This is a genomic window from Paragemmobacter amnigenus (assembly GCF_009908265.2).
GTDB classification, from domain to species: Bacteria; Pseudomonadota; Alphaproteobacteria; order Rhodobacterales; family Rhodobacteraceae; genus Paragemmobacter; species Paragemmobacter amnigenus.
The window spans coordinates 1-226910 of record NZ_JAAATX020000005.1; the positions used below are offsets into that span (position 1 = coordinate 1).

At 64.4% G+C, this 226910-nt stretch carries 216 protein-coding genes, 2 tRNA genes and 2 pseudogenes (1 of these 220 running past the window's edge); 103 read left to right on the forward strand and 117 right to left on the reverse strand.

The window, feature by feature from the left end; all coding sequences use genetic code 11:
• Positions 1–128: 128 nt before the first annotated feature.
• From GU927_RS07715 to GU927_RS07785, 15 genes are all read right to left on the reverse strand, one after another.
• The gene (locus GU927_RS07715; protein ID WP_161761784.1) at positions 129–662 is read right to left on the reverse strand and encodes a HutD/Ves family protein; all 534 of its coding nucleotides are present in this window, start codon (positions 660–662) and stop codon (positions 129–131) included.
• Positions 659–1813, reverse strand: coding sequence for a DNA recombination protein RmuC (locus tag GU927_RS07720; protein ID WP_161761785.1), 1155 nt, complete (start codon positions 1811–1813; stop codon positions 659–661). Before GU927_RS07720 ends, GU927_RS07715 begins: the two co-directional genes overlap by 4 nt.
• Positions 1810–3654, reverse strand: a complete 1845-nt coding sequence (mutL, locus tag GU927_RS07725) for a DNA mismatch repair endonuclease MutL (RefSeq protein WP_161761786.1) — start codon at positions 3652–3654, stop codon at positions 1810–1812. Before mutL ends, GU927_RS07720 begins: the two co-directional genes overlap by 4 nt.
• A gap of 49 nt (positions 3655–3703) precedes the next feature.
• Positions 3704–5026 carry a M16 family metallopeptidase gene (locus GU927_RS07730; RefSeq protein WP_161761787.1) on the reverse strand — a complete coding sequence of 441 codons (1323 nt, stop codon included), beginning with the start codon at positions 5024–5026 and terminating at the stop codon, positions 3704–3706.
• Complete coding sequence (locus GU927_RS07735; RefSeq protein ID WP_161761788.1) at positions 5023–6381, reverse strand: M16 family metallopeptidase; 1359 nt, start codon at positions 6379–6381, stop codon at positions 5023–5025. Before GU927_RS07735 ends, GU927_RS07730 begins: the two co-directional genes overlap by 4 nt.
• Positions 6382–6469: 88 nt before the next feature.
• On the reverse strand, positions 6470–7009 hold the full coding sequence (locus GU927_RS07740) for a DUF3035 domain-containing protein (protein ID WP_161761789.1): 540 nt from the start codon (positions 7007–7009) through the stop codon (positions 6470–6472).
• Between the two features lie 53 nt (positions 7010–7062).
• Positions 7063–7569, reverse strand: coding sequence for a signal peptidase II (gene lspA / locus GU927_RS07745; protein WP_161761790.1), 507 nt, complete (start codon positions 7567–7569; stop codon positions 7063–7065).
• Positions 7570–7583: 14 nt separating this feature from the next.
• On the reverse strand, positions 7584–9170 hold the full coding sequence (purH, locus tag GU927_RS07750) for a bifunctional phosphoribosylaminoimidazolecarboxamide formyltransferase/IMP cyclohydrolase (protein WP_161761791.1): 1587 nt from the start codon (positions 9168–9170) through the stop codon (positions 7584–7586).
• Between the two features lie 24 nt (positions 9171–9194).
• Positions 9195–10916 carry a heparinase II/III family protein gene (locus tag GU927_RS07755; protein WP_161761792.1) on the reverse strand — a complete coding sequence of 574 codons (1722 nt, stop codon included), beginning with the start codon at positions 10914–10916 and terminating at the stop codon, positions 9195–9197.
• Between the two features lie 101 nt (positions 10917–11017).
• Positions 11018–12163, reverse strand: coding sequence for a saccharopine dehydrogenase C-terminal domain-containing protein (locus tag GU927_RS07760; RefSeq protein WP_161761793.1), 1146 nt, complete (start codon positions 12161–12163; stop codon positions 11018–11020).
• An 87-nt stretch (positions 12164–12250) separates the two neighbouring features.
• Positions 12251–13300 (reverse strand): saccharopine dehydrogenase, encoded by a 1050-nt coding sequence (locus tag GU927_RS07765; RefSeq protein ID WP_161761794.1) that lies wholly within the window; start codon positions 13298–13300, stop codon positions 12251–12253.
• Positions 13301–13303: 3 nt separating this feature from the next.
• Entirely contained in the window at positions 13304–13534 is a 231-nt protein-coding gene (locus GU927_RS07770; protein WP_394357665.1) for a WGR domain-containing protein, read from the reverse strand.
• A gap of 65 nt (positions 13535–13599) precedes the next feature.
• Complete coding sequence (locus GU927_RS07775) at positions 13600–14388, reverse strand: exodeoxyribonuclease III (RefSeq protein WP_161761795.1); 789 nt, start codon at positions 14386–14388, stop codon at positions 13600–13602.
• 65 nt (positions 14389–14453) lie between these two features.
• On the reverse strand, positions 14454–14768 hold the full coding sequence (locus GU927_RS07780; protein ID WP_161761796.1) for a hypothetical protein: 315 nt from the start codon (positions 14766–14768) through the stop codon (positions 14454–14456).
• A gap of 381 nt (positions 14769–15149) precedes the next feature.
• Entirely contained in the window at positions 15150–15836 is a 687-nt protein-coding gene (locus GU927_RS07785; protein WP_161761797.1) for a response regulator transcription factor, read from the reverse strand.
• 150 nt (positions 15837–15986) lie between these two features.
• On the opposite strand from GU927_RS07785, the gene ribA reads away from it, so the two are divergent.
• The 3 genes from ribA (at position 15987) to GU927_RS07800 (ending at position 19538) form a co-directional block, all read left to right on the forward strand.
• Positions 15987–17087 (forward strand): GTP cyclohydrolase II, encoded by a 1101-nt coding sequence (ribA, locus tag GU927_RS07790; protein WP_161761798.1) that lies wholly within the window; start codon positions 15987–15989, stop codon positions 17085–17087.
• The gene (locus GU927_RS07795) at positions 17084–17593 is read left to right on the forward strand and encodes a L,D-transpeptidase family protein (RefSeq protein WP_232489158.1); all 510 of its coding nucleotides are present in this window, start codon (positions 17084–17086) and stop codon (positions 17591–17593) included. Before ribA ends, GU927_RS07795 begins: the two co-directional genes overlap by 4 nt.
• Before the next feature lie 136 nt (positions 17594–17729).
• Complete coding sequence (locus GU927_RS07800) at positions 17730–19538, forward strand: amylosucrase (RefSeq protein WP_232489159.1); 1809 nt, start codon at positions 17730–17732, stop codon at positions 19536–19538.
• 24 nt (positions 19539–19562) lie between these two features.
• Here GU927_RS07800 and GU927_RS07805 read toward each other — a convergent pair whose 3' ends face one another.
• The 4 genes from GU927_RS07805 to GU927_RS07820 form a co-directional block, all read right to left on the reverse strand.
• Complete coding sequence (locus tag GU927_RS07805) at positions 19563–20216, reverse strand: YggS family pyridoxal phosphate-dependent enzyme (RefSeq protein WP_161761800.1); 654 nt, start codon at positions 20214–20216, stop codon at positions 19563–19565.
• Between the two features lie 114 nt (positions 20217–20330).
• Positions 20331–21446, reverse strand: coding sequence for a porin (locus tag GU927_RS07810; protein ID WP_161761801.1), 1116 nt, complete (start codon positions 21444–21446; stop codon positions 20331–20333).
• Between the two features lie 208 nt (positions 21447–21654).
• Positions 21655–23823, reverse strand: a complete 2169-nt coding sequence (locus GU927_RS07815; protein WP_161761802.1) for a tetratricopeptide repeat-containing sulfotransferase family protein — start codon at positions 23821–23823, stop codon at positions 21655–21657.
• A gap of 131 nt (positions 23824–23954) precedes the next feature.
• A complete protein-coding gene (locus GU927_RS07820; RefSeq protein WP_161761803.1) occupies positions 23955–24947 on the reverse strand; it encodes a porin in 993 nt (330 codons plus the stop codon).
• 144 nt (positions 24948–25091) lie between these two features.
• Between GU927_RS07820 and GU927_RS07825 the strand changes: the two genes are divergently transcribed.
• A complete protein-coding gene (locus tag GU927_RS07825; protein ID WP_161761804.1) occupies positions 25092–26045 on the forward strand; it encodes a tyrosine-type recombinase/integrase in 954 nt (317 codons plus the stop codon).
• 160 nt (positions 26046–26205) lie between these two features.
• Here the strand turns inward: GU927_RS07825 and GU927_RS07830 are convergent, their stop codons facing one another.
• The 3 genes from GU927_RS07830 to GU927_RS07840 form a co-directional block, all read right to left on the reverse strand.
• On the reverse strand, positions 26206–26559 hold the full coding sequence (locus tag GU927_RS07830; RefSeq protein ID WP_161761805.1) for a hypothetical protein: 354 nt from the start codon (positions 26557–26559) through the stop codon (positions 26206–26208).
• A gap of 89 nt (positions 26560–26648) precedes the next feature.
• The gene (locus tag GU927_RS07835) at positions 26649–27008 is read right to left on the reverse strand and encodes a hypothetical protein (RefSeq protein ID WP_161761806.1); all 360 of its coding nucleotides are present in this window, start codon (positions 27006–27008) and stop codon (positions 26649–26651) included.
• 306 nt (positions 27009–27314) lie between these two features.
• On the reverse strand, positions 27315–27635 hold the full coding sequence (locus GU927_RS07840; protein ID WP_161761807.1) for a DUF6626 family protein: 321 nt from the start codon (positions 27633–27635) through the stop codon (positions 27315–27317).
• 748 nt (positions 27636–28383) lie between these two features.
• Here GU927_RS07840 and GU927_RS07845 point away from each other — a divergent pair.
• Entirely contained in the window at positions 28384–28950 is a 567-nt protein-coding gene (locus tag GU927_RS07845) for a tyrosine-type recombinase/integrase (RefSeq protein ID WP_161761808.1), read from the forward strand.
• 274 nt (positions 28951–29224) lie between these two features.
• Here GU927_RS07845 and GU927_RS07850 read toward each other — a convergent pair whose 3' ends face one another.
• Complete coding sequence (locus tag GU927_RS07850; protein ID WP_161761809.1) at positions 29225–30088, reverse strand: porin; 864 nt, start codon at positions 30086–30088, stop codon at positions 29225–29227.
• A 353-nt stretch (positions 30089–30441) separates the two neighbouring features.
• Between GU927_RS07850 and GU927_RS07855 the strand changes: the two genes are divergently transcribed.
• The 17 genes from GU927_RS07855 to GU927_RS07935 all read left to right on the forward strand — a co-directional run bounded on the left by GU927_RS07855 (position 30442) and on the right by GU927_RS07935 (position 47084).
• Positions 30442–31002 carry a DUF3576 domain-containing protein gene (locus GU927_RS07855; RefSeq protein WP_161761810.1) on the forward strand — a complete coding sequence of 187 codons (561 nt, stop codon included), beginning with the start codon at positions 30442–30444 and terminating at the stop codon, positions 31000–31002.
• 58 nt (positions 31003–31060) lie between these two features.
• A complete protein-coding gene (locus GU927_RS07860; protein WP_161761811.1) occupies positions 31061–31294 on the forward strand; it encodes a DUF378 domain-containing protein in 234 nt (77 codons plus the stop codon).
• A gap of 76 nt (positions 31295–31370) precedes the next feature.
• Positions 31371–33926, forward strand: a complete 2556-nt coding sequence (gene leuS / locus GU927_RS07865) for a leucine--tRNA ligase (RefSeq protein WP_161761812.1) — start codon at positions 31371–31373, stop codon at positions 33924–33926.
• Complete coding sequence (gene lptE / locus GU927_RS07870; RefSeq protein WP_161761813.1) at positions 33913–34404, forward strand: LPS assembly lipoprotein LptE; 492 nt, start codon at positions 33913–33915, stop codon at positions 34402–34404. The genes leuS and lptE overlap by 14 nt, the downstream gene beginning before the upstream one ends.
• Positions 34401–35429, forward strand: coding sequence for a DNA polymerase III subunit delta (gene holA / locus GU927_RS07875; RefSeq protein WP_161761814.1), 1029 nt, complete (start codon positions 34401–34403; stop codon positions 35427–35429). The genes lptE and holA overlap by 4 nt, the downstream gene beginning before the upstream one ends.
• A 647-nt stretch (positions 35430–36076) precedes the next feature.
• Positions 36077–37144 (forward strand): HPP family protein, encoded by a 1068-nt coding sequence (locus GU927_RS07880; RefSeq protein WP_161761815.1) that lies wholly within the window; start codon positions 36077–36079, stop codon positions 37142–37144.
• A 32-nt stretch (positions 37145–37176) separates the two neighbouring features.
• Positions 37177–37635 (forward strand): GAF domain-containing protein, encoded by a 459-nt coding sequence (locus tag GU927_RS07885; protein ID WP_161761816.1) that lies wholly within the window; start codon positions 37177–37179, stop codon positions 37633–37635.
• Positions 37636–37669: 34 nt separating this feature from the next.
• On the forward strand, positions 37670–38572 hold the full coding sequence (locus GU927_RS07890) for a LysR family transcriptional regulator (RefSeq protein ID WP_161761817.1): 903 nt from the start codon (positions 37670–37672) through the stop codon (positions 38570–38572).
• Between the two features lie 140 nt (positions 38573–38712).
• The gene (locus GU927_RS07895; protein ID WP_161761818.1) at positions 38713–38970 is read left to right on the forward strand and encodes a hypothetical protein; all 258 of its coding nucleotides are present in this window, start codon (positions 38713–38715) and stop codon (positions 38968–38970) included.
• Positions 38913–39968 (forward strand): glycosyltransferase family 2 protein, encoded by a 1056-nt coding sequence (locus tag GU927_RS07900; RefSeq protein WP_232489171.1) that lies wholly within the window; start codon positions 38913–38915, stop codon positions 39966–39968. Before GU927_RS07895 ends, GU927_RS07900 begins: the two co-directional genes overlap by 58 nt.
• Positions 39965–41014 (forward strand): HlyD family efflux transporter periplasmic adaptor subunit, encoded by a 1050-nt coding sequence (locus tag GU927_RS07905; protein ID WP_161761820.1) that lies wholly within the window; start codon positions 39965–39967, stop codon positions 41012–41014. The genes GU927_RS07900 and GU927_RS07905 overlap by 4 nt, the downstream gene beginning before the upstream one ends.
• Positions 41011–41211 (forward strand): hypothetical protein, encoded by a 201-nt coding sequence (locus GU927_RS07910; protein ID WP_161761821.1) that lies wholly within the window; start codon positions 41011–41013, stop codon positions 41209–41211. Before GU927_RS07905 ends, GU927_RS07910 begins: the two co-directional genes overlap by 4 nt.
• 146 nt (positions 41212–41357) lie before the next feature.
• Positions 41358–42521, forward strand: coding sequence for an ABC transporter substrate-binding protein (locus tag GU927_RS07915; RefSeq protein ID WP_161761822.1), 1164 nt, complete (start codon positions 41358–41360; stop codon positions 42519–42521).
• Between the two features lie 78 nt (positions 42522–42599).
• Entirely contained in the window at positions 42600–43607 is a 1008-nt protein-coding gene (locus GU927_RS07920) for an ABC transporter ATP-binding protein (protein ID WP_161761823.1), read from the forward strand.
• A gap of 283 nt (positions 43608–43890) precedes the next feature.
• A complete protein-coding gene (locus GU927_RS07925) occupies positions 43891–44829 on the forward strand; it encodes an ABC transporter permease (RefSeq protein ID WP_161761824.1) in 939 nt (312 codons plus the stop codon).
• Positions 44819–45625: an ABC transporter permease gene (locus GU927_RS07930; RefSeq protein WP_161761825.1), complete on the forward strand. Its 807-nt coding sequence runs from the start codon at positions 44819–44821 to the stop codon at positions 45623–45625. The genes GU927_RS07925 and GU927_RS07930 overlap by 11 nt, the downstream gene beginning before the upstream one ends.
• Before the next feature lie 34 nt (positions 45626–45659).
• Positions 45660–47084 carry a gamma-aminobutyraldehyde dehydrogenase gene (locus tag GU927_RS07935; RefSeq protein ID WP_161762151.1) on the forward strand — a complete coding sequence of 475 codons (1425 nt, stop codon included), beginning with the start codon at positions 45660–45662 and terminating at the stop codon, positions 47082–47084.
• Positions 47085–47258: 174 nt separating this feature from the next.
• On the opposite strand, the gene GU927_RS07940 is transcribed toward GU927_RS07935, so the two are convergent.
• A complete protein-coding gene (locus GU927_RS07940) occupies positions 47259–48404 on the reverse strand; it encodes a TIGR03862 family flavoprotein (protein WP_161762152.1) in 1146 nt (381 codons plus the stop codon).
• A gap of 35 nt (positions 48405–48439) precedes the next feature.
• Between GU927_RS07940 and GU927_RS07945 the strand changes: the two genes are divergently transcribed.
• Positions 48440–48724, forward strand: coding sequence for an HNH endonuclease (locus GU927_RS07945; protein WP_161761826.1), 285 nt, complete (start codon positions 48440–48442; stop codon positions 48722–48724).
• A gap of 147 nt (positions 48725–48871) precedes the next feature.
• Here GU927_RS07945 and GU927_RS07950 read toward each other — a convergent pair whose 3' ends face one another.
• Both GU927_RS07950 and GU927_RS07955 read right to left on the reverse strand, forming a co-directional pair.
• On the reverse strand, positions 48872–49477 hold the full coding sequence (locus tag GU927_RS07950) for an enoyl-CoA hydratase/isomerase family protein (RefSeq protein ID WP_161761827.1): 606 nt from the start codon (positions 49475–49477) through the stop codon (positions 48872–48874).
• Positions 49474–50220 (reverse strand): SDR family oxidoreductase, encoded by a 747-nt coding sequence (locus tag GU927_RS07955; RefSeq protein WP_161761828.1) that lies wholly within the window; start codon positions 50218–50220, stop codon positions 49474–49476. Before GU927_RS07955 ends, GU927_RS07950 begins: the two co-directional genes overlap by 4 nt.
• Before the next feature lie 130 nt (positions 50221–50350).
• On the opposite strand from GU927_RS07955, the gene GU927_RS07960 reads away from it, so the two are divergent.
• From GU927_RS07960 to GU927_RS07970, 3 genes are all read left to right on the forward strand, one after another.
• On the forward strand, positions 50351–51898 hold the full coding sequence (locus tag GU927_RS07960) for a DUF2125 domain-containing protein (protein WP_161761829.1): 1548 nt from the start codon (positions 50351–50353) through the stop codon (positions 51896–51898).
• A 115-nt stretch (positions 51899–52013) separates the two neighbouring features.
• Positions 52014–53357 (forward strand): TldD/PmbA family protein, encoded by a 1344-nt coding sequence (locus GU927_RS07965; RefSeq protein ID WP_161761830.1) that lies wholly within the window; start codon positions 52014–52016, stop codon positions 53355–53357.
• A complete protein-coding gene (locus GU927_RS07970) occupies positions 53344–54123 on the forward strand; it encodes a 3'(2'),5'-bisphosphate nucleotidase CysQ (RefSeq protein ID WP_161761831.1) in 780 nt (259 codons plus the stop codon). The genes GU927_RS07965 and GU927_RS07970 overlap by 14 nt, the downstream gene beginning before the upstream one ends.
• A gap of 101 nt (positions 54124–54224) precedes the next feature.
• On the opposite strand, the gene GU927_RS07975 is transcribed toward GU927_RS07970, so the two are convergent.
• Together GU927_RS07975 and GU927_RS07980 are read right to left on the reverse strand one after the other, a co-directional pair.
• Positions 54225–56726: a DEAD/DEAH box helicase gene (locus GU927_RS07975; protein ID WP_161761832.1), complete on the reverse strand. Its 2502-nt coding sequence runs from the start codon at positions 56724–56726 to the stop codon at positions 54225–54227.
• Between the two features lie 157 nt (positions 56727–56883).
• Positions 56884–57129, reverse strand: a complete 246-nt coding sequence (locus tag GU927_RS07980) for a hypothetical protein (protein WP_161761833.1) — start codon at positions 57127–57129, stop codon at positions 56884–56886.
• A gap of 191 nt (positions 57130–57320) precedes the next feature.
• Here GU927_RS07980 and GU927_RS07985 point away from each other — a divergent pair, with 191 nt between their 5' ends.
• From GU927_RS07985 to lpxK, 3 genes are read left to right on the forward strand one after another with little or no spacing between them, the layout of a single operon-like run.
• Positions 57321–57566, forward strand: a complete 246-nt coding sequence (locus GU927_RS07985) for a DUF4170 domain-containing protein (protein WP_161761834.1) — start codon at positions 57321–57323, stop codon at positions 57564–57566.
• A 13-nt stretch (positions 57567–57579) separates the two neighbouring features.
• Entirely contained in the window at positions 57580–58776 is a 1197-nt protein-coding gene (locus GU927_RS07990) for a 3-deoxy-D-manno-octulosonic acid transferase (RefSeq protein WP_161761835.1), read from the forward strand.
• The gene (gene lpxK, locus GU927_RS07995; protein ID WP_161761836.1) at positions 58776–59765 is read left to right on the forward strand and encodes a tetraacyldisaccharide 4'-kinase; all 990 of its coding nucleotides are present in this window, start codon (positions 58776–58778) and stop codon (positions 59763–59765) included. The genes GU927_RS07990 and lpxK overlap by 1 nt, the downstream gene beginning before the upstream one ends.
• 17 nt (positions 59766–59782) lie before the next feature.
• On the opposite strand, the gene GU927_RS08000 is transcribed toward lpxK, so the two are convergent.
• The 3 genes from GU927_RS08000 to GU927_RS08010 are packed head-to-tail and all read right to left on the reverse strand — an operon-like array spanning position 59783 to position 62077.
• Positions 59783–60916 (reverse strand): CaiB/BaiF CoA transferase family protein, encoded by a 1134-nt coding sequence (locus tag GU927_RS08000; protein WP_161761837.1) that lies wholly within the window; start codon positions 60914–60916, stop codon positions 59783–59785.
• 1 nt (position 60917) lies between these two features.
• A complete protein-coding gene (locus GU927_RS08005) occupies positions 60918–61544 on the reverse strand; it encodes a DsbA family protein (RefSeq protein ID WP_161761838.1) in 627 nt (208 codons plus the stop codon).
• The gene (locus GU927_RS08010) at positions 61544–62077 is read right to left on the reverse strand and encodes a DUF721 domain-containing protein (protein WP_161761839.1); all 534 of its coding nucleotides are present in this window, start codon (positions 62075–62077) and stop codon (positions 61544–61546) included. Before GU927_RS08010 ends, GU927_RS08005 begins: the two co-directional genes overlap by 1 nt.
• Positions 62078–62156: 79 nt before the next feature.
• Between GU927_RS08010 and GU927_RS08015 the strand changes: the two genes are divergently transcribed.
• A complete protein-coding gene (locus GU927_RS08015) occupies positions 62157–63218 on the forward strand; it encodes an A/G-specific adenine glycosylase (RefSeq protein ID WP_161761840.1) in 1062 nt (353 codons plus the stop codon).
• A 71-nt stretch (positions 63219–63289) separates the two neighbouring features.
• Positions 63290–64441, forward strand: a complete 1152-nt coding sequence (locus tag GU927_RS08020) for an alkane 1-monooxygenase (RefSeq protein WP_161761841.1) — start codon at positions 63290–63292, stop codon at positions 64439–64441.
• Here the strand turns inward: GU927_RS08020 and GU927_RS08025 are convergent.
• Entirely contained in the window at positions 64426–65049 is a 624-nt protein-coding gene (locus tag GU927_RS08025) for a TetR/AcrR family transcriptional regulator (RefSeq protein ID WP_161761842.1), read from the reverse strand. The two genes, GU927_RS08020 and GU927_RS08025, sit on opposite strands and share 16 nt — an antisense overlap.
• Before the next feature lie 147 nt (positions 65050–65196).
• Positions 65197–65706 carry a hypothetical protein gene (locus GU927_RS08030; RefSeq protein ID WP_161761843.1) on the reverse strand — a complete coding sequence of 170 codons (510 nt, stop codon included), beginning with the start codon at positions 65704–65706 and terminating at the stop codon, positions 65197–65199.
• 357 nt (positions 65707–66063) lie between these two features.
• Between GU927_RS08030 and GU927_RS08035 the strand changes: the two genes are divergently transcribed.
• Both GU927_RS08035 and GU927_RS08040 read left to right on the forward strand, forming a co-directional pair.
• Positions 66064–66576: a hypothetical protein gene (locus tag GU927_RS08035; protein WP_161761844.1), complete on the forward strand. Its 513-nt coding sequence runs from the start codon at positions 66064–66066 to the stop codon at positions 66574–66576.
• A 9-nt stretch (positions 66577–66585) separates the two neighbouring features.
• Positions 66586–67035, forward strand: coding sequence for a DUF421 domain-containing protein (locus GU927_RS08040; RefSeq protein ID WP_161761845.1), 450 nt, complete (start codon positions 66586–66588; stop codon positions 67033–67035).
• Positions 67036–67123: 88 nt separating this feature from the next.
• Here the strand turns inward: GU927_RS08040 and GU927_RS08045 are convergent, their stop codons facing one another.
• The 3 genes from GU927_RS08045 to GU927_RS08055 form a co-directional block, all read right to left on the reverse strand.
• Positions 67124–68248: a site-specific DNA-methyltransferase gene (locus GU927_RS08045; RefSeq protein WP_161761846.1), complete on the reverse strand. Its 1125-nt coding sequence runs from the start codon at positions 68246–68248 to the stop codon at positions 67124–67126.
• Between the two features lie 88 nt (positions 68249–68336).
• Positions 68337–68978: a ribonuclease HII gene (locus tag GU927_RS08050; RefSeq protein WP_161761847.1), complete on the reverse strand. Its 642-nt coding sequence runs from the start codon at positions 68976–68978 to the stop codon at positions 68337–68339.
• Positions 68979–69112: 134 nt separating this feature from the next.
• On the reverse strand, positions 69113–69619 hold the full coding sequence (locus tag GU927_RS08055; RefSeq protein WP_161761848.1) for a hypothetical protein: 507 nt from the start codon (positions 69617–69619) through the stop codon (positions 69113–69115).
• Between the two features lie 212 nt (positions 69620–69831).
• Here GU927_RS08055 and GU927_RS08060 point away from each other — a divergent pair, with 212 nt between their 5' ends.
• The 4 genes from GU927_RS08060 (at position 69832) to GU927_RS08075 (ending at position 73527) form a co-directional block, all read left to right on the forward strand.
• On the forward strand, positions 69832–70122 hold the full coding sequence (locus tag GU927_RS08060) for a hypothetical protein (protein WP_161761849.1): 291 nt from the start codon (positions 69832–69834) through the stop codon (positions 70120–70122).
• Complete coding sequence (locus tag GU927_RS08065) at positions 70094–70798, forward strand: winged helix-turn-helix domain-containing protein (protein ID WP_161761850.1); 705 nt, start codon at positions 70094–70096, stop codon at positions 70796–70798. Before GU927_RS08060 ends, GU927_RS08065 begins: the two co-directional genes overlap by 29 nt.
• Before the next feature lie 353 nt (positions 70799–71151).
• Positions 71152–72246, forward strand: a complete 1095-nt coding sequence (locus tag GU927_RS08070; protein ID WP_161761851.1) for a carboxynorspermidine decarboxylase — start codon at positions 71152–71154, stop codon at positions 72244–72246.
• Between the two features lie 42 nt (positions 72247–72288).
• Positions 72289–73527 carry a saccharopine dehydrogenase family protein gene (locus GU927_RS08075; protein WP_161761852.1) on the forward strand — a complete coding sequence of 413 codons (1239 nt, stop codon included), beginning with the start codon at positions 72289–72291 and terminating at the stop codon, positions 73525–73527.
• Between the two features lie 130 nt (positions 73528–73657).
• Here the strand turns inward: GU927_RS08075 and GU927_RS08080 are convergent, their stop codons facing one another.
• The 6 genes from GU927_RS08080 to GU927_RS08105 all read right to left on the reverse strand — a co-directional run bounded on the left by GU927_RS08080 (position 73658) and on the right by GU927_RS08105 (position 80123).
• Positions 73658–74509 carry an endonuclease/exonuclease/phosphatase family protein gene (locus GU927_RS08080; protein WP_161761853.1) on the reverse strand — a complete coding sequence of 284 codons (852 nt, stop codon included), beginning with the start codon at positions 74507–74509 and terminating at the stop codon, positions 73658–73660.
• A gap of 9 nt (positions 74510–74518) precedes the next feature.
• Positions 74519–75979 (reverse strand): xylulokinase, encoded by a 1461-nt coding sequence (gene xylB, locus GU927_RS08085; protein WP_161761854.1) that lies wholly within the window; start codon positions 75977–75979, stop codon positions 74519–74521.
• Positions 75976–76941, reverse strand: coding sequence for a sugar-binding transcriptional regulator (locus GU927_RS08090; RefSeq protein ID WP_161761861.1), 966 nt, complete (start codon positions 76939–76941; stop codon positions 75976–75978). The genes xylB (GU927_RS08085) and GU927_RS08090 overlap by 4 nt, the downstream gene beginning before the upstream one ends.
• 10 nt (positions 76942–76951) lie before the next feature.
• Positions 76952–77779: a carbohydrate ABC transporter permease gene (locus GU927_RS08095; protein ID WP_161761863.1), complete on the reverse strand. Its 828-nt coding sequence runs from the start codon at positions 77777–77779 to the stop codon at positions 76952–76954.
• A gap of 1 nt (position 77780) precedes the next feature.
• Positions 77781–78659 (reverse strand): carbohydrate ABC transporter permease, encoded by an 879-nt coding sequence (locus GU927_RS08100; RefSeq protein ID WP_161761865.1) that lies wholly within the window; start codon positions 78657–78659, stop codon positions 77781–77783.
• Positions 78660–78785: 126 nt separating this feature from the next.
• On the reverse strand, positions 78786–80123 hold the full coding sequence (locus tag GU927_RS08105) for an ABC transporter substrate-binding protein (RefSeq protein ID WP_161761866.1): 1338 nt from the start codon (positions 80121–80123) through the stop codon (positions 78786–78788).
• A gap of 128 nt (positions 80124–80251) precedes the next feature.
• On the opposite strand from GU927_RS08105, the gene GU927_RS08110 reads away from it, so the two are divergent.
• From GU927_RS08110 to GU927_RS08140, 7 genes are all read left to right on the forward strand, one after another.
• Entirely contained in the window at positions 80252–81316 is a 1065-nt protein-coding gene (locus GU927_RS08110; RefSeq protein ID WP_161761867.1) for an ABC transporter ATP-binding protein, read from the forward strand.
• On the forward strand, positions 81313–82659 hold the full coding sequence (locus GU927_RS08115; protein WP_161761868.1) for a sn-glycerol-1-phosphate dehydrogenase: 1347 nt from the start codon (positions 81313–81315) through the stop codon (positions 82657–82659). The genes GU927_RS08110 and GU927_RS08115 overlap by 4 nt, the downstream gene beginning before the upstream one ends.
• Positions 82656–83216, forward strand: coding sequence for an SIS domain-containing protein (locus GU927_RS08120; RefSeq protein ID WP_161761869.1), 561 nt, complete (start codon positions 82656–82658; stop codon positions 83214–83216). The genes GU927_RS08115 and GU927_RS08120 overlap by 4 nt, the downstream gene beginning before the upstream one ends.
• A gap of 5 nt (positions 83217–83221) precedes the next feature.
• Entirely contained in the window at positions 83222–83992 is a 771-nt protein-coding gene (locus tag GU927_RS08125) for an SDR family NAD(P)-dependent oxidoreductase (RefSeq protein WP_161761870.1), read from the forward strand.
• Positions 83985–84890 (forward strand): HAD-IIA family hydrolase, encoded by a 906-nt coding sequence (locus tag GU927_RS08130; RefSeq protein WP_232489162.1) that lies wholly within the window; start codon positions 83985–83987, stop codon positions 84888–84890. Before GU927_RS08125 ends, GU927_RS08130 begins: the two co-directional genes overlap by 8 nt.
• Positions 84891–84962: 72 nt before the next feature.
• Entirely contained in the window at positions 84963–85973 is a 1011-nt protein-coding gene (locus GU927_RS08135) for a porin (RefSeq protein ID WP_161761871.1), read from the forward strand.
• Between the two features lie 504 nt (positions 85974–86477).
• Positions 86478–87266, forward strand: a complete 789-nt coding sequence (locus GU927_RS08140; protein WP_217765562.1) for a tyrosine-type recombinase/integrase — start codon at positions 86478–86480, stop codon at positions 87264–87266.
• 12 nt (positions 87267–87278) lie between these two features.
• Here the strand turns inward: GU927_RS08140 and GU927_RS08145 are convergent.
• Positions 87279–87354, reverse strand: a tRNA-Lys gene (locus GU927_RS08145).
• 94 nt (positions 87355–87448) lie between these two features.
• On the opposite strand from GU927_RS08145, the gene dapF reads away from it, so the two are divergent.
• Together dapF and mtaB are read left to right on the forward strand one after the other, a co-directional pair.
• On the forward strand, positions 87449–88300 hold the full coding sequence (gene dapF, locus GU927_RS08150; RefSeq protein WP_161762154.1) for a diaminopimelate epimerase: 852 nt from the start codon (positions 87449–87451) through the stop codon (positions 88298–88300).
• Positions 88297–89550, forward strand: a complete 1254-nt coding sequence (mtaB, locus tag GU927_RS08155) for a tRNA (N(6)-L-threonylcarbamoyladenosine(37)-C(2))-methylthiotransferase MtaB (RefSeq protein ID WP_161761873.1) — start codon at positions 88297–88299, stop codon at positions 89548–89550. Before dapF ends, mtaB begins: the two co-directional genes overlap by 4 nt.
• Here the strand turns inward: mtaB and GU927_RS08160 are convergent.
• The gene (locus GU927_RS08160; RefSeq protein WP_161761874.1) at positions 89547–90575 is read right to left on the reverse strand and encodes a LacI family DNA-binding transcriptional regulator; all 1029 of its coding nucleotides are present in this window, start codon (positions 90573–90575) and stop codon (positions 89547–89549) included. The two genes, mtaB and GU927_RS08160, sit on opposite strands and share 4 nt — an antisense overlap.
• Positions 90576–90927: 352 nt before the next feature.
• Here GU927_RS08160 and GU927_RS08165 point away from each other — a divergent pair, with 352 nt between their 5' ends.
• From GU927_RS08165 to GU927_RS08175, 3 genes are all read left to right on the forward strand, one after another.
• Positions 90928–91323, forward strand: a complete 396-nt coding sequence (locus GU927_RS08165) for a hypothetical protein (RefSeq protein WP_217765563.1) — start codon at positions 90928–90930, stop codon at positions 91321–91323.
• A gap of 58 nt (positions 91324–91381) precedes the next feature.
• Positions 91382–91457 (forward strand) — tRNA-Arg (locus GU927_RS08170).
• Positions 91458–91553: 96 nt separating this feature from the next.
• Positions 91554–91934, forward strand: coding sequence for a group II truncated hemoglobin (locus GU927_RS08175; RefSeq protein WP_161761876.1), 381 nt, complete (start codon positions 91554–91556; stop codon positions 91932–91934).
• Between the two features lie 33 nt (positions 91935–91967).
• Here GU927_RS08175 and GU927_RS08180 read toward each other — a convergent pair whose 3' ends face one another.
• The 8 genes from GU927_RS08180 to dnaA form a co-directional block, all read right to left on the reverse strand.
• Complete coding sequence (locus GU927_RS08180; RefSeq protein ID WP_161761877.1) at positions 91968–92165, reverse strand: hypothetical protein; 198 nt, start codon at positions 92163–92165, stop codon at positions 91968–91970.
• 247 nt (positions 92166–92412) lie between these two features.
• Positions 92413–94863, reverse strand: a complete 2451-nt coding sequence (gene gyrB, locus GU927_RS08185; protein WP_161761878.1) for a DNA topoisomerase (ATP-hydrolyzing) subunit B — start codon at positions 94861–94863, stop codon at positions 92413–92415.
• 81 nt (positions 94864–94944) lie between these two features.
• Positions 94945–95565, reverse strand: a complete 621-nt coding sequence (locus GU927_RS08190) for a LysE family translocator (protein WP_161761879.1) — start codon at positions 95563–95565, stop codon at positions 94945–94947.
• Positions 95562–95993: a VOC family protein gene (locus tag GU927_RS08195; protein ID WP_161761880.1), complete on the reverse strand. Its 432-nt coding sequence runs from the start codon at positions 95991–95993 to the stop codon at positions 95562–95564. The genes GU927_RS08190 and GU927_RS08195 overlap by 4 nt, the downstream gene beginning before the upstream one ends.
• A complete protein-coding gene (gene recF / locus GU927_RS08200; RefSeq protein ID WP_161761881.1) occupies positions 95990–97081 on the reverse strand; it encodes a DNA replication/repair protein RecF in 1092 nt (363 codons plus the stop codon). The genes GU927_RS08195 and recF overlap by 4 nt, the downstream gene beginning before the upstream one ends.
• A 70-nt stretch (positions 97082–97151) precedes the next feature.
• Positions 97152–98270, reverse strand: coding sequence for a DNA polymerase III subunit beta (gene dnaN, locus GU927_RS08205; protein ID WP_161761882.1), 1119 nt, complete (start codon positions 98268–98270; stop codon positions 97152–97154).
• Positions 98271–98560: 290 nt separating this feature from the next.
• On the reverse strand, positions 98561–98881 hold the full coding sequence (locus tag GU927_RS08210; protein ID WP_161761884.1) for a hypothetical protein: 321 nt from the start codon (positions 98879–98881) through the stop codon (positions 98561–98563).
• 137 nt (positions 98882–99018) lie between these two features.
• Positions 99019–100383, reverse strand: coding sequence for a chromosomal replication initiator protein DnaA (gene dnaA, locus GU927_RS08215; RefSeq protein ID WP_161761885.1), 1365 nt, complete (start codon positions 100381–100383; stop codon positions 99019–99021).
• Positions 100384–100462: 79 nt separating this feature from the next.
• Between dnaA and GU927_RS08220 the strand changes: the two genes are divergently transcribed.
• Complete coding sequence (locus GU927_RS08220; RefSeq protein ID WP_161761886.1) at positions 100463–100708, forward strand: hypothetical protein; 246 nt, start codon at positions 100463–100465, stop codon at positions 100706–100708.
• A gap of 293 nt (positions 100709–101001) precedes the next feature.
• Here GU927_RS08220 and rpsT read toward each other — a convergent pair whose 3' ends face one another.
• From rpsT to mutM, 3 genes are all read right to left on the reverse strand, one after another.
• Positions 101002–101277, reverse strand: coding sequence for a 30S ribosomal protein S20 (gene rpsT, locus GU927_RS08225; protein ID WP_161761888.1), 276 nt, complete (start codon positions 101275–101277; stop codon positions 101002–101004).
• Positions 101278–101437: 160 nt separating this feature from the next.
• Positions 101438–102214, reverse strand: coding sequence for an enoyl-CoA hydratase (locus tag GU927_RS08230; RefSeq protein ID WP_161761889.1), 777 nt, complete (start codon positions 102212–102214; stop codon positions 101438–101440).
• Between the two features lie 72 nt (positions 102215–102286).
• Complete coding sequence (gene mutM, locus GU927_RS08235) at positions 102287–103150, reverse strand: bifunctional DNA-formamidopyrimidine glycosylase/DNA-(apurinic or apyrimidinic site) lyase (RefSeq protein ID WP_161761891.1); 864 nt, start codon at positions 103148–103150, stop codon at positions 102287–102289.
• A gap of 94 nt (positions 103151–103244) precedes the next feature.
• Here mutM and ubiE point away from each other — a divergent pair, with 94 nt between their 5' ends.
• A complete protein-coding gene (gene ubiE / locus GU927_RS08240; protein ID WP_161761893.1) occupies positions 103245–103997 on the forward strand; it encodes a bifunctional demethylmenaquinone methyltransferase/2-methoxy-6-polyprenyl-1,4-benzoquinol methylase UbiE in 753 nt (250 codons plus the stop codon).
• A gap of 1 nt (position 103998) precedes the next feature.
• Positions 103999–105528: a 2-polyprenylphenol 6-hydroxylase gene (ubiB, locus tag GU927_RS08245; RefSeq protein ID WP_161761895.1), complete on the forward strand. Its 1530-nt coding sequence runs from the start codon at positions 103999–104001 to the stop codon at positions 105526–105528.
• Here ubiB and GU927_RS08250 read toward each other — a convergent pair.
• The 3 genes from GU927_RS08250 to GU927_RS20615 are packed head-to-tail and all read right to left on the reverse strand — an operon-like array spanning position 105525 to position 107806.
• Positions 105525–106352: a phosphotransferase gene (locus tag GU927_RS08250; RefSeq protein WP_161761897.1), complete on the reverse strand. Its 828-nt coding sequence runs from the start codon at positions 106350–106352 to the stop codon at positions 105525–105527. The two genes, ubiB and GU927_RS08250, sit on opposite strands and share 4 nt — an antisense overlap.
• A gap of 44 nt (positions 106353–106396) precedes the next feature.
• On the reverse strand, positions 106397–107044 hold the full coding sequence (locus GU927_RS08255) for a flagellar hook capping FlgD N-terminal domain-containing protein (RefSeq protein ID WP_161761899.1): 648 nt from the start codon (positions 107042–107044) through the stop codon (positions 106397–106399).
• A 12-nt stretch (positions 107045–107056) separates the two neighbouring features.
• The gene (locus GU927_RS20615) at positions 107057–107806 is read right to left on the reverse strand and encodes a flagellar hook-length control protein FliK (RefSeq protein WP_217765564.1); all 750 of its coding nucleotides are present in this window, start codon (positions 107804–107806) and stop codon (positions 107057–107059) included.
• Positions 107807–108393: 587 nt separating this feature from the next.
• Here GU927_RS20615 and GU927_RS08265 point away from each other — a divergent pair.
• The 3 genes and pseudogenes from GU927_RS08265 to GU927_RS08275 all read left to right on the forward strand — a co-directional run.
• A complete protein-coding gene (locus GU927_RS08265) occupies positions 108394–108648 on the forward strand; it encodes a rod-binding protein (protein ID WP_161761902.1) in 255 nt (84 codons plus the stop codon).
• Positions 108645–108968: a hypothetical protein gene (locus tag GU927_RS08270; RefSeq protein WP_161761903.1), complete on the forward strand. Its 324-nt coding sequence runs from the start codon at positions 108645–108647 to the stop codon at positions 108966–108968. Before GU927_RS08265 ends, GU927_RS08270 begins: the two co-directional genes overlap by 4 nt.
• A 172-nt stretch (positions 108969–109140) precedes the next feature.
• Positions 109141–109281: pseudogene (locus tag GU927_RS08275) on the forward strand (flagellin N-terminal helical domain-containing protein); the annotation flags it as partial.
• Positions 109282–109304: 23 nt separating this feature from the next.
• Here GU927_RS08275 and GU927_RS08280 read toward each other — a convergent pair.
• The 10 genes and pseudogenes from GU927_RS08280 to GU927_RS08325 form a co-directional block, all read right to left on the reverse strand.
• A pseudogene (locus tag GU927_RS08280) lies at positions 109305–110531 on the reverse strand (flagellar hook protein FlgE); the annotation flags it as partial.
• Positions 110532–110616: 85 nt separating this feature from the next.
• Positions 110617–111462: a flagellar motor protein MotB gene (locus GU927_RS08285; protein WP_161761905.1), complete on the reverse strand. Its 846-nt coding sequence runs from the start codon at positions 111460–111462 to the stop codon at positions 110617–110619.
• 76 nt (positions 111463–111538) lie between these two features.
• On the reverse strand, positions 111539–112438 hold the full coding sequence (locus GU927_RS08290; RefSeq protein WP_161761906.1) for a hypothetical protein: 900 nt from the start codon (positions 112436–112438) through the stop codon (positions 111539–111541).
• A gap of 109 nt (positions 112439–112547) precedes the next feature.
• Entirely contained in the window at positions 112548–113576 is a 1029-nt protein-coding gene (gene mgrA, locus GU927_RS08295; RefSeq protein ID WP_161761907.1) for an L-glyceraldehyde 3-phosphate reductase, read from the reverse strand.
• A gap of 69 nt (positions 113577–113645) precedes the next feature.
• Complete coding sequence (gene xylA / locus GU927_RS08300; RefSeq protein WP_161761908.1) at positions 113646–114947, reverse strand: xylose isomerase; 1302 nt, start codon at positions 114945–114947, stop codon at positions 113646–113648.
• Complete coding sequence (xylB, locus tag GU927_RS08305; protein ID WP_161761910.1) at positions 114944–116380, reverse strand: xylulokinase; 1437 nt, start codon at positions 116378–116380, stop codon at positions 114944–114946. Before xylB (GU927_RS08305) ends, xylA begins: the two co-directional genes overlap by 4 nt.
• A complete protein-coding gene (locus GU927_RS08310) occupies positions 116380–117141 on the reverse strand; it encodes an ATP-binding cassette domain-containing protein (RefSeq protein ID WP_161761912.1) in 762 nt (253 codons plus the stop codon). The genes xylB (GU927_RS08305) and GU927_RS08310 overlap by 1 nt, the downstream gene beginning before the upstream one ends.
• 14 nt (positions 117142–117155) lie before the next feature.
• Positions 117156–118544 carry a sugar ABC transporter permease gene (locus tag GU927_RS08315; protein ID WP_161761914.1) on the reverse strand — a complete coding sequence of 463 codons (1389 nt, stop codon included), beginning with the start codon at positions 118542–118544 and terminating at the stop codon, positions 117156–117158.
• Positions 118545–118691: 147 nt separating this feature from the next.
• Positions 118692–119717, reverse strand: a complete 1026-nt coding sequence (locus GU927_RS08320) for a substrate-binding domain-containing protein (RefSeq protein WP_161761915.1) — start codon at positions 119715–119717, stop codon at positions 118692–118694.
• A complete protein-coding gene (locus GU927_RS08325) occupies positions 119710–119862 on the reverse strand; it encodes a hypothetical protein (RefSeq protein ID WP_217765565.1) in 153 nt (50 codons plus the stop codon). Before GU927_RS08325 ends, GU927_RS08320 begins: the two co-directional genes overlap by 8 nt.
• Before the next feature lie 79 nt (positions 119863–119941).
• Here GU927_RS08325 and GU927_RS08330 point away from each other — a divergent pair, with 79 nt between their 5' ends.
• Positions 119942–121219 carry an ROK family transcriptional regulator gene (locus GU927_RS08330; protein ID WP_161761916.1) on the forward strand — a complete coding sequence of 426 codons (1278 nt, stop codon included), beginning with the start codon at positions 119942–119944 and terminating at the stop codon, positions 121217–121219.
• Positions 121220–121229: 10 nt separating this feature from the next.
• Here GU927_RS08330 and uvrC read toward each other — a convergent pair whose 3' ends face one another.
• The 5 genes from uvrC to GU927_RS08355 all read right to left on the reverse strand — a co-directional run bounded on the left by uvrC (position 121230) and on the right by GU927_RS08355 (position 125196).
• The gene (gene uvrC, locus GU927_RS08335) at positions 121230–123116 is read right to left on the reverse strand and encodes an excinuclease ABC subunit UvrC (protein ID WP_394357666.1); all 1887 of its coding nucleotides are present in this window, start codon (positions 123114–123116) and stop codon (positions 121230–121232) included.
• A gap of 5 nt (positions 123117–123121) precedes the next feature.
• The gene (locus GU927_RS08340; RefSeq protein ID WP_161761917.1) at positions 123122–123337 is read right to left on the reverse strand and encodes a hypothetical protein; all 216 of its coding nucleotides are present in this window, start codon (positions 123335–123337) and stop codon (positions 123122–123124) included.
• 92 nt (positions 123338–123429) lie between these two features.
• Positions 123430–124206 carry an SDR family oxidoreductase gene (locus GU927_RS08345; protein ID WP_161761918.1) on the reverse strand — a complete coding sequence of 259 codons (777 nt, stop codon included), beginning with the start codon at positions 124204–124206 and terminating at the stop codon, positions 123430–123432.
• A 2-nt stretch (positions 124207–124208) separates the two neighbouring features.
• Positions 124209–124397 (reverse strand): hypothetical protein, encoded by a 189-nt coding sequence (locus tag GU927_RS08350; protein ID WP_161761920.1) that lies wholly within the window; start codon positions 124395–124397, stop codon positions 124209–124211.
• 4 nt (positions 124398–124401) lie between these two features.
• Positions 124402–125196, reverse strand: coding sequence for a S49 family peptidase (locus GU927_RS08355; RefSeq protein WP_161761922.1), 795 nt, complete (start codon positions 125194–125196; stop codon positions 124402–124404).
• Positions 125197–125275: 79 nt separating this feature from the next.
• On the opposite strand from GU927_RS08355, the gene GU927_RS08360 reads away from it, so the two are divergent.
• Positions 125276–126169 (forward strand): LysR family transcriptional regulator, encoded by an 894-nt coding sequence (locus tag GU927_RS08360; protein ID WP_161761924.1) that lies wholly within the window; start codon positions 125276–125278, stop codon positions 126167–126169.
• Positions 126170–126229: 60 nt separating this feature from the next.
• A complete protein-coding gene (mutS, locus tag GU927_RS08365) occupies positions 126230–128875 on the forward strand; it encodes a DNA mismatch repair protein MutS (RefSeq protein WP_161761926.1) in 2646 nt (881 codons plus the stop codon).
• Between the two features lie 68 nt (positions 128876–128943).
• On the opposite strand, the gene GU927_RS08370 is transcribed toward mutS, so the two are convergent.
• Both GU927_RS08370 and hrcA read right to left on the reverse strand, forming a co-directional pair.
• A complete protein-coding gene (locus GU927_RS08370; RefSeq protein ID WP_161761928.1) occupies positions 128944–129480 on the reverse strand; it encodes a nucleotide exchange factor GrpE in 537 nt (178 codons plus the stop codon).
• A gap of 14 nt (positions 129481–129494) precedes the next feature.
• Entirely contained in the window at positions 129495–130556 is a 1062-nt protein-coding gene (gene hrcA, locus GU927_RS08375; RefSeq protein ID WP_161761930.1) for a heat-inducible transcriptional repressor HrcA, read from the reverse strand.
• 115 nt (positions 130557–130671) lie between these two features.
• Here hrcA and rph point away from each other — a divergent pair, with 115 nt between their 5' ends.
• Genes rph through GU927_RS08400 form a run of 5 tightly spaced genes read left to right on the forward strand, consistent with a single transcriptional unit; the run spans position 130672 to position 133884 of the window.
• Positions 130672–131388 (forward strand): ribonuclease PH, encoded by a 717-nt coding sequence (gene rph / locus GU927_RS08380; protein WP_161761931.1) that lies wholly within the window; start codon positions 130672–130674, stop codon positions 131386–131388.
• Positions 131388–131999, forward strand: coding sequence for an RdgB/HAM1 family non-canonical purine NTP pyrophosphatase (gene rdgB / locus GU927_RS08385; protein ID WP_161761933.1), 612 nt, complete (start codon positions 131388–131390; stop codon positions 131997–131999). Before rph ends, rdgB begins: the two co-directional genes overlap by 1 nt.
• Entirely contained in the window at positions 131996–132370 is a 375-nt protein-coding gene (locus tag GU927_RS08390; RefSeq protein WP_161761935.1) for a RidA family protein, read from the forward strand. Before rdgB ends, GU927_RS08390 begins: the two co-directional genes overlap by 4 nt.
• A 6-nt stretch (positions 132371–132376) precedes the next feature.
• Positions 132377–133531, forward strand: coding sequence for a radical SAM family heme chaperone HemW (gene hemW / locus GU927_RS08395; protein ID WP_161761937.1), 1155 nt, complete (start codon positions 132377–132379; stop codon positions 133529–133531).
• Positions 133528–133884, forward strand: coding sequence for a YbaN family protein (locus GU927_RS08400; RefSeq protein WP_161761939.1), 357 nt, complete (start codon positions 133528–133530; stop codon positions 133882–133884). The genes hemW and GU927_RS08400 overlap by 4 nt, the downstream gene beginning before the upstream one ends.
• Here the strand turns inward: GU927_RS08400 and GU927_RS08405 are convergent.
• The 7 genes from GU927_RS08405 to GU927_RS08435 form a co-directional block, all read right to left on the reverse strand.
• Complete coding sequence (locus tag GU927_RS08405) at positions 133859–134770, reverse strand: ParB/RepB/Spo0J family partition protein (protein WP_161761941.1); 912 nt, start codon at positions 134768–134770, stop codon at positions 133859–133861. The two genes, GU927_RS08400 and GU927_RS08405, sit on opposite strands and share 26 nt — an antisense overlap.
• Positions 134767–135588, reverse strand: a complete 822-nt coding sequence (locus tag GU927_RS08410; RefSeq protein ID WP_161761943.1) for a ParA family protein — start codon at positions 135586–135588, stop codon at positions 134767–134769. Before GU927_RS08410 ends, GU927_RS08405 begins: the two co-directional genes overlap by 4 nt.
• Entirely contained in the window at positions 135581–136189 is a 609-nt protein-coding gene (gene rsmG / locus GU927_RS08415) for a 16S rRNA (guanine(527)-N(7))-methyltransferase RsmG (protein ID WP_161761945.1), read from the reverse strand. Before rsmG ends, GU927_RS08410 begins: the two co-directional genes overlap by 8 nt.
• Positions 136186–138045 (reverse strand): tRNA uridine-5-carboxymethylaminomethyl(34) synthesis enzyme MnmG, encoded by a 1860-nt coding sequence (gene mnmG, locus GU927_RS08420; protein ID WP_217765566.1) that lies wholly within the window; start codon positions 138043–138045, stop codon positions 136186–136188. Before mnmG ends, rsmG begins: the two co-directional genes overlap by 4 nt.
• 11 nt (positions 138046–138056) lie before the next feature.
• The gene (gene mnmE, locus GU927_RS08425) at positions 138057–139331 is read right to left on the reverse strand and encodes a tRNA uridine-5-carboxymethylaminomethyl(34) synthesis GTPase MnmE (protein ID WP_161761948.1); all 1275 of its coding nucleotides are present in this window, start codon (positions 139329–139331) and stop codon (positions 138057–138059) included.
• 18 nt (positions 139332–139349) lie between these two features.
• Entirely contained in the window at positions 139350–140621 is a 1272-nt protein-coding gene (gene rho / locus GU927_RS08430) for a transcription termination factor Rho (protein WP_161761949.1), read from the reverse strand.
• A gap of 129 nt (positions 140622–140750) precedes the next feature.
• Positions 140751–141203, reverse strand: coding sequence for a CopD family protein (locus GU927_RS08435; protein ID WP_217765567.1), 453 nt, complete (start codon positions 141201–141203; stop codon positions 140751–140753).
• 421 nt (positions 141204–141624) lie between these two features.
• Here GU927_RS08435 and GU927_RS08440 point away from each other — a divergent pair, with 421 nt between their 5' ends.
• The 4 genes from GU927_RS08440 to dnaQ are packed head-to-tail and all read left to right on the forward strand — an operon-like array spanning position 141625 to position 144351.
• Positions 141625–142221: a Maf family protein gene (locus tag GU927_RS08440; RefSeq protein ID WP_161761952.1), complete on the forward strand. Its 597-nt coding sequence runs from the start codon at positions 141625–141627 to the stop codon at positions 142219–142221.
• On the forward strand, positions 142218–143057 hold the full coding sequence (locus GU927_RS08445) for a shikimate dehydrogenase (protein ID WP_161761954.1): 840 nt from the start codon (positions 142218–142220) through the stop codon (positions 143055–143057). Before GU927_RS08440 ends, GU927_RS08445 begins: the two co-directional genes overlap by 4 nt.
• Positions 143054–143641, forward strand: a complete 588-nt coding sequence (gene coaE, locus GU927_RS08450) for a dephospho-CoA kinase (protein ID WP_161761956.1) — start codon at positions 143054–143056, stop codon at positions 143639–143641. The genes GU927_RS08445 and coaE overlap by 4 nt, the downstream gene beginning before the upstream one ends.
• Positions 143641–144351 carry a DNA polymerase III subunit epsilon gene (gene dnaQ, locus GU927_RS08455; protein WP_161761957.1) on the forward strand — a complete coding sequence of 237 codons (711 nt, stop codon included), beginning with the start codon at positions 143641–143643 and terminating at the stop codon, positions 144349–144351. The genes coaE and dnaQ overlap by 1 nt, the downstream gene beginning before the upstream one ends.
• Positions 144352–144382: 31 nt before the next feature.
• Here the strand turns inward: dnaQ and secB are convergent, their stop codons facing one another.
• A complete protein-coding gene (gene secB / locus GU927_RS08460; protein ID WP_161761958.1) occupies positions 144383–144883 on the reverse strand; it encodes a protein-export chaperone SecB in 501 nt (166 codons plus the stop codon).
• Between the two features lie 52 nt (positions 144884–144935).
• A complete protein-coding gene (locus GU927_RS08465) occupies positions 144936–145409 on the reverse strand; it encodes an FxsA family protein (RefSeq protein ID WP_161761959.1) in 474 nt (157 codons plus the stop codon).
• 136 nt (positions 145410–145545) lie between these two features.
• Here GU927_RS08465 and GU927_RS08470 point away from each other — a divergent pair, with 136 nt between their 5' ends.
• From GU927_RS08470 to GU927_RS08480, 3 genes are read left to right on the forward strand one after another with little or no spacing between them, the layout of a single operon-like run.
• Entirely contained in the window at positions 145546–146211 is a 666-nt protein-coding gene (locus GU927_RS08470) for a Tim44/TimA family putative adaptor protein (protein WP_161761961.1), read from the forward strand.
• On the forward strand, positions 146211–147230 hold the full coding sequence (gene mltA, locus GU927_RS08475; RefSeq protein ID WP_161761962.1) for a murein transglycosylase A: 1020 nt from the start codon (positions 146211–146213) through the stop codon (positions 147228–147230). The genes GU927_RS08470 and mltA overlap by 1 nt, the downstream gene beginning before the upstream one ends.
• Positions 147230–147844: a Smr/MutS family protein gene (locus GU927_RS08480; protein WP_161761964.1), complete on the forward strand. Its 615-nt coding sequence runs from the start codon at positions 147230–147232 to the stop codon at positions 147842–147844. Before mltA ends, GU927_RS08480 begins: the two co-directional genes overlap by 1 nt.
• Here GU927_RS08480 and GU927_RS08485 read toward each other — a convergent pair.
• The 12 genes from GU927_RS08485 to regB form a co-directional block, all read right to left on the reverse strand.
• The gene (locus tag GU927_RS08485; protein ID WP_161762156.1) at positions 147841–149064 is read right to left on the reverse strand and encodes an MFS transporter; all 1224 of its coding nucleotides are present in this window, start codon (positions 149062–149064) and stop codon (positions 147841–147843) included. The genes GU927_RS08480 and GU927_RS08485 overlap by 4 nt on opposite strands.
• 5 nt (positions 149065–149069) lie before the next feature.
• Complete coding sequence (locus GU927_RS08490) at positions 149070–150167, reverse strand: alpha/beta hydrolase (protein ID WP_232489163.1); 1098 nt, start codon at positions 150165–150167, stop codon at positions 149070–149072.
• A 71-nt stretch (positions 150168–150238) separates the two neighbouring features.
• Positions 150239–151537: an ATP-dependent protease ATPase subunit HslU gene (hslU, locus tag GU927_RS08495; RefSeq protein WP_161761966.1), complete on the reverse strand. Its 1299-nt coding sequence runs from the start codon at positions 151535–151537 to the stop codon at positions 150239–150241.
• A gap of 3 nt (positions 151538–151540) precedes the next feature.
• On the reverse strand, positions 151541–152098 hold the full coding sequence (gene hslV, locus GU927_RS08500; RefSeq protein WP_161761967.1) for an ATP-dependent protease subunit HslV: 558 nt from the start codon (positions 152096–152098) through the stop codon (positions 151541–151543).
• Positions 152099–152194: 96 nt separating this feature from the next.
• Positions 152195–152521 (reverse strand): thioredoxin, encoded by a 327-nt coding sequence (gene trxA, locus GU927_RS08505; RefSeq protein ID WP_161761969.1) that lies wholly within the window; start codon positions 152519–152521, stop codon positions 152195–152197.
• Between the two features lie 59 nt (positions 152522–152580).
• Positions 152581–155892: a double-strand break repair helicase AddA gene (gene addA, locus GU927_RS08510; protein WP_161761971.1), complete on the reverse strand. Its 3312-nt coding sequence runs from the start codon at positions 155890–155892 to the stop codon at positions 152581–152583.
• On the reverse strand, positions 155889–158858 hold the full coding sequence (gene addB, locus GU927_RS08515) for a double-strand break repair protein AddB (protein ID WP_161762158.1): 2970 nt from the start codon (positions 158856–158858) through the stop codon (positions 155889–155891). Before addB ends, addA begins: the two co-directional genes overlap by 4 nt.
• Entirely contained in the window at positions 158858–159556 is a 699-nt protein-coding gene (locus tag GU927_RS08520) for a nucleotidyltransferase family protein (RefSeq protein WP_161761973.1), read from the reverse strand. The genes addB and GU927_RS08520 overlap by 1 nt, the downstream gene beginning before the upstream one ends.
• Positions 159532–160548: an aminoglycoside phosphotransferase family protein gene (locus GU927_RS08525; protein WP_161761975.1), complete on the reverse strand. Its 1017-nt coding sequence runs from the start codon at positions 160546–160548 to the stop codon at positions 159532–159534. The genes GU927_RS08520 and GU927_RS08525 overlap by 25 nt, the downstream gene beginning before the upstream one ends.
• Positions 160545–161018: a tRNA (adenosine(37)-N6)-threonylcarbamoyltransferase complex ATPase subunit type 1 TsaE gene (tsaE, locus tag GU927_RS08530; protein ID WP_161761976.1), complete on the reverse strand. Its 474-nt coding sequence runs from the start codon at positions 161016–161018 to the stop codon at positions 160545–160547. Before tsaE ends, GU927_RS08525 begins: the two co-directional genes overlap by 4 nt.
• A 39-nt stretch (positions 161019–161057) precedes the next feature.
• Positions 161058–162164, reverse strand: a complete 1107-nt coding sequence (locus tag GU927_RS08535) for a PAS-domain containing protein (RefSeq protein WP_217765569.1) — start codon at positions 162162–162164, stop codon at positions 161058–161060.
• Between the two features lie 92 nt (positions 162165–162256).
• Positions 162257–163645 carry a sensor histidine kinase RegB gene (gene regB / locus GU927_RS08540; protein ID WP_161761978.1) on the reverse strand — a complete coding sequence of 463 codons (1389 nt, stop codon included), beginning with the start codon at positions 163643–163645 and terminating at the stop codon, positions 162257–162259.
• Positions 163646–163734: 89 nt separating this feature from the next.
• Here regB and GU927_RS08545 point away from each other — a divergent pair, with 89 nt between their 5' ends.
• The 3 genes from GU927_RS08545 to GU927_RS08555 all read left to right on the forward strand — a co-directional run bounded on the left by GU927_RS08545 (position 163735) and on the right by GU927_RS08555 (position 165358).
• Positions 163735–164346 carry an SCO family protein gene (locus GU927_RS08545; protein WP_161762159.1) on the forward strand — a complete coding sequence of 204 codons (612 nt, stop codon included), beginning with the start codon at positions 163735–163737 and terminating at the stop codon, positions 164344–164346.
• 72 nt (positions 164347–164418) lie between these two features.
• On the forward strand, positions 164419–164973 hold the full coding sequence (locus GU927_RS08550; protein WP_101919692.1) for an ActR/PrrA/RegA family redox response regulator transcription factor: 555 nt from the start codon (positions 164419–164421) through the stop codon (positions 164971–164973).
• Positions 164974–165043: 70 nt separating this feature from the next.
• Positions 165044–165358 carry an H-NS histone family protein gene (locus GU927_RS08555; protein ID WP_161761979.1) on the forward strand — a complete coding sequence of 105 codons (315 nt, stop codon included), beginning with the start codon at positions 165044–165046 and terminating at the stop codon, positions 165356–165358.
• Here GU927_RS08555 and GU927_RS08560 read toward each other — a convergent pair whose 3' ends face one another.
• Entirely contained in the window at positions 165359–166234 is an 876-nt protein-coding gene (locus tag GU927_RS08560; RefSeq protein WP_161761980.1) for a LysR family transcriptional regulator, read from the reverse strand.
• Between the two features lie 175 nt (positions 166235–166409).
• Positions 166410–167006 carry an HD family hydrolase gene (locus tag GU927_RS08565; protein ID WP_161761982.1) on the reverse strand — a complete coding sequence of 199 codons (597 nt, stop codon included), beginning with the start codon at positions 167004–167006 and terminating at the stop codon, positions 166410–166412.
• A 110-nt stretch (positions 167007–167116) separates the two neighbouring features.
• Between GU927_RS08565 and ahcY the strand changes: the two genes are divergently transcribed.
• Positions 167117–168517 carry an adenosylhomocysteinase gene (gene ahcY / locus GU927_RS08570; protein WP_161761983.1) on the forward strand — a complete coding sequence of 467 codons (1401 nt, stop codon included), beginning with the start codon at positions 167117–167119 and terminating at the stop codon, positions 168515–168517.
• 175 nt (positions 168518–168692) lie between these two features.
• Positions 168693–169034, forward strand: coding sequence for a DUF2853 family protein (locus tag GU927_RS08575; protein WP_161761984.1), 342 nt, complete (start codon positions 168693–168695; stop codon positions 169032–169034).
• 206 nt (positions 169035–169240) lie between these two features.
• Here GU927_RS08575 and GU927_RS08580 read toward each other — a convergent pair whose 3' ends face one another.
• Genes GU927_RS08580 through tsaD form a run of 4 tightly spaced genes read right to left on the reverse strand, consistent with a single transcriptional unit; the run spans position 169241 to position 171989 of the window.
• A complete protein-coding gene (locus GU927_RS08580; RefSeq protein WP_161762160.1) occupies positions 169241–169663 on the reverse strand; it encodes an EVE domain-containing protein in 423 nt (140 codons plus the stop codon).
• Positions 169663–169935, reverse strand: a complete 273-nt coding sequence (locus GU927_RS08585; RefSeq protein ID WP_161761986.1) for a YciI family protein — start codon at positions 169933–169935, stop codon at positions 169663–169665. The genes GU927_RS08580 and GU927_RS08585 overlap by 1 nt, the downstream gene beginning before the upstream one ends.
• Before the next feature lie 3 nt (positions 169936–169938).
• A complete protein-coding gene (locus GU927_RS08590) occupies positions 169939–170898 on the reverse strand; it encodes an NAD(P)H-dependent glycerol-3-phosphate dehydrogenase (RefSeq protein ID WP_161761988.1) in 960 nt (319 codons plus the stop codon).
• Positions 170895–171989, reverse strand: coding sequence for a tRNA (adenosine(37)-N6)-threonylcarbamoyltransferase complex transferase subunit TsaD (gene tsaD / locus GU927_RS08595; protein WP_161761990.1), 1095 nt, complete (start codon positions 171987–171989; stop codon positions 170895–170897). The genes GU927_RS08590 and tsaD overlap by 4 nt, the downstream gene beginning before the upstream one ends.
• 42 nt (positions 171990–172031) lie before the next feature.
• Between tsaD and GU927_RS08600 the strand changes: the two genes are divergently transcribed.
• The 3 genes from GU927_RS08600 to GU927_RS08610 all read left to right on the forward strand — a co-directional run bounded on the left by GU927_RS08600 (position 172032) and on the right by GU927_RS08610 (position 175458).
• On the forward strand, positions 172032–172763 hold the full coding sequence (locus GU927_RS08600; RefSeq protein WP_161761992.1) for a uroporphyrinogen-III synthase: 732 nt from the start codon (positions 172032–172034) through the stop codon (positions 172761–172763).
• A 68-nt stretch (positions 172764–172831) separates the two neighbouring features.
• Complete coding sequence (locus tag GU927_RS08605) at positions 172832–173977, forward strand: COG4223 family protein (RefSeq protein ID WP_161761994.1); 1146 nt, start codon at positions 172832–172834, stop codon at positions 173975–173977.
• A gap of 11 nt (positions 173978–173988) precedes the next feature.
• Positions 173989–175458: a heme biosynthesis protein HemY gene (locus tag GU927_RS08610; RefSeq protein WP_161761996.1), complete on the forward strand. Its 1470-nt coding sequence runs from the start codon at positions 173989–173991 to the stop codon at positions 175456–175458.
• On the opposite strand, the gene GU927_RS08615 is transcribed toward GU927_RS08610, so the two are convergent.
• Positions 175455–176246: a DUF4198 domain-containing protein gene (locus GU927_RS08615; protein ID WP_217765570.1), complete on the reverse strand. Its 792-nt coding sequence runs from the start codon at positions 176244–176246 to the stop codon at positions 175455–175457. The two genes, GU927_RS08610 and GU927_RS08615, sit on opposite strands and share 4 nt — an antisense overlap.
• A 16-nt stretch (positions 176247–176262) precedes the next feature.
• On the opposite strand from GU927_RS08615, the gene GU927_RS08620 reads away from it, so the two are divergent.
• From GU927_RS08620 to GU927_RS08630, 3 genes are all read left to right on the forward strand, one after another.
• On the forward strand, positions 176263–177486 hold the full coding sequence (locus GU927_RS08620; protein WP_332838495.1) for a HupE/UreJ family protein: 1224 nt from the start codon (positions 176263–176265) through the stop codon (positions 177484–177486).
• A gap of 208 nt (positions 177487–177694) precedes the next feature.
• On the forward strand, positions 177695–178648 hold the full coding sequence (locus GU927_RS08625) for a response regulator (protein WP_161762000.1): 954 nt from the start codon (positions 177695–177697) through the stop codon (positions 178646–178648).
• The gene (locus GU927_RS08630; RefSeq protein ID WP_161762001.1) at positions 178645–178977 is read left to right on the forward strand and encodes an Hpt domain-containing protein; all 333 of its coding nucleotides are present in this window, start codon (positions 178645–178647) and stop codon (positions 178975–178977) included. Before GU927_RS08625 ends, GU927_RS08630 begins: the two co-directional genes overlap by 4 nt.
• 8 nt (positions 178978–178985) lie before the next feature.
• Here the strand turns inward: GU927_RS08630 and GU927_RS08635 are convergent, their stop codons facing one another.
• The 3 genes from GU927_RS08635 to GU927_RS08645 all read right to left on the reverse strand — a co-directional run bounded on the left by GU927_RS08635 (position 178986) and on the right by GU927_RS08645 (position 185168).
• On the reverse strand, positions 178986–181025 hold the full coding sequence (locus GU927_RS08635; protein ID WP_161762003.1) for a PAS domain-containing hybrid sensor histidine kinase/response regulator: 2040 nt from the start codon (positions 181023–181025) through the stop codon (positions 178986–178988).
• 37 nt (positions 181026–181062) lie between these two features.
• The gene (locus GU927_RS08640; RefSeq protein WP_161762004.1) at positions 181063–181458 is read right to left on the reverse strand and encodes a response regulator; all 396 of its coding nucleotides are present in this window, start codon (positions 181456–181458) and stop codon (positions 181063–181065) included.
• A 146-nt stretch (positions 181459–181604) separates the two neighbouring features.
• Positions 181605–185168: a PAS domain S-box protein gene (locus tag GU927_RS08645; RefSeq protein ID WP_161762005.1), complete on the reverse strand. Its 3564-nt coding sequence runs from the start codon at positions 185166–185168 to the stop codon at positions 181605–181607.
• Between the two features lie 212 nt (positions 185169–185380).
• Here GU927_RS08645 and GU927_RS08650 point away from each other — a divergent pair, with 212 nt between their 5' ends.
• The 8 genes from GU927_RS08650 (at position 185381) to GU927_RS08685 (ending at position 198013) form a co-directional block, all read left to right on the forward strand.
• Positions 185381–187276 (forward strand): heavy metal translocating P-type ATPase, encoded by a 1896-nt coding sequence (locus GU927_RS08650; protein WP_161762006.1) that lies wholly within the window; start codon positions 185381–185383, stop codon positions 187274–187276.
• 62 nt (positions 187277–187338) lie between these two features.
• The gene (locus GU927_RS08655) at positions 187339–188277 is read left to right on the forward strand and encodes a transglutaminase-like cysteine peptidase (protein ID WP_161762007.1); all 939 of its coding nucleotides are present in this window, start codon (positions 187339–187341) and stop codon (positions 188275–188277) included.
• 90 nt (positions 188278–188367) lie between these two features.
• Positions 188368–189753, forward strand: coding sequence for a tetratricopeptide repeat-containing sulfotransferase family protein (locus GU927_RS08660; RefSeq protein ID WP_161762008.1), 1386 nt, complete (start codon positions 188368–188370; stop codon positions 189751–189753).
• A gap of 63 nt (positions 189754–189816) precedes the next feature.
• Positions 189817–190854 carry a hypothetical protein gene (locus GU927_RS08665; protein WP_217765571.1) on the forward strand — a complete coding sequence of 346 codons (1038 nt, stop codon included), beginning with the start codon at positions 189817–189819 and terminating at the stop codon, positions 190852–190854.
• A gap of 668 nt (positions 190855–191522) precedes the next feature.
• Positions 191523–192143 (forward strand): TetR/AcrR family transcriptional regulator, encoded by a 621-nt coding sequence (locus tag GU927_RS08670; RefSeq protein WP_232489164.1) that lies wholly within the window; start codon positions 191523–191525, stop codon positions 192141–192143.
• Positions 192144–192145: 2 nt separating this feature from the next.
• Positions 192146–193321, forward strand: a complete 1176-nt coding sequence (locus GU927_RS08675) for an efflux RND transporter periplasmic adaptor subunit (RefSeq protein ID WP_161762014.1) — start codon at positions 192146–192148, stop codon at positions 193319–193321.
• 11 nt (positions 193322–193332) lie between these two features.
• Positions 193333–196605 (forward strand): efflux RND transporter permease subunit, encoded by a 3273-nt coding sequence (locus tag GU927_RS08680; protein ID WP_161762016.1) that lies wholly within the window; start codon positions 193333–193335, stop codon positions 196603–196605.
• Between the two features lie 109 nt (positions 196606–196714).
• Complete coding sequence (locus GU927_RS08685; protein WP_161762017.1) at positions 196715–198013, forward strand: tetratricopeptide repeat protein; 1299 nt, start codon at positions 196715–196717, stop codon at positions 198011–198013.
• Between the two features lie 3 nt (positions 198014–198016).
• Here the strand turns inward: GU927_RS08685 and speB are convergent, their stop codons facing one another.
• Genes speB through GU927_RS08720 form a run of 6 tightly spaced genes read right to left on the reverse strand, consistent with a single transcriptional unit; the run spans position 198017 to position 203387 of the window.
• Entirely contained in the window at positions 198017–198991 is a 975-nt protein-coding gene (gene speB, locus GU927_RS08690) for an agmatinase (protein ID WP_161762018.1), read from the reverse strand.
• Positions 198988–199722 (reverse strand): MBL fold metallo-hydrolase, encoded by a 735-nt coding sequence (locus tag GU927_RS08695; RefSeq protein WP_232489165.1) that lies wholly within the window; start codon positions 199720–199722, stop codon positions 198988–198990. Before GU927_RS08695 ends, speB begins: the two co-directional genes overlap by 4 nt.
• Positions 199719–200717, reverse strand: coding sequence for an ABC transporter ATP-binding protein (locus GU927_RS20675; RefSeq protein WP_161762019.1), 999 nt, complete (start codon positions 200715–200717; stop codon positions 199719–199721). Before GU927_RS20675 ends, GU927_RS08695 begins: the two co-directional genes overlap by 4 nt.
• Positions 200714–201481 (reverse strand): ABC transporter permease, encoded by a 768-nt coding sequence (locus GU927_RS08710; RefSeq protein ID WP_161762020.1) that lies wholly within the window; start codon positions 201479–201481, stop codon positions 200714–200716. Before GU927_RS08710 ends, GU927_RS20675 begins: the two co-directional genes overlap by 4 nt.
• Before the next feature lie 2 nt (positions 201482–201483).
• Positions 201484–202338 carry an ABC transporter permease gene (locus GU927_RS08715; RefSeq protein WP_232489166.1) on the reverse strand — a complete coding sequence of 285 codons (855 nt, stop codon included), beginning with the start codon at positions 202336–202338 and terminating at the stop codon, positions 201484–201486.
• Positions 202335–203387, reverse strand: a complete 1053-nt coding sequence (locus GU927_RS08720; protein ID WP_161762022.1) for a polyamine ABC transporter substrate-binding protein — start codon at positions 203385–203387, stop codon at positions 202335–202337. Before GU927_RS08720 ends, GU927_RS08715 begins: the two co-directional genes overlap by 4 nt.
• 115 nt (positions 203388–203502) lie before the next feature.
• Here GU927_RS08720 and GU927_RS08725 point away from each other — a divergent pair, with 115 nt between their 5' ends.
• From GU927_RS08725 to GU927_RS08740, 4 genes are all read left to right on the forward strand, one after another.
• A complete protein-coding gene (locus GU927_RS08725; protein ID WP_161762023.1) occupies positions 203503–204120 on the forward strand; it encodes a TetR/AcrR family transcriptional regulator in 618 nt (205 codons plus the stop codon).
• A 64-nt stretch (positions 204121–204184) separates the two neighbouring features.
• The gene (locus GU927_RS08730) at positions 204185–205147 is read left to right on the forward strand and encodes a magnesium transporter CorA family protein (protein ID WP_161762025.1); all 963 of its coding nucleotides are present in this window, start codon (positions 204185–204187) and stop codon (positions 205145–205147) included.
• A gap of 41 nt (positions 205148–205188) precedes the next feature.
• Positions 205189–206217 carry an agmatine deiminase family protein gene (locus GU927_RS08735; protein WP_161762027.1) on the forward strand — a complete coding sequence of 343 codons (1029 nt, stop codon included), beginning with the start codon at positions 205189–205191 and terminating at the stop codon, positions 206215–206217.
• Positions 206214–208178: an amidase gene (locus GU927_RS08740; protein WP_161762029.1), complete on the forward strand. Its 1965-nt coding sequence runs from the start codon at positions 206214–206216 to the stop codon at positions 208176–208178. Before GU927_RS08735 ends, GU927_RS08740 begins: the two co-directional genes overlap by 4 nt.
• On the opposite strand, the gene nagA is transcribed toward GU927_RS08740, so the two are convergent.
• The 4 genes from nagA to GU927_RS08760 are packed head-to-tail and all read right to left on the reverse strand — an operon-like array spanning position 208175 to position 211909.
• Positions 208175–209293: an N-acetylglucosamine-6-phosphate deacetylase gene (nagA, locus tag GU927_RS08745; protein ID WP_161762030.1), complete on the reverse strand. Its 1119-nt coding sequence runs from the start codon at positions 209291–209293 to the stop codon at positions 208175–208177. The genes GU927_RS08740 and nagA overlap by 4 nt on opposite strands.
• Complete coding sequence (locus GU927_RS08750; protein WP_161762031.1) at positions 209293–210315, reverse strand: SIS domain-containing protein; 1023 nt, start codon at positions 210313–210315, stop codon at positions 209293–209295. Before GU927_RS08750 ends, nagA begins: the two co-directional genes overlap by 1 nt.
• Complete coding sequence (locus GU927_RS08755; RefSeq protein ID WP_161762032.1) at positions 210312–211082, reverse strand: GntR family transcriptional regulator; 771 nt, start codon at positions 211080–211082, stop codon at positions 210312–210314. The genes GU927_RS08750 and GU927_RS08755 overlap by 4 nt, the downstream gene beginning before the upstream one ends.
• The gene (locus tag GU927_RS08760) at positions 211082–211909 is read right to left on the reverse strand and encodes a BadF/BadG/BcrA/BcrD ATPase family protein (RefSeq protein ID WP_161762033.1); all 828 of its coding nucleotides are present in this window, start codon (positions 211907–211909) and stop codon (positions 211082–211084) included. Before GU927_RS08760 ends, GU927_RS08755 begins: the two co-directional genes overlap by 1 nt.
• Before the next feature lie 155 nt (positions 211910–212064).
• Between GU927_RS08760 and GU927_RS08765 the strand changes: the two genes are divergently transcribed.
• The 10 genes from GU927_RS08765 to GU927_RS08810 all read left to right on the forward strand — a co-directional run bounded on the left by GU927_RS08765 (position 212065) and on the right by GU927_RS08810 (position 226291).
• Positions 212065–212958 carry an N-acetylmuramic acid 6-phosphate etherase gene (locus GU927_RS08765; protein ID WP_161762034.1) on the forward strand — a complete coding sequence of 298 codons (894 nt, stop codon included), beginning with the start codon at positions 212065–212067 and terminating at the stop codon, positions 212956–212958.
• Between the two features lie 23 nt (positions 212959–212981).
• Positions 212982–214232 carry an ABC transporter substrate-binding protein gene (locus tag GU927_RS08770; RefSeq protein ID WP_161762035.1) on the forward strand — a complete coding sequence of 417 codons (1251 nt, stop codon included), beginning with the start codon at positions 212982–212984 and terminating at the stop codon, positions 214230–214232.
• A 91-nt stretch (positions 214233–214323) separates the two neighbouring features.
• The gene (locus GU927_RS08775; RefSeq protein ID WP_161762036.1) at positions 214324–215241 is read left to right on the forward strand and encodes a carbohydrate ABC transporter permease; all 918 of its coding nucleotides are present in this window, start codon (positions 214324–214326) and stop codon (positions 215239–215241) included.
• A gap of 10 nt (positions 215242–215251) precedes the next feature.
• Positions 215252–216091, forward strand: coding sequence for a carbohydrate ABC transporter permease (locus GU927_RS08780; protein ID WP_161762037.1), 840 nt, complete (start codon positions 215252–215254; stop codon positions 216089–216091).
• Positions 216088–217125, forward strand: a complete 1038-nt coding sequence (locus GU927_RS08785; protein ID WP_161762038.1) for a Gfo/Idh/MocA family protein — start codon at positions 216088–216090, stop codon at positions 217123–217125. Before GU927_RS08780 ends, GU927_RS08785 begins: the two co-directional genes overlap by 4 nt.
• A gap of 9 nt (positions 217126–217134) precedes the next feature.
• Positions 217135–218133, forward strand: a complete 999-nt coding sequence (locus GU927_RS08790; protein ID WP_161762040.1) for an ABC transporter ATP-binding protein — start codon at positions 217135–217137, stop codon at positions 218131–218133.
• A 193-nt stretch (positions 218134–218326) separates the two neighbouring features.
• The gene (locus GU927_RS08795; RefSeq protein ID WP_161762042.1) at positions 218327–221569 is read left to right on the forward strand and encodes an Ig-like domain-containing protein; all 3243 of its coding nucleotides are present in this window, start codon (positions 218327–218329) and stop codon (positions 221567–221569) included.
• A gap of 14 nt (positions 221570–221583) precedes the next feature.
• Positions 221584–222930 carry a TolC family protein gene (locus GU927_RS08800; RefSeq protein WP_161762043.1) on the forward strand — a complete coding sequence of 449 codons (1347 nt, stop codon included), beginning with the start codon at positions 221584–221586 and terminating at the stop codon, positions 222928–222930.
• Positions 222931–222965: 35 nt separating this feature from the next.
• On the forward strand, positions 222966–225122 hold the full coding sequence (locus tag GU927_RS08805) for an ATP-binding cassette domain-containing protein (RefSeq protein ID WP_161762163.1): 2157 nt from the start codon (positions 222966–222968) through the stop codon (positions 225120–225122).
• Positions 225119–226291, forward strand: coding sequence for an HlyD family efflux transporter periplasmic adaptor subunit (locus GU927_RS08810; protein WP_161762044.1), 1173 nt, complete (start codon positions 225119–225121; stop codon positions 226289–226291). The genes GU927_RS08805 and GU927_RS08810 overlap by 4 nt, the downstream gene beginning before the upstream one ends.
• Here the strand turns inward: GU927_RS08810 and GU927_RS08815 are convergent.
• Positions 226288–226910, reverse strand: the 3' portion of a protein-coding gene (locus GU927_RS08815; RefSeq protein WP_161762046.1) for a thiamine ABC transporter ATP-binding protein. 70 nt of this gene lie beyond the right edge of the window; the window shows 623 of its 693 coding nt (coding positions 71–693); its start codon lies off the right edge, out of view — the gene reads right to left on this strand; its stop codon occupies positions 226288–226290. The two genes, GU927_RS08810 and GU927_RS08815, sit on opposite strands and share 4 nt — an antisense overlap.

A 226910-nucleotide genomic window follows, 5' to 3' on the forward strand; every position in this document is an offset into this window, starting at 1 on the left:
TGCTCTCGACTGTAGACGGTAAGGCGGGCACCTTGGTGCGGGTTGTTCATCCTGCGGAATCCTCGGCTGGAGTTTGGCGATTGCAGCCTAACCCCGCTTCGGGTGAACAACCTCCCGAGAATTCACATCTAGATCGCCCCCGACGGCAGCCCGAACACCCGCACGGCAAGGAAAAGCCCGTCCACCCGCGACGGGCTTTCGCTTAGGCACAGATCATGCAGGCCGACTGCCTGCCCGTCGACCACCCCCGCCTGCAAGGCAAACAGCGCAAGCAGCCCCCCCGCCGCCAGATCGGCCCGCCGTTCCACCGTCACCACGGGGCGCGGCAGCCCACGCGCCGTCATCACGTTGAAATCCCGCGACGGGATGCCCCCGGTCCCCACCGCCGCCACCGGCACATCCCCGGCAAAGGCCACCGGCACCAGCGGCGCGCAATCCAGCGCGATGCCCGCCCCCTCCAGCCAGAAGCCCGGCCCGTCGATCACGGTCAGGTTCCGCTCGATCCCGTCGAATATGGAAAACGGCCCATCCTCGGCCACCGTCGCCATGGACAGGCGCAGCAGCATCTGCCCCGCCACCTCGACCCGCAGCATCTCGACCGTCACGCCCTTGCCGTTCTTCCACGGCTGGCGCGTGTAATCCGCCACCGTCCGGCGGATCATTCCGCGACCCGCGGCGCAATCAGGGGCGCGGCAGGACCCCCGATCTCCTCGAAGTCGAAATTGTCCAGACGGCGGGCGCGTTTCGTGGCCTTTTCGGTGGAAATCTTGATCTCTTCCACATCCTTCACCGCCTGCCCGAAATGGCGGTCCAGGTTCTCCACCCGCGCGCCCAGCCGTTCCACATCGGCATAAAGCAGCGCCAGTTCCTTGCGGATCGCCCCCGCCTGTTCGCGCATCCGCGCATCCTTCAGCACCGCGCGCATCGTGTTCAGTGTGGCCATGCAGGTGGTAGGCGACACGATCCAGACCTTGGCCGCGAACCCCTCGCGCACCACATCGGGGAAATTGGCGTGAAGCTCGGCATAAACCGCCTCGGACGGCAGGAACATCAGCGCGCCATCCGCCGTCTCGCCCTCGAGGATATACTTCTCGGAAATCGCCTTGATATGCGCCCGCACCGCCGCGCGCAGCAGGCGCTGCGCCTCTTGCGCCTGCGCGGGGGTCTCGGCGCGGCGCAGCGCCTCGTATGCCTCCAGCGGGAACTTGGCGTCGATCACGATGGGGCCGGGGGGTTTGGGCAGATGCACCAGACAATCCGCCCGCCGCCCGTTCGACAGCGTGGCCTGCATCGTGAAACTGTCCGACGGCAGCGCCTTCTGCACGATGTCGTTCAACTGGATCTCGCCAAAGGCACCGCGCGTCTGCTTGTTCGACAGGATGTCCTGCAAGGACAGCACATTGCCCGACAGCTTTTCGATATTGGCCTGCGCGCGGTCGATGGTTTCCAGCCGCTGCTGCAATTCGCCAAGGCTGCGCGCGGTGCGGGTGGATGTGCCGTGCAGCGCCTCGGTCATCTGGCGCTGCACATCGGCCAGCCGCTGTTCCATCAGCTTCAGCATGGAGGACTGCCCCACCGCCGCCGCCTCGGACACGTGATGCAGGCCACCGGCCAGCCGTTCCTGCCCTTCAGACAGGGATTGAACGCGGTTGCCCATCCATTCCATCTGCCGCAGCAACGGTTCCGCCATCCGCGCCGACCGCGCCGCCGCCCGCAGCGTCAGAAGCAGCACCACCGCCACGACCAAAGCCCCCGCCGCAATCAGGACAAGGGGGTCGTTCCACGCATATTGCACGCCGCCAAGGGTAATCATCGCCGTCCGAACAGCCGCTCGATATCGGCCAGCTTGAGTTCAACATAGGTCGGCCGCCCGTGGTTGCACTGGCCGGAATGGGGCGTCGCCTCCATCTCGCGCAGCAGGGCGTTCATCTCCTCGGGTCGCATCTGGCGGCCGGACCGCACCGATCCGTGACAGGCCATGCGCGACAGCACCGCCTCGATCCGGGCCTGCACCAGTTGGCTGTCGCCCACATCGGCCAGTTCGTCCAGCACATCGCGCACCAGGGCCGCCGCATTGACGGCGCCAAGGATCGCGGGCGTCTCGCGCACTGCCACCGCCGACCCGCCAAACGCCTCCACCCCCAGCCCCAGCCGCGCCAGCGCGGGCGCATGCTCCAGCAGCCGCGCGGCGTCACCGGGCGACAGGTCCACGATCTCGGGGATCAGCAGCGCCTGCGCGGTGATGCCGTGGTCGGCCATCTGCCGTTTCAGCCGTTCATAGACCAGCCGCTCATGCGCGGCGTGCTGGTCGACGATGACGATGCCCGTCTGGGTCTGGGCGATGATGTAATTTTCATGCACCTGCGCCCGCGCGGCCCCCAGCGGGCGGGATAGCGCCTCGGGTTCCACCGGCATTTCGGCCCGCGCGGCGGGGGCTTCGGCAAAGCCGCTGTCGGGCAAGGGCGCCTGAAAGGCAAAGCTGCGCGCCAGCGTCGCCTGACCCGCGCGGTCCATCTGGTAGACGCGCGGGGGCATCGCCGCCACCGGTTCGGGCCGGAACGCCGCCAGCGTCGCATCCGCCACGGTGGAGCTTGCCCGATGCCCCGCCCCCGTCAGCGCCGCGCGAAGGCCGGTGATGACCAGCGACCGCACCGCCTCGGGCTCCCTGAACCGGACCTCGGCCTTGGCGGGGTGGACGTTCACATCCACCCGTTCCGGATCGCAGATCACGTTCAGCACCGCCGCCGGATGCCGGTCGCGCGACAGGAAATCGAAATAGGCCACCCGCAGCGCGCCGAACAGCATCCGGTCCAGAACGGGGCGACCGTTGACGAAGACGAACTGCTGCACCGACGACCCGCGCGAATAGGTGGGCAGCGCGGCATAGCCCGTCAGCCGCAGTCCGTCGCGGTCCACATCCACCCGCACGGAATTCTGCGTGAACTCGGCCCCCAGAACCTGCGCCAGCCTTGCATGCAGCGCGTCGAAGAAATCGCCCCCCGTCGGATCGGCGCGGAACATCACCCGCCCCTCGCCCCCGCCCGTCAGATCGCGCAGGGTGAAGCCCACCGTGGGTTCAGCCATGGCCAGCCGCCGCACCACATCGGCGATCGCCTGCGCCTCGGCCCTGTCCGACCGCAGGAACTTCAACCGCGCGGGCGTGGCGAAGAACAGGTCGCGCAATTCCACCACCGTGCCACGGGTCAGGGCGGCAGGCTTCACCGCGCCCATCCGCCCGCCCGCCACGGCAATCTGCGCCGCCTCCTCCCCCGCCGCGCGCGAGGTGATGGTCAGCCGCCCGACCGACCCCAGCGACGGCAGCGCCTCGCCGCGAAAGCCGAAGCTGTGGATGTCCAGCAGGTCCGACCCGTCGATCTTGGACGTCGCATGACGACACAGCGCCAGCGGCAGATCCTCCGCCGTCATCCCGCAGCCGTCATCCGTCACGCGGATCAGCGTCTTGCCCCCGTCCGCATAATCGACCGAAATCCGGCTTGCCCCCGCGTCCAGCGCGTTTTCCACCAGCTCCTTCACGGCAGAGGCGGGACGTTCCACCACCTCGCCCGCCGCGATGCGATTGACCGCCGCCTCGTCCAACTGGCGTATCACCGGACGGCCGGACGGGCCGGATATCTTGGGGCTGGGTGCGTTCATGCACCCATATGTAGCAGGCCCAGCCACGCAGTTCTACAGATTCGGCCCGTCAGTCGGTGGCAGTCACGCCCTCGGGCTGGCCCACCACGACAAAGCGCAGGTCGGCAGGGCGGAACAGACTTGCCGCCACCCGCTTCACATCCGCAGCCGTGACCGCATTGACCTTGTCGTTGCGCGTCTTGGGGTAATCGGGCGGCAGGTCGATCAGCTGCATGTTCACCATGATCGTCGCCAACTGCCCGTTCCCGTCAAAGCGCAGCGGATAGGCCCCGGTCAGATAGGTCTTGGTCTTTTCCAGCTCCTCCGCCGTGATCCCCTCGGTCGCGATCCGGGCCCATTCCGCGCGGATCACCTCCATCGCCTCGGCCACGCGGGCATTGGCGACGGCGGCCTGTCCCATCACCATCTCGGCATTGTCATACCCCACCAGCGACGTGCCGATCCCATAGGTCAGACCGCGCTTCTCGCGCACCTCGGTCATCAAACGGGCGGAAAAGCGGCCACCGCCCAGAACCTCGTTCAGGATGGTCGCGGCGAAGAAGTCGGGATCGTCGCGCCGGATGCCCGAATGGCCGAACAGCACCACCGATTGCGGACCGGGAAAGTCGCTGACCGTCACCCCGCCCGTGGCATGGAACTCCGCCCGCCCCGCCTGCGGCGCGCCCGTTTCGGGCAGCGCGCCCAGAAGCTCGTCCAGCAGCGCGCCCAGCTCCTCGGGCGTGATATCCCCCGCCGCCGCCACATAGATGCGGTCCCGCGCCAGCGCCGCCCGATGCGCGGCCACCAGATCGTCCCGCGTCAGGGCGGTCACGCTGTCGAGGGTGCCGTCGCTGTCCCGCTCGTAGGGATGCCCTTCAAAGGCCATGTCGCGGAACAGGTCGCTGGCAATCGTCTCGGGGTCCTTGGCATCGGACCGCAACCCCGCCAGAACCTGACCCCGCACCCGCTCCACCGCATCGGCGTCGAAGCGCGGCGCGGTGATCGCCTGCCGCAGCAGATCGACCGCCTGATCGCGGTTCTCGGTCAGGAACCGCGCCGACACCGCCACCGTGTCGATATCCGACGCAAAGGTGAAGGACGCCGCCAGCCCGTCGCGCGCGGCGGCAAAGGCCTGCGCGTCCATCTCGCCCGCCCCTTCCTCGATCAGCGCGGTCATCAGGTTGACCGCCCCCTCCTTGCCCGCAGGATCAAGGCTCGACCCGCCGCGGAACCGGATTTCCAGCGCGGTAAAGGGGATGCCATCCTCCTCCACCAGCCATGCGGTGATCCCGCCGGGCGAGGTGACGGTCTGGATATCCACCGCCGCCCGCGCGGGCAGGGCCAGCAGGACAAGCGCCACCGCAGCGGGGATCAGCCGGAACAGACGGGTCATTGGGCGACCTCCTCGCGCATCAGGTAACCGGTCACGGCGCGGTCGCGGTCAAAGACCTGCTTCGCCGCCGCCACCACGTCCTCGGGCGTCACCGCGTCCAGTACATCCGGCCATGCCTCGATATCCTCGACCGTCAGCCCCACCGCCAGCCCCTCGCCATAAAGCCGCGCCAGACCTTCGGCATCGTCGCGGGCATAGATGTCGGCGGCCCTGATCTGCGTCTTGATGCGGGCAAAGGCCTCGGGGTCCGGCCCCTCTTCGATGAAGCGGGTAATGGCCGCGTCCATAGCTGCCTCGGCCTCTTCCAGCGGGGTGTCGGGCGTGGGCACCACGACCAGACTGAAGACCGTGTCATCCACGCTCGACGGATCGTAGAAGGCCGCGGCATAGACCGCCTTCTGCGTGTCGAACTGCAACGCGCGGGCCAGAACGGATGTCGTCCCGTTCCCGCCCAGCAATTCGGCCAGAATGCTCAGCGCCGCAGCGGTCTTCTGGTCGCCGGGGTCACGTTCCGGTGCCAGATAGGTGCGGCTGACATAGGGTTCGGACACCCGCGCATCGGCCAGAACCATCCGCCGTTCCGCCAGTTGCGGCGGCTCGGCCACGCGCTGGCGGGGGGTCACCTCCGGCGCGGCGGGGATCGGGCCGTAATGGGTTTGCGCCATGGCGCGCACCTGATCGGGCGTCACATCCCCCGCCACGACAAGGATCGCGTTGTTCGGCGCGTAATGCGCGCGATAGAAGTCCAGCGCATCCTCCTGCGTCAGCCCCTCCATCTCGTGCCGCCAGCCGATGATGGGCCGCCCATAGGGATGGTGCAGATATTGCGCCGCCCGCATCTGTTCCCCCAGCAGCGCACCGGGGCTGGAATCCGTGCGCTGGTTGCGCTCTTCCAGAATGACCTGCCGCTCGGGGTCGACCTGTTCCTTCGCCAGCCTCAGGTCGGACATGCGGTCCGCCTCCAGCTTCATCATCAGGTCCAGCCGGTCCGCCGCCACGCGCTGGAAATAGGCGGTGTAATCCCAGCTGGTAAAGGCATTGTCACTGCCCCCCTGCGCCTCGACCAGTTCCGAAAACGCGCCCGGCCCCACCTCGTCGGTGCCCTTGAACATCAGGTGTTCCAGAAAATGCGCGATGCCCGACTTGCCCGCCGGTTCATCCGCCGCGCCCACGCGATACCACACCATCTGCACCACGACCGGCGCGCGGTGATCCTCGATCACCACCACCTCCAGCCCGTTGTCCAGACGGAAGGACGTGACATCCTCGTCCGCCAGCGCGGGCATCGCCCACAGGCACAGCATCGGCGCGGCAACGCGGGCAAGGGCGCGCAGGGGGCCCGGTATCTTCGGCATCGCTTCCTCCGGCAGACCCGACAGCGCGGGCATCCGGCGTCAAGGTGCGCCGGACGGACGGCGGGATCAACCCGCCCCTACGCGGATGTTACTCGTCCTCGCCCGGCTGCGGCGGCGGGGCAGAGGGCGTCGCGGCACCGGCACGGCGCCAGCGCCACAGCTCGGCCTGCTGGTCCAGCGACATGGGCTCATAGGCCTTGAAATAGACGTTCACGTCGAACAGCCGTTCCAGCAGACGCCCGTCATTCTTGCGCCGGTATTCCAGATCCTCGGCCGCCAGCGTCGCGCGGATATCCGCCGTCACGCCATAGCGCGCGGCATAATTGTAAAGCCCCGCATGCGCCGCACTGACCCCGTCGCGCGGGCCCAGATTGCCGCCCAGCGCCGCCACGGCCTCGGCCTCGGGGTCGCGGTCGGTGCGGTTCATGCCACCGGGTGTGGGTTCCGGCAGCACGGCCAGATCCTCGGGCATTTCCAGTGCTTTGGGCGGAATGATCCCGAATTCGTCCGGACCTGCGGTGGTCGACCGGATGTTCATCAGCGACGGCACCTTGTCGCCATTGCCGCATGCCGCAAGCGTCAGCACCATCGCCGCCGCGATGGCGAGGAAACGCCGTTCTGCCCGCATGCCTGCCTCCGTCACACTCTTCGCCCCCGTCTTAGCGCAAGTCGCGCGGCGCGTCACGGGGTCTTTCCGGCCTTGCGCCCCGCCTTGCCACCATCCGCCTTGCCGCCACCCGTGAACAGGATCAGCCCGATCGCACCGGCAAAGATGGCGATATCCGCCACGTTGAAGGCATAGGGGTTCTCGATCCCGCAGCAGGACATGTTCAGGAAATCCGCCACCGCGCCATAGACGATCCTGTCGATCACATTGCCCAGCGCGCCGCCCACCAGCAGCCCCGCCGAGACCTGCGCCCAGCGCCCCGCCCCCTCGCGCCGAATCCACAGCCACACCCATACCGAAATCCCCAGCGCCACCGCGATCAGCACCCAGCGCATGATCTCGGCATCATGGGCGAACAGGCCGAAATTCACCCCCCGGTTCCACGCCATGCGGAACGTCAGGAAGGGCGGCCACACATCGATCGCCCCCCGCTCGATCAGGTTCATCGCCTGCACGACGGCCCATTTGCTGACCTGATCCAGAACGAAGATCACGGCGGCGGTGATGGCAGCGATCCTCATGGTCCTATCCCCCCTCAGTGACGGAAGTGCCGCATGCCGGTGAACACCATCGCCAGCCCCGCCGCATCCGCCGCCGCGATCACCTCGTCATCGCGCATCGACCCGCCGGGCTGGATGATGGCCGTGGCCCCCGCCTCGGCCGCCGCGATCAACCCGTCGGCAAAGGGGAAGAAGGCATCCGACGCCACCACCGACCCGCGGGTCAGCGGCGTGGACAGGCCCAGCGCCTCGGCCATGTCCTGCGACTTGCGGGCGGCGATGCGGGTGCTGTCGATCCGGCTCATCTGGCCCGCGCCCACGCCCACCGTGGCCCCGTCCTTCACATAGATGATGGCATTGGACTTCACATGCTTGGCGACCTTCCACGCAAACAGCAAATCCGCCATCTCCGCCTCGGTCGGCGCGCGCTTTGTCACCACCTTCAGGTCCGCCGCCGTCAGGCTGCCCGCATCACGGTCCTGCACCAGAAACCCGCCCGCCACCTGTTTGAACGCCGTCCCCTTGGCCCGCGCATCGGCCAGACCCGCCGTCGTCAAAAGCCGCAGGTTCTTCTTCGCGGCAAAGATCGCCCGCGCCTCGTCGCTCGCGCCCGGCGCGATGACGACCTCGGTGAAAATCTCGGTGATCCGCTCGGCCGTCGCCGCATCCAGCGGCCGGTTCAGCGCCACGATCCCGCCGAAGGCCGAGGTGCGGTCGCAGTCATAGGCCCGCGCATAGGCCTCTTCCAGCGTCGCACCCGTCGCCACGCCGCAGGGATTGGCATGCTTGATGATCGCGCAGGCCGGACCCGCCCCCGCGAATTCCGACACCAGTTCAAAGGCCGCGTCGGTGTCGTTGATGTTGTTGTAGGACAGCTCCTTGCCCTGCCACTGCTTCGCGGTCGCCACGCCCTCGCGCTTGGACCCGTCGGTGTAGAAGGCCGCGCCCTGATGCGGGTTCTCGCCATAGCGCAGCCCCTGCGCCAGCTTGCCCGCAAAGGACCGGTAGCGCGGCGCCGTCTCGCCGATCTCGCCCGCCAGCCAGTTCGACACCGCCGCATCATAGGCCGCCGTGCGGCTATAGGCCGTCAGCGCCATCTTCTGCCGAAAGGCCAGCGTCGTCGCCCCGCCATGCGCCGCCATCTGGTCCAAGAGCGGCTGGTAATCCGCAGGGTCCGTCAGCACCGTCACGAAGCGGTGGTTCTTCGACGCCGCGCGGATCATCGCAGGTCCGCCGATGTCGATATTCTCGATGCAGGTCGCGTGATCCGCTCCCTTCGCCACCGTCTCCTCGAACGGATACAGGTTCACGATCAGCAGGTCGATCGGCTCGATCCCGTGCGCCGCCATGGCCAGCAGGTGTTCGTCATCGTCCCGCAGCGCCAGCAGCGCGCCATGCACATTGGGGTGCAGCGTCTTGACCCGCCCGTCCATCATCTCGGGGAACCCCGTGACATCCGACACGTCCCGCACCGTCAGCCCCGCCGTCCGCAGCATCCCCGACGTGCCGCCGGTCGAGATCAGCTCCACCCCCCTTGCCGCCAGCGCGCGGGCAAGGTCCAGCAGACCCGACTTGTCGGAAACGGAAATCAGCGCGCGGCCGATGGGAACGAGGTTGGTCATGCTTAGCACCCCCCAAAGGACAGGTCAGACCGGAACCGGCAATTCCTCGCGGTCCAGATCGCGGATGGCGAGCGGAGTATCCTGTGCCTTTGCCAAGGTCCAGCCGATCCGGCTTTCAAACCCGCCGGCAAGCGCCGAAAGGACGATCTGTTTTGTCGCACGCGGCTGCAAACGCCCTTTTTCCAGATAGGCCGACGGTTCAAGGCCCAAGATTCCGGCACCGTCATGACGGAACACCCAGATTTCCCCCGACTTGAGCGCCAGCGACACCGCCGTCCCGCCCATGTCCAGCGTGGCATCCACATCGGGATGCAGGTGGAACCGCACCGCAAAGGCCACGCCCTCGGGCCGCCGGGCCAGAACGGAGGACAGCCGCTTGCGATCCGCCGCGCCCCGCGCCTCCAGCAGATCGGTCCCCGTCAGCCGCCGCCCCTGCACGTCCAGCGTAAGGATACGCGCATGGGTCAGACCGTGGCTCGCCACCCAGCCCCCATGCGCCGCCGACAGATGCACCCCCCCGTGATCCTGCGCCTGCTGCATGGCAATGACCTGCGCGCGCGACGCGAACTCGGCCCCGCCCTTGCCCAGCCGCGACGACGACGACCCCTCCAGCGACAGTGTGGAATGCGACGCCGTCGCCCGCCCTGCCAGTGCCCAGTCCTCGCCGAAGGGCCGCCCCGACCCGCAACTCACGATCACCGGCCGCCGCCCCGAGGTCAGCTCGAAAGCCAGCGTCGAGGCATGGGCATTCTCGCCCGCCGCCCCGTCCGGCGGTGCCGCCGCATCCACGATGACCGTCGACCGGCCCGAGGCCAGCCGCACGAAGCCCATCGCAGGAACGCCCGCCACCGGCCCGCCCCGCACACCCGACACCGCCAGCGCCTGATCCAGCCGCCCCTCCAGCCCGCGCCCGCCGCCGTGGAACCGCGCCAGACCGCCATCCGCATGGCGCAGCGCGCGCAGCGTCGGCACGATCCGCCCCACCGCCGTGGTCAGCTCCACCGGAACATCCCGCCCCGCCTCGGCCAATGCCTGCACCGCCCAGTTCAGCAGCGTCAGCACCTCCAGCAGATCCTCGGGGTTGCGCGTCGGGATGCCGCCGCCCGCATCCACTTCGCGCTGGCAATCCCGCGCCAGCGCCTGCACCGCCCCGCGCACCAGCCCCGCCTTCCCCTCCAGCGCCAGCCCCGCCACGATCAGCCCCGTCAGCGCCTCGAACCGCGCCAGACCCGGCGCCGCCCGCATCCATCGCCGCGCAAGGAAATGCGTCTGCACCGTCAGCGCACGGAAATAGGTCTCGGACCCCGCCCTGTCCTGCCCCTGCAGGATCAGCGTCGCATGGTTGATCCACCGGATCAGCCGCCGCCCCGTCAGTTCCGGCGTCCAGCCCGCCCCCCGCCCGCGCCCGAAGCGCGCGATCCAGCCATAGGTCCAGTCCTGCGCCCGCTTGCGCGCCGCCGCATCGCCCAGCGCGGCCAGATCGTCCAGCCAGACAAACCCCTGTATCTCGGTCGCAAAGGCCGGATCGGGCGCGGCCACGTCCCAGATCGCGGTCCCCGGCGCCTCGACCAGCTTGCCCGCAAACAGGAAGTTGCCCGCCACCAGTTGCCGCCCGCGCGCGAACAGCCCGATGGTGCGCGGCTCGGGCTGCGACAGGAAGGCCTGCGCGGGCCGCGCCAGACCTGCGCGCCAGACGGCAAACCGGTTTCCCAGCGACCCCGCCGATGATGTCCTGCTGGCTGCCATCCCCGCCTGTACCTGCACTGCCCCGCCCGGATGTGCCCCCGGATCTGGCGTGCAGTCTAGCCGCAGGATGGCCCCGCTGTCACCTCACATCACGGCGCGCCTCAGCGCGCCAGATGGTCCACCCGCTCCAGATACTGGGCCAGCCCGCGGATCTGCCCCATCCACTTCGCCAGAAGCTTCGGGTCATGCGGCGCGGCATGGACCCCCGCCGGAATCTCGCGCGACAGCACCGATTCGACCGCCAGAGACACAGGCACCGACACCAGCCGCGCCATGGCCGTCCCGCGCGCATCGCCCCATGCGTCCATCGCCCATTCCTCGTGCCAGACGACCTTGCCGTCCCGCTCGGCCTTCAGCGACACAAACAGGATCACGCGATCCGGCTCGCCCTCGTCATAGGAATTCTCGGCCCAGAACTGCGCCGCCATCTCGGCCAGCCGCGCATCGCCCGCGGGGCCTTCCAGCGTCTCGATCTCGCGGAACACGGGCGCCCATGCCTCGGCCCAGCCGTTCAGGCGGATGGTGCCGCGCACGAAATCCCTGACCTTCCAGTCGGGGTCGAAGCGGTAATCTTCCATGAAGGGATAGGAATCGCGGTTGGGATAAACCTCGAAACTCTCGGGCACGGGCAGCGGCGCGTCATAGGCAGTGATCGCATCCCATGGCCGGTTCACCCGCAGCTCGCTGAAATTCCGCAAGGACCGCGACGGCGACCGCAGCGCCTTCAGCACGCCCAGCGGCGACCACGAAAACTTGTAGCGGAACGGATTGGCGATCTTCGGCACCCCCCCGCAATAGGAGGTGAAGGACAGCACGTTGCCCGCGTCATAGGCCGCCGACGCCCGATACCGCACCACAAGGTCATGCGCCATCAGATGGTCGATGCCGGGGTCCAGACCCACCTCGTTCACCGAACACAGGCCCTTTGCGCGGAAGTCGTCATCCAGCGCCCGCATCTCCGGCGCGATGTAGGACGACGACACGAAATGCGCGCCCTTTTCCAGACAGACCTTGGCAATCCCCACATGCTGATCCGCGGGCAGCATGGAAATCGCCACATCCCCCGCCTGCAACGCCGCCGCCAGCGCATCCAGGGCATAGGGCCGGATGTCCTGCGTCAGGTCGCCCACCGCCTCGCGCGCCTTTTCGACGGTGCGGTTCCACACCACCACCTTGTGCCCGCCCTCGATCAGCCGCCGCAGCCCCGGCACCGAGGAAAGCCCCGTCCCGCACCAATGGATCGTCATGTTCCCGTCTCCCTTGGCGGGGCCCCCGCCCCGCAAAAATCTTCGAAGATTTTTGCAAATTCCTTCCAAGGAATTTGCCTCTCCGCGTCACACCGTGGCGATATGCCGGTCGTATTCCGCCTTCGCCCGCCCCCAGACACCCGCGCCAAGCTCGCCCAGCGTCAGCAGGCTGGGCAGAAGTTGCGCCGCGTAATCCTGCGACGATTCCACCGGCATCAGCGACGGCAGGTTGTCGATCGCCGTCACATCCAGCGGCGGGTTCTCCGCCACGCGCAGCGCGGGCGCGGCCCAGTCCGTCGCGCGGTCATAGACCTTGATGGGCGAAAAGTCCGACGTCGGATCGCAGGCGATATCCCCGATCACCGTCAGCTTGCGCGGGTCGGTCTTGGCGCTGGCCGGCACGAAGACCGGACACCCCGGTCGCGCAAGGATGCAGTTCAGGAAGATCTCGTGCTGCAACACCTCCGGAAACGGCCCGCCGCTTGCGGTTTCGGCCATGTCCCATTTCGTCACCGCCACGCCCATCTTGGCGCACAGGTCCGACGCCCCCGTCCCCACGCGCCCCAGCGCGCCGATGACGATGGCGCGGGGGCGGTCCATGCCCGCCATCTCGCGCTCCAGATCGGCGATCAGCGCCGCCTGACTGGCATACTTGGCCACCGGCCCCGCGATCCCGCCGCGCTGCTGCGCCGCCCAGCATTTCAGGGAAACAGCCGCCCCCGCAAACCCCGCCCAATAGCCGAAGGCCGCGACGCGCCGCCCGCCTTCGTCCACCAGATATTCCAGATCATAGAGCGTCCCGCCGCCCGCCTTGAACCGGCGCAGCAAGTCGCGCCCCGCAGGCTGGCCCTTGTAGGCATGGCCGAACATGATGTGGCGATGCACCAGGGGCGTGCCATCCTCGGGCAATTCCTTCAGGCCGAAGATGATCGCGTCGCGCGGCGCATCGGGCCACAGGTTTTCCGCCACGATCTCGCACCCCGCCGCGCGGTAGCCGTCGATCGGAATGGCCCGGACCGAGCTTTCCTCGACCGACACCCGTATCCCCGCCTTGACCAGCGCCGCCGCGCCCTCGGGCGTCAGTCCGACCCGTTCCTCGTTCGGGCGCTGCTCGGCCCGTACCCACAGATGCGTCATGCCTTATCCTTCCAAGGCGCGGTATCCGCGCCGTCCCGCCCGCCTGCGCCACCGCTCTGCCGCCAGACAGGCGTCGCGCAGATTGGAAAACCACACCAGCAAGGCCTTGCCCCGCTTGCCCGTCCGCCCCCATTCGCGCAGCACGGAATACTCGCCGAACAGGTTGTAGCTGACCTCGACGCGGTAGAACCAAACGCAGGGGCGGCTGTCGCGCAGCATCACGAAATTCAGCACCGGCAGGCTCCGTCTTGCCGTTCCGGCCCATGGATTACCCAGATTGGCCGCGCGGCGAAAGGGGATCAGATGTCGAAGGACGCGAATACCGGCACATGGTCCGACGGCTGCTCCCACCCGCGACAGGGCCGCAGGATGCGGCTGCCATGCCCCGCATTGGCGATATCCGGCGTCGCCCAGACATGGTCCAGCCGCCGCCCCTTGTCCGCCGCATCCCAATCCGCCGCGCGATAGGACCACCACGAATAGAGCAGCCCCGACGGAATATCCTGCCGCGTGATATCCACCCATTTCCCCGCATCCTGCGCCTGCGCCAGATGCTCCACCTCGATCGGTGTGTGGCTCACGATCTTCAAAAGCTGCTTGTGCGACCAGACATCATCCTCGCGCGGGGCGATGTTCAGATCACCCACGAGGATGGACCGCGCAGGCTTTTCCGCAAAGAAATGGTCCCGCATCTCGGTCAGGAAATCCAGCTTCTGGCCGAACTTCTCGTTCTGCTCGCGGTCGGGAATGTCGCCCCCCGCCGGAACATAGCAGTTGTGGATCACCACCCCGTTGGGCAGCCGCGCCGCCACGTGCCGCGCATGGCCGAGGCTGGCAAAATCCCGCGCCCCCACCTCTTCCAGCGGCAGCTTGGAAATGATCGCGACGCCGTTATACCCCTTCTGCCCCCGTGCGACCATGTGGGTGTAACCCAGCGCGCGGAACGTCTCGACGGGGATCTTCTCGACCGGGCTCTTGCATTCCTGCAGGCACAGCACATCCGGCCCCTCATCCGCCATCAGCCGCGCCACCAGCCCCTCGCGCAGGCGGACCGAGTTGATGTTCCAAGTGGCAAGGGTGAAGGGCATTCGCAGGCTCCGGCAAAAGGGACGGCAGACCCTAGGGCCGACCGTCCCGATGCTCAAGCCCGCGCTCAGTCGTTGAGCGTGTAGGTCTCGATCCCGCACAGATCCTGCGTCTGCTCCAGCTCGCCGCCCTCGGCGGTGGCGAAGCGCAGGTCGAACTCGCAGATTTCCGAACCGCCGGTGATGGTGACGGTCGCCGTTTCACCCGGCGCCACGATCTGGTCGCCCAGGATGTTGTCGCCCCATTCATCCGCTTCGGTAGGCGAGACATACATCTCGTTCAGGGTGTGCGAGCTGGCATTCTCCAGCGTGAAGACCAAATCTTCGGCCAGAACCGGGGTTGCCGACAGGGCGGCCAGCGCGGCCACGAACATGTAACGCATAGAAACCTCCAAATGGGCCGCAGACCACCTGCAGCACGACGCCTTCTTACAAAGATCACGGCGAAAACCAAAAGCCGTTTAATTATACTTTGGTATGAAACCGCGCACTCCGGCAGGAAAAAGCCCGGGCAATTCTGGCCCGGGCATCAAGTCCAACAGGGAGGTAGGCCCTGTCTATCGCAGGCCCGTTTGCGAAACCTTGACACAAATCAATATCTGCGCCGCATCGTTCCGGCGGCAGAAAAAAGGCCGGGCACGAAGCCCGGCCAGTTCCAACAGGGAGGATGCCATGTCATGACCCCGACATGGCAAGGGGATCGGTCATGCGATCAATCTCGCATGAAAGGGTATATAGGGAGTGAATCCGGCGACAATAAGACCTCAGGCCACCAGACGGTAACCGCCGCTCTCCGTCACCAGCAAACGCGCATTGGACGGATCGGGTTCGATCTTCTGCCGCAACCGGTAGATGTGGGTTTCCAGCGTATGGGTCGTCACACCGGCATTGTAGCCCCAGACCTCATGCAGCAGCACATCGCGGGCCACAACGCCTTGTTGTGCGCGATAAAGATACTTCAGGATGTTGGTTTCCTTTTCCGTCAGACGGATCTTCTTGTCCTTCTCGTCCACCAGCATCTTCTGCGCCGGCTTGAAGGTATAGGGGCCCAGCTGGAAGATCGCGTCCTCGGATTGCTCGTGCTGGCGCAACTGCGCCCTGATGCGCGCAAGCAACACAGGGAATTTGAATGGCTTGGTCACATAGTCATTCGCCCCCGCGTCCAGCCCCAGAATGGTGTCCGCATCCGAATCGTGACCCGTCAGCATAAGCACCGGACACTTCACCCCGCCCTTCCGCATCCGGCGGCACAGCTCGCGCCCGTCGGTATCGGGCAGACCCACGTCAAGGATCACAAGGTCGTAAAGCCCCGCCTTCGCCTTCTCCATCCCCTCGGCGCCGGTGCGGGCCTCGAACACGTCGAAATCCTCGGTCATCACCAATTGCTCGCTCAGCGCCTCGCGCAGGTCGTCATCGTCATCGACCAGAAGGATTTTCCTCAGCGTGCCCATCCGAGCCTCCGTTACTGTCCGCTGCCTTCCAGATGCGCCCCGCGCGCGCCTCCGGCAAGAATTGCAACCATCCTCTCACGCGGTCGTGTCGGCTTGTGGGGATATGTTTCAATTTCCCGCGCATCCGCCTAGATAGGGGCAGAGGATTACATGCCGATACGCTCCGCCCTTGCCCCTACCCCTGTCGAACGCCTTGCCCGCGCACGCGGTGACCTGCGCATGGGCGTACCCGTTGTCATGACAGGCGACGGCCGCGCCTTTCTGGTCGTGGCGGTGGAATCGCTGGAACCTGCCCGCCTCGCCGCCCTGCGCGCACTGGGCCAGCCGGAACTGGCCCTGACCGCCCGCCGCGCCGAAACGCTGAAAACCCCCGCCTATGACGGCGACATCGCGCGGATTCTGGTGCCCGCCGATATGGGGGTGGACTGGCTCCGCGCCCTTGCCGACCCCGCCGATGACCTGCGCGTGCCGCTGAAAGGCCCGCTCCGCAGCCTGCGCGATGGCCAGTCGGACCTGCACCGCACCGCGCTGCAACTGGTGAAATCCGCCCACCTCCTGCCCGCCGCCCTGCTGGTGCCCGTCCCCCATGGTCTGGCTCTGGCCGAAGAAAACGGCCTCACCCTGCTGCCCCATGCCGACATCGCGCCGGAACTGGCGCGCATGTCGCCCCTGCACGCGGTCGTCAACGCCCGCCTGCCCATGGCTGCCGCACAGGCGGGCCGCGTCCACATCTTCCGCCCCGAAGACGGCGCCGAAGAGCATTACGCGATCGAGGTGGGCAAACCAGACCGCTCCCTCCCCGTCCTTGCCCGCCTGCATTCCGCCTGCTTCACCGGCGATGTGCTGGGGTCGCTGAAATGCGACTGCGGCCCGCAACTGCGCGCGGCGCTGGCCCAGATGGGACAGGAAGGCGCGGGCGTCCTGCTCTACCTCAATCAGGAAGGGCGGGGGATCGGGCTGGCCAACAAGATGCGCGCCTATTCCCTTCAGGATCAGGGCTTCGACACGGTCGAGGCGAACCACCGTCTGGGGTTCGAGGATGACGAACGCGACTTCCGCATCGGCGCCGGCATCCTCCGCCAGATGGGCTTTTCCTCCGTGCGCCTGCTGACCAACAACCCGCGCAAGATCGCCATGATGGAAAGCTGCGGCCTGACCGTCACCGAACGCGTCCCGCTGAAGGTCGGCCAGACCGACCAGAACGCCGCCTATCTGGCGACCAAGGCCGCGAAATCCGGGCACCTCCTGTGAAACCGTCAGACCTGATCGTCACCCGGTGGGGCGCGCGCTTCATGGGGCGGACCTTCCCCTGTTCCATCGGGCGAGGCGGCATCGTCCCCGCCCGCGCCAAACGCGAAGGCGACGGCGCCACCCCAGCAGGGGTGCACCGCTTTGTCGGCATGCTCTACCGCCCCGACCGCCTGTCACCGCGCGCCCTGCCCGATTGGGCGCTGCCCTTCGGCCCGTCCGACCTGTGGTCCGACGACCCGCGCGACCCCGACTACAACCTGATGGTCCGCGCCCCCCATCCATGGTCGCACGAACGCCTGACGCGGCCCGACCCGATGTACGACCTGATCCTGCTGACCGACTGGAACTGGCCCCATGCCGACCCCGGCCACGGCTCCGCCATCTTCGTGCACACATGGCGCCGCCCCCGCCGCGCCACCGCAGGCTGCGTCGCCTTCGCGCGGCCTGACCTCCTCTGGATCGCGAACCGCATCCGGCACGAGACTCGCCTGATCATCCGCCCCTGAATCCCGCTTCCCAAACCGCTTTGGACCGCATAATGTGCGCCTCGACAGGGGAGGACGGACCATGGCCCGCACGCCATCTTCGGATGACGACATCTTAGCATTGCGCCTTGACCGCAGCGCACCGGACCTCTGGCCGATGCTTGACGCCCTCTATGGCGAACACCCCGCCTATCCCGCCTTCCGCGAGCGACTGCTGGACACCATGCGCAAGGCATGGGCCGACCGCGCGCCCGACCTGAAACGGCTGGACCTGAAACGCGATCTGGAACCCGACTGGTTCCAGCGGCCCGACATGGCGGGCTATGTCTTCTACATCGACCGCTTCGCCGGAAACCTGCATAACGTTCTGGAAAAACTGGATTATCTCCAAGACCTCGGGATCACCTACGTCCATTTCATGCCCTGCCTGAAACCCCGCCCGGGCGACAGCGACGGCGGCTATTCCGTCATGGACTACCGCGCCATCAACCCCGCCTACGGCACCATGGCCGATTTCGAACAGGTCACCGCCGAACTCCGCAAACGCGGCATCTCGGTCTGCATCGACCTCGTCCTGAACCACACCGCCAAGGAACATGACTGGGCGCAGCGCGCCGCAAAGGGCGACCCAGCCTATCAGGACTATTACCTGATGTTCGACGCGCCCGACCTTCCAAAGCGCTATGAAGAAACGCTGGTCGAGGTCTTCCCCGACAACGCGCCGGGCAATTTCACCCATTACCCCGATTTCGGCAAATGGGTCTGGACCACCTTCAACGAACACCAGTGGGACCTGAACTGGGCCAACCCGCAGGTCTTTCTGGAAATCGCGGACATCATGCTCTTCCTCGCCAATCGCGGCGTGGATGTCCTGCGCCTCGACGCCGTGGCCTTCATGTGGAAACGGATGGGCACCCGCTGCCAGTCCGAACCCGAAGTGCACATGCTGCTTCAGGCCCTGCGCGCCGTCTGCCGCATCACCTGCCCCGCCGTCCTGCATCTGGAAGAGGCGATCGTCGCCCCCGCCGAAATGCTCCCCTACCTTGGCCGCGGCAGACATGACGGCAAGGAAGGCAACCTCGCCTATCACAACTCGCTCATGGTGCAGTTCTGGTCATCGCTCGCCACCCGCGACACGCGGCTGATGACGCATGTGATGGGAACCCATTTCCCCGACCGGCTGACCAATGCGACCTACGCCACCTATATCCGCTGCCATGACGACATCGGCTGGGCCGTGACGGACGAGGATGCCGCCGCCCTCCACCTCTCCGGCCCCGGCCACCGCGCCTTCCTGTCGGATTTCTACGACGGCTCCTTCCCCGGCAGCTTCGCCCGCGGCGCGCTGTTCCAGGAAAACCCCGCCACGGGGGACAAGCGCATTTCGGGCAGCTTCGCCTCGCTCGCCGGCCTCGAAAAAGCCATCGCCGAAGGCAACATGGCCGAGGCGGAACATGCCACCCAGCGCATCCTGATGGGCCACGCCCTGATCGCGGCATGGGGGGGCATCCCGCTGATCTATATGGGCGACGAGCTGGCGGCCCTGAACGATTACAGCTACCGCGACACCCCCGAACACGCCCATGACAGCCGCTGGATCCACCGCCCCCGCATGGACTGGACCGCCGCCGCGACGCGCCATGACGGGCTGACCCATGCCTCGCGCGTCTGGCTGGGGGTGCGCCACATCCTGCAGCGCCGCCGCGCGACCCCCGCCCTGCACGCCGCCCACCCGATCCGAGTGGTGCCCTGCGACATCCCGCAAATCCTCGCCTTCCGCCGCGACGCGCCGACGGGAACGCTGCTCTGCCTGTTCAACTTCGCCGAAAGCTGGGCGCATGTCCCCGAAGACTGGGCCCGCGCGCAAGGGGCGACGCGCATGCAGGACGAGCTGTCGAACCACCCCGTCGAAACCCACCACGGCAACATCGCCCTGCCGCCCTATGCGCGGGTCTGGCTGGCGTAGGATGGGCAATATTGCCCATCCTGCCTATCCGTAATTCCGCGCGCCAAAGATCGCCGATCCCACGCGCACATGGGTCGCGCCCGCCGCAATCGCCGCCTCGAAATCCCCGCTCATCCCCATCGACAGCCCGCTCAGCCCGTTGCGCGCCGCCATCCCCGCCAGCATCGCGAAATGCGGCCCCGCATCCTCGCCCTCGGGCGGGATGCACATCAGGCCCGACAGGGGCAGGTCCATCGCCCGACACCTCTCCACGAACCCGTCCAGATCGGCGGGCAGGACACCGGCCTTCTGCGGCTCTTCCCCCGTATTGACCTGCACGAACAGCGCGGGACAGCGCCCCCGCTCCTGCGCCAGCCGCGCCAGCTTTTCGGCCAGCGAGGGGCGGTCCACCGTATGGATCGCGTCGAACAGGTCCACCGCAACCTTCGCCTTGTTCGTCTGCAAAGGCCCGATCATATGCACCGCCACCGCCCCGAACCGCGCGCGCAGGTCGGGCCACTTCCCCGCCGCCTCCTGCACGTAATTCTCGCCGAACAGGCGGTGGCCTTGCTCCAGCACCGCCACCACCCGTTCCAGCGGCTGCACCTTGCTGACCGCGATCAACTGGACAGACCCCGCCGCCCGCCCCGCAGCCGCCTCTGCCGCCCGCACCCGCGCCGTGATGTCCGCCAGTCCCATCCGCCCCTCCGGTTTTCCCGCCGCATCAGGAACATAGCGGCGCGGCAAAGGAAAGACAGGCAAAGAAAAAGGGCGGGCACAAGGCCCGCCCTTTTCCGGTTGATCGGGGTCCGATCAGAACGTGAAGGTCACGCCGAGGTCCATCGAGGTGGAGTCGGGGCCACTGACCTTGGTCTTGGCAACGCCGCCGACGATCGAAGCGCCACCGCCCAGATCGTAGGAAGCGCCGAGGCCATAGGCTGCGATTCCACCAACGCCCGAATCGTCAGTATAGAACGCGGTGCCGGTGATGCCGTTGGTCGAGTACGAGACCGAAGCCGCGTACTGCTTCCCGCTCAGACCGAGGTCAGCAAGCGTATCTCCGGCGACCGTGCCAGAAGCCTTCCCGTAAAGGCCCTTGAAAGACAGACCCGCTACAGTGCCTTCAACCGTCGCAACAATGTGCTTCAGGCTGGTGTTGTCGGGCGTAGCGACGTCCAGCGTGTCCATCGCACCCGGGTCAAGGGTGTCCGAAACATAGCCTGACAGCTTTTCGTAACCCAGACCAACGGCATAGTCACCGAACGTGTACTTACCGCCAACTGCCCACGCTTCAGCGTTGGACAGAAGTGCACTACGTTCCGCCGGAGTAGCGGCAGTAGGATCCACCAGCCAAATCGTATCGCGGGGGTTGGTGAACGACACATAGCCAGTGAACGCGCCAGCGGCGTACTCGTACAGCAGCGTCGGGTCATTCGTAATGTTCGTCGAAACGCCAAGGACACGCAGGGTTTCTTTGTCCTCGGCGGAAAGACCAGCTGCATCGGGATGCGTCATCCCGCCTGCGCCCAGGAAAGTCGACTCGCTCAGATCACCCAGACCCGTCAGGCTCTTCTGCGCGACGTTGCCGGTTGCTGTTTGAGCAGCGCCGTCGACGTCGCCCATGGACAGCTTGCCGAACGCGCCGGAGATGAACACCGAACCGGCGAGGCCGCTGGCAGCGTTTGCCGCATTGTCCGCACGGAACGAAGCGCCATAGGACAGACCCGAATCCGACTCAGCCGACATGGTGAAGGTGACGCGGGCACGCGAGGTGAAGGTAGCAGCGCCTTCGTCGGTCGACAGGGTCAGCGCATTGTCCTTGCCCGACTTCACGATCCCCATCCGCGCGTCACCCGACAGGGTCACTTCAGCGGCGGCGATCGACGCGCCGGCGACGAGCATGGTCGTCGCGAGCAGTACTTTTTTCATTGGTAGTCTCCTTACTGGTAAGAACCGATGGGCGGAAACTACTCCCGTCTTTCTGCCATTACAAAGTGTGATGGGTCAACAGGATATGATTAATAAAGGTTAACGATGCATTCGCGCCACAGTCACCGTGGCAGCCATGCAAAAGGCCGCCCCGTCACAGGGCGGCCACCGGAAGGAAAACCGTTTATTCATAAAGCCTTGGCCGTTATCACTCCGGCAAGAGCCCCCGCTCGGCCAGCACCTCGATCATCGGGGCCAGCTCTGCCTCGTACCGCTGCCACGCCTTGACCGACCCCCCGCTGATCGGTTGCCGCACCTGATACACGCTCAACGTGTCAACCCTGCGCTTGTTCTCATGGAAGTTCAGGCAGGCATCTTCCCAGTCCAGCCCGCAGGCCGCGACCAGCCTGCGCGACTCGGCCTCGGGGTTGGCGACCAGCGTCTCGTACTGCACCTCGGTGAACCAGTCCGGCGTCTCGGCCCGCCAGAACTCCACCATCTCGACGAAGGTGGCGTAATAGTTGGCAAGATCGCGCAGGTCATAGGCATAGGGATGCGTGCCCTCGGGAAAGCGGTTCTTGTAGATCGACAGCAGCGTGTCGCGCGGATCGCGCCGCACGACGACGATGCGCGCCTGCGGCAGGGCAAGCCGGACAAGGCCGATATAGTTGTAGGTCGTGATCGACTTGTCGGTGATCCGCGCCGCATCGGGGAACCGCTCTGCTAGCTGCCGCGCGAAGTCATGGCCGATGCGGGCGATCGCCTCGGGCGGCATGTCGGCCAGCCGCTGGTCGCGTGCGGCAAAACCCGCATCGCGTGCGCTTTTCAGAAACAGACCCAGCTCTCCCGCCCCCGTCACCGACGAATGGCTGGAAATGATCTGCTCGACCAGCGTTGTCCCCGACCGCGGCATCCCGGTGACGAAGATGGGGGCTGCCGCGCTCGGCTCCGGCACCTGCGTGCCCGCCCAGTCGAACCCCGCCATCACCCGTTTCAGCAAGGCAACCTCGGCCCGCCGCTCCTCGATGTCATAGGGGTAGAGCTTCCGCATCAGATCATTGCCCTGCCGGATATAGGCAAAGGCGGCATCGTGGCGCTTCTGGTCCTCGAGCCCCTTGGCAATGGCAAAGGCAAAGCCCATCCGCGCGCGGTCGTCCAGAGCGGGCTCCTCGATCCGCGCCATCATCTGGTCGACCAGCGGATCGTCCGGACCGGCCTTGTGGCTGGCCATGTAGTTGCGGAACAGCTCGCCATCCTGCGGCGCCCGCTCCATCGCGGTGCGGAAATACCCCTCGGCCTCGTCGAACCGCCCCAGAAGCTGCAACAGCGTCGCCTTGCGGACGATCGCCAGCAGGAAATCGGGCCGCAGCGCCAGCGCCTCGTCCACCAAGGCCAGCGCCTCGTCATCCCGACCCAGATGGGACAGCGATTGCGACAGCAGGCACAGCGCCTCGGGCGATTTGCGCGCGGACAGGTCGACCGCCCGCCGCAGGTGATCCGCCGCCTCCTCGTGCTCGCGCAGCTGGGTGCAGCAATTGCCCATGGCGATCAGCCCCGCCACGGATTTCGGCTGCAGACGCAGCGCCCGCTCCAGCCACGGCTTCGCCCGCTGGGCCTTCATCTGCTGGTTCAGAATCGTCCCGTATTCCAGCAGCGCCGCCTCCAGATCGGGCGCGCGGGCAATGGCCGACCGCAGGGCGCGCGCGGCCTCGTCCGGCTTGCCGGTGGCGACCAGCACCCGCGCGGCGTTCAGATGCGGCTCGGGGTAAAAGGGGTCCAGCTTCGCCGCCGCCTGCAACTGCGCCATCGCGGCGGCGGTCTTGCCCTGCCCGGCCAGCGCGCTGCCCAGAAGGTTGGCCGCCAGCGCCGATTTCGGCTGCGCCCGCACAAGCGCCGCCGCCTGCGCCTCGGCCTTGGCGAAGTCGCGCGCCGCCATCAGCCGCATCGCGCCCTGCACCTGCGCCGCGGGCACCCCCGGCACATCCAGCCGCGCCGCCGCCCGCTGCGACCCGAACCGGTCCTGCAGCCGCAGTTTCACGGGCATCGGCAAACCCGCCTCGCGCAGGGCCGCCAGAAAGGCCCGCTCGGCCTCTTTCACACCGGACAGCGCGACTGTATCCGCCCAGGTGATCCAGACCGCAGGCTCGGCAGGCCGCAACCGCACCGCCGCCTCGGCATGTCCCAGCGCGCGGGGGAAATTGTCCGCATCGCAAAAGATCTGCGCCGCCATCCAATGCGCCTCGGCCACGCGCGGGTTGGCCTCGATGATCCGGCCAAGGACGGGCAAGGCCGCCTCGCCCCGCCCCTCGCGCACCAGTGCCAAAGCTTGCGAATACAGCGCCTTCACATCCACGGCGCTCGCGGCACTGGCGGTCATGACGGTCCCCCTTGGTAACATTCCTTGACGGACTTACGGCAAGCCCCGCGCAAAGTCGACCGCCCCGCCCGCGCAAAAGAAAAGAGCGGGCTTTCGCCCGCTCTTCCCTTCAGATCGATACTTGCGTCAGATCAGAACGACAGGCCGAGGCCGATCGAGTACTGAGCCTGGTTGCCAGCAGCAGCAGCGACGTCCGAACCGTAGCCGGCCATCACGACAGCGCCACCGCCCAGATCGTAGTTCACAGCCAGACCGTAGGAGTCAAACGACGTCGCAGCAACGCCGGTGTCCACGTCGCCGTAGTTGACGTGCATCGACAGGGCGCCGGTGGTGTAGGTCAGACCCAGACCGGTGCGGTCGGTGCTCAGAGCACCAGCCGTGTCGGGCTGCGTGCTGGTGTAGCCGAGCTTCGCAGCGAAGCCATTGGCCATCTCGGCCGAGACCGAAGCACCCCACACGTCGCCGTTCAGGACGACAGCCGCAACGTCATCCGGGGTACCGGCGAGACCGTCCGGACCATTGTTTGCCGGGGAGTTGGTGATCGCGCCAGCCTGATAGCCGAGGCCGAACTTCAGAGCGGTACCCGACATGTCCATCGAGTAGGTCGCACCGATGCCGACGTTGTCATCGGCGGTCACGCCGGCGACAACCGCAGCGTTGCCATTGTTCGCCTGCTCGTACGACACAGCGACGCCAAAGTCGCCCATGGCGTATTCGTAGCGGACGACTTGGCCGTCATGCGAACCGTCAAGCCCATTGGCCGAGAAGTAGGCGACGTGCGTGGTGTGGTCGTCGCCCATCGAGGTCAGCGAACCAGCGTCGGCAACCGCCCAGTCCAGAGCGCCATCGGTGTCGCCCATCGTCACTTTGCCGAACGAACCCGACACGAACACGGTGGTGCCCGAGTCATCGCCAGCTGCAACGTTGGTTTCGTCCAGATCGATAGCAGCGCCGAACGACAGGCCGCCGTCGGTTTCGCCGGACATCGTGAACGTCACTTCAACGTCCTGATGGAACTGGGTGATCGTACCAGCAGCGCCGCCGTCGGTGGCGAGGATACCGATTTCCGCGTAGCCCGACAGGGCCACTTCGGCAGCAGCGAAACCAGCGGTGCCAGCCAGCATCGTGGTCGCGAGAATACGCCTGCTATGTAGCCAGACGTTACTTGCCACTATCAACCAAAACACACCCAAATCATGGGGTCTCTTCGGTCGCTGACCTGCTCAAAAGGGCATAAAATTCAGGTATCTAGACCGAGGTAAGAGCGTATGGGACTGCTATCTAAGCTGCTCAGGCAGACCGCAACTGAACCACAGCCGCCAAACAGCAGTAGACGCAGCGACCTGCTGCTCAACGAGTTCTTCGACTGCCACTTCTATCCATACGCAGAAGCGACCCGTCGTCGTCCAGCCATCGTCAAATACATCTACGACAAGCACCTGCGACCAAACCTTGGACAGAAGCGGCTGTGTGACCTCGACAGTAAGATGCTGGATGAATGGGTCAGGACGCACATCAGAAAGCGTTACAAGCCAGGAACCATCAACAAGCACATCTTCCTTGTGAACCGCATCCTGAACGTGGCTCAGAACTGGGGGATGATAGAACACAACGCCTACAAGAACTGTGTCATCAAGCGTCTGCCGCTTGGTGATTATCGTCAGCGGTTCCTGAGCGAAGGCGAACTGCGAACGCTGCTCGACGCCTGCTACAGGGACCAGCACCCGTTCCTCTATCTGTTCGCCAAGCTGCTCATACTGACAGGGGCAAGAAGCAGCGAAGCACGACTTGCTCGTTGGCGAGACTTCGACTTCCAGTCGTGCATATGGACCGTGCCGCTGAGCAAGAGCGGACGCAGCAGACGCATCGTGCTGAGTAGTGCCGCTATCGCCGTGCTAGATGATATCAAAGCTCAAGCTGAACGGCTGTATCTGCCGCACACGGTCAACGATTACATCTTCATCAACCCCAAATTCAAAAAGCCCTACGATAGCTTTCACTTGGCATGGGACAGAGCGAGACAGCGAGTTGGGCTGCGTGATGTGCGTATACACGACCTGCGGCACACCTATGCCAGTCTACTCATCAACAAGGGTGCCAGCATCTACGAGGTGCAACGACTGCTTGGCCATCATCATGTGTCTATGACCGAACGCTATGCACACCTGATGCCCAACACGCTTGCAGAGCGTGTTGAGATAGTTGCCGACATACTGGGCTGAGTATTTTTTCGCAGCCTCACTATGCCTGTCTGTCGTTCAGTCAAAACTCGACGCTGACCGCAACAGACCGCGTAGATTTCGCCCAAAAGGCGGTGGTAGTCTTGCCCGCGCTGTTGAGTGCTGCACGGGCAAGACCTTTGCTGTAGGCGCTGCTTAGGCGCTAATAGCGGTCCCTGTCCAAGTCATACAGGAACCTACGAAGTTTCTCCGCCGTTTCTGGGTTGGATTGCGCTGCGGACAGCTTTGCCTCGCGTTCCAAGCGCCGCATATCGTCGATGTCATACTCGTACTCGCGCTTATCAATGCGACGGATACTGCGATATGGACGCTCCATCAGTGCTTCGACGTCGACCTCATAGGCGTCACGCAGCACACCATCTTTCCAGCAATCTAATGCTTCCCGCTCATCAGCTGACAGTTCGCTGAGCTTTTCCGCAATCTGTTCGCCAAGTTGCTCAAGCTGACGGTCAATCTGAGCTTGTCGCTTACGGTGTGCTCTGGTCATTTCAGACATTAGACGGCGATATCGCTGCAGCAGTTTGACAGTACGCTCATACAACGGTCCAACACGTACCTCTTGGTATACACGCCGGACCGTGCGTATTACTTTTTTTTGCGGCGAGCCTCTTCGTCAGCCCAATCCGTGTCCTTGCTGCGTTCGATAGCACGACGCATCTTTTCAATAGTACCACGAACGTCAGCGAGAGTATTATTTGTGTACACAGCAGAGCCCTCAACAGCTTTGCCCGCATACCGCATAACAACTCGCCGCTGTCCATCGACGCTCTGTGGGGACCACCAGTACTTGGATGCTTCACCGTCGAGTTCGTCTTCTGCTTTATATCCATCCAGTATCTGCAGCATTCTATCTGCCTGCCCAATGAGCTTGGAACGCAGTCCAGCATTCGGGCTATCACTCGGAACCAAGCCCTCTTCACGCATCAAATCTTGCAGCCACTGCATTGGCAATCCTCCTTCTTGGCTTCAATGTCAGAGAGATTGTTTCACATATTCAAACCGTCAATGCCGTCACGACAAATTTCTCGGCTTGGATTTGTTGAACGGCTGCGCCTTGCTTGGTGGCGTATGGGATGTGTCGATACGTTTGTTTGGGTTGGGTGAACACTTTGGCTTAGCTGGAACTTTTATTGGCTTCACTATCACTTCACACACTCGCACCGTAATAGCCTCCCTCTGCCCGCATCGGTATATACCAATGGCCACCATCAAAGCGTAAGTACTTCATTGCCAGATTTCGTACTGCAGCATTCATCGAACACAGACCCTCTGCCAGCGTTCCCGTACCTTCAGCTCTAATGCCGACTGCGTTCCTCGACGCAGCTCGGTTAGCACGCCAGCCCAATGCCTGCTTGTTGCGTCACTGCGCTTGCCCAGCTCGTTCGCATAGTATCCAAGTCTGCTCCCCAGCGTCGCCAATGCTTCTGCACTGGGTTCTAGCCCGTTGAATTTAAGTGTACGCAGATAGCATTCGCTCTTGCCCAGCCATTGTTCGCAGAACTCCGCTTGAGTTCGTACAATGCCCGCAGCCATCAGCGTGTCTCGCACCTGTTCCAGTATCAAATCTGACATTCAATCGTTCCTTCGTTGATAAATAACTTCGTAGGCAAGCTGTGTGGTGACGCTTGCTTATTTATCGGCTACAGGCCCAGTTGCGTCACAAGACGCCCCGCAGATACGAGCACAGGTAACGCTGTAGACGTTGGGTGGCGGGTGCCAAGCAGTGTAATGCCGAGCTGCTCAACAACCGACGCAGCGTTGTTCTGCGTCTAACAAATCAAATGACAGGATTGGGATAGAGGCTTGGACATCAAGTACCCCATATGCTGCACGGACGTCGTGTCCATAGCGCCGTGCAGCTGCGTTGTGACGCTCCTCGTCGGCAAGCACAGAACGTACAGCATAACCCGCGTTCGCTGCGTGAGCAGAAGGCTTGCTTATGGACTGGTGAAGCAACTCGAATGAGACTGCTGCGCTGTGATGAGGCTGCGTAAGCCTCATTATGGCTAACAATCTGAATGAGCCCATCAATCATTGAAGAAGAATACTGCTCAAGCCAGCTGCAGAAGAGCGACAGCGATACTGCAGAAGGCGATGAGCAGCTGAGCAAGGCTCAGCTCGAACAAGATCCAAAGAGTGAACAATGTGGGTTTGGCCGAGTTCTGACCGCAGCACAGGGATATGTCATAGAATACACAGTCTATGAGATAACGGGATAAGTCCTTGTTCTCATTGAGAGCTGCATCATGTGTGTTTTCGGTCGCTGACCAAATACCTCAGACTGTACAGTTGCTGCACGACCTCTATGAGAGATTGAGCCATGCCAGCAGCTAAATTGATTACCGAACGAGACCTCAAGCGAGCCCTTGGTCATTGCAGCACACGTCGTCACTGCTTGCGTGACCAAACTATCATCCAGCTCAGCTACTACGCAGGACTGCGTGCCTGCGAGATTGCCACCCTGACTGTGGGCGACGTCTATGACGTGGGAGGCACGGTGCGTAGCACTGTAACGCTCAGCGCACAGCAGACAAAGGGTCATCGTGCGCGGGTCTTTTATCTCAACCAGCGTCTTGCTCGTGTCTTTGCCAACTATTGGCCTGTGGTCAACGGCCGTGACAGTGCTGCTCCTCTGTTCGTCACTCAGCAGCAGACTGCGTTCAGCGCCAACACCATAAGCCAGCTGTTTCTCAGCATCTATCACAGTGCTGGATTGATTGGCTGTTCAAGTCATTCGGGCAGGCGCAGCTTCATCACACGCTTAGCAGAGCAGGGCGTTGCAGTTCATCTGCTTGCTGCTCTCGCGGGGCATCGCAGCATCCAAACCACGCAACGCTACATCACCGTCAACGAAGCCTTGCTGGCTCGTGCAGTGGAGCTGGCGTGATGAAGAACAGGTCGATACTAGCGGACGTGAAGCAGCTGCAACGTGCTCAGCGTCACGTTCTGTGGCTGAGAGCAAATTTGCCCAAACACAGCATCACCCGTCGAGTTGAGCGTGAGTTGCTTGTGCGTCGAACCGCTCTGGCACTTGCGGCTGGGCTTACAGCTGAACGGGCGGTGCGACGTGTGTGCCAGCGTGGGTCTGAGCCTGAACGCTAACGCATAAAAGAAAAGAGCGAGGCGAAGCCCGCTCTTTCCTTTAACCTGACTGGGTCAGATTAGAACGAGAGAGAAACGCCAGCTTCCCAAACGGTGTCAACGCCGAGGTCAGCAACGCCACCGACGACGGAGGCACCGCCACCGAGGTCGTACGCTGCACCAACGCCGAACGCGGCGTCAGCAACGTTGTCGTTGTCCGAGTAGGCCGCCGACAGCGTCAGAGCGCCGGCGGTGTACGAGGTGGTCACGCCCCAAGCGTCAGCTTCGGCGCCCGAATCCGCGTCCCAGGACGAGTACATCGCAGCTACGCTGACCGCGCCAGCGGTGCCACCAGCGTACAGCGAGGTCACAGTGCCAGCAACAACCGGCGTTGCGTTGTCGTCGTTGTAGCCGAGGCCGACATACATTTCGCCGAAGGTGTACTTCGCACCAACAGCGTAGGAGTCGCCATCGCCAGTCGCGCCGATCCGCGTCGACGCCGCGATCGAGAAGTCGCCGGCCGAGTAGCTGTAGTTCACGTCATGCGTCTGACGGCCAGCCGAGTCGCCCGAGAAGGCTTCAGCAACGTTGTCGACGCCAAGGCCACCGATACCACCGATGTCAGACAGGGTCGCGACTTCGTCAGCTTCGGCGACGGAGCCCATCGACAGCTTGCCGAACGCACCCGAGATGTACACGGAGGTGCCGTCATCGTTCAGGCCACCATCGGTGTCGTAGGTAGCGATCGTCTGGTCGAAACCGAAAGAGATACCCGAGTCCGACTCGCCCGAAGCCGAGAAGGTCAGATAGGTCTCCATCTTGGAGACGGTGTCGGTGCCGTTGTCGCCAACGCCCATCACAGCCGAACCCGACATGGTGATTTCAGCAGCAGCGAAGCCAGCGGTGCCAGCGAGCATCGTGGTCGCGAGAAGAATCTTTTTCATCGTTTTCCCTCGTTGTCTTAGGAACGCCCAACCCAGGGGAATCCGGGAAGGGGATGTGTCGTTAATCATTCTTACCGCCCCGGATTGCAACGACGGACCGTTAGCAAAAGTTAATGCCCTTGGCCGTGGTGCAGCTTTGCCACAGTCGGTTCCGCCCCCCAGCCCGCACCCGCCCAGCACTGGCCCCGCACTGGCCCCGCGCCCCGTCCCGCACGTCCGCAGAGAGAGGCAGGCACCCCCGTCGGCTTCGCAGGCGTCTGCGCGCACACGGCACGGGGAAACAGGGGGAAAAGCCTTGGCACGCCTGAAACGGTGGGCTAGACAACACCCCTAGTAGGCTTACGGGGGACTGGATGAACCTGCATCGCTTGGCACATGTCGCGCTGATCGGCGGCGTCCTTATCTCGCTCTCGGCCTGCGGTTCGGGCATCGCCAGCGGCGACAGCGGCCTCTTCCGCCGCAGCGCCAGCCCGTCGATCCCCGCAGAAGCCACGCTCGAACGCCGCCAGCGGGCCGAGGCGCAGCGTGCCGCCCTCGAACGCGCCTCGGGCGGGCCGGAAACGAACCGGTCCTCCTTCTTCGACCTGTTCAAGAATTCCGACGACCCGAACACCACGGTCGAGGTGAACAAGTACCTCTGGCAGGCCTCGCTCGACGTGCTGAACTTCCTGCCCATCGAATCGGTCGACCCCTTCACCGGCGTCATCGTCACCGGCGTGGGCACCCCGCCCGGCGGCGGGCGCGCCTACAAGGCGACGATCTACGTGCAGGACCCCGCGCTGGACGCGCGCAGCCTGAAGGTCGCGCTGATGACCTCGGGCGGCGGCGCGGTCGATCCGGGCACCGTCCGCGCGGTCGAGGATGCGATCCTCACCCGCGCGCGCCAGCTCCGCATCCAGGACAGCAAGCTCTGATCCGGAACAACCGCGCATCCTCGCGGTTGCTCCTCCGCACCCAATGCGGAGGACCTGCATGTACTGGCTCAACACACTCACCCTGCTGCTGATCGTGATCGGCGGCATCAACTGGCTGCTCGTCGGCCTGTTCCAGTTCGACCTCGTCGCCGCCCTCTTCGGCGGGCAGGACGCGGCGCTGTCGCGGATCGTCTACGTCCTCGTCGGCCTCTCGGCGCTCTGGCAGATCGGCACGCTCCTGCGGCTGATGACCGGCGAACCCGTCACGGTCCGGCGCGGCCCGCCACGCTGATCGCGCACCATCACTGGACCTTGGCGTTGCGGCTTGTATAACCACGCGCGCAACCGAACGCCGAGGGCCTCCCAAGATGTCGCGCTACGAACCGTCCCAGACCGAACCGAAATGGCAGGATGCCTGGGACAAGGCCGGGGCCTTCACGGCGAAACGCGATCCGGCCAAGCCGAAATACTACGTGCTGGAAATGTTCCCCTATCCGTCGGGGCGCATCCACATGGGACATGTGCGCAACTACACCATGGGCGACGTCGTGGCGCGGCAGAAGGCGGCGGCGGGGTATAGCGTGCTGCACCCGATGGGCTGGGACGCCTTCGGGATGCCCGCCGAGAACGCCGCGATGGAACGCGGTGGCCACCCCAAGGACTGGACCTACGGCAACATCGCCGACATGCGCGCCCAGATGAAACCGCTGGGCCTGTCCATCGACTGGTCGCGCGAATTCGCCACCTGCGACCCCGAATATTACGGCCAGCAGCAGGCGATGTTCATCGACATGCTGGAAGCGGGCCTCGTCTACCGCAAGAACGCGGTGGTGAACTGGGATCCGGTCGACATGACCGTGCTTGCCAACGAACAGGTGATCGACGGCAAGGGCTGGCGCTCTGGCGCTGCCGTGGAACGGCGCGAGTTGACGCAGTGGTTCTTCAAGATCTCGGACTATTCCGAAGACCTGCTGAACGCGCTGGATACCCTCACCGACTGGCCCGAAAAGGTGCGCCTGATGCAGGCCAACTGGATCGGCAAGTCGCGCGGCCTGCAATTCGCCTTCGAAACCGTCGGCGCCCCCGCAGGCTTTGACCGGCTGGAGGTCTACACCACCCGCCCCGACACCCTGATGGGCGCCTCCTTCGCCGCCATCTCGGCCGACCACCCGCTCGCCAAGGCGCTGGAACACGACCCGAAGGTTGCGGCCTTCACCGCCGAATGCCGCAAGGGCGGCACCTCGGCCGAAGAGATCGAGACGGCGGAAAAGATCGGCCTCGACACTGGCATCCGCGTGAAACACCCGCTCGACCCCTCGTGGGAACTGCCCGTCTGGATCGCCAACTTCATCCTGATGGACTACGGCACCGGCGCCATCTTCGGCTGCCCCGCCCATGACCAGCGCGACTTCGACTTCGCCACCAAATACGGCCTGCCGATCAAGGCCGTGTTCGTGGCCGAAGGCGAACAGGACGCCCCCCTGACCGAAGCTTTCGTTCCCATGAAATCCGAACGCGTGACCTACGTGCGCGGCTTTGCGGGCAAGGACACCCAGACCGGCGAAGACGCCATCGCCGCCGCAATTTCCCACGCCGAAACAAACGGTTACGGAAAAGGAGTGACGAAATTCCGCCTGCGCGACTGGGGCATCTCGCGCCAGCGCTACTGGGGCTGCCCGATCCCGGTCGTCCATTGCGCCACCTGCGGCGTCGTGCCGGAATCGAAGGCGAACCTGCCCATCAAGCTGCCCGATGACGTGACCTTCGACGTGCCGGGCAACCCGCTCGACCGCCACCCGACATGGCGCGACTGCACCTGCCCGAAATGCGGTGCAAAGGCCCGGCGCGAGACGGATACGATGGACACCTTCGTGGACAGCTCGTGGTATTACGCCCGCTTCACCGCGCCCCGCGCCACCACGCCCACCATCGCGGAAGATGCCGACTACTGGATGAACGTCGACCAGTATATCGGCGGCATCGAACACGCGATCCTGCACCTCCTTTATTCCCGCTTCTTCGCCCGCGCGATGGCCAGGACAGGCCACCTGCCGCAGAAGGCCACCGAACCCTTCAACGCCCTCTTCACCCAAGGGATGGTGACCCACGAAATCTACCTGACGCGCGACGCCAACGGCCGCCCCGTCTATCACCTGCCCGAAGACATCCTTCGCACCGACACCGGCGCCACGCTGAAGGACGGCACGGCGGTGGAGATTATCCCGTCCGCCAAGATGTCGAAGTCGAAGAAGAACGTCGTCGACCCGATGAACATCATCGCCCAGTTCGGTGCCGACACCGCGCGCTGGTTCGTCATGTCCGACAGCCCCCCCGAACGCGACGTGGAATGGACCGCATCGGGGGCCGAGGCCGCCTACAAGCACCTCTCCCGCGTCTGGCGCATCGCGGATGAAATCGCCCGCTCCGACACCCCCGCAAACGGGGCCGAGGATACGGCGCTGGCCCGCGCCACGGCCAAGGCGGTGGACGAGGTGACGAAGGGCATCGAAGGCTTCGCCTTCAACAAGGCCATCGCGAAACTCTACGAATTCACCAACACCCTCCAGCGCTCGCAGGCGGGCACGGCTGCCAAACGCGACGCCATGCGCGTCATGGCCCAGCTCATGCAGCCCATGACCCCGCATCTGGCCGAAGAGGTCTGGTCCATGCTCGGCGGTGCTGGTCTGGTGACGCAGGCCCCCTGGCCCAAGGCCGACCCCGCCCTGCTGGTCGAGGATTCCGTGACCCTGCCCATCCAGATCAACGGCAAACGGCGGGCGGAAATCACCGTTCCCAAGGATATGCCAGCGACCGAGGTTGAAAAGATCGCCCTCGCAGACGAAGCTGTGGTCAAATTCCTCGCCGGTCAGCCGGTGAAGAAGATCATCGTCGTCCCGGGGCGCATCATCAATGTCGTCGTCTGACCGCCGCACCATCCTTGGCCTGATCGCCGCCCTGCCGCTTGCGGCCTGCGGCTTTACCCCTGCCTATGGCCCGCAGGGCGGCGCGACCGCCCTGCGCGGGCGCATCGCCATCCAGTCGCCCGCGTCGCGGGGCGATTTCGAGTTCGTCTCGCGTCTCGAATCCCGCCTCGGCCGCGCGCAAGCCGCCGCCTATGACCTGACCTACACGCTCGCCACCACGCGCGAATCGGGCGGCATCACCGCCACCAACGTGACCACCCGCTACACCCTGCGCGGCACCGCCACCTATTCCCTGACCGACCGCGCCACAGGCATCCGCCTCACCGGCGGCACCGTGCGCGGCTTCACCTCGTGGTCCGCCACCGACACCACCGTCGCGGGCCTCGCGGCCGAGGATGACGCCGCCCGCCGCCTCTCGGTCCTCCTCGCCGATCAGGTCATCACCCGCCTGACCGCCGCCGCCCCCGCCCTGCAATGATCCTCAAGGGGCTCGAGGCCACCCGCTACTGCGCCCGCCCCGACCCCGCACGGGCAGGCCTCCTGATCTTCGGCGCCGACACCATGCGCGTCGCCCTCAAACGGCAAGAGGCCATCGCCGCCCTCATCGGCCCGCAGGGCGAATCGGAAATGCGCCTCACCCGCATCCCCGCCGCCGACCTCCGCAAGGACGCGGCCCTCCTCCTCGACGCGATCAAGGCGCAGGGCTTCTTCCCCGGCCCCCGCGTCGCCTTTGTCGAGGATGCCGCCGACGGCCTCACCCCCACGATCGAGGCAGCGCTGAAGGACTGGCGCGCGGGCGACGCCACCATCGTCGTCACCGCAGGCGGCCTGACCGGCAAATCCGCCCTCAAGACACTCTTCGACAAACACCCGAACGCCGTCTCCATCGGCCTCTACGACGACCCGCCCTCGCGCGAGGAAATCGAGGACGCGCTGAAGAAAGCCGGCCTCACCGCCATAGACCGCGAGGCGATGACCGACCTCTCCAACCTCGCCCGCGCGCTCGACCCCGGCGATTTCCGCCAGACGCTGGAAAAGATCGCCCTCTACAAGCACGGCGATGCAACCCCCCTGACCCCCGCCGAAATCGCCGCCCTCGCCCCCGCCACGATCGAGGCCGAGGTGGACGAACTCGTCACCGCCGTCGCCGACCGCCGCGCCGCGGATGTCGGCCCCCTCCTGCGCCGTCTCGAAGGTCAGGGAACCCAGGCCGTCGGCCTCTGCATCGCCACCATGCGCCACTTCCGCGCCCTGCACGCCGCCGTCACCGATCCGGGCGGCATCCAGTCCGGCATCGCCAAGGCGCGCGGCATCCCGTTCAAGGCCCGCGACGCCATGGCCCGTCAGGCCCAGAACTGGGGTGCGCCCGCGCTGGAAAAAGCGATCACCGACCTCGTCGAATGCGACCTGACCCTCCGCTCCGCCTCGCGCGCGCCCGCCATGGCGGTGATGGAACGCACCCTCCTGCGCCTCGCCCTCTCGCGCGGCAACCGCGGCCGCTGACCCCTCCCGCGCCGACGCCCGAGCGCCAAGTCAACCGGCCCCGCCCCGTCCGCGACCGCACCCCGCGCCGGACCAACCGCGCACCACCCGCCCCATCCCGACGCGACGGCCCCGCTCCCCAGCTCCAACCGCGCCACCCCCAAGGCTCCCCCGACCTCACCCGTAACAACCGCATGACAACCCCATGCGGAACACGCCCGACCAACCCGCATCGACCCAACGCCTCCCGACCACCCCCATGGGAAACCCGCACAGGCATCCCCGCGACCAGCCGCGATCAGTCCCACGCACGCGGCCAACCACCCCGCCCCGATCCGCCCGACCTCACCCATGACAACCGCATGACAACCCCATCCGGAACCTGCCCGCCCCCCGTCAACCCTACGCCTCCCGACCACCCCCACAGGCATCCCCGCGTGCAGCAGCCCCCGATCAACCCCATGCATCCCTTGCCGATCCGCCCCGCCACCCCAACCACCCGCACCGCGGCCCCGTCCTCGCTCCCCCATCCCGTTAACCTTAACCCGCCCGCGTTAAGGTTAACGCGCCCCGCCCCACTGCCGGAAACGGCCCCCTTCCCGTCGCCCCCACCGTTGCCTCTGCCCCGCTTCCACGCCACACAGGGCCGTCCCAACCGGAAACCCGCCATGATCCGCCTGCGCCACTTCGGCCCCGCCATGACCGCCCCCACCATGGCCGAGGCCATCCGCGCCGCCCTCGGGGCGGGTGTCGGCCTGCTCGCCTGCAACCTGATCCTCTGGCTGGCTGCCCCTGCCGCCTCCGGCCTCTTCCTGCTGATCGCCCCCTTCGGCGCCACTGCCTTCCTGATCTTCGTCGTCCCCAACAGCCCTCTCGCCCAACCGTGGAGCGTGGTGGCAGGCAACACGCTGGCCGCCCTTGCCGCCCTCGTCACGCTGGCGCTCGCGCAAGACCCGCTCGTCGCCGCCCCCGCCGCCATCGCGCTGGCCATCCTCGGCATGGCAGCGGCCCGCGCCTTCCACCCGCCAGCCGGCGCCGTGGCCCTTGCCACCGTCATCTCCGCCCAGTCCCCCGCCTTCTCCGGCTGGACCTTCGCCCTGTCCCCCGTCCTTGCAGGCTCTGCCGCCCTCGTCGCCACGGGCATCCTGTGGAACCGCGCCACGGGCCGCGTCTATCCCTTCCGCCAGCCCCCGCCGCCCTCGTCCCACGGCACCGCCGACCCCGCCCCCGACCGCCGCCTCGGGCTCGCGCCCGCCGACCTCGCCCATCTCCTCGACCGCCTCCGCATGTCGCCCAATATCGGCGTGGAAGACCTCGCCCGCGTCCTCTCCGCCGCAGGAACCGAGGCCGCCGCCCACCACCTCGGCCATCTCTCGGCAGCCGACATCATGTCGCGCGACCTTGTCACCGCGGCGCCGACCGACAGCCTGCAAAGCCTTGCCGCCGCCTTCCGCACCCACAGGTTCAAGACATTGCCCCTGTCCGATCACGGCCATTACGCAGGGCTGATCGACCAGTCCGCCCTCCTTGGCCTGACCGATCCCGCCACCACCGCAGCCGACCTTGCCGCACCCGTGGCCACCCTTCCCCCCGACGCCACCGCAGCCGACCTGATGGACCTGCTCGCCGACGGGCGCCAACAGGCGGTCCCCATCCTCGACGGCCCCCGCCTTGCCGGTCTCGTCACGCGCTCGGACCTCATCGCCCTGCTCTCGGCCCGCCTCCGCGACAGCTAGACAGAACCCCGCCGCCATGGCCTTATCCGCCCATGACCCAGCCCTTCGCCGCCCTGCATCACGACTGCGCCGCCCTCGGCACGCGGCTCTTCACCGTCACCACCCATGACCTGACGCACGACCTCTTCCGTCGCGCCTATACCTCGCACCCCGTCGAATACCCTGCCCACGGCACCAAACCGCTGATCCGCGACGCGTGGTACGACCTCTGCATCACCCGCGCGCAGCCCTTCGTCGCGAATACGCCCGCCGACTTCGCCACCGTCTTCTTCGACCACGCGCTCATCACCGCCATGGGCCTCGGCTCCGCCGCCAACCTGCCGGTGATCGCCGATGACGGCACCGTCCCCGCCACCGTCAACCTTCTGGCCGAACCCCACCACTTCACCCCTGACCGCCTGACCACCTACACGGCCCTCGTCGCGCAACACCGCCCCGCCCTCCTCTCCTTCATCTCGGCCCAAATACTCCACGGGGGTCCGGGGGTGTGAAACCCCCGGTCCCCGCCCGCCAGAGGCGCGCCGCATGGCCTTCACCCTCCGCCAGCTCCAGTTCTTCGTCGCCGCCGCCGAGGCGGGCAGCGTCTCGGGCGCCGCCCGTGCCCTTTCCATCTCGCAATCCTCGGTGACCGAGGCGATCCGCGCCCTCGAGGACGACCTTGGCGTCACCCTCTTCGACCGTCAGGCGCGTGGCCTTCTCATCACGCACAAGGGCTCGGCCTTCCTGCGCCACGCGCGCCAGATCCTGTCGGACGTCGCCACCGCCCGCACCGCCTTCCGGGACGAGGCCGAAACCGCCACCGGCCGCCTCTCGCTGGGCGTCACCTCCCTCGTCGCGGGCTATGTCCTCTCCGACATCCTCTCGCGCTTCCGCCACGCCTTCCCCCGCGTCGACCTCAACGTGATCGAGGACAGCGGCGAGTATCTCCAGCACCTCCTGATCGGCGGAGAGCTTGACGTCGCCGTCCTCCTCACCTCCTCGGTCCGCGACCGCATGGCGCTGCAGGTCGAAACCCTCCTCGTCTCGCCCTACCGCCTCTGGCTTCCCCTCGGCCACCCGCTCGCCCAGCAAGAGGCGATCGCGCTGGACGAACTCGCAGGCCAGCCCCTCATCCAGCTCATGGTGGACGAGATCGAGGAAAGCACCCGCCGCCTCACCGCCGCCCTGCCCGTCAAACCCGAAATCGCCTTCCGCACCCGCAGCGTCGAGGCCGTCCGCTCCCTCGTCGCCACCGGCGCGGGGCTGGCGATCCTGCCCAGCCTCGTCTACCGCCCGTGGTCGCTCGAAGGCGACCGGATCGAGATCCGCGATGTCTCGGGCGACCTGCCCACGGTGCAGGTGGGGCTTGCATGGCGGCGCGGCGCGCCCCTGTCGCCCCCCGCGCTGAACTTCATCCGTTCGGCGCAAAGCAACATCCCGAATCTCTGATCCACGCAAAGGGATAGGCAGGCAGCAACTTTTTTCAGATTGATATAGATTAATGTGTGCGCCCAGAGCCGCGTTAGGCCCTGCTGCTCAGGGCCCCGCGTCCGGTGTGGGCGGAACCGTTGGCAAAAGGCCTATCCACGATGGACTCCGTCGGCGTCGTGCTCTGGTTCTTCCGCGAACAGCCGCTTCTGGCCGCCATCCTGCTGCTGGTCTTCGAACTGCCGCGCTACGGCTTCTCGACGCTTGCCATGCTGGTCGCATCCTTCCGCAGCACCCACAGCCGCCGCGTCCGGCTTCCCGCGATCTCGGCCATCATCCCTTCCATGACGGCGCGGCGGGCCTGCGCGCCACGGTCGACAGCCTCCGCCCCCCCGCGCAAGGCATATCGGAAATCCTGATCGTCGATGACGGCTCGACCGACGGCACCGCCGCCATCGCCGCGGCTCTGGCTCGGGAAGACCCGCGCATCCGCATCCTCACCCACCCCCTACGCAGCGGAAAGAGCGCGGCCATCAACCACGCCGCCACGCGCGCCACCGGCACCCTGCTCCTGACCGTGGACGTCGACACCGTCGCGGCCCCCGGATCGGTGCCCGCTCTGGCCGCTGCCTTCCGCAATCCCGCCGTGGCGGTCGCCTCCGGCAATGTCACCATCCGCAACGCCGCCCGAAATCCGCTGACCGCCCTGCAATCGCTGGAATACTTGCAGTCCATCGCGCTTGGCCGCGGCTTTCTGGACCATCTGGGATCGGTCGGCTGCTGCTCCGGTGCCTTTTCCATGTTCCGCCGCGCCCCCTTCCTTGCCGCAGGCGGCCTGAATGTCGGGCCGGGCGAAGACCTCGAAATCACCCTGCGCCTGCGCGAGGCAGGCCACCGGACGCGCTTCATAGGCTCTGCCATGGCCGCCACGCTGGCCCCGACGACCCTGCCCCGCCTGATCCGGCAACGCCTGCGCTGGGACCGCGATGCGCTGGCCATCCGCCTGTTCGCCTATCGCCAGATCCTGCCCTTCCGCCGTGGCGAATCGCTGGGCTCCACGCTGGAACGGCTCGACTTCCTGCTCTTCGACCTTGCGGCGACACTGGTCTTTCCCTTCTACCTCCTCCACGTCGCCCTCCGCTTCGGAGAGGCGTTCACCCCCCTCATGGCCGGTGTCCTGCTGCTGCTCTCCGGCATCGCCACCGCGAACCTGCTGCTCGTCCACCTTGCCCTGCGCCGCCTGCCCACACTGCCGGAACTGGCCGTGATCCCCGCCTTCGCGCTCTATCAGGGGATCGTCCTGCGCTTCCTGCGCTTCTTCGCCTTCAGCGACGAACTCCTCTTCGCCGGATCGCACCGCGATGCCTTCGTTCCCCCCCGCATCCGCCGCGCGCTTTACGGAAGGGATGGCACATGACCACCCATCACCCCCTGCCGGACCCCGTCGACAGCCGCCGCGCCACCGCGGGCGGGATGGTCCGCACCGCCTATGCGCTGGCCGTGGGGGGCCTCGCGCTTGTCCTGCTCTGGCTGGCCGTCAAACCGCTGGTCTATACCCAGACCCCGGGCCGCGTCGTCGCCCCCGCCTACATCGTCTCGACCCCCTACAACTCGCGCGTCCTTGCCGTCTATGCCGCGCCGGGCGCGCGCATCCGCGCCGGCGACCGCATCGCCAAGGTCCGCTCGCCCGAGGTGCAGGCCCTCATGGCCACCCTCGCCGCCGCACTGGCCGAACAGGTCAATGTTCTGGCCGAACTCCGCATCCGCCTCACCGTGGCCGAGGCAAGCGTCCCCTCCGCCCGCCAGCGCGCGCAGATTTCGGCCTATAACGTCGCTCGCCTTGGCGGGCTGTCCTGCGAAAGCACGGCAACCTTCTGCTCCGACATCTACCGCGAAAACGCCCTCGCCACCGGCGCGCTCGCCCAGATCGAGGCCGAAATCACCGAACTCCGCGCCCAGCTCGAGAGGGTCGAACAGGCCCGCCGCACCGTGGCCGACCTCCGCGATTCCGTGATCGCGGGCTTCCAGAGCGGCGAACAGATCAGCCCCGTCGACGGCGTTGTCGGCCCCGAAATCGCCCATCCGGGACAAAGCGTGACCGCGGGCGACACCATCGCCACCATCCTCGACGACAGCGCGGCGCAGATCGAATGGGTGCTGGACGGCTCGCGCATCCGCCAGCCGCGGCAGGGCGATCCGGTCTACATCATCGACGGCAACCATGTCATGCGCGGCTCCGTCTCGTCGGTCCTGTCCATCGCGGGCATCTCCTCGCAGACGACCTCGATCTTCCGCGGTCCCGCACAGGGGCAGGTCGTCCGGGTCAGTCTCGACGAAACCGAGGACTACCCCCCCGTCCTGACCGATGTCGAAGTGCGCTACAATTACTGGCGCTCCCTCGACGGTGCCGTCGAACTCTATGTCCGCATGATGGAGGTGACAGGGCTATGGCGCGACCATTGACCCCACCGCCCCCCGACGGTCCGGACGACACCGTCATCCACCATTTCCTCTGCGCCCATGTCGGTCGCACCCCCACCTTCCGCCTCTCGGGTGGCCGGCGCTACTGCCCGAAATGCCACCGCCCGCTCGACCCTGACCGCAGCGATTGGGAAATGCTGGACACCGCCCCCGTACGGGCGGGCCATTCCACCACCTGACGGCCCCTCGTCATCCATCGGAAAAACCGATACCACCCATCAGCGTTTTGATATTGCGAAACGCAAAGCGTGGCCTACCGTAGTCGACCATGACCGGAAAACCGGCAGCCTGCGCCATCACGCGCCCTCACAGGGAGAATTTCAGCATGACGAACCGTTCCGTTAAGATTGCCGCCACCTCCGCCCTTGCCCTCATCACCGGCCTCGGCCCCGCCGCCGCCCAGATGACCGAAGTCGGCGCCGGCGAAGGCGCGCTCTCCATCGTCGCATGGGCGGGCTACATCGAACGCGGCGAAACCGACCCCGCCTTCGACTGGGTGACAAAGTTCGAAGAGGCGTCGGGCTGCAAGGTCAGCGTCAAGACCGCCAACACCTCGGACGAGATGGTTGCCCTGATGAACGAAGGCGGCTTCGACCTCGTCACCGCCTCGGGCGACGCCTCGCTCCGCCTCATCGCAGGCGGCCGCGTGCAGGAGATCAACAAGGACCTCATCCCGTCGTGGTCCACCATCGACCCCCGCCTTCAGGACGCGCCCTGGCACACCGTCGACGGCAAGCATTACGGCGTGCCCTACATGTGGGGCCCCAACGTCCTGATGTACAACACCGAAGTGTTCAAGGAACCGCCGACCTCGTGGAACGTCGTGTTCGAAGAGATGACGCTCTCCGACGGCCAGTCGAACAAGGGCCGCGTGCAGGCCTATGACGGCCCGATCCACGTCGCAGACGCCGCGCAATATCTGATGTTCCACAAGCCGGAACTCGGCATCACCTCGCCCTACGAGTTGAACGAGGATCAGTACAAGGCCGCGCTCGACCTCCTGCGCGGGCAGCGCGAACTGGTCAGCCGCTACTGGCACGACGCCTTCATCCAGATCGACGACTTCAAGAACGAAGGCGTGGTCGCCTCGGGCTCTTGGCCCTTCCAGGTCAACCTGCTCAAGGCCGGCGGCGCCCCCGTCGCCTCCACCATCCCGCAGGAAGGTGCGACCGGCTGGGCCGACACCACCATGCTGCATGTCGACAGCGAACACCCGAACTGCGCCTATATGTGGTTCGAACACCAGCTCGCCTCGAACCTGCAATCTGACCTCTCGGTCTGGTTCGGCGCGAACCCCTCCGTCCCCGCCGCCTGCACCGACGGGCGCGGGATGCAGACGGCCGAGGGCTGCACGGCGAACGGTCTGGACGACTTCGACAAGATCCGCTTCTGGACCACCCCGGTCGCCGACTGCTCGCAGGGCGAGGATACCTGCGTGCCCTATTACCGCTGGGTGTCGGACTACATCGGCGTCATCGGCGGCCGCTAAGTCAGCCTCACCGCAACCCACAGGGTGCGCGCCCCGCGCGCACCCGTCCTGCCCCTTTGCCTGACCGGACCCATTCCCATGACCGCAGCCGTCGAGTTCCAGCGCGTCTCGCGCCATTTCGGTCCCGCCTCCGCGCCGGTCAAGGCAGTCGACGGCGTCGACCTGACCATCGCCGAAGGCTCCTTCTTCGCCATGCTCGGCCCCTCCGGTTCCGGCAAGACGACCTGCCTGCGCCTCATCTCCGGCTTTGAAAAACCCACTGGCGGCACGATCCGCATCTTCGGTCAGGATGTCAGCGACATCCCCCCCAACCGCCGCAACGTGAACACGGTCTTTCAGGATTACGCCCTCTTCCCCCACATGAACGTCCGCGACAACGTGGGCTACGGCCTGATGGTCAAGGGTGTCGACCGCCGCACCCGCGAGGCCCGCGCCGAAGAGATGCTGTCGCTCGTGAAACTCGACGGCTACGGCGACCGCAAACCCGCCCAGCTTTCGGGCGGCCAGCGTCAGCGCGTGGCGCTGGCCCGTGCGCTTGTGAACGAACCCAAGGTGCTGCTCCTCGACGAACCGCTCGGCGCGCTGGACCTCAAACTGCGCGAGGCGATGCAGGACGAATTGAAGACCCTGCAAGCCCGCCTCGGCATCACCTTCGTCTTCGTGACGCATGATCAGGGCGAGGCACTGTCGATGGCCGACAGCCTTGCCGTCTTCAACGAAGGCAGGATCGCCCAGATCGGCACGCCGGCCGAAGTCTACAGCCGCCCCCGCACCCGTTTCGTGGCCGATTTCGTCGGCTCCTCCAACGTCCTGCCGCCGGAAGTGACGCGCGCCTTCGGTGGCCCCGCCAAATGGTCCTCCCTCCGCCCCGAAATGCTGCGCCTGACCGCGCCCGACGGCGTGGCGCTCTCGGGCACCGTCACCGGCCTGCGCTACCTTGGCGCGGGCTCGCGCGTGACGGTCGCGCTGAACGGGACCGAGGTCGCAGCCCAGCTTCCCGCAGGCCAACCCGTCCCCGAACAGGGCGCGACCGTCGGTCTGGCCTTCGACCCCGCCGCCCTGCACGTGATGGAGGGCGAGGGATGATCGCCGCAGGATCCAGAGGACCGACGCGAAAAGGTCCGGTGGACCTTTTCGCCGGTCCGTTTGCGGCTGAGGCTTTGAGGCCGCAAGGGGTTCTCACCCTGCCTGACGCTCGGGGCACGGGACGCCTCCGCCCCGGTGGGGGCGCTTGTCGCCCCCGCCGCCCGGGGGGCGGGGGCGGCCCGTGCGGGGGCGCACGGGCGGGACAAGCCGCACCGTTCCGCCAAAGCCGCGCGTCAACGGCCGCGCGGCCAGACACCGTCCGGCTCGCCATGGGGGCTACCGCATGACCACCCCCGCCATCCTCCCCGAACGCGGCCTTGCCGACCGCCTCACCGCGCTCTTCTGGCGTCACCCGCGCCTGCTTCTGGCCGTCCTCCTCACCCCGCCGCTCCTCTGGCTGGGCGTGGTCTATCTCGGCTCGCTCGCCGCGCTCCTGCTGCAATCCTTCTACTCGATCGACGAATTCTCCGGCATGGTGAAGGAAGAGTTCACGCTGAAAACCTATGCCGAACTCTTCCGCGCCCAGAACCTCGACATCATCCTGCGCACGCTGCTGATGTCCGCCGCCGTCACCCTCGGCTGCGCGCTCATCGCCTTTCCCATCGCCTATTACGCCGCCCGCTTCGCCCGCGGCAAATGGAAGGCCGTCTTCTACCTCGGCGTCATGCTGCCGCTCTGGTCGTCCTATCTGGTCAAGGTCTATGCGTGGAAACTGATCCTCGCCAAGGAAGGCATCATCACATGGGCCGCCGAAGGCGTGGGCCTGTCCATGATCCTGAACGCCATCCTCGCCATCCCCGGCATCGGCGGAAACAGCCTCTCCACCAGCCCCTTGGGCACCTTCATCGTCTTCGTCTATGTCTGGCTGCCCTACATGATCCTGCCCATGCAGGCGTCGCTGGAACGCGTCCCCACCTCGATGCTCGAAGCTTCCGCCGACCTCGGCGCCTCGCGCGCGCAGACCTTCCGCACGGTGATCCTGCCGCTCGCCATGCCGGGCGTCATCGCAGGCTCCATCTTCACCTTCTCGCTGACCATGGGCGACTACATCATCCCCCAGATCGTCGGCACCTCGGCCCGCTTCATCGGGCTGGCGGTGTATCAGTTGCAAGGTACCGCCGGAAACATCCCGCTGGCCGCCGCCTTCGCCGTGGTGCCCATCGTCATCATGCTGGTCTACCTGACCATCGCGAAACGGAAGGGGGCCTTCGATGCACTCTGACCGCGCCTCCCTCGGCCTTCGCATCGCTGCGATCGGCGGCCTCCTCTTCCTGCACCTCCCCATCCTCCTGATCTTCCTCTACGCCTTCACGACCGAGGACAAATCCTACCAGTTCCCGCCCCCCGGCCTGACCACCCAATGGTTCGGCGTGGCATGGAACCGCCCCGACATCTGGCCCCCCCTCTACCTCTCGCTCTGGGTGGCGACCATCGCCACCTTCCTCGCCATGATCCTCGGCACGCTCGTCTCTGCCGCCATGGCGCGCACGTCGTTTTTCGGGCGCGAACAGATCAGCCTCCTCATCATCCTGCCCATCGCCCTACCCGGCGTCATCACCGGCATGTCCCTGCGCTCGGCCTTCTCGATCATGGACATACCCTTCTCGACATGGACCATCATCCTCGGCCACGCGACCTTCTGCATCGTGATCGTCTACAACAACGCCGTCGCCCGCTTCCGCCGCCTGTCGGGCGGCATACTCGAGGCCTCCGCCGACCTCGGCGCCAACGCCTTCCAGACCTTCCGCTACGTCCTCTTGCCCAACCTCGGCACCGCGCTGCTAGCTGGCGGCATGCTCGCCTTCGCCCTCTCCTTCGACGAAGTCATCGTCACCACCTTCACCGCGGGCCAGCAAAGCACCCTGCCCATCTGGATGCTGCAGGAACTCGTCCGCCCGCGCCAGCGTCCCGTCACCAACGTCGTCGCCATCGTCGTCTTCACAGCAACCTTCGTCCCCATCCTCATCGCCTACTACCTCACCCGCGGCGGGTCCGAGACCGCCGGTGCGGGCAAATGAAAGGGAGGTCCAAATGGACAGCACACTCATGACCATCGACACCCAGCTCCTCATCGGCTCCAGCTTCGAAGCGGGGCAAGAGGCGCGCGAACAGATCCTCAACCCCCGCACCGGCGCCCTGATCCTCGAAGTGCCCGAGGCATCGACCGCCCAGGTCGACCGCGCCGTCGCCGCCGCCCGCCGCGCGTTCGAGACATGGTCCCGCACCACCCCCGCCGACCGCGCCGCCGCCCTCCTGCGCATCGCGGACAGGGTAGAGGCCGAGGCCGACAGCTTCGCCGCGCTCGAGGCGCTGAACTGCGGCAAACCCATCAACGCGGCCCGCAACGATGAAATCCCCGCCATCGTCGACTGCTACCGCTTCTTCGCGGGCGCCGTCCGCTGCCAGCATGGCGCGGTGGCGGGCGAATACCTCGCGGGCCACACCTCCATGATCCGCCGCGACGCGATCGGCGTCGTCGCCTCCATCGCGCCGTGGAACTATCCGCTGATGATGATGGCATGGAAACTCGGCCCCGCCATCGGTGGCGGCAACACCGTGGTGTTCAAACCGTCGGAACAGACACCGCTCACCGCCCTGAAAATGGCGCGCATCCTTGCCGAGGAACTGCCCGAAGGCGTGGTGAACATCGTCGCGGGCCGCGGCCAGACCGTGGGGAACTACCTCATCAACCACCCCCATGTGGACATGATCTCGCTGACCGGCGACGTCGCCACGGGCAAGAAGATGCTGGATGCCGCCGCCAAGACGGTCAAACGCACCCATCTCGAACTCGGCGGCAAGGCCCCCGTCATCGTCTTCGACGACGCCGACGTGGGCGAAGTCGTCGATGGCCTGCGCGCCTTCGGCTATTACAACGCAGGGCAGGACTGCACCGCCGCCTGCCGCATCTATGCCGGCAAAAAGGTCTATGACCGTCTGGTCGCCGACCTCACCTCCGCCGTCTCCACCATCGCCTTGGGGAACGAGGACGACTCCACCAACGAAATCGGCCCCCTCATCTCGCTGCGCCAACGCGACCGCGTCGCCTCCTTCGTCAACCGCGCGCGCGAGGTGAACCACATCGAAATCACCACCGGCGGCGAGGTGATGGATCAGGGCTTCTACTACCGCCCCACCGTCATCGCCGGCGCGAAACAGGAAGATGAGATCGTCCGCCGCGAAGTCTTCGGCCCCGTCGTCTCCATCACCCCCTTCTCCGACGTGGATACGGCGGTGAACTGGGCCAATGACAGCGACTACGGCCTCGCCTCCTCGGTCTGGACGCGCGACGTGGGCCGCGCCATGGCGACGGCGGCGCGGCTTCGCTATGGCTGCACATGGATCAACACCCACTTCATGCTGACCAACGAAATGCCCCATGGCGGCCTGAAACAATCCGGCTACGGCAAGGACATGTCCGCCTACGCGCTGGAAGATTACACCGTCGTCCGCCACGTGATGGTGAAACACGGCTGATCCTGCCGCATCAGGGGGCGCACGCGCCCCCTCTTGGCCGTTCCGGCCAATTCACCCCCTGTGGATATTTGGGGACGGAAAATGAGAAAGCCGCTCTCCATTTTCCGTCCCCAAATATCCTCGGGAGGGTCCGGGAGGGCGAAGCGCCTCCCGGGGATGCGGCAGGGACGCGGTCTAGTGTTTCGCCGCCGCCCGCCCCGCACGGCGCCCCGTCGCCCAGCATCCCGTCAGCAGATAGCCGCCCGTTGGCGCCTCCCAGTCCAGCATCTCGCCACAGGCAAAGACCCCCGGCATCGCCCGCAGCTCCAGCCCTTCGGTCAGCGCCGCGCGCGTGATGCCGCCCGCGCTGGAAATCGCCTCCTCCAACGGTCGCGGCCCCGCCAGCCGCAGGGGCAGCCCCTTCACCGCCGCCGCAGGGTCCATCCCCCGCCCGAATTCCATCACCAGCGCCACCGCCACCGGCGCAAGACCCAGCTTGCGCAGCCGGTTCGCCAGCGTCTCGCCCGCCCGCATCCGCTCTAGTCGCGACGCGACCTCGGCCCCTGCCAGATCCGGCAGGAAATCGACCGACAGCCCCGCCCCGTCCCGCACGGCAGCCGACACCGCGTAAACCCCGCCCCCCTCGATCCCGCGGGCCGAGATCACGAATTCCCCCCGCTCGCGCCGCGCGCCCGCGATCAGGGCCGCCCCCTTCACCGGCTGCCCGAAGAACCGCGCCATATGCGCCGACCAGTCCACCGCAAACCCCATATTCGCAGGCCGGAACGGCGCCACCTCCACCCCCCGCTCCCGCAGCCAGGGCACCCAGGCCGCATCCGACCCCAGCCGCGGCCAGCTCGCCCCGCCCAGCGCCAGCACCACGACCGCAGGGCGCAGCACCTCCGTCCCGCCGGGCGTGTCGAACCGCCACCCCGCCGCGCCTTCGAACCCCGTCCAGCGCCAGCGCAGCCGCAGTTCCACCCCCGCCCTGCCCAGCCGCCCCAGCCATGCCCGCAGCAGGGGCGACCCCTTCATCGCCACCGGAAACACCCGCCCCGACGATCCGGTGAACACCTCCTGCCCCAGCGCGCGGCACCAGTCCTTTACCGCCTCCGGCCCGAAGTCGCGCAGCATGGGCGCCAGCCACCCGTCGCCATAGGCCGCCAGAAACTCCGCCTCCCCCTCGTCCTTGGTGACGTTCAGCCCCGACTTCCCCGCCATCAGGAACTTGCGCCCCGCCGACGGCTTCGCCTCGCAGACGACCACCCGCCGCCCCGCCGCGGCCAGCTCTTCCGCCGCCATCAGCCCCGCAGGACCGGCCCCGATCACCAGCGCATCCACCTTGCCATCCCCGCCCGTCACGCCATCATCCGCCCATGGACCCGCTCTGCCCCATCTGCCTGCGCCCGATCCCCGAAGGCGTCCCGCAAAGCCTGCACCACCTGATCCCGAAACTGAAAGGGGGCAAGGGGGGGCCGACCGTTCTGGTCCATCACATCTGCCACAAGGAAATCCACGCCCGCTTTACCGAAGGCGAACTCGCCCGCCACTTCAACACGCCAGACGCCATCCGCGCCGACCCGCGGATGGAACGCTTCCTCGCATGGATCGCGAAACGCCCGCCCGAATTCCTGTCCCGCGTGCCGAAGAAATCCCGCTGACCCCGTCCCGACCACCCGCGCAGCCCTCGGCCGACCGCGCTTCCCTCCCCCTCGTGGGGAGGGAGAGGGTGGGGGGCACCCCGTTGCCACCGTGCGCTGCGTATGCACAGTTTGCGGTACACCCTGCGGCACAGGTCGCGTCACGCCTCAGAACATCGCCTTCATCCGCCGCACATGCACCGGCTCCGCGCCCAGCGCATCGGCGGCCAGCGCCAGCGCGCCCTCCACCGCATCCTCCGCGATCAGGTCCACCAGACCCCAATCCCGCGCCTCTTCCGCCCCGATCCGCCGCCCCGCAAGGATGATCTGCTTGGCCCGCGACGGCCCGACCAGTGCCGAAAGGCGTTTCGGATCAGACGGTTGCGGCAGATAGCCCCGCTTCATCACCGGATAGAAGAACTCCGCCCCCGGCACCGCCACGCGGCAATCACAGGCCAGCGCCATCCCGAAGGCCCCCCCCGCCAGCGTCCCGTTCAGCGCCGCGATGGTCAGCCCCGCAAAACCCGCGATCCGGCCCGACAGCACCTCCCATTCCGGCGCCTGACCCAGCCCCTGCGCCATCCCCTCCAGATCGGCACCGGCAGAAAAAACCTTGCCCTTTCCGGTAATTACCAGCACCGCCACGCCCTCTGCCGCCGCCCGCGCCACCTGCGCGTCCAGCTCCGCCAGCATCGCCCGCGTCAAGGCATTGGCCTTGTCGGCACGGTCCAGAACCAGCACCCGCGCCCCGCCGCGATCCTCTGCCGCGATCATGCGACCAACCCCACGGCGTGCCGGACCGCCTCATCCCGCAGCGACACATCCCGCCCCAGCCACCCGTCCGCCGCCGGCCCGCACATCCAGACCAGCGCCTGCGCCGGCCATTTGGGCGGGATGTGGTCCTCCCACGCCAACTGGCTGACCGGATTGATCCCCGATGCCTTGATCTTCACCTGCATCTCGGTCGCCACCGTCCCGGGCGACAGGCCCAAAACCCTGATCCCATTGGCGTTTTCCTCCAGATGCGCCGCCTGGGTCAGCATCAATGCCCCCGCCTTCGACGCGCAATAGGCGCTCCACCCTTCCAGCGCGCGCACCGCCGCGCCGCTGGAGACGGTGATGATCGTCCCGCCCCCCTGCGCCCGCATCACGGGGATCACCGCCCGCATCCCGTGAAAGACGCCCTTCAGGTTGATGTCCTGCGCCCGCCCCCATGCCGCCGCATCCGCCTCGGCCAGCCGCGCGATGGGCTCCACCACCCCCGCATTGTTCACCAGAACATCCACCCGCCCGAACCGTGCCACCACGGCCGCGACCGCATCGGAAACCGCCGCGAAATCAGCCACATCGCAGCCCACCGCCATCGCCTCCGGCCCGATCTCTGCAGCGATCCGCTCCACCTCGGCCACCGTCCGCGCAAGCAGCGCCACCCGCGCCCCCGCCGCCGCAAAGGCCCGCGCCGCCGCCGCGCCGATCCCCCGGCTTGCCCCCGTGATCACGACCACCTTGCCCTGCATCGCCCTGCTCCTTCACAATTCCGCCACCGTCATAACGCATTCGGGCGCGGCAATGGAAACCCTTGACCCTGCTCCGGCAGGGGAGGATGCTCCGACCCGACATTTTTTACACCCCTGAACGAGGTTCATTATGATCAACCGCAGGCTGGCAGGCAGCACCGCACTTGCCCTTACCCTTGCCGCGCCGGCCTTCGCCGACGTAACCCCCGAACAGGTCTGGGAAAACTGGCAGGCCTATGCCACCGGCATGGGCCAGACCATCACCACCGAATCCGTCGAACGCGACGGCGACGCGCTGGTCGTCACCGGCATGAACATCGCCATCGCGCAAGAGGGCGTCACCGGCAACGGCTCCATCGACGAGATCCGCTTCACCGATCAGGGCGACGGCACGGTCGCCGTAACCATGTCCGATTCCTACCCCATCGAACTGACCATCGACCCGCCCGAAGGTGACGACAGCGGCCCCACCTCCATCACGATCGAGGTCAGCCAGCCCGACACCACCATCATCGCCAGCGGGGACGAGGCGGAAACCGCCTATGAATTCTCCTCGCCCAACCCCACCATCGCCCTGACCAGCATCGAAGGGGTCGAGGCCGAGGCGATCGACCTGACCGCCCAGGTGGCGCTGGCCAATGTCGTCGGCAAATACATCCTCGCCGCAGCCGAGGGCGACAGATCGAACCTCAGCTCCACCTTCGCCGCCGACAGCCTGACCATGACGGTCAACGGCACCGACCCCGACCCGACCCCCGCCGAAGGCGAAACCGCGGCGGGCCCGTCGGCCGTCAAGCTGAACCTTTCCATGGCCGACATCTCGGGCACGTCGAACGGGGCCTTCCTCGGCACGGCAGCCATGGCCGACCTCGCCGCGGCGCTTCAGGCTGGACTCGCCTCCGAAGGCTCCTTCACCGCAGGCGCCTCGACCTTCGACATGGAGGTGACCGAAGCCACCGGCGTGACCAAGGCCGTGGGCGAGGCCGCCTCGAACAGCATGACCTTCGCCTTCGACGCGACCAAACTGTCCTATGGCGGGGCCTCGACCGGCGTCGCCATGACGATCTCGGCACCGGACATTCCCTTCCCCGAACTCAAGGTGAATTACAGCGAGGCGGCCTTCAACTTCCTGATGCCCGTCGGCCCGACCGAAGAACCCGCCGATTTCGCCTTCCTGACCCGCCTCGTCGACCTCTCCGTCTCGGACGAGATCTGGGGCATGATCGACCCGACGAACCAGTTGCCCCGCGATCCTGCCACGCTGGTGATCGACACCAAGGGCACGGCCAAGCTGACGGCCAACATCATGGACCCCGCCGCGATGGAATCGATGGGCGACACCCCGCCCGGAGAGCTGCACTCCCTCGACATCACCGAACTGCGGGCCAAGATCGCGGGGGCCGAACTGACCGGCAACGGCGCGCTGACGTTCGACAATACCGATCTGGTCACCTATGGCGGCATGCCCGCCCCCACCGGCAAGATCGACCTGAAGCTGGTCGGCGGCAACACCCTGATGGACAAGCTGGTGGCGATGGGCCTTCTGCCGGAAGATCAGGTGATGGGCTTCCGCATGATGCTGTCCATGTTCGCCAATGCGACCGGCGAGGACGAACTTTCCTCCACGCTGGAATTCAAGGACGGCGGCTTCTTCGCCAACGGCCAGCAACTCCAGTAACCCTGCCACCGCAGGACCGGCCCCCGCACCCGTTGCGGGGGCCTTTCCATGCGCGCCGCTTGCACTGTCCCCCGCCACGGACTACCTCGGATCGGCATCCGCCAAAGGACAAGCCATGACCGCATCGCTCTCCGACCTCACCGCCCGCCTGCTCGACGCCGCCAAACGCGCGGGGGCCGAGGCTGCGGATGCGCTGGCCGTGCACGGCACCTCGACCACCATCGACGTCCGTCAGGGCAAGCTCGAACAGGCCGAACGCGCCGAGGGCACCGATATCGGTCTGCGCGTCCTGATCGGCGGGCGTCAGGCCTGCGTCTCGGCCTCCGACATCTCGGACCGCACCATCACCGCGCTGGCCGAACGCGCCGTCGCCATGGCGCGCGAGGCACCCGAAGACCCGACCGCCGGTCTTGCCGACCCGTCCCAACTGGCCCGCGGCTGGGACCTTGCCGCCTTCGACCTGTGCGATCCCGCCCCCGAACCCGATGCCGCCGCGCTGGAACAGGATTGCCGCGCCGTCGAAGCCGCCGCCCTGTCCCGCAAGGGCATCACGCAGGTCGAGGCATCGGCCGGCTACTCCGCCCGCGCCATGCACCTTGCCGCCTCCAACGGCTTCGCGGGGGGATATGCCCGCACCTCCCGCTCGCTCTCGGCCGTGGCCTTCACCGGTCAGGGCACGGGGATGGAGCGGGACTGGGCCGGCGAATCCCGCACCTACCAATCCGACCTTCCCGCCGCAGACGGCATCGGCACCCTCGCCGCCGACCGCGCCCTGTCCCGCGCCGGGGCGACCAAACCCGTCACCGGCAACTACCCCGTCCTCTTCGACGAACGCATCGCCTCCTCGCTGATCGGGCATCTCTTGTCGGCGATCAACGGCACCTCCATCGCCCGCGGCTCCTCATGGCTGCGCGACGCTCTGGGCCAACAGGTCCTGCCCGCGGGCCTATCGGTGATCGAAGACCCCCACCGCCCCCGCATCTCCTCCTCCCGCCCCTTCGACGGCGAGGGGCTGCCGACGCAGCGCCGCGCCATCGTGCAGGACGGCATCCTCACGGGCTGGGTTCTGGACCTCGCCACCGCGCGGAAACTGGGGATGACCAGCACCGCCAACGCCGCGCGCGGCACGTCGCACCCGCCGTCACCCTCCACCTCCAACATCGACCTGACGCCGGGGACACGCTCGCGCGACGACCTGATCCGCGACATGGGCACGGGGCTTCTGGTGACCTCCATGATCGGCTCCACCATCAACCCCACCACGGGTGACTACTCGCGCGGCGCGGCGGGGTTCTGGGTGGAAAACGGCACCGTCACCCACCCCGTCAACGAATGCACCATCGCGGGCAACCTGCGCGACATGCTCCTGCGGCTCATCCCCGCCAACGACGCCCGCGCGCATCTCTCCACCCGCGTCCCCTCCTGCCTGATCGACGGCCTCACCCTTGCCGGAGCCTGAGTCCGACCTCGCCCTCCTGATCCGCGCCGCGCGTCAGGCGGGGCAGATCGCGCTCCGCTTCTGGAAGCGCAACCCCAAGACATGGGACAAGGAAGACGAAAGCCCCGTGACCGAGGCTGACCACGCCGTCAACGACGCCCTCCACGCCACCCTCCGCTCTGCCCGCCCCGCCTATGGCTGGCTGTCCGAGGAAACCCCCGACGACCCCGCCCGCCTGCAAACCGAGGCGCAATTCATCCTCGACCCCATCGACGGCACCCGCGCCTTCATCGCGGGCGAGGACAGCTTCAGCCACGCCATAGCCATCGCCCGCAACGGACAGGTGACGGCAGGAGTCGTCTACCTCCCTGCCCTCGACCGCCTCTTTGCCGCCACCCATGACGGCCCCGCCACCCTGAACGGCGCCCCGATCCACGCCAGCACCATCGCGGGGATCGAGGGCGCAACCCTCCTCACCCCCGCCGCCAACATGAAGCCGGAACATTGGCCCGGCGGCGTGCCGGACCTGAAACGCGCCTTCCGCGCCTCGGTCGCCTACCGCCTTGCGCTGGTGGCGCAGGGGCGCTTCGACGGGATGCTCTCCTTCCGGCAGGGCTGGGAATGGGACATCGCGGCAGGCGCGCTCATCGCCACCCGCGCGGGCGCGACCGTCACCAATCGCCACGGCGCCCCCCTGACCTTCAACAACCCCGACCCGCGCAGCAACGGCCTGATCGCCGCCGCCCCCGCCCTGCACGCCGCACTCCTCTCCCGCCTGCAAGCCTGACCCGCCCCTTCATCCCGGCCCAAATACCCTTGGGGTCCGGGGGTGAAACCCCCGGCGCGGTCACATAAGAAAAAGGCCGCCCCGAAGGACGGCCCCGATCTTCACTTCTTCTTCGGCGGAACGAACCGCTTGGACGTGTCCCGCGCATCCGCCTTGGGCTTGGCAGGGCGCGGCGCAGGCTTGGCCCCGCCGGGCTTGGCGCGGAAGGGCTTGCCCTCTGCCCCTTCGGCGCGCGGCTTGTAGGTACGCTTGCCCTCGGCCCCGTCCGCCTTGGGTTTCCAGTCACCCTTCAGACGGTCGCCCTCGGCGCGCGGCTTTCTCGGGGCCCAGTCGCCCTTGCCACCCTCGGCCGCATGGGACTTGAACCCCGTCGCGCGGCCTGCCGGACGCTCTGCCCCGTCCCCGTGGCTCTTGAACCCGGCCGAGCGGGCCGGACGGTCCGCGCTGCCACCATGGCTCTTGTATCCGGCCGAGCGCGGCGCGCCGCCTTCGGCCTTCCAGCGCGGCTTGCGCTCGGCATCGTCGCGCGGCGCATAGGGGCGCTTCTCGCCCTCGCCACGCGGGGCATAGGGCTTGCGCTCCCCGTCCTCACGCGCGGCATAGGGCTTCTTGTCATAGGGCTTGCGATCCCCGCCGTCGCGCGGCGCATAGGGCTTTTTCTCGTAGGGCTTCTTCTCGCCCTCGTCCCGCCCCGCATAGGGCTTCTTCACATAGGGCTTGCGGTCCCCGTCCTCGCGCGCGGCGTAGGGCTTCTTCTCATAGGGCTTGCGCTCGCCGTCCTCACGGGGCGTGTAGGGCTTTTTCGCATAGGGCTTCTTTTCCCCGTCCGGATGCCATTCGGCCTTCGGCGCAGCTGCCCGCACGGCGGCAGGGGCGGCGTCCGCCCCACCCTCATCCTCGACGATCCGCGGCGGCTTGCCGGAATAGCTGGGACGATCCCCCCGCTCTTCGCGCACGGGCTTGGGCGTCACGCGCCGCTCGGGCCGTTCGGCGCGCTGGGGCCGCTCGGGGCGTTCCATCGACGGCTCGCCCTCGATCCGCTCCATCATCAGGCCGGGTTCGATCTCCACCATCGCGCCGAACCGGCCCGCCACGGCCTCGGCAATCTGCACCAGCGTATGGTCCTGCTGCACGCGGATCGCGCCGATGCCGTCCTTGGCGATGCTGCCCGTCTCGCAGATCTTGGGCAGCAACCACCGCGCCTCGGCCCGCCCCGTATGCCCGACCGACAGCCGGTACCAGACCGACGGCCCGAACTCCCCCCGCTCGCGCGGTGGCAATGCGGCAGGCGGCGGCAGCGAATCCGACAGCACCTCGGGCGCTGACCGACCGTCGCGCCACAGCCGGATGAAGGCCGCAGCCACCTGCTCGGCCCCATAGCGCGCGACCAGAGCGGCGGCGGTCTCGCCCTCGTCGCCCACGGCCTCGGCCAGCATCGGATGCTCCATCAGCCGCGCATCCTCGCGCTCCTGCACCTCGTCGGCGCCGGGGGCCTTGCCCCATTCGGCCACGACCTTGGCACCTGCCAGCAACCGCTGCGCCTTGCGGAACTCCGCCGGCGGCACGATCAGCGCCGACACACCCTTGCGCCCCGCGCGGCCCGTCCGGCCCGACCGGTGCAGCATGGTTTCCGAATTCGACGGCAGGTCCGCATGGACGACAAGCTCCAGCCCCGGCAGGTCGATCCCCCGCGCGGCGACATCTGTTGCGATACAGACCCGCGCACGCCCATCACGCAGCGCCTGCAACGCATGCATCCGCTCCGACTGGCTCAACTCGCCCGACAGCGCCACCGCCTGGAACCCGCGGTTCTGCATCCGCGCGAAGAGGTGGTTCACATTCGCCCGCGTCTTGCAGAACACGATGGCCGTCTGCGCCTCGTAATACCGCAGCACGTTGAAGATCGCGTGTTCCTTGTCCCGCGCCTGCACCGACAGCGCGCGGTATTCGATATCCACATGCTGCTTCGCCTCGCCCTGCGCGGCAATCCGCAGCGCATCGCGCTGGAAGGTGGCGGCCAGCTTCTCGATCTCCTTCGGCACGGTGGCCGAGAACATCAGCGTCCGCCGCTCTTCCGCCGCGGCGGCAAGGATGAATTCCAGATCCTCGGCAAAGCCCAGATCCAGCATCTCGTCCGCCTCGTCCAGAACCACGGCCTTCACGCCCGACAGGTCCAGCGATCCCCGCTCGATATGGTCGCGCAGACGGCCCGGCGTGCCGACGACGACATGCGCCCCGCGTTCCAGCGCGCGCCGTTCGTTGCGGTAATCCATCCCCCCCACGCAAGAGGCCAGCATCGCCCCCGCCTCGGCATACAGCCATTCGAACTCGCGCCGCACCTGCAACGCCAATTCCCGCGTCGGCGCCACGATCAGTGCCAGCGGCTTGTCCGCGAACAGCAAGCGGTCCTGCCCGCCCAGCACATCGCCCGCGATGGCAAGGCCGAAGGCCACCGTCTTGCCCGATCCGGTCTGCGCCGACACCAGCAGGTCACGCCCCGCCACGCCATCGGCCAGCATGGCCGTCTGCACGGCCGTAAGGGAATCGTAACCCTTGGCCGAAAGGGCCGCAGCCAGAGGCGCGGCAATCGTCATATCTGTCATGTCATATCCTGAAGGGGCGGCACATGCGCCCGTGAAGTACCATACGTCGGCACCTCATTCCCCTTCGCAGGACCGGCCTCCCAAACCGCCGCCTGCCCCGGAATCCTCGGGCCGTAGCGGCGGGCATAGGGCAAAACGGGCGCCTTGTATACCCGCCTCAGAACCGCAGCTTCAGCGCAAGCTCCGGATCGGCGATGACACTGGCCGGATCAAGCGCCCCTTCCACCCCGATCCGCGGCACGCTCCGCACCTGTGGACGCGCCGGAACCTCGCCCCGCGCGGCACCTTGCATCGTGGTCGCGATTTCGGGCAGCAGGCTTTCGGTCAGCAACCGCTCCACCGCCTGCACGGCGGCAAGGGGCGCGATGGCAAGGGGAACGGACAGGACAAGCAGACGGAACATGGCAGTATTCGCAGGACGGGTTTCGGACGCCCTACCCGTTGCAAAAGCCGTGCCGCCGGCGTGCGCTGCGTATGTACAGCTGTCTGCACAACCGTCGGCACAGCCGCCGGTACACCCCGTCTTGACCCCGCGCCCTGCCTCGCTACCCTGCGCGCGCTTTCCACGACTCTCACCTCCCGGAGCGGAAAAACATGACCCAACGCCTGCATCTCGTCTTCGGCGGCGAACTTGTGACACCCGAAAAGAACGTGTTTCGGGACATTTCCCAGATCCACATCGTCGGAATGTTTCCCGACTACGCCTCTGCCTTCGCCGCCTGGAAGGCCGAGGCCCAGCGCACCGTCGACAATGCCCACATGCGCTATTTCATCGCCCATATCCACCGCCTGCGGGATGAGGCGCAGCCCTCTTCCTCGACCGAAGAGCTTGGCTCGTAAGCCGTTGGTCTGAATGGCCTATTCCCTCGGCCTTACGCTTTACAACCTGTCCAACCGGCGCGATGCCGGCGGGGTTGCGGACCGCCCGCCCCGCCCCGCCGGACGGCTGGTCTGGCTGCACGCGCCCGGCGCGGATGCGGCGCGGTCGATGCTGGAACTGGCCCGCCGTCTGGCCGAGGAGGACGGCCTTCCCGTCCTTCTCACCTGTCCCGACCATCTGCCCCCCCGTGACGGCATCCTGCTGCAACCCCCACCCCCCGACACCCCGGCCGAGGCGCGCGCTTTCCTCGACCACTGGCGCCCCGAGATCGCGGTGTTTGCCGAAGGCGAACTGCGCCCCGCCCTGTTGCACGACGCGATGGAACGCAGGCTGCCGCTCGTGATGGTGGGCGCGCGAAACCCCTGTTTCCTGCGCGAAAGGGACGGCTGGTATCCCGGCCTGATGCGCGGCCTGCTGGCGGGTTTCCACAGCATCCTCGCCCTTGACGAACCTGCCGCGCGGGCCTTCCGCAAATCCGGCGCCGCCCCCGAATCCGTCACCGTCACCGGCAAGCTGGAAGAGGAAAGCGCCGCCCTTCCGCACCTCGAGGCCGAACGCGAGGCGCTGGCGCGGCAATTCGCCACCCGCCCCGTCTGGCTGGCCGCCGCCCTGCCCGAGGCCGAGGAAGCCGCCGTCATCTCCGCCCACCGCGCCGCCCTGCGACTGGCGCACAGGCTCTTGCTGATCGTCGTCCCGCAAGACCCCGACCGCGCCCCCGCTCTGGCCGCAAGGATGGAAAAGGACGAGGGCTGGACCGTCGCCCAGCGGTCCGAAGAACAGGAACCCGACCCCGAGACCGAGGTCTATATCGCTGATTCCGCCAACGAATTCGGCCTGTGGTATCGGCTGGCCCCGATCACCTTCATGGGCGGCAGCCTTGCCGCGCAGGGCTGTCTGCGCGATCCGCTGGAACCTGCCGCGCTGGGATCGGCCATCCTTTACGGCCCCCGCCCCGGCCCCTTCGGCACCACCTTCGGCCGCCTTGGCGCCGCCCGCGCCGCCCGCGCCGTAGGCTCGGCCACCGATCTGGCCGAGGCGCTGGGCGACCTGCTTTCGCCCGACCGTGCCGCCCGTCTGGCGCAGGCGGCATGGGCCGTGGCCTCTGACGGGGCCGAGGTGACAGAGCGCGTGATGGACCTGATCCGCCGCATCATGGACGGGGATGCCTGATGCGCCCTCCCGCCTTCTGGTTCACCCCGCCCGACCGCCCCGCCCTTGCAGCGCGGCTGCTGTCGCCGCTCGCTGCGCTTTATGCCGCCGCAACGGCGCGGCGTCTGCGCGATACTGGCCTTCGCGCGGGAATACCCGTGATCTGCGTCGGCAACCTGAACGCGGGCGGCACGGGCAAGACGCCCACGGTGATCGCCCTTCTGGAACGGCTGTCGGCGCGCGGGATCGCGGCGCATGTCGTCTCGCGCGGGCATGGCGGCAGGCTGGAGGGTCCGGTGAGGGTGGATGAACGGCGACACAGGGCGGCGGATGTGGGGGATGAACCCCTGCTCCTGTCCGCCTTCGCGCCGGTCTGGGTGGCCAAGGACCGCGCCGCGGGCGTGGCCGCGGCGGCGGCGGCGGGGGCGCAGGCCGTGGTGATGGATGACGGCCACCAGAACCCGTCCGTGGTCAAGGACCTGTCGCTGGTCGTGGTGGATGCGGCGCGCGGGTTCGGCAATGGCCGCTGCCTGCCCGCCGGTCCCCTGCGCGAACCCGTCCCCGCCGGACTGTCGCGGGCCGATCTACTGCTGTCCATCGGCCCCGCCGCCGCGCAGGCTGCCTTTGCCGCGCAATGGTCGCGCCACATCACCCTGCCCCACCTGAGCGGAGAGTTGCGCCCCCTGCAGATGGGCATGGATTGGCAGGGGCTGCGCGTGATCGCCTTTGCGGGCATCGGGCATCCGGAAAAGTTCTTCGCCACGCTGCAGGCCGAAGGCGCGGTCCTGATCCGCACCGTCGCGCTGGACGACCACCAGCCCCTGACCGACGCCCTGATGGCGCGGCTGGAAATCGAGGCGCGCACCATCGGCGCGCAGCTTGTCACGACGGAAAAGGACGCCGTCCGCCTGCCCTCCACCTTCCGCCAGAAGGTGCTGACCCTGCCCGTCCGCCTGCGGATCGACGATCCCGCCCCGCTGGACGCGGCACTGGCGCGGATCGGGTGTTAGCCAATCGTTAACTTTCGTTAACCATTCCCGAGAACCTCGTCCTGATGCTCGCCCAGCTTCGGCGCGGGACGGTCCAGCGACAGCTCCGCGTCCGAGAAGGTGAAGGGCGACCGCACCCCCGGTATCCCTCCAAGATCCAGCTGCATCCCGCGCGCGATGACCTGCGGATCGGCAAAGACCTCGGCCAGATCGTTGATCGGCCCCGCCGGAACGCCCTGATCCTCGCAAGCCTTCAGGAGATCGGCCTTTTTCCACGTGACAGTCGCCGCCGTGATGGCCTGCGTCATCGCCTCGCGGTTCTTCACGCGGTCGGCGTTGGTCAGGTAGTCCGGCGCGGTGGCCATCGCCTCCAGCCCCAGAATCCCGCAAAGCTTGCGGTATTGCCCGTCATTGCCGGTGGCAAGGATGATCCAGCCGTCGGCACAGTCGAAAACCGCATAGGGTGCAAGGTTCGGATGGGCGTTGCCCATCTTCCGCGGTGCCTGGCCGGTGGTCAGGAAATTCATGTTCTGGTTCGCCATGATCGCCGTGGCGACATCCATCAGCGCCATGTCGATCTGCTGCCCCCGCCCCGTCACCCCGCGCTGCACCAGCGCGGCAAGGATCGCGGTGGCCGCATAGACGCCGGTAAAAACATCGGTGACCGCCACGCCCACCTTCTGCGGCTGGCCGTCCGGTTCGCCCGTCACGCTCATCAGTCCGGCCATGCCCTGGATGATGAAATCATAGCCCGCGCGATGGGCATAGGGGCCGGTCTGGCCGAAACCGGTGATGGAACAGTAGACCAGCCGCGGGTTCACCTTCTGCAGGGACGGCCAGTCCAGCCCGTATTTGGCCAGACCGCCCACCTTGAAATTCTCGATCACCACATCGGCATCCGCCACCAGACGGCGCACCACCTCTTGCCCTTCCGCCGTGCGGAAATCGCAGGTGATGGACCGCTTGCCACGGTTCGTCGCGTGGAAATAGGCGGCCGACCTGTCGCCCTCGCGTTCTACGAAGGGGGGCCCCCACTGGCGGGTATCGTCGCCCTCGGGCGCTTCGACCTTGATGACATCGGCGCCCAGATCGGCGAGCGTCTGGCCGGCCCATGGACCGGCCAGAATGCGCGCCAGTTCGATGACGCGGATACCTTGCAGCGGTGCGGGCATCTTATTCCGCCAGTTCGGCGTCGATGATCGCCTTCATATCCTCGTAGGACATGTTGGAATGCTTCTCGCCATTGATGATGAAGCTGGGCGTGCCCTCGATCCCGTCGGCTTCCATGTTCGCCTCGAACTGCGCGACCATCGCCTCGGCCTTGGCACCGTCCTTCATGCAGGCGTCCATCGTGGCATCGTCCATCCCCGCCACCTTGCCGATCTGGCGCAGGTTGCCCACGACCACGTTCGGATCATCCGACGCCGCCCAGTCCTGCTGCTTTTCGAACAGCATGTCGACGATCCCGAAATACCGCATCTCGCCGCCGCAGCGGGCGATCATCGCGGCCCACAGGCCGTAGCGGTCGAAATAGACCTCGCGATAGGTGAAGCGCACCTTGCCGGTGTCGATGTAGTCAGCCTTGAGCTGCGGCCAGACGGTGGCATGGAAATTCGCGCAATGCGGGCAGGTGAACGAGGCGTATTCGGTGATCTGCACCTTGGCATCGGCCGGACCGACCGAGAAATCGGTGATCTCGACCGGCGCTTCGGTGGCGGTGTCCTGCGCCGTGGCGGCCACGGGCAGCAACCCCGCAAGGGCGATGGTGGCGGCGGCGGCGAGTGTTTTCAGCATGGTCATCAGCCTTTTTGTGTTCTGCGGCGAGTTAAGATGTTTTGGGCCAGCGCTTCAAGGGCGGCCCGAAGGTCGGGGTCGCCGATGGGGGCGGCGGTATCGCGCGCCTCGGCCACCACTTCGGGCGGAGGGGCGGGGGTGGCCTTCGGCGCGGGGATGAACTCGGCCTGCCCTTCCGAGAACCCCGTCGCGGCGGTCTGGGTCAATGCGATGCGCGAGATGGCGGCATAGCCGTAGACGGCGTTCACCTTTTCAACGATCCGCGGCAATTGCATCTGCACCATGGGTGCGTGGGCGGGGGCCACCAGCAGGGTCAGCACCGCGCCGAAACCGTCGCGCTTGTAGCCGATCTTGACGGGGCGGGTCATGGCGGCAAGCTCGGCCCCCACCACCTCGGGCCAGTGGGTGAGCAGGCGCATCACGGCGAAACCGCGGGATTCGCCGGCATGGCGGACCGGATCGCGCACGAAGCCGGACGCCGGTTCGAAGCCGCGCATCCGGCGGTTCGGGTCTGGCGGGGGAAGCGGTGCGCGGGTCATCTGGTCCTTCCGGGTTCGCCCGCTATTCTAGCGGTGGGGCGGCGCGGTGCAAATGACACCGGCAGGAAGGGCATAAAGAATGCGTGACAGCGACGCGAGCGCTTTGGCGGCGGACCTGCTGGACTGGTACGACCGCAACGCGCGGTCCATGCCTTGGCGCGTTCCGCCCGGGGATCGCAAGGCCGGTATCCGCCCCGATCCCTATCGGGTCTGGCTGTCCGAGGTGATGCTGCAACAGACGACCGTCGCGGCGGTGCGGGACTACTTCCGCCGCTTCACCGACCGCTGGCCCACCGTGGCCGATCTGGCCGCGGCCGAGGATGCGGCGGTGATGGGGGAATGGGCTGGGCTGGGCTATTACGCCCGCGCGCGAAACCTCCTGGCCTGTGCGCGGGCGGTGGTGCGCGATCATGGCGGGGTGTTTCCCGCCACGCGCGAGGGTTTGCTGACCCTGCCGGGGATCGGGCCCTATACCGCCAGCGCCATCGCGGCCATCGCCCATGACGAGGCGGCGACGGTGGTCGACGGCAATGTGGAACGGGTGATGTCGCGCCTGTGGCTGGTGACGGACCCGCTGCCCGCGTCCAAACCGGAACTGACGCGTCTTGCCGCGATCCTGACGCCTGCCACGCGGCCGGGCGATTACGCGCAGGCGGTGATGGACCTTGGCGCCACGATCTGCACGCCGCGCAATCCGGCCTGCGGCATCTGCCCGTGGCGCGACCCCTGCCGCGCGCGGGCCGAGGGGGTGCAGGCAACCCTTCCGCGCAAGGCCGAAAAGGCGGCAAAGCCCGTGCGTCAGGGTGTTTTGTGGATCGCGCGGCGTGCAGATGGCGCGGTGCTGGTCGAACGGCGGGCCGAGAGGGGGTTGCTGGGCGGGATGCTGGGCTTTGTCGGGTCGGACTGGGACGGGGCGGGGGGCGATGCGCCACTGGACCTGCCGTGGCGCCCGGCGGGCGAGGTGCGCCATACCTTCACCCATTTCCACCTGATCCTGACGCTGATGGTGGCCGAGGCGGGCATGGATGCCCGCCCGCGGCGCGGTGAATTCCTGCCGCGCGATGCCTTCCGGCCCGCCGATCTACCGACGGTGATGCGAAAGGCCCATGATTTGACCGCCGCCGCCCTTGCATCGCCTTGAGGCTGCCGCAAGGGCGGCATTACATTTGCAGCAGTGACGATGAACCGGTGCCGTTAAAGCGGGTGTCCCTGATGCAATCTGCCACGCTCGATCTGCAAAGCCCCCTGCGCGCGCTTCCGTTCTGGATGTCGCTGGCGCTTGTTCCGATGGCGGTCCTTTCGGCCGTGACGGGGGGATGGGGTGTCATCCTTCTGCCCGCCTCGACATGGTGGTTGTTCACGCTGCTCGACCGGCTGACCGGCAAGGAAGAGGCGAACCCCGACCCCGCCACGCCGGATGCCGCGCTGGGATGGTATCGCGCGATCACGCTGGTCTGGTTTCCGGTGCAACTGGCGCTGCTGGTCTGGCTGCTGTGGTATGTGCCGCGGGCCGGGCATCTGTCGATGGCGGAAAAGTTCGGCGTGTTCTTCGGGATGGGGGTCGTCGCCGGGACCATCGGGATCAACTACAGCCACGAGCTGATGCACCAGAAATCGGCGGTGGAGCGGTGGTTGGCGGACCTGCTGCTGGCGACCGTGCTGTACAGCCATTTCCGGTCGGAGCACCTGCGGGTCCATCACCAGTGGGTCGGAACCCCCGGCGATCCGGTCACGGCGCGGTATAACGAAGGGTTCCACCGGTTCTTTCCCCGCGTTCTGGTCCAGTGCCGCAGGTCGGCATGGGGGTCCGAGACCGCGATGCTGGCGCGTCGGGGGTTGCCGTGGTGGCACCGGACGAACCCCTATTGGCGCTACTGGGTGTTACAGGCGGGGATGCTGGGTCTGGCGCTGGCGCTGGGGGGCTGGGTCGGGCTGATGCTGTTCCTGTGGCAGGCGGTGGTGGCGGTGTGGCAGCTGGAGCTGGTCAATTACATCGAACATTACGGCCTGACCCGCCGCCATCTGGGCGAGGGGCGGTACGAGCATGTGATGCCGCACCATTCGTGGAACGCCACCTATCGGGCGTCGAACTGGCTGCTGATCAACCTGCAGCGCCATTCGGACCACCATTACAAACCCGACCGCCGCTTTCCGCTGCTGCAGACCTATGACGAGGACGCAGCGCCGCAATTGCCCTATGGCTATCCGCTGATGACCATCGCGGCGATGATCCCGCCCTTGTGGAAGCGGATCATGAACCACCGCGTCAAGGCGTGGCGGCGGCGGTTCTATCCGGACATCACCGATTGGCACGCCTATAACAAGGCGGTGAACCCGAGGCCCGCGCGTCAGGTCGGCGCGTAGGCGCGCAGGAAAAGCTTTACCGACCGGCCGACATGGGATTTCAGCGCCGTCTCGTCGGGGGTGCAGCCGCCGCAGAACCGCCGTTCCATCGCATCGAAGCCCAGCCACAGGGCGAGAAGATCCTCGGCCGCACGGGCGGGGTCGTCGAAGGCGACCAGCCCCTCGGCCTGCGCGCGGAGGAGGATGTCGGAGAGCAGGCGTCGCACCTGACCCGGTCCCGCCTCGAAGAAACGGCGGCCCAGATCGGGGTTGCGCTGCGCCTCGAGGCTGACGGCGCGGTCGAGGGCGAGGTGGCAGGGCTGCGTCAGCATCGATACGAGCGCGAGGCCGAAGCGGGTGAGCAGTTCTTCCAGCCCACAGCCGCCCGTGGGGGCAGAGCAGAGGGCCTGTTTCAGACGCTCCGTCTCGCGTTCGACGATGGATTCGAAGATCGTCGCCTTGTCGCCGAAATGGCCATAGACCGTGACCTTGGACACGCCCGACCGCGCGGCGATGGCCTCGATCGCGACGCCGTCGATGCCGCGTTCGGCAAACAGGGATTGTGCGGCGTCGAGGATCGCCTCGCGCTTTTCAAGGTCTTTCGGGCGACCAAGGGTCTTTAGCGCCATGTCGAAGGCCCCGCACGGTTCCTGTGCCGTCGGGGGGGACGCTACGCGCGGATCGGTTCCGAAACAAGTCATGGCCATGATCCCATGCGGAAAGGGGCGGCCGGTCGCACCTTGGCAACCGGCCGCCCCGCTGGCTGGCTTTGCGGATCAGTCGTCATGCGGTTGCAGGGCGACGAGCTCTGCCAAGGTGTATTGCGCGGGGTCGACCCCGATGGCGGCGGCAAGGGCAGCTTCGCCGGGGGTGACGACTTCTGCGGGGTTCGCCGCCTTGCGGTTCGCGCCCGAGAGGATGAAACGCTCTTCCGTCGTGTCGCCATCGGCGCGGGCCTCGATCAGGCGCTGAAGCTCGGCCGCGGTGTATTTGCCGGCTTCGACACCGGCCAGTGCGGCCAGTTGCGCCAGACCGGGGGCGTTCAGGTCGGAACCCGAGGTCCGGTTCGTGCCGGACAGGAAGTAGTCGAGGCGCGCCGTGTCGCCGTTTTGACGCGCTTCGGTGATGTTGATCAGTTCGGCGCGGGAGTAGCGGCCCGGTTCCACACCGGCGCTGAGGGCGAGTTGCACGTCGCCCGCATTCAGGCCCGGCTGGACGCTGGAGGCCGAGGCGGCACCGGCCAGTGCGGCGAGGATCAGGGCAGAGGTTGCGAATTTGCGGATCATGATGGTTCCCCTTTCAACGGGAGTGTCGGTCTTTGGACATGCATCCTCCGTTCCGTGCAGGGGTCTGCCCGGCCAGCGGTACGGCGATGCGGTGTTTTCAGTCTTTGCGGGGCGGCTTGGCCCCGTCAGGGAGCAGTCTGCGGGAATGTTCGGATCAGCACATGGTCTTGCCTGCGGTTCGTTTCGTCATGGCTAATAGATATACTGAACGGTGGCGTATGCAATATATAAATGAACGGTATCGTACAAAAACTTTCCGTGATCTGCGCGCCACGCTTTGCTGATGGTTCCGCGGGGCGGGACGGGGGGAACCAGTCGCGCGGGCGGGCGCTGTTCACGGAAGGGCGGAGGATGCGCATGACCGATGAACCAAGGGTGAAGGTGCCGATCCGTCCGGACGGGTTGCAACTGGACGACCATCCCGACTGGCAGCGACTCTTCTGGCGGGCCGAGCGGATCGGGTGGGCGGGCTTTGCTCTGGTGATCGGGATGGCGCTGGCGGGGCTGACGGGGCGCGGGGGGTGGCTGGCGGTGGCCGAGCATCGGGCCGGTGCCGCGCTGGTCGAGGCACCGCGCTTTTCGCGGCGGGGCGAGACGGCACTGATGGAGGTGGCCTTTGGCATCGGGGCGGGGCGGCATCTGCTGGCCATCGGGGGCGGGTTTCTGGCGCATTACGAAGTGGTGGGGATCGTCCCGCCGCCACTGCGGTCGGTCGCGGCGGGGGACGGGCTGGCCCTGCAATTCGACACGGTCGGGACCGCGCCGCATCGGGTGCGGCTTTATCTGCGCGCACGGGAGGCGGGGCTGATGCGGGCGCAGGTGGTGGTCAATGGCGCGGGGGTCGGGCTGCGCAGCCTGATCCTGCCATGAGGTGAGGCAATGGACAGCGTATTCCGGGCGGTGGCCGTCTATCTGGTGCTTCTGGTCGTCACGCGGCTATCGGGGCGGCGGACGATGGCCGAGGTGACGGCCTTCGACTTTCTCCTGCTGCTGATCATTGCCGAGACGACGGATCAGGCGCTGCTGGGGGACGACTTCTCGGTCACCAACGGGCTGATCGTGATCGTAACGCTGGCGGCGGTGGATGTGGGGCTGAGCTATGTGAAATCCTGGTCGCCCCGGTTGGCGCTGGTGATCGACGGGGCGCCGTCGGTTCTGGTGTCGGACGGGGTGGTGGATTGGGCTACGCTGCGGCGGGCGCGGGTGGATATCGGGGACGTGCTGGAATCCGCGCGGGACAAGCACGGGCTGAAGCGGCTGGACCAGATCGATTGCGCCGTGCTGGAAGTGGGCGGCGGGATCAGCATCATCCCGAAGGACGACCGCTGACGAAAAGACCCCGCCATGCGGACATGGCGGGGCAGTGGCACCGCGGGCGGACCACGGTGCAGGCGTAAACGTTAAATCTTCGGATTGATCAGTGCGGGCGGCCCTGATCGGCCTCCATCTCGGCGCGGATCTGCTGGCGCAGGATGTCTATGGGGATCATCTTTCCGTCCCGCTTGAAGTGCCAGTAGGTCCAGCCGTTGCAGGACGGCGCGCCTTCGTAATGGGCACCGACCTGATGGATCGAACCCTTCACGTCATTGCCGATCAGCGTACCGTCGGCGCGCACCTTGGCCTTGAACCGGCTGCCGATAGAGAACAGCTCCTCTCCCGGGCGGAGCATGCCGCGTTCGACCACCTGACCGAAGGGAACGCGGGGTTCGGCGCGCTTTGATCCGGTGATTTCCAGCGCCGAAGCGTCGAACTTGCGGACGCGGGCGATGCGGGCGGCGGCGGCCTTGCGGTAGCTTTCCTCGCGCTCGATCCCGATGAAGTCGCGGCCCAGCATCTTGGCCACCGCGCCCGTGGTGCCCGTGCCGAAGAAGGGGTCCAGAACCACGTCGCCCGGATTGGTGGTGGCGACGAGGACGCGGTGAAGAAGCGCCTCGGGCTTTTGCGTGGGATGGGCCTTGTCGCCGTTTTCGTCCTTGAGCCGTTCGTGGCCGGTGCAGAGCGGGATGACCCAGTCCGACCGCATCTGCACGCCGTCGTTCAGCGCCTTCAACGCTTCGTAGTTGAAGGTGTATTTGGCGGCTTCGTCGCGGCTGGCCCAGAGCAGGGTTTCGTGGGCGTTGGTCAGACGCTTGCCCTTGAAGTTGGGCATGGGGTTCGACTTGCGCCAGATCACGTCGTTCAGCATCCAGAAACCCGCGTCCTGAAGGGCGGCCCCGACGCGGAAGATGTTGTGGTAGCTGCCGATCACCCAGATCGCGCCATTGGGTTTCAGCAGGCGCCGCGCGGCGGCAAGCCATTGGCGCGTGAAGTCGTCATAGGCGGCGAAGCTGCTGAACTGGTCCCAATGGTCGTCGACGGCGTCGACCTTGGAATTGTCGGGGCGGTGGAGTTCGCCCTTCAGTTGCAGGTTGTAGGGGGGGTCCGCGAAGATCAGGTCGACAGAGCCTGCGGGCAGGCTGTTCATCACCGCGATGCAATCGCCGTCAAGTATCTGGTTGAGCGGAAGCGGTGCCGCCTCTGCTGCCTTGGTCTTCGTCGTCATCTCTGCCTCGTGTCGGTCGCTTGCTGCGCCGTTCTTGTTGGACACAAAGATGAGTCAGGACCGATTCGCCGTCAAATTCTTTTTTGAATCAATTAGTTACGGAAACTTCTTGATACAAGATATTGTGGACGGGCTTGAACGAACGCCTATGGTGTGGGGTAATTCCCAAATCTAGAAGCGCCTGGAGATGGGCCGGAGTCGGGTAGCCTGCGTTCACTTCCCAGCCGTAGCCGGGGTGCTGTTGCGCCAAATCCACCATGATCCGGTCGCGCGTGACCTTTGCCACGATGGATGCGGCGGCGATGGACAGGCAAAGCGCGTCGCCCTTCACGATCGCTTCGGCAGAGCAGGCGAGCGATCGGGGGATCATGTTGCCGTCGATGAAAGCATGATGCGGCTTCGTTGCCAGTCCGTGAACGGCGCGTTCCATGGCCAGATGGCTGGCGCGCAGGATGTTCAGGGTGTCGATCTCCTCGACGCTGGCATGGGCGACGCAGACATCGGCGCAGGACAGGATGGCGTCATAGAGCGCGTCGCGGCGGGCGGCGGTCAGCGCCTTTGAATCGGCAAGGCCGGGGGGGATGTTCTGCGGGTCCAGCCGGACGGCGGCGGCGGTGACGGGCCCCGCGAGCGGGCCGCGGCCCACCTCGTCCACGCCCACGACAAGGGTGAGGCCCCGGTCGATGGCGGCTTGTTCATAGGCGAAGGAGGGGGGCGGAACGGGCGGCATGGGCCAAGGACTAGCCCAAGGCGGCGCGGCGGGAAACGGGAAAAAAGGCGGGGGTAGGAGCTGCTCACCCTCCCACCCCCAGAGCGGGTGCGGCCTTGGCAAGGGACAGCCGCGCCCGTGATGCGGCCCGGTGGTCAGTACCGGGAGCCGCCCACCCGGAAGCCTGCATCGCGCAGGCATTGGTCCGAGTAGATCCGGTCATTCTGGCCGTAGATGCGCGCCGTGCGTGCGCAATGCTGCGGCAGGCGCCAGTCGAAGCCTTCGTCGCGCAGGCAGCGTTCGCCGTAGACGGTGGCGGTGCCGGTGTTGCCCGTGATCTCGATGGCGCAGACCGACGGGACGCGGGGGGCGCGGGCGGGCTGCGGGGGATAATAGGGCTGCTGCGGCTGGACGCGCGGGCGGTTCTTGTTGGCCTGATGCGCGATGATGCCCACGATGGCGAGCGCGGCCAGCGCCTTGGCCAGATCGTCATTGTCGGCGCGGGCGGGCACGGCGGAGCCTGCCAGAAGGCCCAGCGCGGTGGCAGCGGCGGCGACCAGCGCGATCAGGCGGCGGCTGATTTCCCGCGCCGGAACGGCCGCGGGGCGCGGGAGGTTCGAGGTGATGACCATGGTTTCGGCCAGCGTTTCCGAGCGGTACATATCGGTGGGCCTCCTTGTTTCCTGCATGTGGTCCGGTGCGGCGGGGCGCCGGTTGGTTCGATGCGGTCAGGCTGCGGGAAGGCCGTCCGGACAGGCAATAACGACAGGCTGTTATGGGATAGCAGGCCGCATAAACCCCCGCTGCGGGGCATTGTCATTGCCTAGCGCGCGGGGCGCGGGCAGAGTGTCGGCATGAACGGAGGTGTTCCCCGATGACGCGCCTTATCCTTGCTGCGGTTGTGCTGCTGGCCCTTGGGCAGCAGGCTTCTGCCGAGTGCTTTGCCGATTACAAGGCAAAGCAGGACGATCCGCTGCGCCTGCATTATGGCGTGGCGCGGGTCAGTGATTCTGCCTGCGCCGGTGGCCCCGGCGCGGCCGAGGGCGAGCTTGCCCCCCGTCTGGCGGCGGGTGGCTGGACGCTGTTGAACGTGCTGTCGGTCTTTGGCCCCGAGGGGCTTGGGGAAAGGAAATCGAGTGCAGGAGAATACTTCCTCCGCTTCTGAGAGCCTGAAGGCGGGGAACAGGGTTGTCGGCTGGGGGATCGCGGCGATCGTCGCCATCCTTCTGGGTGCGGCGGTGTTCCTGTTCCTGAACCTGCCGGATGCCAATGCCTTCAACGCGCGGGTGGAACGGCTGTTCGTCGAGAATGACGACCTGACCAGTTTCGCGGATATCAAGCTGCTGGAAATCCTCGCCCAATCGGGGACGGCGTTTTCCGAGGTGCTGGCGTCCTACCGCATGGTGATCTTTGTCTTGCTGGTGTTTTCCACCGCGCTGCTGTTGGCGGCGCTGGTGTTTCTGGTGACGATCATCGCGCTGAACCGGCGGATTTCGGCGATCCAGCGGTCGGGGATACAGGTGGCGAGCCTGCTGATCAGCCGCGAGGGGCGGGCGGTCTATATCAACGACATGGAGTTTTCCCTGACCGAGGCCGCGCTGGAGACGCTGTCCGTGCTGGCCGAGGCGCGCATGGATGACGAGGTGCTGACGGGCGCGCAGATCGAGGCGGTGATCTCGGGGCGGAGCGAGGCGGATTGCGACGAGGCGGCAGGGGCGACGCGGGTGAAGCGGCTGCGGGATGCGCTGGGCAACCAGTTGGTGAGCGAGCTGCTGGTCAAGACGATCGCGCGGCGGGGTTATGTGCTGGCCGTCGGGAAGGATGCGATCCGGATGGTCTAAGCCTTTGGGAACGCTGTGTTTACGGTAGGGTTTCGGGAAAGGCGGTCGTACCGGCGCTTGTGCCGACGGCTGTACCGCAGACTGTACATACGCACGGTGGGGTGCGGTGTCGTTAACCATGCCACGCGAATCGATCCGTGGTCCCACGGGGGGGAAGGATTTTCTGGCGAAAATCCTTGGGGCAAATCTTCTGCGAAGATTTGGACCTGACGGGGCGGGGTGGCGCGATCTTTCGCAGAAAGATCGGGGCAAAATCCTTCGCAGAAGGATTTTGCATTGGGCTTGCGCAGGGGGGGGTCTGGGCCTAGATAGCGCCGTTCCTGTTTCCCTTTGGACCCGGGGGGGATTCCGCAATGATCCAGACGCCGTTCTACCTGATCGACCGGGCGAAGCTGTCGCGCAACATGGCCATCATGGACGAGCTTCGGGCCGGATCGGGCGCGAAGGTTCTGCTGGCGCTGAAATGCTTTGCCACATGGCCGGTCTTCGACCAGATGCGCGAACATATGGACGGGACGACGTCATCCAGCCTCTATGAATTGCGGCTGGGGCGCGAGAAGTTCGGCAAGGAGACGCATGCCTATTCCGTGGCATGGCCCGAGCACGAGATCGCCGAGGCGGTGGGCTATGCCGACAAGATCATCTTCAATTCCGTGGGCCAGTTGGAGCGGTTCGACAACCAGTCGGCCAGCATCGCGCGGGGGCTGCGGCTGAACCCGCGGTTTTCGACCAGCGGCTTCGATCTGGCCGATCCGGCGCGGCCGTTTTCGCGGTTGGGCGAGTGGGATGCGGGCAAGATCGAGCGGGTGATGGACCGGATTTCCGGCTTCATGATCCATTACAATTGCGAAAACGCGGATTTCGACCTGTTCGACCGGCAGCTTGGCCGGATCGAGGAGGAGTTCGGGGCGCTGCTGTCGCGGCTGGAATGGGTGAGCCTTGGCGGTGGCATCCATTTCACGGGCGAGGGCTATCCGGTGGCCAGGCTGGCCGCGCGGCTGCGGGCGTTTTCGGAGCGGTTCGGGGTGCAGGTCTATCTGGAACCGGGCGAGGCCGCGATCACGGGGGCGGCGAGCCTTGAGGTGACGGTTCTGGATATCCTGAACAACGGGAAGGATCTGGCGATCGTCGACAGCAGCGTCGAGGCGCATATGCTGGACCTGCTGATCTATCGCATTTCGGGGAAGATGGAGGTCGAGGGCGACCACCCCTACATGATCTGCGGGAAATCCTGTCTGGCGGGGGATATCTTCGGCGAGTTCAACTTTCCCGCGCCGTTGAATGTGGGCGACCGGCTGAGCATCGCGGATGCCGCCGGATACACGATGGTCAAGAAGAACTGGTTCAACGGGGTGAAGATGCCGAGCATCGTCATCAAGGAGCTGGACGGGTCCATGACCGTCGCGCGCGAGTTCGGCTATGCCGATTTTGCCGGAAATCTCGGCTGATACTGCCGGTTGATCCGGCCCTTCCTGAAGGGGGTGTTTTGCATGAAACGCAACGTCTTGATCATTGGCGCAGGCGGTGTGGCGCAGGTCGTGGCGCATAAATGCGCGCAGCATAATGACCGGCTGGGCGATCTGCATATCGCCAGCCGCACGGTCGGCAAATGCGAGGCGATCATCGCATCGGTGCATGAGAAGCGCGCGATGAAGGTGCCCGGCGTCTTTGCCGCCCATGCGGTGGACGCGATGGACAGCGCGGCGGTGGCGGCGCTGATCCGGCGGCTGGGGGTGCAGATCGTCATCAACGTGGGGTCTTCCTTCGTCAACATGCCGGTGCTGGAGGCCTGCATCGAGACGGGCGTGGCCTATATGGACACCGCCATCCACGAGGACCCGACGAAGATCTGCGAGACGCCGCCGTGGTATGGCAATTACGAATGGCAGCGGCGGGAGCGGTGCAAGGCGGCGGGCGTGACGGCCATTCTGGGCGTGGGGTTCGATCCCGGTGTGGTGAATGCCTGGGCGCGGGTGGCGGAGGACCAGTTCCTCGACGAGATCACGTCGATCGATATCGTCGATATCAATGCCGGATCGCACGGCAAGTATTTCGCCACCAATTTCGACCCCGAGATCAATTTCCGAGAGTTCACGGGGACGGTCTATTCCTGGCAGGGCGGGGCGTGGCAATCGAACAGCATGTTCGAGGTGGGCAAGGTCTGGAACATGCCGGTGGTCGGCGAGCAGAAGGCTTACCTCACGGGGCATGACGAGGTGCATTCGCTGTCGGCGCGCTATCCGCAGGCGGATGTGCGGTTCTGGATGGGGTTTGGCGACCATTACATCAACGTGTTCACCGTGCTGAAGAACCTTGGCCTGCTGTCCGAAAAGCCGGTGAAAACGGCAGAGGGGTTGGAGGTCGTGCCGTTGAAGGTGGTGAAGGCGGTGCTGCCGGATCCGGCCTCGCTGGCGCCGGGGTATTCGGGGAAGACCTGTATCGCGACGATTGCGCGGGGGGTGAAGGACGGCAAGCCCGCGGAAGTGATGCTGTACAACGTGGCGGACCATGCGGAGGCTTTTGCCGAGGTCGGGTCGCAGGGGATTTCCTATACGGCAGGCGTGCCGCCGGTGGCGGCCGCGCTGTTGCTGGCAGAGGGTGTGTGGGACGTGGGGACGATGGTGAATGTCGAGGAGTTGGACCCCAAGCCCTTCATTAACCTGCTGAATGTCATGGGATTGCCGAACCGCGTGAAGGATGCAGGCGGAGATCGGGCGCTGGCGTTCTGAGGGTTGGCTTGGCGGGGTGGACCCCGCCCGACGGGATGGAGGGGGCGCGCCGGAGGGTGCGCCCTTTTGCTATGGGCTGTAGGGCGGAGAGTTGACCCCGTCTTGGGCGGGAGGCGGGGTGAACCCCGCCCTACAGGGTCAGGTCCATATGCAGGGGGAAGTGGTCCGAGGCGGGGTTGGTGGTGTCGGTCCAGACCTTCGTGACCAGCGGGGCGAGGTCGGGGGTCAGGAAGATGTGGTCAAGCTGGCGGAGGCGGGTTTGCCCTGCGATGACCTTTTCATGCGTGTGCAGGCCCATGCCGGCGGCGGGGTCGGTCAGGCCGTGGGCATAGCGCGCGCCGGGGTGGTAGGGGGTTTCGCCCAGCAGGGCGCGGTATTCGGCGCTGCGGGGTTCCATGTTGAAATCGCCCGCCCAGATGGCGCGGGTCGGGTTGGGGGGTTCGGTTTCGCCTTCGGTCCAGTTGCGGGAGGGTTCGTCGTCGGTACCGCTCCACGGTCCGCCTTCGGCGGCGGGGTTGGCGAGCACGTGTTGCAGGAAGGCGATCTGGTCGAGGCGTTCTTCCACGCCGACATGGGCGAGGTGGAGGTTGAGGAGTTTGATCGGGCCCGAGGGGTGGTCGATGACGGCCTCGAGCGCGGCGGTCTGGGTGTTGATGGGGTCGAGCATGCGGCGTTTCGGCAGGGGCCATGTGCGGGACCACAGGATGGGCCAGCGGGAGAGGATGAGGGGGCCGAACTGGCGGCGTTTCGTTCTCTCGCCGGGGAGGGCCATGTCGAAGGCGGGGGCGTAGACCATGTGGTGGTCGGGGAGGAGTTCGGACAGGATCGCGGGCTGGTCGTCGTGGTTTGTGCGGGACCAGTGGCGGTCGACCTCTTGCACCGCGATGAGGTCGCGGGGGCGGAGCGTGTCGGCGATGCGGGTCAGGTCATAGCGGCCGTCCGCGCCGAAGCCGTATTGGATGTTCCAGGTGGTGAGTTTCATGCGCGCAGGCTAGCCGCGCCTTGCGCTTTCCACCAGTGCGTCGAAGCGGGCTTTGCGCGTGGCGAGGCGGCGGGCCAGCGCGGGGTCGGGGTCCACGGTGCCGCGCATGGGCAGGGGGGCGGAGAGGACGTCGGTCGAGGCGCCCGCCGCCACGGCGGCAAGGCGGGCGGCGCCGGCGGGGCCGCCGATGTCTGACCGTGCAGGCAGGGCCACGGGTTCACCGATGGCGGTGGCGATGAGCGTGGTCCAGAGGGTCGACCGCGTTCCGCCGCCCACGGCGATGAAGCGGTGGGGGATCGCGCCGACCTCGCGCTGGGCGGCGATGCAGTCGGCGAACTGGAAGGCGACGCCTTCCATCGTGGCATAGCCCATCATCGCGCGGTCCACGCCGGGGTGGAGGCCTTCGAGACGGCCTGTGGCCTGCGGGCGGTTGGCGGGGGTGCGGATGCCGGTGAGGCAGGGCAGGAAGACGGGGGCGGCGTCGGTCTTGGTTTCATCCATCGCCTCGGCCTCGCCCGCCAGCGTGGCAGCGGTGGTGGCGGAGAGGCGGGCGGTCCAGTCCAGCGCCGCCGTGGCGGACATGACGACGCCCATCGACAGGAAGCAGTCGGGCGCGGCATGGGCAGAGGTGAGGATGGCGCGCTGGGGGCCGGGGTGAAAGGTGGCATCCACGATGCAGGCCACGCCCGAGGTGCCGATGGTGAGGACCGCGTCACCCGGGCGGGCGGCCCCTGCGCCGAGGGTGGAGGCCATGTTGTCGCCCGCGCCTGCGGCCACGGGGATGTTGGGCTTCATTCCCCAGCGCTGGGCGAGGGTCGGGCGCAGGCCGCCTGCGGCCTTCCAGGCTTGGGTGATCGGGGGCAGGTGGTCGGGGTTCCAGCCTGCCAGCGCGCAGAGGTCGTGGTCCCATGTGCCGGTGCGGCAGTCCATCAACTGGGTGCCGCCTGCGTCGGTGGGTTCGGAGGCGACCTCTCCGGTCAGGGCGAGGCGGACGTAGTCCTTGGTGAGCAGGAGCATCCGCGCGTCGCGCATGACCTGCGGTTCGTGTTTCGCGAGCCAAAGGAGCTTTGGCGCGGTGATGCCCGGGTCGGGGGTGCCGTTGGTGCGCCCGCCGATATCGGGGCAGCGTTGCAGGAGTTCTGCACATTCCGCGATGCTGCGCTGGTCGTTCCACAGGATCGCGGGGCGCAGGGGTTTCAGCGACTTGTCGAGGAGAAGGGCGCAGAGCATCTGGCCCGACAGGCCGATGGCGGAGACGGCGGCCATTTCGCGCGGGGCGGTGGCGGCGAGGCGGTCGAGGCAGGACCAGACGGCGGCGACCCAGTCGTCGGCGTCCTGTTCGGACCAGCCGACATGGGGGATCGATACGGCGATGGGCTGGGCGGCGTCGGCCAGCACGGTTTCGGCGTCTTGCAGGATGACGGCCTTCACACCGGATGTGCCGAGGTCGATGCCGATGGTCAGGGTCATTCAGATACCAATGCGCGGGCGGTGGCTTCTTCGGTGACGAAGGTGTTTACAAGGCCGAGGCCGAGGATGGCGCGGCAGACCGGCACCTTGTGCGCGCCCCCTGCGGCGAGGATCACGTTGGGGATGCGGGCAAGGTCGGGGATGCCGATGCCGATGACCTTTTCGTTGATCGGGTGGTCGATGGGGCGACCCTGCGCGTCGATCACGGTGCCGAGGATGTCGCCCACGCCGCCTGCCTTTTGCAATTCCTCGATCGTGGTGCCGCTCGGGAGCGCGTCGCGCATGAGGAGCGAGCGTTTGGACAGGTCGCCCGCCGCCATGGCCATGGCATCCACGCGGCGGATTTTCTCCAGCACTTCGCGGAACACGTCGAGTTGCATGATCGTGTCGCGGCTTTCGGCGCTGCCTGCATAGAGGGGGGCGGTGAAGTAGCTGTGCTGGGCACCCATCAGGTCGGCAAGGCGGGTGGTGATTTCGAAGCTGTTGAGGTCGGAGCCGCGGGTCAGGCCGCCCATCACAGAGATGACTTCGAGGTCGGGGCGTTCGATGGCGGCGAGGAAGCGGGTGGCGATGTTCAGCGTGCCGCCCCATGACATGCCAAAGCTTTTGACGGCGGGGTCGGCCAGCACTTCGGACAGAAGATTGCCCAGCGCCGCGCCGGTGATCGTCTGCACGTCGCCATCCTGCGCGGGGGCGGGGGCGACATAGGCCTGTTGCAGGCCGAACTTTTCGCACAGCGCCTGTTCGAGGTCGAAGCAGGCGGCATAGGCGGTGTTGAAGGTGATGCGGACAAGGCCCACGCGATGCGCCTCTGACAGGGCCTTGTTCACGCGAAGGCGGGTCGCGCCGAGCTTTTCTGCGACCTTTTCCTGTGTCAGCCCTTCGACGTAATAGGCCCATGCCACCCGCGCGAGAAAGCGCTGTTCGGCGTCGATCTGGGGCAGTTTGGGGGCGCGGGCCATCCGTTTCCTTTTACTTGACCGCGCCCATCGTCAGGCCGCGCACCAGATGTTTCGACGCGATCAGGGCGAAGATCAACACCGGGATCACGATCAGGGTCGAGGTGGCCATGATCTTTCCGTAAGGCACGTCATAGCCTTCCATGAAGGTGACGGCCATGGCGGGCGCGGTCTTCGCGGCCTTGGGGGCGAGGATGTAGGCGAAGAGGAGTTCGTTCCACGAGAAGATGAATGAGAGGATCGAGGATACGGCCACACCGGGCATGGCGAGGGGAAGGCAGATGGAGCGGAAGATGCGCCATTGCGAGGCGCCTTCCAGAAGCGCCGCCTCGTCCAGTTCGCGCGGGATGGAGCGGAACTGGTCGGTGCAGATCCAGATGACGATGGGCAGGGTGAAGGTCAGATACATCAGGATCAGCGCAAGGTGGGTGTCGCGCAGGCCAAGTTCGCGGCTGATGAGGAAGACGGGGAAGGCAAGGACGACGGGCGAGACGAAGCGGTTGGTGATGAACCAGAACCACAGGTCCTGCTTGCCGCGGAATTCGAAGCGGGCCAGCGCATAGGCAGCGGGCGTGCCGAGGACGACGGCAAGGGTCGTGGTGCAGACGGCGACGATGATGGAGTTGATGAGGGAGACGCCGACCTTATCCTCGAACAGCACTTCCCAGTAGTTCGCCAGCGTGGGGGTGAAGACCCAGACGGGCGGGGATTCGAGGGCGACGACCTGTGTCTTCAGGCTGGTGGTGACCATCCAGTAGAAGGGGAAGATGCAGAAGGCGCAGATCGCGACGAGGAGCAGCCCTTCGGCCCAGAGGGCGCGGCGTTGGACGGGGGCGGCCATGTCAGTTCACCTCGCGGTAGAAGAAGCGGATGTAGAGGCGGGCGAGGAAGATGGTCAGCGCCAGCATGATGATGGCCTGCGCCGAGGCCATGCCGATGTCGAACTGCCGGTTGCCGACGCGTTCGATCAGGACGGCGATGAATTCGGTGGCCGAGCCGGGGCCGCCGCGCGTCATGGTGAAGGGCATGTCGAAGAGTTTGAGCGTGTCTGCCGTGCGCAGGATGAGGACGGCGACGAGCGAGGGGATCAGGAAGGGAAGCTGCACATAGCGCAGGACGAGCCATTGGGATTTCGTCTCTAGCTGGGCCGCTTCCTCGATTTCGGGGGGCACGGTGGACAGGCCCGCCAGCAGGACGAGCGCGACGAAGGGCGTCCATTGCCAGATGTCCCAGATGATGACGCCGATGAAGGCGTTGGTGGGATCGCCGATGAAGTTGACCGGGTCGATGCCGACCCAGCCCAGCATCTGGTTAATGACGCCGTATTTCTGGTTCAGCATCACCTGCGCAAGCAGGCCGACGACGGCATAGGTCGTCGCCATGGGCAGCACGAGCGACAGGCGGGTGAGGGTCTTGAAGACCGTCAGGCCCGGGCGGTGCAGGACGATGGCGATCAGGAGGCCAAGGGCGATCTGGATCGGGACGGAGATGAAGAAGAGCGTCGCGGTGCGGCCCATCGCCTGCCAGAAGACGGGATCGGTCAGGACGGCGGCATAGTTTTCCAGACCCACGAATTTGGTCTGCGCCTGTTTCGTCAGGTTGAAATTGTGCAGGCTTTTCCAGACCGCATAGAGCAGCGGCGCGATGCCCACGAGGACGAGGGCGGCAACAGCGGGGCCGAGAAAGGCGAGGATCGTCTTTCGGCGCACATGAGCGGTCATTCGGGGCAGTCCTTCGGTTGGAAACCCCGGCCCCTTTGCAGAGGGCCGGGGAAAGGTGGCGCGTCCTGTCAGGGATCAGGGGCGCTGCGCACTGGGTACACTGTCACTCGTCACTCAGGTTTGCGGTTACTGGGCGAGCGGCTTCTTGCCGTCATAGTAGCCGGCTTCGGCAAGGACGGCTTCCATCTTCTCGCCGATGGTCTTGGCGCCTTCGTCGATGCTGACTTCACCCAGCATCATCTTGGTGCCCCATTCCTGCACGATTTCGGTGATCGCAGGCCATTCGGCAAAGCGCGGACGGAATTCCGGCACGCCTTCCTTCCACGATTCCACGAGGGCGGGAATGAACTTGTAGGTTTCGGCCAGAGCCGGGTCGGCATAGGCCGACTGGCGGGCGGGGACGCCGCCCATTTCCAGATACTGGCCGGCCTTGGCCTTGGACGTCACCCACTGGATGAAGAGCCAGCCTGCGGCCTGTTCCGCCTCATCCGCCTGTGCGGCGACGGCGAGGGAGAAGCCGCCCAGCGCGGGCTTGCGGCCTGCGGGGCCGGTCGGTTCGGGGGCGATTTCGACGCAGTCGGCGACCTTGGACGTCTCGGGCGAGACGACGGTGGAATAGAAGGCCGACCATTCGGTGATCATCGCCACGTCGCCTTGGGCAAAGGCGTTGACGGTTTCGGCATGGTCATAGGCGACGATGCCTTCGGGCATGAACTTCATCAGGTCCTGACGGAATTGCAGACCGGCCTGCGATTCGGGCGAATTCAGGTTGGACTTGAATTCCGCGTTCAGGAACGACCCGCCGAAGGGCCACAGGAAGCGGGCGAAGCTGTCTGCCGACTGGGTTTCGTTACGCTTGGACTGCAGGGCATAGGCATATTTGCCGTCCTTGGTCAGGGCGGGACCGTAGGTGTCCATCACTTCCTGCCAGGTGGCCGGGGGTTTGTCGAAACCGGCGGCTTCGAGCATGCAGCGGTTGTAGAACAGCAGGCCCGAGTAGTTGTCGAAGGGCAGGCCGTAGTTCACGCCGTTCCACGACCCGAAGGCGTCGAGGACGAGCGGGAAGAAGTCGGCCATGTCCAGTTCGGGATCGGCCAGTTCGGCGTTGTTGATGAAGGTTTCGGACGGCACCAGCCAGCCGTTTTCGGCGAAGTTGCCGATCCAGACAAGGTCGATCAGCGCGACGTCGAGGTCGCCACCGGCGGCGAAGTCGCGGACCTGTTCGCCCAGCGCGTTTTCGTAAGGCACCGTGGTGTAGTTCACCTTGATGCCGGTCGCCGCCTCGAATTCCGGCAGCATCTTGATCGCGGCGTTGTAGCCCGGACGGTCGAGGAAGAGCACCTCGATTTCCGTGCCGGCATAGGGCTTTGCGGCCTCTTCCAGCGACCAGGCGTTGGCCTGTGTGCCGAAGGCCAGTGCGGACGCGGTCAGCGCCAGCGCACTTACGTGCATCTTGAGCTTCATGTTGTTCCTCCCAGCGGTTTGAGCGTTTTGGACCGTTGACTTCCATTTGTAACGCCTAGCATATAAATGTATCGCGGAGGCATCCTGTCAACGGGGAAAAATTCGCAAGTGGATCGGGAGGGCGGCGGATGGCCGAGGTGAAGCTGGTCGGGGTGGACAAGTTCTATGGGTCGCAGCAGGCGCTGCACGGGGTTTCGCTGGACATTGCCGACGGGGAATTCGTGGTTTTTGTCGGGCCGTCGGGATGCGGGAAATCCACGCTGCTGCGGTCCATCGCGGGGCTGGAGTCGATCTCGGGCGGGACGGTTTCCATCGGCGGGCAGGACGTGACGGGGCGCGCGCCGTCGGAGCGGGATGTGGCGATGGTGTTCCAGTCCTATGCCCTTTATCCCCACATGACCGTACGCGAGAACATGGATTTCGGCATGAAGATCAACGGCTTTGCGCCCGCGGACAGGGAGAGGCGGATTGCCGAGGCGGCGCGGGTCTTGCAGTTGGAACCCTATCTGGACCGCAAGCCTTCGCAACTGTCGGGCGGGCAGCGGCAGCGGGTGGCGATCGGGCGGGCGATCGTGAAGCAGCCCAAGGTGTTTTTGTTCGACGAGCCGCTGTCGAACCTTGATGCGAAACTTCGCGTGCAGATGCGGGTGGAGCTGGAGGCGCTGCATTCGGAGCTGCGCGCGACGATGATCTACGTGACGCATGATCAGGTCGAGGCCATGACGATGGCGGACAAGATCGTGGTGCTGAATGCGGGGCGGGTGGAGCAGGTGGGCAGCCCGATGGAGCTGTATCACCACCCGCGGACGGAGTTCGTGGCGGGCTTCATCGGCGCGCCGAGCATGAATTTCCTCGACATCCGGTCCGAAGGCGGTCGCATCGCCTGCGGGGAAACGGTGATCGGGACAGCCGCACCCGTGCCGGGCGCGGTGCGGCTGGGAATCCGGCCCGAACATGTGGGGCTGGTGGCCGCCGGTTCGGGCGACATGGGCGGCAAGGTCGTGCTGCGCGAGACGCTGGGGGGGGATGCCTATCTCTATGTGCGGACCGAAGCGGGGCAGGTCGTGGTGCGGGCCGAGGGGGATACGGCGCTGGATCACGGGGCGGAGGTGGGGCTTTCCTTCCCTGCGAATCGTGTCCATCTGTTCGGCGCGGATGGCGTGACGCTGTCTTCGGGGGGCGTGGCGGCATGACGGCGGGATTGATCGCGGGGGCGGTGGCGAAGTCGGCCACGGTGGCCGAGGTGCTGGTGGGGCGGGGGGTGCTGGCAGAGGCCGGCGCGCTGTTCCGGCGGCAGTTCGGGGAGGGGCCGGCCTGCATCATCGCGGATGACAACACGTGGAAGGCGGCGGGCGCGGCGGTGGAGGCATCGCTGGTGGCCGCGGGTATCGCCGTGCGGCGGCATGTGCTGGCAGGCAAGCCGCGGCTGAAGCCGACGGTCGATCTGGCGGACCGGCTGCGCGACGTGCTGGCGGTGGACGGGTCGGTGCCGGTGGCCGTGGGGTCGGGCGTCATCAACGACGTGGTGAAACACGCGGCCTTTTCGTTGAAGCGCGCCTATCTGTGCGTCGGCACGGCGGCGAGCATGGATGGCTATACCTCGGCCGGTGCGCCGCTGTCGGACAAGGGGTTCAAGAAGACGATCCAGTGCCTGCCTGCCCGCGCGGTGATCGGGGATCTGGATGTGATCGCGGCGGCGCCTGCGGAGATGACGGGCTGGGGCTATGGTGACCTTGCCGGAAAGGTGCCTGCGGGGGGCGACTGGATCATCGCGGATGCGCTGGGGATCGAGGCGGTGGATGATGTCGCCTGGCCTTTGGTGCAGGGCGGGTTGCGCGGCTGGCTGGGTGCGGCCGATGGGGTGGCGGCGGGGGAGCCTGCGGCGCTGGAAGGGTTGTTCGCGGGGCTGACGCTGGTCGGGCTGGCGATGGAATTGCACGGTTCGTCGCGGCCTGCATCGGGGGCGGATCACCAGATTGCCCATCTGTGGGAGATGGATGATCTGAAATTCGGGGGCGAGCGGGTCAGCCATGGCGCCTGCGTCGCGGTGGGCTGTGTCATGTCGCTGCGGCTGTTCGACTGGCTGTTGCGGCAGGACCTGTCGCGGCTGGATGTGGGCGCGGCGGTGGCGGCGGCGCCGTCGCTGGGCGTGAAGATTGCGGCCATCCATGCGGCCTTTGGCCCCGGCGAGATCGCCGCGCGGTCGGTCGAGGAGGTGCGGGCGAAACATGTCGACGCCGCCGTCCTGCGCGCGCGGCTGGAGCGGCTGCGGGACGGCTGGCCCGTGCTGGCAGAACGGCTGCGGGCGCAGGTGGTGGCGCCGGAGGTGATGGTGGACATGCTGCACCGCGCGGGCGCACCGGCCGAGGCGGCAGAGATCGGGGTGGGGCGGGATTACCTGCGGCGGACCACCCTGAACGCGCGGTTTTTACGGAGCCGTTACACGGTGCTGGATTTGCTGGACGAATGCGGGATGCTGGAGGCGGCGGTGGAAGCCTCGCTTCCGCCCATGCAGCGGAAGGAGGGGCGCGGGTGAGCTACGTCGGGCAGGTATCGAAAGCGGCAGAGGAATTGCGCGTCGCGGCGGCGGGGGTGGATCCTGCCGCGCTGGCGGGGATGGTGGAGGAGCTGGCGGCCGCGAAGCGCGTCGTCTGTTACGGCGTCGGGCGCGAGGGGTTGATGATGCGCGCGCTGGCGATGCGGCTTTATCACATGGGGCTGGATGCGCATGTGGTGGGGGATATGTCCTGCCCGCCTGTCGGCGCGGGCGATCTGCTGGTGGTCAGCGCGGGGCCGGGTGCGTTTTCCACGGTGCTGGGGCTGATGGGGGTTGCACGGGGCGCGGGGGCGCGGGTGGCCTGTGTCACGGCGCAGCCCAAGGCGGCGGTGCCTGCGGGCAGCGACCACGTTCTGGTCATTCCGGCGCAGACGATGGCGGATGACACGGGGCCACAGGTGGCAAGCGTGTTGCCCATGGGGTCGCTGTTCGAGGGGGCGCAGTATCTGGTGTTCGAGATGCTGATCCTGATGCTGCGCGACCGGCTGGGCGTCGCGCCTGACGCGATGCGCGCGCGGCATACGAATCTGGAGTGACAGGGATGGCGGAATGGGAGGGGCGGTTTTCGCTGGCCGGTCGCAAGGCGCTGGTGACGGGGGCAAGCAAGGGGATCGGGTTCGAGATTGCCTGCGTCTTTGCCGATGCGGGGGCGGATATCGTCGCTGTGGCGCGAGATGCGGGCGGATTGCTGGAGGTGAAGCGCGAGGTGGAGGCGCGGGGGCGGCGCTGTCTGGTGATCGAGGCCGAGATGGCGACGGCGGAAGGGCCGGTCAACGCGGCGCGCGAGGCGCTGGAGGCTTGGGGGACCATCGACATCCTTGTGAACAACGCGGCGATTGCGCGGATTGCGCCTGCGACCGAGCTTTCGCTGGCGGATTGGGACGAGACGATGGCGGTGAACGTCCGCGCGCCGTTCCTGCTGGCGCAGGCGCTGGGTCCGGCGATGATCGCGCAGCGCTGGGGGAAGATCATCAACATCTCGTCCCAGACGGGGGTGATCGCGCTGGATGACCACGCGGCCTATGCCACGTCAAAGGGGGCGCTAAACGCGCTGACCAAATCGCTGTGCGCGGAATGGGCGCGGCACAATGTGCAGGTGAATGCGATCTGCCCCACCGTGATCCTGACGCCGATGGGGCGGGCGGTCTGGGGGCCGGAGGAGAAGGGCGGGCCGATGCGCGCCGCCACCCCCGCACGGCGGTTCGGCGAGACGGTGGAGGTGGCGGACATGGCGCTGTATCTGGCCTCGCCTGCCTCGGGCCTTGTGAATGGCGCGCTGATGATGATCGAAGGGGGCTATTCCAGTGTCTGAGGAGTTGCGGGACGCGGAGGCTGCGTTCCTGCGGTACGAGGCGGTGCGGGGTCGCCTGCCTGCGGCGCGGTTTCCCGCAGAGCCGGTCTTTGCGCGCGATCTGGGCGAGGTGGCGGATCGCTGGGACGGGTTCGTGCTGGATGCCTTCGGCGTGCTGAATGTGGGCGAGACGCCGATTGCAGGCGCGGTGGCGCGGATGGCGGAGCTGCGCGCGCGGGGCAAGAAGCTGTGCGTGCTGACCAATGCGGCGAGTTACACGCGGGCGGAGGCACTGGTGAAGTATCGCCGTCTGGGGTTCGACTTTACCGAGGACGAGGTGGTGTCCAGCCGCGATGTCGCCGTCAGCCGGATCGGGGCGCTGATGCCCGGCGCGCATTGGGCGGCGTTGGCGGCGGAAGGGGACGGGTTCGGGGATATTCCGGGGCGCGCGGGGGATGCGGTGGCGGACCCCGCGCTGTTCGATGTGGCGGACGGGGTGCTGTTCCTGTCCTCAGCCCGCTGGACGCCCGCGCTGCAACGGCGGCTGATTGAGGCGCTGGCGCGGCGGCCGATACCGATCGTGGTGGCAAATCCCGATCTGGTCGCCCCGCGCGAGGATGGGCTGTCGCAGGAGCCGGGGCTGTTCGCGCATGACCTGATCGACCGGCTGGGCGTGGTGGCGCATTGGTACGGCAAACCCTTTGCCGACGGGTTCCACGACGCCTGCGCGCGGACGGGCCTGCCGCCGGAGCGGTTGGCGATGGTGGGCGACACGCTGCACACCGATGTTCTGGGCGGGCGCGCGGCGGGGATGGGGGCGGTGCTGGTCGCCGACCACGGCCTGTTCGCGGGGCGCGACGTGCGGGCCTATATCGCGCGGTCCGGCATCGTGCCGGATGCGGTGGTGGCGACGACGTGAACGTCGGAGAAGATTCCGGTAACAGTAAAAACTACCGTTGTCGGGGACGAACAGAGTCTTCTCGCGACCACGATGCTGGCTGGCACCGCTGGTTTCGCTGCTGCCGAAGTGGCCCTGTCGGGCTACGCGGAAATCGGTATCCTGTCCTCTGAAAACGCCACTACGGCGCGTTTGCTGGGCGTGACCGCTGGTGACGCGACGTTCCATCAGGACGTTGAAGTGAGTTTCGCTCTTTCGGGCGAAACCGACGGAGGACTGTCGTTCGGCGCTGGTATCGACCTTGACGAGACCAACGTTGGTCTCGGCGATGACTCGGGCACCACCGTGTTCGTTTCGGGCGCTTTCGGCAAGATCACCATGGGCGACACCGATGGCGCTCTGGACTGGGCCGTTGCTGACGCTGGCGCTCTGACGTCGATGGGCGATGATCACACCACGCACGTCAACTACTTCGGCGCTGGTGGTCTTGACGCAACGTTCGACAACCAGGTTCTGCGTTACGAATACTCGTTCGGCGACTTCGGCGTTGCCGTTTCGCTCGAGCAAGCTTCGAACGGTTCCTCCGCTGTCGGCACGCTGGATGACAACGTTGGCATCGGCGCCACCTATTCACTGGATATGGCAGGGACGGCTGTGAAGCTTGGCCTTGGCTATCAGACGGGCACCGTTATCGTTTCTGGTGACAACCCGAACACGCTGGACGACCCGCTTACGTTTGCCGTCGAAAATCGCGAAGCTACCGTGCGTGCTGGCGCAGATGTCTGGGGCCTTTCCGCTTCGGCCGAACTCGCAAATGGTATCTCTGGTTCGCTCGGCTACACTGACACTTCGGTTGATGGTGTAGGCAACGACTACAGCAACCTCGGGCTTGGTGTGACCTATACCACTGGCGCACTGTCGCTGCATGTGAACTATGGCAGCACGGACCCTGAAGTTGGCGCTTCTGACTCTTCGTATGGTCTCGCTGCGAACTATGATCTGGGTGGTGGTGCAGTCGTAATGGCTGGCTATGGCTCTGATGTAGACGCCTTCACCGCCGGCGACCAAGCTCAGTACTCGATCGGCCTCGGCCTGTCGTTCTGATCTAATAATCGGAGAGAGGGTTTAGGCCCTCTCTCCTTTTTATTGGCGTCGCCCTGTATTAGCGGGAGCGGCATATTATTCTTTTAAAATATCATGTCCGTTATAAAAACTTAGACCTCCTTGTTAAACCTGTTATGCGTTATTGAAACTAACCAACCAAAGTATCCCATTTTTCGGATGACACCCTAAACGGATGGGTGTTATTCTTCCCTAAAGATCGTTTCTAAATTGTGACTATCTTGCGAAAGCCGACGTCGCAGGGCGTGTAGCGATTTGACCGAGACCCGCTCGCAGCATCCGCTTTATCGGGTCGAAAGTCCGGGAGGAAAACCGATGTTCCGTGTGCCGCGCTTCTCGCGTCTCGTCAGTTCTTTTGGCTCCGAGGCTGCCAGTCCAATTACGCTTTCACGATTTTTCGACGAGAAATACGCCCCTTTCGTCAGCGTAACGAAGCGGCGGCCGGAATTGGATACGCTGGTTTTTAACAAGCATATGCGCAGGCAATTGGGCGATATTCCGCTGGAGGCTCTTACCACCGAAATCCTGGATGGTTGGGTTATCGGGCAGCGCAGGGGTGGCTACAAGCCCGGGACGATAAACAAGCATATCAACTATCTGAACCGCATCCTGAATCTGGCGCGGGTGTGGGAAATCGAGAACGGGCCGAAGCGGAATTGCAAAGTGTCCAAGCGGATGCCGATGGGCGATCACCGGCAGAAATTCCTAGGCGAGGCGGAAATCCATCTGGTGCTCGAGTCCTGCAGGCGCGAGCAGCATCCCTATCTGGACCTGTTCGTCCATCTTCTCATCCTGACCGGTGCGCGCAGCAGCGAGGCGCGGCTGGCGCGGTGGTGCGATTTCGACATGCAGCGGATGGTCTGGACCGTGCCCCTGTCGAAAAGCGGACGGGCGCGGCGGATCGTGCTGTCCAGCTCGGCCGCGAAGGTGCTGGAGCAGATCCGGCAGCGGACAGAGGGGCTGGGCCTGCCGGTCACGACGGACAGCCACCTGTTCATCAATCCGCGCCTGCGCCAGCCCTACAAGAGCTTTCATCTGGCATGGGACAGGGCGCGGCGGCGGCTGGGGATGCAGGACGTGCGCATCCACGATCTGCGCCACACCTATGCGAGCCTGCTGATCAACCGCGGCGCGTCGATCTACGAGGTGCAGAAGCTTTTGGGCCACCATCACATCTCGATGACGGAGCGTTATGCGCACCTGCTGCCCGACACGCTGCACCAGCGCGTGGAGATCGTGGCGCGCCTGCTGGACGACACGGAAAACCGGACATGACGGAAGAGTCAGTGGTGAGCCCGACAGGATTCGAACCTGTGACCCACTGATTAAAAGTCAGTTGCTCTACCAACTGAGCTACGGGCCCACGAGGGGGGTGATTAGTGGTGACACGCGGGGGGGTCAAGGGCAAAAAATGCTTGGCTCTGGATAAATTGCGGGGTCGGGCGTATATGGGCGCGATGATGGAAAAGACGCCCCAGACCGGCCTGCCCTTCATGAAAATGCACGGGCTTGGCAATGACTTCGTGGTGATCGACTCGCGCGGGAGCGGGGCCGGTTCCGCCGGCGTGACGACGTCTGCGCTGGCGCGTGCGCTGGGGGACCGGAATCGGGGCGTGGGGTTCGACCAGTTGGCCGAGATCCGCGATGCGGACGGGGCGGATTTCGCGCTGGACTTCTGGAACAGCGATGGCAGCCGTGCGGGGGCCTGCGGGAACGCCACGCGTTGCGTGTCGGATTACATGATGCGGCAGTTGGGGCGCGATGCGGTGTCGCTGGTCACGGCGCGGGGCGGGCTGTCGGCGGTGCGGCGGGCGGACGGGCTGGTCTCGGTGAACATGGGCGCGCCGCAGCTGCGCTGGGACGAAGTGCCCTTGGCGCGCGAGGTGGATGTGGCGCACCTGCCGCTGGCCGGTGATCCGGTGGCGGTGGGGATGGGCAATCCCCATGCCGTGTTCTTCGTGCCGGATGCCGAGGCGGTGGATGTTGCGGGGATCGGCCCGAAGGTGGAGCATGACCCGCTGTTTCCGGCGCGGACGAATGTGGAATTCGCGTCGCTTGTCGCGCCGGACCATCTGCGGATGCGGGTGTGGGAGCGGGGGACGGGCATCACGCTGGCCTGCGGGTCTGGCGCCTGTGCGACGGCGGTGGCGGCGCATCTGCGGGGCCTGACGGGGCGGCGCGTGGTGATGGATGTGGATGGCGGGCGGCTGGAGATCGACTGGCGCGAGGACGGGGTCTGGATGACGGGGCCGGTCGCGCATGTGTTCGACGCGGTGCTGACGCCGGATTTCGTGGCGGCTGTGGGATGAGTGCGCCCGTCTTTGCCACGCTGGGCTGCCGTCTGAATGCCTATGAGACGGAAGCGATGAAGGAGCTGTCCGCCGCTGCGGGAGTGGAGAATGCGGTGATCGTCAACACCTGCGCCGTGACGGCAGAGGCGGTGCGGAAGGCCAAGCAGGAAATCCGGCGGCTGAGCCGCGAACATCCGGGGTCTACGATCATCGTCACGGGCTGCGCCGCGCAGACGGAGCCGGAGACCTTTGCCGCCATGCCCGAAGTGGCGCGGGTGATCGGCAATCACGAGAAGATGCAGGCGGAGACCTGGGCGGGGTTGAAGGCGCCGGACCTGATCGGGGTGACCGAGAAGGTGCAGGTCGACGACATCATGTCGGTCAAAGAGACGGCGGGGCATCTGATCGACGGCTTCGGGCGGCATCGGGCCTATGTGCAAGTGCAGAACGGCTGTGACCACCGCTGCACCTTCTGCATCATCCCCTATGGCCGCGGGAATTCGCGGTCCGTTCCTGCGGGCGTGGTGGTGGAGCAGATCAGGCGGCTGGTGGACAAGGGGTTCAACGAGGTTGTGCTGACGGGGGTCGATCTGACCTCGTGGGGGGCGGACCTGCCCGCGCAGCCGCGTCTGGGCGATCTGGTGATGCGGATTTTGCGGCTGGTGCCGGACCTGCCGCGGCTGCGGATTTCGTCGATCGATTCCATCGAGGCGGACGAGGCGCTGATGGGGGCGATTGCGACCGAGCGGCGTCTGATGCCTCATCTGCACCTGTCGCTGCAGGCAGGCGATGACCTGATCCTGAAGCGGATGAAGCGGCGGCATCTGCGGGACGACGCCATCCGGTTCTGCGAAGAGGCGCGGCGGCTGCGGCCCGACATGGTGTTCGGGGCGGATATCATCGCGGGCTTCCCGACCGAGACGGAAGAGATGTTCCGCCAATCGGTCGATCTGGTGCGCGACTGCGGGCTGACCTTCCTGCATGTCTTTCCGTTTTCCCCGCGCAAGGGCACGCCTGCCGCGCGGATGCCGCAGGTGCGGGGGCCGGAGATCAAGGAGCGCGCGGCGCGGCTGCGGGCCGTGGGGGATGCGGCGCTGGCGGCACATCTGGCGGCGCAGGTGGGGGTGACGCACCGCGTGCTGATGGAAGGGCCGCGCATGGGCCGGACGGAGCAGTTCACAGAAGTGGACTTCGCCACCGACCAGCCCGAGGGGCAGATCGTCACGGCGCGGATCGCGGGGTTTGCGGACGGGCGGCTGCGCGCCTAGGAGCGGATCGTGTCGCCCTTTTGCAGGGTGGGGGTCAGTTCGATCACCTCGCCCCCGATGACGCCTTCATGCTTGCCCGCGATGATTTCCGCCGCGCGGCGGCCGATTTCAAGGCGGCAGGCATCCATCGTGGCAAGGCGGCGGGGCAGACCGTCCAGCAGTTCCACCCCGTTGAACCCCGCAAGGCCGATCTTGCCCGGCACGTCGATGCCTTTTTCCAGACACCAGAGCAGGCCCCCTGCGCCGATCATGTCATTGGAATAATACAGGAAATCGACATCCGGCGTGCGTTTCAGGACGGCTTCGGTCATCTCGCGCCCTTTCAGGAGGGCGGAGCCGCCGGAATAGTATTCGCGGTCGGCCAGCGACAGCCCCGCCTTGGCAAGCGCCTCTTCGAACCCTTCGAGGCGCTTTCGGGCGCGGTGGTCATAGGGCATCATCGTGCCGCAAAAGGCGATGCGGCGGTAGCCTGCGGCGATGATCGCCTCGGCCATCTGGCGGCCTGCGCGGCGGTGCGAGATGCCGACGGCGCTGTCGACCGCCTCGCCGTCGATGTCCATGATTTCGACGATGGGAATGCCCGCCTGCGCCAGCATGGCGCGCGAGGCGTCGGTATGTTCCAGACCCGCGACGATCATCCCCGAGGGGCGCCACGAGAGCATTTCGTAGATCACCGATTCCTCGCGTTCGGGCGAGTAGTTGGTGACGCCGACGACAGGTTGCAGGCCGGTATCTTCCAGCGTGTCCGACACACCGGCCAGCACTTCGGGAAAGACCATGTTCGACAGCGACGGGATCACCACGCCGACGAGGTTGACGCGCTGCGAGGCGAGCGCGCCTGCGATCTTGTTCGGGACATAGCCCAGTGCGCGGGCGGCCTCCAACACGCGTTCGCGGGTGGAGTCCGACACATCGCCACGGTTGCGAAGGACGCGGCTGACCGTCATCTCGCTGACGCCCGAGGCTTCGGAAACGTCACGAAGCGTCAGGGTGCGGCGCGGGTCGACGACGGGGGCTTTGGTCACTTGCGATGGGTCCTGCGGTGGGCGTCACGTCATTGTTAGCCCTAAACTTGCCCCTTGTCCAAGGGCGCGTCTTGGGTTATGTTACCGCTAACAGCCGAAGTGCTGAGACATATCCTGCGCGTCCTGCAAGCTCTCAACCCAGACGCAACGGACCCGAAGGGGGGAGTGGTGGGCCAAAAATTCACTTCCCCCTTTTTCTTTTCTAATTTCTGCATATTGTTTTCTCCTATGGAGAATATTTGTACCAGTGTACAGCTTGGAGTTGTGTATGATTGTGCCAAGATTTCTAGCCGCCGTTCTTGTTGTATCTGGCTGTGCCGCGACATCAGTCACGCCGATCTCTGCCAATCAGATGATGATTTCGACCTCTGCGGCCCCCGCATGCGGCATGTCTGGTGCGCAGAAGGTCGCCGCGCAGATGGCTGCCGTCGAGACCCTAAGGAGGGGCTTCGACCGTTTTACGATTTCTGGTATGGGCGGGCAAAGCAATGTGCAGGTAATTAACCGAGCACCTACATACGCCTATACATCTGGTTCGGCTACAGGCTTCGGTAACTCTGTCTACGGAAGTGCGACGACGACATATGGCGGCGGTGGACCAATCGTTTTTGGAAGCAACGACGCAAACCTACTTGTCGTAATGTACCGGAAAGGCGATGCAGGATTTTCGGCGGCGGTTGATGCGCGGTCGACACTAGGCGCCGACTGGGAGAAGAAAGTCAAAGAGGGTGTCAACACCTGCGGCTAAGGCTGGTAATTCGGTAGGTTGCACGCCCTGCCATTTTCGCGCATCAAGGCGGGCGTGCGGTCCCGTAGCTCAACGGATAGAGCGTCCCCCTCCTAAGGGGAAGGTTGCAGGTTCAAGTCCTGCCGGGATCGCCAGTTTCCCGAAGGTCGGATTTGCGGAACCTGTGGGCGGGTGTCGCATTGCCGTGGCGCGCGGACGGGCGTCTGATGGGGCCAGCGATGGAGGCAGCCATGACGACCGTGGTGGAAGAGATCGGCGGAGAGCCGGTCGTGCGTGCGCTGGTGGAGCGGTTTTACGACATCATCGAGACGGCGCCGGAAGGGGCGCGGATACTGGACCTGCATTTTCAGGGGCACGGGCTGGCGCATGTGCGGCCCGAGCAGTTCGATTTCCTCTGCGGGTTCTTCGGCGGGCGGCGGTATTATGCGGAACGGCACGGCCATATGAACCTGCGCGAGATCCATGCCCATGTGCCGATCCGGTTGCAGGATGCAGAGGACTGGCTGGGCTGCATGCAGCGGGCGCTGGATGATACCGGCATCCACGGCCCCGCGCGCAGCCGGATCGACACGGCCTTTGACCGTGCCGCCCGGATGTTGGTGAACGCTTAGAAGGACGAGCCGTTACCTGCCCGTCCATTGCGCCTAAGCCAGTCGCGGATCGCTGAGTGCTTCAGGAAAACGCTTTCCCTTCACCACTTCGTTAACGCGCCCCGGATTTACATCGAAGGAAGCAGCAATCCGGTTCTGGAATTCACCTGCGCGATGTCGCAGATGAATTTGAATCGCATCTTCATAGGTCAAGGTATTGCTTGGCTGCCGGTTGTTAAGTGCGTTTGACATTCATCAGGCTCCTGAATGGTTTGCCCGACTTGACGCGTGACTCCGAGCATGCAAGATGCCGAGTGTGTACTCACACGACCATCGGGCAACGATGGTTACTTATGGGCACAGAGCGCCAACTCTGTGCCCATTCGCATTTGTGACAAATCGAACCGATTCGTCAAGGGGGACACAACATATGGTGCATTAGTAGAAGTTTTCCCACATAATGGCGGATGAGGCCGTTTCGACTAAATGTTGTGTCCGATCAGAAGTCCAGATTTTCGACGTTCAGCGCGTTCTGCTGGATGAAGTCGCGGCGGGGTTCCACCACGTCGCCCATCAGTTTGGTGAAGATGTCGTCGGCTTCGGCCAGATCGTCGACCTTGACCTGCAACAGCGTGCGCGCGTCGGGGTCCAGCGTGGTTTCCCAGAGCTGTTCGGGGTTCATCTCGCCCAACCCCTTGTAGCGTTGCAGGGACAGGCCCTTTTCGCCTTCAGCCAGGATCGACTTCAAAAGGTCGGTCGGGCCGTGGACCATCTGTTCGCGGTCCTTGCGGACAAGGCGGGCCGGGTCGCGATAGTATTCCCGCTGCGGGCCGGAAATGGAGGAGAGCTTGCGCGCCTCGCCCGAGCGGAGGACGGCACCGTCGAGGGTGCGGAGTTCCTCGACCCCGCGGAGGATGCGCGAAAGGCGGATGCCGTGATCCTGCGTGATGCGGCCGGTCCAGCCCTTTTCGTATTCGGCGGCGACGAGGTCCAGACGGCGGGCGACTTGGTCTGCGACCGCTTGCAGGTCAGCATCGGCGCGGCCGGGGTCGAAGGCACCGGCGATGGCGGCCTGTTCAAGGATGTTGCGCGGGTAATGCGTCGGGAAGGCATCCAGCACGCGGCGGAAGCTGCGTGCGCCTTCGACGATGCGGGCAAGGTCGGCACCCGCGATTTCCTGCCCGTCATTCAGGCGCAGGACGGCGCCTTCGATGCCCATCTCGACAAGGTAGTCTTCGAGGGCGGCTTGATCCTTGAGGTAAACCTCGGATTTCCCGCGCGAGACTTTGTAGAGCGGGGGCTGCGCGATGTAGAGGTAGCCACCTTCGATCAGTTCCGGCATCTGGCGGAAGAAGAAGGTCAGGAGCAGCGTACGGATATGCGCGCCGTCCACGTCGGCGTCGGTCATGATGACGATCTTGTGGTAGCGCAGTTTCTTGATGTCGAATTCATCCCGCCCGATGCCCGTGCCCAGCGCGGTGATCAGCGTGCCGATTTCCTGACTGCCGAGCATCCGGTCGAAACGCGCGCGTTCGACGTTCAGGATCTTGCCGCGGAGCGGCAGCACCGCCTGATTGGAACGCGAGCGGCCCTGTTTGGCGGAACCGCCGGCCGAGTCCCCTTCGACAAGGAAGAGTTCGGACTTGGCAGGATCGCGTTCCTGACAGTCGGCCAGCTTGCCGGGGAGGGAGGCCACGTCCAGCGCCGTCTTGCGGCGGGTCAGTTCACGCGCCTTCCGGGCGGCTTCGCGGGCGAGCGCTGCCTCGATGATCTTGCCGACGATGATGCGGGCAGGTCCGGGGTTTTCCTCGAACCATTCCGCGAGCTTTTCGTTCACGAGGTTCTCGACTGCCGGGCGGACTTCGGACGAGACCAGCTTGTCCTTGGTCTGGCTGGAGAATTTGGGGTCCGGCACCTTGACCGACAGCACGCAGGTCAGCCCTTCGCGGGCGTCGTCGCCGGTGAAATCGACCTTTTCCTTTTTCGCGATACCCGAGGATTGGGCATAGGCGTTGATCGTGCGGGTCAGCGCGCCGCGGAAGCCGGCAAGGTGGGTGCCGCCGTCGCGCTGGGGGATGTTGTTGGTGAAGGGAAGCACGGTTTCGTGGTAGGTGTCGTTCCACCACATGGCGATTTCCACGCCGATGCCGTTCTTTTCGCCCAGCATGTAGATGGGTTCGGGCATGACCGACTGCTTGGAGCGGTCGAGGTATTTGACGAATTCCTTGACGCCGCCTTCGTAGAACAGCTCGGTATGCAGGGGTTCAGCGGGACGTTCATCCTCGATGATGATCCGCACGCCGGAGTTCAGGAAGGCCAGTTCCCGCAGGCGGGTTTCCAGCGTCTTGAAGCTGTAGTCGAGGTTGGAGAAGGTGCCATCCGGCGTGTTGGTCTTGGCGCTGGCCAGAAAGCGCACCTCGGTCCCGCGCATTCCGGGGGCGGGGCCGACGGGGTAGACGTGGGTGACGCATTCGCCATGTTCGAAGCGGGCGCGATATTCGGTGTCGTTGCGCCAGACGGTCAGTTCCAGCCATTCCGACAGGGCGTTGACGACCGACACGCCCACGCCGTGCAGACCGCCCGACACCTTGTAGGCGTTGCCGCTGTCGTCGGTGTTGTTGAATTTCCCGCCGGCGTGAAGCTGGGTCATGATGACCTCGGCTGCCGAGACGCCCTCTTCGGCGTGGATGTCGACGGGGATGCCGCGCCCGTTGTCGCGGACCGAGACGGAGCTGTCGGCGTGGATCTTCACCGTGACGGCGGTGGCGTGGCCTGCCAATGCCTCGTCGATGCCGTTATCCACGACTTCGTAGACCATGTGGTGCAGGCCCGACCCGTCGTCGGTGTCGCCGATATACATGCCGGGGCGTTTGCGGACCGCCTCTAACCCCTTGAGAACCTTGATGGAATCAGCGCCGTATTCGGCGGGTTTCTTCGCGGCTTCGGCCATGCGTCGGGCATCCCTTGAATTGCCCGCGATTTATAGCGGGTGGGGTGGGGAATGTCACGCCTTGGGCACAAGATATTGCGGTCAGGTGAACGGGATCACGAGGCCCACGAGGATGAGGAGGACGCCCGAGCCGATGTTCAGGCGGCGCACGGCGGCGGGGCTGGACAGCAGGCGGCGCGCGCGATCGAGGAACCATGCAAGGCCGAGGTTTCCAAGCATCGGAACGAAGGCCGAGATGCAGATGATGGCGATGATGTCGGGGGTTTGCAGCGACCCGAGGTCGAAGAAACCGGGCAGCGCGCCCATGTAGAACAGGATCGCCTTGGGGTTGCCGATCACGGCGGCGACGCCGACCGAAAAGCCCGCCCAGAGGCCGGGTTTCGTCAGCCGTGAATCGGCATCCATCGTGGCCGCCGGTTTGCGGATCAGCATCACCCCCATCAGGATGAAGATGACGGACGCGACCCAGCGCAGCAGGGTCAGGTAATCGCCATAGACGCTGTGCACCCATGTCAGCCCGAGGATCGCCATGAGCGGCCAGACCAGATCGCCCAGCGCCACGCCCACGGCCAGCGGCCATGCCCCTGCCATGCCCCCCGACAGCGCGCGGGCGGTCAGGGCCACCCAGACAGGGCCGGGGACAGCCCAGAGCGCGGCCATGCCGCCCGCATAGAGGAGAAGGTCGTAGAGCGAGACGGTCATTTCGGGTCCGGCAAGGTGAGAGAGCCGTCAGGGGCGAGCGGCCAGAAGGGGTTCATCGCCACTTCCCAGACATGACCTTCGGGATCGGCCCAATAGCCGGAATAGCCGCCCCAGAAAACCTTTTCCGGCGGTTTCAGCGGGGTCGCCCCTGCCGCCAAGGCTGCGGCGAAGGCGGCGTCCACCTCGGCCTCGGTCGCGAAGTTCTGGGCGAGGGTGATGGCCCCCGTGCCAAGGGTGGCGTCGGGGCGGTTCTGGTCATGGGCCAGGTCGGACAGGCCAAAGAGCGCCAGCGCCATGCCGTGCAACTGGTAGAAGGCCACGCCCTCTTGCGAGCCGTGCTCCTGCCAGCCCAGACGGGCATAGAAGGCACGGGCGGCGTTCAGGTCGCGGGTGCCGAGCGTGACGAGGGTAATGCGCTGGGGCGTCATGTTTCGGTGACCTTGGACATGCCGCCGTCGTCCGCGACGGTGAAGCTTTGCGCCCGGTTTCCCAGACTGTCAAACAGCCCCGGTTCCGTGCCCGTCATGATCGCCTGCGCCCCCAGCGCGCAGATTTCGTCATAGAGCGCGGCGCGGCGATGCTGGTCGAGATGGGCCGCCACCTCGTCCAGCAGCAGGATGGGCGGAGAACCGAGATCGGCGGCCAGCGCGCGGGCATTGGCAAGGATGAGCGAGATCAGCAGCGCCTTCTGTTCGCCGGTGGAACATTGGTCGGCGGGCGCGCCCTTGGCGGTGTAGATCGCGGCAAGGTCGGCGCGGTGAGGGCCGATCAGGGTGCGACCGGCGGCCATGTCGCGACGGCGGCTCGCGGCCAGCGCAGGCGCGAGGTCGTCGGGGATATCCTCGCCCTCCGGTCCGATCAGCGACAGGTCGGCGGCCGGAAAGGCGGTTTCGGCCCCGGCCTGTGCGGCGGTGATGCGGGCCAGGGCGTGCTGGCGGTTGGCGGTGATCTGGGCGGCTGCCTCGGCCATCTGCGCCTCCAGCGCGGTATACCAATGCGCGTCCTGCACCATGTCCTTGAGCAGGCGGTTGCGGTCGCGCATGGCCTTTTCATAGGCCAGCGTCACCTCGGCATGATCCGGCGCGAAGCTCATGGTCAGCCGGTCGAGAAAGCGGCGGCGTCCCTCGGCGGCCTCGATCCACAGGCGGTCCATGGCAGGGACAAGCCAGAGGACGCGCAGGATGCGGGCAAGGGCCACCTGCGGCGCGGCCTTGCCATCGATGCGGGTCTGGCGGGGGTCGCTGCCCTCGGCATAGGTTTCGAGGTCGTGAAAGGGCGCGGTTGTTTCGGCGCGGATCTTCCAGCCGATGGCATCGGGCTTGCGCGCCAGTTCATCTGCCGCCGCCCGCCGCAAGCCGCGACCGGGGGAGAGGAGTGAGACGGCCTCAAGGATATTGGTCTTGCCCGCCCCGTTGGGTCCGGAAATGGCCACGGGCCGCCCGTCCAGCTCCAGCCGCGCGGCGCGGTGGCTGCGGAAGTGCGATAGAATGAGGGTCGAGATGGTCAAACCACCCACCCTATCCTCCATTTTCTGTCCAAAAATATCCCACGGGGGTCCGGGGGTGTGAAACCCCCGGTCCGACGCATCAGACGCGCATCGGCATCACGACATAGACCGCGCTGGTGTCGTTGCCTTCGCGCATGAGGGTCGGGTCGCCGCTGCTGTTGAACAGGAACACGGCGTTCTCACGGTCGACCTGCGACGCGATTTCCAGCAGGTATTTGGCGTTGAAGCCGATTTCCAGCCGTTCGTCGGCATAGGCCACGGCCAGTTCCTCTTCTGCCGCGCCGGAGTCGGGGGCGTTGACGGACAGGACCAGACGGTCTTCGTCGAGGCTGAGCTTCACGGCGCGGGAGCGTTCGGACGACACGGTGGCGACGCGGTCCACGGCCTTGGCGAATTCGGTCGCGTCGACTTCCAGACGGCGGGTGTTTCCGGTCGGAATCACGCGGGTGTAGTCGGGGAAGGTGCCGTCGATCACCTTGGAGGTCAGGGTGATGGCGGGGGTAGCAAAGCGCACCTTGGTTTCCGAAACCGAGACGGCGATGGCGGCATCGTCATCGTCCAGCAGCTTGCGAAGCTCGCCCACCGTCTTGCGCGGGACGATCACGCCGGCCATGCCCTGTGCGCCCGCCGGAAGCGGGGCGTCGATGCGGGCCAGACGGTGGCCGTCGGTCGCCACGCAGCGCAGGACGGCGCCCTCCTCTCCGGTGGCGGTGTGCATATAGACGCCGTTCAGGTAATACCTTGTTTCCTCGGTCGAAATCGCGAACTTCGCCTTGTCGAACAGGCGGCGCAGCACGCCCGCGGGGGCCGAGAAATTCGTCGTGTATTCCGACGAGGCCATGACGGGGAAATCCTCGCGCGGGAGGGTGGCGAGGCTGAAGGTCGACCGGCCCGCGGTGATGGTCAGACGACCTGCGGCGCCGTCTTCCGACAGGTTCACCAGCGCGCCGTCCGGCAGCTTGCGGATGATCTCGTGCAGCATGACGGCCGAGACGGTGGTGGCACCGGCGCGTTCCACCATGGCGGGGGCGCGGTCCACGACCTCGATATCCAGATCGGTGGCGCGGAAGCTGACCTGCGCGCCATCGGCCTCGATCAGCACATTGGCGAGGATCGGAATGGTGTTGCGGCGTTCGACGACGGATTGCGCCTGTGCCAGCGCCTTGAGAAGCGTTCCGCGTTCGATCGACAGTTTCATGGTGACCATCCCTTGCTCTTGCCCGCCACGGGGAACCAGAAATTAGCCGTTTTGAGGCGGTTCACAAGCGGTTTGGCGCATCTGGACGGCGCGGCGCGGCGGATTTGCCGCAGCGGCCTGCGGGCGTTGGGTTTACCGGCGGCCGGAGGTCGAAATGGCCGTACCGCAAACCGTGCCGCCCCCTGTGCCGCAAACTGTGCATACGCGCGGGCCCGATACCATTCCTTAACGAATCATCGGTCAAACTTGCCGGATCGAGGGTCAGCCGGGGGAACCGATGCCATATCCCGTCAGTCGCAGGAGCCGAGCGGTTCCGCCGTGTAGGTCGTCATGCCGACCATGCCTTCCGCGGGCGGGTGGGCGGTCAGCTTGACCGTCAGGTCGCAGTCCTGCGTGCGGATGGTCCATTCGTCCTGCCCGTCCGGCGTGGTGCCGGTGTTTTCCACCGACCGGATCGGGGCCTGGCGCAGAAGATCCGCCACGGCTTCGGTGTCGAGGATGGCCGCGATCTTGGTCGCGCTGTCGTAGAAGCCGGAGAGGGCGGCAGCGGCGGGCCCAGCGGGCGCGGCGGCAAGGAGGAAGGCAGGCAGGAGCAGGGCTGGGCGGAACATGGGGCGCAACATGGGGACCATCACGGAAAGGGATCAACAAAGGGGAGTGTTGCCCAGCCGCAGGGGGGCCGCAAGGCCGCGCGGAACGGAAACGACCCGCCACAGGGGGCGGGTCGGTGGTGGGCATTGCGCGGCGGTCAGCCCTGAAGCTGGCGGCGGAGCATCTGGAGGTCGTCGTTCAGCTGGCTGTCGGTCGCCATCAGCTCTTCGATCTTGCGGACGCCGTGCATGATGGTGGTGTGGTCGCGCCCGCCGAAGCGGCGGCCGATTTCAGGCAGGCTGCGCGGGGTCAGCTGCTTGGCCAGATACATGGCGATCTGGCGGGGGCGGGCGATGGTGCGCACGCGTTTCGGACCGATCATGTCGGACAGGCGGATGTTGTAATGTTCTGCGACCTTGCGCTGGATTTCCTCGATCGTCAGCTTGCGGTCGGAGGCGCGGAGGATGTCGGCAAGGCAGTCCTGCGCCAGTTCCAGCGTGATCTCGCGGCCCACGAGCGAGGCGAAGGCGAAAAGGCGGGTGAGCGCGCCTTCGAGAACGCGGACATTGGTCGTGATGCGATGGGCGAGGAATTCCAGCACGCCATCCGCGATCACGAGGCCCTTGTACTGGCTGCGGTAAAGCTCGACCTTCTGTTGCAGGATGCCGAGGCGGAGTTCGTAATCGGTGGGGTGCAGGTCCACCACCAGCCCGCATTGCAGGCGGGATTTGATGCGATCCTCGAGATCCTTGATCTCTCCGGGCGCGCGGTCGGCGGATATGACGATCTGCTTGTTCTGGTCCACCAGCGCGTTGAAGGTGTGGAAGAATTCCTCCTGCGTGGAATCCTTGCCGGCGATGAATTGCACGTCATCGACCATCAGCACGTCGACCGAGCGGAAGAGTTCCTTGAAATCCATGATCTGGCGTTCGCGCAGGGCCTGCACGAAGCGGTACATGAATTGCTCGGCCGAGAGGTAGAGCACGCGCAGATGCGGCTGGCGGGTCTGAAGTTCGTGCGCGATGGCGTGCATCAGGTGCGTCTTGCCGAGGCCGACCCCGCCGTAAAGGAAGAGCGGGTTGAAGGTCACCGGCCCGCCTTCGGCGACGCGGCGGGCGGCGGCATGGGCCAGTTCGTTGGGCTTGCCCACGACGAAGCTGTCGAAGGTGAAGCGCGCGTCAAGGGGCGCGCCCGGCATCTCGTCGGTGTCGGACGGGCGGGCGGCGGGCTTGGCACGGGCGGGTGCGGTGGCGGCGCGCATCGGTTCGGGCGGGGTGCTGCGGTTGCCCACCGAGAATTCGACACGCTCGACCTGCTGGCCTGCCGTGTTCAGCTGGGCGCGGATGTGATCCGAGAAATTGCGCGAAACCCAGTCACCGAAGAAGGAGGTCGGCACCTCGAACCGGACGACGCCGTTGTTGAGGTCAGAGAATTTCAGCGGTTCGATCCAGGTCACATAGTTGTTCTTGCCCACCCTCTTGATCAGCTCTTCGCGGACCAAACCCCAAGTCTCGTTCGTCATTCTTTCTGACCCGTCCGGTGACGTGCTTCTGAACCCGCGAGGGTCCGGCACGCCTGTTGTTGTTGCACCGGCTTGCGCCGTGGCGATCGCCCTTGAAGCGGGGGGTCAGGACATGGCCATGCAAGGCTTCGGGATCGCGGAAACGGTCACACGAAAAACCCCCTTCGCAGGGGCACAACAAACCCGTTTCCGGCCCGAGGGCCGCCGGACCGCCACAAAAGGGAAGGACCAGATTCGCATCTGGCCAATCCGTTGGCGGGCCGTCTTGCATTGCAGCAGCAAACTGCACAACCTTTTGAACCGCAAACAAAAATTGACGGGTTAGCCTACGCTTGGCAGCCCTGCGAACCGTCATTTTCATTTGCGATTCCGTCATGTCCCCCAAGACGAGAGTGAATCGCAGGGTGACGCTAGCAAGCCGCGCGGAGGCGGCGCAACCGAACTTCAAGCTTGACAGACCGATGGCTAAACCGAATCCGGAAGGCTGTGCGCGCGGGCCACGCAAGCCCGCGGAAAAGCACGGCGCGGGGCGGCGGAGCGCGGCAGAAATGCCACGGAAAAAGAAAACGGGGCGCGCCCTGTTGGGCGCGCCCCGTGGGGATTCGCTGGCCGTCCGGATCAGGAGGCGGGGGTCGCCAGGGCCTTCACGCGCGAGGCGAGGCGCGACATTTTGCGCGACACGGTGTTGGCGTGCAGGATGCCCTTGGTGACGCCACGGTCCAGCTCGGGCTGGGCGGCGCGCAGGGCGGCGAGGGCGGCTTCGGCATTGCCCGAGGCGATGGCTTCCTCGACCTTGCGGATGAAGGTACGGATGCGCGAACGGCGGGCCTTGTTCACGTCATAGCGGGCTTCGGACTGACGCGCGCGCTTTTTGGACTGGGCAGTGTTTGCCATGGGCTTTGTATCCTGTGGGTCTTCGTTTCAATTCGGTTGCACAAAAGACCCAAGGCTCCGCCCATCGGGACAGAATCGATTCTTGCCTAAGCGGGCCCACGCGCATGTGCGGCGGGCTATAGAGCAAGGGCGCGGCGAAGGAAAGCAGGAAAATAAGGGATCAGCGGTCGCGGAACTGCGGTTCGCGCTTTTCGAGGAAGGCGGCCATGCCCTCTTTCTGGTCTTCGGTCGAAAAGACGGCGTGGAACATGCGGCGTTCGAAGAGGATGCCTTCGCGCAGAGATCCTTCCAGCGCGCGGTTGACCGATTCCTTCACCACCATGGCGGTGAGCGCCGATTTCTGCGCGATCTTGCCGGCGGCCTTCATCGCCTCGGCCAGCAGGTCCTTGGCGGGGACGACGCGCGAGACGAGACCGGTGCGTTCCGCCTCGGCCGCGTCCATGAAGCGGCCGGTGAGGTTCATGTCCATCGCCTTGGCCTTGCCGACGGCGCGGGTCAGGCGCTGGGTTCCGCCCATGCCCGCGACGATGCCGAGGTTGATTTCGGGCTGGCCGAATTTCGCGGTGTCGGCGGCGATGATGAAGTCGCACATCATGGCCAGTTCGCACCCGCCGCCAAGGCAGTAGCCGGACACGGCGGCGATCAGCGGTTTGCGGGTGCGGGCGATGCTGTCTGCCTCGGCCGCGAAGAGGTCGTCGAAGAAGACGTCGGTGAAGGATTTTTCCGACATCTCCTTGACGTCGGCACCGGCGGCGAAGGCCTTTTCCGATCCGGTCAGGACGATGCAGCGCACCTTGTCATTGCGGTCGGCGGCGGCGATGGCCTGCGCCAGTTCCTGCATGAGCCGTGCGTTGAGGGCGTTGAGCGCCTCGGGCCGGTTGAGGCGGATGAGGGCGATGTAATCCTCGATCTCGACGATCAGGGTCTCGTAAGCCATCGGGTGCCTCCGTGTCTGGCTGGCGTGACTCCTAGCAGTAACGCGGGCGTTATCAAGGGTCGTTACGGGACGTCACCTCTGGCAGGTGGGGCAGAAGAAGGACGAGCGCCCCGATTGCACGATGCGCGCGATGGTCGAGGTGCAGCCCGTGGACTGGCAGGGTTCGCCTTCGCGGCCATAGACCTGAAAACTGTGCTGGAAGTAGCCGAGTTCCCCGTCGGCCTGTCTGTAGTCGCGGAGCGAGGAGCCGCCGGCGGTGATCGCCTCGGCCAGCACGTCGCGGATGATGGGGACAAGGGCGGCGGCGCGGGCGGCGGAAAGGCGGCCGGCCTTGCGCGCCGGGTGGATGCGGGCGCGGTAGAGCGTTTCGCAGACGTAGATGTTGCCAAGGCCCGCTACGATGTGCTGGTCGAGGAGGGCGGATTTGATCGGCGTGTTGCGGTCCTTGAGCCGTGCCGCGAGGTAGGGTTCGGAGAAATCGTTGCCCAAGGGTTCGGGGCCGAGCTGGGCGAGGAGCGGGTGGGCGTCCGCGGTGGCCGTGGGCATCAGGTCCATCGCGCCGAAGCGGCGGGCGTCGTTGAAGGTGATGCGGGTGCCGTCCTCCATGTCCAGCACCACATGGTCGTGCTTTTCCGGCGCGGGGTGGTGGTGATGCCATTCGCCAAGGGTTTCGCGGGAGGAGGGCGAGGAGATCAGCATCCGCCCCGACATGCCGAGATGGATGAGGAGCGTTTCATCGGTCGACAGGTCCGCGAGGATGTATTTCGACCGGCGGCGGAGCGTGAGGACACGCGCGCCGGTCAGGCGTTCGGCCATGCGGGGCGGGAAGGGCCAGCGCAGGTCGGGGCGGTTGACGGTGGCGCGGGTGATGGTGCGCCCCGCCATCGCGGGAAGAAGGCCGCGGCGGACGGTTTCGACTTCGGGGAGTTCGGGCATCGGCGGTTCCGTAAGGGGGGCGGACATGTGGGCGCATTGCAGCGCCGATCTTCGGCCCTATAAGGAGTGGCAAGCAAGGGAACGGCAAGACCAGATGACCGACGATCCGCAAGGCACCACGCATTTCGGCTTTCAGACAGTGCCCGAGGCCGAGAAGGCCGGAATGGTGCATGGCGTCTTTACCCGCGTTGCCAGCCGCTATGACATCATGAATGACCTGATGTCGGGCGGTGTGCATCGCCTGTGGAAGGACGCGATGATGGACTGGCTGGCGCCGCGCCCGGGGCAGAGGCTGCTGGATGTGGCGGGGGGGACGGGGGATATTGCCTTCCGGTTCCTGAAACGCGCGGCGGGGGCGTCGGCGGTGGTGCTGGACATGACCGAGTCGATGCTGGTCGCGGGCCGCCAGCGGGCCGAGGCAGAGCGGCAGGCAGAGCGTCTGGACTGGGTGGTGGGCGATGCGATGGCCCTGCCCTTTCCGGCGAATTCCTTTGACGTCTATACGATCAGCTTTGGCATCCGGAACGTGACGCGGGTTCAGGACGCGCTGAACGAGGCGTATCGCGTGCTGAAACCCGGCGGGCGGCTGATGGTGCTGGAGTTCAGCCATATTCCCAATGACCTGATGCAGAAGGTCTATGACGCCTATTCCTTCAACGTGATCCCCGTCATGGGGCAGATCGTGGCGAAGGATCGGGACAGCTATCAGTATCTGGTCGAATCGATCCGCAAGTTCCCGGATCAGGAGACTTTCGCGGGCATGATCCGCAAGGCGGGGTTCGGGCAGGTGAAGTATCGCAACCTGAGCCTTGGCATCGCGGCGCTGCATTCGGGTTGGAAGCTGTAGGATGCGGGGACCGCACAATATCTGGCGGCTGATCCGCACCGGCGCGACGCTGGAACGCACGGGCGCGATGGCCGTGGTGCTGGAGGCGTTCCGCGCGCCTGCGTCGATCAGGGTGGCGGCGCGCCTGTTGGGATGGCCGTTCAAGTGGCTGGGTCTGCGGGGCGATCCGGCGCTGCCGCCTGCGACGCGGGCGCTGACGGCGCTGGGTCCGGCCTATATCAAGTTCGGGCAGATCCTGTCGACGCGGCCCGATATCGTGGGCGAGGAGCTGTCGCAGCAACTGAAGTATCTTCAGGACCAGTTGCCGCCCTTTCCGCGCGACGTGGCCAAGCGGATGATCGAGGCAGAGCTGGAAGTGCCCGTCGATCAGGTGTTTTCGGAATTTTCCGAGCCTGTCGCGGCGGCCTCTATCGCGCAGGTGCATCGGGCGCGGCTGGCCGATACGGGCGAGGAGGTCGCGGTCAAGGTGCTGCGCCCCGGGATCGAGCGGGCCTTCCGCAAGGATATCGACGCCTTCTACCTGATTGCCCGCACGATCGAGATCGTGGCCCCGCAGACGCGGAGGCTGCGGCCCATGGATGTGATCGCCCATTTCGAGGGCGTGGTGATGGGCGAGCTGGATTTGCGGCTGGAATCGTCGGCCGCAGCCGAGTTCGCGGCGAATACGGAGAAGGACGAAGGGTTCCGCGTGCCGCGCCCCGTCTGGTTCCTGTCGGGCAAGACGGTGATGACGCTGGGCTGGGCCGAAGGGATCGGGATGAATGACAACGCCGCGATCGACGCGGCGGGGCTGGACCGGCGGGTTCTGGGGGCGCGGGTGCTGTCGCTGTTCCTGAACCATGCGCTGCGGGACGGGTTCTTCCATGCCGACATGCATCAGGGGAACCTGAAGGTCGGGCGTGACGGGGCGATCATCGCCTATGATTTCGGGATCATGGGGCGGATCGACGAATATACCCGCCGCGTCTATGCGGAGATCCTGATGGGGTTCATCCGCAAGGATTACCGCCGCGTGGCCGAGGTGCATTTCGAGGCGGGATATGTGCCCGCCGACCGCGATATCGACGAATTCGCCCGTGCCCTGCGGGCGGTGGGCGAGCCGATCTTCGGCATGGATGCAAGCCGGATCTCGATGGCGCGCTTGCTCGCCTATCTGTTTGAAGTGACCGAGCGGTTCGGGATGCAGACGCGGACCGAGCTGATCCTGCTGCAACGGACGATGGTGGTGGTGGAAGGCGTGGCGCGGTCGCTGGACCCGCATATCAACATCTGGCAGGTCGCGCGGCCGGTGGTGGAAAGCTATATCGCCAAGAATGTGGGGCCGGCGGCGCTGATCCGCGACCTGCTGACGACGGCGCGGGTGCTGGGCCGGTTCGGGCCGAAGCTGCCGCGCATGGTCGAGGCGGCGCTGATCGCGCAGGCGGACCCGCCGAAACCCCTGGCCCCGCCGCGGCGGCGGTCGCGGTGGTATCTGATCCCGCTGGGCGCGGCGGTCTTTGCCGCGGGCGTGGGGCTGGGCACGCTGTTCTAGGGCGTGTCCCGTTCGATCTGCAGGGCGCGGGCATAGTCGGCATCGCCGCGGGCGGCCTTCCACGCGCAATGGGCCATGATGCGCCAGCGGTAGAGCGGCAGGAGCGCGCGGGTGCGGGTGGCAATGGCGGCGTCGGGATAGGCGTCGAGCAGGGCATCGGCCCAACCTGCGGGCGCGATTGCGCCGGTGTAGAGCCACATCATGGCGGGCGAGATCAGGGTGGCGAGGTCTTCGCAGGGGTCGCCGAGGCCGGGGCATTGCCAGTCGATCAGCAGCGGGCCGTCGGGGCCGGTCAGGATGTTGCCCGCCACCACATCGCCATGGACGGGGCGCGCGGGGACGGGGGGCAGGTGCGGATCGTCGGGCGGGGCGGGCAGGCCCGGGGGCGCGAAGCTGGCGGCATGGGCAAGGATGGCCGCGCTGCCATTGGGCAGGGCGCGCAGGGGCGCGGCGGGCGGCGCGGCGGTGTGCAGGCGGTGCAGGAGATGCGCGACGGGGGCGGGCGGTCCGCCCCACCGGCCAGCGGGAAGATGGTCGAGGATCAGCCAGCCCTGCCCCGCCGCGCGCAGGACGGGGGCAATCCCGAGCGGACCGAAATGGTGCAGGGCCGATTCCTCGGCCTTCGGGTCATTGGGAAACAGCGGCGTGACGGCGGCGGGGTCATGGCATTTGACGACCAGCCCCCCCACGCGCCAGACGCGGTTCGTCCTGCCACCCGAGAGCGGCCGCCATTGCCCGTCATGGCCGGGGCACAACCGGTCCAGCGCCCGCACAAGGGCGGGGTCGGTCGCGGGATCGGCAAAGGGGCGGGGCGGGGTCTGCATCTGCGGGCAGACCCTACTGCCACCGCCGACCGGCGCAAGGGCGTTCATGGCATACGCAGGGCGGTGATCCGGTCGGCAGGCACCTGCACCCCGCCCCGCAGGATCAGCATCAGGTTCCCGTCACTTCGGCGCGCCTCTTCGATGCGGGCGTAATGGCTGACGGGCGCGGTGGCGATGACGGTGCCGTCCTGTTCGCCTTCCAGCGTCAGGTCATAGAGTCCCTGCGGCAAGGGGCTGCCCGACGGATCGGCGCCCAGCCACTGGTATGGACCGCCCGCAGGGGGCACATCCTCGCGCGCGACAAGGTTTCCTGCCGCGTCGCGGATCACGAGAACGGCCCTGTCCGCCCCGGGCACGGAGGGCAGTGTCAGGGTCACGGGCGTGCGGTCGAAATGGACGGGGGCGGAGGACTGCGCCTCTTGTCCCACCCAGCCCGAAAGCTGCGCCATGCCGAGCAGGTTGAACTGCGCCGACATCTGGGAGAGCAGGGTATTCGCCTTTACCTGCTGTTCCACACCCGAGAAGGTGGCGAGTTGCACGGCGTAGTCGGCCGACTCGATGGGGTTCAGCGGGTCCTGATTCTGCATCTGCGTGGTCAGCATCCGCAGGAAGGTATTGAAATCCGAGGTTAGCGCGGGCTTGGCCGCGGCAGGGCTGCGCGTTGCGGCAGAGGTGGGGGGAATCGCGTCCATCTGGGGATCCTTTCACAATCGCAGATCAAGGCTGCCCGCCGACGCCACGGGCAGGGGCCACGTGCGGGGCGGGGGTGGCAGGGCTTCGTCAGGGGCCGCGACCGGCGCGGAATGGCCGCCGCCGGTATCGCCCTGCGGCATCGGCTGGCCATCATTCGCGGCAAAGCTGAGGGTGGTTCCGGCAAAGCCCGATTGCCGGAGTTCGGCGAGGATCAGCTCTCCCTGTCGCCGCAAGAGGTCGAGCGTGGCGGGTTGGTCGACCGAAAGGTGGATATGCAGACCCTCGGCGGTGCGCGTCAGTTCGAAGCGGAGCGTGCCCAACTCCTCGGGTCGAAGGGTGAGATGGACGGGGCCATCGGGCGCGGTGCGGGCAAGGCGGACCATTTCGGCGGGCAAAGCCTCGGGCCGGTGGGCGGCGGGACGGGCGGCTTCGGGGCGGTCGGGGGCGGATTGCTCTGGCGGGAGCGGCGCAGGGGGCGCGGCGGACGGGTCGGGCAGGTGATCGGGTTGCGGCCCCGCTTCGGCAATGGGCGGCGCGGCAGGTTTGGCGGTTGCCCCCTGCGGGGCGGGCGGCAGGTCAAAGCGGGGATGGGCGTCGTCGGCGGGACCGGTCGCGCCTGCCCGGGCATCGGACGCGGGCGTGGGGTCGGGGCGCGCGGGATCGATCCGCGCAACGGGGCGCGGCGGGACCGGAAGCGGTGACGGCACGGAAGGCAAGGGCGAAGGTGCGATGGTGCCTGCCCTCTCCTCCGCCGGTGGCACAGGGAGAAGATTGGCATTTTCGGCAATGTTAGAGACGTTTTTCTGGTCCGGCGGCGTAACAAGTTCGGGTCCGGACGGCCCTGCCGCCGGTACGCTGGCCGCAACAGACCTTGCATCCCCCTCCTCTGACGGATTGGCCGGTGGGGATGCGGTGGGCAGCGGTGCGGGCGGAATTTCGGCAACGGGCGTGTCCGCCTGCGGAAGATGGGCTGGTGCCGCAGCGGTCGGATCAGGGGGAAGCTGGGGTTCCCTGATGACAGGCAGGGGCAGGGGGGGTGGCGGCAGTTGCAGGTCTGCCATCACCATAGCGGCGTCTTCCGCAGCGTCGGGCAGGACAGGGTCCGGCAGGGCCGTCGCTGTGACGTCCGCTTCTGCCAACGGCAGCAAAGCAGCCAGAACAGCGTCGAACTCCGCCCCGCCCGACGGCATTTGCGCGGGTCGGGTCGCGGGCGGGACAAGCAGCGCAATGGGGGGAATCATCCTGCACCTGTGACTTCTGTCGCCGGTCCAGAGTGGCGGTGCGGCCTTACCAAATGTTTACGCCGGACCGGCAGGATTGAGGAAAATCCACACGATCCGGAGTCATCATGCAGATCCCCCCTCTTTACCCGCAGGACAGCACGGTCCTTCAGCGCAAATCGGTCGAGCTGGAGCGGGCCTTCCTGACCGAGATGCTGCGTCACGCAGGTATATCCGCCCCCGAAGGCGCCTTTGGCGCGGGGATCGGCGGAGAGCAGTTCGCGTCCTTCCTGCGCGAGGCGCAGGCCGGTGCGATCGTGGACGGAGGCGGCATCGGACTGGCCGAACGTCTGTTCGAATCGCTGGTGGAGCGCGCGAGATGACCGCCCCGTCGCATGGGATCACGGAGGTCATGGAGGCAATCCGCGAGGCCGCCCTGCGCGCAGATTTCGCCGCGATGGAGAGGCTTTCTGCAAGGTTAGAGACTGTTTTTACGCCAGAGGACCATCTGGACCCGCTGCTTTTGCAGGGCGTCGCAGAGCTGGCGCGCGGGAACGAGACCTGTTTGCGCGCGGCCCTTCTGGGCGTGCGTTCGGCACGCAGGCGCGTGGCCGAGCTGGCCGCGGCAGCACGGGCGGAAACCTATGACTGCACCGGCAGACGCCACGGGCACCCCGCAGGCCAGCCGGTCTGCAGGCTGTAATTCGTTAGAATGCGATGCGTCTTTTGCAGGGCCGGCAACGCAGCCTTAACCCCCTGCGCCCAATGTCGCCCTTGCGTTCCAAGACGGAACGGCGCGGCGGGCGGATCCCGACGCATCGGACAGAAGCCGCTCTGGAAACAGCGTCAAAGGCGCATGATTTGGAGAAATAGACATGTCTTCCATCCTCACCAACAACAGCGCAATGGTCGCGCTGCAGACCATGAAGACCATCAACGCCGGGCTGAGCCGGACGCAGCAGGAAATCTCGACCGGCAAGAGCGTGGCGACGGCAAAGGACAGCGCCACGGTCTGGATCACCTTCGCGTTGGACGCATAGGCGCGCTGCGTCTGGATGAGCGAGGTGAGCTCTGCGGCGATGTCGGTCGCTGACCCTTCGCGCGTGTAGCCGGAGATCTGGCCCGTCGGGCCCTTGCCGGCATCCCACAGGAAAAACGCGCCGGAGTCGGAGGTGAGCTTGAAGGCCTGTCGCCCGATGGACTGCAATCCGTTCACATTGGGCACGTCGACAAGGGGAATCTGGTAGAGGCGGCGATAAAGCCCGCTGTCGTAGCTGGCGACGACAAAACCCTGTTCGTCGATCTCGAGCGAGACGAGCGATCCGACGGGAAATCCGTTCTTCGTGATGTCGAGCGGCATGAAATCGGAGTCGAATTGCGTCATCCGGTCCGCCACCCCGATCCGGCCGATGTTCACCGCGATCGTGCCGCCCGCGACGGGGATGGCCACCGTCCCTTCGGCAGGATCATAGGCACCGCCGGCAAGGGCCGTGACGGACGCAAGCGATCCGGCCGAGGCGGTGTCATCGAAGACGAGCGTATAGCTGCCCACGACCGCGCCGCCCTGCGCCCCGTCGCGGATCGTCATGGTCCAGCTGTTCGACTGGCCCGTGGCGGGAACCACAGGGTCAAAGGTGATGTCGAGCCGTTCCGAATTGCCCAGACTGCCGAAGTATTCGACCGAGAGGGGCAGATCCGCCCCCGCGCCGCCCGCAGCCGTGGCCGAGGCCGGCAGGTTGAGGCCAAGGCTGATCCGTGTTGTCGGATCGACGCTGCGCTGGATCGTGCTGATGCGGACGGGTTCCAGACCGAGCGCGGAATCGCGCGGGTTGTCGGTGACCGTTCCGTCCTGCCGCGTGGGCCAGCCCAGAAGAAGAAGCCCGGTTTCGGTTTTCAGATACCCTTCCTCGTCCCGCCGGAAGGCGCCAGTGGGCAGAAGGAGAAGTTCCTGTTCATCCGTCGACAACGAGGACATGTCGCGCACCGGAAGCATCCCGCGCCCCGAGACCGCAAGATCGAGCGCATTGCCCGTGCTCACGAGCGAGCCCGCCTGATCGACGACCCTTTGGGTCAGTGCACGCACACCCCCCGCCGCATAGCTGCCGGGCCCGCCAGACCCGCCGATCACCAGCATTTCGAAATCGGCCTCGGCCCGGCGGTAGCCGAAGGTCGCGGAGTTGGCGATGTTGTCCGAAATCGCGGCAAGCCGCGCCGCGTTCGCGTTCAACCCCGCAACACCGGCGTTGAAAGATGACGTGATCGACATGGAAAAGCCCCTTCTGCAGCCACCGCTTGGTGACCGCACTCTGGGACATCAGGCGTTAATTCCCGCCTAATGCGGACAATCTTCGCTATCCGGCGTTCCGGCGCAGAAGGATCACCTCGATCCGGTTGTTGCGGGCGGCGGTGGGGTCGGCCGTGGCGGGGCGGCGATCGGCATGGCCGGTGACACGCTGCACCCTTGCAGGATCAAGCCCTGCCGCAACGCTGACGACACGGGCAGACTGGGCGCGGGCGGTCGACAGGTCCCAGACCGGATCGCGCGCCAGCGTGACGGGAAAGGCGCGGACATGGCCCGTCACGGCGACCGGATTGTCGGCAAGGGCCGCCACTTCGGCCACGACCCTTAGAAGATCATGCAGCACCGGCGCGGGCTGGTCCGTATCGCCAAGGAAAAGGGCCGCATCATCGGTGTCGAAAAGTTCGACGACCAGCCCCTCGTCCGTCAGGCGCGTGACGACATGGCGCAAAAGCCGGTCCGAGATCATGCTTTCGCCCGAGAGCGCGGCAAGTTCCTGCTCGACCTTTCGCAACAGCTCTGCGTCCTCCTTGTCCATCGCGCCCAGCGCGGGGCCGTCGACGCCCTGCGGCTGAGTGCTCTGGATCGTGGCATGGGCAGGATCGCCGGTGCCGTTGCGGGCCAGCGTGTCGTCGGTCATGATCGAAGTGCCGCCAAAGGCCCCGTCACCCCCGCCCGAGACGCGGTTGATCGGGATGGTCGGGTTGAAATAATCCGCCAGACCCTTCCGCTGTTTTTCGGTTGTCGCGTTCAGCAGCCACATCAGCAGGAAGAAAGCCATCATCGCGGTGACGAAATCGGCATAGGCGACCTTCCACGCCCCGCCGTGGTGGCCACCGCCACCCATGACCTTTTTCCGTTTGATGATGACTGGCGCGGCATTCGCTTGCCTTGCCATGCACAGATCCCATCACCACACACCCGTGGTCGGGTATAGGTCCTGCTTGGTTGAGATCGGGTTTATGAACGGGGTTTTAGGGATTTCCCGACCTGTGCGACAGGACCGGACGCACGAAAAGACCGATGGCCGCGTAATCCCCGCAGAACTGGCGCGCGACCGTGTCGCGCAGACCCAGATCCAGCGTGACGGGTGCGGCGGGCGAAAGCGCCTCGAACCGCGCGCGGGGTTGCTGGGTGCGCGCTGCCAGAAAGTCGGCAAGATCGCGCGTGACCCAGCCGCAGGTTCCCGTCAGCACGAGGTCGAACCGCTGGAACCTGCGGTCGATCGCGACGAGGTCCAGATCAGGGCAGCGCGACAGGATGTGGTCGCGCAAGACCCGCGACAGGCCAGAGGCCAGCGCACCCGTCAGCGCGTCACCCGCAGCACCGATCCGGCCAAGGCAGGCGGAGAGGCGTTCCGCCTCGGCGCGCGACAGGGGGCGCGAGGGATAGATGTCATGACGCGCGGTGGCGGGATCCGAAGCGGTGACGACCAGCCCGCGTGTCCGGCGCAGAAGGCCCTCGGTCGCGGCGGCGCGCGACGGATCAAGACCCGCAAGGACAAGCCCGCCCGGGCGGGCAAGGGCCGTGGCCACCGCCGCCTGATCCATCCCGAGCAACGGGGCAAGCCGCGCCGAAACGCGTTCCGCATCGGCCCAGACGGCAAGCTGGGCCGACAGGTCGCGCAGACCGCCCTGCAGCGGCGGGCCGATCTGCACCGGCCAATCCATCACCGCGGCCAGAACCGAAATCCGCCGCGCTGTTTCGGGGGCCAGATCCGCGACCAGCACGACCCGACCCTCGGCCAACCGGTCCAGAAGACCGCCGGTAGACATCCCCAAAAGCGGTGCCAGTGCCGCCGCCATCATGGCCGGCGACTGCGGCAGCGCAACAAGGCGCAGTTCGAGGGTCCGGTGTCTGGCGGGGCCGTCCATTCCGTCGTCGGTCCTGAGCGCGGGCTTCCACAAGGGAAGCCCGAAGAAACGATTGTTACAGGACCCATCAGAATGATGGACCATCGCCGCCGTCAAGTCTTGGCGGCGCTCACTCGGCCGAGGATCGGGCCCAGAGGTTGATATCCTCTTCACGGGCGATGCTGTCGATCTGCGCCAACTCTTCGGCGGTGAACTCCAGATTGCCGATGGCCCCGGCGCAATCCACCACCTGTTCGGGCCGCGACGCGCCGATCAGGGCCGAGGTGATACCACCGTTCCGCAGCACCCAGGCGATGGCCATCTGCGCCAGCGTCTGCCCCCGCTTGGCAGCAAGCGCATCCAGAGCGCGGACCGAGGCGAGGGCGCTTTCCGTGATCGTCGCGGGGTCCAGCGATTTGCCCTGCGCGGCGCGGCTGTCCTTCGGGATGCCGCCCAGATATTTCTTGGACAGGATACCCTGCGCCAGCGGCGTGAAGGCAATGGAGCCAAGCCCCAGTTCCGCCAGCGTGTCCTTCAGACCGTCATGTTCCACCCAGCGGTTCAGGATGTTGTAGCTGGGCTGATGGATGACGAAGGGGGTCTTGAGCTCCTTCAGGATCGCATAAGCCTCGCGCGTGCGCTGGCTGTTATAGCTGGAAATGCCGACATAGAGCGCGCGGCCCGAACGGACGATGTGGTCGAGCGCGAGCATCGTTTCTTCCAGCGGCGTGTCGGGGTCGAAGCGGTGGGAATAGAAGATGTCGACGTAATCCAGCCCCATCCGTTTCAACGACTGGTCGCAGGAGGCGATGACGTATTTCCGGCTTCCCCATTCGCCATAGGGGCCGTCCCACATCAGGTAACCCGCCTTGGACGAGATGATGAGTTCGTCGCGATATCCGGCGAAGTCGGTCTTGAGGATTTCGCCGAAGGCCTCTTCGGCGCTGCCGGGGGGCGGGCCGTAGTTGTTGGCAAGGTCGTAATGGGTGATGCCGAGGTCAAAGGCCGTCTGGCAGATCGCGCGTTTGGTGTCGTGCGGCGTGTCATGGCCGAAGTTGTGCCAGAGGCCAAGGCTGATGGCGGGCAGTTTCAGGCCGGATTTTCCGCAGGTGCGGTAGACCATTTTCGAATAGCGGTCGGCGGCGGGGGTGTAGGGCATGGCGTCCTCTGTCATGGACAGCGGCGGCGCGAGGGTCGCACCGCCGCCCGTTGGTCGTAGTGGATCAGATCAGATGAAGCGGTTCCAGAGGTTTTCCAGCCGCTCCTGCCGTCCCGACTTCGGTTCGGGGTTCAGGTTTCGGGCGGTGACGACCGCTGCGGCATCTTCCAGCGAACCGGACAGCAGCGCCTTCGCTTCGGCCTTTTCCCAGCCGGCGTAGCGGTCGGCGCGGGCCTTTTCCAGCGCGCCATCCTCCAGCAGGGCGGCGGCGGCCTTCAGGGCGCGGGCGCAGGTGTCCATGCCGCCGACATGGGCGAGGATCAGGTCTTCGGGGTCCAGCGACTGACGCCGGATCTTCGCGTCGAAGTTGGTGCCGCCGGTGGTATAGCCGCCCGCGCGCAGGATTTCGTAGAAGGCCAGCGCCTTTTCCGCGTGATTGTTCGGGAACTGGTCGGTGTCCCAGCCGGATTGGTAATCGTTCCGGTTCATGTCGATGGAGCCGAAGATGCCAAGCGATGCCGCAAGGGCGATTTCATGTTCGAAGCTGTGCCCCGCAAGGATGGCGTGGCCCTGTTCGATGTTGACCTTCACCTCTTTCTCAAGCCCGAACTGGACGAGGAAGCCGTAAACGGTCGCCACGTCATAGTCATACTGGTGCTTGGACGGTTCCTGCGGTTTGGGTTCGATCAGGATCGTGCCCTTGAAGCCGATCTTGTGCTTGTATTCCACCACCTGTTGCAGGAAGCGGCCCGCATGTTCGCGTTCGGCCTTCAGGTCGGTGTTCAGAAGCGTCTCATACCCTTCGCGCCCGCCCCACAGGACGTAGTTCGCCCCGCCCAGCTTGTGCGTGGCGTCCATGTTGGCCTTCACCGTCGCTGCGGCATAGGCGTAGACGTCGGGATCGGGGTTCGTCGCGGCGCCCGACATCCAGCGGCGGTGGCTGAACATGTTGGCGGTGCCCCAGAGGAGCTGCGTCTTGTGCGCCGCCTGTTTCTGCCCGAGGTAATCGACGACCTCGTCCAGATTGCGCTTGGACTCGGCAAAGGTCGCGCCTTCGGGGCGGACGTCGGCGTCGTGGAAGCAGTAGAAGGGCGCGCCAAGGATGTCGAACATCTCGAAGGCCACGTCGGCCTTGAGCTTGGCCAGCGAAAGCGTGTCACCGAACCACGGGCGGTCGAAGGTCTGCCCGCCGAAGGGGTCGCCGCCCGGCCATGCGAAGCTGTGCCAATAGGCGACCGCAAAGCGCATGTGGTCTTCCATGCGCTTGCCCATGATCACCTCGTCCGGATTGTAGTGCCGGAAGGCGAATTCGTTGGTCGAGGACGGCCCCTCGTAGCGGATTTGGGGGATGCCCTTGAAGAAGTCGGTCATTTCAGTCCTCGGATGGCGGATTGTGCGGCGCGATAGCGGGCATGGCCCGCGTCGAAGGCAGGCGTAAGGGCGCGGTCGGGCTCGATCGTGCGGGCGATGGGCGGTAGGGTTGCGATTTCCGCCCCCGCCCCCGTAGCGGCCATGAGGGCAAGGCGCGCGGCGCCGAAGGCCCCGCCGAAATCGCCCGCGACGGGCAGGTGGACGGGAATATCAAGCGCGGTCGCGATGGCCCTGAGCCAGTAGTCGGAACGCGAGCCGCCACCGACGGCAAGCAGCCGTTCGATCCGCGTCCCCGTGGCGGCCAGCGCGTCGCGACTGTCGCGGATGGCGAAGGTGACGCCCTCCAGCACGGCGCGGGTTGCCGCCGCGCGGTCGGTCGCGTGTTCGAGGCCAAGGAAGGCACCCCGTATAGCCGCGTCGTTGAGCGGTGTGCGTTCCCCGCCCAGATAGGGCAGGAACAGCGTCTTGGACGGGGCTTTCAGGTCGCCCAGCGCGCCCGTCAGGTTGGCGGCACTGTCGCCCACCAGACCCGCATACCAGTTCAGCGCGTCGGTCGCGGCAAGGATCACACCCATCTGGTGCCACGTATCCGGCAGGGCATGACAGAAGGTGTGCACCGCCGTTTCCGGCGCGGGCTGATAGCCGTCATTGGCGGCAAACAGCACGCCCGAGGTGCCCAGCGAGACGAAGGCATCACCGGCCTTCACCACGCCCACACCCACGCCGGAGGCGGCATTGTCGCCCCCGCCGCCCGCGATCACCACGTCCTTCGGCAGGCCCCAGCGGGACGACAGCGCGTCACGGAGTTTGCCCGAAACTGCGGACCCTTCGACCAGACGGGGCATATGCGCCCGCGTCAGGCCGGTCGCGGCAAGGCATTCGTCGGACCAGTCGCGTTTGCCCGTATCCAGCCAGCTTGTGCCCGCCGCATCGGACATCTCGGCCACATGCTCGCCCGTCAGCCACAGCCGCAGGTAGTCCTTCGGCAGCAGCACCCGCGCGACCTTTTCCCAGATACGCGGTTCGTGGCGCCGCACCCAGACCAGTTTCGGCGCGGTAAAGCCCGGAAAGACGATGTTGCCCGTCACCCGCCGGAACATCGGGTCGCCGTCGAGTTCCGCCGCCTCTTCGTGGCTGCGGGTGTCGTTCCACAGGATACAGGGACGCAGCACCTCGTCCGAGGTATCCAGCAGGGTCGCACCGTGCATCTGTCCTGACAGGCCGATGCCGCGCACCTTGGACAGACCATGCGCCGACAGCGCGTCCATCACCGTTTCGGCGGCGGCGATCCAGTCGGCGGGGGATTGTTCGGACCATCCCTCATGCGGACGCGACACGGTAAGGGGGGCGCTGGCTTCGGCCAGCACCCCTTGCGCGTCGTCGATCAGCACGCCCTTCAGGCCGGACGTACCGAGATCGAGGCCGATATACATCACGCAGCCTTTGCAGGTTTCTTGCCGAGGATGATCATCGACAGGATGTCTTCATCGGTGACTTCGTTGACGTTGACCGTACCGACAAGCTGACCGTTCTTCATGACCGACGCGCGGTCGCACAGTTTCATGACGTTGTGGATGTCGTGTTCGATCAGGAAGATGCCCAGACCCTGCGCCTTCAGCTCCTGGATCAGTTCCGAAACCATCTGCGTCTCGTGCGGGCCGAGGGCGGCGGTGGGTTCGTCCATGATCAGGATCTTGGCGTTGAAATACACCGCCCGCGCAATGGCGACCGACTGGCGCTGACCGCCCGACAGGGCCGATACCGGCACGTTGAACTTGCGGAAGTTGGGGTTGAGCCGCGCCATGATCTTGCGCGTCTCGGCCTCCATCTTCGTTTCGTCCACGAAGCCGAGGCTGTTCACGATCTCACGCCCCAGAAACAGGTTCGAGGCGGCGTCGAGGTTGTCTGCCAGAGCAAGCGTCTGGTAGATCGTCTCGATGTTCTGGGCGCGGGCGTCGCGGGGGTTGTTGATCTCTACCCGCTGCCCGTTGATGTATATGTCACCCGCGTCGGGTTTGTAGGCGCCGGACAGGCACTTGATCAGCGTGGACTTGCCGGCGCCGTTGTGACCCAGCAGTCCGACCACCTCGCCGGGGTAGAGGTCGACCGTGACGTGGTCGACAGCTTTGATCCCGCCGAAAGAGATCGAGATGTCGCGCAACTCGACAAGGGGGGTGCCGCGATTGGTGGTCATGGTGAAGTCCCCCCTTATTTGATGCGCTTGCGGTAAACGATGTCGAGCCAGACGGCCACGACGAGGGCGATGCCGATGACGATCCGCTGGTAGGACCCGTCACCGAAGCCGATCAGCACCATGCCCGTCTGCAGCGAAGTCAGGATCAGCGCGCCGATGATGGCGCCATAGATCGTGCCCACGCCGCCCGCCAGCGAGGTGCCGCCTACGACCGCCGCCGCGATGACGTAAAGCTCGTCCAGATTGCCCATCGCGTTGGTGGCGCTGTTCTGGCGGGCCGAACCGATGACGGCGGCGATGCCGGCCAGCGCGCCCATAAGGGTAAAGATCTTCACCGTCATGGCGCGGGTGTTGATGCCCGACAGGGTGGCCGCCTCGGGGTTGCCGCCAATGGCAAAGACATAGCGGCCAAAGCGGGTGCGGGTCATCAGGATGGTCATCAGGATGGCCACGACGATCATGATCAGCACCGGATAGGCGAAGCCATGGCCGAAGCTGGCGCAGACATCGGTATAGATCGTGTCATTGTCCTGCGCGCAGGCGGGCAGGTCCTGACCGATGGACTGGTAGTATTTCTGGATGTTGCCGCGCGGCCAGATATAGGCGTTGAACAGCGCCGTCGTGCCAAGGATGGCACCGATGATGATGCCGCCCACGAACCATTCCGCCCAGACGGGGCGCAGCGCAAAGCCATGCAGCTTGCGTGACTTGCGCCCGTTCAGAACGGCCCAGACGACGAAAAGGCTGGCGATGCCGCCGAAGATCCAGCTTCCCGTGGGCCCGAGCGCGCCGAAGGATCCGCCGCCGATCAGGGCGAAGGTCTCGTCCAGTGGGGCGATGGTCTTGCCACCCGCGACAAGGAAAGCCGCGCCGCGCCAGACCAGCAGGCCGCCCAGCGTGACGATGAAGGAGGGAATGCCCAGATAGGCGATCATCCCGCCCTGAAGCGCGCCGATCAGCGCGCCCATCAGGACGCCGAAGATCACGGTCAGGATCCAGATGGAGGGATGGCCCAGACCCATCGCAGGGGTCAGCCATTCGACCTGCAACAGGCCCATATACATGCCGACCATGCCCATGATCGACCCGACCGACAGGTCGATGTTGCGGGTGATGATCACCAGCACCATCCCCGTGGCCATGATACCGATATAGGCCGTCTGGACCGACAGGTTCCAAAGGTTGCGCGGGGTGAGAAAGCCGTTCGCCTCGACCTGCGCGGCACCCAGCAGCAGCGAGGGACGGTCAAGGATGATGACCGAATAGGCTTCGAATGCGAACCAGATCAGCAGCAGGGCGCCGATCATGCCAAGCAGGCGCGGATCGATTTCCGTCGTCCGCAGAAAACGGCCAAAGCCGCTTTCCTGACTATGGGATGTCGGAGTGTTGGGTTTGTCGGTCATGTCCTCATCCAGCATGAGAGGGTAGGGCCGCATCGGGGGCCGCGCAAAGCTGCACGGCAAACAGGGGATGCCGGTGGCTGTCTTGGCCACGCGCCCGGAAAGTGAACCGGCGCCGCCCTTGGGGCAGCGCCGAAATGTCAGCCAGAATTACTGGCAGGCAGCCACGTCGGGCAGGGCGCCTTCGCAGGCCTGCTCTTTGGTGATGTGGCCCGCGTCGATCGCAAGGTTCAGCGTTTCCTTGGTGATCGGGGTCGGGTTCAGAAGGATCGCGTTCATTTCAACGCCCTTCTCGCCGCCCGAGAACTTGGTCGCGCCCGGGATCGAGTCCAGAGCCGCCCCGTCAGCCAGAGCCGAGGCGATCTCGCCGGCGGCCTTGCCGAGGTCACGCGCGTTCTTCCACACCGAAACGGTCTGGGTGCCACGCGCCACGCGGTTGATCGCGGCGAGGTCGCCGTCCTGACCGCCCAGCGGAACGTTCAGGCCCTGCGCGGCCAGAGCGGCAGCGGCGCCACCGGCCATGCCGTCGTTCTGCGCGAGAACGGCGTCAACGGCGTTGTTGTTGGCGGTCAGGATCTGTTCCATGTTCTTCTGGGCGTTCTCGGGCTTCCAGCCGTCCGAGTTCGCTTCGCCGACGATCACGATGTCGCCCGAGGCAACAGCGGCGCCGATGACTTCTTCCATGCCCTGACGCAGGAAGCCGACGTTCGGGTCACCCGGGTCGCCCTTGATGATCGCGTAGTTGCCCTTGGGCGCCACGGCGAACACCGATTCCGCGATGATGCGGCCCACGCCGACGTTGTCGAACGTCAGGTAGAAGGTGCGGTTGTCTTCGATCAGACGGTCATAGCCCACGACCGGGATCCCTTCGGCAGCGGCCTTTTCGATGGCCGGCCCGATGGCGTCCTTGTCCCATGCGTTGATGACGAGGGCGTCAACGCCCTGCGCGATCAGCGCATCGATGTCGGACAGCTGCTTTTCGGCGGACGACTGGGCGTCGGCCGAGATGTATTCGTTGCCAGCGGCTTCGATGGCGGCCTTCATCGCGGCTTCGTCGATCTTCCAGCGCTCTTCCTGGAACTGCGCCCAGGAGACGCCGATCTTCTTGCCCTCTGCCAGCGCGGCCGAAGAGAAGCCGACCGTCGCCAGAACGGCGACGAGGATTGCGTTACGCATAAGTATCCTCCCTATGGATGCGGCCAGCGTATGGCCGGTCCGACGGATTCGTCGGTACGTGCGGGAAATTGGCGCTAATAATTTCAGTTGTCAAAATAAAAATGATCGTGAAATCTTGCGCTGCCTGCCAGAAGAGCGTTTCCATGCGGCAATGCAGCATTCCAGAGGCTTTTCCGGCAGGTTAGGGCAGAAATGCTGCCTGTTTTTATTCGGGAACCAAAGAAATGCTGCCGCAACTACCTTCGGACGATGGCCATGAGGGCCGCAGGGGCTGCGGGCCGCTGATTCCGCCGCTGTCCGACACGCTGCGCCCGCTGCGGCAGCAGGTCTTTGAACGCGTCCGTGCGGCCGGCCTGATTCCCCGCGTGCAGGTGGCCAAGGATCTGGGCGTCAGCCCCGCCTCGGTCACTACCACGACCTCGGAACTGATCGAGGCGGGTCTGATCGAAGAGGTATCCGCGCCGCGCGAAGGGGATCAGGGCCGCGGTCGGCCCGCCGTCCTGCTGGGGGTGCGGGCCAACGCGCATCGGGTGGCCGGAATGAAACTGTCAGACCGCGAACATACGGCGGTGATCGTGGATTTCGCCGGAAACCTGATTGCCGACGACGTCATCCCCCGCCGTCCCGGACCGATGACGACGGCCGAGATCCTGTCCGCCATCGAAACCCTGCTGAACCGCGTCTGCGCCAAGGCGGGGCTGGCCCGCAGCGACCTATCTGCCGTCGGGATCGGCGTTCCGGGCTTTGTCGATACGATGTCCGGCACCGTCATGTGGTCCTCGGTCCTGAGCGACCGCGGCGTCCAGCTTGCCGCGGCGGCCCAGGCGCGGGTGGGCCTGCCCGTCACCATCGACAACGACGCCAATCTGGTCACGCTGGCCGAACTCTGGTTCGGGGCGGGGCGACGTCTCGCGGATTTCGCCGTGGTGACGATCGAGCATGGCGTCGGGATGGGATATGTCATCAACCACCGCATCTATCGCGGCGCGCAGGGGCTGGGGATGGAACTTGGCCACACCAAGGTGCAGCTTGACGGCGCGCTCTGCCGGTGTGGCCAGCGCGGATGCCTCGAGGCCTATATCGCCGACTACGCCCTTGCGCGCGAGGCGACGACCGCGCTCAACTGGACCCATCGCGAGGGGCAGTCGATCAGCGTCCTGCTCGAATCCCTCTATGACCATGCCAAGGCGGGCAATGCGGCGGCGCGGTCGATCTTCCGCCGCGCGGGCCGCTATCTGGCGGTCGGTCTGTCCAATGTCATCAACCTGTTCGACCCCGCGCTGATCATCCTGTCGGGAGAGCGGATGCGCTATGACTATCTTTACGCGCAGGAAACCCTTGCCGAGATGGAGAACCTGGCCATCCAGACCGGTCGCCCGCGCCCGCCGATCGAGATCCATGCGTGGGGCGACCTGCTGTGGGCCCATGGCGCGGCTGCACTGGCACTGTCATTCGTGAGCGAGGGGTCGCTTTCGCCGTCGCGGGACATCGCCGCGCAATGACGCAGACGCGCTAGCGTTCGTTGAAATGGTCATGGATCGTGCGGGCCATGGCTTCGCTGATCCCTTCCACAGCGGTCAGGTCGGACAGTCCGGCACGCGCCACGGCCTTCGCACTGCCGAAATGGGCGAGCAGCGCGCGCTTGCGCTTTGCACCGATCCCCGGAATGTCGTCCAGCGGCGTCGCACCCACCGCCTTGGACCGTTTGGCCCGATGCGCGCCATTGGCCCAGCGATGTGCCTCGTCCCGCAGGCGCTGCACGAAATAAAGGACCGGATCGTTCCGCTGCAGGGCGAAGGGCGGTTCGCCCGGGCGGTGGAATTCCTCCTTTCCTGCGTCGCGATCTATCCCCTTGGCCACGCCGATATAGGGCACATCGTCCACACCCAGACCGGCAAGGATCTCGCCCACGGCGGAAACCTGCCCTGCCCCGCCGTCGATCAGCAACAGGTCCGGCCATGCATCCGTCTTGCGGTCGGGATCATCCTTCAGCAGACGCTCGAAGCGGCGCGTCAGGACTTCCTTCATCATTCCGAAGTCGTCGCCCTGCTTGCCCGCCTCGCCCTTGATGTTGAACTTGCGGTACTGGCCTTTGACAAAGCCATCGGGTCCGGCCACGACCATTCCGCCGACGGCATCGGCGCCCTGGATATGCGCGTTGTCGTAAATCTCGATCCGGCGAGGCGGCGCGTCGAGGTCGAAGGCCTCGGCCAGTCCGGCAAGCAGGCGCGACTGCGCCGCGCCTTCGGCCATGCGGCGGGCCAAAGATTCCTTGGCGTTGCGCGCGGCATTCTCGACCAGTTCCGCCTTTTCGCCCCGCTGCGGAACGGCAAGCTCCACCTTGCGCCCCGCCCGTTCGGCCAGAAGGGCGGTGACCAGATCCTCGTTCTCCACCGGATGGGACAGCAGGATCAGGCGCGGCGGTTCCTTGTCATCATAGAACTGCGTGACGAAGGCTTCGAGGATTTCGGACTCCTCGGCCCCCGACCCCGTCCGCGGATAGAAGTCGCGGTTGCCCCAACTCTGGTTGGCGCGGATGAAGAAGACCTGCACGCAGGCCTGCCCGCCTTCCAGATGCAGGGCGATCACATCCGCCTCGGCCACGCCGCGCGGGTTGATGCCCTGCGCCGACTGCACCTGCGTCAGCGCGCGGATGCGGTCACGCAGGGCGGCGGCGCGTTCGAATTCCATCGCCTCGGAGGCTTCCGCCATCTGCGCGGCAAGCTGGGCCTGCACCTCGGTCGATTTCCCCTCGAGGAAGCGTTCGGCGTCCTGCACCTGCGCGGCATATTGATCGGGCGTCACGCGGCCGACGCAGGGGGCGGAGCACCGCTTGATCTGGAACAGCAGGCAGGGGCGCGTGCGGCTTTCGAACATGCTGTCCGAACAGTTCCGCAGCAGAAACACCTTTTGCAGCTGGTTCAACGTCCGGTTCACCGCGCCCGCGCTGGCGAAGGGGCCGAAATAGCTGCCCTTTTCCGACCGCTTGCCGCGGTGCTTCTTGATCTGCGGATAGGGGTGTTCCTTGCCGATCAGGATGTTGGGAAAGCTCTTGTCGTCGCGCAGCAGCACGTTGTAGCGCGGCTTGAGCTGCTTGATCAGGTTCTGTTCCAGAAGCAGCGCCTCGGTCTCGGTGCGCGTGGTCAGGAACATCATCGACGCGGTCTCGAGGATCATCCGCGTGATCCGGCCTGAATGCTGCGGCGAGGGGCGCGCGTAATTCGATACCCGCGCCTTCAGATTGCGCGCCTTGCCGACATAAAGGACTTCCGCCTTGGCATTCAGCATGCGGTAAACGCCCGGCGAGGAGTCGAGCGTCCGCAGGTAGCCGTGGATCACGTCGTGACCCGTGGGCACCTTTTCCGTCTGTTCGGGGCTGTCCTGCACGCCGTCGGCCACCGGATTTACACCTTCAATCGCAGAGTCATCGATTCCCCTCTTGGCTGCAACGCCCGCCGTCCGAGAGCAAGGGCAAAGCTGTCCACGCTTTTTGTGGATAACTCTGCGGGAAAGTTTTTGGCATCGGCGAATTTTCCTTGTTTTTCGCTCGTTTCGCTGCGCTGCCTAAAAAATAGGCACAAATTTAAGTCATTGAAAAACATGGAAAGAATTTCGACCACATGGCAAATCCCTGAATTTCCTAATGTTTTCGTAACGGACAGGTAACCATGCCCTCGGAAGTGGACAACTTCCGGTCGTAGCGATGTCAGGCCTACTCCACACCGGTGACATCGGGCGTCTGCCAGGCCAGATGCTGCCCGCCGTCGACGGCAATCATCTGGCCCGTCACGGCGACGGAATCGAGGAAAAAACCAAGCGCAGCGGTGATGTCGGCGGGGTTGGCGCCACGCTGCAGCACGGTCGCGGCACGTTGCGCCGCAAAGGCTTCGGCCGTCTGCCGGCCGCCCTGCAGGGTGGGGCCCGGACCGATGGCATTGACGCGGACGCGCGGGGCAAGGCCCTGCGCCGACGTCTGGGTCAGGGCCCAGAGGGCGGCCTTGGCGATGGTGTAGCTTGCGAAATCCGGCGTCAGCTTCCAGACGCGCTGGTCCACCATGTTCACGATCAATCCTTGGGCGACGGGCTCTCCTGCGGCGTCGGAAAGCGGATCGGGGACCTGCGCCGCGAAACGCTGCGTCAGCACGAAAGGGGCGCGCAGATTGGATTCGATGTGCCTGTCCCAACTCGCCCGGGTCGCGGTGGTGAAATCGTCATGCTCGAAGATCGAGGCATTGTTCACCAGAACCGACAGCGGCCCGCCCAGCGCCTCGGCCGCGCGCGCGATCAGCGTCTGCACCTGATCCTCGATCAGTACATCGGCGGCGACGGTTTCCGCACGGCGTCCCATGCGGCGGATCTCGTCGGCGACCGACGCGGCCTCGTCCCTGCTTCCGGCATAATGGATGGCAAGGTCATAGCCCCGCCCCGCAAGATAGAGCGCCATGGCGCGGCCAAGCCTGCGCCCCGCCCCCGTAACCAATGCCCGCATCGCTAGCCCTTTCCGCAATCGCATCCGCCCTTGCCGAGCAGATAGCGCCCGCAGCGGCGGCAGCGAGAGGGTTTGCCCAAGGCGGGACGGATCGTGGTGATCCTGCGGAAGCTGGCCGGAAACAGCAGCTTGCCGACAAAGCCGACAAGGGCCATCGCGGCGAGGAACAGGATGACGAACTTCACCAGCATCGCGTCACAACCCGAAGCGCGACCACAGGGCGCGCTCCTCGACCCCCTGGATCAGCCCGTCCGTGGCCGCCATGCCAAGCCGCTGCAGCAAGCCCCGCTTCTGCCCATAGGGCACCAGCCGCACCTTCTCGCCATAGAGTTCCATCATCTTCGGCCTCAGATGTGCGATCCCGTCGGCAAGACCGACCTGCACCGCCTGCCGGCCCACCCAGACATCGGCGTTGAAGAGATCGGCCGTTTCGTCCAGCCGCCCGCCGCGCCGCGATCTCACATGGTCGATGAAGGCTGCGTGGATCGGCTCCTGCAGCCGTTTCAGGCGTTCAACATCCTCGGGCTTCTGCGGCAGGAAGGGGTCGGCGAAGCTCTTGCTCTTTCCCGCCGTCACCACGCGCCGTTCGATCCCCTGCCGCGCCATGAGCTCCGGGAAACCGAAAGAGGCGAAGATGACGCCGATGGAGCCGAGGATGGACGACCCGTCGCACCAGATGTCATCCGCCGCGCAGGCCAGCCAATAGCCGCCCGAGGCTGCCACATCCTCGACAAAAGCGTGGACGGGAACCTTCTTCTCATCGGCCAGCCGCCGGATGCGCGCCGCGATGAGCGCGGATTGCACCGCCGACCCGCCGGGCGAGTTGATGACCAGCGCCACGGCGGCGGGCTTGCCGCGCGCAAAGGCCCGCTCGATCAGGGGCGCGACGGACTGGTCGTTCAACCCGCGCGCGCCGATGCCGATGGCACCCTGAAGGCGGATGACCGGAACGAGCGCGGGTTTCGGCACGAAGGGGATGAAGCGTCTCATGCAAGACAGCTAAGCGCCGCGGGCCTTGCGGGCAAGGGGTGCTTGCAGAAGGGGGCGGATTGCGGGCAGGGTCGGTCGCATGATCGACAAGCTGGAAATGTTCATCGCGCTGGCCAACGAACGGCACTTCGGCCGCGCGGCCGAGGTCTGCGGCGTGACCCAGCCCACACTGTCCTCTGCCATCCGCCAGCTGGAGGATCAGCTGGGCGTGCAGCTGGTCTTTCGCGGCTCGCGCTTTCAGGGGCTTACCCCCGAAGGACAGCGCGTGCTGGACTGGGGGCGGCGCATCGTGGGCGACATGCGCGCGCTGAAGGACGAGATGCGGACGGTCCGCGCGGGTCTTTCGGGCAATCTGCGGATCGGCGTCATCCCGACCGCCCTGCCCATGGTGGCCGGATTGACCGGCGCCTTTACCGCGAAACACCCCAATGTCCGCGTGTCGATCCTGTCGCGGACCAGCGTGGAAATCCTTGGCGGGATCGAAAGCCTCGATCTGGATGCGGGCATCACCTATCTGGACAACGAACCGCTGGGGCGGGTGGCACAGGTACCGCTCTATGCCGAATTCTACCGCCTGCTCTGCGCGCCCGGGACCGCGCTAGCGGACCGTGATCAGGTGACATGGGCCGAGGTGGCCGAGCAGCCGCTCTGTCTGCTGACGGGTGATATGCAGAACCGCCGGATCATGAACCAGCATCTGGCCGAGGCGGGGGCGAATGTCGTCCCGCAGATCGAATCCAATTCCTCCATCGCGCTGATCAGCCATGTCCTGACCGGCCGCTGGGCCTCGATCGTGCCGCGGCAACTGGCGCAGATGTTCATGACCGGCGGCCAGTTGCGCGCCATCCCCATCGTGGCCCCCGAGGTGGAGCATCTTGTCGGCCTGATCACGGCGCGACGCGATCCGATGACGCCCGTTCTGGCGGCGCTGATCGCCGAGGCCGAACGGTTTGCCAAGGTCGCGACGCTCTGATCCGGTCTTTTCGGGGGGGCGGGGCTTCTGTAGGGTCGGGCGCGCAACAGGGGGCAGGAAGTGACCGAAGAAACCGTCACGCCGATGATGGCGCAATATCTGGAGATCAAGGCGCAGAATCCCGGCGCGCTGCTGTTCTACCGGATGGGCGATTTCTACGAGATGTTCTTCGATGATGCCGTCGCGGCGGCCGAGGCGCTCGACATCGCCCTGACGAAACGGGGCTTCCATCTGGGCGAACCCATCGCAATGTGCGGCGTTCCCGTCCATGCGGCCGAGGGTTATCTGCTGACGCTGATCCGCAAGGGGTTCCGCGTCGCCATCGCCGAACAACTGGAAGACCCCGCCGAAGCGAAGAAGCGCGGCTCGAAATCCGTGGTCCGGCGCGATGTCGTGCGGCTGGTCACCCCCGGCACGCTGACCGAGGATGCACTGCTCGAGGCACGGCGTCACAACTTCCTGTGTGCCTTCGCCGAGGTGCGGGAGGAGTCGGCGCTGGCATGGGCCGATATCTCGACCGGCGAATTGCGCGTGATGTCCTGTCCTCCCGCGCGGCTGGGGCCGGAACTGGCGCGGCTGGCCCCGCGCGAGGTGCTGGTCTCCGAGGCGCGAGAGGCCGAATGGGCCGGAATAGTGACGGAATCCGGGGCCGCGCTGACGCGGCTGTCGCGGGGTTCCTTCGATTCCGTTTCTGCCGAAAAACGGCTTTGCGCCCTGTTCGACGTAGGGACGCTGGAAGGGTTCGGCCGGTTCGATCGGGCAGAGCTTTCGGCCATGGGCGCGCTGGTCGACTATCTCGACCTCACCCAGCGCGGAAAGTTGCCCTTGCTCCGCCCGCCGGTGAAAGAAGCGCCGGGCGGGTCGATGCAGATCGACGCGGCGACACGGCGCAATCTTGAACTGACGCAGGCGCTGAGCGGCGGGCGCGACGGGTCGCTGCTGGCGGCGGTGGACCGGACCGTGACGGCGGCAGGGGCGCGCCTTCTGGAACGGCGCATCTCCTCGCCGTCGCGCGATCTGGCGGTGATCCATTCGCGTCTGGAGTCAGTGCGTTTTCTGCTGGAACAGAGCCTTTTGCGGACCGAATTGCGCGACGCCCTGCGCCGCGTGCCCGACATGGACCGTGCGCTATCGCGGCTTGCGCTGGATCGGGGCGGACCGCGCGATCTGGCGGCGATACGGGCCGGACTGACACAGGCGGTTTCGATCGCGGCGCGTCTCGACGGGGCGCCCGTGCTGCTGGACGATGCCGCGCGGGCGCTGGTCGGGCATGAGGCGCTGGTCGATCTGCTGGATCAGGCGCTGGTGGCGGAGCCGCCGCTGTTGGCGAGGGATGGGGGGTTCATCGCGCCGGGCTTTGACGGGGAACTGGATCAGGCGCGGCGCCTGCGGGACGAGGGGCGCGGGGTGATCGCCGCGATGCAGGCGGATTTCATCGCGCAGACGGGAATCCAGTCATTGAAGATCAAGCACAACAACGTGCTTGGCTACTTCATCGAGACGACCTCGACCCATGCGGAGAAGATGCTGTCTCCGCCCCTGTCCGAGACCTTCATCCATCGCCAGACGACGGCAGGGCAGGTGCGGTTCACCACGGTCGAACTGTCCGAGATGGAGACGCGTATCCTGAACGCGGGCAACCATGCGCTGGAGATCGAGAAGCGCCATTTCGAGGCGCTGCGTGCCGCTGTGCTGACAGCCAGCGGTACAGTCGGCGGTGCGGCGCGCGGTCTTGCCGAGATCGATCTGGCCGCAGCTTGGGCCGACCTTGCCGCGGACGAGGGGTGGAGCGAGCCGGTCGTCGACGAAAGCCGCGCCTTTCTGGTCGAGGGTGGTCGCCATCCGGTCGTGGAACGCGCCTTGCGGCGACAGGGAGCGGGGCCCTTCGTGGCGAACGACTGTGCCCTGACCCATGGCGGGACCCCTGCGATCTGGCTTCTGACAGGCCCGAACATGGCCGGTAAGTCCACGTTTTTACGGCAAAATGCCCTGATCGCCCTGCTGGCACAGGCCGGCAGTTTCGTTCCGGCGACGCGGGCGCATCTTGGTCTTGTCAGCCAGTTGTTCAGCCGCGTCGGAGCGGCCGACGATCTGGCACGGGGTCGCTCCACCTTCATGGTCGAGATGGTGGAGACGGCGGCGATCCTGAACCAGGCGGATGACCGGTCCCTCGTCATCCTTGACGAGATCGGTCGCGGCACCGCGACCTATGACGGCCTGTCCATCGCCTGGGCCACGATGGAACATCTGCACGGGCAGAACCGCTGCCGCGCGCTTTTCGCCACGCATTACCATGAAATGACAGCACTTTCCGGAAAACTGGACGGTGTGGAAAACGCGACGGTCGCCGTGAAGGAGTGGGAAGGCGAGGTCATCTTCCTGCACGAGGTCCGAAAGGGCGCGGCGGACAGGTCCTATGGCGTGCAGGTGGCGAGGCTGGCGGGGTTGCCCGCGGCGGTCGTGGATCGGGCCAAGGTGGTTCTGGAGGCGCTGGAATCGGGCGAACGGCAGGGCGGCGCACGACCCAAGGCGTTGATCGACGATCTGCCGCTGTTTTCCGTGACATCCAGCGCACCCCCCGCCCCGCGTGTCGTGGCGAAAGAGTCCGCAGTTGAGGCGCGGTTGAGAGACGCCCATCCCGACGAGATGACGCCGATGGAGGCGTTGCGGTTCGTCTATGAGCTCAAGGATTTGCTGAAGCAATAACCGCTTCATCTCGGCCCAAATACTCCACGGGGGTCCGGGGGTGTGAAACCCCCGGTCCGCGGCCGGTCTCAGGCACCGGTGTTGGAGGAAACGCCCACCTGCGCGGGGCGCAGAAGGCGGTCGTGCAGCATGAAGCCTTCGGTCATCACCTGGATGATCTGGCCGGCCTTGGTGCCGGGAACGGGGGCTTCGAACATCGCTTCGTGGTTCTGGGGGTCGAACATGTCGCCAATCTGCGGGGTGATCGGTTTCACGCCGTGTCGCGTCATCACGTTGGTCAGTTCGCGCAGGGTGAGCTGGACACCTTCGAACAGGGCGGCGGCGGCGGCCTTCTGTTCCTCGGTCGCGGCGTTCAGGGCGCGGTTCAGGTTGTCATAGACAGGCAGGAGATCGCGGGCGAGGCGGGTGCTGCCGTATTGCTCTGCCTCGCGCCGGTCGCGTTCGCCGCGCTTGCGGGCGTTCTCGGCGTCGGCGAGGGCGCGCATGAAGCGGTCGCGGAATTCGTCGCGCTCTGCGCGGAGAGATTCAATCTCATCCGCTTCGATCAGCTCTTCGAGCCCTTCGTTGATTGCGAAATCTTCGGGAACCGTCTTGTCGTCTGCCATCTTCAATGCCTTCTTCACTTGCCCCGCTCGGACACCAGCCGTCCGACGAGTTGCGCCGTGTAATCGACGATCGGAACGATGCGGCCATAGTTCAACCGCGTCGGCCCGATGACACCGACGGCGCCGATGATCTTTCGGTCCGCGTTCATATAGGGAGAAACGACCAGACTTGAACCGGAAAGTGAAAAGAGCTTGTTCTCTGACCCGATAAAAATGCGGACTCCATCGCCGGATTCGGCCAGTTCCAGAAAATCGGCGATATCGCGTTTGCGCTCGAGGTCGTCAAACAGCGTGCGGATCCGGTCGATATCGGTGGATTCCTGTTCCAACAGATTGGCGCGGCCCCGCACGATCAGGCGCTCTGATGCCTCTCCGGGGTTTTCCCAGACGGCAAGGCCGGATTCGACCAGTTCCCGTGCAAGCGAATCGATTTCCTGACGCCGTTTCGCGACTTCGGCCGTCATGGTGCGCCGGAGTTCTGTGAGGGTCTTTCCCTCGGCCAGAGCATTCAGGAAATTCGCGGCCTCGCGCATGGAGGAAGGTGTCTGACCGGGTGGCGGCGTGAAGATGCGGTTCTCGACATGGCCATTGGCGAAGACGAGGACGACCAGCGCGCGGTCCTGCGACAGCGAGACGAATTCGATGTGGCGGATCGGTGCCTCGACCTTTGGGGCCAGAACCAGCGATGCGCCACGGGTGATGCCGGATAGGGCCGCGCCGATCGTGTCGAGCAGAGAGGTGACGTCCTGATCGTTCTGGCCCAGTGTCGCGTCGATGCGTTCGCGGTCCTCCTCGGCCACGGTGCCTACTTCCAGCAGACTGTCGACGAACATCCGGAGGCCAAGTTGGGTCGGAATGCGGCCGGCAGAAATATGCGGACTGTCGAGCAGGCCGAGGAATTCGAGATCCTGCATCACGTTGCGGATCGTGGCGGCCGAGAGTTTTTCGGACATGCTTCGCGTCAGGGTCCGGGAACCGACGGGATCGCCCGAGGCCAGATACCCTTCGACGACGCGGCGGAAAACCTCGCGCGAGCGGTCGTTCATTTCGGACAGGATTTTGGAACCGTCTGTCATTGGTCTGAAACCCCTTTGTCGCGGCCATTATCGGGGCTGCTGGCGGGGCGTCAATCGGGGTTGCATCCGGGGGGCGGGCCTGGATATCTGGCCGCAACCCAAAAAGGATGATCCCATGCGCCCCTCTGGCCGTAAACTAAGCGAAATGCGCCCGATTTCAATCGAAGTCGGGGTTATGAAACATGCCGAAGGATCCTGTCTGATCAAGATGGGGGAAACGCATGTGCTGTGTTCGGCCACGATCGAAGACAAGGCGCCGCCGTTTCTGAAGAATACGGGGCTGGGCTGGGTGACGGCGGAATACGGGATGCTGCCGCGCGCCACGAACAGCCGGACGCGGCGCGAGGCGGCTGCGGGCAAGCAGTCGGGGCGGACGCAGGAGATCCAGCGGCTGATCGGACGGTCGCTGCGGGCCGGTGTCGACCGGAGCGCGCTGGGCGAGCGGCAGATCGTGATCGACTGCGATGTGATCCAGGCCGATGGCGGAACGCGCTGTGCGTCGATCACGGGGGGATGGGTTGCATTGAAACTGGCCGTGGACAAGTTGCTGAAGGCCGGTGTCATCGTCAGCGATCCGATGATCGACCACGTGGCGGCCGTGTCCTGCGGGATCTATGCGGGACAGCCGGTACTGGATCTGGACTATGCCGAGGATTCGACGGCCGGGACGGATGGAAACTTCATCCTGACAGGGCGGGGCCGGATGATCGAAGTGCAGATGAGCGCCGAGGGGGCCACTTTCAGCCGCGAGGAAATGGGCGAGTTGCTGGATCTTGCCGAGGCGGGATGCACGGCGCTGGTTCAGGCACAGAAGGCGGCACTGGGGTTGTGATGGCGCGCAAGTTCACGGAAGATCGGCTGGTTGTCGCAACGCATAACAAGGGCAAGCTGGAAGAGATTTCGGCACTTCTTGAGCCATATTCCGTGACAGTCACCAGTGCCGGAGCGCTTGGTCTGGCGGAACCGGCGGAAACCGAGACGACCTTTGTCGGGAATGCCCGGATCAAGGCACATTTCGCGGCGAAGGCGTCTGGTTTGCCCGCGCTGGCCGATGACAGCGGGATTACGGTGGATGGGCTGGGCGGAGCGCCGGGGGTGTATACTGCCGACTGGGCCGAGACGCCGCAGGGCCGCGATTTCGTGATGGCAATGACGCGGACATGGGACGCGCTGGAGGCAGCCGGAGCGCCCTATCCGCGTCGGGCGCAGTTCCGCTGTACGCTGGTGCTGGCATGGCCTGACGGACATGACGAGGTGTTCGAAGGTGTGATGCCGGGGCAGGTGGTCTGGCCCATGCGGGGAGATCAGGGACATGGGTATGATCCGATCTTTCAACCTGACGGTTGTGATCTGACATTCGGCGAGATGGATCGTTGGGAAAAGAACCGGATCAGCCATCGCGCGGATGCGTTCCGGAAGCTGGTGGAGGGATGTTTCACATGAAGCGGATTTCGACGGGATCGCCCTTTGAGGCAACGATGGGCTACAGCCGTGCCGTGGTGAAGGGCGGGTGGTGTTTCGTGTCCGGCGTGACAGGCTATGACTACGCGACCATGACCATGCCCGAAGGTGCATTGGAGCAGGCGCGGAACTGTTTTCACACAATTGCGACCGTTCTCGACCAGGGTGGTTTTACCATGGCGGACATCGTCCGTGTGCAATACACGGTGACCGATGCCGCATTGGTGGACGAAATCCTACCGGCGCTGGGTGACGCGCTGGGCGAGATCCGGCCAGCGGCAACCATGGTGATCGCGGGTCTGATCCGGCCCGAGATGAAGGTCGAGATCGAGGTGACCGCCTTCAAGGGATAAGGGCAGATGCAGGACTGGGAAGCAGGCGGGTTCGGACTTTATATCCACTGGCCCTTCTGCCAGTCCAAATGCCCCTATTGCGATTTCAATAGCCATGTCGCGGCCAAGATCGACCAGAAGCGCTGGCGCGACGCATACCTGCGCGAGATCGGCCGGGTCGGGCAGGAAACCCGGGGGCGGGTCTTGCAGACGGTATTCTTCGGAGGTGGTACGCCGTCGCTGATGGAGCCGGAAGTGGTGGCGGAGGTACTGGAGGCTGTCCGCGCCACATGGCCGATGGTGAATGATCCGGAAATCACGCTGGAAGCCAATCCGGGGTCCGTGGAGGCAGGGCGGTTCCGTGCATTTCGCGAGGCTGGGGTCAACCGTATATCGATGGGTGTACAGGCGTTACGGGACGAGGATCTGCGGCGGCTGGGACGGTTGCATACTGTGGCAGAGGCAAAGCAAGCATTTGATATTGCAAGAAAAACATTTGATCGCGTCAGTTTCGACCTGATTTACGCGCGACAGGATCAGACATTGGCAGACTGGCAAGCGGAACTGCGCGAAGCGCTGTCCATGGCGGTTGATCATCTGTCAATGTACCAGCTGACCATCGAGGATGGCACTGCCTTTGGCGACCGTTTCGCGCGGGGAAGGCTGGGGGGGTTGCCGGATGAGGACGTGCAGGCCGACATGTATGCCGCAACGCAGGAAATCTGCGCGGCATACGGGATGCCCGCCTATGAGGTGTCGAACCATGCGCGGTCCGGGTCGGAAAGCCGGCATAACCTGATCTATTGGCGCATGGGCGATTATGCCGGGATTGGACCCGGCGCGCACGGGCGGTTGACGCTGGGCGGGCGGCGTTGGGCCACCGTGGCGCCGCGCGCGCCGGGCGCGTGGTTGGCAGCGGTCGAGGGTGGGGCGGCGGGCGAAGACCCGCGCGAAGAGGTCAGCCGCGAAGAGCAGGCGACGGAATACCTGCTGATGTCGATGCGATTGGCCGAGGGGTTGGATATCGCCCGACATGCCGCGCTGGCCGGCGAGCCGATCCCGCAGGCGCGAATTGAAGCGCTGGAAGCATTGGGACTGGTGCGCGTCGAGTCAGGACGGTTGATTGCGTCGGATGCAGGACGGGCTGTTCTGAACGCTGTTTTGCGGGACCTGGCAGGATGACACGTGGGCTATGGCTGGCGGCGGGAAGTCTGGCCCTGATCCTGGGCGTGGTGGGAGTGGTGCTTCCGCTTTTGCCGACTGTGCCGTTTCTTCTCTTGGCTGCTTTTTGTTTCGCGCGGTCCTCGGCGCCGCTGCATCTCTGGCTGATGCAGCATCCGCAGCTTGGGCCACCCGTTCGTGAATGGCAGGAGAAGGGGGCGATAGGGCGGCGTGCAAAGTGGCTCGCCACCGGTTCCATGGCTTTTGCGTTTGCTGGGTCCGTCTGGTTCGACCTTCCGCCATCTCTACTGGGAATTCAGGGCGCTGTCCTGTTGTCCGTGGCGATTTTCATATGGTCCCGTCCCGAGGGATAAGCGAAAGCGCGCGGCACAGCAGATCCAGATCGTCCAGCGTGCGGTAACGGATGGAGAGGACGCCCCCATCGCCAACGCCCGCGTGGTCGATTGTAACCCGCATATTCAGATTGGCAGACAGGTCGTTCTCGAGCGCGCGGGTGTCGGCATCCTTGTCCGATTTGGCGCGGGGGCCGCTTGCCTTGCCGGTTCCTTTCTTTGAGGGGTCGCGCGCCAAGGCTTCGACCTCGCGCACGGAAAGGTTCTTGGCCAAGACCTGACGCGCAAGTTCGGAGGCATTGGGTGCAGTGATCAGGGCCCGAGCGTGACCGGCGGTGAGCTTTCCTTCCCTGACGAAGGTCTGGACATCCTCGGGGAGGTTCAGAAGACGAAGGAGATTGGCGATATGGCTGCGGCTTTTCGAAAGCGCTTCGGCGAGCTTTTCCTGACTGTGGCCGAAACGGTCCATGAGTTGGCGGAAGGCGAGCGCCTCTTCGATCGCATTCAGATCCGCGCGTTGGATGTTTTCGATGATGGCAACTTCGATCACTTCGGAATCGGTGAATTCGCGAATGATGACCGGCAGTTCATGAACCTGGGCGAGTTGAGCGGCACGCCAGCGGCGTTCGCCGGCGACGATTTCGTACCGGCCGTCGCCCATGTCCCGCACGATGAGCGGTTGGATCACGCCGCGGGAGCGAATGGAGGAGGCAAGTTCCTGCAGCGCTTCGGGCTGGAAATCGCGGCGAGGCTGGTTGGGGTTGGGAACCAGACGCTCTACAGGGACCAGAAGGTCTGGCCGACGGAGGCGATCGGTTGTCTGGGGATCAATCTCGACGGCGACATCCGCCATCAGCGCGGAGAGACCGCGTCCCAGACCGCGACGCTCTGTTTTCTTTTCCATCATGCAATCTCCTGGCTGCGGTTGATCGGATGCCGGGAGGTGAGTTCGGCGGCTAGGGAACGGTAGGCTTCGCTGCCTTTGGACGCGGTGTCGTAAGAGAGGACCGGCAGGGCATAGCTGGGCGCCTCGGATATGCGGACGTTTCGGGGGATTATTGTCTTGAAGACCAGATCGCCAAGATTCTCGCGGGCGTCGTTTTCTACCTGCTGGCTCAACCGGTTGCGGCCATCATACATGGTAAGCACAACACCTTCGATACGCAGGCCGGGATTTGCGGTTTGACGCACCTCGCGCACCGTCAGCATCAGTTGCGAAAGGCCCTCCAGCGCAAAGAATTCAGACTGAAGCGGTACGAGGACAGAGTGACAGGCCACCATCGCATTGATCGTCAGCAGGCTGAGCGAAGGCGGGCAGTCGATAAGGATGAAATCGAGATCGTACTGGTCGATGTCCTTGTGTCGCAGGGCGTCGTGCAGCAAGAAACTGCGTTTTTCGTTGGCAACAAGTTCGATATCCGCCGAGGACAAGTCTGCATTGGCGGGGCAGATGAAGAGACCGGGGATGGCCGTCGTCTGCATCACAGAGGATACTGGCGCATCGTCGAGAAGGAGATCGTAGCTCGTTCGCTTTCTCTGCGCAGGCTCGATCCCCAATCCGGTTGATGCGTTACCCTGCGGATCAAGGTCAACCAGCAGAACGCGCGCCGCGGACTCGGCGAGAGCGGCAGCAAGATTGATCGCGGTGGTCGTTTTTCCGACGCCACCTTTCTGATTGGCAATTGCAATGATGCGCGGTTGCTTTGTCCGGGTTGGGTCAGACATGTTGTATCGCTTTCACCACGAGAATCGCACCATCTGGGTCAGTCTTGCTTGGATAGGTCGTGAGGTCGAAATGCCATTTGTGGCGGGCGGCTTCAACCTCTTCACGCCAGTTTGCGCCTTTAGGAAAGAGGCAGTGTCCGTCAGGTTTCAAGTGCCGGGCGCTATATTCAAGCAGCTTGGTCAGAGGAGCAAGCGCGCGCGCGGAGATGGTATCAGCCATTTGGGGTGGGATCTGCTCGATACGGGCGGGAATTACCTGCGCGGTCAGACCCAACTCTCGGAGTGCGGTTCGAAGAAAGGTTGCTTTGCGTTGATCTGACTCCACCAGCGTCAGCTTGAACGATTGCTCGCCAGCCTCGGCGAGGACTGCCACCACCAAGCCCGGAAAACCGCCACCGCTGCCAAGGTCGATCCAGCTCCCGTGCTTCCCCAGTTCATAAAGCTGCGCGGAGTCGACGAAATGGCGTGACCACAGGTTTGCGAGTGTGCTCTTCGCCACGAGATTGATCGTGGGGTTCCATTTGAGCAAGAGCAGCTCCAATTTATGAAGCTGCTCGATTGTTTCACGTGAAACGCCCTCCAAGGCTTCATCCTGCTTCATGCCAACGCTCGCCGTTGCCCTTTGCGCAGGTGGGCAAGGATAAGCGTCAGGGCGGCGGGTGTCATTCCTTCAATCCTGCCAGCGTGGGCAAGGTTTTCCGGGCGCACGCGCGTCAGCTTAGCGGTCAGCTCGTTCGACAGACCGGAAAGCAGCGAGTAATCGAAGTCAGGGGGGATTTCGGTTTGTTCTTCGCGCTTAAGAGCCGCCGCATCGGCGATCTGACGGTCAAGGTATTGTGCATACAGGGCATCAATCGCGACTTGATGCCTTATGGCGGGATCCACCTGCGAAAACGCAGGATAAAGCGTCGCGACAACGGGTATGGCCTCTTCCCCGAAGGCCAAGAGATCCAGACCGGATCTGCGTGTACCATCCTGACTGACGGCCAGCCCGGAGGACTGAACCTCCTTGGGCGAAACAGTCCTCTCCGTCAAAATTGAGCGTGCGGCGGTCAGGAGTTCCATCTTTCTTGCGAACGCTGTCTGGCGCTCAGGGCCAACACATCCAGCATCTATTCCGATGGGTGTAAGTCGCTGGTCCGCGTTATCTGCGCGAAGCGCCAGCCGATATTCTGCGCGAGATGTGAACATGCGATAGGGTTCTGACACACCCCTCGTAACAAGATCGTCAATCATTACACCAATGTAGCTCTCGCTCCGCCCGAACTGGACCGGCCCGAGGCCGCGAGCAGAGCGCGCAGCGTTCAGGCCAGCAACAAGGCCCTGAGCCGCGGCCTCTTCGTAGCCTGTGGTTCCATTGATTTGCCCGGCGAAATACAGACCTGCGATGTCTTTGGTTTCCAACGTTGACCAAAGTCCACGAGGGTCAAAATAGTCATACTCAATCGCGTATCCCGGCTGCAAAATTTGCACCGCCTCAAGGCCACGGATCGTTCTGACGTAATCATGCTGTACGTCTGCGGGAAGTGAGGTCGAAATCCCGTTGGGATAGACGGTGTGATCGTCCAAACCCTCGGGTTCCAGAAACACTTGGTGATTCGACTTGTCGGCGAAGCGTACAATCTTGTCTTCGATCGACGGGCAGTATCGGGGACCGACCCCTTCGATAAAGCCGCCATACATCGCGGAGCGGCTAAGGTTGCTTCGGACGATATCGTGAGTCCGTTCGTTCGTATTCGTGATACCACAGTCGATCTGGCGGGCAGTGGGCACTTTGCTCAGGAAGGAAAACAGCGTCGGCTCATCATCGCCTGGCTGTGAGTCCAGAACAGCCCAGTTGATCGTGCGTCCGTCGAGACGCGGCGGCGTGCCCGTTTTCAGTCTGCCACGCCCTTGTGCAAACTCGGAAAGTTGTGCGGCCAGCGTCAGTGACGGATTGTCTCCCATACGACCTGCCGGTCGACGCTCGTCTCCGATATGGATGACGCCGTTCAGAAAAGTGCCCGCAGTCAATACGACCGATGTCGCGCTCAATCTCTCCCCGTTCGCAACTACACCGCAGACCCTACCGGATGAAATAAGAAGTTCAGTAACCTCTCCTTCAATTGTCTGAAGACGTGGATACTGGGCAAGCAGCCTTTGAATGGCTGCTCGATACAGCTTACGATCAGCCTGTGCCCGCGGCCCCTGAACAGCAGGACCTTTACGACGATTCAAGAGGCGGAACTGGATGCCGGCCGCATCTGCAGCAAGACCCATTATTCCGTCCATCGCATCGATCTCCCGGACGAGGTGACCCTTGCCCAGACCACCGATCGCCGGGTTGCACGACATTACGCCAACCCCGTCAGCCTTGAGCGTAATGAGCGCAGTATTCGCGCCCGCACGCGCCGACGCTGCCGCCGCTTCGGCTCCCGCATGGCCGCCGCCGATTACGATCACGTCATACTGTTTCAAGTGAAACACCCTCATTTGCCAATGCAAAAGCTGGCAAAGATTTCTCCCAGCAGATCTTCGACATCCACCCGACCCACAAGAGACTCCAGCGCCCGAATCGATTGCCTAAGGTCCGCCGCGACCAGCTCCTCATGATAGCCGCCATTTACCACCGCAGACAGTGCGGGTTCCAGAAACTTTACAGCGCGCTCGCAAGCATTGCGATGTCGTTGCCTCGTCGAGACCACAGATGCCGGTACTCTCGCCTGCAGGCGATCTGCTACCGTGTCGAGCAGTTCCGTCACCCCTTGTCCGGTCAGACCCGACACACCGACACCCGTCAAATCGGCCTTCCCGTTAACTACGATATCATCGTCCCTGATTTCCAAACTTGGCTGGAAGTCGTCGCTCATCAGAAAGACGCGCAAATCCGCGCTCTCTGCGCGCTTTACCGCGCGGTCAACACCCAGTTTTTCAACAGGATCAATGGTTTCTCGAAGGCCAGCCGTATCAAGGAACGTGACCGCCAAACCTCTCAGATCTAGCCTGACTTCGATCACATCCCGCGTTGTTCCCGGGATTTCGGACGTCAGCGCAGCCTCCCGACCGGCGAGCGCGTTGAGGAGCGTTGACTTCCCGGCATTGGGGGCACCGACAATCGCAACCTCATATCCCTCACGCAGCCGCTCTCTTGCCGCCGATCCTTGTATCTCTGTCCGGAGTTCAGTCAGAACCGAAGATAGAATGCCCGTCACCTCCGGACGAACATCCTCCGGCACCTCTTCATCCGCAAAATCAATCGTCGCTTCGATGAGCGCAGCGGCGCGCACAAGCTGCCGCCGCCAACCTTCGGCTCGCGCGCCGATCGCGCCGGAGAGAACCCGAAAAGCCTGACGTCGCTGCGATTCCGTCTCTGCATCGATAAGGTCAGCCAACCCTTCGACCTGGGTCAGATCGAGACGACCGTTTTCAAGCGCGCGGCGTGTGAACTCGCCCGGTTCGGCCAAGCGCAGACCTTCGACCTCGCCAAGGGCGCGCAAAACAGATTGAACGACAGCTTGCGATCCATGCAGCGCGATTTCGATCACCTGCTCGCCGGTAAAACTGGCGCCTGACGCAAAAGCGGTGATGAGCGCCTCATCAAGGATTTCGTCCTTCCAGACAATTCGCCTTAGAGATGCACGGCGTATTTCCGGAAGCGGGCCACACAGGGACTCAGCCGCAGAAAACGCGGCCGGACCGGACAACCGGACAATAGCGACACCCGCCTTGCCGCGCGCTGTTGCCAAGGCAAAGATCGTATCCATAACCGCGATATCCGCAGATCAGGTGTTCATCGAATCGAAGAATTCGGAGTTCGTTTTCGTCTGCTTCAATTTCGACAGAAGGAACTCGATCGCGTCTGTGGTGCCCATCGGGTTCAAGATCCGACGAAGGACATAGGTCTTCTGCAGATCGACCTTGTCGACCAGCAGATCTTCCTTGCGCGTACCAGATTTCAGGATGTCGATCGCGGGGAATACGCGCTTATCTGCAATCTTGCGATCCAGCACGATTTCCGAGTTACCGGTGCCCTTGAATTCCTCGAAGATCACTTCGTCCATCCGGCTACCTGTGTCGATAAGCGCGGTGGCGATGATGGTCAGCGAACCGCCTTCTTCGATGTTACGGGCCGCACCGAAGAACCTTTTGGGACGCTGCAGGGCGTTGGCGTCGACACCCCCCGTCAGCACCTTGCCCGATGACGGCACAACTGTGTTGAAAGCCCTACCAAGTCTTGTGATGGAATCCAGAAGGATAACAACATCTCGCTTATGCTCGACAAGACGCTTTGCTTTTTCGATAACCATTTCGGCCACCGCGACATGTCGCGTCGCAGGTTCGTCAAAGGTTGACGACACCACCTCACCCTTGACCGACCGCTGCATGTCGGTGACTTCTTCCGGACGTTCATCGATCAGCAGAACGATGAGATAGCACTCGGGGTGGTTCTTCTCGATGCTATGAGCAATATTCTGCATCAGGACGGTCTTGCCGGTACGCGGCGGCGCAACGATCAGGGCGCGCTGGCCTTTGCCGATAGGGCAGACGAGGTCGATGATGCGTGCCGAGCGATCCTTTATGGTCGGATCCTCGATTTCCATTTTCAGCCGCTCATCCGGATAAAGCGGCGTCAGGTTATCGAAGTGGACCTTGTGCCGCGCGCGTTCGGGATCGTCAAAGTTGATCTTCGTGGCTTTCACAAGGCTGAAGTAGCGCTCGTTCTCGCGCGGCGCATGGATGACGCCTTCGATCGAATCGCCAGTCCGCAACGAAAACTGTCTGATCATTTCGGGGCTGACATAAATGTCGTCCGGACCGGGAAGGTAGTTCGCTTCCGGGCTGCGAAGAAAACCGAACCCGTCCTGCAGAACTTCCAGAACACCGTCACCGCCGATTTCGAATCCCTCTTCGGCATGTTCCTTCAGGATCTGGAACATCATCTCGCCCTTCCGCATCGAAGGGGCGTTCTCGATCTCCCACTCTTCCGCCATGGCGAGAAGATCTGCAGGGGTCTTCGCCTTAAGATCCGAGAGGTTCAAGCGTTCGGTGGTCATGGAATATGTCCCAAAGCGCCGTGGATCGCACAGCTTTGACAAAAGTGAAGAGGGAGGTGCCTTGGACCGGACGGCCCTGCGAGGTGCCAGATACGCGCGCCGCGCCGGAAAGTCAACAAAACCTGCCGGTCAGAACTTCACGACGACAGAAAAGACGATCAGCAGCAACAGCAGGGTCGGGACTTCATTCATGATCCGGTATTGCCGACCCGTCACGCTGTTCGATCCACGCAGCAGATCCTTTCGGCGCAACCCTAACCAGTGGTGGAACCACGTCATTCCCAGCACGCCGACAGTCTTGGACCATGGCCAGATTTCAGACCAGACCACGATTCCCGGTGTGAAGACCAGCGCCAGTCCGAAAAGCCATGTGGCGATCATGGCAGGGTTCATGATCGCGCGCAGCAGTCTGCGTTCCATCGTCTGGAATAGCACATCTGTCTCGGTACCCTTCGGCACAACCTCGACATGATACACGAACAACCGCGGCAGATAGAACAGACCGGCCATCCACGAAACCACCGAGATGATATGCAGCGCCTTTGTCCAAGGATACCATTCCGCCAGAAAGTCACCGATCATGCCGCTCTCCTGCATTTCTTCTTCTTCTTATCAATTAGAAAAGAGAGAGAGAATGATGATGAAGGGCATGTGGACAACAGGATTTCCTTTCTTTTCAAGCATTCTCTCCACAAGGGTAAAGCTGTGGAAAACGGTGCATCTATCTGGAAAGATCAGCAGAATATCTGAATAGAAACACGTTAAATCAATGAGTTAAATGAATAACAACGACACAGTTTTGTCCACACCGCCCGTCTTTCTGCGATCTGTGTAACTGATCGTCCCCAATGCAGGTGAATGCTCGGGCACAGGTGGACAAGTTTGTAACGGGGCATCATCTATCCCCACAGGGACGGATCGCCTCGCGCACGTGGCTAGAGAGACCACAGCACGGCCGCAGGAACAAAAAGAGACTATCCACAAAGCCACCTACAGGATGACGATGACACGCCTGATCCTCGCCTCTGCCTCCCGTAGCCGCCAGAAACTGCTGGCCTCCGCCGGTGTCCAAGTCGAGACCGTGCCGGCGCGGATCGACGAAGAGGCCGTAAGAGCATCACTCGAGGTCGAGGGTGCAAAGCCACGGGATGTGGCTGATGCGCTGGCAGAGATGAAAGCTGCCAAAGTCGCCGAAAGGAACCCCGATGCCATCGTCATCGGCAGTGATCAGGTGCTTGCCTTTCACGGCCGGGTATGGGCCAAGGCCGGGGACCGGGAGGCCGCCCGTGAGCAGCTTTGCCAGATGCGCGGCCATACCCACTTTCTGATCTCTGCTGTTGTTGTCTATCACCGCGCGGAACCGGTTTGGCGGGCCATCGACGAGGTCAGGCTCACCATGCGGAATTTTTCCGACGGCTATCTGGACGACTATCTGGATCGCAACTGGGACGAAGTGCGCCACTCGGTCGGAAGCTACCACCTGGAAGGCGAAGGGGCCCGTCTGTTCGAAACGGTCGAGGGCGATTATTTCACGGTTCTGGGGCTCCCGCTGTTGCCGCTCTTGAACTATCTCGCGCTGCGGGGTTTCATCGACGCATGAGCGAACATTCCCGCATCCCCCTGGTTGCTGTTCTTGGCACACCGGTCGCGCATAGCCGGTCACCGGCGCTTCATGGCTATTGGCTCAAGCGCTATGGCATCAAGGGCCATTACATCCCGGTCGATGTTGCACAGGCCGATCTCGAGACGGTTTTGCGGACGATGCCCAAGATGGGCTTTGTCGGGGCCAATGTGACGATTCCGCACAAAGAAGCGATCCTGAACATCGCCGATGTCATAACGGACCGTGCCGCGCTGATCGGGGCGGCCAATACTCTGATCTTCCGCAAGGATGGAAAGATTCAGGCTGACAATACCGACGGGGCCGGTTTCATCGCCAATCTTCGACAGAATGCAGCAGGTTGGGTGCCGTCCTCTGGTCCTGCAGCTGTCTTCGGTGCAGGCGGTGCCGCACGTGCCGTCATCGCCGCCCTGATCGAGGTCGGGGTTCCCGAAATCCGTCTGGCCAATCGCACCCGCGCGCGTGCCGATGCCCTGCGGTCCGATTTCGGTGCGAAGGTCCATGTTTACGAATGGGTACAGGCCGAAGCCATGATCGATGGTGCGACGACTGTCGTGAACACAACGTCGCTTGGCATGACGGGAAAACCCGATCTGGTGTTACCCCTTTCTACACTTTCACCGGCGGCGGTGGTGACGGATCTGGTTTACACCCCTCTCAAGACCCAATTCCTGATCGAGGCGGAAGAGCGGGGGGCCACTGTTGTGGACGGCCTCGGAATGCTGTTGCATCAGGCGGCGCCCGGCTTCGAACGTTGGTTTGGCCAGCGCCCCGAGGTCGATGAGGCCACACGTGCTGCGGTATTGTCGGCATGACACCCTTTCGTCTCGGTCTGACCGGATCGATCGGTATGGGGAAATCGACCACTGCCGCGATGTTTGCCGATGAGGGCATACCCGTCTGGGATGCGGATGCGGCTGTCCACAGGCTCTATGCCAAAGGCGGGGCTGCGGTTGGTCCGCTGTCGGCGCTTTGCGCTGCTGCGAATGTTGGGGGTGCGATCGACCGGAATGCGCTCAAGATCTGGATAGCCGGCGATCCTTCCGCGCTTGTTCAGATTGAATCCGTTGTCCATCCCCTCGTCGCGGCTGACCGTGCGGAATTTCTTGCGGCCGCGCGGTCGGACATCGTCGTTCTGGACATCCCGCTGCTGTTCGAAAAGGGCAGCGAGGTGGAAATGGATGCCACTTTGCTGGTTACGGCGCCGCCTGATCTGCAACGCGCCCGGGTGATGGCTCGGCCCGGAATGACCGAGACGCAATTCGCCGCGATCCTGGCACGCCAGATGCCCGACAGGGACAAACGTGCCCGTGCGGACCACATCATCGAGACGCTGGCCTATGACAGTGTCCGCGCGGGTGTACGGGCACTGATCGGGTTCATACGGGAAAGGCTGTGATGCGCGAGATCGTACTGGATACCGAAACCACAGGCTTCGAACCGTCGGAAGGTCACCGCATCGTCGAAATCGGTGCGGTGGAGCTGTTCAATCACCTGCCGACCGGCCGGACCTACCACCAGTACATCAATCCCCAACGATCCATGCCCAAGGAAGCCTTCGAGGTTCATGGACTTGGCGATGATTTCCTGCGTGACAAGCCGGTATTCAAGGCAATCGGACAGGCTTTCCTCGATTTCATCGGCGATGCAAAACTTGTGATCCACAATGCCGCCTTCGATATGAAATTCCTGAATGCGGAACTGGAATGGGCAGGTCTGCCCGGGCTGCCATGGGCGCGGGCTGTCGATACGCTGGCCATTGCCAGATCGAAGTTTCCCGGCGCCCCTGCATCTCTTGATGCCCTGTGCCGGCGCTTTGGCGTGGACAATTCGGCACGGGAGAAGCACGGCGCACTCCTTGACTCCGAGATCCTCGCCGAGGTGTATCTGGAACTTGTCGGGGGGCGGCAACCTGACCTTGTGCTGGCACCTGTTCCAACAAAAGAGCAGCAGCCCGGTCAGGTCAGGTCTGTCGGGTCGGACTGGCGGCCGAAGCCTAGGCCCGTTCCTCTTCCATCGCGGCTGAGCGCGGATGAAGCCGAAGCACACGAGGCCTTTATCGCGAAGATCGGCGATGCGGCAATCTGGAGGAAGCGGACGACAGCATAGCGGGACCGGTGTGCACCGGCCCCGCGTCTTGTCAGTTCACGGGTGCCGTCTGGGCGGCCTGCGCGCGACGGGCGAGTTCCTGACGGTAGAGCGTCACGAAATCGACCGTGTCGATGTTCAGCGGCGGGAAGCCCCCGTCCCGCGTCACATCCGAAATGATCCGCCGGACAAAGGGGAAAACGAGGCGGGGACATTCAATGAGCAGGAAGGGATGAAGCTGTTCTTCCGGCACACCTTCGACGTGGAAGATCGCCCCATACTCCACTTCGAGCAGAAAGAGGGTTTCGCCGTTTGTCTTGTTCTTCGACGTGCAGCGGTATTTCGAAATCACATCATACTGGTGTTCGACCGGTCGCTTGCGCGCGTCCAGACTGACAGCGACCTGAATGTCGGGCTGCACATCCGCGCCCGAGATACCCTTCTTCGCGACCATGTTCTCGAACGACATATCGCGGATGAACTGGGCCAGAACCTGCATCCGGATCTGCGGCTGCGCGCCGGTTGCTTCGGCGGGTTGCGTCTCGTCGGCCATCCCTGTCACTCCTTGTACTGTTGGGCGCTTCTAGCAGGAAGGCGGGGCCTCCTCAATGCCTGGTCCAGCCGGACGGATGGGTCGTTTTGGGCGAATTCTCGGGATCGATCTCGACGAATTCCCCGTCAATGACGATCCCGTCACTGCGGCGTGCGGGCTGGTCCGAACGCATGGAGTGGACGCCGAACCGCCGTGCGAGGGAGGAGACCACAACAGCCCTGACAGGAGGGAGAAGGAGCAGCGCACCAATGAAATCGGTCAGGAAACCGGGCAAGACCAGAAGGATTGCAGCGATTGCGACGAGCAGGCTGTTGCCAGCCTCGCCCAGCGGGTCGTGCAGTCGCCCCATCTCGACCCGCAGGCGTTCGGCGCTGCGATAGCCGAGCCTGCGAAGGATGACGATCCCCAGAATGCCCGTGCCCAGAACGACAAGAAGCGTAAACCAAAGGCCCAGTGCGCCGCCCAGCGTGACAAAAAGCGCGATTTCGACCAGTGGCCAGAGCATAAAGAGCATGAAAACAGGCATCGGTCGGATCCTCACGGCCAATTCACGGCCCCTGCCGTAGACAGGGCGCCCCCTGCCCCCTACATAGTGGCCAAGACGTAAAGTTACCAACCCCCGACGCCGCGCCGTGATTTGGAGCGGACTGCCAGAGGTCCCGATGAGTTCTTCCCTGATCCAACTGCTCGTCCTTGCCGGGATCGCGATTTTCCTGATCCTGAAGCTGCGCTCTGTTCTTGGAACGCGCGAGGGATTTGAAAAGCCGCCGATCCCGCTGGACGACGTTCGCCCTTCCGCAAAGCCGCGTCGTGATTTCGAGGTGATCGAAGGTGGACCCGACCGCGATATCATCGACCACGTGCCAGATGGCAGCGATGCGGCCAAGGCATTGGCGGCGATGAAGATGGCAGAGCCCGGATTCAACGTGTCCGGTTTTCTGTCTGGTGCGCGTGGTGCTTACGAGATGATCCTGATGGCCTATGAAAAAGGCGAGTTGGACCGTGTGCGGGCCTTCCTTTCGCCCGACGTGGCCGAGAGTTTCGACGAAGCTATTGCCGCGCGCGAGGCGCAGGGTCTGAAGGTCGAGGCCAATTTCGTGGGTCTTCGGGAGTTGGCGCTGCACGGCGCGACCTTTGATCGCGACACGCGCGAGGCAGAGGTTTCGGTACGGTTTGTTGGGGAAATCACCTCGGTCGTACGGAATGCGGCGGGTGAGGTTGTCGAAGGCAATCCGAACGAGATCAAGCGGCAGCGCGATGTCTGGACCTTTGCGCGCAAGATGGGTTCGAACGACCCCAACTGGCAGCTCGTCGCTACCGGTGACTGATGCGCGCGCGTCTGGTAGCGGCTATGTTGGCGGTCATGACGTGGACCGCACCCGCCCCTGCCGAGATATTGCGTTTCTCTGACCTTGACGGTTGGGCGGCGGATGATCATCGCGCCGCCCTGAAGTCTTTTCGTGAAACGTGCGATCTGCTGGATGATGCAGATTGGGTGCCGCTGTGCAAACTGGCTGCTGATGCGGGGGATACCGCAGAGGGAGCGCGCCAGTTCTTCGAACTTTTCTTCCGCCCTGTCGTGATCGGTGTGCCACCGGCGCTGTTCACCGGATATTTCGAACCGGAGCTGGAGGGGTCACCTGTCCGGACGCCACGCTTTGCCTGGCCCATCTATCGACGTCCTCCGGAACTGCAGGACGGGCAGGTCTTTCATTCGCGGGCCGAGATCGAGAATGGAGCGCTGCGGGGGCGGGGGCTGGAGCTGGCTTGGCTGGATGATCCTGTGGACGTCTATTTCCTGCAGGTGCAGGGATCGGGACGGATCAGGATGCCCGATGGCAGGGTGGTGCGGGTGGGTTATGCAGGACGCAACGGGCACGGCTACCGTTCTGTCGGGCAAGAACTCGTGCGGCGGGGAACACACAGCATGGAACAGGTGTCGGCGCAGGAGATCGCCGCCTACGTCCGCAACGGGGCAGGAGCGGACCTTCTGAACATCAACCCTTCCTATGTGTTCTTTCGGGTAATCGACAACATTCCCGCCGCGAAGGGCCCCATCGGGGCAATGGGGCGGTCGATCACGCCCTTCCGTTCGGTGGCGATCGATCCTGCCTTTACCCCGTTGGGTGCACCGGTGTGGATCGAGAAGGCGGGGGCAGACCCCATCCGGCAGTTGATGGTGGCACAGGATACTGGCGGCGCGATCAAGGGTCCGCAGAGGGCGGATATCTTCTACGGTACGGGCAAAGCGGCTGGGGATGCCGCGGGAACGGTCAAGGATGACGGCCGCATGGTGGTTCTTCTGCCGATTGACCGTGCTTATGCGATGCTGCCGGACGGACTGTGATGAGCCGCCGCCGCACCCTTCGTCCCGAAGAGGAAGAGCTTTGGCAGGCCGTCGCGCGTACGGCGCGGCCGATGCACCCCAAAACAAAGGGTTTTCTCGCGCGGATCGACAGTGCGACCCATCCCCATCCCCCGGTCGTCGAGTCCGCCCCGCGCGAGGCAGCAATCCCTAAAGCCTGGCTCGAGCCGTTCCGACTTGGCCAAAAGGCACGTCCGGTGGCGGGGCATGACCTAGCGCCCGGTTTGGGGGATGCTTTGAAGGCTGCACCGCTGCAGATGGATGCCAAGGTGCACGGGCGCATGGTGCGTGGAAAGCTGATGCCCGAGGCGCGGATTGATCTGCACGGAATGACATTGGCCGAAGCGCACCCCGAATTGATACGTTTCGTTCTGAACGCGCAAACGGCGGGGATGCGGCTGGTTCTTGTGATCACGGGTAAGGGCAAGCGCGGGGAAGATCATGGCCCGATCCCGCAAAGGATGGGCGCGCTGCGCCATCAGGTGCCACAGTGGCTGCGTCTGCCACCTCTTGGTTCCGCTGTCCTGCAGGTGACAGAGGCGCATTTGAAGCATGGCGGCAGCGGCGCCTATTACGTCTACCTTCGGCGCCGCTAGCCGCGGACGCGCAGGTTCCGTGCGGTCTGCCTTATGCCAAGGGACAGGATGGCGGCAGAAAACACGATCCACAGGGTATAGAAGGGCATCTGGTCGGCAATTTCGTAGCCCCAGTCGATCATGCGACCTGACAGGGCAGGTCCGATTGCCGTGGCCAGAACCATGACGGATGCCACGGTGGCGCGGATCGCCCCGAGATGACGGGTGCCGTAGAATTCTGCCCAGAATGCCATTGGCACGGTCAGTTGTGCCCCCGTGGTCAGGCCCATGATCGCCATTGCGAAGGCCGCGGTCGTAATGCCGGTGATCGACGGAAAGACTGCAAAGAATAGCGCCAACGGCAGGGTGTAGACGGGCATCAGTCGTCCCGTTCCCCATCGGTCAAGCGCCCATCCGCCGGCAAACATCGCGGCGACAGATGCGGCAGTGTAGGCAGGAAATGTGGCGACAAGGGAAAGATGGGACCAATCCTTCACCTCGGCAAGGTGGACCTGCTGAAAGAAGAAGGCGGTGATGAAGCAGGGTGGGGCCACAAGGGCAGGCAGAACGCACCAGAACAGCGGGTGACGCAGCATCTGCGCGCGTGACCAGTGTCGGCCATCCATGCCAGGGGCGTCGTTTTCTGCGGTGATGGCTTGAGGTGTCCTCTCGAGACGCATGAGAGTCCACATCAGGGGGATCGAGAGGACAATCAGGGCAGCCGCAAAAAGCCAGAGTGTCTGCCAGTGGAAGAATGATTTCAGCGAGACGAAACCGAGGGGCATGACAACCTCACCCACCGAAAATCCGAGAGCGGCAACGGCAAGGGCCCGCCCGCGCGAGGCAACGAACCAGCGCGAGATCGCGACGCCCGATGTCTGCACCATCATGCCCTGACCGAACAGACGGAGGGTGAAGATCGCAAAAGGCAGGAGCCAGCCTGTCGGGCCGGTCGCCATAAGAATACAGGCGAAAGCGAGCGCAGCCATGACGGCAGGGCCAAGGAAACGGACGCGGAAGCGATCGGTCAATCCGCCTGACCATAGCATCAGGAAGGCCGAGGCCATCGTACAAAGGGCATAGAGGGTGCCCCATTCCCCATGGGAAAGGCCGTTGGTGGCACGAATTTCCGCGGCGAAAACGGAGATGAAATAGGTCTGTCCGAACCCGGACAGAAACGACAACAGAAATCCTGCCAGAAGATAAGGAGCGTTCGCACGGAGGAAGGGCAGGAACGGCATCGATTTCAATTCAGGCTGTCACCGGTGATTTCGGCAACCGGAGCGAGAATTACCCGTGTCGCGCTGCGGACAGTCAGGATGACACCCGGCAAAAGGCCGGCGCGACCGGCAGCGTCAGCACCGAAGGCCTGATCGACCTCGGAAATACGGCCAAGGATCCGGATAAGCGCGGGCGAAGTGCCGGTGACGAAATGGCCGTCACCCGTCGAGAAGGCGGCGACATCGACATAGGTCACTTCAAGATCGGCGACATCGTTTATGCTTTCGAGCGAGCCGAGACGGCCACGCTGACCGGTGATGAGGGCGGACAGGCGCAGAACGCGGTCACGATCCGAACCGAAGATGACGAAGGGTTGCGGGAGGGTCCCGATATCGCGCGCCTGGGCGCGAAAGACCTGCACGTCGATATCCGGCGACATCAGTGCCACCCCTGCGATCTGCGGCATCACCCTGCCATCTGCAAGTGCGATGTCGCGCAAAGCCTCCATGGTCAGGAAGCCGCCCATGGAATGGGCGACAAGGACGATGCGTGTTGCTCCGGCGGCTACGGTTTCGCGGATCAGGTTTTCAAGCCCGCGGCGGGCAAACATGACCGAGTCGCGGTCATAGACATAGCCCAAGGGTTCGGCTGCCGACGGCCAGGAATAGTGGACAGCCACACCGGGCACTTCAAGGTCGTGGTGCAGTTGGGCGATGCGGTAAAGCCCTTCGGTGAAGGTATTGTTGAAGCCGTGAACGAAGATCACCGCCTCGCGCCCACTTTGGTTCAGGGCCTGCCGCAGGTCGGCGCGAAAGGTACGGTCGCTGGAATAGAGAACCGGATTTGTCGTGACGAAGTCGGTGGTGACGTTCGGTTTTCGCGGCTTGCCATAGCGGATCTCGCCGATTTCGCGGTCTGGCGGGATGGCGACGTCATATCGGGCAAAGCGCAGTTCTTCGGACCGCTGGCTGCCAAAGACACCGCCGGGTTCAAAGGTACGGGTCGTGCCGACATAGACGGTTGAGAGCGTACCTTGAACCGTATCCGGAGGCACCACGACCATAGCGCCCCGCGGAGTGCAGGCGGCGAGCGCGAGCGTGACGACGAGCAGAATATGGCGCAACGGATTGTCCCAAGCGAAGAGTACGCCAGTGATCGGTCCGCACGGGCAGGCGGTCAAGCGTAACGGATCGGTCAGAGCACGTAGCGGGATATATCCGCCGATCTGGCAAGCTGGCCGACATTGGTCTCGACGAAACGCGCATCTACGGTCACGGTTTCCCCGCTGCGGTCTGGAGCGGTAAAGGACAATTCCTCGAACACGCGTTCCATGATGGTGTAGAGGCGCCGCGCGCCGATGTTTTCCACGCTGCGGTTCACGTCTGCCGCAATGCGGGCGAGGGCGGCGATGCCGTCCTCGGTGAAGGTTACTGCGACGTCCTCGGTGGCCATCAGCGCAGAGTACTGTCGGGTCAGCGCGTTATCGGTTTCCGTCAGGATGCGGACGAAGTCGTCCTCGTTAAGGGGCTGGAGTTCAACACGGATCGGCAGGCGGCCTTGGAGTTCGGGCAGCAGGTCCGACGGTTTGGCGATGTGAAAGGCACCGGAAGCGATGAAGAGGATATGGTCGGTCTTTACCGGGCCGTATTTGGTAGAAACGGTGGTGCCTTCGATCAGCGGCAGCAGGTCGCGCTGCACGCCTTCGCGGCTGACATCGGCGCCGCGGGCATCGGAGCGGGCGCAGATCTTGTCGATCTCGTCCAGAAAGACGATGCCGTTTTCCTGTACCGCCTCGAGCGCGGCAGATTTCACGGCCTCGTCGTCCAGAAGCTTGTCTGCCTCTTGCCCGATGAGGATGTCGTAGCTTTCGGCAACGGTCATCTTCTTGCGGGTAGAGCGGCCACCGAAAGCCTTGAACAGGTCGTGCAGGCCCTGCATCTGCATTTCCATTCCGTTGCCGCCGGGGAACATCCCCATCGGCATCGTGCTGTCCTGTATTTCCAGCTCGATTACGGTGCTGTCGAGTTCGCCGCGCTTCAGCTTCTGTCGGAACATTTCGCGCGTCTGGTCGCGGGCGTCCTTGCCCGCCAGTGCCTCGATCACGCGTTCTTCGGCGGCCTTGTATGCTCGGGCCTTCACCTCGTCCCGCATCCGCTGGCGGGTTTCGATCATGGCGGCGTCCACCAGATCGCGGATGATGCTGTCCACGTCGCGGCCCACATAGCCGACTTCGGTGAACTTCGTCGCCTCGACCTTGAGGAAGGGCGCGCGGGCGAGTTTGGCGAGGCGGCGGCTGATTTCGGTCTTGCCGACGCCGGTGGGGCCGATCATCAGGATGTTCTTGGGGTAAACCTCGTCCCGCAGGTCGTCGCCCAGTTGCTTGCGCCGCCAACGGTTGCGGAGTGCGACGGCGACGGCGCGCTTGGCGTCGCGCTGGCCGATGATGAAACGGTCGAGTTCCGAGACGATCTCGCGCGGGGTGAGGTTGGTCATGGGTCAGCCCTTGATCGTTTCGACGGTCAGGTTTCCGTTGGTGTAGACGCAGATGTCGGCGGCGATGGCCATTGCCTTGCGGGCGATGTCTTCGGCGGGAAGGTCGGCATGCATCAGGCCGCGCGCGGCGGCCAGCGCGAAGTTTCCGCCTGATCCGATGGCGGCGACATCGTGTTCGGGTTCCAGAACGTCACCTGCGCCGGTGATGACGAAGAGGTCGCGCCCGTCGGTGACGATGAGCATGGCTTCGAGGTTGCGGAGGTATTTGTCCATCCGCCAGTCCTTGGCCAGATCGACGCAGGCGCGGGCAAGCTGGCCGGGGGCGGATTCAAGCTTTTTCTCCAGCCGTTCCAGCAGCGTGAAGGCATCGGCGGTGGAGCCTGCAAAGCCGCAGACCACGTCGCGCCCGCCGGGCGAGAGGCGGCGGACCTTGCGGGCGGTGCCCTTGATCACGGTCTGTCCAAGGCTGACCTGGCCGTCGCCTGCGACGACGACCTCTCCGCCCTTGCGGACGGCAAGAATGGTGGTGCCGTGCCAGCCGGGGAATTTGTCGTCGGACATGCGGGCCTCCTGTCTTTCAGAGCATATGGGCATGGACGGCAATAAAGGAAAAGGGCGGCCGCAAAGGACCGCCCGTTTCGTTCCGTTTCAGGCGATTTAGATGGCCGACTGGATCCAGCTTGCCAGCGCGGCTTTGGGCGCGGCGCCGGTCTTGTTCGAAACCACTTGCCCGTCCTTGAACAGGAACAGCGCCGGAATGCCGCGCACGCCCAGTTGGGCGGGGCTGTCGGGGTTTTCGTCGACGTTGACCTTCACGATCTTCACCTTGCCTGCGTATTCGGTGGCAAGTTCTTCAAGGAAAGGCCCGATGAGGCGGCAAGGGCCGCACCATTCGGCCCAGAAGTCCACCACGACGGGGATGTCCGATTTGCGGACTTCGGCGTCGAAGGTGGCGTCGGTGACGTCGACGGTCGCAGCGCCCATCTTTCATATCTCCTGAATGGAATGTCGGCCAACGAAGCTAGGGATCACACAGGGAATCGTCAAGGGATCGTGGTGCGGGGGAGTGCCGCACTCACGATATCGCGAGAGAGGGGCATGAGCGTGGCTGTTCGCGTCCAGAGGATCGCCACCTCGACGGGTCGGTCGGTGTAGATCTGTCCAAGGGCATGCGCATAAGCCGCCATCTGCCGCAGGATACCGTCGGGGGTCTGTTCAGGCGTTGCAGGCACGTTTCGGTTCGATTTGAAGTCGATTGCCAGAATACGGTCGGGCAGGATGATCAGACGGTCCACCGTACCCCTCAGTCGTTGTCCGAACAGGTCTGCGGTCAATTCGACCTCGGTCAAGGCAGGGGCAGCGAAGAGTGCCGGGTGGGCTGCGATGACAGCCAGTGCCTCGGGCAGAAGTTCGGCGCGAAGGGTGGGATCTGGCACCAGTGCTTCGGCAAGGGCCGGTTGGTCGGTCGGTGTTGTAGCGGGCAGATGCTCGAGAAGAAGGTGCAGCGCAGTGCCCCGCGCCTTGGCGCTTTCTTCGTCCAGACCGTCTCCTGCCAGAGCCTTGGCCCCACCCAGCGTGGAAGGTGTCAGGGGTTGAGAAAGACGGGGCGGGACATCGGCGGCCTTGACCGCCCAGGCGGGAAGGGCGGGGAGTTCTCGCACGGGCGTTTCGCGTGGCGCAGGATCGGGCCACTGGCCGAACGCGTGGCGCAGACGTCCGCCCTGCAATGTGTCGGCACCGGCGGCCGCCATGCCCTGTTGCACCAGCCGATACCACGCCTGATCCTGCTTTGCCTCGCCCGCGCCACAAACGATGAGCCATGAGCGGGCACGGGTAAGGGCGACGTACAAGAGCCGCAGCCGTTCTTCTGCCTCACGTTCTTTGCGGCGTGCGCGGGCGGCCGCGATGTTGGCGGGGCTTTCATCCGCGGGGGTGCGCCAGACCGGTGTTCCGTCTACGTCGACGACTTCGTCCCTATCGCGGGGGTTGGTGTCACAGGTGTCCGGAAGGATGACAATGGGGGCCTCCAGTCCTTTGGCGCCGTGAACGGTCATCACGCGGATGCGCCGACCCTCGCTGTCGGTCTGGCGTTTGATCTCGACTTCGTCGCTGGACAGCCAGACAAGGAAACCCGTCAAGCTGGGCACGTCGCCCTTTTCATAGGCAAGAGCCTGAGAGAGGAGTTCATCGATGCCATCTTCGGCCTCGGGGCCAAGACGTTGCAGCAGACGCCGCCGGGCATCGTGACGGGTCAGCAGACGTTCGATCAGGTCATATGGGCGCAGGAAGTCGGCCTGATCGCGCAGGTCTTTCAGCATGCCATGTGCGTCGGGGAAGTCTGCCGATCGGGCGCGAAGCTCCTCCCAGAGCCAGCCTTTGCGTGGCTGGGCAAGGGTGTGCAATTCCGCCTCGGTCCAGCCGCAGAGCGGTGACCGGAGGACCGCAGCGAGGGAAAGGTCGTCTTCAGGTGTGGCGAGGAAGGAAAGAAGCGCGGTGATGTCCCGGACCGCCAGTTCCGCGCCAAGCTTCAGCCGGTCTGCGCCGGCGATGGGAAGCCCGCGCGCCTTGCAGGCGCGGATGATCTCCTGAAACAGGTCGGAGCGGCGTTGGACGAGGATGAGGAAATCGCCGGCATGGACCGGTCGGCTTGATCCTTTTTCCGGGATCGAGGTGCCGCTGCGGATCATCGTCGCGATTTCTTCGGCTATCTGTGCGGCCAGACGTGCCGTGTGGTGTTCCTCGGTTACAAGGTCGACGGGGTTGCGCCAGTCGTCTTCCTCCTGCGCCGACGCTTTTTCGACGAGGGGCCAGAGGTCCACCCGTCCGGGCATGTCGGCCCAATAGGCGATGTGACGGGATGCCCCGCCAAGAGCTGTCGGAAACCGGTCCGCAAAGGTTTCATCCACCACGCGGAGGATCGCGGGGGAGGAGCGGAAGGAATGCTCCAGATCAAGTGACTGGAAGGCGCGATTGACGGCGGCGAAGCGTGAGCGGAATGCGGATTGCTTTTCATCAAAGGCCGCGACGTCGGCACCCTGAAAAGAATAGATCGATTGCTTCTTGTCCCCCACAACAAAGATCGTGCGTTCGACATCCCGCGCGCCGGAGCCTGCGGTGAATTCTGCCGCAAGGGATTCGATGACGCGCCATTGATCGGGCGATGTATCCTGTGCCTCGTCCACGAGAATATGATCGATCCCGCCGTCAAGCCGGAACAGGACCCAAGCGGCGACCGCGGGATCTGTCAGAAGCCGCGAGGCGCGGGTGATCAGGTCGTCAAAGTCCAGCCAGCCGCGATCTGCCTTGCGCTGTTCGTAGACCGGAAGGAAAGCTGTAGCAAAGGCGTGAAGCGTGAGGGCGCGGTCCATCGCGTTGAGGGCGCAGCGAGTGGTTCGTGCGGATTCAACGCGACGCATAAGGTTTTCAAGTCGGTCGAGCGTGTCGGAATCCAGTGCCTTGCGCGTGTCCTTGGTGGGGAAGCTGGACAGCTTGGCCGTGTAGGGTTCCTTGGCCGACGATCCGGTCAACATGCAGTCTTCCAATACGGAAAGTGTCGCAAGTGTCGGCGCGGCAAGGTCGAGAGGGGCAAGCTTTGCGGCAGCCTTCGCGTCATTTCCACCACGGGCCAGAAGGGCCCCGATGACAGCAGGCATCCACGATCCCTCATCCCCGAGAAATGTATCTGCAAGCAGCGTTTCGGCGGTTTCACCTTGTTTCAGACCAAAGAGACGACGGGCATTCTCGGGCGTCAGGGGCTGGGAAAATTTGGCGCGGTTGCTGACGATCTGTTGGACCAGTGTTTCGAAATCCTCGCCTGTCCAGGTGCGGGCAAGGGCAGCGATCGTGTCGGGGGCAAGGCTTTCGGCAAGTTCTTCGACGATCTCGTCCCGGAGCAGACGGGCGGTGCGGTCGTCGAGTTCGGTGAACTGCGGACTGACCCCCGCCTCGAGGGGGAAGCGACGCAGAAGGCTCGCGCAGAAGGAATGGATGGTCTGGATGCGCAACCCGCCCGGTGTTTCGATGGCGCGGGCGAAGAGGCGGCGGGCCTGGGCCAGTGTGTCGGAACCAAGACGCGCGCCCTCACCCAGTTCCGACAGGGAGGCCCGCAGCTCAGGGTCTGGTTTCATCGCCCATTCGCCCAGACGGCGGAACAGGCGGTTCTGCATTTCGGTCGCGGCGGCCTTTGTGTAGGTCAGGCAAAGGATGTGCTGCGGTTCGACCCCGCCAAGCAAAAGACGGGCAACGCGGTCCGTCAGAACCCGCGTCTTGCCCGATCCGGCATTGGCCGACAGCCAGGTGGAGGCAGCAGGGTGGGCGGCCTGAACCTGGCGTTCCGATGCGGAATGTACGGTCATTGGGTTTCTCCGACCGTTGCGGCTGAGGGATGGGCCGTGGTGTCCCATTCGCCAAAGCGCGAGAGGTGGTCATAGTCGCCCTCGAACCGTTCTTTCATGACAGCGCGTCGCGCCGTGTAGCCCGCCGCATGGTGGCTGTAATGGCCGATCAGTTCGTGCAAGCCCTGCCAGACCTCGGCCGTCATCTGCGGGTTGATTTCGGTTTCTTCGGTTTTCGGGCTGCTGCCAAGGCCGACATAGGTGATCTTTGCCACCTCCGATCCTTCAAGCCCGGCAAAGGCGTCACGCTCGGCCATCGCCGCAGCGAGGAGGAGCTGCTTGTCGAATGCCTTTTGCATCGCTTGTGTCGGCGGCGTGCCGGTCTTGTAATCGAGGATATGCAGGCGCCCGTCGGGCAGCCGGTCGATCCTGTCCGGTGTGCCGGTCAGGCGGAAACCAAAGGGTGCGATATCCACCTTGCCCGCCCGTTCCAGCGTGACAGGGGTACCCCCATCGCGCCCGTCCACATTCAGGAAGAAATCGGCTGCGCGTCCAAGGCGGGCAAGCCATAGGGCGCGCGCGGCGGGCCACGGCACCGTTTCGGCCAAAACAGCTTGCGCAGTGGAGATCAGGCGCGCACGGGCGGCGGGACGGGTTTCATCATCAGGTCGGTTGCGGACGAAGTCTTCCAGAATCTTGTGAAGGATCTGCCCGCGCAGTGCAGCGTCGGGTTCATGTCGCAGCGGGTCCAGCCGTTTCAGCCGCAGCACATAGCGGCAGTAGATTGCATAGGGATCGCGGATCAGAAGGCCGATCCGGGTAAGCGACAACTCCTTCGGCCGTTGCTCCAGCGGCGGGCGCGGCGAGGGGCGGCGCGCAGGTTTCAGGCGCGGGTTGCTTTGTTGCTCTGCCGTCGGCTGGTCGAAGGCCGCGGCGAGCGCAAGCCATGTGTTGCCGCGACCGCGCATGGATTCCAGTGCCTCGGGGCCGTTCTTCTGCGGCAGGCCCGCCATCAGGTTGGTCAGACGGTTCAACCAGCGCGAGGGGACCGTTTCCGCCTCGGCATCCCGCGTGGCGCGGGTCAGGACGACGCGAGGGGCGGCGATGGCGATCTGGTAATCATGCGCGGAAAGACCCACCTGCCGTTCGGGAAGCAGCAGCCCCGCGTCCTTGCGCATCCTCCGGTTCAACCAGGGATCGGGATCGGGCAGGCGCGGCCATGCGCCATCGTTCAGGCTGGCAAGAATGACCAATTCCGCCGACTGTTCGCGCGCCTCGCGCGGGCCAAATATCTGGATACCGGGATGGGCGGTGACCGTTTCGCGCACTTCGCCACGCGCCATCACGGTGTCGAAAAGGTCGCGGTATTCGGCTGGCGAGAGGGTTCCGCCAGCATCGGCTTCTGCCGCCAGCGCGGAGAGGAGTGTCAGGGCCGCGACGCCTGCCTCTTTGTCCCACAAGGTACCGGTTCCATCACAGGCGGTGCCACGTGCCAGAGTTTCGGTCAGGTCGCGATGGACGGCGATCAGATCGGGAAGTGAAGCGGTGGCAATGGTGGTGGCGCGGTCCATGAAACCGGCAAGGGCCTTCGCCCATGCGAGCACGCCCCTATCCCCGCCCTTGTCGACGCGTGCCTGCGCCCATTGCAGCAGCTCGGGTCCGGTCGGAAATGCCGGACCTTCGCGGCGGAGTTTGAGTTCAAGTTGACGCGTATGCAGCAGATGGTCGCCCCGATCCGCGCCGGTGAAAGAGAGCGGGTGTTTGAGCAAGACGAGCAAGGCATCCGAGGTCAGCCTACGCCCCATTATTCCCGCCACATGGCGGAGCAGACGGCCAGGTGCCGACAGTGAAAGGGGCTTGCCTGCAGAGTCGTCTGGAATGATCCCCCAACGATCAAGCGCAGCGGTGACCCGGCGGGTGAGCATCCGGTCAGGCGTAATCAGCGCGGCTTGTGTCCCGTTCTCGGCCGCTTCCCGCAGCATGAGGGCAATGGCCAAAGCCTCGGACCGGGGGTTGGGCGCTTCGATCAGGGTCATCGAGGCTGTCGCGTCAGGAAGGTCAGGCAGGTGGTTGCCGTCCTGCAGCCACTGATCGGTCACCGGGGCCGGTCGGAGCGAGAGGGAAATCAGTGCGTTGCGGTCGGGCGCGGGTGGCGGAATGTCGATCCAAGGACGGATCGAGGCGGGCCCAACCATCAGGCGGTCCATCATCCGGCGAAAGCGGAACTGCGGATGATCCTCGCCGGTCATGGCGTCATCCAGACGGTCCCAGACCCAAGCGGGCATCTGGGTATCGAAACCGGGCAGGATAATGGCGCCCTGGGGGAGGGCCGCAACCGCCTGCATCAGGGCGGCAGTCGTTCCCCGCGATCCGGTCGAACCTGCGACGATCACAGGGTCTTGCGGCGGTTGGGCCTGCCAGAGTTGAGTGATGCGGTCGACGGCAAGACGCTGGCGGGTTTCGGTATCCGGAGCCTCGGTCCCTGAAAAGAACTGGGTGACGATCCGCAGGAATTCCCGGGTCCGGGCCCAGTGGGCAGAGTGGTCCGAAACATCAAGCGCGGCGATGGTTGCGGGGGTGACTCCCTCGCCCTGCATTTCGTCCATCAGGGTGGCAAGGCTGTCTGCCAGATCATAGAGAGCCGCGCGGGGGGCAAGATCGGGCTGCTTCTCCAACAATCCTGCGATCAACTGTGTCAGTTCAAGGCGCCGCCGCAGGGGGGATACAGCGGTCGGAAGACCGGGCAGGACAATTCCCTCTGACAGGTCGGTGAGGACCCGCAGCCGTGGTAGAAAACCTGCACCCGACGCGGCGAAGATGTCCGCCACGCGACGCCGCATCCGGTTTGTATTGAGATAGACGGTGACACGGGCCATCGCCTCGGGTGGTTGCCCTTGCAGGCGCTGGCGAAGGCCGGCGACAAGGGCAGAAGCGAAATCGCAACCCGGCGGCAGGTGGAACAGACGGGGCGCAGGGTCTGGAAACATCACGGTCGGTATTCCAACAAGGCCTCGGCCAGCTCGATCCCTTCGGGGCGACCGACATCGCACCATCCCCCGTTGTGGATCAGGCCGAAAAGGCGGTTACGGGCAATCATCCGGTCCCAGACGAGGTTGAGGGAGAAGGCCTCGTCCTGAATATCTGCCAGATCATCCGTGCGGATGATTTGCGCCCCAAGGTAGACGGCACCGCTGGCTCCGCGCGCGCGGCTGAGACGTCCTGTTCCGTCGATCAGGAAATCCCCGGTGCCGGTGTGTCCGGTCGCGGCATCGGAGGGCAGCAGGAGCAGAAGCCCGTCCATCTGACCGTCGTCCCAGTTCTCCATCAGTTGCATCAGGGGATTATCGCCTGTCCACACAGCATCGGTATTGAGCGTGAGGACCGGATTGCCGCCCAGCAAGGGCAACGCCTGCCGCAATCCGCCACCGGTTTCGAGGATGCGTGGATATTCTCTGGACACCGGAATCCCGCGCGGCCCGAGGTGGGCATCGATTTGCTCGGGCAGGTAATGGCTGTTGGCCACGATACGGTTGATGCAGGCCTCTTCGGCCAATGAAAGCGCATGGTCGATGAGGGGACGGCCCGCAACGGTGATCATGGGTTTGGGCCGGGCTGCGGTAAGCGGGCCCATGCGCGTGCCCAACCCGGCGGCAAACAGCATCAGCGGTGGGGGAGCTGGCCGCATTGTGCGGTGATCCTTTCGAGGGCGGCATCGTCGGGTTCGGGCAGAAGGTCGTGGCAGAGCGCGGCAAGCGGCGCAAGTGCGGGATGGGATAGATTGCGCCAAAGCTGGCCCCAGACGCGCGGGATGAGCGGCACATAGCCATGCTTTCCGGCCTTGAGGCAGAGGCGCGCGAAGACCCCGAGGATCCGCAAGGCCCGTTGCGCCCCAAGGGTGGCGTAGGCAGGTGCAAAATCCGCGGGATCGGTCCCGCTCGCCACACAGAAACGGGCGATCATTGCAGTCTCGGTCCCGACAGAGACATCGCGGCGGGCGTCCTGCAGCAGGGATACCAGATCATAACCGGGCTGCCCCATCTGCGCGAGCTGGAAGTCCAGCAATCCCACCTGCGCCACGCCTTGCCGTTCTGGTAGCCAGAGCAGGTTTTCGGCATGGTAGTCGCGCAGGATCATGACGCGGGGACCGTCGGCATGGGTGCAAAGCGACTCTGTCAGAACCCTGATGAAGTCCGCCGCATCGGGTGCCTTTCCGGTTATGGCGAATGCGTACCAGTCCAACGCGAATGCCGCTGCCTTGGCCCAGTCCAGCGCGGAAAGGTCGGGTAGGCCGGGCGGGGCAGGGTGGGCGTGAAGCTGCACAAGGACATCTGTCGCAGCCGCGTAGAGCGGTGTTTCCAGCGACGGATCGTGGATGACAAGTCGGGCGAAAAGACCGTCGCCAAGGTCTTCGAGCAAAAGGAAACCGTGGGAAAGGTCGTCGGCCAGTATGGAAGGCGGTGACAGGCCCAATGAACCGAGATGCCGGGCAATCATGACAAAGGCAGCCGGATCATCGCCCTGTCCGGGCGGGGCGTCCATCAGGACGGCCGTCTGGCTGCCCATGCTCAGTCGTTCATAGCTGCGATCCGATGCGTCACCTGCAAGGAAGCTGCGCTTGGCCGCACCCCAACCGGCGCGATGGAGGAAGAACGCGGAAAGCGCGCGCCTGTCGGTCATGGATCCGCCTTTGACAGTGCAGCGGCAAGCCCGTCGCGTCCGCCGCGGATCACCGCCCTTCGACCTTCGCCTTCGGTCTCGAGCCGCAGATGCAGTGCTGACGCGGGCAGGTACGGACCCAGCCTGTCGGGCCATTCGACCAGACAGATCGCGGTGGAAAATGCCTCCTCCAGACCCAGTTCCAGCACTTCGTCAGGATGAGAAAGCCGGTACAGATCGGTGTGCCAGATGTCCCCGTCGGGGGCTTCATAGGTCTGGATAAGGGTGAAGGTCGGTGAGGGAACATCCTCCATCCGCCCGAGGCGGGCGCGGATCAATGCGCGCGCAAGGTGGGACTTTCCCGCTCCGATCGGGCCCTGCAGGAGAACCGTATCACCCGGGCGCAACAGGCCAGCCATTCGCCGCCCCAGTGCGGCGGTTGCGTCCTCGTCAGGCAGGAAGATTGAATAACTCGGTGTTTCGGACAGCATGCCACGACTTTACCGCGCGTCCCGCGCGCTGCAAGCAGGTCACGCGGAACCTGCCACGGCCTTGGGTTGCAGACGGGTGGGCTGGATGCGGAATCCGGCGAGCGTCGCACCATCGGCCAAGGGAGTGATCCGGCAAGAGATCAGGCGGCCATCGACAAGACGGATCTCGCCACCCCACGGCTGTCTGGTGCCCATATTCCCGACATATCCGAGAAGATCGGACCACAGCTGTGTCGGTGCGGACTGGCTTCGCCATAGCGAAACCAGCTGGTCTATGCCCAGCTTCCGGACGGACCCATCCGGAAGCTTCCCCCACAGAGCGGCATAGGCCGCGTTTGACAGGACAAGCTGTCCGGACGCCGCAAAAACGGCGATGGCTTCGTCGGACATGTCGATAACGGCCTGACACATATCAAGGTCGGCACGGTACCTCTGGCTGCGAGAGACCTCGACCGAGATGTCCTCGATCATGAGTGCCAGCTCCCCGTCGGGATAGGGGCGGCCCGTGACACGATAGGTGCGGCCGCTTGGCAGGACCCATGTCTCTTCGTATCGACCCGTGGCGGCGGCGCGTTCCATCTCGACGATCTGCCGTCGCCAGCTTTTCCAGTCTTTGGGTTCCGGTACCGTCTTGCGGTTACGCATCGAGTCCAGGATCGACACCATCGACGGCTTGCGCCCCAAGAATTCGGGTGAAAGGGCTGTCAGGTCACACAGGGACGGATTGAACATCTGAAGGTGCCGGTCCCTGTCGAACACTGCCAAGCCTATCGGAAGATGTGCAAAGGCCTTGGCGAGGGCCTGTACGATCTGGCGTGCGTCAGGTTCTGGTTTCTGATGCGCTTCGATAGGGAAGGCATGGCCCACCGCGCCATCCCGCCGTACGGAAAACCAGCGTTCGCCATCCCCGCTTTGCAGGCGCACCCGCGATGCGGCTGGTGGGAAAAGCGGTGTTTGCGGGTTCAGGGCAACCAGACCGTCATAGGCACGGTTCGTCCAGACGATCCCTTCTTCGCTCTCCCACCAGACAGGTATCGGCAGATCACGGGCAATGATGGTCTCTCGCGATGACAGGGTTGGTCGCCGCGGTGGGACGAGCAACAACGCGATACACGCCCCCAAGAGGCTGAACAGCAGAAGTACCATTTCCAAAGGAATGAACACGGAATTACCCGAAAGCTGACAATTACTCAACCTAGGGGAGTTTGGTTAATTTTTCGTTAACCGCCCTTTCCTATTCAGTGTTCGATCCTCCGGTTCTGCCCGAGGTTTTCAACCGGATTGGCGACAAGATCTTCGGCTGACCAGTTCAGTTCGACAATCGCGCCGCAACGTTCCGGACGCTCTTCCGGTGTCAGGAAGGGATCAGACGCGTTTGCAAAGGAAAGCTCCGCACCGGTGCGTTCAAGAAGCGTCTTGGCGATGAAAAGGCCAAGTCCCATCCCCTCGTATTCGGGCCGACGTTCAAGGTCCTGCGTTGACCGGCGGGATCTGACGAACGGATCGCCAATGCGTCCGATGACCTGTGGTGGATAGCCCTCTCCATCATCCACGATCCGGATCGTGATCAGACGATCGGTCCATTCTCCATCTATCCAGACCGTGCTGCGGGCGAAATCAACGGCATTCTGGATAAGGTTGCGAAGGCCGTGAATGACCTCGGGTCGGCGCAGGATGTTCGGTTGCCTCTCGCTGCCGCCCGGACCTGGAAGCAGCGAGAATTCCAGTTTCTTTCCGCGCCCGGTGTGAGGCTCGGCCGCTTCGCGAAGGACGGATCCCAGCGGGGCCTGACGCAGATGCAGGTCATCCTTTCCGGCGCGTCCCATGCCGCGGAGGATGTCGCGGCATCGGTCGGCCTGATCCCGGATAAGGGCGGCATCCTCCAGCAGCTGGGGGCGATCCTGCAACTCTTCCATCATCTCGGCGCTGACCAGCTTTATCGTGGCCAGAGGTGTGCCAAGTTCATGGGCCGCGGCCGCAACGACACCGCCTAGATCGGTCAGCTTCTGTTCGCGCGCCAAGGCCATCTGTGTTGCCAGCAGCGCATCCGACATTGAACGGATCTCGGTGGCGATACGTCGCGAATAAACGGCCAGAAAGACGATCCCGATCACGATGGCCAGCCAGTAGCCAAACTCGAAAACGGTCGGGACCACCAGAACCTCGCCCGTGGAAAATCGCAGCGGCACGTTCACGAAGGCGATCAGGGTGGTGAACAGGATCGCGAGAATGCCGAGAAGTACGGTGGTCCGCAGTTCGAGGGCAGAAGCGGAGATTGTCACTGGGGCGACGATCAGCAGGGCGAACGGGTTGGTGAGCCCGCCCGTCAGATACAGCAGGAAAGACAGCTGTGACAAATCGAACAGCAGGGTCAGCATAGCCTCAAGCTCGCTCAACCGTTTGTTCTCGGGGTATACGAAGACCGAGATCAGATTGGCGATGATCGAAGCTCCGACGGCCATGTAGCAAAGCCCGAGCGGAAGTTCGATTCCGTATGCGCGGTCCGCAACGGTGATCGCGGCAAGCTGTCCGGTAATGGCCATCCAGCGCAGGACGATCAGCGTCCGCAGGCGGACCCAGTCGCTGCGCGTGTCGCGCGATAAGAGGCCGAAGCCATGGATTGACATGCTATAAGGGCCCCGACGTGACCAAGTTTCGCATTGTTACGGTGCACGGCTTGGGCAATCAATGCGGCGGGAAAACAGAAGGTACGGCAATGAGCAAGCTTTATGCAGGTCTGGCAGTGGCTGCCGTGGTTGGTCTGGTCGGCGGGACGGCGGGCTATGTGTACATGCAGCAGACGAACGACCGGTTTGCCGATTGCCGTGCCGGTGCGGTCGGTGGTGCCATCGGCGGCCCATTCACCCTTTTGGATGAAACCGGCAGGACGGTTACCGACAAAGATGTGCTGACCAAGCCAAGCCTTGTCTACTTTGGCTATACCTTCTGCCCGGATGTCTGTCCGCTCGACATGGCGCGGACGGCTGATGCGGTGGATATCCTTGAAGAAAACGGGTTCGATGTTAATCCCGTCTTCATTTCGATCGACCCCGACCGCGATACGCCCGAGGTTCTTCAGAGCTTTACCGAAAATCTCCACCCCAAAATGATTGGACTGACGGGAAGCGCAGAGCAGGTGAAGGCGGCATCGGCGGCCTATAAGACCTATTTCCGCAAGCAGGCCGGCGACGATCCGGAGTTTTACCTGATGGACCATTCGACCTTTACCTATCTGGTCCTTCCCGAAACGGGTTTCGTCGATTTTTTCAAGCGGGATGACACGGCCGAACAGATGGCCGAGAGGACGGCGTGTTTCCTGTCGCATTGACCATGCGTGGAATTTGACCCCGCCGCGAAACGGCCCTAACTTCCACTGGAAAACAAGGGCAAGGGGAACACGATGGCTGACGATCTGACTGCAGAGCTTGGCCCTGACCGCACGCTTCTGCTTGTGGACGATGACGAACCATTCGTGAAACGACTCGCCAAGGCGATGGAAAAGCGTGGCTTCCTGCCGGAAACTGCGGAAAGTGTGGCGGCGGGGAAGGCCATCGCCATGACACGACCGCCCGCCTATGCCGTGGTGGATTTGCGGCTTGAGGACGGAAACGGACTGGACGTCGTGGAAACCCTGCGCGAACGTCGTCCGGATTGCCGTATTGTGGTCCTCACCGGCTATGGGGCGATTGCTACGGCAGTGGCAGCCGTAAAGATCGGTGCGACGGATTACCTCTCCAAACCTGCCGATGCAAACGATGTGACAAATGCACTTTTGTCGCGGACCGAAACACTTCCTGCGCCGCCCGAAAATCCGATGTCGGCTGACCGCGTACGTTGGGAACATATCCAGCGCGTATATGAGATGTGTGATCGAAACGTGTCTGAAACCGCGCGAAGACTCAGCATGCATCGCCGGACGCTTCAGCGGATTCTTGCAAAAAGAAGCCCGAAGTAACCGGAACGTTGTTTTACCGTAATTATTAAAGTATCTGTAGCCCATTCCAATCTTGGGAAGGGAACGGGAAATGTCTATCGATCTGAATTCCTTGTCGTTGAAAGAGTTGAAGGATTTGCAAGGTCAGGTGGCAAGGGCGATTGCAAACTTCGAGGACCGCAAGCGTAAACAGGCTTTGGCAGAACTTGAAGAAAAGGCGCGGGCGATGGGTTTCTCGCTTGCCGAATTGACCGGCACTGCTGCGCCGCGAAAGCGCGCACCGGCCACGGCGAAATACGCCAATCCTGCTGACCGCTCGGATACGTGGTCCGGTCGTGGCAGAAAGCCGCGTTGGTTTGCTGATGCGCTGAAATCGGGCAAGAAGCCTGAAGACATGGCAGTCTGATCAGGCGGAATTCTCAAGCCATCGGATAAAGGCACGGGTCGCGGCGCGCTGCGGCCCGTGTGCCATGACAAGAAAATATCCGGGCAACCTGTCCTTGCTGTCGTGAAGCAGGATCAGCCTTTGCTCGTCCAGATCGTCCTGCAACAGTGCAAGACTCTCTACGACCAGTCCCAATCCCTGACGCGCTGCCGCAAGCGATAACTCTTCATTGAAGAACTCCGTCCGGCTGAGCCTGTCGGGACTTAATCCGAGGCTGCGCAGGTAATTCTCCTGTTCGGGCCAGTCTCGCGCAAGGATCCATTCCATTTCCTGCATTTCGCTGGCCTTCAATGTTTGGCGTCCGTCTAGCAGGGCAGGCGAGGCGGCAACTGCCATTCGGGCCGGAGCAAGAAAGCGCGAAATGACGTCAGGCCAGTCGCCGTTACCATACCGGATGGCAAGGTCCATCCCCTCGCGCCGGAGATCCAGAATGCGAGGGTCGGGGTGGAGCGACAGGGCTATGTCAGGGTGGCGATCCCAGAAATCCTTGAGCCTTGGCATCAGCCATTGCGCGGCGAAGCTGGCGGTCAGGGTAATGCGGACAGGGCGGTCTGATCCGGACGATTTGAGGGCGGCAATGCCATTCGCCATGGTCCCGAAACCATCGGTCAGGGCCTTCGCTAGCTGCTTTCCCTCGTCTGTCAGAGCCATGCCGCGCCCGTCCCGAATGACAAGCGGCGTATCGAGATGGCCCTCCAGCGCGCGAACCTGCTGGGCCACTGCGGCATGGGTGACGTTCAGCGCGCGCGCCGCCTGCGAGAAGCCACCAAGTTCAGCCACGGCAGCAAAGGCGCGCAAGCCGGTCAGCGGAGGGAGGATGCGCCAGTCAGTTGTCATGAAAGTTCAGCTAACAGTTATGAAAGTTTTATGACTCGGAATTCTGGGTGGGTCCGCGTAGGAACGCCAGCATAAACAGCAAAGAGGAGCCGAAAATGTTGAACATCATCGCAGAGGCACTGCTGCTTGCCGCAGGTCAGAGACCGCAGCGCATCGCACCGGTTCACAAGGGACGTTAAGGCGTGCAGTCCAGCAGCAGCTCTGCGTGCCGCGACACGTAGTCCGCCCGTACCACTGTGGGCGGGCGAAGCCTTATTTCCAGTCCCCGCAAGATAAGGGGGTCCGGCTTTCCAAAAAGGCGATCTGCCTCGTCCCGTCCGAATCCGGCGATATGCACGGCTTCCAGCCATGCAGATACCTTGTCGGCTGATTTGATGGCCTTCTTGATCGGGCCCGGAAGAACCGCCGGAAGACCGAAGCGCAGATGCACCGCGGCCGTCAACCGTTCGTCCAGTGCCCCGTATCCCGGGCCGATGGCTGCCTTGACGGGACTTATCATGTCACCGATCACATATTCCGGTGCGTCATGCAGCAGTGCTGCCAACTGCCAGCGCGGACCTATCCCTGGATTGGCGCATGTGAAGATCTGTTCCACCAGAAGCGAATGTTCCGCCACGGAATAGGGCCAGTCGCCGTGCGTCTGCCCGTTCCATCGTGCAACGAAGGCAAGCCCGTGCGCGATATCCGAGATTTCGATATCCATCGGCGTCGGATCGAGCAGGTCGAGCCTGCGACCCGAGAGCATCCTTTGCCAAGCGCGCGTCTGTTTCATCTATTGCGCGGCCTTCCCCTATGAAACCTGTGTTACCCACCGTTCCATTGTCGGTGGCGCGATCCCGTGCTATCTCGCCCGCAAATTCAGGGTTCAAGGAGCAACGGCAGATGCCGCAGGATTACATCGTCAAGGATATCGCGCTTGCCGAATTCGGACGCAAGGAGTTGACCATCGCCGAGACCGAAATGCCGGGTCTCATGGCGTGCCGCGAGGAATTCGGACCGACGAAGCCGTTGAAAGGCGCGCGGATTGCCGGTTCGCTTCACATGACGATCCAGACGGGTGTTCTGATCGAAACGCTCAAGGCGCTGGGCGCGGATGTGCGTTGGGCGTCGTGCAACATCTTCTCGACGCAGGATCACGCGGCGGCGGCGATCGCGCAGGCAGGTGTTCCGGTTTTCGCCATCAAGGGTGAAACTCTGGAAGAATATTGGGAATATACTGACAAGATCTTCCAGTTCGGCGGCGAGGGCGGCACCTGCAACATGATCCTCGACGATGGCGGCGATGCGACGCTGTACATCCTGCTGGGCGCGCGGGTCGAGGCGGGCGAGACCGACCTGATCGCCGTGCCGACGAGCGAGGAAGAGGTCTGCCTCTTTAACCAGATCAAGAAGCGTCTGGCGGCAAGCCCCGGCTGGTTCACCAAGCAGCGCGCGGCCATTCAGGGCGTGTCTGAGGAAACGACGACCGGCGTGCATCGCCTGTACGAGCTGCACAAGAAGGGGCAGCTGCCCTTCCCGGCGATCAACGTCAACGACTCGGTCACCAAGTCGAAGTTCGACAACAAGTACGGCTGCAAGGAATCGCTGGTGGACGGCATCCGCCGTGCGACCGACACGATGATGGCGGGCAAGGTGGCCGTGGTCTGCGGCTATGGCGATGTGGGCAAGGGTTCCGCCGCCAGCTTGCGCGGTGCCGGGGCGCGGGTGAAGGTGACGGAAGTCGATCCTATCTGCGCGCTGCAGGCGGCGATGGACGGGTATGAGGTCACGATCCTGGAAGACGAGATCAAGACCGCCGACATCTTCATCACCACGACCGGCAACAAGGACGTCATCCGCATCGAGCATCTGCGCGAGATGAAGGACATGGCGATCGTCGGCAACATCGGCCATTTCGACAACGAGATCCAGGTCGCCGCGCTGCGCAATCACAAGTGGACCAACATCAAGGATCAGGTGGACATGATCGAGATGCCTTCGGGCAACCGGATCATCCTGCTGTCCGAAGGGCGTCTCTTGAACCTTGGCAATGCGACGGGGCATCCGTCCTTCGTGATGTCGGCCTCCTTCACCAATCAGGTTCTGGCGCAGATCGAGCTGTGGACGAAGGGCAAGGACTATGCGCCCGGCGTCTATATCCTGCCCAAGCAGCTGGACGAGAAGGTGGCGCGCCTGCATCTGAAGAAGATCGGGGTGAAACTGACCGAACTGCGCCCGGATCAGGCGGCCTATATCGGGGTGAAGCCGGAAGGCCCGTTCAAGCCGGAACACTACCGCTACTGAAAACGCCAAAGCCTAGGGAAAAAGGGTCCGGATCACGTCCGGACCCTTTTTGCTGCGCGCTGTTCCGCAACCTGACGAGACGGGACGCACAATTCGTTTGCACCGTATCCGAACAACTTTAAGCTTTGCTCTGATCCGGCGTCTGCGCCGCCGGTTGACAGGGAGAGTGACGGATATGAGCAAACGTAGCGAACTTATTGCCAAATATGCAGACGACCTGAAATCCAAGTGCAAGATCACACCCGACCTTGCCCTTCTGGAAAAGGTTACGATCGGTTGCGGTCCGGCGATCTATAATGCCGACAGCGAGACGGTGGCCGCCAGCGACCCTGACGAAGTGGAGCGGGTGAAAACGAACTTTCTGATAAAGAAGCTCGGTCTTTCCGACGGTCCGAAGCTGACCGAGGCGATCAACGCAGTCGTCGACACCTATGGCCGATCCGAGCGCAACAAGTATCGCGCGGTCGTATACTACCTGCTGGTCAAACATTTCGGAAAAGAGGCTGTTTACGGCTGACATCGCGCTTGGCCAGACCCTGCCCGCTCCATCGGGTGGGTTTTGAGTAAAATGGTCAGCACAAGCGATTTGCGCGCCATCGCCCGATCTGGCACCTTGGGTTTACAGGACAGGACGTCCGGGACCCTTTTGCGAACACGTGTGGTGCTCGGGGAGCGCGTGGGGTGGCTGGAGGGTCCTGTAGGGGTGCAGGGCCCTCCTTTTTCTTACCTGTCGGGCAATCCACCCATACCGCAAACGATGCGCCATTCCGTCTCTGTGACGGGCTGCACGGACAGGCGCGTATTGTTGACCAGCACCATGTTCTCGAGGCCGGGTTCGACCTTGCAAGCCTCCAGACTCACGGGGCGCGGCATCGGGCGAAGGGCGCGAACCATAACACAGTCCCAACGTGGGTCATCGGTGGTACTGTCGAGCGCGCTTTCGCGGATCACCTCGACGATGCCCACAATCTCTTTTCCAATATTCGAATGATAGAAGAAACCCTGATCCCCGACCCGCATGGCGCGCATATTGTTTCGCGCCTGATAATTCCGGACGCCTGTCCATTCCTCGCCAGCATCACCTTTGGACACCTGATGTGGCCACCCGAAAACGTCAGGCTCGGACTTGAACAGCCAGAATGCCATCAGCCGATAACCTTTTTCCATTCGCGGATGTCTACCGACTGGAAGAGCCCCGCCTTGGCATAAGGGTCATTGGCGGCCCAATCCCGCGCCTGAGCCAACGTTTCCACGTTCAGGATGACGAGCGATCCGGCCATCTCGCCGGACTCGGTAAGAAAGGGACCAGCCATTTCGACGATTCCGGAAGACTGGATATGGTCCAGATGAGCTGGGCGGTTTTCCTGACGGATATGCAGGTGTTCCGGCTTATCAATGCAGATCAGTGCCACGCGCATGGGTCACTCCTTCTTCAGCGGTCGGGAAAGCAGGGTCTGGATTGCAACAGAAAGGTCAATATGTCCGTCGATAAGAGCGGAAACCATACCCGTGACGGGTAGATCCATCCCCCGCGCGCGGGCGAGCTTTGTGACCGCCCTTGCCGTAGCCGCACCTTCAACCGTTACGGCCTGATCGAAGGTTTCTCCCGCGCCGAGTGCCATTCCATACCGGAAATTGCGGGACTGGGACGAGGTGCAGGTCAAGACCAGATCGCCAAAGCCCGATAGCCCCGCCAGCGTTTCAGCCCGCGCCCCAAGCGCGAGCGCAAGACGCGTCATCTCGGCATAGCCGCGTGTCATCAACGCGGCGCGCGCGGACTCCCCGAGTCCGGCACCGATCGTTATGCCCGCAGCGATGGCGATCACGTTCTTCAGAGCCCCGCCAAGCTCGGCACCAACCGGATCATCGGTGAGGTAAAGCCGCAGAACAGGCGTGGACAGGAGGTGCTGCAGCCGCATTCCGTCCGCAAGATCGGCACAGGCGAGCGTCAGGGCGGTCGGTAACCCAAGTGCAATATCCGCAGCAAAGCTGGGTCCAGTCAGAACTGCACGTGGCGATGCGGGGGCATCTTCGGCGAGAATTGCGCTGGGGCCGGTAAGCTTGGTCAGATCGACCCCCTTGCAGCAGGCTACAAGGGGCTGCCCGTCCAGAAATGATCCGGCGCCGGACAGAAAACCGTGCAGCGACTGCATGGGAAGCGACAGAAGGATGGCCTCCGCGCCTTGCAGATCAGCAAGGTGGTTCGTTGCCGTGACACCGTCAGGCAGGATGACATCGGGCAGGCGCGAACTGCGCCGGTGTCCGGTAATCTGTCTCACCTGTTCTGGGTCGCGCGCCCAGAGCGTGGTCGCCTGACCGTTGCGGGCAAGGGCCACGGCAAGCGCCGTACCGAAGGCGCCGGCACCCACGATTCCGATCATGCCTTGGCCCCCTTCTTTCCGGAGCCGATCAGGGGCGGCGCGCTGCTGTCGAGCGGCCACCGTGGGCGGGCAACAAGGTCTGTTACGTCGCCCATCCCTGCGCGGTGCCTTTCGATTCCGGCCCATGCGATCATGGCGGCATTGTCCGTGCACAGTCGAAGTGGGGGCGCGATGAAACGGGTTCCGGTTGTCGCGCAAACAGTTTCTAACTTTGCCCGAATGGCCGCATTTGCGGCAACACCACCTGCAACGGCCAGGGCCGGATGGGCCGGACCGTACTGGGCATACAGCGCCAGCGCGCGGCGTGTCTTTTCGGCCAGAACATCCGCGACGGCAGCCTGAAATCCGGCGCAGAGGTCGCGACGGTCCTGAACGGTGATGCCGCCCTTTTCTGCGATAAGCGCATCGCGCGCGCGCAACAGGGCCGTCTTCAATCCCGAAAAGCTCAGATCACAGCCTGGACGATCAAGCAGGGGGCGTGGGAACGCGAAGCGGGCGGGATCGCCCTTTGCCGCTTCGGCCTCGACCGCCGGACCGCCGGGCTGGGGCAGGGCCAAGAGCTTTGCCGTCTTGTCGAATGCCTCACCCGGCGCGTCGTCGATGGTGCCGCCAAGGCGATCGAAACGGTCAACGCCTTGAACGACGAGAAACTGGCAGTGACCGCCCGAAACAAGAAGCATCAGATAGGGGAATGAAAGGCCATCCGTAAGACGCGGAGTAAGGGCGTGACCGGCAAGGTGGTTGATCCCCAGAAGAGGCTTGCCGCATCCGGCGGCGAGTCCCTTTGCCAGCATCACGCCTGATAGCACGCCCCCGATCAGACCGGGTCCCGATGTCACGGCAATTCCGTCTATGTCGCACAGTCGGATACCCGCCTGCAGCAGCGCCTGTTCGACACAACCATCAAGCCGCTCTGCATGGGCGCGTGCCGCAATCTCGGGGACGACGCCGCCGAAGGCCGCATGCAGCGCAGTCTGGCCTTCCACGACCGAGGACAGGATGGCGGGTTCCGTTCCATCGTCGTGGCGCACCACGGCGGCGGCGGTGTCGTCGCAGCTTGATTCGATGCCAAGGAAGGTAAGCGTTGCCATATCCATTGCCCGCAGGGTCGGGATGGGGGTAACACCCTTGTCATGACCCCGCAACACCACGTCCTGCCGGTTCTGCTGACGCGACCTGCCGCGCAGGCCGACCGGTTTGCCGCAGAGCTTGTCACACGCTTCGCAGATGGCATTCTGCCGGTTTCTACCCCGTTGCTGACCCCGGTATTTCTTTCCCCTTCCCTGCCCGACGGCCCGTTTTCCGCGCTGATTCTGACGTCCGAGACCGGCGTGGCAGGGGCTGTGCGCCTTCGCGAAGCAGGGGCAAGGTTACCGAGAAGAGCGTTCTGTGTGGGCGACAGGACGGCCGCAACCGCGCAAGCGGCGGGATTTGACGCCGTTTCAGCGGCTGGAAATGCCGAGGCTTTGATTTCCCTCATCCTGTCCAGCGGCGAGTCGGGACCGTTCCTGCATATGCGAGGGAAGGAGGCGCGTGGCGACATCGTGCCGCGACTCGTGGCCAAAGGGCAGCGCGCGGAAGCGGCCGTGGTCTATGCCCAACAACCGCTCGCTCTGACGGCGCAGGCGCGAGAGGTGCTTGCAGGTGACGGGCCGGTTCTGGTGCCCCTGTTCTCTCCCCGCACGGCGCAAATCCTTTGCGAGCAAGGCCCTTTCAAGGCCCCTCTCTGGGTTGTTGCCATCAGCCCTGCAGCAGCGCGCGAAGCTTTGCCACTGAATGCGGAACGCCTTGTTGTGGCAGAGCGGCCGGATGCCGCGGCGATGCTGGACGCAGCTGGAAGGCTTATCGGTTCCCCCTGTGCTTGAACCTTTCGGCTGGCGGAGAGTAGTCTAGTCCAGAACTACCCTGAGCGGGTGGGCGAAAGGACCTGAATATGGCCAAGCGCAAGACCGACGAAGCTCCGGTGACCGAGGACGCAGACCTGATGGCGGTGGTCGAAGCGACCGATCCCAAGGCAACCGAACCAGAGGTCGCCGCACCTGAACAGTCATCTGCGCCCATCGCTCCTGCTGCGGTCGAGACACCACGCGGGGGCGGCAGTGGTACCAGTGCGTTTTTCGGGATGGTGCTGGGTGGACTGATTGCCGCTGGCGCGGGTTTCGGCCTTGCCCGCTATATGCCGGACCTTCTGCCCATGGGTCAGGCCGTGCCGGATCAGGCCATTGTCGCGCAGGCAGAGGAAATCGCCGCGCTGCGCGAGCAACTGGCGGCACTGGCCGGAAAGCCGCAGGCAGGGGCTGCTTTGGAAGAACGCGTCGCTGCGCTTGAGGCTGCACCTGCGGCCGACATTGGTGCTGTCGAAGCGCGTCTTGTGATGTTGGAGCAGGCGGTCGCAGAGCTGGAGGCCAGACCGCCAGCGGTGGATGGTGCTGCACCTGAACTGGCGGCAGAGGTTCAGGCGCTGAAAGAACAGATAGCGGAGCTTGGGTCGGGAGGCACGATACCCGCCGATGTCACCGCAGCGGCCGACGCTGTCGAAGCGCGATTGAAGGAAGCCGAGGCGCGGGCAGCTACGCTGGCCGAGGAGGCAGAGGTTGCAGCAATTTCTGCGCGACAGGAGGCTGCGGTCGGCCGGATTGCGGCAGCCCTGGACAGTGGGGCACCCTATGCAGCCGCCTTGCGCGATTTGCCGGCGGATGCGGTACCTGCGGTACTGGTCGACCATGCGGCAACAGGCCTGCCGACGCTGTCCATGCTGCGCGACACGTTCCCCGCCGTTGCCCGTGATGCGCTTGAAGCGGCGCTGCGGGCGAATATGGGGGAAAGCTGGACTGACCGGGTGTCGAACTTCCTTCGCAGTCAAACGGGCTTGCGCTCGCTCACGCCGCGCGAAGGCGATGATCCTGATGCCATCCTTTCGCGGGCGGAAGCAGCGCTTGGGCAGGGTCAGCTGGGTGATACTTTGGCCGAACTGGACAAACTGCCAGAGACCGCCAAGCCCGCTTTGGCCGATTGGATCGCCACAGCGCAGCGTCGGCTAGAGGCAGAAGCTGCCTTTGCCACGCTTGCAGCCAACTGATGGGGGCCGGGATGATCTGGTCACTCGCAAAGGTTCTGCTGTTCATCCTTATCGTCGCCACTTTGACACTCGGCGCTGGCATCCTGCTGGATACGGGCGGCGGGATACGCATTGCTGCGGCGGGATATGAATTCACGCTCGGGCCGTTGCAGGCCCTGATCGTCTTTCTGGCAATGGTTGTTCTCGTATGGCTTCTGTTGAAGCTTGCCGGTCTGGTTGTCGCCGTTTTCCGGTTTCTGAACGGGGATGAAACGGCGATTTCGCGCTACTTTGACCGGAACCGCGAACGCAAAGGGTTTCAGGCCCTGTCCGAAGGCCTGCTTGCGCTGGCCGCGGGCGAGGGCAGGCTGGCGCTCAACCGTGCCATCAAGGCCGAGAAATATCTGGCAGAGCCACATCTGACGACACTGCTGGTGGCACAGGCTGCCGAAGCCGCGGGCGATACACGCCGCGCGACCGAGGCCTACAAGGAACTGCTTTCATCCGACACGACACGTTTTGTGGCGATCCGCGGTCTGCTGCGGCAGAAGCTGGCCGAGGGGGACAGCGAGACAGCGCAGAAGCTGGCGGTGAAGGCGTTGGAGCTGAAGCCCCGACATGAGGAAACGCAGGACATCCTTCTGAAACTCCAAGCCGAAAGCAGGGACTGGAAGGGTGCACGGGCAACGCTTGGCGCCAAGCTGAAGGCAGGCGCCTTGCCCCGCGACGTCTACCGGCGGCGCGATGCCGTTCTGGCGCTGCAGCAGGCGCAGGGTGTGCTGGACGAGGGTGCCACGGTCGAGGCACGCGAAGCGGCGATCGAGGCGAACCGTCAGTCACCGGATCTGATTCCCGCTGCTGCAATGGCTGCACGTGCCATGGCGGAAAAAGGTGATCGCAAGGGGGCGATGCGTGTTCTGAAGAAGGCATGGGATGCAAAGCCGCACCCTGATCTTGCGGCTGCCTTCGCCGATATCGAACCTGCAGAGTCACCGACACAGAGGTTGAAGCGGTTCCAGACCCTTACCGCCAATCATCCGGCGCATGAGGAAACGCGCCTGCTCATGGCAGAATTGAACATCGCTGCCGAGGATTTTCCCGCGGCACGCCGTGCCCTTGCTGACATAGTCGAAAAACACCCGACCCAGCGGGCGCTTGCCATCATGGCGGCCATCGAGCGCGGCGAGGGCGCGGATGAGGCGGTCGTGCGCGGCTGGTTGGCCAAGGCATTGACTGCTCCGCGCGGGCCGCAATGGTGCTGTGACAAGTGTCAGGCGGTCCATGCGAAATGGGATCCGATCTGCGACAATTGCGGTGGATTCGACACGCTGTCATGGCGCGAACCACCCGAGCGGACAGGCCCCTCTGCGACAGGGGCCGAGGTGTTGCCGCTCATCGTGTCGCCGCCCAAATCCGCAGACCAGACGCCCGCACCACAATCCGGCGCATCACCCGAGCCCGAAGTCATCGACCTCGAGGCAATCGTCCGCCGTGGCGGTTAGGGCGAAAACGAAAGGCTGGCCCACCAGCTTTGCCAGACTGCAGCCGCGCTGTCTTCGACCGGTTCTATACGGACCGCGGACAGCAGATGAAGTCCCTGCCCTTGAAGCGGAATGGTCACCAGTCCTTCGCCGTCGGTCGTGAAAAGCTGGCGTGTCACGCCTTGGGGCGGTTCGGCTTCGGGAGCAGCATGAAAGAGGGCCACCTGAACGCCCGCCGCCGGTTCCCCTTGCCAGGTTAGGCGGACAGGAAGCGAGCCGAGCCCCGGTTCATAGGGGTTGCCTTGCGCTACCAGCTCGAACGGCATGTCCGTGGGTGCGTCTGTCTGTCCCTCGATCACAGGCCCCGACTGGATCAAGGCACGTGCATTGCGGCTGTACCGCTCTCCGAAACCTGTCTCGGGCAGGCTGCGACTGCGATGGGACTCGAGAATTCCGGTCAGCCCCTCGTAGGCGAGATAGTCCTCGAACACGTCCATGGTTTCGAAAATGACGAAGGAGGGTGTGGTTTCCACGCTGATGCGGTGCAGTCCGGCATCAAGGGACGGAAGCCGCAACGCAGGGATATCGCCCGTCCTCCCCGTCAATGGCGTCGGACCCTGATCCGGTGACCAGAGCTGCACGGCGCGGAACGATTGCTTCAGCCAAGGAAAGACCTCTCCGGACAGGTCGGAGCCGACGCGCAAGTCAGCGGTCACTTCTTCGTCGGGGGTGGGGTGAAACTTTGACGCATCGATCCAGTATTCATGCGAAAGGATGGGCATCGCCGGAACGGTGAAGACGATGGCCAAAATAAGGAGCCTGCGAATGGACATCGGTCAGCCTCTCGGCGGTTGCGCTTTCTCTGGCGGGATCAGATTGTCCTTCGACGGGCAGGGTCAAGGGCAGGGACGGGGGCGGGGCATGAAAGCTTTTGCTGTTTGGGCGGTGATGGTGTGGTTCCTGTTGCTTCCGGCGCCGGTGAACGCCCATGAGGTGATGCCCTCGATTGCCGATTTCGAACTGCGCGACGGCATGCTTACGGTTGATGTACGTGCCAATCTGGAAGGGTTTGTCGCTGGTATCGACCTGACGGCGACGAGCGATACGAATGCCGCACCACAGTCGATGGACTACGATGCCTTGCGCGCCCTTCCGCCCGAGGTACTGGAAGACAGATTTCGGGCGTTCTGGCCCGGTATGGCCCCGCGCATCCATGTTCTCGCCGACGGCAAGGACGTTACAGGGGTCGAACTGGTTGCGGTATCGGTGGGCGAAGTCGGGGATGTGAACCTGTCGCGGGCCTCGCACTTTACCTTTGCCGTTGGTCTGCCTGCGGACGCAGAGGCCATCCAGATCGGCTGGGCATCACAGTTCGGCGCACTCGTCCTGCGGCAGAACGGTGTGGAAGAGCCATATGACGGTTACCTCGAAGCGGGTGCCCTGTCCGATCCGATCCGTCTGTCCGGTGGAGACAAGATGACGGCATGGCAATCCTTTGCCGCCTATGTTCCGGTCGGGTTCGATCATATCGTTCCCAAGGGGCTGGATCACATCCTGTTCGTCTTGGGCCTGTTCTTCCTGTCGCCCGGCTTGCGTCCCCTGCTTTGGCAGGTATCGGCCTTCACCCTTGCCCACACGGTGACGCTGGCGTTGGGTGCACTTGGCTATGTCACTGTTTCGGCGTCCATTGTCGAACCCGTGATTGCCGGCTCCATTGTCTTTGTTGCGGTTGAAAACATTGTTTCAAAAGGACTTAACCCGTGGCGGCCAGCCATCGTCTTTGCGTTCGGCTTGCTTCACGGGCTTGGCTTTGCGGCGGTTCTGGGCGAATTCGGTCTGCCTGCGGACGGTTTCATTCCCGCACTGATCGGGTTCAACATAGGCGTGGAGTTGGGACAGCTTTTTGTCATCGCCATGGCTTTCCTTCTGGTCGGCGCGTGGTTCGGAAGGAAAGACTGGTATCGCGCGGCAATCGCCGTGCCTGCCTCGGCTGGCATTGCGGCGATCGGGGTTTGGTGGGTGCTGGAAAGGGTCTTTCTGGGCACCTGAATGCTGCGTTGTTGTCCTTCCTTGGACAATTTGAAAACCTGTACACGCTATGGGAGAAAACACTGGTCGGTCCAACCGTTAAACATCGTTAAGTCGTCCTATTTCTGCCGCTATTCCCCGCCATTTTCATCATCGGGGCGTAATGAAATTTAACGCGTGATCCCGTCCACTCTCGGGGTAAGGCGTCGAAACCGATAGGAAACGAACGATGAGGATACTCGCAATCGACGATGATCCTGTGTTTCTTGAACTGCTGGCCGGCATGCTGCGCATGATCGGCTATGCACAGGTGACGACCATGTCTTCCGGACAAGAAGCTCTGCATGAACTGGATTTTTCGGGGCTTCTTTACGACTGCATCCTGTCAGATATGCAAATGCCCGATCTGGACGGCGCGGCCCTTACCGCGGCCATCCGGCAGCGCACCGCCTACCGTCAGACGCCGATACTCATGATCACCGCCATGTCTGGCAAGAACACGGTGGACGAGGCATTCGCCGCAGGCGCAACCGATTATATCACAAAGCCTTTGGACATCATCGAGCTGCGCGCACGCATAGGCATGGTAGACCGGCTGCTGGCCGAGCGTCGCAGGCTAGCGGAATTCGCGCGCCTTGTAGGCCAGCGTGCCGCCGCGGCCGAGATAAAGGCCGAGTTCGAGACCCCGATCATGATACCCGGGTTTGATCGAGGCATCGAGTTTCTGGCAATGGAAAACTACCTGCTGACCCTTGGGGTCAAGCGGATGTATTCAACCTCGGCCTTCGCGATACACATCAAGAATGCCGGGATCATCTTCAACAAGGCATCCGGCAGCACTTATGTACAGATGCTGGGCGATGTTGCCGCACAAATTGTCGATGCGCTCAAGACAGAAGAGGTCATGATCGCCTATGCGGGCAGCGGCACGTTCGTCTGCATGACGGAACGTGATCTGGGTCAGGCCACAGATGATCTGGAAATACTCATCAATATCGGCCTGATGGATTTCGAGACGATCTACGCCTCTGACCGTCTGCCCGTCCCGCAGGTCCGTGTCGGAGAACCGGCCCGCAGCGCCTTTCTGTCGCCGACGAAACCGACGCGCATCATCGAACGTGCGATCCAGTCTGCCACAACGCCACCTGAAAAGCGGCCCAAGAGCGGGCAGTTGGTCGCATGACCGCGATCGAGCTTCGGGGCGGTCGCCGTCCCGATCATCCTCTGGCGGCCGCCGAACGGCTGTTCCGGCAAGTCGCTGCGGATCGGCTGGATGTCCTCAGCACTGCATGGGTCCGGCTGGATTCAGGACACCATATCGCCGAGGCGCTGGTCGATATCAGGTCGGTCTCCCACAAGATCGCGGGAACGGCTGCATCGCTTGGTCACGCGGGGCTGGGCCAGCTTGCGGAAAAGGTCGAAGCCCTCTGCATGAACGGATCCGGACGGGACGATCTGCAACGCGCCCTGCGCCCCCTGATTTCGGCATTGGCAGAGCTGATCGACGACTGACCTATCCCTCAGTGGCGCGGCAGAAGTGTTCGGATCGCCTTGGTCACGTCCGCCATTGTCAGCGGCTTGGACACGCAACTGTCAAAACCCCAGATAAGATACTCGACGATCTGGTGCGACATGGCATTGGCTGTCACGGCAATGATCGGCAGCCGGGCGGCACCCGCGGCCTGTTCCTTGGCACGAATCCCCTCAAGCGCGGCTTTGCCATCCATCACCGGCATCGCGATGTCCAGCAGGACGACATCGAACTTACCGGGCTCCCAGGCATGAAGTGCCTGCAAGCCATCGCCGACCGTGGTCACCTCTGCGCCGGACCGCTTGAGCATGAGCTCAAGGACAGACCTGTTGGTCCCGTTGTCGTCCGCGGCCAGAACGCGCACACCGTCCAGTCGCCCCTCGGACTCGGCGCCAGCAGTGGACGAAGGCGGGGCATCGGACATCACATCCGTAACCGGAAGCGGAAGCTCGACACGCACCTGTGTGCCCACACCGGGGGCCGAGGTTACGGTGATGTCACCACCCATCCGGCTGACCAATGTCCGCGTGATTGCCATGCCGAGACCCGTTCCACCAAACCGCCGCGTAACGGAACTGTCTGCCTGGCGAAATTCCTCATGCAGCCGGGCAATCTCTTGCTTGTTCATCCCGATACCGGTGTCGCGCACCTCGAATACAAGGGATGTGCCGCGTCGGCCCGACACCTCTACTGTGACTTCGCCGCGGTCAGTGAACTTGATCGCATTCGAAATCAGGTTGTGCAGGATCTGCTGGACCCGGAAGGGATCACCCATCCGGTGCAATTCGGCCCCCGTTGAGACGAGCACTTCGAAATCCAGCCCCTTCTCTTCCGCCTTGAGCCGATGCAGATCCTCGACACGCTCTGCCATCTCGACCGGACTGAAGGGTACGGTCTCAAGCTCTAGCTTGCCTGCTTCGATCTTCGACATATCCAGAATGTCGTTCAGGATGTTCAGGAGCGACTCGCCCGACCGGCGGATCGTGCCGATCATCCTGCGGTGTTCAGGATCGGTCAGTGTGGCATCCAAAACCTCGGCCATGCCCAGAACGCCATTCAGTGGCGTGCGGATTTCATGGCTCATATTGGCCAGAAACATGGATTTCGTCCGGCTTGCCTCTTCTGCACGCGCCTTGGCAAGGTAAAGCTCGGTCACATCCGAACCGACACCCCGATACCCGAGGAACTGGCCAGCAGCATCAAACACCGGTTGGCCCGAAATGCGGAACCATCGTTCTTCGCCGCCTTCCGAATAGGGTGCGCGGTAGACAAAATTCCGGAACGGTACTCTGCTCTGCTGCGCTGCGAGGATCGTTGCCCAGTCGGCGCTGGCCTTTACCTCCGGATGCGCCTCGAGCCACTCGACGCGGGTCTTGCCGATTACCGTATCGCCCGTCAGACCAAGCCGTTCTACATGTTCGGTATGCGACAGGTAGGTGAACCGCAAATCCTGATCCTGCTCCCAGAACCAACCGTCAGTCACCGCGGCAATGTCGGTGAAACGCTGCTCGGCTGTGTCGCGCAGGGCCAATGCCTCTTCCAGCTCCTGCTTTGCCCGCAAGAGTGCCGCTTCGCGAGATTTCTGTTCGGATATCTCGATCTGGATGCCTGCCATGACCTTTGGTGACCCGTCTGCCTTGCGCCGGACCACGCGCGCGCGGTCAAGGACCCAGATCCAGTGCCCTGATTTGTGGCGCATCCGGTACTCGGCCTCATACGAGTCGCGTTCGCCGGACGTGCAGCGCGTCAGCTCCGCCTCGACCCAGTCCTTGTCATCGGGATGGATAAGGCGGCTCCAGGTCTCGTATGTGATCTGGTTCAGTTCGCCCGCAGCATAGCCCAGCATCTCGGCCCAGACGTCATTGACCAACTGGCCTACGGAATCGAAATCCCACGTCCACGTCCCGACCTGGGCTCCCTCGATCACGTCCCGCAGGCGGCGCTCTGCCAGAAGAAGAGCCTCCGGCGTGACCAAAGCGGTCCCGCTATCGTCAACGTCACGTCCGCCCGGCCGGATCTGGTTCTTCATCTACTGATCTTCCTGCCACTTGCTACCGGATGCGGGGTCAGTCCCTCCGCAAGATGGACTCGATGGTGGTCAGAAAAGTCTCGGCCTTCAGGGGCTTGGGAAGGACCGCATCGATAAGGCCATCTCTGGATTTCACTTCGGCACGATCCGCATCTGCAGTGAACCGGACAACCGGTGTTGCCGCATTGCTTGAATTGCCTGACCGCAGATAGCGGATCACGCGGTCGCCCGTGATATGCGGCATGTTGTGGTCGAAGAGCATCAGGTCGTACTTCGAGCCCAGCGCAGCCTCCAGCGCACTGCGCCCGTCGCCCACCACTGTCAGTTCGATATGTGGCGCAGAGGCCAGAAACGCCATGACGATCTGTTGGTTGATCTCGTCGTCCTCGGCAAGAAGGACGCGATATTTTTGACGATATGAAGTGGCGCTCATACCTGAACCCTGTGCCTGCCAATCTGCCCTCGGAAAACGTCATCACAACTCGGGGGCGAGAATGTGGTCAAAAAGGGGAGTTAATATCCCCTAACTCTCTGTGGCTTTTCCCGTTCGTTCAAGCGCAAATGCCCGCCGTCCTGCCGTCATACCTTCAAAAGCGTTTTCAAGGCGTGAAAAAGCTCCCCGCGCTTGAACGGTTTCGCAAGGTGGGTGTCGTAACCGCCGACGATGTAATCTGCGACCTGATTTGGCATCGCATTGGCGGTCACCGCGATTGCCGGAACGGGGCGCATCTTCAACTCTGATTCGCGGGTCCGGATGCTGCTCAGGGCGGCCATTCCGTCCAGAACGGGCATCGTTATATCCAGAAGAAGAACATCGAATGCCGCCCCTGACGTCGCTGCGATTTCCCATTCACGCACCGCCTCTACCCCGTTCTCGGTCAAGGTCAACGCGACGCCGGTGCCTGACAGCATCTCTGTCAAAACCAGTCGGTTCGTAAAATTATCGTCCGCTATCAGGATCTTGCGACCCTCCAAAATGGAAAGGTCGGCTGCGGGGTCTGGTTCAGCCGTACTCCGCTCCAATCGCGCTGCCTCGGCAAGCGGGATGACGATTCGGACGTCGGTTCCCTGTCCCTCCTGACTGTTCATGGTAATCATGCCGCCCATCAGCAGCACCAGTTGCCGTACGATGGAAAGCCCAAGTCCCGTTCCCCCGAAACGGCGGGTGGTCGATCCGTCGGCCTGTTCAAAGCTTTCGAAAACCCGCGACAACTGTGCCTCGGTCATGCCAACGCCGGTGTCGGTGACATCTATTGTCACGGGCCGTCCCGACCGGCAGGACAACGTCAGCCTGACACGCCCTTTTTCGGTAAACTTTATCGCATTGCTCAAAAGGTTATTCAGTATCTGGATCAACCTGTGCGGGTCCCCCATGCGCGGAATATCCGCGCCCGCACTCGTCATCACCTGCAGTTCCAGCCCTTTCTCTTCTGCCTTGATGCGGTGCAGTGCCTCGACCTGTGACAAGAGGTCGGACAACAGGAAGGGAACCTCTTCCAGCTCCATTTTCCCCGCCTCGATCTTCGACATGTCGAGGATGGAATTCAGAACGGTCAGCAGCGTCTCGCCGGACCGTCGTATTGTGGCGACCATCTGCTTCTGTTCCGGGGCCGATACAATGCCGTCCAGAACCTCCGCCATGCCCAGTACGCCATTCAGCGGGGTCCGGATTTCATGGCTCATGTTGGCAAGGAAGATCGATTTCGCCTTGCTTACCTCCTCCGCCCGCGCCCTTGCCTCTTCCAGCCGCGCGGTTGCGGCAAGTTCCTCGGTAATGTCCGAGAAGGAAACGACGACATGCCGCTCTGCTTCGGCCGTGACCAGCGGAACTGCATTGGCCGAGAGGACCCGACGTGTTCCATCTTGCCAGTGGAGGGCAAAGCGGATGTTCCTGACGATGCCGCCATGTTCCAGCGCCTGACGGAAGGGCAAGGCGGCCTCGTCCAGATTTCCACCGGCCACTGTCTCCAACCGCCATTCCGCCGCGTTGAACCGTCGTCCGCGCAGGTCCGACCCGCTCAGCCCCAGAATGCGCTCCGCCTCGAGATTGGCATAGGTGATCTCGCCTGCCTCGTTCAGGACGGCAAGCGCAGCGATGGACGTGTCCATGACGTCAAACAGATAGGCGCGCCCTGCTCTCAACTGTTCCTCGAGCCTCTTGCGCTCGGACACATCCAGATGCACCCCGGCCATCACCAACGGGCTGCCGTCCGCTGCCCGTCGCGTGATCCGCGAGCGGGACAGGATCCACACCCAGTGACCCGCCTCGTGGCGCATCCGGAATTCCATCTCGCTGAACCCGTCCCCGCGTTCGGGGTTGTCGCGGTGCGGATCGGGCAGGCTATCCGCATCGTCCGGATGGACAAGCTCCCGGAATTCCTGCAGCCGAAGGACGGTGAAATCCCCCGCCTGCCTACCCAGCATCTTCGCCCAGTTCCCGCCGACGCGCAGGGTTTCGGTCGCAAGATCCAGTTCCCACGTTCCGATCCCTGCTACTTCCATGATGCCGCGCAGCCGCGCCTCGGCGTCACGTAACTCTGTGTTGGCCGCATCAAGCGCGGCAATCTGGTTGTGCCGGGCAGTTGCATCGATCGCGATTGCTACCAATCCGCCGTCGCTTGTCCGCGTATGGATGCGGCGAAGCCATCTCCCGTCCGGCAGTTGCACCTCGTCGCTCTGCGAAGCCGTCCGATAGGCGCCAAGCCTGTCCGCAATCCACGCTTCGCCGTCCGCCGAAGCGACGCCAGGACCGAAAACGCCAAGTTCCACAGCCTTGCGCAAAAGACTTTCCAGCGCAGCCCCGGGTTGGCAGTGGCGCGCAAGCTGCGGGAACATGTCCACATAGGCCCGATTTGCGACGACCACGCGGTCCTGATCATCCAGCACTATAACCCCGTCCGGCAGGGCATGGACCGCGTTCTCCAGACGTGTGCGGGCCTCGCTCGCGCTTTGAGCCAGCAGTGAAAGTGCTGCCTCCTGTTCCTTGATCCGGGTCACGACCGTCTCAATAGAGACAAAACCGACCAGCTTGCCCGATGCGTCTTCAAGCGGAACCACGTTGAAGTCGATCCAGTAGCGATTGCCCCACCGGTCCTGATTGACGGTCTGGCCCGAATAGGCCCGACGGTTCCTGACTGCCTGCTCGACACCTTGCTCGTTGGCCCTGTCCGCGCCGGGTATCCGGATCACGTCACCGAAGTATCGCCCGCGAATCTCGTCCAGTGTCCAACCCGTCTGGCGTTCGAATGCGGCGTTACACCAGACCACATTCTCGTCGAGATCGGTGATACAGACGAGGTTCGACATCGTCTCGACGATCTTGCCAAGACGGGTCAATTCGTCTCGCATCCGCATGTCTGCCGATACGTCCCGCACGATGAAGATGACGGTTGGATCGGCCTCGGGCTCCTCGGCAGGCTTGGCCGCGCCAGTAAGCTCGAACCAATGTGCTCCGTCCGGCAGATCGAGGCGGAAGCGCACACCTTCGCAGTGGCCTGACGTCACCGTCCGGTTCAGCGCCGCTTGAATGATCGGTGTCACATCCGGCGGCATGACCGAAGAAAAATGCACTCCAGTAAGGTCTTTGTCCGAAACAAGACGAAGCCTCTTCGGCCCTGCGGTAAATCCGGCAAAGTGTCCGTCTGCTGTCACTTCGAAAAGCAGGTCCGGCATGGCGGCAAGCGTTGCTTCCAGTCGCCGCGCCATGTCGAGGTGAGAGCGTTCATTCTCCCGTCGCTGAAGGATCGCTTCCATTGCTTCGGCTGTGGCCGCAAGGATCTCCAGGCTCTCGCGGTCAAGTGGCGGGGAACCTTTCGCGACGCCCAGAACCAGCAAGGCGACAAGACGCCCGTCGTTGCGGACCGCGAGAACGTGGAACTGCTCCGCTCCTGCATGTACCGCGCCCAGATCAGAGGCGTCCAGCATTACCGCGTCGGATTCTGCCCTGTCGAAACATGCAAATAGCCGTGCCGGATCAAGGATCAGCGGCGCGTGGTCCTTGGCCGAATATGTATGGCTTTCGGTCAGCGTGGCGCGGTACAGGCCAGCCCGGTCCGCGGAATACAGTCCGGCCAACTGTGCCAGCACATCCTTGATGGCCAGATCGAGATCCGCGGGCAAAGCCCTGACCAGACCGCTCAACATGCGGAGAACCGAAACCTGTCCGGTCAAAATACACTGCCGTGTCCCGGACAGGTGATCACCTGCCAAGGCAGCTCGCCTATCCCGTCACGCCCCTGATTCATATTCATGAAGTGGCTGGGGAAAACAAGGCGGCACAGCCTGCAGTTGTTGCCCAACAAGGGACAGACTGTCGCGCCCCTTGTGGTCCGGTTCGGGGCGCGTAAGCTTGACGAATGGACCATGATTTTTCTGACAGGTTCGGGCCCGCACTGACCGGACTGACGCTTGCTGGTCTCGCGCTTGCGCTGGCTGACCGGTTTGTGGTCCCGCTTCCTGCCGACCTGGCCGTTCTCGGGCTCTGGCTCGCCTATATGGCTGGCGGTCTGCCCGCTGCGGCGACGGCATTCAGGGCCCTGTGGAAGGAAAGGGTGCTCGATATCGATTTGCTGATGGTCGTGGCTGCACTTGCTGCTGCAGCGGTCGGCGCTGCGATTGAAGGTGCTGTCCTTCTGGCCCTGTTCTCGCTCTCTTCGACGCTGGAACATCGCGCCATGGGCAAGGCACGACGCGCCGTCGAGGCCCTCATGGCACTGCGTCCGGACAGCGCGATCCGGCGACTGGAAAGTGGCCTTACCGAAGAAGTTCCGGTCAGTGCCCTTGTCCGCGAGGATGTGTTTATCCTTCGCCCCGGCGCGCGGGTTCCCGTTGACGGGCGGATCATAGAGGGCGAGGGCTCGCTTGATGAGTCCTCTATCACGGGCGAATCCGTTCCCGTTCACAAGGCCGCAGGTGCGTTTGTGCACGAGGCGACGGTGAACCTGAATGCCATTCTGGCGGTTCAGGTGGAAAGGCCTGTTTCAGAGTCGACCGTCGCCCGCATGATTGCGCTTGTGACCGAGGCACAGGCGATGAAGGCCCCGTCCGAACGGTTCTCGGACTGGTTCGGACAACGCTACACCGTGGGCGTTCTTCTTGGTTCGGTGTTATTCTTTCTCCTGTTTGTCCGCATCGGCATCGACATCGAGACCGCGCTTTACCGTGCTGCGACGCTTCTTGTTGCGGCAAGTCCCTGCGCTGTTGTGATCTCTGTTCCTGCCGCCATTCTGTCCGCCCTGTCTGCCGCTGCCCGCGGTGGCGTGCTGTTCAAGGGGGGCGCCGCACTTGAAACGCTTGCCGAGGTCAAGACCTTTGCCTTCGACAAGACCGGAACGCTGACAACCGGCAAGGCCGAGGTGAAACGGATCATCTCCCTTTGCGGGACCGAGGATGACGTGCTCTCGCTCTTTGCAGGGATAGAAGCGCATTCAGAACATCCTATCGCCGAAGCCATTCGCAGGGCTGCGGTTGCACGCCGACTCGTTCCCGCAGTTTTCGGCGAAGTGACCGCCTACCCGAGCGAGGGCATCACCGGACAGGACAAAGGACAGGTGATCTGGGCGGGAAATCCCAGAATGGTGGCGCGTATGGGGGCCGACCTTGCACACCCCTCCCTGAACCTGCTGCAAGATGGGTCCGAGACGGTGGTGTACCTTGGCCGTGACGCGCGCCTTTTGGGGGCGATCACCGTTGCCGACCAACCCCGCGCTACCTCGGCAGCAGGCCTGGCAGCCCTTCGTGCTGTCGGAATCGACCGTCTTCTCATGATGACAGGTGACCGCCGACCGGTTGCGGAACGGATTGGCGCAGCCCTCGGTTTGCGAACCGAGGACATCCATTCGGACCTCTTGCCGGCCGACAAGGTCCGTCTGGTCGATGAACTCGGTCGCGACGGAAAAGTGGCTTTTGTCGGCGATGGCGTGAACGATGCCGCCGCCCTCGCCCGCGCGGATGTAGGCATCGCGATGGGCGCTGCGGGCAGCGAGGTTGCGCTTCAGGCGGCAGAGGTCGCCCTGCTTTCAGACAATATGGAGCGGCTTGCAGAAGCCCACCGGCTTGCCCGCCGGACGGCAACGATCATCCGCCAGAATCTGGTCTTTGCCCTTGCCGCGATGCTCGTTCTGGTTGTGGGTGGGCTTTTTTTCGAACTTCCTTTGCCGCTTGCCGTGTTGGGGCACGAAGGTGGAACCGTTCTGGTTGTCCTGAACGGCCTTCGACTGCTGTTTGACCCCATTCGAGTTAACAAAGGTTGACAAACTAGACGTCTCTCAAGACCCTGAAACTGTAGTGTAACCAGTTGCCGGGTTGTTGGCAGATGTCTGAATACAAGTTCCCCTACGGCCATGGCGGCCGCGACTTCCCTCAGCACGATTCCCTTTTCGGGAATCCGGAAGTCAATCTTCCCACGGATCACTTCCTGCCTTCGCCAATGGCCCAAACGGACCGGATAGCCGGGTCGGACCTGAGATTGCGCCATTTCGGATGGGCCATCTGTGGCGCAATCCGGACTGCATTCTACCGGGCTTGCCCAAAAATGCCCCGCTTCGGCCCCACGACCGACATGCAGTTTGGCTTTCCTGACCGCGTTCTGGGTTTCGCATGGCTGGGGAGTTGCATGCTCGGATTAGAAAAGCTGCCAATACGCGCCTCGAGGCACCGGATCGGTGCCGCCTGGCTTGCCGTTGTTATCGGACTGGGCGGGGCCACCCCTGCGCTGTCCATAGATGCAAACCGGCCCTCGGTGACCGGTCTCATACCTGTGCGTGCAGTGGTCCAGCCGCCAAGCGGCGCAAAGCATCTCTGCTCGGTCTATGACTGGGCTTGTGCGCGATCAGGTCGGACCAAGGCCATTGACGATGCCTCCCTTCGCATGGTGATGGACGTCAACCTGCGGGCAAATCGTTCCATCCGTGCGGTATCCGATCTGTCGCAGTATCGGATCGAAGAGCGCTGGGCCTTGCCGACAAAGCGGGGTGGGGATTGCGAGGACTACGCGCTTTTCAAGAAGAACGAGCTCATCAAGGCAGGAATCCCCCCGGAACAACTGCTGATCGCGGCGGTGTTGGACCGTAACCGCAATTCACATGCGGTACTTGTCCTGCGGACCGGGAAGCAGGACCTTATTCTCGATAATCTGACCAACCGCATCGTGCCGTGGCACAAGACGGGATACACGTTCCTGCGACTGCAGGATCCACAGAATCCCGCGCGCTGGCTCTCCGCCTACGCAGGCGGCATCTTCCCGCTCAGTTGACGGATTAACCGTCGTTACTTTGCCTTGACGGCCGCGCCCGCGCCGCCTGTATCATCCGCGCAGACATTGGCGACGGAACGGATTACGCACTTGAGCGAGATTAAACAGCTTCTCGACAACCGCTTCGACGACGCGACCGAAGCCGCGGATGACGGCAAGTTCGCCGAAGCCGTTTCCATCTGTAACGAAATTGTCCGCCTTGACCGCACCCATAATGAAGCATGGAAACTGCGGACCGAGATGCTGATCGCCATCGGCAGGCGCGATCTGGCCTTCGAGAACGCACGCGAGGCGACGAAGCTGTTTCCGAAGATCCGCGCGCACCGTTTGATGCAGGCCCGCATCCATGTGCTCGAACGGCGCTGGGACAAGGCAGCCGCCACATACAGGGCCGTATTGCGCGATCACCCGCTCCATATGAATGCAATCCGCGAGCTTATGGACTTCGAACAGATCACGCCCGAGGACGATATCTGCAAAAGGCTGAACGCAGGTCAGGACAACCCGGACTTGAACGTCTATGACCGCGCATCCACCCAGTTCCTGCAGGGTCAGATCTACATGAACGCAGGGCGCGACGAAGAGGCTTTCGCATTCTTCGAGGAGGGGAACCGCCAGATGCGCGCCGTGCATGAAGGCGTGCGTCTCGAATACAGCTTCAGCCGTTGCCTGCCCGAATTCGATGCAGCCTTCCAGCGGCGCCATCAACAGCCAGAGCGTCCGGCTGATTGCCCGCTGTTCGTGATCGCTGGCCTTCCGCGTTCCGGAAAGTCCCTGCTCGAACGTCTGCTGTCCTCCCAGCCTGACCTTGTTGCAGGCGGGGAAACGGCAAAGATCTACAAGATCTTTCTGGACGTTGACCGATCCCGGGGCGCGGACGTTGCGATGGAAAAGCTCTTGTCACGCAAAGTTTCACCGATCCGGCGCTATTTCGAGGCCGTTCTCGCGAACGGACCAAAACCGAAGGCCCGGCGGGTGATCGACACGACTCCCGGAAATCTGGAACAACTGGCCTTTCTTGGGCCGCTGCATCCGGATGTGCCCATCGTCTTTGTGCAGCGCGAGCCGCGCGATTTCGCTGCCGCTCTGTATTTCAAGCAGTTCAACAAGGCACACCGCTATACCTACGATCTCGAGGTAGCCGCACGCGCCATCGCGCGGACCGAGCATCTGGCGAAGCGTTGGCGCGAGACCATGCCCAATCCGACCATCACGGTATCCTACGAAGAGCTGGTCGCAGATCCCGTGGGTGTCGCTGCCCGTATCCTCGGACATTTTTCCATGCCCGTGGACCGCGCTGCGCTTGAAGCTGCGGCTTTTGGCGACGGCCGCCAGCTCAATCTGACCCCGGGCCGTTCGCTGGATGGTGTCGGAATGATCAGCAGCGATCTGGTGGGTTTCTCGCGACGATTTGCAGGCAGACTTGCGTCAACCATGTCTGCGTACCTAACTGAACAACAGCGTTTAACTGCATAGAATGCAGCTAAAAAGGCCCGCACGGATGCGAGCCTTCTCCTGAAATTATCACTCGCTGCCCTGTTGCTGGCCGCGGTCGCCTTGCTGCTGCTGGCCGCGGTCGCCTTGCTGCTGCTGGCCACCGTCGCCTTGCTGCTGCTGGCCGCGGTCGCCTTGCTGCTGCTGGCCACCGTCGCCTTGCTGCTGCTGGCCACCGTCGCCTTGCTGCTGCTGGCCACCGTCACCTTGCTGCTGCTGGCCGCGGTCGCCTTGCTGCTGCTGGCCACCGTCGCCTTGCTGCTGCTGGCCGCGGTCGCCTTGCTGCTGCTGGCCACCGTCGCCTTGCTGCTGCTGGCCACCGTCACCTTGCTGCTGCTGGCCGCCGCCGGTTGGGCGATGATGAGAACCAGAAGAAGGCTCCTGCCCTGTCGTTCCATCGAAGGGGGCACTGCCTACTTCAAGATCATTCCCAGGGTTCGTTCCTTGTATTCTGTCTTCCTCTTCCTCTTCCTCTTCCTCTTCCTCTTCCTCTTCGTCTTCTTCGTCTTCTTCGTCTTCTTCGTCTTCTTCGTCTTCTTCGTCTTCGTCTTCGTCTTCGTCGTCTTCGTCGTCTTCGTCTTCTTCGTCTTCGTCTTCGTCGTCTTCGTCGTCTTCGTCTTCGTTGGTGTCGTCGTCAGTGTCGGAGTCGTCGTTGGTATCGTCGTCGTTAGTGTCGTCGTCGTCGACGTTGGTATTGTCTTCGTCTGTGTCGGTATCCGGCGTAGGTCCATCCGACGGAGGATTCGACGGATTGAAATTCGGCCCGCCCGTCGCACGATCCCTTACCGTGGGAATCGATGCGGTCGGTCCAAACAGTGCCGAACCCAGCGCACCACAGTTTTCATCGACGTACTCCAGGATTTCCAGAAAGTCCTCCCGGTCGCGAATTGCACGGAGCAAGCCTCTGTCCAACGGTTCTTCCCGCAGGACGTCACACATCTCTTCGGGCAGCTTCAATTCGCGGATCTGCGCGCCGGCCGTGTGCGGCAGCACGAAGAGCGACCCCATGAGAATGAAGGCAGACCCGAAACCGGCGGCGACCTTCCTTTTCGGTATGTATCTGTTGCGTCGGGACATGTCTGAACTCCTGGGTCATGCACATCCAAACGGATGGCTATCTATTAACTTCTGTTAACGTGACAGCAGGAGGTCGGTCAAATTTTAGCCCTAATTATGCCAAAAAGGTCTCCAATTGATGGCGCATTTCGTCCCCAGCGGTAATTGTCTAAGATTCTATACACGCGAAACGTGTGTATCGTTGCAGATCGGTTAACAAGCTGAACCAATCCTGAAACGAATCACCTGCAAGGAACCGCGATCGACCCGTCAATCTGGCTGGAAGGAGCAATGAGCCCTCCTAAACCTCAGTTTATGGCAGCTGGATCAAAACTTTTGACACACTTACGCCCAAAATGTGGCAATCCCGCCACATTTCGGCGGACCTCGGGACCCGAACGCGGCATCCTGCCATAATCGCTCCGCTGAGGACGGGACGGGAGCTGCATTCCCCAAGGCCGGGTTTCGGCTCCTGTGAAAGGCAATTCTTCAGGATTATCAAAACGGAAATACGAAATACGAAATTGCTGAGGAAACCGATCAAGCAATTACCCTAAAGCAGAAATCTTCAAGAGTTCCTGCGTAATCGATCTGTTCAGAAACGCGCGCAAGACGTGAACCACACTTGACTCACTGCGCCCATCCTCTATCTGTGAATGAACGTTCATTCTCGTCCTGCCGACAGGAACAGCCCTGTGAACCTGCCTGACCGAACCCCGCCGCAAGCCGAACACAAGGCTCTCGAAATCCTCGACGGCGTCCGCGACGCCTTTGTCGAAAAGGGCTTTGACGGAGCGTCCATGCAGGACCTTGCACGCGCCTGCGGCATGAGTGTCGGAAACTTCTACCGGTACTTCCCGTCAAAGGCCGCGATCGTTGCCGCTCTCATCACGCGCGATCTGGCAGAAGTGGGCGAACAGTTCAGCCAGATCATCGAAAGCCCGGACCCGATGGCCACCCTTCGGTTGGCCCTGCACCAGCGGATTGCCGATAACCAATGCCAGGGTGACGGAAAACTCTGGGCAGAGATGACGGCCGCCTCTCTCCGAAAGCCCGAAATCGCCGAGATAACCCGCCAGATGGAGACCGAGGTCACACGATACCTTGCCATCGTTTTTGCCCGCGTTCTGGGTATCCCTGCCGAAATCGCCCAGCAACGATATGCCGCCCATGCCAGCCTGCTTGTCATGATGATCAAGGCCACTGCAATGCACCATACCGATACCGAAAAGGGCCGCGACGCCCTGATCGCCCTGACGGTCCGAACCATGAACCGCATTCTCGATGAAATCGTCAGTGATTATGTGAAAGGTTGACCATGCGTCTGTCCATCCTGCTCGCCTTGTCTGCCATGTTGGTCGCCTATGCCCCCACAAGGGTATTCGCGGCCGAGGAAACACAGGACGGGACCCCCACGGCAACCCTTCCAGCCATCACCGTCTCGACCGTCGAACGGCGTCTTCTTCGGGACCGCGTGATCGTGTCCGGACTGGTGAACCCGGTCGAGGAAGTGCAGGTCGCGCCCCTGATCGAAGGGCAGCCGATCGAAACGCTGCTTGCCGATGTCGGTGACAGGGTAGAGGAGGGCCAGGTACTTGCGACTCTGTCCAAGACCACGCTGGAACTGCAGAAAAGCCAGTATCAGGCTTCGCTCGCCTCGGCAGAGGCGACGATTGCACAGGCCGAGGCACAGTTGCTCGAGGCCCGGGCGAGCGCGGATGAGGCCCGGCGCGTGAACGAACGGACAGAAGCCCTGCGGGAACAGGGTGCAGCCTCGCAGGCGGCTGCCGATCAGGCGAGCGCGACCGCAATTGCATCGACCGCCCGCGTAACGGTGGCAACGCAGTCGCTCGAGGCGGCCCGTGCGCAACTCGCCCTGGTTCAGGCACAGCTTGCCAATGTCGACCTTCAACTGTCGCGGACCGAGGTCAAGGCCCCTGTCGCGGGCGAAATCACGCGTCGCAACGCGGTTTTCGGGTCCATTGCCTCGGCCGCCGGGCAGCCGATGTTCACCATCATCCGCGACGGTGCGCTGGAACTTTTGGCGGATGTTGCCGAAATCGACCTGATGCGCCTGCAACCGGGCCAAAAGGTCGGAATGGTGGCGGTCGGCGCGCCCGAGCGGCTGAGCGGCATGATCCGTCTGGTCGAGCCGACGATTGATGTCGCAACGCGCCTTGGCCGTGCGCGCATTACGATCGACCAACCGGACGGCGTGCGGTCCGGTATGTTCGTCGATGCCGAAATTCTTGTGGCCGAACGGGAAACGGTCGCTGTTCCGGTGACGGCTGTCGGATCAAACGGCGCCGGAAGCACGGTCATGAAAGTGGTGGATGGCACCGTGCTGCGCGCGGCCGTCCAAACCGGAATCCGCGACGGAGGCTGGGTCGAAATCCTTGAGGGCATTTCCGAGGGCGACACCGTCGTTACCAAGGCAGGTGCTTTTGTCCGGGATGGCGACCGGATCAATCCCGTCCCCGCCGCAACGAATTGAGGGGACCTGCGATGAATTTCTCCGCCTGGTCCATCCGCAATCCCGTCGCCCCGCTTCTTGCCTTTGTCTTGCTGGTGGTACTCGGCTGGCAGAGTTTCACCACCCTGCCGATCACGCGGTTCCCCAATATCGATGTTCCATTGGTTGCCGTGACCGTGAACCAGTCCGGCGCCGCACCGGCCGAGATGGAGACGCAGGTCACAAAGGAAATCGAAGATGCCGTAGCGGGGATCACGGGCGTCAAGAACGTTGTCTCGACCGTGACGGATGGTTCTTCGACCACGGTCGTCGAATTCCGCATGGAAGTACCGACCGACAAGGCGGTGCAGGACACCAAGGACGCTATCGACCAGATCCGCGGAGATCTTCCTGGTTCGATCGAAGCGCCGATCGTAAGCCGCATCGACGTCGAGGGTCAGGCGATCATGACCTTTGCCGTATCGGCGCCCGATATGACCATCGAAGAACTATCCTGGTTCGTGGATGACACGATCATCCGCAGCCTGCAGGGCCGGCCCGGCATCGGGCGGGTCGACCGATATGGCGGGGCGGAACGGGAAATCCGTATCTCGCTCGACCCTGTGAAACTGGACAGCTATGGCATCACTGCCAGTGCGGTGAACGCGCAGCTGCGCGCGACCAACGCCAATGTGGGTTCCGGCCGGTCCGAACTGGGTGCGGGAGAGCAAGCCATCCGGACATTGGGCGATGCCAGAACGGTGGAGCGGTTGGCAAACACCACCATTGCGCTTCCGTCTGGTCGCCATGTGCGTCTGTCCGATCTGGGGGACGTGACCGACACATACGAGGAACTGCGATCCTTCTCGCGGCTCAACGGGGAACAGGTCGTCACCTTTGCGGTGTTCCGTGCCAAGGGTGCATCCGAAGTGTCGGTCGCCGAAACCGTGAACCAGCAACTCGACACGCTCCGCGCCCAAAACCCGGACGTGCAGATCAAGCTGGTGGACGAGACTGTCTTCTACACCTACGGCAACTACGAATCCGCGCTGCATACGCTGATCGAAGGGGCGATCCTCGCCGTTCTCGTGGTGCTCGCTTTCCTCAAGAACTGGCGCGCGACGCTCATCTCTGCCGTTGCATTGCCGCTCTCGGCAATCCCGACCTTTTATGTGATGGACCTGCTGGGCTTTTCGCTGAACCTTGTAAGCTTTCTTGCGATCACGCTGGCCACCGGAATTCTCGTCGACGACGCGATTGTCGAGGTCGAGAATATCGCACGCCATATCCGCATGGGCAAAACCCCCTATCGTGCCGCGATCGAGGCTGCCGACGAAATCGGTCTTGCCGTGATCGCGACCTCGGCCACGATTGTGGCCGTCTTCGTTCCGGTTTCCTTCATGCCAGGCATTCCGGGCCAGTATTTCCGCCAGTTCGGACTGACCGTGGCCATTGCGGTGATCTTCTCTCTGATCGTCGCGCGCCTGATCACGCCCATGATGGCCGCCTACCTGATGCGCGCCAAGGACGTCGAGGAAAAGCACAGCGATGATGGACCGCTGATGAGATCCTATCTTCGTGTGGTCCGGGCAACGACCTCCGGCCGCATCTGGTTGATCCCTGCGCGCTATCTGACCTTGGGTGGGGCCATCGCCGTTCTGGCCGTCTCTGTCTTCTTCATGCTGAAAGTTCCCGGCAGCTTCATCCCGCCAGAGGATGTCAGCCGGATACCGATCTCGGTCGAACTTCCCCCCGGCACGACGCTCGAGGAAACCGACCGCACCACACAGGCGATGGTGAAAGCCATTCAGGAAGTCGACTGGGTCGAAAACGTCTTCGTGCTTGGCGGCTCCTCGCCCACCGGTGACCGTGACATCCGGAGGGCTTCGGTCACTGTTCTGCTGAAACGGCTCGACCATTCGCTGCTGCTGAAGCTGTCGCAGATCGGCAATCGCATCCCTGTCCTGAGCTGGATCGTTCCCGAGGTCGAGAATACCGGTCGCACCGTTCCGCAAAACCAGATCGAGGCCCAGATTTTTGCGAAACTGGCGCAGATCCCCGACATCCGCGCATTCAAGCTGAACGACAGAGGCGAACGCGACCTTTCCTTCTCGATCCTTGCCGGCAACGAGGCCGATCTCAACATCGCCGTTGCACGGTTGGAAGAGGCCCTTTCAGGTGATCCCCTTCTCGCAAACGTCGCCTCGGAAGGTGCCTTGCCGCGCCCCGAAATCCAGATCACCCCCCGTGCCAACGAAGCGGCGCGGTTGGGCATCACGACGGCGCAGATCGCAGAGGTCGTTCGCGTGGCCACCATCGGCGACGTGGATGCCGCGCTGGCCAAACTGTCCATCGACAACCGTCTGATCCCGGTGCGCGTCCGTCTGAATGACGCCAGTCGCGAAGACCTGACCCGGATCGGTGCATTGAAACTCACCACGGCAACGGGTGCCGCCGTTCCATTATCTGCTGTGGCCGATATCACCATCGCCGAGGGGCCATCGATGGTGGACCGCCTGAACCGCGAGCGCCGCGCAACGATCGGTGCCAACCTGCCCGTCGGCGTCGCACTGGGTACCGCAGCCGCAAGGTTCAAGGAGGTGATCGAAAGCGTCGAACTTCCGCCCACCGTCCGCGTGCAAGAGGCCGGCGATGCCGAGGTGCAGCAGGAACTGATGGCAAGCTTCGGCAATGCCATGATCCTTGGCTTGATGCTGGTGCTTACGGTTCTGATCCTGCTGTTCAAATCGGTGATCCAGCCTTTCACCATCCTTTTCTCTCTGCCCCTCGCAATCGGTGGCGTGGCTGCGGCGCTGATACTGACCAACTCGGCCCTCTCCATGCCTGTCCTCATCGGCATCCTGATGCTGATGGGGATCGTGACCAAGAATGCCATCCTGCTGATCGATTTCGCGATCGAGATGCGCCATCAGGGAATGTCCCGTTTCGAGGCAGTGATCGAGGCCGGACATAAACGCGCCCGACCCATCGTCATGACCTCCATCGCCATGTCGGCCGGAATGCTTCCCTCGGCGCTTGGCGTAGGCGAGGGGGGATCATTCCGCGCACCGATGGCGACGGCTGTCATCGGCGGGATCATCGTGTCCACCGTCCTGTCGCTCGTGATCGTTCCGGCTTTCTTCCTGATCATGGACGACCTTTCGCGTCTGTTGGTTCGCCTCTTCAGCCGCGTGATCGGTCCCAAGGAGGAAGAACCGGAAGAGCCCGCCGCCCATGTCCTTGCTGAACGGATCGACGCGCTCGAGGCCCGCCTGGACGGCCGTCCGCCTCAGAGGGGCACCCCTGCGCTGCATGTGGCGGAATAGGATTGGTCACTACCTATGGCGGCAATGCCCTTCTCGAGGTAGTTAACCGTCGCTAATACTTCTTTGGCACGGTACGGCTGCCTTACGGTCGGACCGATGGAGGTTGGCGATGAGCACTCAGCACAGCAAGGCCGACAATACCGAATCCCGACGTGATCATGCCTTACGACTGGTGCGAGAGCGCCGGTATCAGGCCGCCGTAAAGCTGCTTGAACCCCTTACCGTCGAGTTCGGTGATGGGGACCCGGAGCTCTTCGCTGCCCTGGGCCGCTGTCACTGGAGCCTTGAAAACTACGACGAGGCAATCCGCCTATGTGATCGCGCCTCTGCACTCGATCCGTCCGATGCTGAATCCATGTTCCTGGCGGGCAGGTCGCTCAAGAAATCCGGACAGATGTCAGCCGCCCTCGCCCGGTTCGAAACCTTGACTGCCCGATTTCCAGCTTTTGCCGAAGGCTGGAACCTTCTGGGATCATGCCTACGCGAAAGCGGGCGCTTCGAAGATGCCATATCCGCGTATGAAAAATACCTGTCGATGAAACCTGAAGCGGTCGAGGCGACAAATGCCTATGTTATGGCTCTTGTGCGCGGCGGCTATGAGGAAAAAGCCCGTACCGTTGGGCTGCGCCTACTGAAGTTGAAACATGACAACGCGATCAGTGCCTTCGCAAAGGCAAGTGAAAATCTGTCTCTTCACCCTGCGGAAAAGATCTTCAATCCCTCAAAGCCGAAGCGGAATGTGATCTGCTTTTCGCTGTGGGGCAACCTTCCAGCATATGTGACTGGCGCTATCCTCAATGCGCGCATCGCAAGTGCAATCTATCCGGGCTGGACGTGCCGATTCTATTGCGATCCAAATGTTCCTCCCGATGCGCTGGAGCAACTCCGCCTGTCGGGGGCGCAGGTCATCATGATGCCCGGGCCCGATTTGGCCCGCCTGCGGAACATGTGGCGGTTCTTTGCCTCTGACGATCCAGAGGTGGATTTCTTCCTGTGCCGCGACACAGACTCCCGCCTGAACGTGAAAGAGGCCATCGCTGTGGACCTCTGGCTGAAGTCTGGCAAACCTTTCCACGTCATCCGCGACCACCTTTATCACACCGAACTGATGCTCGCCGGAATGTGGGGCGGCATGGCACGTGTTTTGCCGGACCAACGCAGGTTGATCGATGCAAAGCATGGCTCCAGCTTTTACCATTTCGGTGATCAGGCGTATCTGGCCCGCTATGTATGGCCGCTGATATGCGATCATGTCGTCCAGCATGACAAGTATTATGCATTCCACGGCGCGGCACCTTTGGACTGCAACTATGAGCTTGCCCCGTGGCAACACATCGGGGGATCGACAAAATCTGATGTGCCGCACTGGTCCACAATTGCCTATCCGGCCGAGGACACCAACTCCTGACGGTCAGAAGGTCAGCCCGGAAAAACGCGAGGGCCGCTGTGGCACTCCGGGCAGAACGCAGAGCATCTCGTACAGGATGTTCGCCCCGATCAATGCGGTGTTGCCCGTCGGATCATAGGGCGGCGAGACTTCCACCAGATCCCCGCCCACGATGTTCAGACCAGCGCATCCCCGGATGATCTCGAGCGCCTGCCAGGTCGAAAGACCGCCCGGTTCCACCGTGCCCGTTCCAGGCGCAAATGCGGGGTCAAGGCTGTCGATGTCATAGCTGATGTAAACGGGCTTCTCGCCGATCCTTGCCCGCACGATCTCCATCAAGCGGACAAGCGACTTGCCCCAGCATTCCTCCGCCTGAACGACGGTCCATCCCTGCCCGCGCGCCCAGTCGAAATCATCCGCAGCATAGCCGGTGCCGCGCAGGCCGATCTGGAACACCTTGTCGTTGATCAGGCACTCGTCCTCCCACGCGCGGCGGAAGGGGCAGCCATGGGCGACGGTCTCGCCAAACATATGCTCGTTGATATCGGCATGGGCATCGATGTGGATGAGCGCGACGGGACCATATTTCTCTTTCATCGCGCGCAGGATTGGCCAGGTCAGGGTATGGTCGCCGCCCAGCGTCAGGGGAACGACGTCTTCGGCAAGAACCTTGCGGTAGTGGTCGGTGATGATGTCGACCGTCTTCTTCAGGTCGAAGGTGTTGATCGGCACATCACCAAGATCCGCCACCTGCAGGTGGTCGAAGGGGGCCGCGCCGGTCGCCATGTTGTAGGGCCGCAGCATCCGGCTTTCGTCCCTGATCTGGCGCGGACCGAGGCGGGTGCCTGATCGGTTCGATGTCCCATGATCCATCGGAATCCCGATGAAGGCAACGTCGAGACCCTCGGCCGACGTGACCGCCGGGAGCCGCATCATCGTGGCTGGCCCGCCAAAGCGTGCCATCTCGTTTCCGCCAAGGGGTTGGTTGAACGTTTTCATGCCTTTTCCTTCGCCTTCAGCCAGTCGCCGATGATCTGCCGATGCCTCTCGCGCCCATAGCTGGGGTAATGCCCTGCATGAACCACCCTTACGGGCAGGTCGTAAAGCCTCTCCATGCTGCGCCGGTAATCGGCGGCATTGGAATGATAGGCGTCTTCGATGAGCGGACCGTCATAAACCAGATCACCGGCGAACAGGATGCCCGTTCGCGCCTCCCACAAGGCGATCCCGCCGGGCGAATGGCCGGGGGTATGGATCACCTCGAAATGCCGGTCGCCCAGATCGACGACATCCCCGTCCCACAACAACCGTGTCGCCGGGGCCGACCGGACCTCATAGGTTGCGGATTGATAGGGCGCAGGGGGCATCCGGACAAAGATATCGTCCTGCACATAGGGATCAGCCAGCGTCGCCCGTCGTGTCGGGCTCCGCATCATCTCGGCCTCGGCTGCGTGGCAGAGACGACAGTCGAATTCGTGGTGGCAGCCGATATGGTCGAAATGCGTGTGGCTTGCCACCGCCTGCAACGGCCGTTCGGTCACCAGTGGCACCCACTCGCGCAGACTGACCACACCCATCCCGCTATCGACAAGCATGTCGCCAGTCCGACCGCGCACGTGCCAGACATTGCAACGGTAGAAATCATGCAGATTCGGCTCGTCGATCCACGTCACGCCATCGTCCAGTTTCCGCACCCGCCACCAGCCGTCCGGCCCTGTCCGTTCCATCATGCCTCCAGCACCACATGGGTTTCCGCGCCAAGGTCGAGAACCGTTCCGACCTCCGGTGCAGATCTTTGCGGAAGATGCACCACCAATCGCAGATCCGGCGCCCGCACGGGCGAGACCCGCGCCCGCAGATAGGTTCCGAAAAAGGTCGTTTCCTCCACGCGGCATGGCCCCAGCCGCAAAGAACCACGCTCGGAAATCGCCTCGGGACGGATACACAGACACCCGTCCGGCACGCCCAGTACGCCCAGACGCGACACGCCGTCCTTGACGGGGATCCGGTTGATCTCGCCCATGAACGCGGCCGAAAAAAGGGTGCGCGGACGAAGGTAGACCTGTTGTGGCGGTCCCTCGTCCTCGATGCGCCCGCCATTCATCACGACGATGCGGTCCGCAATGGCCATCGCTTCTTCCTGATCGTGGGTCACGTGGACAAAGGTCGTTCCGACCCGCCTCTGGATGTCCTTCAGCTCATCCTGCATCGCGCGGCGCAATTTCAGATCCAGCGCGCCCAGCGGTTCGTCCAGCAGCAGGACATCCGGCTCGACCGCAAGGGCACGGGCCAGTGCCACCCGCTGCCGCTGCCCGCCGCTCAACTCGTGCGGTCGGAAGGCACCGCGCCCGCCCAGTCCGACCAGTGCCAGCATATCGTTCGCCTTTGCTTCCCGCGCCATCCTGCCGATCCCGCGCATCCGCAGGCCGAAGGCGACATTTTCGGCCAGTGTCATATGCGGAAATAGCGCATAGTCCTGAAACACCGTCGTCGTGGGCCGGTTCTTCGGCGCGACCCCCGTCATGTCCCGCCCTCCGATCAGGACGCGGCCCTCGCTGGGTTCGGCAAACCCGCCGATGATGTTCAAAAGCGTGGTCTTGCCGCAACCCGAAGGCCCCAGCAACACCACGAATTCCCCCGCCGCGATGTCCAGTGATACCCCGTCCAGAGCCAGCGCCGTTCCGTACCGCTGCGTCACCTTCGCGATGGACACGCCTGCCGTCATTTCACCCTCCGGAACACGAAGATCTCGAGCACGACGACCAGCGTGACAGAGACAAGAAAAACCAGAGACCCCACCGCATTGGTTGCAGGCGAAAGCCCCGATTTCAGCATCGACCAGATTTCGACCGGCAGCGTTACGTCAAAGCGGGTGAGAAGGAAGGCTATGATGAATTCATCCCAGCTGAACGTGACCGACAGGAAGAATGCGGCCGCCAGCGGGGCAGCCAGCATGGGCGCCGACACCAGAAAGAGCACCTTCCATTCCGGCGCGCCCAGATCGCGCGCGGCGCGTTCGGCGCTCTTCTGATGATCCCCCATCGCGGCATAGCTTATCGCAAAACAGAGCGGCAGGTTGATCACCACGTGGCCGATACCGGCGGTCCAAAGCGACAACCGCACGCCCATCTGGTTGAAAAGTGCCAGCAAGCCCAGCGCGATGATCAGGTAACTCACCGTCATCGGCGCGATCAGCATTCCCCGCAACAGCATTGTCCCGGGCAACCTTACCCGTGCCAGCGCATGGGCAGCCAGAAACCCCAAGACCAGTGCCACGAGCGACGACACCGTGGCCACCATGGCCGAATTCACGAGCGCCGCCACCAGATCGCGGTCACCCAGCACGGCGGCATACCAGTCCAGCGTCACCCCTTGAAATGGCGGAACCGGCAGTCGGCCATCCTGAAACGAGAACGCGACCAGCACGACCACGGGCAGAAAGACAAAGGCATAGGCAGCGGCCAGATAAACCCAGGACAAAACGCGCATCGCTATACCCTGTCCAGTCGCAGCCATCTGCTGCAGGCGAAATAGGCCACTGTCACCACGGCCATCAGCACCACTGACAAAGCCGACGCCAACGGGAAGTTTCCGCTTCGGCCAAGCTGCAGCATGATGAGCTGTGGCAGTGTCAATTCGTTGTTTCCGCCCAGTATCTGCGGCGTGATGTAATCCCCGATGCACAAGACAAAGGTCAGGAAGGCGCCGGTCATCACACCCGGCAGGGTAAGCGGCAGGATCACATGCCGGAAGGTCGCCCAGCGACCGGCCCCAAGATCGGCGGCCGCACGGGCATAGTTCGGTGACAGCTGGATCAGGTTGGCATAGATCGTAAGCGTGAGCAGCATCACGAAGAAATGGACGAAACCGATCACTGTCGCCACGCGGGTCGAGGCGATCTCCAAAGGTTCTGCAATCAGTCCCAGTCCCAGCAGCGCCTTGTTGACGACCCCGTTCTGGCCCAGCACCAGAAGCCACGAATAGGATCGCACGACATAGGACGTCCAGAAAGGCAGCACCGCCAGCAACAATGCCAGCCTTTGCCACCGCGCAGGAACGCGGAACGCGATGATCGCAGCCAAGGGATAGGCCAGCAGGACCGAGATCACCGTCACAATCGCGGTGATCTCGAGCGAATTCAGCAAAGCCTTCAGCATGGTCCAGTCGGTGAAGATGCGGACGTAATTCCCGGGATCAAATCCCCGCACCACGTCACGCCCTTCCATATGGGCAAAGGACAGCGCGATCATGGCCGCAAAGGGCAGGACAAAGAAGGCCAACGTCCAAAGCAGGGCAGGGGCCACAAGGCCCCAGCCCATCCGCTGTTCTGCCCGTGCCAGGTTCACTGGTTCAGCATCTCGGTCCACATGTCCTGCATCGCGGTATCCAGCGCCGCGTCAGGGATCGGATACAGCTGGGCGCGCTTCAGAAATTCCGGCTGCTCTGACCAACGCAGGACGGTTTTCTGTTCCACCGAAAGGGAATCCCCCGCCTTGGCATTCGCAGGCATCCCCCAATAGCAAGACGAGCTCGCCAGCCGTGCCTGTCCCTCGGGCGAGACGATGTATTTCACGAACTCCAGCGCCAGATCCGGCTGCGTCGATCCTGCGACCACTCCGATGGATTGCGCCCAGCGCAGCCCGCCCTGCTTGGGGATGGTCCAATCGAGGTTGGGGTTCTCGGCCGACAGGACCGCAGTCAGCCATTCCCCCCCGCCAACGACGATATCCACCTCGCCGGTGGCCAGCGCCGTCTGGGCAGAGACCACATCCGAAACCTGCTTCGACGCGGCCCGCAGCTTGAACAGCGGATCCTTGAGCGAGGAAAGGTTCCCTGCGGTGATGTCAGCGGTGTTCACCCCCTGACCCAGCGCGACCAGGCCGATGACCGGCAGGTAATAGTCGTAGATCCCGATCCGGCCGTCGTATTTTCCCGACGTCAGCGCCGCCATGTCCTGCATGTCTGCCGGATCGACCTTGGTCTTGTCATAGGAAATCGTGTTGTAGCCGAACTTCTCGGTCACGGCATAGGTCTTGCCGTCGATCACGTTGTTCTCTGCCATCACCACTTCGGGGAAGAAATCCGCGGTCGGCAGCTGATCGGCCGGGATTTCCGCCAGATGCCCCGCCTCGACTGCGCGTCCGACATCGACGGCGTCGATCACCAGCACGTCCCAATCGCCGGGCTGCGACTGGTCAAGGATCGCAAGACCTGCCGCCGTGCCTTCGTATTCTTTCAGGTTCACCGTGACGCCGAATTGTTCCTCGAACGGTTCGACCAGCGCTGGGTCGGTATGGTCACACCAGACCAGCGCATTCAATTCTTGGGCAAAAGACGGGCTTGCCCCCGCCAGAAGCGCCAGGGCGGTAAGGGAAACGGAGTGGAAACGGGCCATCATTCTTCTCCATGTCGGGGGATTGACAGCTCTGTCGGCTGTCTTCTGGAAAAGAATTGAGTTCGTTCAAATTTGAAGTCAATGTCAAAATCGGGACGATTTGCGAACGGTTGTGATGACAGGGCTGCGCGAAAGACAAAAGGCCGACCGGACCCGCCGCATCCTCGAGGCGGCCTCGACGCTTTTCCGCGAACGTGGCTACGGAGCCATACGCATCGACGACATCGCCCACGCCGCCGAGGTCTCTGTGGGAACGCTCTACAACTACTTCGCCACAAAGGGAGATCTCCTGCTCGCCATCGTGTCGATGGAGGTCGAAGAGGTGCTGGAGTCGGGCAAGGCGCTGGTGGCCGCCCCGCCGCCGGATCCGGCAGAGGCCCTGTCGCGTCTTGTGGGCATCTATTACGACCACTCCCTTTACTACCTGTCGAAAGAGATGTGGCGCACTGCGATGGCAATTTCGATCGAGGCGCCCGATACCCCGTTTTCGGCCCGCTATACCGCGCTGGACGGGATGCTGGCACAACAGGTCTGCGATCTGATCCTTGAACTGCAACGGCGCGGATATGCGCGCCCCTGTGTCGATCCGGTTGCGATGGGTCAGGTGATCTTCAACAACCTGAACCAGATGTTCATCGAATTCGTCAAACAGGACGACATGCCCGTCGCGACACTCCATGCCGCAACGGATCGCCAGCATGTCGTCCTTGCCGAAATGCTCGCCCCGCGATGACACCTCCTTTACGCTTCGACCGTCACCCGCTTAGGGTCGTCACGTCCTGTAATCCGGTGATGCCATGCTCTCTGCCTTTCGCGAAGCCGACGGACGCCTGATCCGCCTCGCACCCGAGGCCGCATTGACCGAAGCGGTCTGGATCGACCTGTTCCGCCCGACCGAGGTCGAGACAGCCGCAGTCGCAGCGCTGGGGATCGAGGTGCCGACGCTGGACGACATGGAAGAGATCGAAATATCGAACCGCCTCTACCGCGAGGACGGCATCGATTACATGACCATCCAGCTGACAGGGCATTCCGAAACCAACGCTCCGATCGCCGGACCCGTCACCTTCATCCTCACTCCGCGCCGTATCGTCACGGTCCGCCATCACGCCTCCCGCCCGTTCGAAACCTATCCCACACGCGCCGACAAGGTTGGCCCGGGATGCAGCAGTGCCAATGCCGTGTTCCTGTCTCTGGTTGAAGAAATCGTTGGCCGTCTGGCGGATCTGCTGGAAAGTTCGGGCCGCAGTCTGGATCACGTTTCGCGGTCGGTCTACGCGCCCGGAAAACGCGGGCAGAACCAGAAACGGCTGGAGGTGGCCCTTCGCCATATCGGACGCGAGGCCGAACTGATGGGAAACATCCGCCTTGCGCTGCTGACGCTGAACCGCGCGTTGGGCTTTTATGGCCAGACCGCCAAGGACCGCACCGGAGACGAGGGTTTGTCGGGTGCGGTGGCGAACCTGATGCGCGACATCGACTCGCTCGAGGTCCACACCGATTTCCTGTCGCAGCGGGTGGGTCTGACCTCGGACGCAACGCTCGGGATGATCAATCTTGCCCAGAACTCGACAGTCCGGATCGTTTCCGTTGTTGCGGTCCTCTTCTCTCCGCCAACCCTGATCGCGTCGATCTACGGAATGAATTTCGACGTCATGCCGGAACTGGAACAGCCTTGGGGTTACCCCACCGCACTTGTCGTCATGCTGGCCTCCTCGGCCATCGCCTATCTCTACTTCCGCTGGAAAAACTGGCTCTGACACAGCCGAAACCGCATTTCACCCGTAACGGACAGCTTGCCATGACCTGGACCATGCCCCCCGAAACCGCGCCACAGGACCGTATCTGGATGGCCTTCCCCCGAGAGGGAGCCACCCTCGGTACGACTGTGGCAGAGCGTGAGTCTGGCTATGCCGCCTGGACCGCCGTCGCCCATGCCATCGCGGAATTCCAGCCGGTCACCATGATCGTGGATCCGTCCGAATCCGCCCGCGCGCGGCGGATGCTGTCAGCGCAGATCGAAACGGTCGAGCGTGTGATCGACGATTTCTGGATGCGCGATTCCGGTCCCACCTTCGTCCATGCCGATGACGGGTCCCTTGCTGCGGTGGACTGGATTTTCAATGGCTGGGGCGGGGGCGACTGGACCTCGGCCACGCATGACCGGGGGCTTGCGCGTTTTGTGGCCGATCTCGCAGGCGTACCGGTGATCCCTTCGCTTCTGGTGAACGAAGGTGGCGGCATCCATGTCGACGGCGAAGGCACCATCCTTCTGACCGAAACCGTCCAGCTCGGCGCGGAACGAAACCCCCAGGCCGATGCTCTGCGGGTCGAGGCAGAGATGACGCGCACCCTCGGCACGTCCAAGGCAATCTGGCTTCCCCGTGGCCTTGCCCGGGACTACGAGGAATTCGGAACCCGCGGCCATGTCGATATCGTGGCCACCTTCCCCGCTCCGGGCAAGGTTCTGGTCCACGCACAGGAAAACACCGGTCACCCCGACCATGCCACGATGCGGGACATCCGTGCCTTGCTCGCGGCCGCAACAGACGCCAAGGGCCGTCGGCTGGAGGTGATCGACCTGCCCGCACCGGATACCCAGACCGATGCCCACGGTTTCGTGGACTGGTCTTATGTGAACCACCTTGTCATCAATGGCGCGGTCATCGCCTGCGCCTTCGGCGAGGCAAAGGCGGATGCGCGCGCGGCAGACATCCTCGCCGCCGCCTATCCCGGGCGGAGGATCATACCCGTCGACGCGCGGGAACTCTTTGCCCGCGGTGGCGGCGTCCATTGCATCACCCAGCAGCAACCGAAACCGCTGACATGAACATCGTCGAAGCTTCCCTTGCCGACCTGCGCGCCGCGCTGGATGCAGGCCGCACCACCACTGTCGCGCTGACAGCGGCCTATCTCGCCCGGATCGCGGCCCATGACCGCCATGGGATCGCGCTGAACGCCGTCCCCGTCCTGAACCCCGCGATGTTCGAAGAGGCTCGCGCCGCCGATTTGCGCCGCGCGCGGGGCCAAACTCTGGGTCCGCTGGACGGAATCCCCTACACAGCAAAGAACAGCTACAAGGTCAGGGGTCTGACCGTCGCGTCCGGCTCACCTGCCTTTGCCGGGCTTGTTGCCAAGGACGATGCCTTTGCCATTGCGCGCCTGCGTGCGGCAGGTGCCGTGCTGGTCGGCCTGACCAACATGCCGCCCATGGCGAATGGCGGGATGCAGCGCGGCGTCTATGGCCGCGCCGAAAGCCCCTATAACGCTGCCTTCCTTACCGCGGCCTATGCATCCGGTTCCTCCAATGGTTCGGGCACCGCCACGGCGGGCAGTTTCGCCGCCTTCGGTTTGGGCGAGGAGACATGGTCCTCGGGGCGTGCGCCCGCCGCGAATAACGGCCTGTGTGCCTATACCCCGTCGCGCGGCATCATCTCGGTGCGGGGAAACTGGCCGCTGGTCCCGACGATGGATGTGGTGGTTCCGCACACGCGCAACATGTCGGACATGCTGGCCCTTCTGGATGTGATCGTCGCGGATGATCCCGAAACGCGCGGCGATCTCTGGCGCAGCCAGCCCTGGGTAGCGATCCCGAAAAGCAGCGATGTCCGACCGCCGTCCTATCCCGCGCTGGCCGCGAATGCCTCGCTGAAGGGCAAGCGGATCGGGGTTCCGGCCATGTATATAAACGCTGACCCGCTTGCCGGAACGGCCGGGCACCCCGGGATCGGCGGGCCGACCGGGCAGAGGATAGACACCCGTCCCTCCATCATCGCCCTGTGGCAACAGGCGCGCGCAGCGATCGAGGCGGCGGGCGCGACCATTGTCGTGACCGACTTCCCGGTCATCACCAATTACGAAGGCGATCGCCCGGGTGCCCCCACGATCCGCACCCGTGGGCTGGTCTCCCCGGAATATCTCAGACGCGAGATCGTTGATCTGTCGGTCTGGTCCTGGGACGATTTTCTTGCCGCCAACGGTGACCCGCAACTGAACCGTCTGGCCCAGGTGGACGGGAAGCTGATCTTCCCGCTGCCCAAGGGGGCATTGCCTGACCGCTATGACGGGTTCGACGATGATATCGGGACCTATCCCGCCTATGCCCGCGCCAATCCCGTCGCAGATTTCCGCACCATTCCCCATCTGGCCGACGGTTTCCGCGCGCTCGAGGAGACGCGCCGCCGTGATCTTGAAGAATGGATGGATTCACTTGGTCTGGACGCCGTGGTCTTTCCGGCGGTGGCCGATGTCGGCCCTGCCGACGCCGATGTGAACCCCGCTTCCTTTGATCGGGCTTGGGCCAATGGCGTCTGGGTTGCCAATGGTAATCTGGCGATCCGGCATCTGGGGATTCCCACGGTCACCGTCCCGATGGGCGTGATGGAAGATACCGGAATGCCTGCGGGCCTGACCTTTGCGGGTCGCGCATGGGATGACGCGGCCCTGCTGCAAGTGGCTACGGCCTTCGAGGCGACGGGGACTTACCGCTCTGCCCCGTCGCGATTGCCGGCTGAATGTCTTGCGCCTTCCCGTTCCCTGCCGCAGGCAGAGGCGCCTGCCCCCGTGCTGGTCTTGAACGCGGAACCGCTGGGCGATGGGCAACGTCGGCTGACGATCCGGTGGAAGTCGGATGCGGCGTTGCTGCGGCTGACCGTGAACGGACAGGACGTGCAGGAAACGTCTCTGATCCTGCCGGAAAACACGCATTTCCACAGCGAATGGATGCCGCCTTGGGGCGATCTGGTGATTGCAGAATTCGCCGATGGCAGCGCGGCCTTCGCCGAGGTCTAGGCAGCGACGCCAGCCCGCCAGACCCCGCAAAGCGTCCAATCCGGCCCCAGATGAACCAGATCCGCCTGCGCCCCGATGCGCAGGTGGCCCAGATCCCCGCGCCCGATCACAGAGGCGGGAATGGTTGTGGCCATAGCCAGCGCACGCCCCGACGGGATGCCCACGGCCTCGACAAGCACCTGCACCGCGCGCGGCAGCGTGAGGTCTGCGCCAGCCAAGGTGCCATCCTCAAGCGTCAGGCGTCCCCCTTCCCGCAGGATGCGGCGGCCGCCAAGGTGGAATTCTGTGGCCCCGGTCCCAGCCAGCGCCATGCAGTCGGACACAAGGAAAACCCCGTCCTGTTTGGCCGCCAAGGCCACACGCAGTGTCAGGGGGTCGACATGAATGCCATCCGCGATCAGTCCGGCGAACCCGTCAGCCGTAAGGGCGGCGCCGACCATCCCCGCCTCGCGATTGCCCAACTGGCTCATGGCGTTGAACAAATGCGTGGTGCAGCGCGCACCTGCGGCGAAGGCTGACCGTGCCGTTGCCGCAGTGCAGTCGGTATGACCAAGCGAGACGATGACCCCTGCCGAAGCCATGGTGGCAATCTGGTCGGTCGTGACCGACTCTGGCGCGACGGTGACCATCAGGGCGGGCAGTTCCGCCGCCGCCTCGAGCACGAGAGCGAGATCGCGTTCCGTCATCTGCCGTATCAGGGCTGCGTCATGTGCCCCTTTGCGCCGAGGGTCCAGATGCGGGCCCTCGAGATGCAGGCCAAGAAAACCGGGTACCTGCGCCTTTGTCGCGGCAATCCCTGCCTCGACCACCCGCGCCGTGGCGTCATAGCTGTCGGTGATCAGGGTTGGCAGGCAACCTGTCGCGCCAAGCCGTGCCTGAACCGTACAAACAGTCTCTAACACTGCCCGATCCGTTGATCCGTCTATAGCCAGACCACCCGATCCGTTCACCTGAAGGTCAAGAAAACCGGGGGCAAGGATGCCGCCCCGAAGGTTGACGACATGCCCCTCGGGCGGGCCATAGCCGATCACAACGCCGTCCTCGACGACCAGCGCGCCGTCCTGGAAATCTGTGCCGTCGAAAACCCTTGCTCCGGTGAAAGAGACCCGTCCCATCACACCGTCTCCGTCACCTTGCGAAGGTGTGGCGGGGTGTCCGGATCGAAGCCGCGCCGTCGGGCCAAGGCTTCGACAAAGGCATAGAAGCCGACGGCCAGAACCAGTGGCGCGACCAGCGGGTGCAGCCCCTTGACCGAAGGTAGCGTGGTGCAACCCGCAGCCTCGACCCCCGTCACGAACACGTCCGCTCCCTGTGCCGCAAGCTGTACCGCTGTCTGTATGACTCCGGCCTGTGCCGCATCCTCGACCGCAAGCGCCAGAACGGGAAAATGCGCCTGCACGATTGCAGAGGGTCCGTGCAGAACTTCCGCTGCGGAATAGGCCTCGGCATGGAGACCGCATGTCTCTTTAAGCTTGAGCGCACATTCACTGGCGATGGCAAAGGCGGGACCCCGTCCCAGCACAAAGCCCGACTGCGCCCGCGCCATGCGTGCTGCCAGCGGCGACCAGTCCAGCGCCAACGCTTCGGCGAAGGCATCGGGCAATGTCGCCACCGCCGCGCGCAGTGCCGCATCCTCGCGCCACTCGGCCACCAGAGCCAGACCCGCCAGAACCGAGGTGACGAAGGTCTTGGTCGCGGCAACGGACTGTTCCACACCCGCAAGCAGCGGAAGGCAATGCGCGCAGACCTCGGCCATCGGGCTGTCAGCGAAATTTGTGATCGCGATGGACAGCGCCCCACCCTCCCCTGCGGCGCGCATCATCTCGACGATATCGGGGCTGCGGCCGGACTGGGAAATTCCGACGCAGGCCGCCCCCGAAAGGCGCAGGGGTCTGTGATAGACCGACGCCACCGAAGGCCCGACCGAGGCGACCGGAACACCGGCCAGCAATTCGACCGCATATTTCAGGTAGGTCGCTGCATGGTCCGATGATCCCCGCGCCACCGTCACGATCAGGGCGGGATCGACCGTCCGCATCGCTGCCGCCGCTGCCTGAAGCGCGGGGCGCGAGTCGTCCAGAAACCGTCTTGCGGCCTGCGGAATCTCGGCCACCTCGCGCGCCATATGGCTGGTCATGGTCCGGTCCTTTCTGCGTCAGGGGCAAGCTTCAGTTCCACCGCAAAGTCATAGGCGTCACCGCGATAGAGCGAACGCGTGAACTCGACCACGCGCCCGTCCGGCAGATAGCCGATCCGTTCGATCCGCAATCCTGCCGCACCTGTCGGCACGCCCAGCAATTCCGCGTCCCGCGCGCCCAGATTGGCGGCAGAGATCCGCTGCACGGCGCGCACGGGGCGAAGTCCGCGCGACTGGAGCACGGCATACAAGGACGCTTCCACCCCTTCCGGTTCCGGCAGGATCTGCGCCGAAAGCGAGGCGCGTTCGATGGCCAGCGGCACGCCATCGGACCGCCGCACCCGTTCCAGCCGCGCCACGCGGTCCCCCGCGCCAAGACCGAGCGCCATCACCTCTTCCGGTGCCGGTGCGTGCAGTCCCCGCGCCAGCCAGACCGACTCCACGCTTTTGCCGCGCCGCGCCATATCCTCGGTAAAGCTTGTCAGCAGGCTGAGCGCCTGTTCCAGACGTTCCACCCGTTGCGCGACAAAGGTGCCGGACCCGCGCTTTTGCACAAGCTGCCCCGAGGCCACCAGCCCCTCGACCGCCTTGCGGACCGTGACACGGCTTAGCCCTGTCAGCGCGGCCATGTCGCGTTCCGGTGGCAGGCTGTCCCCCGGTTTCAGGCGACCCGACCCGATGGCATCGGCAATGCGCCGCTGCAATTGCAGATAGAGCGGACCCGACCCCACCTCTTCGAACCCGTCGGGAGAGAAGAGCCGTTCCATCACGCCGCCTCGCGCGCGAGCATGAGTGCGCCGTCAAGGGCCGTGCCCTGCGCTGTCTGGATGCGGAAGCGATCCGCCATCCCTGCGGCAAAGACCGGACCCAGCCCGCCAAGGAATACCACCGGAAGGTCATCGTTCCCCGCAAGCAGGGACACCGCTGCGATCACATCCTTTCGGGCCTGTTCCATGACCGACAGCGCCGCCGGATCGTCGCTTTGGACGACGCGGGGCGCGAAGGCGGCAAGATCGACGGGCCGCGCCCGCAGGGACAGGGCAACCACCCCGTCGGCACCGCCCGCCTCGGCCAGCAGGGCGGAAAGGAGAGGCGTCATCGGCGCATAGCCGTCGGTCGCGCGCAAGGCGGCGGACAGGATGGCGCGACCGATCCATGCCCCGCTCGCCTCGTCCCCCAGAACCAGCCCGCGTCCGCCGATCTGGCGGATCGTCCCGCCGCGCTGGGCTGCGAAGACCGATCCGGTGCCCAGCGCCGCGACAATCCCGTCCCCCGTCCCCAGCGCGCCCTTCACGGCCGTGATTGCGTCCGTAACCACGGCGACCCTGCGATAGGGCAGGGCCCCGCGCAACCTGTCCGCCGCTCCTGCGGCATTGGCCCCCGCCAGACCGAGCCCTGCCGCGACCACCTGTCCACCGCCCGCCGCATCCAGTGCGGCCGTGGCGGCCCTGAGGATATTGTCCGCCGCCCCCTGCGGATCAGAGGCGATGTTGGCGGGCCCCGCCTCGGCCCGCCCGCGCACCACACCTGCGGCATCGGCCACGGCCGCGCGGCAGCCCGTGCCGCCCCCATCAATGCCCAAGAACAGCTGCATGGCGAATCCCTTTCGCCAATAAAGATACCAAAACAATACCAAATGGAAAGAACCTTGCAGATTTCTGCCGCAAATCCTTTGCTGCACCTGCAAAATGGAAAGATGCTTTACAATTGGTATTGTTTTGGCATTGTCGGTGACGCAGGAGGAATCACATGGCCGACCGCCCGACAGAGGCCCGTCATCCCCATTCCGCCGGGCTGCATGCCCTGTCGGGGCCTGATGCCCTGTCGCGGTTGCTGGACGCGCAACTCGCGGCGCTGTCCATGGTGCGCCCTGCCATTGCCGCGATAGATGCCGCCGCGACCGCCGCCGCCGAAAGTCTGCGCGGCGGGGGAAGGCTGGGCTATGCGGGGGCCGGTTCATCGGGGCTGATGGCTTTGGCGGATGCGCTGGAACTGGCGGGAACCTTCGGCATTCCGCCCCGGCGGACGCCGGTCCTCTTTGCGGGGGGCGCCGGGGCGCTGCTTCACATGACCGGTGCGGTCGAGGACGACCCTGCACTGGCCCGGGCGGATTTCCGTGCCGCAGGCCTCGTGCGCGGCGATACGGTCCTGTGCCTCTCCGCCTCTGGCAGCACACCCTACACGCTGGTCGTGGCCGCGCTTGCGCGCGAGGCGGGGGTGACGGTGGTCGGCATCGCCAATGTCGCGGGCTCGGCGCTGCTGCGGGACAGCGACATTCCGGTGCTTCTGGATACCGGACCCGAGGTGGTGAACGGGTCCACCCGCATGGGGGCGGCCACGGCGCAGAAGGTGGCGCTGAACATGCTGTCGGTGCGGATGGGGTGCCTGCTTGGCCATGTCCATGACGGGTATATGGTCAATCTCGTGGCCGACAATGCCAAGCTGACCGAGCGCGCGGCGCGCATCGTGGCGGGGATTTCCGGGTGCGACATGGACATGGCGAAACACGCGCTGCGCCAGACGGGCGGGGCGGTGAAACCGGCGGTGCTGATTGCCGCCGGCGCCTCGGCCGAACGGGCAGAGGCAGAGTTGACGAACAGCGGGGGGGCAATCGGCCCGGCCCTCGCCGCTTTGAACGCATAAGGCCATCAATAGGGAGTTGATCAATGACCAAGACCTTCCGCTTCGCGCTTCTCGCCTCCACCCTGCTGGGTGGCGCGGCGTCGGCGCAGGATGTGACGCTGACGATCGAAAGCTGGCGCAACGACGACCTTACGATCTGGCAGGACACCATCATTCCGGCCTTCGAGGCCGCCAATCCCGGTATCAAGGTGGTCTTCGCGCCCACCGCCCCCGCCGAATACAACGCCGCGCTGAACTCCAAGCTGGCGGCGGGCAGCGCCGGTGACCTGATCACCTGCCGTCCCTTCGACGCCTCGCTTGAACTCTACAATCAGGGGCATCTGGCGGACCTGTCGGGGCTGGCGTCCATGGCCAATTTCTCGCCGGTGGCGAAATCGGCATGGCAGACGGATGACGGCAGCGCGACCTTCTGCGTGCCCATGGCATCGGTGATCCACGGCTTCATCTACAACAAGGACGCCTTCGACGCGCTGGGCATCGCAGTGCCCACCACCCGCGACGAATTCTTCGCCGCGCTGGACAAGATCAAGGCCGACGGCACCTACATCCCGATGGCAATGGGCACCAACGACCAGTGGGAAGCCGCCACGATGGGTTACAACAACATCGGGCCGAACTACTGGAAGGGCGAAGAAGGGCGTCTGGCGCTGATCAAGGGCGAACAGAAGCTGACGGACGCGCAATGGGTCGCCCCGTTCGAGGAACTGGCCCGCTGGAAGGACTATCTGGGTGACGGCTTCGAGGCCCAGACCTATCCGGACAGCCAGAACCTGTTCACCCTTGGCCGTGCCGCGATCTATCCGGCGGGGTCGTGGGAGATCTCGGGCTTCAACGCGCAGGCGCAGTTCGCCATGGGCGCCTTCCCGCCGCCGGTCGCCGCGGCTGGCGACACCTGCTATATCTCGGACCATACCGACATCGCGATCGGCATGAACGCCAAATCACCGAATGCCGAGGCAGCCAAGACCTTCCTCGAATGGGTCGGCAGCCCGGAATTCGCCACGCTCTACGCGAACGCGCTGCCCGGCTTCTTCAGCCTGAACTCCACCCCGGTGGAAATGCAGGACCCGCTGGCGCAGGAATTCGTGTCCTGGCGCGGCAAGTGCCAGTCGACGATCCGGTCCACCTACCAGATCCTGTCGCGCGGCACCCCGAACCTGGAGAACGAGACGTGGAACGCCTCGGCCAACGTGATCAAGGGGACCGAGACGCCTGCGGATGCGGGCAAGCGCCTGCAGGACGGGCTGGCAAGCTGGTACGAACCGCAGAAATAAGCGCGGGTTGACCTGACAGCACCGGGGGGGCCGCCTGCCCCCCCGGACCCCCCCCCGGGGGTATTTGTCCCGAGATGAAGGAGGCAGGCAGATGGCTTCGCGCAGGCCCGTCCGCTGGCATATCGGCGTGTTTCTGGCGCCTGCCGTGCTGGTCTATACGGCCATCATGATCATCCCGCTTTTCGGGACGCTGAACCTGTCGCTTTACAATCTGGATGGCCAGAACCGCATCTTTGTCGGACTGGCGAATTTCGCCACGCTGTTCGGCGACCCGCGTTGGTCGGGTGCCTTCTGGAACGCGTTGTGGAACAATTGCTGGTTCTTCATCATCCATATGCTGGTGCAGAACCCCATCGGCATCCTGCTGGCCGCGCTTCTGTCATCCCCCCGCCTGCGGATGGCGGCCTTTTACCGGACGGCCATCTTCATCCCCACCATCCTGTCCTTCGTCATCGTGGGCTTCGTGTGGAAGCTGATCCTGTCCCCCATCTGGGGCATCGCGCCGGGGATGCTGGGCGCGGTCGGGTTGCAGTCGCTGTTCGCGCCGTGGCTGGGCAAGGAGGAATATGCGCTGACCACGTTGGCCCTGATCTCCGTCTGGCAGTTCGTGGGCATCCCGATGATGCTGATCTATGCTGCCCTGCTGTCCATCCCTGACGACGTGATCGAGGCGGCCGAAATGGATGGCCTGACGGGGTGGAGCCAGTTCTGGAAGATCAAGCTGCCGCTGATCCTGCCCAGCATCGGGATCATATCCATCCTCACCTTCGTGGGCAACTTCAACGCCTTCGACCTGATCTATGTGGCGCAGGGTGCGCTGGCGGGGCCGGATTTCAGCACCGATATCCTTGGCACCTTCCTGTACCGCACCTTCTTCGGCTTCCAGCTGCAACTGGGTGACCCGCATATGGGCGCGGCCATCGCGACGGCCATGTTCGGCATCATTCTTGTGGGTGTGTGCATCTATCTGTTCGGCATCCAGACGCGGCTGCGCCGCTATCAGTTCTGAGGGGGCAGGAATGGCCAAGACCCGCACCCATGCCGGACGCAGCATCGCCGCCCATGCGATATTGCTGACCTATACGCTGATCGCGCTGTTTCCCGTTTTTGTCATCGTCATCAACAGCTTCAAATCCCGCCGCGCGATCTTTGCCGAGCCGCTGATGCCACCGATGCCGGGGAACTGGGATCTGGTGGGCTATACCACGGTGCTGGAGCAGGGGGATTTCTTCCAGTACTTCCTCAACTCCATGACCGTAACGGTGGCGAGCCTGTTCTTCGTCCTGCTGTTCGGGGCGATGGCGGCATTCGCCCTTTCGGAATACCGGTTCCGCGGCAATCTGCTGATGGGTCTCTATCTGGCGCTGGGGATCATGATCCCGATCCGTCTTGGCACGGTGGCGATCCTCGAGCTCATGGTTTCGGCCGGTCTGGTGAATACGCTGACCGCGCTGATCCTTGTCTACACGGCGCAGGGGTTGCCTCTGGCGGTGTTCATCCTGTCGGAGTTCATGCGATCTGTCTCGGACGACCTGAAGAACGCCGGAAGGATCGACGGCCTGTCGGAATACCGCATCTTCTTCACCCTGGTCCTGCCGCTGGTGCGTCCTGCCATGGCGACGGTGGCGGTGTTCACCATGATCCCGATCTGGAACGACCTGTGGTTCCCGCTGATCCTTGCCCCGTCGGAAGAGACCAAGACGATCACGCTGGGGTCGCAGGTGTTCATCGGGCAGTTCGTCACCAACTGGAACGCCGTTCTTTCTGCCCTCTCTCTCGCCATTGTCCCGGTGCTGGTGCTGTACCTGATCTTCTCGCGCCAGCTGATCCGCGGCATCACCGCAGGAGCCGTCAAATGACCATCCGCACCCCGATCCGCACCCTCGTCGCCGGCCTTGGGACCATGGGGCGCAGCCACGCGCTGGCCTATCACCGCGACCCGGCCTTTGACCTTGTCGGTCTGGTGAACCGGTCGGAACCGAAACTGGACGCGTCAATGGCCGGTTATGCCATCGAACCGGATTACAAAGCGGCTCTGACACGGCTGAAACCTGATCTCGTCAACATTTCCACCTATTCCGACAGCCATGCCGATTACGCGGTCATGGCGATGGAACAGGGCGCGCATGTCTTTGTCGAAAAGCCGCTGGCGACCACCGTCGCGGATGCCCGCCGCGTGGTCGATTGCGCCAAGGCGAATAACCGCAAGCTCGTCGTCGGCTATATCCTGCGCCACCATCCGTCTTGGATGCGGCTGATCGCCGAGGCACGGGCGCTGGGCGGGCCGTATGTCTTCCGGTTGAACCTGAACCAGCAATCCTCGGGTCCGACATGGGACGTGCACAAGACGTTGATGCAGACCACGTCCCCCATCGTCGATTGCGGGGTGCATTATGTCGACGTCATGTGCCAGATCACCGATGCAAAGCCGGTCGAGGTTCGGGGCATGGGGCTGCGCCTGTCGGACGAGATCGCGCCGGACATGTACAATTACGGTCATTTCCAGGTGCTGTTCGCGGATGGCAGTCTGGGCTGGTACGAGGCGGGCTGGGGACCGATGATGTCGGACACCGCCTTTTTCGTGAAGGATGTTGTCAGCCCGAACGGTGCCGTCTCCATCCGGATGCCCGAAAGCGCGCGGTCCGACGATCACGACACGCATACCAAGACCTCGACCATCCGCGTGCACCGTGTGGGGCAGCCGGATGAGGATCTGAGCATGGCCGACGAACCCGGACATCAGGAGCTGTGCGAGCGTGAGCAGGCCTTCATGGCGCGCGCCATCACCGAGGACATGGACCTGAGCCGCCATATGGAGGACGCCGTCCAGTCGCTTGCCATCTGTCTGGCCGCCGACGAGAGCGTCCGGTCCGGCCAGCCCGTCAAACTGTAAGGAAAGCCCATGGGTGCGCTGACACTGTCCAAGGTCACCAAGAGCTTCGGCAAGACCGAGGTCATCAAGGGCATCGACCTGCATGTGGCCGAGGGGGAGTTCTGCGTCTTTGTCGGTCCGTCCGGCTGCGGAAAGTCCACCTTGCTGCGGATGATCGCGGGACTGGAGGATGTCTCGGCGGGGTCGGTCACGCTGGACGGTCGGGACATCACGAACGAGGCCCCGGCGCAGCGGGAAATCGCGATGGTGTTCCAGACCTATGCGCTTTACCCCCATCTGACGGTGCGCGACAACATGAGCCTTGCGCTGAAACAGGCGGGCGAGTCCCGGGCGCGGATCGATCAGGCCACTGCCCGTGCCGCGTCCATGCTGGCGCTGGAACCCTATCTGGACCGTCGCCCTGCCGAGTTGTCGGGCGGACAGCGGCAGCGCGTCGCCATCGGTCGCGCCATCGTGCGGACGCCCAAGCTGTTCCTGTTCGACGAACCGCTGTCCAACCTCGACGCCGCGCTGCGGGTGGCGACACGGATCGAGATCGCCCGCCTGCACCGCGAACTGGGCGCGACCATGGTCTATGTGACCCATGATCAGGTCGAGGCCATGACGCTGGCCGACAAGATCGTCGTCCTGCGCGCCGGTGTGGTGGAGCAGGTCGGCAGCCCGATGGAGCTGTACAACAACCCCGCCAATACCTTCGTCGCGGGGTTCATCGGCAGCCCGCAGATGAACTTCCTCAAATCCGCGGCGCTGGACGGGCGGGGCGAGACGACAGGCATCCGTCCCGAACATCTGGAATTGTCGCGCGAGGGCGGGAGGATCGCCGGAACCGTATCCCATGTCGAGAAACTGGGTGGAGAGACGCTGGTCTATGTCCGGACGGAGTTGCATGGACTGCTGACCGTCCGCCTGTTCGGTGAACATGATTATGCTGTGGGCGAGCCTGTGCACCTGACGCCGGACGCCGCGCGCGCCTTCCATTTCGGACCGGACGGACAGCGCCTGCGCTGACCGGTGCTTGTGGCGGGTCCGGGCCGGGCCGACAAAATGGGGTAGCCCGTTCCAGACGGAACGCTGCCCGTTGTTCGAAAAGTGCTGGAAAGCACATCCGAAAACAGGTATGCATTTTTGCAAGGCCCGCCAAAAGGGCCAGCGAAAGCAGTACGCCGGCATATTCCTCGGCGGTTGAGGCGGAGTAGTAGTAATGAGTTCGGCGATTGATTTCGCCGTCCGCGCTGGCGCGGGCGGAACGACATACGGCCAGGTCGCGGGACCTGATGGCGGCAGCTTCATCCAGACCGGTGTCGGTGACAGTGTCTCGCTGAACATCTCTCCGCAAAGCGTTCTGTCCTATACGCGCGACGGCAGCGATCTTCTGATCGAACTGGCCGATGGTCGCGTGATCACGCTTGCGGACTGGTTCGACACCCTGCCTGACGGCGAGAAGCGGCTGTATCTGTCGACGGATGGCATGGTCACCGAGGTGGCCTTTTCCGAAGCGGCTGACGGCACGCTGATCCCCCAGCTTGCCTTTGCGGGCGGGGGCGAGAAGTGGAGCCCGGTCGACGACCTGCGCTTTGACTATCCCGATCCGGTGATCGCGGCGGTGGGCACGGGCGACGATGAACCGGCAGGGATGGGGATTTTTACCCCTGCCCTTCTGGGGATGGGCGGTGCGGGCCTTGCGGGAGTTGGTGCGCTTGCGGGTGTCGGCGCGCTTGTCGGCGGGGGTGGCAGCGGCGGTGGCGGCGGCGGATCGACCCTGACCCGCACCATCGACGGTGTGAATACCAGCACCACGATCACCTCGAACACGGTTCCGCCCGCCATCACCGTGTCGGGCACGGGCATGCCGGGCGATACGGTCAGTGTGACGGTCGGCGGGCAGAACCAGACCGTCACGGTCGGCAATGATGGCAAGTGGACCGCCGGTTTCTCGGGCAATACCTTGCCCGCCGACGGCACCCACAGCGCCACGGCGGTCTTTACCGGTAACGGCACGTCGACGACCCTGACCGGCGGGAGCTTTGTCATCGACATGACGCCCCCCGACCTGCGTCCGACATCGGGTTTCCAGTCGAATGGCGACGTGGAAAACCTTGCCGAATATGCGGATGGCGTCACGCTCAGGGGGACATCGGAACCCGGCGCGACGGTGAATGTCACGCTGGGTGTGCCGGGGCAGCCGGGCGCGATTACCCGTCCGGCCATCGTCGGGGCGGACGGTTCATGGGTAATCACCTTCGACCAGCAACAGATCGCGGGTGGCGAACGGACCCAGACCGTCACGGTCACCGCCTCGGACCGGCTGGGCAATTCCCGCACGATCACCGAGACGGTGGTCCTCGATACGATCGCGCCGCCGGTGAGCATCGCACGGGTCGCGGGCGATGATGTCGTGAACCGCGCCGAAAGCCTGTCGCCCGTGGTCATCGGTGGGACGGCGACGCCGAATTCGACCCTGCAACTGCAGATTTCGGGGATGCAGGGCAGCACCACGGTCAACGTGGACGCCAATGGCAGATGGTCCCACGAGATCGCGGCAGGCACATTGACCGACGGCACCTACACCGTCACCGCGACGGCGCGGGATGCGGCCGGAAACGAGACGAGAGAGCAATCGACCTTCCGCGTCGATACGCAGATGGCCGTCGGCATCGACCCGAACTTCGCCGACGACAATGTGGTGAACCTGCGCGAGTCGCGCGACGCGCTGCTTCTGAGCGGAACCGTCCCCGCCGATGCGACGCGGGTCGAGGTGACGTGGCTTGGCCAACCCTATCCTGTCGTGCTGAACGGCAACGGTACATGGTCGGTCAGCTTCCCCGCGGGTACGGCGACCGCGTCGCAGATGTCGGAAATCCGCGTGACCGCATGGGACGCGGCCAACAACAGCCAGAGCGCCACGCGCACGGTCCGCATCGACCTTGAAACCGCGATGACGCTGACGCCCGAGCCTGTGGGTGCGGACCGTATCCTGTCCGGTCCCGAACGGACGGCAGGCGTCGTCGTCGGCGGCGAAGGCGAGGCGGGGGCAAGGGTTTTCCTGAACCTGAACGGTACGAATTTCGGCCCCGTGACGGTGGGCACCGATGGCAGGTGGAGCTACCCGTTCACCTTCGCCAACCTGTCCGGCCTGCAGCATGGCCAGCAGGTCACGCTGACCGCCTATTCCGAAGATGCCGCAGGCAACCGCAGCACCACCCAGACACGCACCTTTACCGTGGACACGCAGGTGGGCGACTTCACCTTTGCCGCGCCGAACCTGATCGGTGCGGTGAATGATGGTCCGCGCGATGCCAGCGTGCTGAACGCGGCCGAACGCAATGCGGGCCTGCTGATCGAGGGCAGCGTGGAACGCGGCGCGTCGGTGACGGTCCGTGTCGCTGAAACGAACTGGTCCACCACGATCCCCGCCAGCCAGATCCAGAACGGTGCATGGAACCTCACCCTTCCCGCAGCCGCCCTGCCCGAGGGGGGTATACGGACGGCGACGATCATCGCCACGGCCACCGACGCGCTGGGCAACACGGCCGAGCAGCAGCACACCGTCGCCATCGACACGCTGGTGCAGAACTTCTCCGCAGCCGACATCCGGCTTTCCACCGGAAGCGACAACATCCTGAACGCGCGCGAACACGCGCTGGGCCTGCCCGTCTCCGGCACGGCCGAGGCGGGGTCGACCGTGTCGGTCACGGTCAACAACCACACGCGCACTGTCCTTGTGGACGACACCGGCATCTGGACCACCACCTTCGGTGCAGACCTGCTTCCCACGGGCGAACGGACAAACATACCCGTCAGCGTCATCGCGACCGACAGCGCGGGCAATGTGAGCGGTCCCTTCACCAGCACCTTTGCGGTGGACACCATCGCGCCTGCCACGCCGACCGTTATCGCCACCGAGGATGTCGCCGGCGGATATCGCGCGATCACCACGGCGAATACCAGCGATGCCTATAGCTTCTATCAGGTCGCGAATACGGGTGCCGCCCGACAGATGACGGCGCAGGAAAGCCTGAACGCCCGCGGCGAGGACCGCTTCGATTTCGCCACGACCATCCCCGATGGCAGCTACCTTGTCATCAATACCCGTGACGCGGCAGGGAACGAGGTGAACACGCTTTTGATCAAGGACACCGGAACCGGCGTTCCGGTCGACCTGGCGCGTGAAGGATTGCAGGCCTTCGATTTCTCGGCAATCGATCTGACCCGCGCGCCCGACGCGCGGCTGACGATCAGCGCGCAGCAACTCTCATCGCTCGTCGGACCCGACAACCAGCTGGTCATCAAGGGCGAGGCAGCCGATCAGGTGATCCTCCAGAACGTGACGGCCGAACGGCACAACGTCACGGTGAACGGCCAGATCTACGACATCTACACCTTGGGCAGCTCTGGCGCGCAGGTCTTGCTCGAGGATGATATCACACGGAACGTGATGCCCTGACGGCGGAGCCCGAGATGTTCGCCATGGACTCCCTCGACTCCGGCCATAGCCCGCCCGGGTTTTCCGTCTTTACCCGGGTGTTGGCTGTTGCGGTGCTGCTTTCGGGCTGTCAGGGCGGGTTGCAGCCGCCCGCGATGCTGGCCTTCGGTCGCGGGATGGCCCCGTCCGATCCCGCCGTCTCGGGCCAGCTTCTGCCCGGGGGCAGCACCGCCTCTTTGGTCATTGCGGATCTGGCGGCGCGCCGGTCTGTCCTGCCACCCGACAGCCCCTATGCCCGCGTGGCCGGTGCCGTCCTGTCTGCGGCCCCGGGCGTGGAAGCCGCCGAACTGGGTCTTGCGCGCCTGCGGGCCGAAGCCGCACGCCAGAACCGCTGGCCCAGCCTGTCGCCCCTGCTGACTCTGGACAGTCTGGCGGGACTTGCGGCGCAGCTTGTGGCGGAACAGCCGCTGCTGGATCATGGCCGCCGTCGGGCCGAGCGTGATCTTGCCACAGCCGAGGTGGATCTTGCAGCCGTCACCCTGTCCCAGCGCCAGAACGAGCGGGCCTTTACCGGCCTGACGCTCTATCTGGCGGCGGAACAGGCGCGTGTTCAGGGCCGCATCGCCGAGGGGGCTGCCGCACAGCTGGACGGTCTGCGCCGCATCGTGACCGAGCGTGTAGCGGGCGGGCTTTCGGACCGTTCGGAAGAGCAGGTGATCGCCCAGACCGTGGCCGAAATGCAGGCCACCCTTGCCACCGACCGCCAGACACGGGCGCAGGCGCTGGCCGATCTTGCGGCGCTGGCGCGGGTGACCCCGCCCGCGGATCTGACCGGAACCTCCCCGCTTGCCACCATTCCACAAGAGCGCGCACTGTCCGTCCTGCGTGCAACGGCCGAGGGCGCGCGCACGCTGGCCGAGGCGCGCATCGCCCGCGCAAATGCTTTGCCGGGCCTGTCGGCCGTCGCCACCGCAACACCGGATCGCGTGACGCCCGGCCTTCGCATCGGCGGCGCGCAGATCGGCGCGGGAAGTCCGGCCGCGCTGGCCGCCGCCAATGCCGCGCCCGATCTTGTGGCCCGCCAGACAGCCGAGGCCGAACAGGCCGCCGCCCGCCGCCGGACCGAACTTCTGGGCCGGATCGACGCGCTTGCCACGCGCCAGTCGCAGGGGGCCGAGGTGTTGCGCCAGACCAAGGCGAACCTTGACCTTTACGTCGAGCAATACCGGATGGGGCGGCGCAGCCTGACCGATCTGACCGCGCAAACGGCCAATGCCGCGCGTCTGGAACGCGATCAGGCGGCGCTGGCCTTCGAGATCGCAAGGACCGAGCTGGAGCTTGCCCGCGATGCGGGGCTGCTGGTCGACGGGGGTAGCCTGTGACGCAAGCGCAGCCGCCCCGCGTCATCTCGTTCGACATGCATCCCGCCCGTGCGGCGCAGACAGCAGTGGCCGTCACCCCCGCGCAGCCGCCGCAACCGCCCGCGCCCCTGCGCGCCCGTGCCGAAACCGCCGCGGTGCTGTCCGCGCGGCTGGGGGGCAGGTTGCTGGCTTCGGACATCGTCGATCTTCTTGTGCAGACCGGCGCGCCGGAGCGTCCGGGGCTTGACCATATCGCCGCGGCCTTTCGCCGTGCGGGCTATTCCGTGTCGCTGGATCAGGACGCCGCTCTGGACGGGCTGCCCGCGCTGGCCGAAATGCAGACGGGACAGATCGTTCTGGTCCTGTCGCGGGATGGCGATCTGGTCACGATCTATGATCCCACGGTCCCCGATCGCATGGCCGAAGTTCCTCTTTCCGACTTCGCCGCGCATCATACCGGCTGGATCCTGCGCGTCCGCCTGCCCTTTGCCGAAGTCGAGACGCGCCACGCCGAACCCGGGAAACGCCCGCACTGGTTCTGGTCCGAATTCCGCAACCACCGCCGTGCGATGGCCGAGGTGGCGGTCGCCTCGCTGGTGACCAATCTTCTGGCAACCGCGATCGCCTTCTATTCGATGCAGATCTACGACCGCGTCATCCCCAACCAGTCCGAGCCGACGCTCTGGGTGCTGACGCTCGGCGCGCTTCTGGCCATCGCGCTTGACGGGGCGCTGCGTGTGGCCCGCGCCGCCCTGATGGACACATCGGGCCGGAAGATCGAACTCTCGGTTCAGGACCGGCTGATGCAGCGCCTTCTGGGAATGCGCGCCGCCCCCGGGGACCGCCGCCCGTCGCAGATCTTCGGGGCGATGCGCGAATTCGGGTCGGTACGGGAATTCTTCACCGCCTCGACCATCGGTACGCTGACCGACCTGCCCTTTCTCGTGATCTTCCTGGCCCTTGTCGCCATGGTCGGAGGAAATCTTGTCTGGGTGCTGGTGCTGGGCGGGCTCTTGATGGTGGTTCCGGGTTTCCTGCTGCAATCGCGGATGGTGGCCCTGACCCAAGCCACGCAGGGGGCCAACATGCGGGCGGCAAAGCTTCTGTACGAAGCGGTTTTCGAACATGAAACCCTGACGACCCAGCGCGGGCAGGACCGCGTGCGTCGGCTCTGGAGCGAACTTGTCACACTGTCGGCGCTGCGCGCCTCGGACCAGCGGCATCTGACGACCATGCTCACCTCGTGGGCAAATGCGGTGCAGCAGGCGACCTATGTCGCGACGATCCTGATCGGCACCTACCTTGTCTTTGCGGGCAGTTTCACGGTGGGCACCATCATTGCCGTCTCCATGCTCGCCTCGCGCACGCTTGCCCCTCTGGCGCAGCTTTCGGCGCTTCTGGCGCGCTGGTCCAACGTCAAGTCGGCGCTGACCGGACTTGAGGCCATAGCCGAGGCGAAACAGACCGAGGATCCCGCCCGCCGCTATCTGCGCCGCGACCGCCTGACCGGCAGTTTCGAATTGCGCGAGGTGACCTTCCGCTATTCCCCCGATGCCGCGCCGACGGTGGATGTCGCGGCGCTGGCGGTTCCGGCGGGGCAGCATGTCGCCATCCTTGGCGCAAACGGATCGGGCAAGTCCACCTTTCTGCGACTGCTGGCGGGGCTTTACGATCCCGACCACGGGCGCATCCTGCTGGATGGCAGCGACATGGGCCAGATCCACCCGCGCGACCTGCGCCGGCATGTCGGCTATCTGGGTCAGGAGGTGCGGCTGATCGAAGGCAGCCTGCGCGACAACCTGACCATGACGGACCTTGAACGCGACGATGACCGGCTTCTTGCCGCGCTCGACTTCGCGGGGCTGGGCCCGTTTGTCCGCAACCACCCGCGCGGGCTGGATCTTGAACTGCGCGAAACCGGTGAGGGGCTTTCCGTCGGTCAGCGCCAGTCGGTCGGCTGGGCGCGCCTGTGGTTGCAGGACCCGAAGGTGGTGCTTCTGGATGAACCCACCGCCGCACTGGACCAGACACTGGAGGCGACGCTTGTCTCGCGTCTGGGTCACTGGTTGCAGGGGCGCACCGCCTTGATCGCCACCCACCGCATCCCGATCCTTCATCTGACGACGCGTACGCTGATCCTGCAGGGCGGGCGACTTGCTGTGGATGGACCGCGGGATGCGGTGCTGGCCCATCTGGCAAAGGCCGCGACATGACGGCGACCTTCGATCCGCCGCTCGACCGGCGCGACCGCCGCCCCTCGGCCACGGTCTGGCTGATCGGGATGACCGTCCTTGCCTTCCTTCTCTGGTCGGCCTTTGCCTGGGTCGAGGAGATCGTCCGCGCGCCGGGCCAGATCGTGCCATCGTCACGCCCGCAGATCATCCAGAACCTTGAAGGCGGTATCCTTGCCGAGCTGTCCGTCAGCGAAGGTGACACGGTCGAGGCCGGGCAGGTTCTGGCCCGTCTGCATGCCACGCAGTATCAGGCGGCGGTCGATGACCTGACCGACCAGATTGCCACGCTGGATGCGCGGCGCCTGCGGCTCGAGGCGGAACTGGCGGGACAGGACAGCTTTGTGGCGCCCCCCGATCTTGTCGCCCGCGTGCCCGACATCGTCGCCTCAGAGCTTTCGCTTCTGTCGGCGCGGCGGACCGACCTTGCCTCGCGGATCGCGGGGGCGCGGGCGGTTCTGGAACAGGCCGCACAGGAAGAGGACATGGTCCGCCGCATGGCCGATCGCGGGCTTGCCCCCGAAATCGAACTGACCCGTGCGGAAAAGGCGCTGGCCGATGCCCGCGCGCGGCTGGACGAGGTGACGACAGGGGCGGAACTGGAGCGCGCCGACGACTATGCCCGCACGCAGGGCGAGCTTGCCTCGCTCCGCCAGAAGCTGAAGCTGTCGCAGGACCAGCTGTCGCGCACCACGCTGACCGCGCCGCTGCGCGGGGTAGTGAACCGCATCGCCGTCACCACCATCGGCGGTGTCGTCCGGCCGGGCGAGGAAATCCTGCAGATCATCCCGCTGGACACCGGTCTTTTCGTCGAGGCCAAGGTCAGGCCCGCCGACATCGCTGCCCTGCGCGAGGGGCAGAGCGCCACGGTAAAGCTTTCGGCCTATGACTACACGATCTGGGGAACCCTGCCCGCGACCGTGACCTTCGTGTCTGCCGATACCTTCCGCGACGAACGCAGCCGCGATGCCGAACCGCATTATCGTGTCACCCTGCGCGTCGATCAGGACAGCCTGACCGAGCGGCAGAAATCCATCGCCATCCGCCCCGGCATGCAGGCCGAGGTGGAATTCCAGACCGGCGGCAAGACGATCCTGACCTATCTGACCAAACCGCTCTGGCGCGGATCCGAGGCGCTGCGCGAACGCTAGCCGAGATAGTCGCGCAGGGCCTTTGGCGGATCGGCCAGAAGGGCGGAGGTCTCGCACGGGGAGTGGGCGGTGCCATCCGCAACCAGCATGGTCAGCCCGCCCAGCCGCAGCGCATCGCCCGGATCATGGGTGACCATCAGGACCGTCGCCCCCGTCTCGCGCGCGACATCCAGCACAAGGTCCAGCATTTCCGCCTTGAGCGCCGGACCCAGCGCGGCAAACGGCTCGTCCAGCAGCAGAAGGGGACGCGCCCGCAACAGCGCCCGCGCCAGTGCCGCCCGACCTTGCTGCCCGCCGGACAGTTGTGCCGGACGCCGCTGTCCCAAACCGCCCAGCCCCGTGCGTTCCAGCGCGGCCGCGATGCGGGCACGCGCGGCCCCGTCCATCCGCCCGTCGGGTGCCAGACCCAGCGCAAGGTTCCGCTCCACCGTCAGATGGGGAAACAGGTTCTGGTCCTGAAACAGGATCGAAACGGGCCGGGCCCCGGCAGGTTGGCCTGCCAGATCCTGACCGTTCCACAGGATGCGGCCCGCCGCTGGCACGACGAAGCCCGCAATCGCGTTGAGCAGGGTGGATTTCCCCGCCCCCGACGGCCCGATCACCGCGACATGCGCGCCGG

Coding starts and splice junctions, on each gene's coding strand:
- GU927_RS07715 (WP_161761784.1), bottom strand. CDS start 662: ATGATCCGCCGGACGGTGGCGGATTACACGCGCCAGCCGTGGAAGAAC.
- GU927_RS07720 (WP_161761785.1), bottom strand. CDS start 1,813: ATGATTACCCTTGGCGGCGTGCAATATGCGTGGAACGACCCCCTTGTC.
- mutL (WP_161761786.1), bottom strand. CDS start 3,654: ATGAACGCACCCAGCCCCAAGATATCCGGCCCGTCCGGCCGTCCGGTG.
- GU927_RS07730 (WP_161761787.1), bottom strand. CDS start 5,026: ATGACCCGTCTGTTCCGGCTGATCCCCGCTGCGGTGGCGCTTGTCCTG.
- GU927_RS07735 (WP_161761788.1), bottom strand. CDS start 6,381: ATGCCGAAGATACCGGGCCCCCTGCGCGCCCTTGCCCGCGTTGCCGCG.
- GU927_RS07740 (WP_161761789.1), bottom strand. CDS start 7,009: ATGCGGGCAGAACGGCGTTTCCTCGCCATCGCGGCGGCGATGGTGCTG.
- lspA (WP_161761790.1), bottom strand. CDS start 7,569: ATGAGGATCGCTGCCATCACCGCCGCCGTGATCTTCGTTCTGGATCAG.
- purH (WP_161761791.1), bottom strand. CDS start 9,170: ATGACCAACCTCGTTCCCATCGGCCGCGCGCTGATTTCCGTTTCCGAC.
- GU927_RS07755 (WP_161761792.1), bottom strand. CDS start 10,916: ATGGCAGCCAGCAGGACATCATCGGCGGGGTCGCTGGGAAACCGGTTT.
- GU927_RS07760 (WP_161761793.1), bottom strand. CDS start 12,163: ATGACGATCCATTGGTGCGGGACGGGGCTTTCCTCGGTGCCGGGGCTG.
- GU927_RS07765 (WP_161761794.1), bottom strand. CDS start 13,300: ATGACGCATCTGTGGGTACGGGCCGAGCAGCGCCCGAACGAGGAACGG.
- GU927_RS07775 (WP_161761795.1), bottom strand. CDS start 14,388: ATGCCCTTCACCCTTGCCACTTGGAACATCAACTCGGTCCGCCTGCGC.
- GU927_RS07780 (WP_161761796.1), bottom strand. CDS start 14,768: ATGCGTTACATGTTCGTGGCCGCGCTGGCCGCCCTGTCGGCAACCCCG.
- GU927_RS07785 (WP_161761797.1), bottom strand. CDS start 15,836: ATGGGCACGCTGAGGAAAATCCTTCTGGTCGATGACGATGACGACCTG.
- ribA (WP_161761798.1), top strand. CDS start 15,987: ATGCCGATACGCTCCGCCCTTGCCCCTACCCCTGTCGAACGCCTTGCC.
- GU927_RS07800 (WP_232489159.1), top strand. CDS start 17,730: ATGCTTGACGCCCTCTATGGCGAACACCCCGCCTATCCCGCCTTCCGC.
- GU927_RS07805 (WP_161761800.1), bottom strand. CDS start 20,216: ATGGGACTGGCGGACATCACGGCGCGGGTGCGGGCGGCAGAGGCGGCT.
- GU927_RS07810 (WP_161761801.1), bottom strand. CDS start 21,446: ATGAAAAAAGTACTGCTCGCGACGACCATGCTCGTCGCCGGCGCGTCG.
- GU927_RS07815 (WP_161761802.1), bottom strand. CDS start 23,823: ATGACCGCCAGTGCCGCGAGCGCCGTGGATGTGAAGGCGCTGTATTCG.
- GU927_RS07820 (WP_161761803.1), bottom strand. CDS start 24,947: ATGCTGGCTGGCACCGCTGGTTTCGCTGCTGCCGAAGTGGCCCTGTCG.
- GU927_RS07825 (WP_161761804.1), top strand. CDS start 25,092: ATGGGACTGCTATCTAAGCTGCTCAGGCAGACCGCAACTGAACCACAG.
- GU927_RS07830 (WP_161761805.1), bottom strand. CDS start 26,559: ATGTCTGAAATGACCAGAGCACACCGTAAGCGACAAGCTCAGATTGAC.
- GU927_RS07835 (WP_161761806.1), bottom strand. CDS start 27,008: ATGCAGTGGCTGCAAGATTTGATGCGTGAAGAGGGCTTGGTTCCGAGT.
- GU927_RS07840 (WP_161761807.1), bottom strand. CDS start 27,635: ATGTCAGATTTGATACTGGAACAGGTGCGAGACACGCTGATGGCTGCG.
- GU927_RS07845 (WP_161761808.1), top strand. CDS start 28,384: ATGCCAGCAGCTAAATTGATTACCGAACGAGACCTCAAGCGAGCCCTT.
- GU927_RS07850 (WP_161761809.1), bottom strand. CDS start 30,088: ATGAAAAAGATTCTTCTCGCGACCACGATGCTCGCTGGCACCGCTGGC.
- GU927_RS07855 (WP_161761810.1), top strand. CDS start 30,442: ATGAACCTGCATCGCTTGGCACATGTCGCGCTGATCGGCGGCGTCCTT.
- GU927_RS07860 (WP_161761811.1), top strand. CDS start 31,061: ATGTACTGGCTCAACACACTCACCCTGCTGCTGATCGTGATCGGCGGC.
- leuS (WP_161761812.1), top strand. CDS start 31,371: ATGTCGCGCTACGAACCGTCCCAGACCGAACCGAAATGGCAGGATGCC.
- lptE (WP_161761813.1), top strand. CDS start 33,913: ATGTCGTCGTCTGACCGCCGCACCATCCTTGGCCTGATCGCCGCCCTG.
- holA (WP_161761814.1), top strand. CDS start 34,401: ATGATCCTCAAGGGGCTCGAGGCCACCCGCTACTGCGCCCGCCCCGAC.
- GU927_RS07880 (WP_161761815.1), top strand. CDS start 36,077: ATGATCCGCCTGCGCCACTTCGGCCCCGCCATGACCGCCCCCACCATG.
- GU927_RS07885 (WP_161761816.1), top strand. CDS start 37,177: ATGACCCAGCCCTTCGCCGCCCTGCATCACGACTGCGCCGCCCTCGGC.
- GU927_RS07890 (WP_161761817.1), top strand. CDS start 37,670: ATGGCCTTCACCCTCCGCCAGCTCCAGTTCTTCGTCGCCGCCGCCGAG.
- GU927_RS07895 (WP_161761818.1), top strand. CDS start 38,713: ATGGACTCCGTCGGCGTCGTGCTCTGGTTCTTCCGCGAACAGCCGCTT.
- GU927_RS07905 (WP_161761820.1), top strand. CDS start 39,965: ATGACCACCCATCACCCCCTGCCGGACCCCGTCGACAGCCGCCGCGCC.
- GU927_RS07915 (WP_161761822.1), top strand. CDS start 41,358: ATGACGAACCGTTCCGTTAAGATTGCCGCCACCTCCGCCCTTGCCCTC.
- GU927_RS07920 (WP_161761823.1), top strand. CDS start 42,600: ATGACCGCAGCCGTCGAGTTCCAGCGCGTCTCGCGCCATTTCGGTCCC.
- GU927_RS07925 (WP_161761824.1), top strand. CDS start 43,891: ATGACCACCCCCGCCATCCTCCCCGAACGCGGCCTTGCCGACCGCCTC.
- GU927_RS07930 (WP_161761825.1), top strand. CDS start 44,819: ATGCACTCTGACCGCGCCTCCCTCGGCCTTCGCATCGCTGCGATCGGC.
- GU927_RS07945 (WP_161761826.1), top strand. CDS start 48,440: ATGGACCCGCTCTGCCCCATCTGCCTGCGCCCGATCCCCGAAGGCGTC.
- GU927_RS07950 (WP_161761827.1), bottom strand. CDS start 49,477: ATGATCGCGGCAGAGGATCGCGGCGGGGCGCGGGTGCTGGTTCTGGAC.
- GU927_RS07955 (WP_161761828.1), bottom strand. CDS start 50,220: ATGCAGGGCAAGGTGGTCGTGATCACGGGGGCAAGCCGGGGGATCGGC.
- GU927_RS07960 (WP_161761829.1), top strand. CDS start 50,351: ATGATCAACCGCAGGCTGGCAGGCAGCACCGCACTTGCCCTTACCCTT.
- GU927_RS07965 (WP_161761830.1), top strand. CDS start 52,014: ATGACCGCATCGCTCTCCGACCTCACCGCCCGCCTGCTCGACGCCGCC.
- GU927_RS07975 (WP_161761832.1), bottom strand. CDS start 56,726: ATGACAGATATGACGATTGCCGCGCCTCTGGCTGCGGCCCTTTCGGCC.
- GU927_RS07980 (WP_161761833.1), bottom strand. CDS start 57,129: ATGTTCCGTCTGCTTGTCCTGTCCGTTCCCCTTGCCATCGCGCCCCTT.
- GU927_RS07985 (WP_161761834.1), top strand. CDS start 57,321: ATGACCCAACGCCTGCATCTCGTCTTCGGCGGCGAACTTGTGACACCC.
- GU927_RS07990 (WP_161761835.1), top strand. CDS start 57,580: ATGGCCTATTCCCTCGGCCTTACGCTTTACAACCTGTCCAACCGGCGC.
- lpxK (WP_161761836.1), top strand. CDS start 58,776: ATGCGCCCTCCCGCCTTCTGGTTCACCCCGCCCGACCGCCCCGCCCTT.
- GU927_RS08000 (WP_161761837.1), bottom strand. CDS start 60,916: ATGCCCGCACCGCTGCAAGGTATCCGCGTCATCGAACTGGCGCGCATT.
- GU927_RS08005 (WP_161761838.1), bottom strand. CDS start 61,544: ATGACCATGCTGAAAACACTCGCCGCCGCCGCCACCATCGCCCTTGCG.
- GU927_RS08010 (WP_161761839.1), bottom strand. CDS start 62,077: ATGACCCGCGCACCGCTTCCCCCGCCAGACCCGAACCGCCGGATGCGC.
- GU927_RS08015 (WP_161761840.1), top strand. CDS start 62,157: ATGCGTGACAGCGACGCGAGCGCTTTGGCGGCGGACCTGCTGGACTGG.
- GU927_RS08020 (WP_161761841.1), top strand. CDS start 63,290: ATGCAATCTGCCACGCTCGATCTGCAAAGCCCCCTGCGCGCGCTTCCG.
- GU927_RS08025 (WP_161761842.1), bottom strand. CDS start 65,049: ATGGCGCTAAAGACCCTTGGTCGCCCGAAAGACCTTGAAAAGCGCGAG.
- GU927_RS08030 (WP_161761843.1), bottom strand. CDS start 65,706: ATGATCCGCAAATTCGCAACCTCTGCCCTGATCCTCGCCGCACTGGCC.
- GU927_RS08035 (WP_161761844.1), top strand. CDS start 66,064: ATGACCGATGAACCAAGGGTGAAGGTGCCGATCCGTCCGGACGGGTTG.
- GU927_RS08040 (WP_161761845.1), top strand. CDS start 66,586: ATGGACAGCGTATTCCGGGCGGTGGCCGTCTATCTGGTGCTTCTGGTC.
- GU927_RS08045 (WP_161761846.1), bottom strand. CDS start 68,248: ATGACGACGAAGACCAAGGCAGCAGAGGCGGCACCGCTTCCGCTCAAC.
- GU927_RS08050 (WP_161761847.1), bottom strand. CDS start 68,978: ATGCCGCCCGTTCCGCCCCCCTCCTTCGCCTATGAACAAGCCGCCATC.
- GU927_RS08055 (WP_161761848.1), bottom strand. CDS start 69,619: ATGTACCGCTCGGAAACGCTGGCCGAAACCATGGTCATCACCTCGAAC.
- GU927_RS08060 (WP_161761849.1), top strand. CDS start 69,832: ATGACGCGCCTTATCCTTGCTGCGGTTGTGCTGCTGGCCCTTGGGCAG.
- GU927_RS08070 (WP_161761851.1), top strand. CDS start 71,152: ATGATCCAGACGCCGTTCTACCTGATCGACCGGGCGAAGCTGTCGCGC.
- GU927_RS08075 (WP_161761852.1), top strand. CDS start 72,289: ATGAAACGCAACGTCTTGATCATTGGCGCAGGCGGTGTGGCGCAGGTC.
- GU927_RS08080 (WP_161761853.1), bottom strand. CDS start 74,509: ATGAAACTCACCACCTGGAACATCCAATACGGCTTCGGCGCGGACGGC.
- xylB (WP_161761854.1), bottom strand. CDS start 75,979: ATGACCCTGACCATCGGCATCGACCTCGGCACATCCGGTGTGAAGGCC.
- GU927_RS08090 (WP_161761861.1), bottom strand. CDS start 76,941: ATGGCCCGCGCCCCCAAACTGCCCCAGATCGACGCCGAACAGCGCTTT.
- GU927_RS08095 (WP_161761863.1), bottom strand. CDS start 77,779: ATGGCCGCCCCCGTCCAACGCCGCGCCCTCTGGGCCGAAGGGCTGCTC.
- GU927_RS08100 (WP_161761865.1), bottom strand. CDS start 78,659: ATGACCGCTCATGTGCGCCGAAAGACGATCCTCGCCTTTCTCGGCCCC.
- GU927_RS08105 (WP_161761866.1), bottom strand. CDS start 80,123: ATGAAGCTCAAGATGCACGTAAGTGCGCTGGCGCTGACCGCGTCCGCA.
- GU927_RS08110 (WP_161761867.1), top strand. CDS start 80,252: ATGGCCGAGGTGAAGCTGGTCGGGGTGGACAAGTTCTATGGGTCGCAG.
- GU927_RS08115 (WP_161761868.1), top strand. CDS start 81,313: ATGACGGCGGGATTGATCGCGGGGGCGGTGGCGAAGTCGGCCACGGTG.
- GU927_RS08125 (WP_161761870.1), top strand. CDS start 83,222: ATGGCGGAATGGGAGGGGCGGTTTTCGCTGGCCGGTCGCAAGGCGCTG.
- GU927_RS08135 (WP_161761871.1), top strand. CDS start 84,963: ATGCTGGCTGGCACCGCTGGTTTCGCTGCTGCCGAAGTGGCCCTGTCG.
- dapF (WP_161762154.1), top strand. CDS start 87,449: ATGATGGAAAAGACGCCCCAGACCGGCCTGCCCTTCATGAAAATGCAC.
- mtaB (WP_161761873.1), top strand. CDS start 88,297: ATGAGTGCGCCCGTCTTTGCCACGCTGGGCTGCCGTCTGAATGCCTAT.
- GU927_RS08165 (WP_217765563.1), top strand. CDS start 90,928: ATGATGATTTCGACCTCTGCGGCCCCCGCATGCGGCATGTCTGGTGCG.
- GU927_RS08175 (WP_161761876.1), top strand. CDS start 91,554: ATGACGACCGTGGTGGAAGAGATCGGCGGAGAGCCGGTCGTGCGTGCG.
- GU927_RS08180 (WP_161761877.1), bottom strand. CDS start 92,165: ATGTCAAACGCACTTAACAACCGGCAGCCAAGCAATACCTTGACCTAT.
- gyrB (WP_161761878.1), bottom strand. CDS start 94,863: ATGGCCGAAGCCGCGAAGAAACCCGCCGAATACGGCGCTGATTCCATC.
- GU927_RS08190 (WP_161761879.1), bottom strand. CDS start 95,565: ATGACCGTCTCGCTCTACGACCTTCTCCTCTATGCGGGCGGCATGGCC.
- GU927_RS08195 (WP_161761880.1), bottom strand. CDS start 95,993: ATGACGCCCCAGCGCATTACCCTCGTCACGCTCGGCACCCGCGACCTG.
- dnaN (WP_161761882.1), bottom strand. CDS start 98,270: ATGAAACTGTCGATCGAACGCGGAACGCTTCTCAAGGCGCTGGCACAG.
- GU927_RS08210 (WP_161761884.1), bottom strand. CDS start 98,881: ATGTTCCGCCCAGCCCTGCTCCTGCCTGCCTTCCTCCTTGCCGCCGCG.
- dnaA (WP_161761885.1), bottom strand. CDS start 100,383: ATGACGAACGAGACTTGGGGTTTGGTCCGCGAAGAGCTGATCAAGAGG.
- rpsT (WP_161761888.1), bottom strand. CDS start 101,277: ATGGCAAACACTGCCCAGTCCAAAAAGCGCGCGCGTCAGTCCGAAGCC.
- GU927_RS08230 (WP_161761889.1), bottom strand. CDS start 102,214: ATGGCTTACGAGACCCTGATCGTCGAGATCGAGGATTACATCGCCCTC.
- mutM (WP_161761891.1), bottom strand. CDS start 103,150: ATGCCCGAACTCCCCGAAGTCGAAACCGTCCGCCGCGGCCTTCTTCCC.
- ubiE (WP_161761893.1), top strand. CDS start 103,245: ATGACCGACGATCCGCAAGGCACCACGCATTTCGGCTTTCAGACAGTG.
- ubiB (WP_161761895.1), top strand. CDS start 103,999: ATGCGGGGACCGCACAATATCTGGCGGCTGATCCGCACCGGCGCGACG.
- GU927_RS08250 (WP_161761897.1), bottom strand. CDS start 106,352: ATGCAGACCCCGCCCCGCCCCTTTGCCGATCCCGCGACCGACCCCGCC.
- GU927_RS08255 (WP_161761899.1), bottom strand. CDS start 107,044: ATGGACGCGATTCCCCCCACCTCTGCCGCAACGCGCAGCCCTGCCGCG.
- GU927_RS08265 (WP_161761902.1), top strand. CDS start 108,394: ATGCAGATCCCCCCTCTTTACCCGCAGGACAGCACGGTCCTTCAGCGC.
- GU927_RS08270 (WP_161761903.1), top strand. CDS start 108,645: ATGACCGCCCCGTCGCATGGGATCACGGAGGTCATGGAGGCAATCCGC.
- GU927_RS08285 (WP_161761905.1), bottom strand. CDS start 111,462: ATGGCAAGGCAAGCGAATGCCGCGCCAGTCATCATCAAACGGAAAAAG.
- GU927_RS08290 (WP_161761906.1), bottom strand. CDS start 112,438: ATGGACGGCCCCGCCAGACACCGGACCCTCGAACTGCGCCTTGTTGCG.
- mgrA (WP_161761907.1), bottom strand. CDS start 113,576: ATGCCCTACACCCCCGCCGCCGACCGCTATTCGAAAATGGTCTACCGC.
- xylA (WP_161761908.1), bottom strand. CDS start 114,947: ATGACCGACTTCTTCAAGGGCATCCCCCAAATCCGCTACGAGGGGCCG.
- xylB (WP_161761910.1), bottom strand. CDS start 116,380: ATGTATATCGGCCTCGATCTCGGTACGTCCGGCCTGAAGGGCGTGCTG.
- GU927_RS08310 (WP_161761912.1), bottom strand. CDS start 117,141: ATGACCACCAATCGCGGCACCCCCCTTGTCGAGTTGCGCGACATCTCG.
- GU927_RS08315 (WP_161761914.1), bottom strand. CDS start 118,544: ATGACCGACAAACCCAACACTCCGACATCCCATAGTCAGGAAAGCGGC.
- GU927_RS08320 (WP_161761915.1), bottom strand. CDS start 119,717: ATGCGTAACGCAATCCTCGTCGCCGTTCTGGCGACGGTCGGCTTCTCT.
- GU927_RS08325 (WP_217765565.1), bottom strand. CDS start 119,862: ATGGAAACGCTCTTCTGGCAGGCAGCGCAAGATTTCACGATCATTTTT.
- GU927_RS08330 (WP_161761916.1), top strand. CDS start 119,942: ATGCTGCCGCAACTACCTTCGGACGATGGCCATGAGGGCCGCAGGGGC.
- GU927_RS08345 (WP_161761918.1), bottom strand. CDS start 124,206: ATGCGGGCATTGGTTACGGGGGCGGGGCGCAGGCTTGGCCGCGCCATG.
- GU927_RS08350 (WP_161761920.1), bottom strand. CDS start 124,397: ATGCTGGTGAAGTTCGTCATCCTGTTCCTCGCCGCGATGGCCCTTGTC.
- GU927_RS08355 (WP_161761922.1), bottom strand. CDS start 125,196: ATGAGACGCTTCATCCCCTTCGTGCCGAAACCCGCGCTCGTTCCGGTC.
- GU927_RS08360 (WP_161761924.1), top strand. CDS start 125,276: ATGATCGACAAGCTGGAAATGTTCATCGCGCTGGCCAACGAACGGCAC.
- GU927_RS08370 (WP_161761928.1), bottom strand. CDS start 129,480: ATGGCAGACGACAAGACGGTTCCCGAAGATTTCGCAATCAACGAAGGG.
- hrcA (WP_161761930.1), bottom strand. CDS start 130,556: ATGACAGACGGTTCCAAAATCCTGTCCGAAATGAACGACCGCTCGCGC.
- rph (WP_161761931.1), top strand. CDS start 130,672: ATGCGCCCCTCTGGCCGTAAACTAAGCGAAATGCGCCCGATTTCAATC.
- rdgB (WP_161761933.1), top strand. CDS start 131,388: ATGGCGCGCAAGTTCACGGAAGATCGGCTGGTTGTCGCAACGCATAAC.
- GU927_RS08390 (WP_161761935.1), top strand. CDS start 131,996: ATGAAGCGGATTTCGACGGGATCGCCCTTTGAGGCAACGATGGGCTAC.
- hemW (WP_161761937.1), top strand. CDS start 132,377: ATGCAGGACTGGGAAGCAGGCGGGTTCGGACTTTATATCCACTGGCCC.
- GU927_RS08400 (WP_161761939.1), top strand. CDS start 133,528: ATGACACGTGGGCTATGGCTGGCGGCGGGAAGTCTGGCCCTGATCCTG.
- GU927_RS08405 (WP_161761941.1), bottom strand. CDS start 134,770: ATGATGGAAAAGAAAACAGAGCGTCGCGGTCTGGGACGCGGTCTCTCC.
- GU927_RS08410 (WP_161761943.1), bottom strand. CDS start 135,588: ATGTCTGACCCAACCCGGACAAAGCAACCGCGCATCATTGCAATTGCC.
- rsmG (WP_161761945.1), bottom strand. CDS start 136,189: ATGAAGCAGGATGAAGCCTTGGAGGGCGTTTCACGTGAAACAATCGAG.
- mnmE (WP_161761948.1), bottom strand. CDS start 139,331: ATGGATACGATCTTTGCCTTGGCAACAGCGCGCGGCAAGGCGGGTGTC.
- rho (WP_161761949.1), bottom strand. CDS start 140,621: ATGACCACCGAACGCTTGAACCTCTCGGATCTTAAGGCGAAGACCCCT.
- GU927_RS08435 (WP_217765567.1), bottom strand. CDS start 141,203: ATGATCGGTGACTTTCTGGCGGAATGGTATCCTTGGACAAAGGCGCTG.
- GU927_RS08440 (WP_161761952.1), top strand. CDS start 141,625: ATGACACGCCTGATCCTCGCCTCTGCCTCCCGTAGCCGCCAGAAACTG.
- GU927_RS08445 (WP_161761954.1), top strand. CDS start 142,218: ATGAGCGAACATTCCCGCATCCCCCTGGTTGCTGTTCTTGGCACACCG.
- coaE (WP_161761956.1), top strand. CDS start 143,054: ATGACACCCTTTCGTCTCGGTCTGACCGGATCGATCGGTATGGGGAAA.
- dnaQ (WP_161761957.1), top strand. CDS start 143,641: ATGCGCGAGATCGTACTGGATACCGAAACCACAGGCTTCGAACCGTCG.
- secB (WP_161761958.1), bottom strand. CDS start 144,883: ATGGCCGACGAGACGCAACCCGCCGAAGCAACCGGCGCGCAGCCGCAG.
- GU927_RS08465 (WP_161761959.1), bottom strand. CDS start 145,409: ATGCCTGTTTTCATGCTCTTTATGCTCTGGCCACTGGTCGAAATCGCG.
- GU927_RS08470 (WP_161761961.1), top strand. CDS start 145,546: ATGAGTTCTTCCCTGATCCAACTGCTCGTCCTTGCCGGGATCGCGATT.
- mltA (WP_161761962.1), top strand. CDS start 146,211: ATGCGCGCGCGTCTGGTAGCGGCTATGTTGGCGGTCATGACGTGGACC.
- GU927_RS08480 (WP_161761964.1), top strand. CDS start 147,230: ATGAGCCGCCGCCGCACCCTTCGTCCCGAAGAGGAAGAGCTTTGGCAG.
- GU927_RS08485 (WP_161762156.1), bottom strand. CDS start 149,064: ATGCCGTTCCTGCCCTTCCTCCGTGCGAACGCTCCTTATCTTCTGGCA.
- hslU (WP_161761966.1), bottom strand. CDS start 151,537: ATGACCAACCTCACCCCGCGCGAGATCGTCTCGGAACTCGACCGTTTC.
- hslV (WP_161761967.1), bottom strand. CDS start 152,098: ATGTCCGACGACAAATTCCCCGGCTGGCACGGCACCACCATTCTTGCC.
- trxA (WP_161761969.1), bottom strand. CDS start 152,521: ATGGGCGCTGCGACCGTCGACGTCACCGACGCCACCTTCGACGCCGAA.
- addA (WP_161761971.1), bottom strand. CDS start 155,892: ATGACCGTACATTCCGCATCGGAACGCCAGGTTCAGGCCGCCCACCCT.
- addB (WP_161762158.1), bottom strand. CDS start 158,858: ATGTTTCCAGACCCTGCGCCCCGTCTGTTCCACCTGCCGCCGGGTTGC.
- GU927_RS08520 (WP_161761973.1), bottom strand. CDS start 159,556: ATGCGGCCAGCTCCCCCACCGCTGATGCTGTTTGCCGCCGGGTTGGGC.
- GU927_RS08525 (WP_161761975.1), bottom strand. CDS start 160,548: ATGACCGACAGGCGCGCGCTTTCCGCGTTCTTCCTCCATCGCGCCGGT.
- tsaE (WP_161761976.1), bottom strand. CDS start 161,018: ATGCTGTCCGAAACACCGAGTTATTCAATCTTCCTGCCTGACGAGGAC.
- GU927_RS08535 (WP_217765569.1), bottom strand. CDS start 162,164: ATGGTACTTCTGCTGTTCAGCCTCTTGGGGGCGTGTATCGCGTTGTTG.
- regB (WP_161761978.1), bottom strand. CDS start 163,645: ATGTCAATCCATGGCTTCGGCCTCTTATCGCGCGACACGCGCAGCGAC.
- GU927_RS08545 (WP_161762159.1), top strand. CDS start 163,735: ATGAGCAAGCTTTATGCAGGTCTGGCAGTGGCTGCCGTGGTTGGTCTG.
- GU927_RS08550 (WP_101919692.1), top strand. CDS start 164,419: ATGGCTGACGATCTGACTGCAGAGCTTGGCCCTGACCGCACGCTTCTG.
- GU927_RS08555 (WP_161761979.1), top strand. CDS start 165,044: ATGTCTATCGATCTGAATTCCTTGTCGTTGAAAGAGTTGAAGGATTTG.
- GU927_RS08560 (WP_161761980.1), bottom strand. CDS start 166,234: ATGACAACTGACTGGCGCATCCTCCCTCCGCTGACCGGCTTGCGCGCC.
- GU927_RS08565 (WP_161761982.1), bottom strand. CDS start 167,006: ATGAAACAGACGCGCGCTTGGCAAAGGATGCTCTCGGGTCGCAGGCTC.
- ahcY (WP_161761983.1), top strand. CDS start 167,117: ATGCCGCAGGATTACATCGTCAAGGATATCGCGCTTGCCGAATTCGGA.
- GU927_RS08575 (WP_161761984.1), top strand. CDS start 168,693: ATGAGCAAACGTAGCGAACTTATTGCCAAATATGCAGACGACCTGAAA.
- GU927_RS08580 (WP_161762160.1), bottom strand. CDS start 169,663: ATGGCATTCTGGCTGTTCAAGTCCGAGCCTGACGTTTTCGGGTGGCCA.
- GU927_RS08585 (WP_161761986.1), bottom strand. CDS start 169,935: ATGCGCGTGGCACTGATCTGCATTGATAAGCCGGAACACCTGCATATC.
- GU927_RS08590 (WP_161761988.1), bottom strand. CDS start 170,898: ATGATCGGAATCGTGGGTGCCGGCGCCTTCGGTACGGCGCTTGCCGTG.
- tsaD (WP_161761990.1), bottom strand. CDS start 171,989: ATGGCAACGCTTACCTTCCTTGGCATCGAATCAAGCTGCGACGACACC.
- GU927_RS08600 (WP_161761992.1), top strand. CDS start 172,032: ATGACCCCGCAACACCACGTCCTGCCGGTTCTGCTGACGCGACCTGCC.
- GU927_RS08605 (WP_161761994.1), top strand. CDS start 172,832: ATGGCCAAGCGCAAGACCGACGAAGCTCCGGTGACCGAGGACGCAGAC.
- GU927_RS08610 (WP_161761996.1), top strand. CDS start 173,989: ATGATCTGGTCACTCGCAAAGGTTCTGCTGTTCATCCTTATCGTCGCC.
- GU927_RS08620 (WP_332838495.1), top strand. CDS start 176,263: ATGGACATCGGTCAGCCTCTCGGCGGTTGCGCTTTCTCTGGCGGGATC.
- GU927_RS08625 (WP_161762000.1), top strand. CDS start 177,695: ATGAGGATACTCGCAATCGACGATGATCCTGTGTTTCTTGAACTGCTG.
- GU927_RS08630 (WP_161762001.1), top strand. CDS start 178,645: ATGACCGCGATCGAGCTTCGGGGCGGTCGCCGTCCCGATCATCCTCTG.
- GU927_RS08635 (WP_161762003.1), bottom strand. CDS start 181,025: ATGAAGAACCAGATCCGGCCGGGCGGACGTGACGTTGACGATAGCGGG.
- GU927_RS08640 (WP_161762004.1), bottom strand. CDS start 181,458: ATGAGCGCCACTTCATATCGTCAAAAATATCGCGTCCTTCTTGCCGAG.
- GU927_RS08645 (WP_161762005.1), bottom strand. CDS start 185,168: ATGTTGAGCGGTCTGGTCAGGGCTTTGCCCGCGGATCTCGATCTGGCC.
- GU927_RS08650 (WP_161762006.1), top strand. CDS start 185,381: ATGGACCATGATTTTTCTGACAGGTTCGGGCCCGCACTGACCGGACTG.
- GU927_RS08655 (WP_161762007.1), top strand. CDS start 187,339: ATGTCTGAATACAAGTTCCCCTACGGCCATGGCGGCCGCGACTTCCCT.
- GU927_RS08675 (WP_161762014.1), top strand. CDS start 192,146: ATGCGTCTGTCCATCCTGCTCGCCTTGTCTGCCATGTTGGTCGCCTAT.
- GU927_RS08680 (WP_161762016.1), top strand. CDS start 193,333: ATGAATTTCTCCGCCTGGTCCATCCGCAATCCCGTCGCCCCGCTTCTT.
- GU927_RS08685 (WP_161762017.1), top strand. CDS start 196,715: ATGAGCACTCAGCACAGCAAGGCCGACAATACCGAATCCCGACGTGAT.
- speB (WP_161762018.1), bottom strand. CDS start 198,991: ATGAAAACGTTCAACCAACCCCTTGGCGGAAACGAGATGGCACGCTTT.
- GU927_RS08695 (WP_232489165.1), bottom strand. CDS start 199,722: ATGATGGAACGGACAGGGCCGGACGGCTGGTGGCGGGTGCGGAAACTG.
- GU927_RS20675 (WP_161762019.1), bottom strand. CDS start 200,717: ATGACGGCAGGCGTGTCCATCGCGAAGGTGACGCAGCGGTACGGAACG.
- GU927_RS08710 (WP_161762020.1), bottom strand. CDS start 201,481: ATGCGCGTTTTGTCCTGGGTTTATCTGGCCGCTGCCTATGCCTTTGTC.
- GU927_RS08720 (WP_161762022.1), bottom strand. CDS start 203,387: ATGGCCCGTTTCCACTCCGTTTCCCTTACCGCCCTGGCGCTTCTGGCG.
- GU927_RS08725 (WP_161762023.1), top strand. CDS start 203,503: ATGACAGGGCTGCGCGAAAGACAAAAGGCCGACCGGACCCGCCGCATC.
- GU927_RS08730 (WP_161762025.1), top strand. CDS start 204,185: ATGCTCTCTGCCTTTCGCGAAGCCGACGGACGCCTGATCCGCCTCGCA.
- GU927_RS08735 (WP_161762027.1), top strand. CDS start 205,189: ATGACCTGGACCATGCCCCCCGAAACCGCGCCACAGGACCGTATCTGG.
- GU927_RS08740 (WP_161762029.1), top strand. CDS start 206,214: ATGAACATCGTCGAAGCTTCCCTTGCCGACCTGCGCGCCGCGCTGGAT.
- nagA (WP_161762030.1), bottom strand. CDS start 209,293: ATGGGACGGGTCTCTTTCACCGGAGCAAGGGTTTTCGACGGCACAGAT.
- GU927_RS08750 (WP_161762031.1), bottom strand. CDS start 210,315: ATGACCAGCCATATGGCGCGCGAGGTGGCCGAGATTCCGCAGGCCGCA.
- GU927_RS08755 (WP_161762032.1), bottom strand. CDS start 211,082: ATGGAACGGCTCTTCTCTCCCGACGGGTTCGAAGAGGTGGGGTCGGGT.
- GU927_RS08760 (WP_161762033.1), bottom strand. CDS start 211,909: ATGCAGCTGTTCTTGGGCATTGATGGGGGCGGCACGGGCTGCCGCGCG.
- GU927_RS08765 (WP_161762034.1), top strand. CDS start 212,065: ATGGCCGACCGCCCGACAGAGGCCCGTCATCCCCATTCCGCCGGGCTG.
- GU927_RS08770 (WP_161762035.1), top strand. CDS start 212,982: ATGACCAAGACCTTCCGCTTCGCGCTTCTCGCCTCCACCCTGCTGGGT.
- GU927_RS08775 (WP_161762036.1), top strand. CDS start 214,324: ATGGCTTCGCGCAGGCCCGTCCGCTGGCATATCGGCGTGTTTCTGGCG.
- GU927_RS08780 (WP_161762037.1), top strand. CDS start 215,252: ATGGCCAAGACCCGCACCCATGCCGGACGCAGCATCGCCGCCCATGCG.
- GU927_RS08785 (WP_161762038.1), top strand. CDS start 216,088: ATGACCATCCGCACCCCGATCCGCACCCTCGTCGCCGGCCTTGGGACC.
- GU927_RS08790 (WP_161762040.1), top strand. CDS start 217,135: ATGGGTGCGCTGACACTGTCCAAGGTCACCAAGAGCTTCGGCAAGACC.
- GU927_RS08795 (WP_161762042.1), top strand. CDS start 218,327: ATGAGTTCGGCGATTGATTTCGCCGTCCGCGCTGGCGCGGGCGGAACG.
- GU927_RS08800 (WP_161762043.1), top strand. CDS start 221,584: ATGTTCGCCATGGACTCCCTCGACTCCGGCCATAGCCCGCCCGGGTTT.
- GU927_RS08805 (WP_161762163.1), top strand. CDS start 222,966: ATGCATCCCGCCCGTGCGGCGCAGACAGCAGTGGCCGTCACCCCCGCG.
- GU927_RS08810 (WP_161762044.1), top strand. CDS start 225,119: ATGACGGCGACCTTCGATCCGCCGCTCGACCGGCGCGACCGCCGCCCC.